Origin of the sequence: Paenibacillus sp. Root444D2, from assembly GCF_001426375.1 — a bacterium.
In the GTDB taxonomy this organism is placed as follows: domain Bacteria; phylum Bacillota; class Bacilli; order Paenibacillales; family NBRC-103111; genus Paenibacillus_E.
Map to the genome: position 1 here is coordinate 114,310 of NZ_LMEO01000050.1, position 225,722 is coordinate 340,031.

The 225,722-nt window shown below is 44.7% G+C and carries 168 protein-coding genes, 4 pseudogenes, 2 riboswitches and 1 other annotated feature (1 of these 175 running past the window's edge); of the genes and pseudogenes, 31 read left to right on the forward strand and 141 right to left on the reverse strand.

Translation table 11 applies throughout. The annotated features are described in order from the left end of the window. Both ASD40_RS28140 and ASD40_RS28145 read right to left on the reverse strand, forming a co-directional pair. On the reverse strand, nucleotides 1-9 hold the beginning of the coding sequence (locus tag ASD40_RS28140; protein WP_057306455.1) for a Gfo/Idh/MocA family protein. It extends 1,011 nt beyond the left edge of the window; 9 of the gene's 1,020 nt are visible here — the first part of the coding sequence; its start codon is at nucleotides 7-9; its stop codon lies off the left edge, out of view. 24 nt (nucleotides 10-33) lie between these two features. Next, nucleotides 34-810, reverse strand: coding sequence for a sugar phosphate isomerase/epimerase family protein (locus tag ASD40_RS28145; RefSeq protein WP_057306456.1), 777 nt, complete (start codon nucleotides 808-810; stop codon nucleotides 34-36). 135 nt (nucleotides 811-945) lie between these two features. Between ASD40_RS28145 and ASD40_RS28150 the strand changes: the two genes are divergently transcribed. After that, entirely contained in the window at nucleotides 946-1,746 is an 801-nt protein-coding gene (locus ASD40_RS28150) for an AraC family transcriptional regulator (protein ID WP_057306457.1), read from the forward strand. 201 nt (nucleotides 1,747-1,947) lie between these two features. After that, nucleotides 1,948-2,175 (forward strand): hypothetical protein, encoded by a 228-nt coding sequence (locus ASD40_RS28155; RefSeq protein ID WP_029198041.1) that lies wholly within the window; start codon nucleotides 1,948-1,950, stop codon nucleotides 2,173-2,175. 34 nt (nucleotides 2,176-2,209) lie between these two features. Here the strand turns inward: ASD40_RS28155 and ASD40_RS28160 are convergent, their stop codons facing one another. From ASD40_RS28160 to ASD40_RS28195, 8 genes are all read right to left on the reverse strand, one after another. Next, a complete protein-coding gene (locus ASD40_RS28160) occupies nucleotides 2,210-2,725 on the reverse strand; it encodes a DinB family protein (RefSeq protein ID WP_057306458.1) in 516 nt (171 codons plus the stop codon). 444 nt (nucleotides 2,726-3,169) lie between these two features. Next, on the reverse strand, nucleotides 3,170-5,365 hold the full coding sequence (locus tag ASD40_RS28165; protein WP_057306459.1) for an alpha-galactosidase: 2,196 nt from the start codon (nucleotides 5,363-5,365) through the stop codon (nucleotides 3,170-3,172). 148 nt (nucleotides 5,366-5,513) lie between these two features. Beyond that, nucleotides 5,514-5,801, reverse strand: a complete 288-nt coding sequence (locus ASD40_RS28170) for a ferredoxin family protein (protein WP_036634482.1) — start codon at nucleotides 5,799-5,801, stop codon at nucleotides 5,514-5,516. Further along, the gene (locus tag ASD40_RS28175) at nucleotides 5,798-7,108 is read right to left on the reverse strand and encodes an FAD-dependent oxidoreductase (RefSeq protein ID WP_057306460.1); all 1,311 of its coding nucleotides are present in this window, start codon (nucleotides 7,106-7,108) and stop codon (nucleotides 5,798-5,800) included. Before ASD40_RS28175 ends, ASD40_RS28170 begins: the two co-directional genes overlap by 4 nt. Beyond that, complete coding sequence (locus tag ASD40_RS28180) at nucleotides 7,105-8,247, reverse strand: electron transfer flavoprotein subunit alpha/FixB family protein (RefSeq protein WP_082562514.1); 1,143 nt, start codon at nucleotides 8,245-8,247, stop codon at nucleotides 7,105-7,107. Before ASD40_RS28180 ends, ASD40_RS28175 begins: the two co-directional genes overlap by 4 nt. Before the next feature lie 61 nt (nucleotides 8,248-8,308). Continuing rightward, complete coding sequence (locus tag ASD40_RS28185; protein ID WP_057306461.1) at nucleotides 8,309-9,145, reverse strand: electron transfer flavoprotein subunit beta/FixA family protein; 837 nt, start codon at nucleotides 9,143-9,145, stop codon at nucleotides 8,309-8,311. A gap of 913 nt (nucleotides 9,146-10,058) precedes the next feature. Then, the gene (locus ASD40_RS28190; protein WP_327205311.1) at nucleotides 10,059-10,481 is read right to left on the reverse strand and encodes a GNAT family N-acetyltransferase; all 423 of its coding nucleotides are present in this window, start codon (nucleotides 10,479-10,481) and stop codon (nucleotides 10,059-10,061) included. Between the two features lie 39 nt (nucleotides 10,482-10,520). Continuing rightward, nucleotides 10,521-11,171, reverse strand: coding sequence for an HAD family hydrolase (locus tag ASD40_RS28195; protein ID WP_057306463.1), 651 nt, complete (start codon nucleotides 11,169-11,171; stop codon nucleotides 10,521-10,523). 205 nt (nucleotides 11,172-11,376) lie between these two features. Further along, nucleotides 11,377-11,470: riboswitch (cyclic di-GMP riboswitch) on the forward strand. A gap of 62 nt (nucleotides 11,471-11,532) precedes the next feature. Between ASD40_RS28195 and ASD40_RS28200 the strand changes: the two genes are divergently transcribed. Continuing rightward, nucleotides 11,533-13,314 (forward strand): putative bifunctional diguanylate cyclase/phosphodiesterase, encoded by a 1,782-nt coding sequence (locus tag ASD40_RS28200; protein WP_057306464.1) that lies wholly within the window; start codon nucleotides 11,533-11,535, stop codon nucleotides 13,312-13,314. A gap of 22 nt (nucleotides 13,315-13,336) precedes the next feature. On the opposite strand, the gene ASD40_RS28205 is transcribed toward ASD40_RS28200, so the two are convergent. Next, nucleotides 13,337-14,668, reverse strand: a complete 1,332-nt coding sequence (locus ASD40_RS28205; protein WP_057307064.1) for an MFS transporter — start codon at nucleotides 14,666-14,668, stop codon at nucleotides 13,337-13,339. 195 nt (nucleotides 14,669-14,863) lie between these two features. Between ASD40_RS28205 and ASD40_RS28210 the strand changes: the two genes are divergently transcribed. From ASD40_RS28210 to ASD40_RS28225, 4 genes are all read left to right on the forward strand, one after another. Then, nucleotides 14,864-15,631: a sulfite exporter TauE/SafE family protein gene (locus ASD40_RS28210; protein WP_057306465.1), complete on the forward strand. Its 768-nt coding sequence runs from the start codon at nucleotides 14,864-14,866 to the stop codon at nucleotides 15,629-15,631. Nucleotides 15,632-16,137: 506 nt separating this feature from the next. Next, nucleotides 16,138-16,539, forward strand: a complete 402-nt coding sequence (panD, locus tag ASD40_RS28215) for an aspartate 1-decarboxylase (protein WP_057306466.1) — start codon at nucleotides 16,138-16,140, stop codon at nucleotides 16,537-16,539. Further along, complete coding sequence (locus ASD40_RS28220) at nucleotides 16,532-17,290, forward strand: YheC/YheD family protein (protein WP_057306467.1); 759 nt, start codon at nucleotides 16,532-16,534, stop codon at nucleotides 17,288-17,290. Before panD ends, ASD40_RS28220 begins: the two co-directional genes overlap by 8 nt. A 155-nt stretch (nucleotides 17,291-17,445) precedes the next feature. Continuing rightward, a complete protein-coding gene (locus tag ASD40_RS28225; protein WP_057306468.1) occupies nucleotides 17,446-18,651 on the forward strand; it encodes a threonine synthase in 1,206 nt (401 codons plus the stop codon). A gap of 446 nt (nucleotides 18,652-19,097) precedes the next feature. Here ASD40_RS28225 and ASD40_RS28235 read toward each other — a convergent pair whose 3' ends face one another. From ASD40_RS28235 to ASD40_RS28270, 8 genes are all read right to left on the reverse strand, one after another. Then, complete coding sequence (locus ASD40_RS28235) at nucleotides 19,098-19,727, reverse strand: hypothetical protein (protein ID WP_057306470.1); 630 nt, start codon at nucleotides 19,725-19,727, stop codon at nucleotides 19,098-19,100. A gap of 176 nt (nucleotides 19,728-19,903) precedes the next feature. Further along, complete coding sequence (locus ASD40_RS28240) at nucleotides 19,904-21,790, reverse strand: arginine--tRNA ligase (protein WP_057306471.1); 1,887 nt, start codon at nucleotides 21,788-21,790, stop codon at nucleotides 19,904-19,906. A gap of 79 nt (nucleotides 21,791-21,869) precedes the next feature. Then, nucleotides 21,870-22,090 (reverse strand) — a binding site (T-box leader). Nucleotides 22,091-22,138: 48 nt separating this feature from the next. Then, nucleotides 22,139-23,005 carry an EamA family transporter gene (locus tag ASD40_RS28245; protein WP_057306472.1) on the reverse strand — a complete coding sequence of 289 codons (867 nt, stop codon included), beginning with the start codon at nucleotides 23,003-23,005 and terminating at the stop codon, nucleotides 22,139-22,141. A 57-nt stretch (nucleotides 23,006-23,062) separates the two neighbouring features. Then, nucleotides 23,063-25,300: a GDYXXLXY domain-containing protein gene (locus ASD40_RS28250; protein ID WP_057306473.1), complete on the reverse strand. Its 2,238-nt coding sequence runs from the start codon at nucleotides 25,298-25,300 to the stop codon at nucleotides 23,063-23,065. A gap of 168 nt (nucleotides 25,301-25,468) precedes the next feature. Continuing rightward, nucleotides 25,469-27,205 (reverse strand): methyl-accepting chemotaxis protein, encoded by a 1,737-nt coding sequence (locus tag ASD40_RS28255; RefSeq protein WP_057306474.1) that lies wholly within the window; start codon nucleotides 27,203-27,205, stop codon nucleotides 25,469-25,471. Nucleotides 27,206-27,210: 5 nt separating this feature from the next. Further along, nucleotides 27,211-28,881, reverse strand: a complete 1,671-nt coding sequence (locus ASD40_RS28260; protein ID WP_057306475.1) for a pyridoxal phosphate-dependent decarboxylase family protein — start codon at nucleotides 28,879-28,881, stop codon at nucleotides 27,211-27,213. 93 nt (nucleotides 28,882-28,974) lie between these two features. Then, nucleotides 28,975-29,060: riboswitch (cyclic di-GMP riboswitch) on the reverse strand. Nucleotides 29,061-30,032: 972 nt separating this feature from the next. After that, the gene (locus tag ASD40_RS28265) at nucleotides 30,033-31,835 is read right to left on the reverse strand and encodes an ABC transporter ATP-binding protein (RefSeq protein WP_156390223.1); all 1,803 of its coding nucleotides are present in this window, start codon (nucleotides 31,833-31,835) and stop codon (nucleotides 30,033-30,035) included. Next, nucleotides 31,819-33,573, reverse strand: a complete 1,755-nt coding sequence (locus tag ASD40_RS28270) for an ABC transporter ATP-binding protein (RefSeq protein WP_057307065.1) — start codon at nucleotides 33,571-33,573, stop codon at nucleotides 31,819-31,821. The genes ASD40_RS28265 and ASD40_RS28270 overlap by 17 nt, the downstream gene beginning before the upstream one ends. A gap of 184 nt (nucleotides 33,574-33,757) precedes the next feature. Between ASD40_RS28270 and ASD40_RS28275 the strand changes: the two genes are divergently transcribed. After that, nucleotides 33,758-33,964 carry a YrzA family protein gene (locus tag ASD40_RS28275; RefSeq protein ID WP_057306477.1) on the forward strand — a complete coding sequence of 69 codons (207 nt, stop codon included), beginning with the start codon at nucleotides 33,758-33,760 and terminating at the stop codon, nucleotides 33,962-33,964. An 815-nt stretch (nucleotides 33,965-34,779) separates the two neighbouring features. On the opposite strand, the gene ASD40_RS28280 is transcribed toward ASD40_RS28275, so the two are convergent. The 6 genes from ASD40_RS28280 to ASD40_RS28305 form a co-directional block, all read right to left on the reverse strand. Next, nucleotides 34,780-35,022 (reverse strand): HPr family phosphocarrier protein, encoded by a 243-nt coding sequence (locus ASD40_RS28280; RefSeq protein ID WP_057306478.1) that lies wholly within the window; start codon nucleotides 35,020-35,022, stop codon nucleotides 34,780-34,782. Then, the gene (locus ASD40_RS28285) at nucleotides 35,019-36,452 is read right to left on the reverse strand and encodes an NAD-dependent malic enzyme (RefSeq protein WP_057306479.1); all 1,434 of its coding nucleotides are present in this window, start codon (nucleotides 36,450-36,452) and stop codon (nucleotides 35,019-35,021) included. The genes ASD40_RS28280 and ASD40_RS28285 overlap by 4 nt, the downstream gene beginning before the upstream one ends. A gap of 30 nt (nucleotides 36,453-36,482) precedes the next feature. Beyond that, nucleotides 36,483-37,406 carry an AEC family transporter gene (locus ASD40_RS28290; protein ID WP_057306480.1) on the reverse strand — a complete coding sequence of 308 codons (924 nt, stop codon included), beginning with the start codon at nucleotides 37,404-37,406 and terminating at the stop codon, nucleotides 36,483-36,485. A 95-nt stretch (nucleotides 37,407-37,501) separates the two neighbouring features. Then, the gene (locus tag ASD40_RS28295) at nucleotides 37,502-39,028 is read right to left on the reverse strand and encodes a tripartite tricarboxylate transporter permease (RefSeq protein ID WP_056837769.1); all 1,527 of its coding nucleotides are present in this window, start codon (nucleotides 39,026-39,028) and stop codon (nucleotides 37,502-37,504) included. Nucleotides 39,029-39,083: 55 nt separating this feature from the next. Then, on the reverse strand, nucleotides 39,084-39,542 hold the full coding sequence (locus ASD40_RS28300) for a tripartite tricarboxylate transporter TctB family protein (RefSeq protein WP_057306481.1): 459 nt from the start codon (nucleotides 39,540-39,542) through the stop codon (nucleotides 39,084-39,086). A gap of 75 nt (nucleotides 39,543-39,617) precedes the next feature. Then, complete coding sequence (locus ASD40_RS28305; RefSeq protein ID WP_057306482.1) at nucleotides 39,618-40,685, reverse strand: Bug family tripartite tricarboxylate transporter substrate binding protein; 1,068 nt, start codon at nucleotides 40,683-40,685, stop codon at nucleotides 39,618-39,620. Nucleotides 40,686-40,910: 225 nt separating this feature from the next. Between ASD40_RS28305 and ASD40_RS28310 the strand changes: the two genes are divergently transcribed. Continuing rightward, on the forward strand, nucleotides 40,911-42,542 hold the full coding sequence (locus ASD40_RS28310; protein ID WP_057306483.1) for an ATP-binding protein: 1,632 nt from the start codon (nucleotides 40,911-40,913) through the stop codon (nucleotides 42,540-42,542). Continuing rightward, nucleotides 42,517-43,230, forward strand: a complete 714-nt coding sequence (locus ASD40_RS28315; protein ID WP_057306484.1) for a DUF977 family protein — start codon at nucleotides 42,517-42,519, stop codon at nucleotides 43,228-43,230. Before ASD40_RS28310 ends, ASD40_RS28315 begins: the two co-directional genes overlap by 26 nt. A gap of 749 nt (nucleotides 43,231-43,979) precedes the next feature. On the opposite strand, the gene ASD40_RS28320 is transcribed toward ASD40_RS28315, so the two are convergent. Further along, entirely contained in the window at nucleotides 43,980-46,955 is a 2,976-nt protein-coding gene (locus ASD40_RS28320) for a family 78 glycoside hydrolase catalytic domain (RefSeq protein ID WP_057306485.1), read from the reverse strand. A 130-nt stretch (nucleotides 46,956-47,085) separates the two neighbouring features. On the opposite strand from ASD40_RS28320, the gene ASD40_RS28325 reads away from it, so the two are divergent. Beyond that, complete coding sequence (locus ASD40_RS28325; protein WP_057306486.1) at nucleotides 47,086-47,964, forward strand: helix-turn-helix domain-containing protein; 879 nt, start codon at nucleotides 47,086-47,088, stop codon at nucleotides 47,962-47,964. A gap of 44 nt (nucleotides 47,965-48,008) precedes the next feature. On the opposite strand, the gene ASD40_RS28330 is transcribed toward ASD40_RS28325, so the two are convergent. Continuing rightward, entirely contained in the window at nucleotides 48,009-48,968 is a 960-nt protein-coding gene (locus ASD40_RS28330; protein WP_057306487.1) for an acetylxylan esterase, read from the reverse strand. 24 nt (nucleotides 48,969-48,992) lie between these two features. After that, nucleotides 48,993-50,654, reverse strand: a complete 1,662-nt coding sequence (locus ASD40_RS28335; protein WP_057306488.1) for a hypothetical protein — start codon at nucleotides 50,652-50,654, stop codon at nucleotides 48,993-48,995. Between the two features lie 241 nt (nucleotides 50,655-50,895). Here ASD40_RS28335 and ASD40_RS28340 point away from each other — a divergent pair, with 241 nt between their 5' ends. From ASD40_RS28340 to ASD40_RS28350, 3 genes are read left to right on the forward strand one after another with little or no spacing between them, the layout of a single operon-like run. Continuing rightward, nucleotides 50,896-51,921 carry a methionine ABC transporter ATP-binding protein gene (locus ASD40_RS28340; RefSeq protein WP_057306489.1) on the forward strand — a complete coding sequence of 342 codons (1,026 nt, stop codon included), beginning with the start codon at nucleotides 50,896-50,898 and terminating at the stop codon, nucleotides 51,919-51,921. Continuing rightward, on the forward strand, nucleotides 51,918-52,580 hold the full coding sequence (locus ASD40_RS28345) for a methionine ABC transporter permease (protein ID WP_414858803.1): 663 nt from the start codon (nucleotides 51,918-51,920) through the stop codon (nucleotides 52,578-52,580). The genes ASD40_RS28340 and ASD40_RS28345 overlap by 4 nt, the downstream gene beginning before the upstream one ends. A gap of 27 nt (nucleotides 52,581-52,607) precedes the next feature. Further along, nucleotides 52,608-53,456, forward strand: coding sequence for a MetQ/NlpA family ABC transporter substrate-binding protein (locus tag ASD40_RS28350; protein ID WP_057306490.1), 849 nt, complete (start codon nucleotides 52,608-52,610; stop codon nucleotides 53,454-53,456). A gap of 84 nt (nucleotides 53,457-53,540) precedes the next feature. On the opposite strand, the gene ASD40_RS28355 is transcribed toward ASD40_RS28350, so the two are convergent. From ASD40_RS28355 to ASD40_RS28370, 4 genes are all read right to left on the reverse strand, one after another. Then, nucleotides 53,541-54,371 carry a carbohydrate ABC transporter permease gene (locus tag ASD40_RS28355; protein WP_057306491.1) on the reverse strand — a complete coding sequence of 277 codons (831 nt, stop codon included), beginning with the start codon at nucleotides 54,369-54,371 and terminating at the stop codon, nucleotides 53,541-53,543. Continuing rightward, on the reverse strand, nucleotides 54,371-55,285 hold the full coding sequence (locus tag ASD40_RS28360; RefSeq protein WP_063870860.1) for a carbohydrate ABC transporter permease: 915 nt from the start codon (nucleotides 55,283-55,285) through the stop codon (nucleotides 54,371-54,373). The genes ASD40_RS28355 and ASD40_RS28360 overlap by 1 nt, the downstream gene beginning before the upstream one ends. Nucleotides 55,286-55,404: 119 nt before the next feature. Beyond that, nucleotides 55,405-56,844, reverse strand: a complete 1,440-nt coding sequence (locus ASD40_RS28365) for an ABC transporter substrate-binding protein (RefSeq protein WP_057306492.1) — start codon at nucleotides 56,842-56,844, stop codon at nucleotides 55,405-55,407. 79 nt (nucleotides 56,845-56,923) lie between these two features. Next, complete coding sequence (locus ASD40_RS28370) at nucleotides 56,924-58,894, reverse strand: glycoside hydrolase family 127 protein (RefSeq protein ID WP_057306493.1); 1,971 nt, start codon at nucleotides 58,892-58,894, stop codon at nucleotides 56,924-56,926. Between the two features lie 142 nt (nucleotides 58,895-59,036). On the opposite strand from ASD40_RS28370, the gene ASD40_RS28375 reads away from it, so the two are divergent. Next, nucleotides 59,037-59,930, forward strand: coding sequence for an AraC family transcriptional regulator (locus ASD40_RS28375; RefSeq protein ID WP_235549425.1), 894 nt, complete (start codon nucleotides 59,037-59,039; stop codon nucleotides 59,928-59,930). Here the strand turns inward: ASD40_RS28375 and ASD40_RS28380 are convergent. The 9 genes and pseudogenes from ASD40_RS28380 to ASD40_RS28420 form a co-directional block, all read right to left on the reverse strand. After that, nucleotides 59,914-60,756: a YitT family protein gene (locus ASD40_RS28380; protein WP_057306494.1), complete on the reverse strand. Its 843-nt coding sequence runs from the start codon at nucleotides 60,754-60,756 to the stop codon at nucleotides 59,914-59,916. The genes ASD40_RS28375 and ASD40_RS28380 overlap by 17 nt on opposite strands. Continuing rightward, a pseudogene (locus ASD40_RS28385) lies at nucleotides 60,749-62,283 on the reverse strand (FAD-dependent oxidoreductase). Before ASD40_RS28385 ends, ASD40_RS28380 begins: the two are co-directional and overlap by 8 nt. A gap of 62 nt (nucleotides 62,284-62,345) precedes the next feature. Then, nucleotides 62,346-62,517: pseudogene (locus tag ASD40_RS39530) on the reverse strand (IS91 family transposase); the annotation flags it as partial. Nucleotides 62,518-62,785: 268 nt separating this feature from the next. Then, entirely contained in the window at nucleotides 62,786-63,901 is a 1,116-nt protein-coding gene (gene ald / locus ASD40_RS28395) for an alanine dehydrogenase (RefSeq protein WP_057306496.1), read from the reverse strand. Between the two features lie 122 nt (nucleotides 63,902-64,023). Beyond that, nucleotides 64,024-65,679, reverse strand: coding sequence for a PucR family transcriptional regulator (locus ASD40_RS28400; protein WP_057306497.1), 1,656 nt, complete (start codon nucleotides 65,677-65,679; stop codon nucleotides 64,024-64,026). A gap of 186 nt (nucleotides 65,680-65,865) precedes the next feature. Continuing rightward, nucleotides 65,866-67,017, reverse strand: a complete 1,152-nt coding sequence (locus tag ASD40_RS28405) for a DUF2264 domain-containing protein (protein WP_057306498.1) — start codon at nucleotides 67,015-67,017, stop codon at nucleotides 65,866-65,868. Continuing rightward, nucleotides 67,010-68,125: a glycoside hydrolase family 88 protein gene (locus tag ASD40_RS28410; RefSeq protein WP_057306499.1), complete on the reverse strand. Its 1,116-nt coding sequence runs from the start codon at nucleotides 68,123-68,125 to the stop codon at nucleotides 67,010-67,012. Before ASD40_RS28410 ends, ASD40_RS28405 begins: the two co-directional genes overlap by 8 nt. A gap of 7 nt (nucleotides 68,126-68,132) precedes the next feature. Continuing rightward, complete coding sequence (locus ASD40_RS28415) at nucleotides 68,133-69,164, reverse strand: LacI family DNA-binding transcriptional regulator (RefSeq protein ID WP_057306500.1); 1,032 nt, start codon at nucleotides 69,162-69,164, stop codon at nucleotides 68,133-68,135. 153 nt (nucleotides 69,165-69,317) lie between these two features. Beyond that, on the reverse strand, nucleotides 69,318-70,664 hold the full coding sequence (locus ASD40_RS28420; RefSeq protein ID WP_057306501.1) for an ABC transporter substrate-binding protein: 1,347 nt from the start codon (nucleotides 70,662-70,664) through the stop codon (nucleotides 69,318-69,320). Between the two features lie 255 nt (nucleotides 70,665-70,919). On the opposite strand from ASD40_RS28420, the gene ASD40_RS37550 reads away from it, so the two are divergent. Next, nucleotides 70,920-71,030: a sporulation protein YjcZ gene (locus tag ASD40_RS37550; RefSeq protein WP_156390225.1), complete on the forward strand. Its 111-nt coding sequence runs from the start codon at nucleotides 70,920-70,922 to the stop codon at nucleotides 71,028-71,030. Nucleotides 71,031-71,511: 481 nt separating this feature from the next. Here ASD40_RS37550 and ASD40_RS28425 read toward each other — a convergent pair whose 3' ends face one another. The 5 genes from ASD40_RS28425 to ASD40_RS28445 form a co-directional block, all read right to left on the reverse strand. Further along, entirely contained in the window at nucleotides 71,512-72,294 is a 783-nt protein-coding gene (locus ASD40_RS28425) for an SDR family NAD(P)-dependent oxidoreductase (RefSeq protein WP_057306502.1), read from the reverse strand. Nucleotides 72,295-72,431: 137 nt separating this feature from the next. Beyond that, complete coding sequence (locus ASD40_RS28430) at nucleotides 72,432-73,517, reverse strand: Gfo/Idh/MocA family protein (RefSeq protein WP_057306503.1); 1,086 nt, start codon at nucleotides 73,515-73,517, stop codon at nucleotides 72,432-72,434. Between the two features lie 32 nt (nucleotides 73,518-73,549). Next, a complete protein-coding gene (locus tag ASD40_RS28435) occupies nucleotides 73,550-74,632 on the reverse strand; it encodes a Gfo/Idh/MocA family protein (RefSeq protein ID WP_057306504.1) in 1,083 nt (360 codons plus the stop codon). 153 nt (nucleotides 74,633-74,785) lie between these two features. After that, entirely contained in the window at nucleotides 74,786-75,460 is a 675-nt protein-coding gene (locus ASD40_RS28440) for a hypothetical protein (protein ID WP_057306505.1), read from the reverse strand. Between the two features lie 97 nt (nucleotides 75,461-75,557). Then, entirely contained in the window at nucleotides 75,558-75,812 is a 255-nt protein-coding gene (locus ASD40_RS28445; protein WP_057306506.1) for a biotin/lipoyl-containing protein, read from the reverse strand. A gap of 322 nt (nucleotides 75,813-76,134) precedes the next feature. Between ASD40_RS28445 and ASD40_RS28450 the strand changes: the two are divergent. After that, nucleotides 76,135-76,365, forward strand: a pseudogene (locus ASD40_RS28450) (Putrescine importer PuuP); the annotation flags it as partial. Between the two features lie 558 nt (nucleotides 76,366-76,923). Here ASD40_RS28450 and ASD40_RS28455 read toward each other — a convergent pair. The 9 genes and pseudogenes from ASD40_RS28455 to ASD40_RS28495 form a co-directional block, all read right to left on the reverse strand. Next, complete coding sequence (locus ASD40_RS28455) at nucleotides 76,924-78,348, reverse strand: aldehyde dehydrogenase family protein (protein ID WP_057306508.1); 1,425 nt, start codon at nucleotides 78,346-78,348, stop codon at nucleotides 76,924-76,926. Nucleotides 78,349-78,355: 7 nt separating this feature from the next. Further along, nucleotides 78,356-79,644, reverse strand: a pseudogene (gabT, locus tag ASD40_RS28460) (4-aminobutyrate--2-oxoglutarate transaminase); the annotation flags it as partial. A gap of 104 nt (nucleotides 79,645-79,748) precedes the next feature. Next, a complete protein-coding gene (gene rpoN, locus ASD40_RS28465) occupies nucleotides 79,749-81,059 on the reverse strand; it encodes an RNA polymerase factor sigma-54 (protein WP_057306509.1) in 1,311 nt (436 codons plus the stop codon). Nucleotides 81,060-81,378: 319 nt separating this feature from the next. Next, nucleotides 81,379-82,344, reverse strand: a complete 966-nt coding sequence (gene glpX / locus ASD40_RS28470; protein WP_057306510.1) for a class II fructose-bisphosphatase — start codon at nucleotides 82,342-82,344, stop codon at nucleotides 81,379-81,381. 41 nt (nucleotides 82,345-82,385) lie between these two features. Further along, the gene (locus ASD40_RS28475) at nucleotides 82,386-83,186 is read right to left on the reverse strand and encodes a pyruvate, water dikinase regulatory protein (protein WP_057306511.1); all 801 of its coding nucleotides are present in this window, start codon (nucleotides 83,184-83,186) and stop codon (nucleotides 82,386-82,388) included. A gap of 15 nt (nucleotides 83,187-83,201) precedes the next feature. Next, the gene (locus tag ASD40_RS28480) at nucleotides 83,202-83,813 is read right to left on the reverse strand and encodes a helix-turn-helix transcriptional regulator (protein ID WP_057306512.1); all 612 of its coding nucleotides are present in this window, start codon (nucleotides 83,811-83,813) and stop codon (nucleotides 83,202-83,204) included. Nucleotides 83,814-83,881: 68 nt separating this feature from the next. Continuing rightward, nucleotides 83,882-85,462, reverse strand: coding sequence for a phosphoenolpyruvate carboxykinase (ATP) (pckA, locus tag ASD40_RS28485; RefSeq protein ID WP_057306513.1), 1,581 nt, complete (start codon nucleotides 85,460-85,462; stop codon nucleotides 83,882-83,884). 222 nt (nucleotides 85,463-85,684) lie between these two features. Continuing rightward, nucleotides 85,685-86,227 (reverse strand): chromate transporter, encoded by a 543-nt coding sequence (locus tag ASD40_RS28490; protein ID WP_057306514.1) that lies wholly within the window; start codon nucleotides 86,225-86,227, stop codon nucleotides 85,685-85,687. Between the two features lie 15 nt (nucleotides 86,228-86,242). Continuing rightward, the gene (locus ASD40_RS28495) at nucleotides 86,243-86,887 is read right to left on the reverse strand and encodes a chromate transporter (RefSeq protein WP_057306515.1); all 645 of its coding nucleotides are present in this window, start codon (nucleotides 86,885-86,887) and stop codon (nucleotides 86,243-86,245) included. Nucleotides 86,888-87,133: 246 nt separating this feature from the next. On the opposite strand from ASD40_RS28495, the gene ASD40_RS28500 reads away from it, so the two are divergent. Then, nucleotides 87,134-87,505, forward strand: a complete 372-nt coding sequence (locus tag ASD40_RS28500) for a hypothetical protein (RefSeq protein ID WP_057306516.1) — start codon at nucleotides 87,134-87,136, stop codon at nucleotides 87,503-87,505. A 72-nt stretch (nucleotides 87,506-87,577) separates the two neighbouring features. Here ASD40_RS28500 and ASD40_RS28505 read toward each other — a convergent pair whose 3' ends face one another. From ASD40_RS28505 to ASD40_RS28515, 3 genes are all read right to left on the reverse strand, one after another. Then, on the reverse strand, nucleotides 87,578-88,192 hold the full coding sequence (locus tag ASD40_RS28505; RefSeq protein WP_057306517.1) for a YitT family protein: 615 nt from the start codon (nucleotides 88,190-88,192) through the stop codon (nucleotides 87,578-87,580). A 117-nt stretch (nucleotides 88,193-88,309) separates the two neighbouring features. Beyond that, nucleotides 88,310-88,792 (reverse strand): YhcN/YlaJ family sporulation lipoprotein, encoded by a 483-nt coding sequence (locus tag ASD40_RS28510; protein WP_057306518.1) that lies wholly within the window; start codon nucleotides 88,790-88,792, stop codon nucleotides 88,310-88,312. Nucleotides 88,793-88,917: 125 nt separating this feature from the next. Beyond that, nucleotides 88,918-89,847 (reverse strand): DMT family transporter, encoded by a 930-nt coding sequence (locus tag ASD40_RS28515; protein WP_057306519.1) that lies wholly within the window; start codon nucleotides 89,845-89,847, stop codon nucleotides 88,918-88,920. Nucleotides 89,848-90,064: 217 nt separating this feature from the next. On the opposite strand from ASD40_RS28515, the gene ASD40_RS28520 reads away from it, so the two are divergent. The 4 genes from ASD40_RS28520 to ASD40_RS28535 all read left to right on the forward strand — a co-directional run bounded on the left by ASD40_RS28520 (nucleotide 90,065) and on the right by ASD40_RS28535 (nucleotide 94,015). Next, nucleotides 90,065-91,468, forward strand: coding sequence for a spore germination protein (locus ASD40_RS28520; RefSeq protein WP_057306520.1), 1,404 nt, complete (start codon nucleotides 90,065-90,067; stop codon nucleotides 91,466-91,468). A gap of 11 nt (nucleotides 91,469-91,479) precedes the next feature. Further along, entirely contained in the window at nucleotides 91,480-92,568 is a 1,089-nt protein-coding gene (locus tag ASD40_RS28525) for a GerAB/ArcD/ProY family transporter (protein ID WP_057306521.1), read from the forward strand. Beyond that, a complete protein-coding gene (locus tag ASD40_RS28530) occupies nucleotides 92,561-93,682 on the forward strand; it encodes a Ger(x)C family spore germination protein (protein ID WP_057306522.1) in 1,122 nt (373 codons plus the stop codon). The genes ASD40_RS28525 and ASD40_RS28530 overlap by 8 nt, the downstream gene beginning before the upstream one ends. Nucleotides 93,683-93,796: 114 nt before the next feature. Beyond that, nucleotides 93,797-94,015 carry a hypothetical protein gene (locus ASD40_RS28535; protein ID WP_057306523.1) on the forward strand — a complete coding sequence of 73 codons (219 nt, stop codon included), beginning with the start codon at nucleotides 93,797-93,799 and terminating at the stop codon, nucleotides 94,013-94,015. On the opposite strand, the gene ASD40_RS28540 is transcribed toward ASD40_RS28535, so the two are convergent. From ASD40_RS28540 to ASD40_RS28550, 3 genes are all read right to left on the reverse strand, one after another. Beyond that, nucleotides 94,012-94,506 (reverse strand): hypothetical protein, encoded by a 495-nt coding sequence (locus tag ASD40_RS28540; RefSeq protein ID WP_057306524.1) that lies wholly within the window; start codon nucleotides 94,504-94,506, stop codon nucleotides 94,012-94,014. The two genes, ASD40_RS28535 and ASD40_RS28540, sit on opposite strands and share 4 nt — an antisense overlap. A gap of 102 nt (nucleotides 94,507-94,608) precedes the next feature. After that, the gene (gene katA, locus ASD40_RS28545; protein ID WP_057306525.1) at nucleotides 94,609-96,060 is read right to left on the reverse strand and encodes a catalase KatA; all 1,452 of its coding nucleotides are present in this window, start codon (nucleotides 96,058-96,060) and stop codon (nucleotides 94,609-94,611) included. Nucleotides 96,061-96,976: 916 nt separating this feature from the next. Next, the gene (locus tag ASD40_RS28550; protein ID WP_057306526.1) at nucleotides 96,977-97,852 is read right to left on the reverse strand and encodes an NAD(P)-dependent oxidoreductase; all 876 of its coding nucleotides are present in this window, start codon (nucleotides 97,850-97,852) and stop codon (nucleotides 96,977-96,979) included. Between the two features lie 175 nt (nucleotides 97,853-98,027). Between ASD40_RS28550 and ASD40_RS28555 the strand changes: the two genes are divergently transcribed. Genes ASD40_RS28555 through ASD40_RS28565 form a run of 3 tightly spaced genes read left to right on the forward strand, consistent with a single transcriptional unit; the run spans nucleotide 98,028 to nucleotide 100,686 of the window. Then, on the forward strand, nucleotides 98,028-98,357 hold the full coding sequence (locus tag ASD40_RS28555) for a PadR family transcriptional regulator (RefSeq protein ID WP_057307069.1): 330 nt from the start codon (nucleotides 98,028-98,030) through the stop codon (nucleotides 98,355-98,357). Nucleotides 98,358-98,373: 16 nt separating this feature from the next. After that, entirely contained in the window at nucleotides 98,374-99,096 is a 723-nt protein-coding gene (locus ASD40_RS28560; RefSeq protein WP_057306527.1) for a pentapeptide repeat-containing protein, read from the forward strand. A 60-nt stretch (nucleotides 99,097-99,156) separates the two neighbouring features. Beyond that, a complete protein-coding gene (locus ASD40_RS28565) occupies nucleotides 99,157-100,686 on the forward strand; it encodes an MDR family MFS transporter (protein WP_057306528.1) in 1,530 nt (509 codons plus the stop codon). A 67-nt stretch (nucleotides 100,687-100,753) separates the two neighbouring features. Here ASD40_RS28565 and ASD40_RS28570 read toward each other — a convergent pair whose 3' ends face one another. Then, nucleotides 100,754-103,897 carry a glycoside hydrolase family 2 TIM barrel-domain containing protein gene (locus ASD40_RS28570; RefSeq protein ID WP_057306529.1) on the reverse strand — a complete coding sequence of 1,048 codons (3,144 nt, stop codon included), beginning with the start codon at nucleotides 103,895-103,897 and terminating at the stop codon, nucleotides 100,754-100,756. A gap of 136 nt (nucleotides 103,898-104,033) precedes the next feature. On the opposite strand from ASD40_RS28570, the gene ASD40_RS28575 reads away from it, so the two are divergent. After that, the gene (locus tag ASD40_RS28575) at nucleotides 104,034-104,894 is read left to right on the forward strand and encodes an AraC family transcriptional regulator (protein ID WP_057306530.1); all 861 of its coding nucleotides are present in this window, start codon (nucleotides 104,034-104,036) and stop codon (nucleotides 104,892-104,894) included. Between the two features lie 81 nt (nucleotides 104,895-104,975). Then, the gene (locus ASD40_RS28580; protein WP_057306531.1) at nucleotides 104,976-106,892 is read left to right on the forward strand and encodes a PAS domain S-box protein; all 1,917 of its coding nucleotides are present in this window, start codon (nucleotides 104,976-104,978) and stop codon (nucleotides 106,890-106,892) included. 710 nt (nucleotides 106,893-107,602) lie between these two features. Here ASD40_RS28580 and ASD40_RS28585 read toward each other — a convergent pair. The 5 genes from ASD40_RS28585 to ASD40_RS28605 form a co-directional block, all read right to left on the reverse strand. Then, the gene (locus tag ASD40_RS28585) at nucleotides 107,603-108,775 is read right to left on the reverse strand and encodes an ATP-binding protein (RefSeq protein WP_057306532.1); all 1,173 of its coding nucleotides are present in this window, start codon (nucleotides 108,773-108,775) and stop codon (nucleotides 107,603-107,605) included. Nucleotides 108,776-108,785: 10 nt separating this feature from the next. Further along, entirely contained in the window at nucleotides 108,786-109,379 is a 594-nt protein-coding gene (locus tag ASD40_RS28590) for a chemotaxis protein CheB (protein ID WP_057306533.1), read from the reverse strand. A gap of 27 nt (nucleotides 109,380-109,406) precedes the next feature. After that, complete coding sequence (locus ASD40_RS28595; RefSeq protein ID WP_057306534.1) at nucleotides 109,407-110,237, reverse strand: CheR family methyltransferase; 831 nt, start codon at nucleotides 110,235-110,237, stop codon at nucleotides 109,407-109,409. 2 nt (nucleotides 110,238-110,239) lie between these two features. Next, a complete protein-coding gene (locus tag ASD40_RS28600) occupies nucleotides 110,240-114,394 on the reverse strand; it encodes a response regulator (RefSeq protein ID WP_057306535.1) in 4,155 nt (1,384 codons plus the stop codon). A gap of 186 nt (nucleotides 114,395-114,580) precedes the next feature. Then, complete coding sequence (locus ASD40_RS28605; protein WP_057306536.1) at nucleotides 114,581-114,874, reverse strand: hypothetical protein; 294 nt, start codon at nucleotides 114,872-114,874, stop codon at nucleotides 114,581-114,583. A gap of 164 nt (nucleotides 114,875-115,038) precedes the next feature. On the opposite strand from ASD40_RS28605, the gene ASD40_RS28610 reads away from it, so the two are divergent. After that, entirely contained in the window at nucleotides 115,039-115,635 is a 597-nt protein-coding gene (locus ASD40_RS28610) for a 50S ribosomal protein L25 (protein ID WP_057306537.1), read from the forward strand. Nucleotides 115,636-115,723: 88 nt separating this feature from the next. Here the strand turns inward: ASD40_RS28610 and ASD40_RS28615 are convergent, their stop codons facing one another. After that, nucleotides 115,724-117,133: a PAS domain-containing sensor histidine kinase gene (locus ASD40_RS28615; protein WP_057306538.1), complete on the reverse strand. Its 1,410-nt coding sequence runs from the start codon at nucleotides 117,131-117,133 to the stop codon at nucleotides 115,724-115,726. Between the two features lie 100 nt (nucleotides 117,134-117,233). Beyond that, a complete protein-coding gene (locus ASD40_RS28620) occupies nucleotides 117,234-117,791 on the reverse strand; it encodes a class I SAM-dependent methyltransferase (RefSeq protein ID WP_057306539.1) in 558 nt (185 codons plus the stop codon). Between the two features lie 270 nt (nucleotides 117,792-118,061). Between ASD40_RS28620 and ASD40_RS28625 the strand changes: the two genes are divergently transcribed. After that, entirely contained in the window at nucleotides 118,062-118,940 is an 879-nt protein-coding gene (locus ASD40_RS28625) for a pentapeptide repeat-containing protein (RefSeq protein ID WP_057306540.1), read from the forward strand. Nucleotides 118,941-119,203: 263 nt separating this feature from the next. Next, nucleotides 119,204-119,605, forward strand: coding sequence for an NUDIX hydrolase (locus ASD40_RS28630; protein WP_057306541.1), 402 nt, complete (start codon nucleotides 119,204-119,206; stop codon nucleotides 119,603-119,605). 156 nt (nucleotides 119,606-119,761) lie between these two features. Here ASD40_RS28630 and ASD40_RS28635 read toward each other — a convergent pair whose 3' ends face one another. The 72 genes from ASD40_RS28635 to ASD40_RS28995 all read right to left on the reverse strand — a co-directional run bounded on the left by ASD40_RS28635 (nucleotide 119,762) and on the right by ASD40_RS28995 (nucleotide 221,873). Continuing rightward, nucleotides 119,762-120,262 carry a hypothetical protein gene (locus tag ASD40_RS28635; protein ID WP_057306542.1) on the reverse strand — a complete coding sequence of 167 codons (501 nt, stop codon included), beginning with the start codon at nucleotides 120,260-120,262 and terminating at the stop codon, nucleotides 119,762-119,764. Nucleotides 120,263-120,430: 168 nt separating this feature from the next. Then, complete coding sequence (locus ASD40_RS28640; protein WP_057306543.1) at nucleotides 120,431-123,052, reverse strand: discoidin domain-containing protein; 2,622 nt, start codon at nucleotides 123,050-123,052, stop codon at nucleotides 120,431-120,433. A 19-nt stretch (nucleotides 123,053-123,071) separates the two neighbouring features. After that, nucleotides 123,072-124,568, reverse strand: a complete 1,497-nt coding sequence (locus ASD40_RS28645; RefSeq protein ID WP_057306544.1) for a glycosyl hydrolase — start codon at nucleotides 124,566-124,568, stop codon at nucleotides 123,072-123,074. A gap of 223 nt (nucleotides 124,569-124,791) precedes the next feature. Further along, a complete protein-coding gene (locus ASD40_RS28650) occupies nucleotides 124,792-126,162 on the reverse strand; it encodes a sugar phosphate nucleotidyltransferase (protein WP_057306545.1) in 1,371 nt (456 codons plus the stop codon). A gap of 32 nt (nucleotides 126,163-126,194) precedes the next feature. Further along, nucleotides 126,195-127,526, reverse strand: a complete 1,332-nt coding sequence (locus ASD40_RS28655) for a UDP-glucose dehydrogenase family protein (RefSeq protein ID WP_057306546.1) — start codon at nucleotides 127,524-127,526, stop codon at nucleotides 126,195-126,197. Between the two features lie 4 nt (nucleotides 127,527-127,530). Then, a complete protein-coding gene (locus ASD40_RS28660) occupies nucleotides 127,531-128,631 on the reverse strand; it encodes a glycosyltransferase (protein ID WP_057306547.1) in 1,101 nt (366 codons plus the stop codon). A gap of 29 nt (nucleotides 128,632-128,660) precedes the next feature. Beyond that, a complete protein-coding gene (locus ASD40_RS28665; protein ID WP_057306548.1) occupies nucleotides 128,661-129,803 on the reverse strand; it encodes a glycosyltransferase family 4 protein in 1,143 nt (380 codons plus the stop codon). Beyond that, nucleotides 129,772-131,034 carry a glycosyltransferase family 4 protein gene (locus tag ASD40_RS28670; protein ID WP_063870861.1) on the reverse strand — a complete coding sequence of 421 codons (1,263 nt, stop codon included), beginning with the start codon at nucleotides 131,032-131,034 and terminating at the stop codon, nucleotides 129,772-129,774. Before ASD40_RS28670 ends, ASD40_RS28665 begins: the two co-directional genes overlap by 32 nt. Next, nucleotides 131,018-131,854, reverse strand: a complete 837-nt coding sequence (locus ASD40_RS28675; RefSeq protein ID WP_057306549.1) for a glycosyltransferase family 2 protein — start codon at nucleotides 131,852-131,854, stop codon at nucleotides 131,018-131,020. Before ASD40_RS28675 ends, ASD40_RS28670 begins: the two co-directional genes overlap by 17 nt. A 31-nt stretch (nucleotides 131,855-131,885) precedes the next feature. Beyond that, nucleotides 131,886-133,253: a lipopolysaccharide biosynthesis protein gene (locus ASD40_RS28680; RefSeq protein ID WP_057306550.1), complete on the reverse strand. Its 1,368-nt coding sequence runs from the start codon at nucleotides 133,251-133,253 to the stop codon at nucleotides 131,886-131,888. Next, nucleotides 133,195-134,706, reverse strand: a complete 1,512-nt coding sequence (locus ASD40_RS28685) for an O-antigen ligase family protein (protein ID WP_235549427.1) — start codon at nucleotides 134,704-134,706, stop codon at nucleotides 133,195-133,197. Before ASD40_RS28685 ends, ASD40_RS28680 begins: the two co-directional genes overlap by 59 nt. Beyond that, nucleotides 134,699-135,484, reverse strand: a complete 786-nt coding sequence (locus tag ASD40_RS28690; RefSeq protein WP_057306551.1) for a WecB/TagA/CpsF family glycosyltransferase — start codon at nucleotides 135,482-135,484, stop codon at nucleotides 134,699-134,701. The genes ASD40_RS28685 and ASD40_RS28690 overlap by 8 nt, the downstream gene beginning before the upstream one ends. Continuing rightward, entirely contained in the window at nucleotides 135,484-136,821 is a 1,338-nt protein-coding gene (locus tag ASD40_RS28695) for an O-antigen ligase family protein (protein WP_057306552.1), read from the reverse strand. The genes ASD40_RS28690 and ASD40_RS28695 overlap by 1 nt, the downstream gene beginning before the upstream one ends. Before the next feature lie 8 nt (nucleotides 136,822-136,829). After that, nucleotides 136,830-137,762: a glycosyltransferase gene (locus tag ASD40_RS28700; protein WP_235549428.1), complete on the reverse strand. Its 933-nt coding sequence runs from the start codon at nucleotides 137,760-137,762 to the stop codon at nucleotides 136,830-136,832. A gap of 29 nt (nucleotides 137,763-137,791) precedes the next feature. Beyond that, nucleotides 137,792-138,508: a sugar transferase gene (locus ASD40_RS28705; RefSeq protein ID WP_057306554.1), complete on the reverse strand. Its 717-nt coding sequence runs from the start codon at nucleotides 138,506-138,508 to the stop codon at nucleotides 137,792-137,794. Next, entirely contained in the window at nucleotides 138,477-139,415 is a 939-nt protein-coding gene (gene galU, locus ASD40_RS28710) for a UTP--glucose-1-phosphate uridylyltransferase GalU (protein ID WP_057306555.1), read from the reverse strand. Before galU ends, ASD40_RS28705 begins: the two co-directional genes overlap by 32 nt. A 93-nt stretch (nucleotides 139,416-139,508) precedes the next feature. Then, entirely contained in the window at nucleotides 139,509-140,144 is a 636-nt protein-coding gene (locus ASD40_RS28715) for a CpsD/CapB family tyrosine-protein kinase (RefSeq protein WP_057306556.1), read from the reverse strand. Then, nucleotides 140,128-140,871 carry a YveK family protein gene (locus ASD40_RS28720; protein WP_057306557.1) on the reverse strand — a complete coding sequence of 248 codons (744 nt, stop codon included), beginning with the start codon at nucleotides 140,869-140,871 and terminating at the stop codon, nucleotides 140,128-140,130. Before ASD40_RS28720 ends, ASD40_RS28715 begins: the two co-directional genes overlap by 17 nt. Nucleotides 140,872-141,263: 392 nt before the next feature. Further along, nucleotides 141,264-141,884, reverse strand: coding sequence for a response regulator (locus ASD40_RS28725; RefSeq protein ID WP_057306558.1), 621 nt, complete (start codon nucleotides 141,882-141,884; stop codon nucleotides 141,264-141,266). A 47-nt stretch (nucleotides 141,885-141,931) separates the two neighbouring features. After that, on the reverse strand, nucleotides 141,932-143,599 hold the full coding sequence (locus ASD40_RS28730; protein WP_057306559.1) for a sensor histidine kinase: 1,668 nt from the start codon (nucleotides 143,597-143,599) through the stop codon (nucleotides 141,932-141,934). Nucleotides 143,600-144,413: 814 nt separating this feature from the next. Next, complete coding sequence (locus ASD40_RS28735; RefSeq protein ID WP_057306560.1) at nucleotides 144,414-145,283, reverse strand: sugar phosphate isomerase/epimerase family protein; 870 nt, start codon at nucleotides 145,281-145,283, stop codon at nucleotides 144,414-144,416. 40 nt (nucleotides 145,284-145,323) lie between these two features. Continuing rightward, a complete protein-coding gene (locus ASD40_RS28740) occupies nucleotides 145,324-146,184 on the reverse strand; it encodes a sugar phosphate isomerase/epimerase family protein (protein WP_057306561.1) in 861 nt (286 codons plus the stop codon). A 30-nt stretch (nucleotides 146,185-146,214) separates the two neighbouring features. Then, complete coding sequence (locus ASD40_RS28745; RefSeq protein WP_057306562.1) at nucleotides 146,215-147,279, reverse strand: Gfo/Idh/MocA family protein; 1,065 nt, start codon at nucleotides 147,277-147,279, stop codon at nucleotides 146,215-146,217. Between the two features lie 111 nt (nucleotides 147,280-147,390). Further along, entirely contained in the window at nucleotides 147,391-148,593 is a 1,203-nt protein-coding gene (locus tag ASD40_RS28750; RefSeq protein ID WP_057306563.1) for an MDR family MFS transporter, read from the reverse strand. 183 nt (nucleotides 148,594-148,776) lie between these two features. Then, the gene (locus tag ASD40_RS28755) at nucleotides 148,777-149,745 is read right to left on the reverse strand and encodes a quinone oxidoreductase family protein (RefSeq protein WP_057306564.1); all 969 of its coding nucleotides are present in this window, start codon (nucleotides 149,743-149,745) and stop codon (nucleotides 148,777-148,779) included. Nucleotides 149,746-149,848: 103 nt separating this feature from the next. Continuing rightward, complete coding sequence (locus ASD40_RS28760; RefSeq protein ID WP_057306565.1) at nucleotides 149,849-151,492, reverse strand: putative bifunctional diguanylate cyclase/phosphodiesterase; 1,644 nt, start codon at nucleotides 151,490-151,492, stop codon at nucleotides 149,849-149,851. Between the two features lie 127 nt (nucleotides 151,493-151,619). Beyond that, nucleotides 151,620-152,372: an amino acid ABC transporter ATP-binding protein gene (locus ASD40_RS28765; protein WP_057306566.1), complete on the reverse strand. Its 753-nt coding sequence runs from the start codon at nucleotides 152,370-152,372 to the stop codon at nucleotides 151,620-151,622. Nucleotides 152,373-152,385: 13 nt separating this feature from the next. Beyond that, nucleotides 152,386-153,066: an amino acid ABC transporter permease gene (locus tag ASD40_RS28770; RefSeq protein ID WP_057306567.1), complete on the reverse strand. Its 681-nt coding sequence runs from the start codon at nucleotides 153,064-153,066 to the stop codon at nucleotides 152,386-152,388. 12 nt (nucleotides 153,067-153,078) lie between these two features. Continuing rightward, nucleotides 153,079-153,861 carry an amino acid ABC transporter substrate-binding protein gene (locus tag ASD40_RS28775; protein WP_057306568.1) on the reverse strand — a complete coding sequence of 261 codons (783 nt, stop codon included), beginning with the start codon at nucleotides 153,859-153,861 and terminating at the stop codon, nucleotides 153,079-153,081. Between the two features lie 1,202 nt (nucleotides 153,862-155,063). Further along, nucleotides 155,064-155,510, reverse strand: coding sequence for a GNAT family N-acetyltransferase (locus ASD40_RS28780; RefSeq protein WP_057306569.1), 447 nt, complete (start codon nucleotides 155,508-155,510; stop codon nucleotides 155,064-155,066). Nucleotides 155,511-155,677: 167 nt separating this feature from the next. Next, on the reverse strand, nucleotides 155,678-162,022 hold the full coding sequence (locus tag ASD40_RS28785; protein ID WP_057306570.1) for an OmpL47-type beta-barrel domain-containing protein: 6,345 nt from the start codon (nucleotides 162,020-162,022) through the stop codon (nucleotides 155,678-155,680). A 271-nt stretch (nucleotides 162,023-162,293) separates the two neighbouring features. Then, a complete protein-coding gene (locus ASD40_RS28790; RefSeq protein WP_057306571.1) occupies nucleotides 162,294-163,295 on the reverse strand; it encodes a Gfo/Idh/MocA family protein in 1,002 nt (333 codons plus the stop codon). A 23-nt stretch (nucleotides 163,296-163,318) separates the two neighbouring features. Continuing rightward, nucleotides 163,319-164,230 carry a Gfo/Idh/MocA family protein gene (locus ASD40_RS28795; RefSeq protein WP_321166617.1) on the reverse strand — a complete coding sequence of 304 codons (912 nt, stop codon included), beginning with the start codon at nucleotides 164,228-164,230 and terminating at the stop codon, nucleotides 163,319-163,321. Nucleotides 164,231-164,252: 22 nt separating this feature from the next. Then, a complete protein-coding gene (locus ASD40_RS28800; RefSeq protein ID WP_057306572.1) occupies nucleotides 164,253-165,323 on the reverse strand; it encodes a dihydrodipicolinate synthase family protein in 1,071 nt (356 codons plus the stop codon). Nucleotides 165,324-165,325: 2 nt separating this feature from the next. Continuing rightward, nucleotides 165,326-166,342, reverse strand: coding sequence for an NAD-dependent epimerase/dehydratase family protein (locus ASD40_RS28805; RefSeq protein ID WP_057306573.1), 1,017 nt, complete (start codon nucleotides 166,340-166,342; stop codon nucleotides 165,326-165,328). 122 nt (nucleotides 166,343-166,464) lie between these two features. Then, on the reverse strand, nucleotides 166,465-167,772 hold the full coding sequence (locus ASD40_RS28810) for a GTP cyclohydrolase IIa (protein ID WP_156390226.1): 1,308 nt from the start codon (nucleotides 167,770-167,772) through the stop codon (nucleotides 166,465-166,467). 326 nt (nucleotides 167,773-168,098) lie between these two features. After that, entirely contained in the window at nucleotides 168,099-168,872 is a 774-nt protein-coding gene (locus ASD40_RS28815; protein ID WP_057306575.1) for a galactose-binding domain-containing protein, read from the reverse strand. A 2-nt stretch (nucleotides 168,873-168,874) separates the two neighbouring features. Beyond that, the gene (locus ASD40_RS28820) at nucleotides 168,875-170,953 is read right to left on the reverse strand and encodes a glycoside hydrolase family 2 protein (protein WP_057306576.1); all 2,079 of its coding nucleotides are present in this window, start codon (nucleotides 170,951-170,953) and stop codon (nucleotides 168,875-168,877) included. Between the two features lie 463 nt (nucleotides 170,954-171,416). After that, nucleotides 171,417-173,030: a response regulator transcription factor gene (locus ASD40_RS28825; protein WP_057306577.1), complete on the reverse strand. Its 1,614-nt coding sequence runs from the start codon at nucleotides 173,028-173,030 to the stop codon at nucleotides 171,417-171,419. A gap of 23 nt (nucleotides 173,031-173,053) precedes the next feature. Beyond that, nucleotides 173,054-174,781 carry a sensor histidine kinase gene (locus ASD40_RS28830; protein ID WP_057306578.1) on the reverse strand — a complete coding sequence of 576 codons (1,728 nt, stop codon included), beginning with the start codon at nucleotides 174,779-174,781 and terminating at the stop codon, nucleotides 173,054-173,056. A gap of 135 nt (nucleotides 174,782-174,916) precedes the next feature. Beyond that, the gene (locus tag ASD40_RS28835) at nucleotides 174,917-175,804 is read right to left on the reverse strand and encodes a carbohydrate ABC transporter permease (RefSeq protein WP_057306579.1); all 888 of its coding nucleotides are present in this window, start codon (nucleotides 175,802-175,804) and stop codon (nucleotides 174,917-174,919) included. 30 nt (nucleotides 175,805-175,834) lie between these two features. After that, nucleotides 175,835-176,794, reverse strand: a complete 960-nt coding sequence (locus ASD40_RS28840; protein ID WP_082562522.1) for an ABC transporter permease — start codon at nucleotides 176,792-176,794, stop codon at nucleotides 175,835-175,837. An 85-nt stretch (nucleotides 176,795-176,879) separates the two neighbouring features. Continuing rightward, nucleotides 176,880-178,472, reverse strand: coding sequence for an extracellular solute-binding protein (locus ASD40_RS28845; protein WP_057306580.1), 1,593 nt, complete (start codon nucleotides 178,470-178,472; stop codon nucleotides 176,880-176,882). Nucleotides 178,473-179,862: 1,390 nt separating this feature from the next. Continuing rightward, entirely contained in the window at nucleotides 179,863-180,465 is a 603-nt protein-coding gene (locus ASD40_RS28855; RefSeq protein WP_057306582.1) for a hypothetical protein, read from the reverse strand. Between the two features lie 157 nt (nucleotides 180,466-180,622). Beyond that, nucleotides 180,623-182,419: an MBL fold metallo-hydrolase gene (locus ASD40_RS28860; protein ID WP_057306583.1), complete on the reverse strand. Its 1,797-nt coding sequence runs from the start codon at nucleotides 182,417-182,419 to the stop codon at nucleotides 180,623-180,625. Between the two features lie 103 nt (nucleotides 182,420-182,522). Continuing rightward, a complete protein-coding gene (locus ASD40_RS28865) occupies nucleotides 182,523-184,034 on the reverse strand; it encodes an FGGY-family carbohydrate kinase (RefSeq protein ID WP_057306584.1) in 1,512 nt (503 codons plus the stop codon). Between the two features lie 10 nt (nucleotides 184,035-184,044). Beyond that, a complete protein-coding gene (locus ASD40_RS28870; RefSeq protein WP_057306585.1) occupies nucleotides 184,045-185,931 on the reverse strand; it encodes a beta-N-acetylhexosaminidase in 1,887 nt (628 codons plus the stop codon). Further along, entirely contained in the window at nucleotides 185,928-189,026 is a 3,099-nt protein-coding gene (locus ASD40_RS28875; RefSeq protein ID WP_057306586.1) for an FAD-dependent oxidoreductase, read from the reverse strand. Before ASD40_RS28875 ends, ASD40_RS28870 begins: the two co-directional genes overlap by 4 nt. Before the next feature lie 25 nt (nucleotides 189,027-189,051). Then, entirely contained in the window at nucleotides 189,052-191,199 is a 2,148-nt protein-coding gene (locus ASD40_RS28880) for a Sip1-related alpha-galactosidase (RefSeq protein ID WP_057306587.1), read from the reverse strand. A gap of 10 nt (nucleotides 191,200-191,209) precedes the next feature. Next, entirely contained in the window at nucleotides 191,210-192,190 is a 981-nt protein-coding gene (locus ASD40_RS28885; protein ID WP_057306588.1) for an ROK family protein, read from the reverse strand. Then, on the reverse strand, nucleotides 192,187-192,819 hold the full coding sequence (locus tag ASD40_RS28890; protein WP_057306589.1) for a D-sedoheptulose-7-phosphate isomerase: 633 nt from the start codon (nucleotides 192,817-192,819) through the stop codon (nucleotides 192,187-192,189). Before ASD40_RS28890 ends, ASD40_RS28885 begins: the two co-directional genes overlap by 4 nt. Before the next feature lie 25 nt (nucleotides 192,820-192,844). Continuing rightward, the gene (locus ASD40_RS28895; protein WP_057306590.1) at nucleotides 192,845-194,137 is read right to left on the reverse strand and encodes a four-carbon acid sugar kinase family protein; all 1,293 of its coding nucleotides are present in this window, start codon (nucleotides 194,135-194,137) and stop codon (nucleotides 192,845-192,847) included. Continuing rightward, nucleotides 194,134-194,793, reverse strand: coding sequence for a class II aldolase/adducin family protein (locus ASD40_RS28900; RefSeq protein ID WP_057306591.1), 660 nt, complete (start codon nucleotides 194,791-194,793; stop codon nucleotides 194,134-194,136). The genes ASD40_RS28895 and ASD40_RS28900 overlap by 4 nt, the downstream gene beginning before the upstream one ends. Further along, the gene (locus tag ASD40_RS28905) at nucleotides 194,794-197,226 is read right to left on the reverse strand and encodes an alpha-mannosidase (protein WP_057306592.1); all 2,433 of its coding nucleotides are present in this window, start codon (nucleotides 197,224-197,226) and stop codon (nucleotides 194,794-194,796) included. 17 nt (nucleotides 197,227-197,243) lie between these two features. Next, nucleotides 197,244-198,164, reverse strand: coding sequence for a class II fructose-bisphosphate aldolase (locus tag ASD40_RS28910; protein WP_057306593.1), 921 nt, complete (start codon nucleotides 198,162-198,164; stop codon nucleotides 197,244-197,246). A gap of 45 nt (nucleotides 198,165-198,209) precedes the next feature. Continuing rightward, nucleotides 198,210-198,872 (reverse strand): aspartate/glutamate racemase family protein, encoded by a 663-nt coding sequence (locus ASD40_RS28915; RefSeq protein ID WP_057306594.1) that lies wholly within the window; start codon nucleotides 198,870-198,872, stop codon nucleotides 198,210-198,212. 524 nt (nucleotides 198,873-199,396) lie between these two features. Beyond that, a complete protein-coding gene (locus ASD40_RS28920) occupies nucleotides 199,397-201,436 on the reverse strand; it encodes a hypothetical protein (RefSeq protein WP_057306595.1) in 2,040 nt (679 codons plus the stop codon). A 2-nt stretch (nucleotides 201,437-201,438) separates the two neighbouring features. Beyond that, entirely contained in the window at nucleotides 201,439-202,704 is a 1,266-nt protein-coding gene (locus ASD40_RS28925) for an amidohydrolase family protein (protein WP_057306596.1), read from the reverse strand. A 68-nt stretch (nucleotides 202,705-202,772) separates the two neighbouring features. Then, nucleotides 202,773-204,077, reverse strand: coding sequence for an ABC transporter substrate-binding protein (locus tag ASD40_RS28930; RefSeq protein ID WP_057306597.1), 1,305 nt, complete (start codon nucleotides 204,075-204,077; stop codon nucleotides 202,773-202,775). Between the two features lie 101 nt (nucleotides 204,078-204,178). Beyond that, on the reverse strand, nucleotides 204,179-205,021 hold the full coding sequence (locus ASD40_RS28935) for a carbohydrate ABC transporter permease (RefSeq protein WP_057306598.1): 843 nt from the start codon (nucleotides 205,019-205,021) through the stop codon (nucleotides 204,179-204,181). A 13-nt stretch (nucleotides 205,022-205,034) separates the two neighbouring features. After that, a complete protein-coding gene (locus ASD40_RS28940; protein WP_057306599.1) occupies nucleotides 205,035-205,907 on the reverse strand; it encodes a carbohydrate ABC transporter permease in 873 nt (290 codons plus the stop codon). Between the two features lie 16 nt (nucleotides 205,908-205,923). After that, nucleotides 205,924-206,922, reverse strand: coding sequence for a LacI family DNA-binding transcriptional regulator (locus ASD40_RS28945; RefSeq protein WP_057306600.1), 999 nt, complete (start codon nucleotides 206,920-206,922; stop codon nucleotides 205,924-205,926). Nucleotides 206,923-207,336: 414 nt separating this feature from the next. Continuing rightward, nucleotides 207,337-208,143: a DeoR/GlpR family DNA-binding transcription regulator gene (locus ASD40_RS28950; protein WP_057306601.1), complete on the reverse strand. Its 807-nt coding sequence runs from the start codon at nucleotides 208,141-208,143 to the stop codon at nucleotides 207,337-207,339. Between the two features lie 183 nt (nucleotides 208,144-208,326). Beyond that, complete coding sequence (locus ASD40_RS28955) at nucleotides 208,327-210,921, reverse strand: glycoside hydrolase family 2 protein (RefSeq protein WP_057306602.1); 2,595 nt, start codon at nucleotides 210,919-210,921, stop codon at nucleotides 208,327-208,329. Nucleotides 210,922-210,935: 14 nt separating this feature from the next. Then, on the reverse strand, nucleotides 210,936-213,371 hold the full coding sequence (locus tag ASD40_RS28960) for an alpha-mannosidase (RefSeq protein WP_057306603.1): 2,436 nt from the start codon (nucleotides 213,369-213,371) through the stop codon (nucleotides 210,936-210,938). Between the two features lie 35 nt (nucleotides 213,372-213,406). After that, the gene (locus tag ASD40_RS28965) at nucleotides 213,407-213,889 is read right to left on the reverse strand and encodes an MBL fold metallo-hydrolase (RefSeq protein WP_162251332.1); all 483 of its coding nucleotides are present in this window, start codon (nucleotides 213,887-213,889) and stop codon (nucleotides 213,407-213,409) included. Beyond that, the gene (locus tag ASD40_RS39155; protein WP_057306605.1) at nucleotides 213,826-214,131 is read right to left on the reverse strand and encodes an MBL fold metallo-hydrolase; all 306 of its coding nucleotides are present in this window, start codon (nucleotides 214,129-214,131) and stop codon (nucleotides 213,826-213,828) included. Before ASD40_RS39155 ends, ASD40_RS28965 begins: the two co-directional genes overlap by 64 nt. 771 nt (nucleotides 214,132-214,902) lie before the next feature. After that, the gene (locus ASD40_RS28975; RefSeq protein ID WP_057306606.1) at nucleotides 214,903-215,820 is read right to left on the reverse strand and encodes a class II fructose-bisphosphate aldolase; all 918 of its coding nucleotides are present in this window, start codon (nucleotides 215,818-215,820) and stop codon (nucleotides 214,903-214,905) included. 19 nt (nucleotides 215,821-215,839) lie between these two features. Beyond that, nucleotides 215,840-218,560, reverse strand: a complete 2,721-nt coding sequence (locus ASD40_RS28980; RefSeq protein WP_057306607.1) for an alpha-mannosidase — start codon at nucleotides 218,558-218,560, stop codon at nucleotides 215,840-215,842. A 13-nt stretch (nucleotides 218,561-218,573) separates the two neighbouring features. Further along, nucleotides 218,574-219,455, reverse strand: a complete 882-nt coding sequence (locus tag ASD40_RS28985; RefSeq protein WP_057306608.1) for a carbohydrate ABC transporter permease — start codon at nucleotides 219,453-219,455, stop codon at nucleotides 218,574-218,576. After that, on the reverse strand, nucleotides 219,452-220,405 hold the full coding sequence (locus ASD40_RS28990) for a carbohydrate ABC transporter permease (RefSeq protein ID WP_156390227.1): 954 nt from the start codon (nucleotides 220,403-220,405) through the stop codon (nucleotides 219,452-219,454). Before ASD40_RS28990 ends, ASD40_RS28985 begins: the two co-directional genes overlap by 4 nt. 109 nt (nucleotides 220,406-220,514) lie before the next feature. Then, nucleotides 220,515-221,873 carry an ABC transporter substrate-binding protein gene (locus ASD40_RS28995; protein WP_057306609.1) on the reverse strand — a complete coding sequence of 453 codons (1,359 nt, stop codon included), beginning with the start codon at nucleotides 221,871-221,873 and terminating at the stop codon, nucleotides 220,515-220,517. Nucleotides 221,874-223,033: 1,160 nt separating this feature from the next. On the opposite strand from ASD40_RS28995, the gene ASD40_RS29005 reads away from it, so the two are divergent. After that, nucleotides 223,034-225,394: an immune inhibitor A domain-containing protein gene (locus ASD40_RS29005; protein WP_057306611.1), complete on the forward strand. Its 2,361-nt coding sequence runs from the start codon at nucleotides 223,034-223,036 to the stop codon at nucleotides 225,392-225,394. Nucleotides 225,395-225,722: the final 328 nt, after the last annotated feature.

Consider the following 225,722-nt stretch of genomic DNA (forward strand, 5'->3'; position numbering starts at 1 on the left):
TTTACTCATGTTTAATTAAGCTCCTTCTAATTCTTAGTTATGAACATTCGTGTAATGCTCTTTTACCCAATTCAAGCTGTTCTCAACACTTGTAAGTGGTGGCTTCTGGCAGTGATCCTGCTCAACAACAAGCCATTCCACGCCTGCTTGCTCAGCTGCTTTAATCACTTTTTCCAAAGGAACATCGCCTAAGCCCAGTTCTAGTGTTACTAATTTACCTTCTGCATCTTTCGTGAAATCTTTGAAATGAAGCAGCGGTAAACGGCCCGCATATTTTGCTATGTAGGCAAGTGGATCTTGACCAGCGAATTGAACCCAACAAACGTCCATCTCTACATTAATTGCATCTTCACCTGTTTTGGCAAACATGGCATCAAAGACGAACTCGTCATTCACTTTATAATGAAATTCAAAATCATGATTGTGATAAAGGAATTGCAAACCTTGTTTATGCGTTTCTACGGCAATCGCTTGGCATTCAGCAATTAGTACTTTCCATTGATCTGCTGAATCGCGTTCTTCAGCACCAACATACGGGCAAATAGCGTATTTCGCTCCGATTGTTTTTAGGTAGTCAAGCTCTCCCTGCAGATCTTTACGAAATCTCTCTAAACTCACGTGACTGCCAAATGCCTTCAAACCCAGCTCATCCAGCAGCTGTTTAAGTTCAGCAGCAGACTTACCGTAATACCCCGCGAATTCTACGCCTTCATATCCTAACTTCGCTACATGACGAAGTGTGCCTTCCAGATCTTTCTCCATATCATCTCTTAATGTATACAATTGCAGACCAATACCTAAACGTCCCATTCGTTCTCCTCTTTTCTCATCATCCATATTTTGATAAATCGAACACGATAGAATTAGTATAATGGATCATAGCCTTATGTGACCATTCACGATATAATCAAAACATCTCTTATTTGGCTATGAAAGGTGAATACAATGGAAACTGAGGTCTTAACCTGCGGCTATTCTTTTCATATGGAACCGTTTAATGTGAGTACCAAATCAGGTCTCAATTCTTATCTTTTCCGTTTACAAACTGAAGGCACTTCCGAGGTTCTAGTGGATGGCCATATGCAGCGAGTGGAAGCCGGTCATTTACTCCTTTTTCAACCGGGAGACCCCTATGAACTTCGTATCGAACACGAGTGGGATCAACCAAGCAGTAAAATAGCCAGTGGCGACTATTATGTATTTTGTAAAGGCGCTTGGATCGATGCGTGGTGGAAACGCAGCCTCAAACAAACTTGTACGCGTATCGACTTAGATGCTCGCTTAATTTCACTTTGGCGGCAGCTTATTCTTGAGAAGCGAAGAATGGAAGAAGAAAACCATGAGCTTAGCGGCTATTTGCTGCAAGCACTTTGCCTATATGTAGAGCGTGCAGCTACGGAAACCGTCTCTTTACAAGGGCGCCCATTTACCGGAACTCGTATGAAAAGGTTCATTGAAGCACAAGCTACGGCTACTTTTAAAGTGGATGATGTTGCCAACCATGTTGGACTTAGCGTTTCCCGCGCAGTTCATTTGTTCAAAGAATGCTTCGGCAAAACCATGATCCAATATGCGCTTGAAGTGCGCCTAGCCAGTGCCGTGGAACGCATGCATGATAGTTCAATGTCCCTGGAGCAAATCGCTCTAAGCTGCGGTTTTGGCAGCTACCCCTACTTTCATCGAGCATTTAAACATAGATTTGGGACATCCCCCAAGCTTTTTCGCCAAAACGCTCAGCAAAATTAAAATCATCGAATTCACAAATATTTCAAGAAATGTGATCTAAGAATGAAACAAATCTTCTCTCTCATACGTATATTCTTATGAGAACTAGAAATACATAGAAATATTTGGTTTTGTTTCAAAATTGTAAAACTATTTTAAGGTTAATTTAATAATATTCATATATGCTAATCTTATATCCAATTCCTAGGATGGTGAAAAATGATGAAAATGTTTATTACAATTCACAACAAACCCGTGCCAGTCTACTCAGATGAGAAAAATAAAAAGAAATTCAATTTATTGAAGTCCGCACTCGAAGCTAAAGTGACCAAAGGAAGAGCAACGATTAAGAAATGTTTGGACTCTATCATTAGTATTGAGATCGTAGGTTGTGAAGCGATTCTCCATTCCTTTAATGAACGCGATTCCCTTGCATTATCCCTTTACTAAAAAAAACGAGAAGTCCTGAGGACTTCTCGTTTTTTTAGTAATTGTATTTTTGTTGCACGACGCTAAGATGATGCTGAGCATGACCGGCTATCACATAAGCAAGCGCACGTGCAGAGATTTCATTGTTATTTGCTATCCCTTTACGCGACCAGGCTGCTTCTGTAATTGTTTTCAGCAGAGTAAATGTGGCATGCCGTACGGCTTGAAAGTCGTTTAACAAATCCTCCATAGACAATTCGTCGAAGGAAGTATGGGTGACAAATAAATCCTGATCAAATCCTGGTAAATTCGTTGTATCTCCACGAGCAATACGCAGCATCCGATAACTCAAAATTCGCTCCGTATCCGTCATGTGCCCCAATACTTCCTTCAAGCTCCACTTCCCCGGCTCGTATCGATAAAGTCCTTGCTCATCATTAATCGGTGAAAACAAAGCGATAACAGCGTCTACTTGGCTGTGCAAAAAAGACAGATAGTCGCCTTCAGGAACTTGACTAATATAGCCAGTAAAAAATGGTGAGTATTCTTCACTACCAGGTCGTTGCAGCATATCGAATGAATCTCCCTTCGTGATAAAAAATAGAAATTATGTATATCCTTATCATATCGTAAACCTGAACAAATATGAACCCAACTCAATGCTAGATGTAACCCTTTATAGCTTTCAGTGGTTTCCTACCTCTAATACTTTTTCAAATAAGCCATTCTGTGATATCTACAAATCTGTGAAAAAGCCTTGATCCCAGGGGATAGTGCGGTCAGGCGTTCCATGGCATTCCCAGAGCACTTGCACTTCTCGGGAATAATCAGGGCCAGCCCAGGAATCATTTCTAGTTGAGTCAAGGAGAGATTAGTTCGGACACCTCCAGAATCTAGCTATCTGAGCTAAAGGGAAAGTGTTCATAGATACCTACAACATCGACCAAATATGTATCTATCATATCCCTGAAAAAAAACACTGACCTCATTGAAGAGGTCAGCGTTTTTGAACTGTCTATAATGGCTTATGTTCGAGCAGCCAGATTTTACTTTGGAAGTCTCCATGGAGACCAGCGACTGGAAGGCCGGCGTAAAGTAGATGATCGCCAGGGTACTCACCTTGCATGCCTGCAATTTGGTAATCGAAGGATGGGTTGAGACCTTTGAGCCGCAGCGTTTTGAGAGGCGCATTAGGCTCGGCGAGTACTCGGAAGTAAGCGACCAAAGCTTGAGTCTTATCTTCAGAAACGATCATCCAAGCAGTTTCGTTACCTTCGAATGGACTAAGTAGGCGGTACATGTCGCCGAATTGGACGAGTGGCCGGATATGTTTATAATCGGCAATTTGCTTTTTGACGATTTCTTTTTCCTCGTCGGTAAACTTTGTTAGGTCAAGTTCGTAACCAAAGTTACCGGACATCGCAACATCGCCGCGCATTTCCAACGATGTCTCACGGTGAACTTGGTGATTAGGTACAGCGGATACGTGCGCCCCCATTGTACTCACAGGATAAACGATGCTCGTTCCATACTGAATTTTCAAACGGGAGATTGCGTCCGTGTTATCGCTTGTCCACGTTTGCGGCATATAATACAGCATACCTGGGTCAAACCGGCCACCGCCACCGGAGCAGCTCTCGAACAAGATATGCGGGAATTCGGTCGTCAAAGTTTCAAGAACTTGGTACAGACCAAGAATGTAGCGATGAGCGGTTTCTCTTTGTCTTTCTGGTGGCAGCGCGGCAGAACCAATTTCGGTCATATTACGGTTCATGTCCCATTTGACGTAAGTAATCGGCGCGCTGCTGAGGATATCACGGATCATTTTCGTGATCGCTTCACATACATCTGCACGTGAAAAATCCAATATTAATTGCTGACGACCTTCTGTACGTCTACGATTAGGTACATGCAGGCACCAGTCTGGGTGTTTTCGGTATAAGTCACTGTCTGGAGAAACCATTTCTGGTTCAAACCACAGTCCAAACTCAAGTCCCATCCCATTGACTCTGGAGACGAGATCCTCCAGTCCACCCGGCAGTTTAGCCTTATCAACGACCCAGTCTCCCAAGGAGCTGTTATCGCTGTCTCTTTTGCCGAACCAACCATCGTCAAGAACGAATAACTCGATGCCAAGCTCCTTGCCGGCGCTGGCGATGCTTTCGATTTTATCCGCATTAAATTGAAAATAGGTTGCTTCCCAGTTATTCACGAGCACAGGTCTTGTCCGATCGCGGAATTCACCGCGGCAAAGCCGAGTTCGGTAAAGCTTGTGATAAGTTCTTGACATGTCACCTAGCCCACCATTTGAATAAACCATTACGGCTTCAGGCGTTTGAAATTGTTGTCCCGGCTCAAGCAACCAGCTAAAATCAAATGGATTAATCCCCATCGATACACGTGCTGAACCATATGGCTCAACCTCTGCATGGGCAGCGAAATTGCCGCTATAAACAAGGCTGAAACCATACACATCGCCATGATCTTCATTAGCGTCCTTGGAAAGAAGTGCAATGAAAGGATTATGCTGATGACTGCTCGATCCGCGGCGGCTTTCAACGGTTAATTTTCCTGGTGCTAAGGGTCTTCTTTCGATATGCCGCTCTCTAACCCAACTGCCTGAAAGCTGAAGAAGATCAAACTCGCTATGCTGATAATCAAGGCTCATACTGAGCGCTCGAAGCAGCTTTAGATCACCAGATCCCTCATTTACGAAACGTACTGATCTAGTCATCGCTGCATGATGCTCGAAAATCGTATAAGTAAGAATGACGCGTAAGCCAATGACTGAATCAACGAGCTCAAGCTCCAATGTTTCCGCTTCATCATCCTGTTCTACATATGTCGCAGGAAGCCCTTCGAGCACCGGTTTTCCTTGGTAGATTCGATGCTTGTCATAGACGAGCTCAGAAATGGTAGATCCATCAGGAAGAGCAACTTGATATGCTGGCTCCCGATAATCACTTGTACCGTATGCCGGGTACTCCTGAGGCAATGTATCGAAAGAAATGCTGCGATCTTCGGGAACAGGATTTGGTGAAAACGAACATCTCTCCTGAAATTGTAGGATCGAAGCCAATTGACCTGATCGGATGGGGCGTCCCCAATAAACATGGGCTGGGTAAGCGGATTTGATTAGTTGAATAACATAGCTCATTTGCTTGTTTTGTAAATGGAATAGTCCTTGTGTTGGTTCAAATGTAATTCGCATGATATCCCTCCTACCTCCTATTATCATATCCATTCGCGAACAAAACTATGGAGGATTAGCACCTACATATGGATGAATGTAGTTTAGGATGCATACAAAAGGAGCCAAGGCTCGAAATAGCCCTAGCTCCGCTTCGTATTTTTCATTGTTAGCCAAATTTATAAGTCATGCCATATCCGCCTTTGGGGTAGACCCAATCAATGTTGTAGGATGGACACGCAATTCGGCAGGTCCCGCATTCGATACAATTTTCAAACGCAACGGTGGTAATTTTGAGCTTCTTTTCCCATTCATAAACGTCCGAGGGACAGAAATAATTGCAATCCTTCGTTACACAATTTAAACAGGTCTGTGTATCCTTGATTACGAGGTGCGACTTATCATCGCATTTATAACGAATGGTAAATAGCTTATCTGAAATGTCACTTTGGCTCATCCGTTCATCGCCCTCCATCCCTTGTAGCCTAGCTTCATCAGGTTTACCGTACCGCCCGCGGCATTTTTGATGAGCTTCATGGCCATTTTTTGTTTATCCGCTTTGGTAATCCCATCCACGAGGAACATGTTGTAAGCCGCTTCATTCAGCGCTCTGGGCAGCTTGTCGAACAATAATTCAGGGTCCTGCTCCTTGAGGAATTGATGCATGCCTTTGTATTTCTGTAAATCTTTATGGACAAAGGATTCGCGAATTTTTTGGTCGTAGGCTTTGAGTGAAGCAGCGGAAAAATCGCTTTGCGCTTTGGCCTCTACAATCGCCTCGCCGGCCAGTCGACCAGAGGTCATGGCTAAATTCGTTCCTTCTCGGTGTACAAAGTTAATTAACTGCGCGGCATCCCCGCAGACGCACCAGCCATCTCCCGATAACGGCGGGATGGAGTGAAAGCCACCCTCAGGAATCAAGTGCCCGGAGTACTCTTTCGTTTCTCCCCCTTGAATCAATTTCCGAATCATAGGGTGCTGCTTAACCGCATCGAGGACCGCATAAGGCTTCACCTTTTTGTCCCGCAAATGATTGACCATTACGCCTACGCCTAGTGAAATAGTTTCTTTATTCGTGTAAAGAAAACCCATGCCTGCCATACCCAGTGAGGTCTCACCCATAAACTCAATCGTAACGCCTTCGTCACCTTCGAGTCCGAATCGATCTTCGATTTTCTCCCTAGGAAGTGCGATTACTTCTTTCACAGCCAACGAAACTTCGTCCGGCATCCACTCTTTGTGAATGCCCATCGCCTTCCCGAGCAAGGAGTTCACGCCATCGGCAATGACAACAACATCAGCGTACAAATCGCCGTCATCACGATCGGTACGGACACCGACGACCTTGTTACCTTCACGTATCACATCAAGCGCAACGGTTTCGTAGATAGGGATGGCCCCAGCAGCAACGGCTTTGTCCGCAAACCACTGATCGAATTTAACCCGCAGCCCAGTAAAGCAGTTATAAGGCTCCTTGTAAGCCTCATTGCGGTGCCCGAAGGTGACCATGGATTCTTTGCCCATCATCCAGATGCGCTGCTCCACAATGTAACGCTCCATGGGAAAGTTTTTTTCTTTCCAAAATTCGGGAACTAGCTCTTCGATTTGCTTACGGTATAGGACGCCACCGAAAATGTTTTTGGCCCCGGGGAACTCGCCCCTCTCCAACAAAACAACGGATAATCCTGCACGTGCCATCGTCAAAGCAGCTGCTGCACCCGCGGGACCACCGCCAACAACAATCGCGTCAAATTTCTCGTTCACTTGGCTTCACTCCTCTCAAGGGCCACGTTAACCCCTGTCTTCGAATCGTCGGATGGCAAGGAGCTTTTGGTACTTGGGAGTTGGATGCCAAATAAAGTTCGACGCTTCCTTATCTCATTGGTAATCGCAGGAACAATTTTGAACATATCGCCTACTATGCCGTAATGAGCGAATTGGAAGATTGGCGCTTTCTCGTCTTTGTTAATCGCCACGACTACATCCGCATGGCTCATACCTACGGTATGCTGAACAGCACCGGAAATGCCGATGGCGAAATATAGCTTCGGCCTGACCGTGGCACCGGTTTGACCAACCTGGTGCTCATGCCCGATCCAGCCCGCATCGACCGCGGCACGCGATGCACCAACGACGCCGCCGAGCGCATCCGCTAGCTCGGCGAGCAGCCCGAAAGCATCGGGCCCGCCCAGCCCACGGCCCCCTGCCACGATAATCTCGGCATCCTCGAGATTGAGCTTGCCTGTTTCGCGCAGGAAGTCGAGCACCTGCGCGGCAATCTCTTCCTCGCGCATCGTCGCCTCGATGCGAATGATTTCGCCTTGGCGCGTCGCGTCCTTCGGCAGCGCCTGAAACACCCCGGCTCGCGCCGTCGCCATCTGCGGCCGGTATTGCTTACAGAGGATGGTGGCCATCATCTTCTCAGAAAAAGCAGGCCGGCTGGCCAGCAGCAGCCTGGACGGCGGAGGCTCCACGTCGAGCTGCGTCGTGTCGGCCGTCAGCCCCGTCGGCAGGTGCGTCGCTATCGCGCCTGCCAAGTCGCGGCCCGTCGCTGTCGCGCCAAACAGCACGATCTCGGGCTTCGCTTCCTCGATCAGCTTCAAGCAAACTCGGCTGTATGGCCGAGTTCTGTAGGTGCGAAGCTCGGGTGCTTCGCATAAGTACACCCTGTCCGCACCGTAATGCACGGCTTCTTCGGCGAGGTGGCCCACATTCTCGCCAATGACGAGCGCCATGAGCGGCGCGTCAAGCTTCGCGGCCAGCTTCTTGCCTTCGCCTAGAAGCTGCCAGGAGACCTTCTTCGCAGCTCCATCTCGCTGCTCTACAACGATCAATACCCCCCGATAAGCCGACCAATCGGGCATCGGCGCTTCAGGCTGGTCCTGTGTTTGTTCATTTGTCATCGTGTTTTCCTCCATTCCCATAACGGTGATTCAGGGTTTAAGTCGTACACATGCTTAACTTTCACGAAGACCAGTCCAACAAAGTCTGCATCTCTTTCGTCATGAGCTGATCAGCTAATTGAGCAGCCGCTGCTTCCGGCGTATCAAACGCAATCATATGCGTTTTAACCGCTTTTACCTCCGGCACCCAAGTTTTGGCTACGATCGTTGGTGAGCCTTTTAGTCCGATTTTCGCTTTTTCAAGATCCGGAAAATCAGCTGTCGTCCAAACAGTCGGCTTATAGCGTGCAGCCCGAATCATACCAGGCAGCGATGCTCGTCTCACCTTATTCAGTTCCTTCAGCGCCGTGATCAGTACCGGCATGCTTGTCTCAACAACTTCAATGCCATCTTCCAAAAGCCGATGCACACGAACTTTTCTCCGCTTTTCATCCACACTGGCGACTTTGTTTACATAAGTAAGCTGTTCCAAGTCCAATCGGCATGCGACGCCAGGCCCAACTTGCCCCGTGTCGCCGTCCAACGTTTGTTTGCCGCAAAAAACGATATCTACCGGTCCCCACGTTTCAGCAATTTTACGGATGGTTCGGGCAACAACGTACGAAGTCGCCAGCGTGTCCGCTCCCGCGAAGCCACGATCCGTCACTAACACAGCATCGTCTGCTCCGAGGGAGATGCATTCCTTTAAACCTTTCTCTGCAGGCGGAGGTCCCATGGTTACTACTGTTATCCTCGCACCCTGTTCATCCTTAATACGGAGCGCCTCTTCCAGCCCATGCATATCATAGAAATTCACGATACTAGGGACACCTTGGCGAATTAACGTATTATTTTTGGGGTCAATGCGAATTTCTCTAGAGTCAGGTACCTGCTTGATACAAACGACAATATGCAGCATCTCTGCACCCTCCTATTTCTTGGAAAACTTGCTTGCACATTCGACAGCAAACGGATCTAAGCTTGTCAGCATTGTGAATTTTGTCACTTAAAATGACGAACCGAAATCGCTTTCACTCTTTTTTAAAAGTTAATAACCTAACACAATATATGCGAGAAGCTTCTTAACATGACACTTACTTTAATCCAATGTTTAAAGTAATCTCTCCGATGTAGCCGGCGCTGCAACAATGCACACGCCAAAAAGCTATTTGGCAAGTTGATATTGCAGTTTGCACAACACTTCAAACCCATTTATTGCGAAATGGCTAGGAGCCCCATAATGGCTGCCAATGTTGTATTTTCTACAACAATCCACACGCCTAATGTCTAATTTGCAGCTTAAAGTTGCAGTTTGTACAACAATTTGAGCCCTTTTGCTGAGAAATGGCCTGTATAGGATCAAATTGTTGTACATGCTGCAACAATAAAGGGAGAGAGGCGGGATTTAGACAGCAATTGTTGCATTTTATACAACACCATTCAACCGCGTGTATAAATTCATTCATCCAATAACCTCAACCCAGCATAATTGACGATTGATCCCGGTTTAAGACCTCAATATTGAGCATGATTGACGATTGGCCCCAGTTTAAGACCTCAATATTGAGCATGATTGGTCGAATGAATCGAATGTCTTCTCCTACAAATTAGAAAACAAAACATCAGGATGGATTTAACTTTACCTTCCCCCTAACCCAAAAACATATAATTCCATATAGATAGAAAAAAAGGATCTGAGTCGACGACTCAGATCCTTTTTTGAAAGAGATAAATATACTTTGAGGAACAACGCTCCGCGATTTCAATTTCTAACGTCTTTTTCCCAAAATAACGAATCATAGTTCCGTTTCTTTAACAGTCTCTGCGATCTCTTAATCCTCTTCCGCTTCTTCTACCTCATATGTACATAGAAAACGCTCTACACCCGGATATTTCTCTCCGAGGCTGCGAATGACAAACCCAATATTCCGATAAAATTGGACTGACTCTTCATCCGTTTCTGCCACGATTCGAACGGGGTGCATATCTTCAATAATTTCTAGGATAATCCCTCGTCCAAAGCCTACCCCTCTGCTCTCCGGTTCAACGGCAAGATGAGTGATCGTCATCTCCTGATTATCACTGAGTTCAAAGCCGATAATGCCCACCATGATACCTTCGGATTCATATCCAAACAACCATAGATTAGCATCATTTTCATAACGCTCAATGACAGGTTGCAACGCCTCAGGATCGGGGAAAACGCTGTAACTCAGCAGTTCTTGTATATCATTTTCATTTAGTCGGGATTTCACATTTACTAACATCTTTATTCACTACTTTCGTATTGTTATCTACACATAATCTAACAACTTAAGCAAGCTGTCAATATGAGCTACAGGGGTGATTCCCTTCTCCTTCATCAGATGTCCGCTCAGCCCGTAGCTGATAAAGGGAACTCCTGCATCTACGGACGCTCTGCCATCTATCCATGAATCTCCGATTGATATCCATTCGCTCTCAAGAATGTGTGGAAAATGCTGCTTAGCGGCTAAGTATCCAGATGGAGATGGTTTCATCGCTTCCATTTGTTCTCTTCCGATGATCAAATCAAAGTATGGATGAATTCCCGTTGTTTCCAGCGCTTGTACCGCTGCCTTGTATGAATTATTTGTCACAATAACCAGGACATATCCCGTCATTAAAGCTTTCAGGAGCTCGGAAACATGGGATTCCAGTCCTGCGCCTTCCATGCCGATTAGTTCATGTTGAACGACCATATGCATCACTTCTGTATAGGATTCTTCAGACATCCCTTTCGCTTTCAAATACTCAATCATGGTTGATGTGGTATGCTCTTGAATTGGAAAACCAACCGGCAATAAATCATGCTCAATAAGGTAGTCCGCCACTTGCTTTTTCATCATTTGGAAATTAATCTTAGACCTCAGCAGTGTATTATCCATATCAAAAATAATGCCTCGAACATGGCTTGATTTATACATTGAACCTCACCTATCCATCTTTAGAACTATAAAAAATCAAGAAATTAGCATTATAAATTATTCTTAGTTGAATTCGACATCGTTCGCTAATTATATGCAAATACCGCTATAGACACGTCATTTTTAACTAATTATAATAGGGCGTATTAACTGGTATTTAAGCTTTACACATCACTGACTAGTGCCTTATGAACTACATAAATAGAATCGTAAAAAGCAAACCATTGGAAACAATGCGACGCAAAGCCATGACCTAAGGCATCCCTAATTGGGATTGCTATGGACGACAGGTTACCGAGTCAAGGAGTTCATCCTTTCATTCGGGATGGGCTTTTTTATTTATACGAAATGAGGTTGATTCATGCACAATACGCTAACAGATAATTATCCAATTTACCTCATGCTGCTAACGTTCATTATTTCAATAACTGCTCTTTACTTATCCTTTAATAACATAAAAGCACTCCAAGCTTCGCTATTAGAGTCTGCTATCGATTGTATCATGATGATTAATTCAAGTGGGAGGATCATTGCGTTTAATCCTGCAGCAGAAGCCATTTTTGGTTACGAACGCAAAGAAGCTCTAGGGCTAACGTTAATCGATTTTCTTTTTGAAAAAGATGGCCAGGAAACAACCTTCTTAAATCTGCTATTCACAGCCAAAGATGAATCGATTATCGGTAAGCGAACCGAATTGAAAGCATTTCGATCGGATGGCAGCGTGTTTCCGGCGGAAATAACGATTACGAGCACTCCGTATAAAGGAAGGCATGTTTATACAGCTTATCTCCGTGATCTGACTGAAAAAAAGAAGTCCGAGGAAATGATACAACAGCTAGCCTATTTTGATCTTCTGACAGGCTTGCCGAATCGCAACCAGTTCAATCAGCTTTTCCATGATGTGTTAAACAAAGCCAAACAACATAATCAAAGCTTAGCTCTACTTTTCCTTGATGTAAATCGGTTTAAACTCATTAACGATACCTTAGGCCACCACTTAGGAGATCTGGTGCTGCAAAAGTTCTCCGCACTACTCTCGGAAAGCTTGTATGCGCAAAGCATTGTTTCCAGGCTAAGTGGCGATGAATTTGTGATTTTGTACCCATTCGGGAATCGGGAGTCAGCAGCTGTGCAAGCGGAGAAAATCATTCGACAACTGGAAGCTCCTTTCCAAATCGATGGTCGAAATGTTTTTGTTTCCACTAGTATCGGTATCTCTTTGTATCCAATCGATGGAGAAGATCCGGGGGTTCTACTGAAAAATGCTGATCAAGCGATGTATTTGGCCAAAGACCTCGGTGGAAACCATTATCATTTTTATGAACAGGAAATGAGTGTCATTTATTCGAGGAGAAGTGCATGTGAGCAATCCCTCCGGTCAGCTATAGAACATAATGAGCTCTACCTCATGTACCAACCCAAATTCCATATTCCTACTGGCAAAATAATCGGGGTAGAAGCTTTACTACGGTGGGATAGCCATGCGTTAGGAAGCGTCTCTCCGAAGGAATTTATTCCTATTGCTGAAGAGTCCGGACAAATTATTGCAATCGGAAAATGGGTTTTACAAACTGCCTGCTTACAAATGAATAAATGGCAAGCTGCGGGCATGGTGCCTGTTCCTATTGCAGTGAATATATCCTCTGTCCAGTTTCATCAAGAAGATTTGGTGACAATGATTCTCGAGATTCTGCATCAAAATAAGCTGGAAGCACAGTATTTAGAACTTGAAATGACCGAAAGCATATCGATGAATAACGACCTTAGCTGCATGGAAAAACTTTATGCTTTAAAGCGTGAGGGAGTTAAAATCTCTATCGATCATTTCGGAACTGGTTATTCTTCTTTAAGTTATTTACATAACTCTCCAGTGGATACGTTGAAAATTGATAAATCGATCGTTCATGAGATCTCTACCTATAATTCGGAATCTTCAATCATTGAAGCTATTATGGCTATATCACATAGTTTAAATATGAGTGTCATTGCCGTAGGTGTAGAAACTCATGAACAGCTCAATCTTCTAGAAAGATTTGGTTGTGAAAATATACAAGGATACTTATTCTCAGTTCCACTTACAGCTGAGCTATTTGAAAAGAGTTATGTTTTCCATGATACAAATGCTAGTCCAAATGCTTTATGAAAAAAAAGCCAGAATGCGGAGGTTACTCCGTCTTCTGGCTTTTCAGATCGGACGCCGAACGAATAGCAAACGGCATGGCCAATGAAAGTAAGCTTGCCAAAAGTCCAAACACGAACATACCGTGAATACCTGTATAAAAGACGCTGGATTTCGTAAGGATTGCACCCATAATGGTTACGCTGACCGCTGTTCCAATATTCCGTGCAAAGAGCTGCAACGAGGTAGAAATCCCCTTCTGGTGCGCTGCTACAAGCTGCTGTGAACCGATTGTAGTAATAGTGAAGATTATCCCATAAGCAAGACCAAGCGTCGTTAGTGCGGTAAACGTGTACCAGAATGGAGTACCCTCATGTATGAAATAAAATAAGGCAGCTGTAATGACGAGTATTATATTACCTATGACTAGAAGCCGTTTATATCCATAGCGAATTACCCATTTCCCACCAGGAACAGCAACAGCCATCCACCCAATGGATGTGCTCAGAAGTGCAATACCGCTAACAAACAACGAGTAGCCTTGATTTTGCAGGGAGAGAGGTATGAAGCTGGAAGTCCCAAAGAGAGCCGCGCAGCTTAGAAAAGAGCTTGCAATCATAATGGCCACTGGACGATTGCGCAGCAGATTTAACGGAACGATTGGCGCAGGATGTTTTCTCTCATATAAAAAGAAAGCAATCATAAATATGCCTCCTAGCGCGCCATACATATAGCTATAACGCTCAACTGCTGTAGTAAGCAGCAATAAGGAAATGCCACAGGCAAACAAAATAGCTCCGCCATAATCGACTACGGCTTTCTTCGGTTGATACACTTCCTTATATGGCTGCAAGGCAAGAAGCGCAACGATACATACCGGTATATTAACGAAAAAAATCCACCGCCAACTCAGGTAGGTCACGAAAAACGTACCCAGTAGAGGTGCTAATATGGCAGATAACCCCCACATCCCTGTGAAATACGCTTGTACTTTACCTCGCTGCTCCACCGGATAAATATCTCCCGCAATAATGGCAGGAAAGGGCATCATCACCCCTGCACCAATTCCTTGAATCGCTCTGAACAAAATCAGCTGCAGCATACTCTGGGATAAACCGCAAAGCACAGATCCGAAAAGAAACAGAAGTATGCCTGCTGCATAGATCCGCTTCCGCCCAAATAGGTCAGATAATCTGCCAGCTAATGGAGCTAATACAGTAGACAGGACCATATAGGAGGTAAATGCCCATGCGTACAGGTCATTGCCACCAATTTCTTTCACAATAATCGGCATTGTGGTATTCGCAATCGTGGTATCGATAGACGACACTAATACCGCCAAAACGATACTCACCATAACCGTAGTTCGATTTCTAATGGATGTCACCTCCTAAATACTACTTTTTTTCACATCCACATATTGTAACTGATTCCAGAATGAATGAATAGCATGTTCAGAGCATTATGAAGTCAAATCAAAAAGAGTTAAAAGTTTTCCTTTACATAATGCTTTTCTATATAATAAAATTAATCCAATATGGTTAGTGGGTAATTGGATTGGGGACATGACAACATGACTTTAACAGTTTTATTTATGGGCGTATTTGTTGGTTTTATGGTCGGATTGACTGGTGTAGGCGGAGCTTCGCTGCTCACCCCCATTTTGATCCTGATTGGAATAAATCCTTCAATTGCCGTGGGAACAGACCTTCTTTATAATTCGATTACAAAGCTTTTTGGCACGATTCAGCATTGGCGGCAGAAAACGATTGATTTCAAGCTGGTTAAAATGTTGGCCATGGGTAGTATTCCAGGTGTAATTGCAGCTATTATTTTTTTAAAATTATTCAATTCGTTCTTTCATAATCAGGAGATCATTATTAAGCATGCTCTTGGTTATGTCTTGATTCTGGTGGCGTTTGCTACTTTGTTTAAAGTTTTCTTCGGCCACAAAATCAAAGAAAATCGCTGGCAGCTCCAATCTTTGGAGGAGAAACGAGGACTAACCATTACAATTGGGGCTGTACTGGGTTTTGTTGTCGGGCTTACGTCCATTGGATCCGGCTCCTTGTACGCTATTGCAATGCTTTACTTTTTCCGTATGAACCCGGCTCAGCTCGTCGGAACTGACATTGCTCACGCTTTCTTCCTTGCAACGGCAGCAGGCATTCTGCATGCCAGTATGGGGAATGTGAATTATACGCTCGTCCTCAACCTACTCATCGGTTCCGTTCCCGGCGTCGTTATCGGCAGCATGCTCTCTGCTAAGGCACCGACCAATGTGTTGCGCATGATTATTGCAAGTCTGGTATTGATTAGCGGCATTAAATTAATTGGCTGAATCAGAGCTGAGACTCCGTTGTTATTTCCATCGAACCGATCATTCATACGAAGAAGCGTCCGAGTAAACTTAATCGGACGCTTCTTGCTATGCTCTTAACTTGTCGTTTTGTGCGGTTCCCCGGGAAATACCTGCCTTTTATTTCAACGTCATTGCCGCTCTTATCGGGATAATGAATTGGCTCGTTGGCTTGATAATATGTAAACCCAGCATGAGAGACATTGCCAACATTTCCGTTATAGCAATTGCAGCAGCTATTCTCCAATATATCCCCTTTAACCCTTCTCCGCGTTTGCCCGATCAATAACCAGAATAGGCCTGCAGAACTTTTCACTCCCATCTACCCAAGTTTTACATATATCCGTTTAATTAGTATATCACAGCCCTAATTCAGCGTGGCATTTACCCATTTTTCTTTGGAAATAGGCTATAGCCTACACCAGGAGACCGACCTTAGTCATACTTTGTGATGAATACCCAATGTGATGTTAAAGGAGCTACTGCATATGCTGCGACTAATGTGTAAAGGGAAGATCCATCGTGCGACGGTAACGGAAGCCGATTTGGATTACGTGGGAAGCATTACCATAGACGGTTTATTAATGCGTAAAGCGAATATTTTACCCTATGAACTGGTTCAAGTCACAAGTCTGCGAAACGCCACCCGGTGGAAAACTTACGCGATACCTGCGCCGGAAGGCTGCGGCAAGATCGGTTTGAATGGTCCCCCTGCCCACCTTTTTGCTCCTGGCGACCTCGTTATTATTCTAAGTATGGGACTCATGAATGAAGCCGAAATTAACAACCTCAAACCTCAAGTGGTCTTCGTTGATGAACGCAATCAACTGCTCCGGGTTGAAGAACATGATCTTGTTATTCTCAAGCAAGAAGCGAAATCTAATGACTAAACTAAACACAAGTAAATGGACCAAATATAAGCTGCTGCAGAAATCGTCTGAACTTCGTGTGAATCTTCCAGAAACAGCATGGCTGCGAAAAAGCTCTTTCTGGCGCATGATAAAAAAATACAGTCAGGTCATCATTAAACCGACTGGGAGCTATGGGGGCAATGGTGTCATTCGGATCAAAAAGATGGATTCTTCCACATATGAGGTACAGGATGGCGCTACGAAGAAAAATTTTACAAACCATACACAATTAAACGCTTATATCAAAAAGAAAGCGGGCAAAAACAACATTATTCAGCAGCGAATTCCGCTTGCTACGGTGAATGACCGGCCCTTTGATCTCAGAGTGATGGTACAGCGACGCCTCAACTCACCTTGGGAAGTGACCGGTAAACTGGCCAAAGTGGCCGGAAAAGGCTTTATTGTAACGAATATTCGCATGAGCAGCGGCAAGGTCGTATCGGTGGAACATGCTCTCAAAAACTCGGCGCTCAAAAAGATGCGGGCTTCTGATCTCCTCTCACAGCTCGATAAAGTTGCCTTGCAAGCCGCTAAGAAATTGGGTCCTTATTATCCTTGGGTAGGGACGATGGGGATTGATATGGCTTTCGATAAAGAGGGGAATGTTTGGATAATTGAGGTTAATTTCGCTCCAATGCTTGAGCTATTTTTGAAATTGAAGGATAAGTCGATGTTCTACAAGATAAAGTCATTTCACAAAAAGAAAAACAAAAACAAACCAAATATTTGAATCGCAAAAATAAGTTAAAAAAATAAAATAAATCAAAAGACACAAGCCGTTTCCATCTTCTCCTCTTGGTAATAGTCTAAATAAGAGTTTGCAATAACAAAACTCTTATTAAAACTATAATAGTTTTCTATTGAAAACTTTGAGGAGGCCCGGAGATGAACCGATTGGGGCTTTATTGCTCACGATGTTCAGCAAGGCTCCCTTTCCGTTATCAAGAAATGAAATGCGACTGCGGTGGCACTTTATTGGTCGATTACGACTTGGAACACTTAGCTAGAACGTTAACGAAGGAAGCTTTACAAACACGCTACCCATCGATGTGGAGATATAAAGAATTGCTTCCAGTGAGTAACCCTGATTGTATCATCACCTTAGGCGAAGGCTGGACGCCACTTCTGCGTATGCAGGAATGGGAGCAGAGACTGCCTATTAAACAGCTATGGATCAAGAGAGAAGAGCAGAACCCTACGGGGAGCTTTAAGTCGAGGGGCTTCTCCGTCGCTGTTTCCTTGCTCAAAGAAACGGGAGCGACGAAAGCGGCCGTTCCATCCAATGGAAATGCCGCGGGGGCATTAGCCGCTTATGCAGGACGTGCCGGGATCGAGGCATCCGTCTTTATCCCCATGGATTGCCCGCCATTAATCGTGGACGAATGTCCGTTATATGGAGCAGCCACCTACCTCGTAGATGGCTTCATTCATGATGCAGCAGCAATCATTGAAGCGGGTAAACAAGATCAGGGTTGGGTAAATGTTGGCACATTGAAGGAGCCCGGACGTGTAGAAGGCAAGAAAACAATGGGACTTGAGCTAGCCGAACAGCTTGGCTGGACGTTCCCCGACGTCATCATCTATCCAACCGGCGGCGGCTCCGGTATTATTGGCATGTGGAAAGCTTACCAGGAGCTCAAAGCACTTCGCTGGATTGACAGCCCCATGCCAAGATTCGTCTGCGTGCAGGAAGAAGGATGCCAGCCAATTGTCGATGGCATCGCATGCAGACAAGCTGGAAGTGCCCAAGCTGCCGGATTAGAAGCTAGTCCGACAGGTATGCGCGTACCGAATCCGCCAGACTTGGCACTCATCCTGTCGATTGTGAAACAAAGCGGCGGCACAGCCATCGCCCTCTCCAAGAGCCAAATTGCCGAGGCTACTCGCGCTTTGGGCTCGCAGGGCATCTCCGCGTCCCCCGAAGGCTCGGCAACTTGGGCAGGTCTGCTCGCACTCTGCGACAGCGGATGGCTGCGTCCGAGCGATACCGTTGTGCTCTTTAATACGTCGCATGCGATGAAATATGTGAAGTTTGGTTCCATCTCTCCACTTCCGATTATTAAAAGCTATGAGGAGTATCTCCGTTTGTAGGAAGTAAATCGAGAGGATGGATTAAATTAGCCATTCTCTACTCCTACCTTCACATTTCTCTCTGACACGCTGCATGACTTCCAAACTATAAAGGAAGCAATGTTGTACGTTGTACAACAAAAATCAAACAAATTAGCATACCTCTTGGAAATTGTTGCAAAAATTGCAACAATTTCTACTTTAAGTAGCCCTTTTGAGCAAAAATCGAGCAAATTGTTGTACGAATTACAACAGTTCCTGCTCAGAGAGAAGAAACTAAGAAAATTGTTGTACGTAGTACAACTTCTCATGTAGCAAAACAATGAAAAGGGAAACTACTCCACTTTAAGCTCCCTCAAATCAAATCACATCAAACAAAAATCAAATTAAATCAATCAAAATATAACCAAACCTCAACCAAACCGAACAGCCAGGAGGAAACCCTCCTGGCTGTTCACTTCTCATCCTTATTGGCCTAAATTATTTTCTTCATACAACCGATACATCGCTTGAATTAAAGGCTCTGCCGGGTCACGATTCAATAAATATAACGTCATTAAATATTGCAGCGGAAGTGCACATGTATTATTGCCATCTTCAACAGCTACGAAGCCAGCCTCGAGGACTGGACCATGCTCCTCATGAAGCTCCAAGTCAACATAGATCTTTTGATCAGGGAATTCTTCACGAACTGTAGCCGCGCAATAAGGAACAATATGTTTATCCAGCAGCTCTTTGGCTTCATCTTCCGATTGTGGAGGATTCGGCAGCGGATGATTTTCTGGGCTTCTCAACAAATCTACGAAAAAGGACGATAACCACAGCCCCGCATTCGGATTTGTTTGGAAGTTTCTCATAATTTCATTCAAGAAAAATCCGCATGATGTGGACTTTTCATCATTTTTAAGTGTGAAGGCAAACATTGGACCATAAGTCGGATTATTGCCAATCTGGCCATCTACTTCATATTCGGGAAATTGTTCTTTCATTACTTCTTGAATGTGCTGAAACCAAGTCATAATGATTTGGGCCTGTTCGCGTTCTTGATCTTGTTCGTTATCTACTGGAGCTTGTGTGTCGATATCTTTTTCTGTCATTGTGGTTAAAGCCTCCTGAATCATTCAAATTGGCACGAATATCCCTATTGTACCGCATTTGATCAAGATCAGAAAGCTTATGTTGCATTTTTAAGGACGAATGCGGACAACCCCGACTTCCGAAGCGTTAATCGAAATGGCATTGCCTAATAGAATACATGCAATCGTTTTTTCGGTTACAATCGTTTTGGCGTCGGCATACCCAGCACTTCCAGTACCTGATGCAGCGTCTGTTTATACGTTTGCGTGATCCAAAGGCGATGGGCTATGCTTTCTTCACTGCCTTTTAAAACCGGACAAACACTGTAGAAATGGTTAAAAAGCGAAGCTAACTCGAAAGCGTAATGGCAGAGTATGCTAGGCGCCAATTGTTTAGTGGCAGCTTCCAGTGTTTCGGTCCAATAGGCGACGTGCCTCAAAAGCTGATATTCCTGTTCTTCCAAAAGAGTCCTATCGAACTTTGCTTCCATCTTATGAAGTCGAGTATCTTTCTTTGCTTTGTCCAAAATACTGTTAGCTCTTGAGTATGCATAAAGCAGGTAGACGCCCGTGTTCCCGGTTATTTCCGTCGCTTGCTCCAAGTCAAAAATAACTTCTGTTTGCAGCTGATATTTGAGCAAATAATAACGGATCGCAGCCGCAGCAATCGATCTGCTGGAAATCCCCGCTTTTCTTGAGCGTTTAGCGTCAATGACTCTCTCCATGTGATCGAGTAGGTCCGCGACTTTAATTCCAATCCCTTGGCGCCCAGACATCGCATAGGAGCTTTTGCCAGCCGAAATATCAATACCCAGTCCTGCAGCAGTTTCCGGGCTTAAGGAAACGACCCCATAGCTCACGTGTTTAAGCTGACTCGCCTGCTGCTCATAGCCCAATACTTCTAGAGCTAGCTTAACCATCTCCTGCGGGTATTGCTGACGATAATCAATAACATTAATGACGACATCCGCTTGCCCTATCGATTTCTTTCTGCCCTGGGAAGCTGTGGACCATAGTCCATCCTCCCATTTTTTATATACAAAATCATTCGGCAGCACACCGAATTTCCATAGATGATAGGCTATATCCTTCGCTGTATACGTTAAAATACCATTGGAACGAACAAGCACTTTATCCCCTTGATAATTTGTGCTTTCCCCAGCTGTAACGGCCCCTTCTTCTAGATTCTTCAATACCCAGCAGCCTGCTAATTTCCCATCCGTCACCTTATGAAACATATCAGTTTGGCTCAGCAGCTCAAAGGTTGTGTCCCAGAATCCCGCTCTCACAATGCTGCTTTCCCAAACCAGCACATCGTAATGTATGCCGAACTGCTTCATTTCTTCCAACTGCTCGCGAACGATCCTTTCCGCCACCAAAGCACCCATCCACGCAAGATTGGAATGCCCACTCTCTAGCGCATGAAGAACTGTAGAACGCTGCTCTACAAGCTCTGGCTGCACTTTGTAAGCCTGATTCACCTTAGCGTAGGTTTCCCAACAAAAGTCGCCAAATCGATTAAAAGACTCTTCTGTCTTTGTATGAAGAATGCCCACCACGGTATCCGCTAATTGATTCCCCAGATCATCAATATAGTTATGCACCTCCACCTGATACCCTGCTTGCGAGAGCATGCGAGACAACGAATCACCGATACAAGAATTTCTCAAATGGCCAATATGAGCAGCTTTATTCGGATTGATTGATGTATGTTCGATCAAAATTCTTGTTTTGTTTCTTTGATCAACAAGCTCTTTTGCAGCTCCATATTGACCAGAAGACCACGTGTCCCAACTTATATAAAAGTTCAGAAACCCCGGAGGCACTGCAGCCACTTTGGCAAATAAGCCTTGTACGGAACCGCTCTTTTCTATACGCTGTTGAAGCTCTTGTGCGATTTGCAAAGGAGCTTTACGTACTATTTTTGCTAAAAGCATAGCAACATTCGTGCTGTAATCCCCGTGCTCTGCGTGTGCTGGGTGTTCCGTCAAGATTTTCAGCGTCACAGGTTGTTCTATTCCGTACTCTTGAAATAAAACACCTACATGATACTCGATTTCATTCGTTAAAAGCTGTTGAATCATGGCATATTCCTCCTAATAGGATTGATGCGAAGCCTATAATCTTTTTTCAGAAAAACGCAAAAAAGCCCCCGTCTCTATAATAAGAGACGAGAGCTGTTCATTCCCGCGGTACCACTCTAAGTGTTAAACCACTGGTTTAACCACTCCAACGATAACGGCTTATGCCGGATCTCCCTACACCGTACTTTCAGAAGACCATTTCCCAGACCCGCTTCACTCTTGACATTCGTACCGGTTCCCACCTGCTCCGGCTCGCTGCGACTGTCCGACAAGAATTACTGTCCTGTTCATCAATGTTGATTATGAAATTAAGAATTTACTGAATATTACAGCAATAATAATGTGTTGTCAAGATCCAACTAATTTCATCATCATAATGCCTATGAATGCTAAAGCTAAGCCGGATTGCTCCATTTTTGAGAATTTGTCCTTCAAAACAAACCGTGTATACAATAAGACTATCAATACATTAAGTGCAACGACGGCGGAAACTAATCCCGTTTTCCCCTGATCGAATGCATGGATAATGAAGATCATGCCTATGACATTTGTAATCCCGACGACCATTCCAATCAGGAAGGTTCTACGTTCTGTCCAACTGGCTGGCGCGACTTCTTTTCCTTTATCCTTTGCCCTGTCCTTCAACCACCATAATCCGAAACAGCATGTCCCTGTTGCAAACATAAAAAATAGCGTTGGAAACAATGGCGCAGAAACGATGGTTGTCCATTTGCTAGACAAATCATTTCCGGCAAAAAGAAACAAAGCAAGCACTCCCCATCCGGCTCCTTGCAGGTTCTTAAGGGTGATATCATTCGAGTAACGAACGAATAAAATACCTACTACGATCACAAGGAAGGCAAAGAATTGCCATAAATTAAGTCGCTCATCCCAAAGTAGAAATGCGACGAAAACCACAACGACCGATGGTAAACCGGTGAGGATGGCAACTAAAGAGGCTTTGCCTACCGCAAAGCCTTTGAACATACTGGCATTGGCTCCAAAAGAGAACAATCCCATTTGAACACCAATCAGAGCTGATACCGTCCACTCTTGCTGTGAAATAAGGGCGCAGCCAATACTGACGAGCGCCCCCATAAAAAATGTGCCGCAGAGCAGCACATTCCGATTCAGCGATTGCTGGCTGGTCCAATGATATAGAATGCCTCGCAGCCCGAAACTGGCAGCCGCAAGCACTGAAAATATAAGCCACATGAGAAGAGTTACCCCTTTCTTTTAAGCAAAGATCGGGTAATTTTACCACATTAATCTTTATTGGACAACACTTGGTTGTAACAATAAACGCACAAGGATCGCATCGCCGCCAGCAGAAACTTTCACTTCAGCAAACTTGGCATCCCGTTCAAATACACGGCCTGTTCCTTCCGGAATGAAATAAGTCTCGATCCCATATTCAATACCCTCATAACCGACCTTGTTTCCATTCATGCGAACCTCTCCCGGAGCTAATGCTTCCCCTTTGGTATATAAGCGGCGATATTCATAAACACCTGTCGCCTGGTTCGGAGAGAGAACGATTGTAATTTTCCCCTTAGAACTTGCCTCATCATTTTTATCTGCAAATAGAGGCGGCTCAGATATAGTATAGCGCAAACGCACATAGTCACCTTGAATGAGTGAACGTGGATCAAGCGGTTTAAGCTCCAGCTTAATCAGCTGTCCGTGAACGAGCAGCCACTCACTTTTACCAATTTGTAAGGACATTGCCATGACTTGAAGCAGAACTAGCAGAGCAATAATCCAGCGGTTCATAGCATAATTAGAATTAGCCTCAACGGGTTCAATCGCTTCAGAACGATGTCTTTTTTCATACCAAACCGTAAAGGCAAGAACCAAAATCCCGATAGCCGCGAAGCTAATCGATTTGTGCAGAAGCTTCCAGGCCAGATCGTAATATTTATATACCAGGAAAGCAATCCAGAAGCCCATTGACCAAGCATAAATCCATTTGATTTGCAGTTGTCTACTAATGACCAAAGCGAGAACAACGACGATAAAGAATAGCACATTGGCTATATAATACCAAGATGACTCCGCCATAAAAGTTAAGGCAAATAAAGTTATCAGAAATGAAGGAAAACTGCTGTAAAGTATGGGTTGTCTGACTCCCGTATTTGCAATGACCTGACCACTGGCAAACATAATGAATAATAAGCCGGTAAGTACGGTAAGAACAATAGTACCGCTATCAATCCAATTGAAAAGTACGAAAGAAGCAATAATGACAGCAGCCAGTAAGAAGAATATACGATGTACCAACCCACCAATGTAGATAAAAGCTGCAATCGTAAGCGCCAGGAAAACCAAGAGAATAGGAACATTCTCCGTAAATACAGCCGCTCCTGCTCCAAGCAGCAATCCACTAATGAGTATCGTGTATCGCACTAATGAATTTAGTTTTTTTGCTATGATCATCGCAATGACAGTGACACACCCAAAGCCTATTAGTATATTCTCCGGTTCATTAAATCCTAGTACAACAGTGATAATCCCAATGATCGTCAAGCTTCCCAGAAGCGAGCCAATAATGATGACCGAAACGGTGAGGACACGGACGACCCATTTGGTAAAATCTCCTTCCGGCTTTGCTTGATCCGTAGCTTCTTGATCCGAGCGATTTTCCGGTTGCAACTGCTTGGAAGAGGGATTCCAAGAACGAATAAAGTTCATGAACTTCACATTCGCAAAGATGAACAAGATAATAAACAACAAGCTGGCTATGAAAAAAAACTCGTTATAATACTGGATGATAAGCTCGATATATTTGACTGTCACCGTGATCGATACCCACAGACCGGCAAACAATAGATAAGCTTTATTCCTCGTCTTGTGTGTATAGTACACGGCTGCCGCAAGTACTAGGATGAGTGGCAAGTTCATAAAGATACCGTACTTTTCGTACGCATGTGAATTTGAAGCCACGACTAAAACCGCCATCCCAATTTGAAAAGAGATCCATTTCAGAAATGGCGAGTACAAACGCTCCTTCTCGCTCAGAACATACAAGATGCCATTTGCAATGGCGATTCCGAGCCAGATGGTGATTTGAATGATTTCCGCATCTGAATTTACTCCCCAACGCCCAAAGAAATATATTCCGTAAGCGAGATGGCCTAAAATATAGGCCAGTACATAGTAGGGCTGCCATCTGGTTAATAAGGCAAGCAAAAATGCCGGAATGAACCATACGGCGAACAAGCTGTAACTGTCCGCATGAGAATTGTAGGTTTGCCCAATGAGTCCAACACCTACACCGAAGGATATACAGCTTGCGAACAAGCTAAGTTTACTTAGAAACTGCCTGCCATTTTGGCGCGAAAGCCATACAGATAAGCCGTAAAAGCCCAATATGAGCACAAAGACAGGAATGAATTTCTCCCAGCGGTTCAATTTCTCCCAATTCGTAGCAAAAAAATATACAATGGCGGTTAGTAGAGCACTTGCTCCCAATACATAGCCTAGCCCAATCATAACAAATTTGGATTTCATGATGAATATTCCTCCTCTCGCTTACTTCTAATTGTACTAGAGATATGCAGTTTGAGAAGTACTATCTATTCCTAGTACCAGATCATTAGCCTATGGATGATTAATGGCTTTCAAATAAAAAAGCCAGCACTGGGCTGGCAAGTAATCAAATGAAGGAAGTCATTGCATTCAATCTGTGATCTTAAAATTTTGAACAGAACTTTGCAGGACAACAGCCATATCAGATAGTTGGCGAATGGCTGAAGTAATTTCCTGAATGGAAGCACTTTGCTCTTGAGCTGCCGCCGCCACTTCCTCATAGCCTGCGGATTGTTCCTCTGTAATCCCTGAGATTTTCTGCATGGCATTCGAAATGATCTCAAAGGATCTTTCTGCTCGCTCCAAAGTATGGATCAAATGGTCTGTCCGATTGGAGAAAACAGAAATACCGTTAAAAATAACTTTAAAATTTTCATACGTATCATTAATCCAGCTTTGACCTTGTTCAACGGCTTGATTTCCCTGGACAATGCTCTCCATGACAAGAAGGCTGTCATTTTGGGTACTGGAAACGAGCTCTGTGATTGAGCTTGCGGCTTTCGTGGATTGCTCCGCCAACTTCTTCACTTCACCAGCTACAACGGCAAAGCCTTTCCCCTGTTCTCCAACACGTGCCGCTTCAATGGACGCATTCAGTGCCAGTAGGTTCGTCTGCTGTGCAATTTCGGTGATAATATGGATAATTTCCCCAATTTCCTTCGAGCGGTTTCCCAACTGCTGCGCGGCTTCTTGTGAATGCTTCATCTCTTTTTGAATCACATTCATCTGATGTAATGTCTTCTCAACAAGCTGCTGACCGTCTGCAGATTGTGCACCTACCTTGTGGGCCATTTCCTGCATCTCTTTGACTTCAGATGTTACTTCTGATAATTCCGTATTGATCTCAACGATGGATGAAGTACTCTCTGTAATGGAAGAAACAACTTCAGCAACCCCTTCGTTCATGCTGTTCATGGAAACGGCAACCTGCGCGCTGCTAGAGCTGGATTCGTCCGCAGACTGATACAATTGCGCGCTGGTATTGGTAATAAGGTTGGATGAAGAAAATATTTGGCGGATCAGGGAATCTAAATTCTGACGCATCTCGTTAAAAGCATTTGCCAATTTACCGATCTCATCTACTCGCTGGATTGCGACTTGTGCAGATAAATCTCCGGCAGCAACCTTTTCTGTTACACGCATCAGCTGAATGACCGGTCTCGTCACACTTCGACTTATGAAGAAGGCTATCAGACCGCCTATGACTATAACGATTAAGGTAATCGTAAAGGTTGTCCATAACAATTCTTGCTTCGTTTTGGGAACGACTGAGGCATCTAAATCAATCCCGAGAATTCCGACGTTTTCGCCTTTAACATTTTTGAGGGGAACAAAGACAGATTTATGTATACCAAATTCGTCCTTGTAAATCTCACTGATCGTTAATTTATTTTCTTTGATCGCGCTGTTCATTTCAGGCGTAAAGGGATACTCGGTGCCGAAATCTTCATCAACTCCGGTTAAAATGACGATTTGATCTTTATTCTGAACTTTCTGCAAGACATAAACATTCTCAAGAGAGTCTTGCTTTTTAAATTGTTCAAATTGCTGTTTTATTTTGGTATAAGCCGGTTGATCTTTGCCTGTAATTTCATCTGCATGTTCGGGAATAGAAGTCATATATTTTGAAACATTTTCAATGTTTGTCGTTAATCTTAGAACAAATTGATCCTCAAGCTTCGTTGTTAAACTTTTGCTGGCCAAATAGGAAGAGACGGAGAAGGCTGCGCATACGAATAACAGCAGCAGTAAGATACTGCTCGTCATCTTCACCGCGATTTGTCCTCTGAACCAGTTTATTATTTTATTTGGAGCATGCTTTGCCACTTCAATTACCTCCTGCTTAATAGCGATGTTTCGGAATATTTCTCGTAGACTTGCGCTACAGTTTCCTTCAAATATTGAATAATTTCATGTACATGTTTGGTCTCCGTATAAGGGGAGATGACAAAAATCTTTGTCGCGTAAAGAGCAACAGAACAATCATCCTTCGTTTGAACAAGCAGATGCTTTTTGGTATCGCCAAAAAATATACGATCGCGATGATTCCCAAGCATTTCGAATAAACGCTCGTTAAATTTATTATTCCGTTCAATTTCCTTAAGCGTGCACTTGCCTGAAACTTCTTCTTGAAAATGCGGACTGCCTTCCGGATATATACGAAATAGTGTAATGATGCCAGGGTTGTCGTTATTAACGATTTCAGCATGAGGGATTTCTTGGCGAAGCGCTTCCCGGAAAGCAAGATTAACCTCAACGAACTGAGCCAGCAATTGCTGATACCCTTGAACGCCGAATGCAAGCAGAGCACTGTAAATGCTGATGGAGCTAGCCATGCGCGAGCACTCCAACGTATAACCGGTGTGATACTGTCCGTATCCCCGATGTCCGACATAGGGCGTTTCATCCGGATGCAGATCCATGAGCCTTAAATCGGCGGCATCCTTGACCAGAAATAAGCTTGTCAGGTAAGGGGTTTGCCCCAGCTTTTGAAAATCGAAGCAAAGCGAGTCGGCCAAATGCAAATGCCTCATCTTGCTTTGGATAGAAATTAAAGCCTGAGCGACATCTTTCTTTAATTCGAGTGGATTGGAGATGAAATCATAGTCATTAAAGAAAGCAAAGAACGCACCTAAAGCAGAGTCTGCATGAATATGAGGTCTAAGCAACCCATGATGAACGGCTGCCTTGTCAGACACAGCATAAATTTGCTCCAAATCGTCAATCCCCATGGCATCCGTCGTTCCTGTCGTAGCTACAATGTAAATCGGAATTCCGCCTCGTGCGATCACTTCTTCCATTTTAACTCTCAGATCATTCACATCCATGGAGCTGTCAGCATTCGTGCGAACTCTAATCAATCTATCGCTCCCTATGCCTGATGCCTCCATAGATTTAAACAAGCTGTAGTGAGCGGCTTCGGAACAAAAAGCATACAAGTTGTCGGGAACACCTTTTTGCAATGCGTCCGGAACGAATTTAGCGATCGCTATCCGGAGACCTGAGAATACAGCTCCTTGTCCGCCCCATGTCGTATACCCGCCGCTTTTCAGCGCATCATAGCCTATTAATTTGGACATCATGCTGATGACTCTTACTTCAGCTTCAGCTCCGGCTGGGCCGTATACATCCCATAAATTGTTGCCATTAACCAAAAATGCCGCGATCATGCCCATAATCCCCGGGATGCTTGCCATCGGCAAAATATTCGTTAAAAAATATTTCGTATGATAAGGATGATCATGCAGCAATTTCAATAGCTCTGTATTAACTTCCTCTAGGGGGACGCTGCCATTAGGAATGGAGCTTTCTCGAATTAGATTGTTATAGAAAGTCCCTGTTCGGTTTTTCTCGCCCTTGAGATTGACGCCATCAGGGTTTTTGAGATCATCCACTCCTGTTACTAGTTGTTCAATGAGCCGCAAAACCATTTGTCGCGTTTGTTGGTTTCCATCCTCACTGGGGAATAATTGCTGTACATTCGTTAATCTTTTCTCTCTCATTCATTTCTCTCCTATCGATAGAATTGCTTGACGAAAATGTTCACAAAAAAAAGGAGAAACACAGGCATGAATGCCCTATTCCACCAATTGCTACAATGCAACTGGCTGACATATCCTTGTTGGATGTAGTCCCTCTAGCTTTGCGTCCCTATTTTTCAATAGGTTTGCCATTATAAAGTTGTAGGTGAAAATTCCCATCTTCGACAATAATCGACAACAAAACTTTACAATTTTATACATTAGTATAGTATAGTAATATAAATAAAACAACACAATTTTCCAGTATTGTTTGTAAAGATATTATATTGTAACTATATTGCTTTTTTAACATTTTCCCTTGGATCGTGGTAAAATAGGTTCGATTGTCTCTTTTCGGGACAGTTATTCCAGTAATAAAAGAAATCTTGTCATGACACGCAAATACGAGGGTACAGGGCTTATTTATATCGATAAAGCTAATCCAACTTATGGACGGTGATAACACCGTTCTGGTTAAATGAAGTGGAGAATCTAGGAATCTAGATAAAAAAAAGGCCTAATGGTTGACGCGCAACATATGATTGCGCCCAAGGCATATGTGTAACCATGCACACTTACTCAATCGTGAATTGTTGTAGGTTATACAACAATTTGCAAGCAAATCCACGTTTTCCTCACGAATGTTGCAGAAAATACAACAATTCCTGCCAAAGCAGCCCAAATGCCTATAAATAGGCTGAATTGTTGTACAACATACAACATCTTCAGCCTTCACAGAACAAATCAAGGATAAATGTTGTACGTTATGCAACTTACCCTCCTATTTCCCCGGTTCTCCCATATATCAGCACACAAAACACCCCTTCTTATTACTGGGGTAATCAGGGCGGAAGCTTCACTTACTCCAAAACAAAACAATAATAAAAAAGGGGTAAGCTTCGCTCACCCCAAACCCAAAACATATAAAATCTTATCAGTTGAGAAAACCACTATTGAGACCATTCAAAGGTGAGCGAGTGCGTATAGATGTAGCTTTTATCGCCGATAAGAAAGGGGCCATCGTTACCCTATAACTTATTCTTACTTATGCGGTAAAATGAGCTTCGTCACGACTTCCTAACAAGGAGTCCGACAAAGCTTATTTTCACAACCTCAGTTGCGGCGCATTCATGTTATGAAATAGTTTGTGCAGCATCCATATTCCCCTGTGAATGGAGATATAATTGCTCGTAATAGCCACGAAGCGCAAGTAATTGTGCATGGTTCCCTTCTTCAACAATTTTCCCCTGACTCATCACAATGATGCGGTTAGCATGCATAATGGTCGAGATGCGATGTGCGATAACAAGTGTCGTTCTTCCCTCGGCTACGACCTGCAGCGCGGATTGAATCAACTGCTCCGTTTGGGAGTCCAAATTCGCTGTAGCTTCGTCAAGAATCAGTACTTTCGGCTTGAATACGATAATTCGCGCGAATGAGATCAGTTGTCTCTCTCCTGCGGAAAGCCCGCTTCCTCTCTCTGATATGCGTGTCTCATAACCATCTTTCATTCGTGAAATGAGATTGTCTGCCCCAACCATTCGGCATGCCTCAATAACTTCCTCACGCGTTATAGTTTCATCAAACATCCGAACATTGTCCAAAATACTGCCTGCGTATAAGTACGGTTCCTGCTGTACAAGTCCAACCATTCGGTGTAAATCAGCCTGCGGGATATCCCGCAGATCCGTGCCGTCAATGCGGATACTCCCTTCCTGCACATCATAAAAGCGGCAAAGCAAACTAATCAACGAGCTTTTCCCAGCGCCCGTCGTCCCCACAATACCGATCATTTCACCGGGCTCAATATGAAGCTCTAAATCCTCAATGACAGCTGTATCCTTCAAATAACCAAAATGCACATGGTTGAAATGAATGTCCCCCTTCACGTCGGACAACGAGGGTGACAACATGCCTTCCTTATCCTTTACTTCCGGTTGAATGGCGAATATATTCCAAATTCGATTGACAGACACCGTTGTAGATTGAAGGGTATTCCATTGCTGTGTAATGTTATTAATCGGTTGAAAAAACTGCCGTATATACGTAATGAAAGCATACAAAACGCCGAATTCAATCGTTTTATCGAACACAGCAATACCGCCAATCCAGGTGATAAAAGCTACCGATAAATTCCCTAAAATATCAAAGGAACGATTGAACAAAACATTGGTACGAATTTCTCTCAAATTTGCACGGAAATATCCTAGATTCCGATCAGTGAAGCGATTCATCTGTTCCTTTTCTTGATGAAAAGCTTGAATGAGATGCATCCCGGATAAATTCTCAGCGGCAAAAGCAACCATTTGAGACAGCTGCGTCCTCGAAAGCTGATAGGTTTTGCGCATATATCTGCGAAAGCTTATAGCTATGAGCACAATGATGGGAATCACTATCATGCTGTAAAGCGTTAGCTGCGGGTCCAGATGATACATCAGGACGATGATGAATACGAGTGTCATGCCATCGCGAACCAGACTAAGAAGAACCTGCGTAAAAAACTGATTCAACGTTTCCGTATCACTGGAAACATGCGTAATTAAGCTGCCGCTTGGCGTACGGTCATAGTAAGACATCGACTGCTTAAAGATGTGCTCGAACAAATCCTTGCGTATTTTGGCGACAATGCTTTGGCCGGCAAACTGCAATAAATTATTCTGCAGATAACTGAAGAATAAACTGCTGATCGATAGACCTGCATAAAACAAACAGATGAGCAGCAGTGAGCGATAGTCACTTTTCCCAATCATCAAATTATCATCAATCGCAATCTTTACTAGATACGGCTGAAACAAATCTGCAGCTATCCCTAGTAACGCGCAAAATAAAACAGCTGCAAAGGTGAACCTATGCGGTTTGGCATAAGCGGATAAAGAACGAAAGGAAGATCGCGTCTTCTGCCGCTCCTCATTGCTTTTGTTATTCCGTTTGGGCATCGTCGCTACCTCCCTCTTGTATCGCATGAAGCTCGGCGTACAAGCCTTCCTGCGCAATTAGCTCTTCGTGCGTGCCGCGCTGCACAATCCTGCCTTCATGAAGAACGATAATTTCATCCGTATGCTTCAACGCGGAGATTCGATGAGCGATCCAAATGGTCGTTTTGTTCAATCGCTCCTTGCGGATCGTATCGATGATGTGCTTCTCCGTCACCGAGTCAACAGCGCTTACACTATCATCTAGAATCATCAAAGGAGAATCCTTAATAATCCCTCTGGCTAAGCTTGTTCGTTGACGCTGCCCGCCCGATAAGGTGACACCGCGCTCGCCTAGCTTCGTCTCAAACTTTTCAGGAAATGACGTAATACTTGAGAGGATTTGTGCTTTCTTGGCAGCACGCTCAACCTGTTCTAAGGGTGATTCTCTTTTATAAAAGGCGATGTTATCCCGGATGGTCGTGCTAAACAAGAATCCCTCTTGTGGAACGTAAGCGATTTGATTTCGCAGGCTTTCTAATGTCACATCGCGAATATCCGTATCCCCGATCCATACCGTCCCCTCCGGCGGGTCGTATATCCTAAGCATTAGCTTCACCAAGGTCGATTTGCCGCTGCCTGTTTTCCCGATAATGCCAATGGATTTGCCAGGTTCAATCGTCAATGTTATGTCATGAAGCACCTCGTCCTCATCATCAGGATAAGCGAAAGACAAATGTTCAATCCGAATTCCCTCGTGATCGAGGTCGGATATTTGCGCAAGCTCGTTTTGCACAATTTCGGATTTCAAATCGAGCAGCTCATTCATTCGTTCAAGCGAAGCTCGAGAGCGCTGCATGGCATTAATGACGCGGCCAATTTGCTGTAAAGGGTTTACCATCATCCGTATGTATAGCGTTAATTCAACGAAATTGCCAATCGTAATCCGCTGTTGAATGGTCAAATAGCCCCCAAAAGCAATCGCGATGATCAGCGATATTGCGCCCAGAAACGGAATAAGTGCTTCAAATAAGGAAGATAGCCGAACCAATCTCAATTGGTTATCGCGAATCCGATCTACCGTTTCGCTGAACCTACGAACCATAATCGGTTCCACCGCGAATTTCTTGGCTACCCGTATGCCTCCGAATTGCTCCTCGGCCGACTCCGTCATTTTGCCTAATGCTTCTTGTACCTGTAAGGAATGCTTTTTAATAATTGGCTGAAATCGAACGGTCAGAACAGGAATAAGCAACAAGGGCAATATACAGACGAGAATTAAATAGAGCGGGATTGAACTGAATATCATCATGAGAATGGCAGCTGTGATCAAAATCGCCGAGTTTACAATGTGGTTAATCCCCATGGATATCGATTCTCGAATGACAGTTACGTCATTCATCACATAGCTTAGCAGCTTACCAACGCCGTTCTTTGAGTAAAATGTTGCGCCCAGCTGTGTGAAATGGTTAAACAAGCGGTTTCTTGAAACAAACTCGAAGCGTCTTCCGTTTCGCATGATCATATACTGACCAATGGCTGTTAAAACACCGAATGTGACGCCGATCATCAGCAGCTTTAGACTGTAATCAATTATAAGAGTTTTACTCAAAAGTCCTTGCTGCAGCTGATCAGTAAAAATGCCTAGCAGTTTGGGGTAATACGAATGAACAATGTTGCCTAAAGAAATGGACAATGCGGCTACAACATACAACGGCCATTTCTCTTTGAAGAAATCAACCAATAATCGTGTAGACTTCAAAACGACATCACTTCCTACTACAAGTTTGTCTAGCAAATGAGGTATTCCCGATCCATCAGAACATGCGATCATGTATCCCCTTACAGTATACGCCTATTCATATGTACTTCCTATATCAGATATTGACGTTATAATAAGAGAAGTTGTCTAAACTTTACAACTTAGCTTAGGGAGGAGTAAGATCATGGACTTTCTTTTGGACCGCATAGATAATAAAATCGAGTTTTTTCAAGCTTATGATATGAAGACGTTGGAACGTCAAATCAACGAGCAAATCGATAACAACAAAGCTTTATTGCTCGACGTGTTCGCAATTCAGCATCACATCGTGTTCGACCCGAATGCGGGTAAAATGCTGTACAGCGCGGTTGTGCATTTTAAGGTGAAATAAATTAGATAACCGAAGCAACGGCCTCAGGTCCATCGTGTTGAATATACTTCATGCGCAGGGCCGAATTTGATTATATTTCCTTTTCAACCAATCAGAAGCTTCATGAAAGGGAACGTCGATGCGTTATTGCGAGAGAAAGCCGCTATTAGGCTATCGAAACGGAACGTCAATCACTTATTTCCGCTTTGAATGCCGTATTTCAGTCCTAAATGGCAAAATAACGCATCCATATTCCCTTTACGCTCAAAAAGGTGGTTTTTTCGATAAATAACGCATCGTAGTTCCTTTTGAAACTTGTGAAGTTGTATTTCTTACAACATTAGGTAAGTGAATCCACTATATTCCTAGCGATTGTTGCAAAAAATACACCAATTTCTGCCCAAACTAGCTCAATAGCAGGAATGAAGGCTAAATTGTTGCACAACATACAACATCATCCGTATTTCAAGAAGAAATCAAGGAAATTGTTGTACGTTGTACAACTAGTGACCCTCTCCCCCTACTGTGTACAGTAATATTGAGATAAAAAAACCTTCAACACCACTTTAAAAGTGGTGCTGAAGGCTTTTTGGTTCAACGTTTGGGATTGCACGTTTGGGTTGCTTTTGGTGTTGCTCTTGGCGTTGTCTCTTCGCGTTGCTCTTGGCGTTGCTCTTGGTGTTACTTCTGGTGTTGCTCTTGTTGTTGCTCCTAGTGTTGCTCCAAGTGTTATTACTTGGTGTCGTCTCTTGGTATAGCAATCGGTGTTGCTCTTGCTGCTGTCACTTGCTGTTGTCACTTGGTGTTACCCTTTCGTAACACGCCTTCATTCACGATCAAACTCCGCTTAGCGGAAGTCCATGTTTGATAAATAGCTCCTCCATGGCATGCTTAGCCTCAACTTCGTCGGGACCATGAATTTCTAAGTGATACACCTCGTTGCTGAAAAGCGTAATACTTAGACCGAGAATGCTTTTAACATCGATGAAACGTTTGCCCACTTTGATAACAATGCTCGATTTAAATTGATTAGCTACTTGGTTAATTTCTACAATCGCTCTTGTTCCCAAACCACTCATATGGATCCCCCCGACCTGAATTCGCGCGGCATTCTCCGAGCCACTCCGGTTCTTATTGCTGCTTCAATGACCCCTGTCCGAATGCGTCTAACGACCTCTTGATTGAAAACACTCGGAATAATGTACAGTTTATTCAATTCTTCCGGGGCTACGACAGAGGCGATAGCCGCGGAAGCAGCTAGCTTCATTTCCTCATTAATTGTAGTAGCCTGGCAATCTAAAGCGGCTCGAAATATCCCTGGAAAGCATAAGACATTATTAATCTGATTCGGGAAATCAGACCTTCCAGTCGCTATTACGGCTGCAATGTCTTCAATTTCGTCTGGATGAATCTCCGGTGTAGGATTCGCCATCACGAATACAATGGGATGCGGCGCCATCCGTTCAACATCGCCCCGCTTCAGTACACCACCGGAGGATAATCCGATAAATACATCCGCCCCTTCGATAACTTCGTGCAAGGAGCCTGTTAATTGATTCGGGTTGGTTCGCTCTGCATACCCGTTCCACATGGGATTACTATACGAAGTACTGCTCACCAAAGCCCCTTCTCGATCAACTCCGATCAATTCCTTAACACCTGCTGCAAGTAGTATGTTTGAGCAAGCTATGCCAGCCGCCCCAATGCCACAGATGACAACCTTTGCTTCGTTAATCGATTTCCCAACGACTTTCAGTGCATTGATAAGCCCCGCATACAGAACAACGGCTGTCCCGTGCTGATCGTCATGGAATACAGGAATATCAAGCTCCTCACGCAGCCTTTCCTCAATTTCAAAACAACGCGGCGAAGAGATATCCTCTAAATTGATCCCGCCAAAAGCAGGCGCTAGATTCTTAATCGTAGTGATGATTTCTTCCGTGTTTTGCGTGTCTAAGCAGATTGGAAAGGCATCGACATCTGCGAGCTGCTTGAACAGCATCGCCTTACCTTCCATGACCGGCATAGCCGCGTAGGGTCCGATATTACCCAAACCAAGCACCGCACTGCCATCCGAAACTACAGCAACTGTATTTCGCTTAATCGTAAGCTTGTACGCATTCTCCTGCTTCTCATGAATCGCCATACAAACGCGCGCAACATCGGGTGTATACACGCGAGACAGATCGTCCCGATTCTGAATCGGCACCTTAGGCTTCATCTCGATCTTGCCGCCTAGGTGAAGCAGGAAGGTGCGATCTGATACATGAACAAGCTTTACACCTTGAAGCAACTTGATTGCGCTGGTGACAGCTTCCAGTTGAATCTGTTCTGATGCTGTTACAGTAATATCACGAACCGTCCAATTTGGACCTGTTTGGATAACGTCGATGGCAATAACATCCCCGCCATTTTCCGTAATGACGGTAATTAATTGTCCAAAATGAACGGCTTCCGTTTGCAGCTCCACACGCAGAATAATGCTTTTGCCACCAATCGTGTCTTTCAAAATGAACTCCTCGTTTTTAGGGCATCATGCCTAAAATAATAGTTTCGATACATACACGACTACGGTAACAGTCAAGCTGCTGAATAAAGTAGAGAGCAGAACCACTTGGGCAGCGTATTCCGGGTGATTCCCGTATTCTAATGCAAATACCGCGCTGTTCCTTGACGTGGGAAACGAGCTTGCGATAAACAATGCTTGTGCGGTTGTACCTTCCAAATGGAGCAGTAAAATCAAGATTAGTGCGAGAATCGGTGAGACAACAAGTCTTCCGAAAAGGCTGAAAATAAGTACGCTGCTAATATGCTTAAACTGCAAGTAAGCACTCTGTGCACCTAGCGTAACTAGTGCAATCGCAAGGAAGGCGTTTGATACATTCTGGATCGGATGCCATATGAAAGCCGGAATTGGAATCGCCAGAATATGCATCAGCAACCCCAGTACAAATGCATGGATCATGGGATTTTTCAAAAGCTTCCGCAGCATCTTTTGCCCTTGGTTTTGTGCAGAAACCGCATTAACCAAGCCAAAGGTATTCGTTAGAAGGTTTTGATAAATGGTGACAATAACTTGAACAGCTAAACCAACCGGGTTCCCCTGAAACACAAGCTGTGACACCGGCAAACCGAAATTACCCGAATTGCTAAGTACCACACTATTTGAGAAGCTGGAAGACAAGCCTTTATCAAATTTAGCCAGCTTTGCTGTTCCTTTGCTCACCGCGATAAGAGCGATACTTTGCAGAAGCAAAAAACTAATGATTTGCAGCAGCGTACTCCATTCCAGCTTACTTTGATAAATATTCGTAAAAGAAACCGCTGGAAGTAAGAAATACGCATTGAGCTTAGACAGTGTATGCATATCGAAATGAAATACACGATGCATAAAAGCGCCTGCTCCAATTAATAAAAATACAGGTACAATAACATTGAGCACGATAAGAAAAAGTACTTCCATTTGAATTTCACTCCATGAATTGAAACCCCTATTCTACCGATAGAGGCTGATTGGTATCAGAGCTCCACACAGCTTCATAGGGGTTTTCGTCCAGCTTATGCCTCTTCGTTTACGAGAACATTTTTGCCTCTCATCTTCAGGATTAAAGGGATCGTCAACCATAAGAAGCCAATGATCAAGAAAGCGAGGGAAACAGGTTTTTGAAGGAAAATCATGAAATCTCCATTCGAAATGGTCAACGCTCTGCGCATGTTATTTTCCAGCATCGGTCCAAGAATAAGACCAAGTACCAGCGGCGCTAACGGGTAATCGTTTTTCGATAAGAAGTACCCGACAAGACCACAGCCCATAATCAAGAGCAAATCAAACGTTGAATATTGAACCGCGTAGACACCGAAAACGGAAAACACGATAATTAATGGAATCAAATATTTCGTTGGTGTTTCAATGACTTTGGCAAACACTTTAACGAGCGGCATATTCAGAATAAGCAGCATCAGATTGCCCACGAACATACTGGCAATAACGCCCCATGCGAGCTGCGGGTGATCTTGGAATAACAAAGGACCCGGCTGAACATTGTACATAATGAAAGCGCCCATCAGAATAGCGGTTGTACCGGATGAAGGAATGCCTAGTGTCAAAAGTGGAATCATGGCGCCGCCTGACGCCGCATTATTCGCAGCTTCCGGAGAAGCTACACCCTCAATGGCACCCTTCCCGAATTTCTCGGGATGTTTACTGATTTTCTTTTCTACAATGTAAGCGAAAAAGGAAGCAAGAATGGCACCGGCACCAGGCAGAAGCCCGATGAAAAATCCAAGCACTGAGCCTCGAGCGATAGGCGCCGCGCTATCTTTCAAATCCTGCTTAGTCGGTAGGATTCGATTGATTTTAGCCAATTCGCCATCGTTTCCTTCTCGCTGCAGAATGGTCTTGAACACTTCGCCGACAGCGAAAGTACCAACAGCCACGGTAAGGAATTCCAGACCCTGATAAAGCTCCGGAATATTAAATGTAAATCGTTCAACACCGGATACATTATCAATTCCAATCGTTGCGAGCAGAAGTCCGAAAGCTGTCATCATTAAAGCTTTGACCATGGATTTGCCTGCTAAACCGCTGATTGCAAGTAAGCCGAGAACCATGAGAGAGAAATATTCAGCAGGACCAAACTTGATGGCAACTGCCGACAAGGGCCTAGCAAGGAAAATAAGTCCTATTAAGGAAATAATGCCGGCCGCAAAGGAACCGATCGCCGAAATCGCAAGCGCTGCCCCGGCTCTACCTTGTTTAGCCATTTGATAACCATCTAGGGTCGTTACTACGGAAGAAGATTCTCCCGGTGTATTCAGCAGGATGGAAGTCGTCGATCCTCCGTACATCGCTCCATAATAGACGCCAGCGAGCAGAATAATGGAGCTCGTCGCGGCTTCCTCAGGACCTAATCCTGCGGTCATTGTCGCTGTTATCGGGATTAACAGAGCTACACCGCTCATGGGTCCAATCCCGGGTAGGACACCTACCACTGTACCAATTAATACGCCTAGAAAAACAAACACGACATTGTGCCACTGCATTGCAGTACCCAAGCCATGAAGCACATAATCAATCGTGCCCATTTCAATAACCTCCTTAGAGCTTGCTTTTTAGCAAACCCACTGCGTAAGCGATATCTTAGAAGCCTAACCAAGTTGGAAATCCAGGAAGTGAACCATCCAAACCATTCACATACAGCGTATACACCCCAAAGGAGAATGCAGCTGAGATCAAAAGCGAAACCCAAATTCTACCTCTTTGCATCGTTTGGAACCCAATCATTAAAAAGAGAAACGTGGAGATGACGAATCCGACATCTTCGAGAAATAACGCATATAGGACTGCTGAAACGAAAATGATACCAAATCTTTTGTAATCCAAATTTTCTTTATGTTTTTTCGTTTGCTGCTTGCGGAACGTATCATAGATGAGACGAAGGCTCATTAGTGCTAAGAAAGCCCCCAGCATCATTGGGAATATATTCGCGCCTACATTACTACCGTAAGCACTTGTTGAAATGCTTCTGCTGCCGATTACAAATGTGGTGCCAATAGCGAAAAAAACGATACCTGCATAACGGTCAAACATGGTATTCATCTGCCTACTCAACCTCCTGCCCTTCGTGCATGGGAAGAAGTCAAACTCGCTTCTCCCCAGCATCCCAAGGCTCTCTTATTTCTGCATACCCAAAGCTGTCAACATATCTTTCAATTGTGTTTCTTGCTGAGCTAAGAAAGTTTTGAAATCATCCGCTTTTTTATAGTCTGTTTCCCAATTGTTCGCAGTCATTTCTTTTTTCCATGTATCGGATTCAACCATTTTCTTGATCGTATCTTCCCAGAACTTTTTCGCACCAGCATCCATATTCTTAGGTCCGAAGAAGCCGCGCCAGATTAAGAATTCAGCGTCAACACCTTGTTCTTTCATCGTTGGAACATCTTTCATGCTGCCACCAAGCCGCCCTGGTGATGCCACCGCCAGTATTCTGATCTTGCCAGCTTTCACATACTGATCCAAGGAGGATGCATCAGTTCCGAGCACATCCGCATTACCGCCGAGCAAAGCTGTTACGGCTTCCCCGCCGCCATCATAGGATACGTACTTCACCTTTTTCGGGTCGATACCGTATTTAAAGGCAGGAAGAATGGAAACCAGATGATCCATGGAGCCAGGTGCAGAACCGCCTGCGACCGTCAGTTTCGTAGGATCCGCTTTCATATCATCCAATAGTGATTTCAAATCTTTATATTTCGAGTTTGCCGCGACCGCAACCGCGCCATAATCCTTCGTCAATTGAGCAAGCGGTGTTGTATCGGCATAACCGTAAGGCGTGTTACCTTCTTTTTTCAGATGGTTAATGAGAATCGGCGGTGAGCTAACGAACAATTTGTAATTGTCCTTCACATCTTTCGTCGCATATTCCGCCATGAAGACAGCGCCGCCTCCACCCGGTTTATTTTCAACCGAAATCGGCTTATCCATCGCTTTCGTTTCCGTCAATACTTTGGCAATTGTACGAGCCGTCATATCCCAACCGCCGCCTGCACCGGATGGAGCGATGATGCTAAGCGCTTTTTCTGGATATTTGGATGCCGCTTGTGCTGGTGCTGTCGTTTCTTTGGCCTTGTCACCTGTTGCGTCTGTTGGTTTAGCTGCCCCATTACCGCATGCTGCCAAGGAGATTGCTAATAAACTGATCGATGTTACTTTCCAAGATGCTGCCAATACATTTTTTATCAAATGAAACCCCTCCAACTTTTTGGTTTTATACGTGTATCCGCTTTCTTTGAAGCGCTTTCAGAATATCACCTGAATAGAAAATTGAGAAGTTTAACAAGATTAATTATAATAACGTCGTTTTGGGCATTTTGTTCATATTGTTCACGACGGCACCAACGCGTTTTCCCTCATAATGAGAGCGCTTTATGATACAATACTAGCAAAAACGGGGGGCTTTAACTCGGAATGAGGCTGCAAACCAAGCTTATCTTGATTATTTGTTCACTGCTTGTCTTCATCATCCTAAGTCTAGGCGGCATTTTCTATTACCTGATGACCTCCGCTCTTGAGGATCAGATTGGTACACGCGCCTTGAAGGTAGCTGAAACAGTGGCTAGTATGCCTGAAATAAGGCACGCCTTTCAATTAAATGACCCCTCAGCTGTCATTCAACCCATTGCGGAGACGGTACGCGAGAAAATAGATGCGGAATACATCGTTGTTGGGAACCGCGAAGGTATCCGTTATTCGCATCCCCTGCCTGAGCGAATAGGCAAAGAAATGGTTGGGGGAGATAATGGCCCTGTACTTGATGGAAAATCCATTATTTCTAAGGCTATTGGGTCTCTGGGCCCCTCGCTCCGTGGCAAAGCTCCAGTATTTAGCGACAATGGTCAAGTAATTGGTATCGTATCTGTTGGGTTCTTGACAGAGGACATTGCACTAATTACCACTGTGTATCAAACACGAATCGAAATGATCTCTTTGATCGTTCTCGTCATCGGACTTGTCGGCTCTGTCCTCATCGCCCATAACGTCCGGCGTTCCATTCATGGCTTGGAGCCAAAGGAAATCGGCGCATTATATACCGAAAAAAAGGCGATTCTAGAATCCATACGAGAAGGTATTATCGCGGTTAATCGTGAGGGAGTTATTACGATGGCGAACCGCTATGCGCTTCAGCTGCTGCAGCTGCCTGTCACGGCAAAAATTACTGGAAGACAAATTGAAGACGTTATACCGAATACGAGATTGTATGAAGTCGTTCGTTCGGGGAAAGCCGAATTTGACCATGAAATGCTCATCGGCGACCATGAAGTGATAGTGAATCGGGTCCCGATTATTGAGCGGAAATTAGGCGTAACCGGTGCAGTTTCGAGCTTTCGCAGTAAATCCGAGCTGTATCGGTTGGCTGAAGAACTGTCTCAGGTCAAACGCTTTGCAGAAGCGCTACGCGCACAAACGCATGAATTTTCGAACAAGCTGTACGTCATCTCGGGGCTAATCCAACTCGAATCGTATCAAGAAGCTGTTGAACTTATCTCCCGGGAGGCCGATGTACATCAGAATTGGGTACAGTTCATTATGCGAGAAATCCCAGATCCTATGATTGGCGGACTGCTCATTGGCAAATTTAATCATGCGCAGGAACTAAAGATAACGTTCGAAATTGATCACGAAAGCACATTCAGCGACATCCCTGCTCAGATTGATCGAAATATGCTTGTCACCATCATTGGTAACCTCGTTGACAATGCCATGGAAGCAGTACTTGCTGGTGGCGATCAGACGGAGCCGTATGTGAAATTATTTCTAACCGACCTTGGTGAGGATCTTATTATCGAATGTGAGGATCGAGGCGTAGGAATTCCTGAGGAGACGAGTATGGCTGTATTTGAAAAAGGCTTTTCGACCAAAGAGGGGGAACACCGCGGCATTGGACTTGCTCTGGTCCAACATGCTGTCGGCAAGTTGAGTGGGTACATTACCTTTCATAAAAACCCCGCAGGCGGCACAATTTTCACCGTAGCGATTCCCAAGATCCCTGATCTCAAAGAAAGGAGTCTGCCCCATGGAACACCAGAATCAATCCGTTGAAGTATTTATCGTAGAAGATGATGTGAAAATTGCTGAGATTAACAGACGATTCATAGAAAAAGTAGAAGGATTCCACGTCGTCGGTATAGCCACAGATGTGGGTCAAGCCAAGGAACAGTTGGAAATTCTGACTCCGCATCTCGTCCTACTCGATGTCTACTTACCGGGCGCCAGCGGCTTAGAGATGCTTTCCTTTATTCGGCAGCATTACCGGGAAACAGACGTCATTATGATTACCGCTGCCAAAGAAATTGACGCCATTCGTGATGCTATACGCAGCGGTGCGTTTGATTATATCATTAAACCGCTCGTCTTTAATCGGCTTCAAGAAACGCTAGTGCGCTATCTGAATTTCCATCGTGAATTGAGTCGCATGAACGAAAGCGGCATGATCAATCAGAGCGATGTGGATCGCCTTATGTCTGGAACTTCCAAGAAGGAAACCAACTTAGACACCTCTTTCCTGCCCAAAGGAATTGATAAGCTCACGTTGGTAAAAATCGTGCAAGCGATTTCGAACGCATCCGGCGGCTTGACCGCTGATCAAATCGCCAAAGAAATTGGTGTCAGCCGCTCCACCGGCCGCCGCTACCTCGAGCACTTAGTCAGCTCAGGCGATTTATACGCCGACCTGTCTTACGGTGTGGTCGGCCGACCTGAGCGGGTTTACCGGCGGAAAAAGGATTGATGGCAGGTTGGCTGTAACGACGCAAAACAGCGTTAGCAACAAATTGCTGGCTATAGAAACAACTCGTATCGGAACGATCAAAGTCGTTTTTGGTCTTCTCAGCTGGAACTGACTTCTTCTTCACTTATGAGAGGACTTTTTTAGTCCTTTCAGCTCAATTTCCAGTCCAATACACTTCTCACTTTATCTGAAAAGTCCTTTTCGGACTTCGCCCCTGCCGTATGCTACTAGTCATTCGCTTACTTATCCGGAATTGTTGTATGTTGTACAACAATACGCAAGTTAATCAACGATATCCTCTCAAATGTTGTAAAAAATGCAACAATTCCAGTCTAAAATAGCTCTATTGCAGGAAAGAAGGCTAAATTGTTGCACAGCATACAACATCTTCAGCTTTTCCTGAAGAAATGAAAGAAATTGTTGTACGTAGTGCAACTTGCCTTCTTAAAGGAACTACTTTTCCATACTCCAGAAGACAAAAACCTGGAAAACTTAATAACATACAACTTCCTACTTCACTATTTCTCCAACGAACTAGAAGTCATAACCTAGACAACATCCAACTTCCTACTCGGGCAGAGTCTGTTACTATCTACGCTAAATAGCTGGTTAACTTCTTTTTCTCATACCAAAACCCAAAGCATCTAAGAAAGCCTAATAGTCTTGGAAAGCAAATGAGTGCCCTAAGTTGCTATGGATATCAGAATGCAAAACAAAGACGCCGGCCACACCAGCCGGCGCCTCTAGCGTCACACCTCGTGACGCTCCACAATCCCGTCCATGCCGTCCGGGATGCGGATCTCCACATCCACGCTGCGCGGCGCCCAAACCTGCAGCCGCATCACGCGTCCGTCCTCCTCAAGTCGCCACGCGACATCGATTCGTCCCTCCTGCGGCAGCGGAACAGTGCCCCTCGCCCACTGCAAATCTGCAGGCTGCGGGGCGACAACGACCTTCCGCCAGCCTTTGTCGGCGAGAGTGACACCAAGCACATGCGCACCTAAGAAATAGCCCGGCGCTGCCGACCACGCATGACAGTGACTGCGTGTAAGCATGTCAGGGTTCGCTCTATTTTCCGCGAAATTCGGGTACATTTCCCAGCAGGTCGTGGCGTCATATTCAATCATTTGCCCAAAATGCTGACGCATATCTGTGATCATACGATCAATACCGATGCGGCCCATTTTCGCGAGAGCCTCATAATAAAAGAAGGACATAAAAGGACTGCCGATTTGAACAAAATCTGTCGGCGGAGCAAACAAATATGTCTTCATCTGCTCTGCGCGCTCACCCTCAGCGACACCACACAAGTACGCAATAACCTGCGTCTGCATACTAAAAACAGTCGAGGCCTGGCCATTCGCATGGATACAATCTAAGTATGCTCTGCGATCCTCACTCCATAAATGTTTATTAATTGTTTGACTCAGACGAAGCGCTTTCCCCTCATATTCATCTGCTTCTCCCACATCTCCAACGGCTTTCGCCAACTCTGCCGCGCTTCGCAGCGTTTTGACCAGAATCATATTCTGGTGGGTGACTACCCCATTATTCGGCTGATCAATTGGTGCCCAATCCAGCAAGTTCCAGCCTTTTATGAACAACAATCCACGCTCATCAAGCTTTTGTTCATAATGCTCAAGGGTATAACGAATATGCGGCCATAAGTCTCTCGCAAAAACCTCATCGCCAGTATGCTCATAATATTCACAGCTGGCCAGCGCCCAAAAAAACGTCCAGTTCGGAATAACGCTGCTCCAAGCACTAGGAACCTGATCCACATATAACGGTGTTTGGGTTCTGGAACCAGGTACTAACCGCAAACAACGCTCGACAATCTCCGTAGCTCCGAATACGTAATAATTGACTAAAGCCTCGTTACGGCTGTCCCCGACCCAGAAAACCTGCTCATACGCCGGACAATCAACGAACGTATCTTCCATACAAAGTCGGGTTGTGTGCTTACTAATTTGCCATATATCGTTCAAAAGCGCATCAGAGCTTTGGAACTTGCCTATCTCTGCTATTGGATAATTACTTTGCTGTACCTGTACACCGTAGATTTTAACTGCTCTTGCCGCATTCCTTGCCGTAACCATTAAATAGCGAAATCCTCTCCGCACATAAGAGGTATACGATTGACGCCCTTCCGAACACGTATAACGCAGCGTATTATCTAAATCGAACGTGTCTTGACGCCACCCATCGCGCATGTATTCATAGCCATAGAAATCAAGTATGGTTCCTTCAGCAGCATCTACTTCAAATTGTATAAAGCCAGAAAACTCACGGCCAAAATCAAGAATGATTTCCGTATCCGCACCTTCATATCTCGGCAATACGGCAGGATTCACACTTGGGATAACTGCCTGCTGCAAAGGGTAAGGCACAACTTGCGCCAGCGCTTCTTTTTTCCAGACACTGAGTGCAAAGATAGAGTCCCTGCTGACCAATTCCAGTGGGAAAGGGTGAATCCAATCCGTATAACGACTCAGGTCCAAAGCAGAAGATATACTGCGAATCTCTACATACGTTTTAAAAGCGGAAAACGCACCCGCATCTAAATCATCTTTCCGTTCATCGCACGCTGAAGAAGACCCATAGCCTTCATATGGGTGCAAAGAATCACTGCTTTCCTGGTGATCAATGTATTCAAAAGATGCAAAAGGACCAATTGAAATAAATGGTGACGTAACGTTGCCTGCTTCCGCTAAAGGAGATACGACCTCAAAATAAGCATCGCAATCAATGCCCAACTGCAGCGTTCGGCCATGATCAACGCCAGTAGTTTCCAACAAGATGAGATTGTCTCCTGCCTTCAGATCTATCTCAGCATACCTTTCTGGTAATACACCCGTATAACGCTCCGCATCCAGCCACTCTCCATTCACACTGCAGCCTTTCACAGTGCTCGGCTGTACGAGTCCTAACACAGCTTTTACGGCCTTCTCGGTTCTTACTACCGTTGCCATATACCCAGCAAATCCCACTGGATTCGCATGATTCACACTCTCTGGCACCATTTGATTGCGGACATCAATCGAGGCAGTCCATGCAACGGGTTTTACCTGGTGGAGGGATTCGATACGGACCGGCCACACGAGTTCCTCGGTAAGGAATGGAATATCTCTAGGCACAAGACTGCTCCAAGGCTCTACACCAACAGCGCCAACGATAGAAGCTTGACCCCATGCAGAATCATCGTAATCTGGCAAATACCAATCCGCGCTCCAAGCGCTCGCATCCATCCGTTCAGCAAAGCCTTGCTGACACGACATCCGCCCAGAGCGGCTATCATATCCAAGATGCAGCGAGGTTTTCCAGCTTTCATCCGTCACTAACTCTACGAGAGAATGACCTTCATGCTCACTCTCCACTTGCACTAACAAACCGCCGCGTCCGCGCAAATAGTAGAAATTGGACACACCGAAATGGAGCACCATGACCCCAATCACATTAGGTCGTCCCTTGTGCAGCAAGTGTCCAATTTCGTATGTATCATAAGACTGCTCGAATGGCCATGAGCGAACAGGACCTCGTCCCACTTTCGTTCCATTCACATATAAAGCGTATCGCGAATCAGCAGTTATGGATATTGTTGCTGCTCCCCAGCCTTCAGAGCCCACATCGAATGTCTTTCTGAAACACCGCCACTCATTTCGTGGACTTGCTTCACCAATACCCCAAACCCATTGTGCTTGCCAATCGATTTCTAATTGTCTCATTTCAGCTGCCTCCACGAAAAATAATGATTGTTACTTCGATAGCTTTATTTTATGATGAGAGCGTACTCATTTTTAGGGTTAATTCCGACATTCATTAGGGTCTTAATTGACATAAGAGGAGTAAAACGAAGTGACCATTAAACGAAGCATTATCGAAACACCCGGCGATCAATTTTTCCTTCCGGAACTTCCGCTTTACGTCAACCGCGTTCACGAATCATTTGAAATGCTGCAGCATACGCACGATTTTATTGAAATTAGCTATGTTGCTGAGGGCAGCGGTGCACATTACATTGACAATACCTCATTACCCGTTTCCAAAGGAGATCTCTTCTTCATTCCGGTTGGCGTCTCCCATGTGTTCCGCCCATCATCTATGGCACAGAAAAAAAACCTTGTAGTTTACAATTGCATTTTCACTCAGGAATGGTTGAACCTATTATTTCACTCGCAATTGAATGGAAGTAAAGATGAATTCAATGTCCTATTCTCGCAGGCAACTGAACAATCTACTTGGCTTTCTTTTAAAGAACGCAATGGGGAATTCGAGCCTCTTTTTGAACGTTTGCACTTCGAATACAACGCCCATCGAAGCGGTTTTATGACGATTTTACAAACTTGTGTGGCACAGCTTCTTGTTTACATGCATCGCTCCAAAATGGATTTCACACCGGAAGTGTCCAAAGCGAGCCTTCAGGACTTAGATAGTCTACTCGCCCATATTCGCGGGAATTGCAGCAGCCCAATCTCGCTCACAGAAGCTGCCGCCAGATTGTCCATCAGCGAGCGTCAGCTGCATCGCCAGCTTAAAAAGCATACGGGAATGTCCTTCATGGAGTACGTGCAGCACGCACGAATTGAAGCCTGTTGTCAGCAATTACGAGCGAACGATCACAAGATCAGCGATGTCGCTGCAAGTATCGGCTATCAGGATATGAAATTTTTTAACCAGCTTTTTAAAAAGATAACCGGTGTCACTCCCAGCCAGTACCGGCAGCTGCATAGATAAACAAAAATGCCCCTCCATCACGAAGATGTGAGAGGCATTTCATTTTAAAGGCCCAACATAAATTGCAAGGTTTTATCACTGAAGCCAGGTAAACCTTCATGACCATAATCCGGGTACAACTCAAACTGCTTTTTCGACTTGATTTTGTTATAAGCAGCGAACTGCGTAGAAGGCGGGCATACGGTGTCGCTAAGACCAACGGCCATAAGAACTTCACCTTGGATGCGATTTGCCAGATTCTGAATGTCAATATAGCCCAGCTTCGTGAATATTTCATCTTCGCGTTTGTGCTGTGGATCGTGACGGCGGAAGAAGTCCTTCAGTTCCTGATAAGCATCCTTCGCCAAATCCATTTCCCAAACGCGCTTATAATCGCTAAGGAATGGATAAACTGGCGCTAACCGCTTAATGCGAGGCTCCAGTGCAGCACAAGCTATCGTCAAGGCGCCTCCTTGAGAGCCACCCAACGCGCCTACACGCTCGGGATCAACCTCTGGCATATTCATCGCAATGCCGGCGAGCTGAGCCGTATCTAAGAAAATATCCCGATACAACAATTGATCCGGGTGATCATCTAAGCCGCGAACGATATGCCCGCGAAGTGTCGTCCCCTTTACACCACCTGCATCTTCCGATAAACCGCCTTGACCACGGCAATCCATGGAAAAGAACGAGTAGCCTAGAGCGGCATACGCTAATTTACCTGACCAATCGCCGGAGCTTCCAGAGTAACCATGGAATTCAACGATAGCTGGATGCGGCTTATCTGCGTGTTTAGGACGAACATATTTGGCATAAATACGAGCCCCTTTGACACCTGTAAAATAGAGATCAAAACATTCAGCGTAAGGCACTTGAAATTCACTCGGGCGAAGTTCGATTTGAGGATCGACTGCCTTCATTTCAGCAATGGCCCGCTCCCAATAAGAATCGAAATCTTCAGGCCGGGGATTACGTCCTTCATAAGTAACTAGCTTGTCTAATGGAAAATCAAATAATGGCATGTCATATCCTCTTTTCTATAATTTTCAAGCGACCGTATAGCTAGAGAAATCAACAGCTTCGCCATTCACAAGTCTGATAATCTTCCCTTCACTATGTAAGCCACTGCTTAAAACCATCATTTCATCCTTCAGAGTCGTATAGGTGATTTTCAAATCGTCTTCGCCAGACAGGGTATAAACGGGTTGCTTCTGCTTCATCACTTTTGCAAATTGCTGTATATCCCTTATCTGAAGGGATTCTGCTGTTTGCTGGTCGATACACTCGACAACTACGGAATTCGTTCTCCCTTTGCTTGTGACAACGGATCGATCTTCGCGTACTTCCCTTTCAAATGACTGCTGCACATAAACAGCTATGTAAACATGACCACATAATCCAAACAATCCAATCGGTTCCTCTATCCATTCTCCTACAGGCAGACATCCCTTAATGAATTCAGGCTGATCATCTGGAATTTGATAGGAAACGATCAATGCATTTTGATGAAAAAGCACTTCTGAAAATTCACTTTGATGACGTAAATCTCCTTCTGTATAGCCTTGGCCTGGGTGAAAAAAATACAAATGATTTACACCTTGGACCGCATCTAGCGGAAGAGCTACATCCCAGCGATGTTGTTCATTATCAAACTCTTGTACGCGTTCCCACAAACCGCCTAACGCAAAGCTTTCTGTGATATATACATAACTATGCAGCACATCGTTCTTGCCAACAGCTAGAGCTGCTTGTTTGGGAACTCTGCGAGTAATTTCTACCGGATCCGCTCGATGTAAGGCTGTACGCTGAACTTCTGATGAAGCTTCATAGGCAATAAAACCTGCATATTCAGTTCGAGGCATGTGATCCGGTAATGTGAAATCACCAAACTGAACATAATCGTGCAGCACGTTGGTGTCCTTAGGCATATCATGCGGCCATATCCGCGAATGCGGGCCCACCCATGCCCCTCCCAGATAATACGCCGAGCGAACCTCCCAGAGGTAGTCCAATAAACGAGCTAATTCAGCTTTGATCTCCGTATCCGTCATAAGCTCCCAAGCGCACGTAAAAGCCTGCATCCAGTGCCAGAACCAAGGTAACCCTCCATACTCCGACATGCCTAACGAAGTGACCCGATTCAGTGTACTGCGCAAGCTTTGGCAGCCATCGTCCAGCAAAGCCGTATCCTCATAAAGCTGTCCGAAAATAAGCTTAGCTGCTGTGTATTTTGCTTCATGATGGTTATAATGCTCAGATGGTTTACGATAGAAGTTACTTCTATAAATATGAAGCAGTGCTAGAGCAAATAAGTTACGCAAGGATTCACTCAAATTATCTGAATAGCGTTGGTAGAAAAAAACCATTAGACTCCCCATCAGTTCAACAGGAAGTGCATTTTTTGGTGCTTCTTGAGGAGTAGGTCTCAAATGTAAGGGCCAATGACCATAGGTTCCACTTTCTTCGTTCTTATCCTGAAGCTCCAAAACTTGAACCAGGATGCCCTCGGCCTTGATCTTAGCCTGTAGGCGATCTCCGTCGAATGGGATAGCTTCCTCCTGCGAAGCTGCAAATAAATAAGAAGCGTAGTAGAAATTATCTCGGATATCATGATGAAATAATAAACCGCTGTTTAAAATAGGTTGCTTGAACGCCGCTTCAGCAATTCTGGACTTGATCTCATTTTGGCGTTGTTGCAAATTTGTCAATTTTGTCACCTCCTTAGCAAAAACTTAAAAATTACCGATTTTCGCGTAATTTAAGCGCTATCCTTCATAATTGAAACGGTTAACCTCAGTTTACTTGCAAATAAATGGAGCGTCAATGCAAAGTGGCCCTTCATTTTCCATATTTTAGACGTTGCATCCTCTTGCAATTTCTTATAAAATGATCTACCGTTGGTCAAAATATATCATCACCAATATTTGCATGGAATAGGAGGTATTCATCCTGATTCATATCGAAAATTTACAAAAAGTATATGAGGATATTCCGGGACGTGTACCGGCCATCCAGCAGATCCATTTACATATCGATCGCGGAGAAATATTCGGCATCATCGGACACTCCGGTGCAGGAAAGAGTACTTTACTGCGTTGTGTAAATCTACTGGAGCGACCATCCTCTGGCAGCATTCACATTGATGGTGAAGAAATGACAAAGTTGGATTCTCGCCAGTTGCAAACAAAACGCCGCAAAATCGGGATGATTTTCCAACATTTCAATCTCCTCTCTTCATCGACCGTTGCCGAAAACATTGCCTTTCCTCTGAAATTGGCTGGGATGGGGCAAGTGGCGATTCAGTCCCGAATTAAGGAGCTGCTTGATTTAGTCGGTTTGCAGGAACACGCGCATAAGTATCCAAGCCAGCTCTCAGGCGGACAGAAGCAGCGCGTCGGTATTGCAAGAGCTTTGGCCAATCATCCGGATATCCTACTCTGCGACGAAGCGACTTCAGCACTCGATCCTCAGACAACGAATGCCATTCTTGCACTGCTGCTCGATATTAATCGAAAGCTTGGTATTACGATCCTGCTCATCACACATGAGATGCAGGTCATTCGTGCGATCTGCGACCGTGTTGCTGTCATGGAGAAAGGCTTGATCGTTGAAACTGGCAAAGTGCTTGATGTATTCCTGAAGCCCCAGCATGCGGTTACGAAGGAGTTCGTTGGACAAGTCTCTGATTTCGCACAAAGTTCAGCTCAGGATCCGATGGTGAAACAGGGAGAAAAGCACGGAACGGTGATCCGAATTACCTATATCGGTGCCAAAACATATGAACCGATCTTGTTCGAAACCGTCAAGTCGACGAATGTGTCCTTTGCCATCCTTCAGGGTACAATTTCTTCCATGAAAAGTGTTCCTTACGGTCAATTGGTTGTGGAATTAACAGGCGGACACCAAGAAGAAATCGATTCTGTGATTGCCAAGCTTGAGCAAGAAGGAATCGACGTGGAGGTGCTCAACCAATGAATATGACCTGGGACATTAACTGGTCCGAAATTACGAAAGCAACTGGCGATACACTCGTCATGTTGGGCTGGTCGCTATTATTCACTGTCATCATCGGCATGGCACTGGGCATCATTTTATTTCTTACTTCCAAAGGGCAGCTGCTGCAAAATCTGCCGCTTTACGGAGTGCTGTCGCTGATCGTGAACATCCTGCGCTCTGTGCCTTTCGTGATTCTAATGATCTCGGTTTTTCCGATCACGAAAGCAATCGTGCATACAACCATCGGCGTCCAGGGCGCGATCCCGCCTCTCGTTATCGCAGCCGCGCCGTTTCTCGCGCGGCTTGTTGAAACCGCGCTACGCGAGATCGATGGCGGCGTCATTGAAGCCGCGCAATCAATGGGCGCTACGCCGTGGCAAATCGTCTGGCGCGTCCTGATGCCGGAAGCGCGCCCGGGTCTGATTTCAGCCGTTACCGTGACGGCTGTTGCCCTGCTCTCCTACTCCGCCATGTCAGGTGTAGTTGGCGGCGGCGGGCTTGGTGATCTATCGCTTCGCTACGGCTACATGCGATTCCGTACCGATATCATGATCGTGACCGTCGTCATTCTCGTTCTATTCGTTCAGCTCTTACAAATGCTAGGAGACCGTTTGGTCGCCAAATTTAACCGCAAATAAAACACATATATTGGAGGAAATCTCATCATGAAGAAACTTACTCTATCTTTAATGACTATTTTCGTTGTGCTTGCTCTTGCAGCATGCGGACAGAAAGCCGCTGAAACACCTGCAAGCTCGGCACCTGCTGCTTCTGCTACTCCAGCTGCCGCAAAAGAAGTTACGCTTAAAGTCGGTGCATCTTCAGTCCCTCATGCTGAAATTCTGAATAGCCTTAAAGACAAAATGAAAGCACAAGGCGTGAAACTTGAAGTTATTGAATTCAACGATTATGTTCAACCGAACGTGCAGGTATTTGAAAAACAATTGGACGCTAACTTTTTCCAACATCAGCCTTACCTGGATCAATATAACTTAGATAAAAAGCAAAACCTCGTAAAAGTAGTTGGTGTGCACATTGAACCGTTCGGCGCTTATTCCCAAAAGGTGAAAGCCGCTGCAGAATTGAAAGATGGCGCTTCCGTCGCTATTCCTAACGATCCTTCAAATGCCGGCCGTGCGCTTGCGCTGATGGAGAAAAACGGTTTGATTAAATTGAAAGACGGCGTTGGCATCAAAGGTACAGTTCAAGATATCATCGAAAACAAAAAGAAACTTCAAATCAAAGAATTAGACCCTGCTATGCTGCCACGTACGATCGGTGAGTTTGATTTGGCTCTGATCAATACGAACTACGCACTTCAAGCGAATCTAAATCCTACGAAAGACGCTTTGTTCATCGAGGACAAAAATTCACCTTACGTGAACATCGTCGTTTCCCGTCCGGACAACAAGGATTCCGAAGCGATGCAAAAGCTTGCTAAGGAACTGAACTCCGCTGACACGAAAAAGTTCATTGAAGATAAATATAAAGGTGCAATCGTGCCTGCGTTCTAAGCAACCTTTCGATCCAAACAAAAAGCTGTTCCTTTAGGTCTTAACTGACCTAAGGAACAGCTTTTTTATTTGGCTATGCTTAGATTATCCTTTAATGCCTGTTGTTGCTATTCCCTCAATGAAATACCGCTGTCCAAACAAGAAGACAATTACGGCTGGTATGACCATGATCGCTGTTCCCGCCATAAGCAGATTCATCGGTGTATTATTGGCTCCGCGAAGTGTAGATAATCCCAGTGACACCGTATATTTATTGGCATCATTCAGATATACAAGCTGACCCAGAAAATCATTCCATACGCCAACGAATGTGAATAAGAGAACTACGACAATCGCAGGCTTAATGAGAGGAAGAATAATTTTACGGTAAATGGTAAAGTATCCGGCACCATCGATAACGGCTGATTCATCAAGCTCTTTGGGAATCGTCATTAGAAATTGTCGCAGTAAGAAGATATTAAAAGCGCCGCCGCCGAAAAAAGCAGGAATGATTAACGGCCAATAGGTATTCGTTAATTGCAATTTGGACCAACCAATGTAGGTGGGGACTAAAGTGACAATGCTAGGAAGTAAAATCGTCATGATGATGAGAGAGAACCAGAGGTTTTTGAGCGGAAATTCAAGTCGTGCAAATCCAAAAGCCGTTAAGCTTGCTGTCAGACCCACACCAACTAACACCGGTATGATGACTATGAACGTATTTACAAAATACTTGCCGAAATCAACACGTTCCATGACCTCGGTGTAATTATCAATGCGGAACGCATTTGGAAACCAGATCGGCGGAAACTCCAAAATTTCTTGCAGGTTGAGTAACGACGAACGAACAATCCAATACATGGGGAAAAACACGATGAGAGAAAGCAGGAAAAGTACAGTATACGTAACGATTTTCCCTCTGAAACGATAGGTCATTATTTATTTCCTCCTTCATAATGTACCCACCCAGCTGAAGAACGGAATAACAAGTACGTGAAGAATGCAACAATGATGAATAGTACCCAAGCGAGTGCACAGGCGTAGCCCATATTTTGACGTTGGAATGCTTCTCGATAAATGTAAAAGGCATAAAATAAAGTGGAGTTACCCGGACCACCTTGCGTCATGGCATAAGCTTGTGTAAAAGCCGTAATCGAATTCACAAATCCGAGAATGACGTTATAGAAAATGATGGGCGACATGAGTGGAATGGTTACGGAACGTAATTTATGCCACCAGCCTCCACCATCGATTTCCACAGCTTCGAGTAAATGCGCAGGCACATCTTGCAGGCCTGCAAGAAAGATCACAATAACGTTGCCGGATCCCCATACCGCAATGATAATCATCGAAAGTACAGACGTGTCCGGACTGTTCACCCACATAAGCTTATCAATACCAATAAAGCTTAAGAGATGATTAATGATGCCGAAATCGGGATTATAGAGCCATAACCAAATGATACTGCTCGCTAGTACCGGAATAATCGATGGTAAGTAGAATATCGCACGAAAAGCGGCTCGGCCTCTTATCTTCTGATTAAGAAATAAAGCAACGATAAAGCAAAACAGGATCGAGGCTGCAACGGATCCAATGGCATAGTAGGCTGTAGCTTTGAGAGAGTCGAAGAAAAAGAGGTCCTGTGTGAAAATTTGGCGGTAGTTATCGAACCCAACCCATTGTTTCGGTTTCAGAATGGTCCAATCCGTAAAGCTTAAATATAAGCTATAGAGCAAAGGACCGAGCGTAAAAATGAATAATCCCAGAATAGCTGGCAGTATGCACAAGTATCCGACAATCACCTGCTGCCGTTTGAGGCTTCTGTAACTGGACTGCTGACCTGTGGACATGAACCTGTACCTCCTATGTGTTGCAAACTTACATCGTAGCACGTCAGGAACAAGTACTTTGAATTCACCTTATTCCTGCGTGCTGTTTACCTATCTGTTAACTCCTATGCGGGTGATCTTTAATTGGCCTTACCACTTTCAAAGATTGGCTTAATTTTCGGCATCATTTCTGTGATGGCGTCCTTAGCTGATTTCGTTCCTAACCAAACCTGATCCAATCCTGGATTCAATACATCGCCAATCCGGCTGTAAGTAGGGAGGAAAAACCAAGGTGTAGGATAGGTTGCTTTTAAAGCGTAATCAATAACAGCCGTTTTATACTCTGGCGGGTGAACGGGAGATTGCGTCCATCTTTTGATTTTCTCAGGATCTGTGTACCAGCTCATCTCCGTCGGCATCCAAACCCCACTGTCAATGTTAGCTATGTTTTTCTCCGTATCCATGAGCCATTTATACAGCTCAATCGTTTCATTTGGATGTTTCGTACTCTTATATACGACCATTGGCGTTCCTGTATTGGTTGTTGCAGGCTTTTTGAAGATGGGGAGCACGCCAATTCCGTTTTTCAACCCATTTTTTAGCTGCGGATTTATATTGACTAATTCCCATTGTCCGGAAGTAACCATCGCCACTTTTTTGGAAAGAAGCAATTGACCAACATCGCCTGGCAGGCCGGAAGATTGGGCAGCCGTCGGTGACACGTGCTCAACATTAGAGAGATCCGCAATTTTCTGAATCGCTTCTATTGTTTCTGGTTTATCGAGCAAAAGCTGCTTACCATCCTGGCTCACTTCCCCACCGCCATTGGAAATCGCGAAAGGTGTCCAGAAGAAGTCTTGACCATGCGACACGTTGATTCCGTATTGCACAATGTTTTTGGCATCAAATCCTGCTTCACCAGGATGTTTACCGCCCTTATCTTTCGTTAGTTTTTTTGCGACGTCCAGCATTTGATCCCAAGTCCAAGCTTTTTCCGTTTCGGCCGGCGGATAAGGAAGCTTCGCCTCGTCGAACATAGCTTTGTTATAATGAAGAAGGATAATTTCGTTAGCAACACTGTATCCTAGCAATTTACCGTCAGGGGTGACGAACTTGTTGCTTTCTAGCTTCGGAGTGACCGAGCCATCTTTGTAGTACGAAGATAAATCCATCAGGATGTCTGATTCAGCATATTTGAGCGCTTGTGCTTCCAGCATCGTACTGATATCCGGAAGTGTTTTAGAGGCGGCCATGGCGCTAAGCTTTGCACCGAATTCTGCGAGTGCTACGTTCTGATAATCCACTTTAATATTAGGATGTGCTTTCTCGAAGGCGTCCAAGCTAACTCGTGTAGACTTCGCTTCTTCATTGTTCGCCCAATCCGTGAATCGAATTGTCACTTTCTCCCCACCGTCCGGCGCTTTCGTTGCTGCCGCAGCTGTCGAACTAGCCGGAGTGTTTGCTGCCTGTGAATTGGTACTGGTGGAAGTTGGGGTACTCGTTGAACTACAGCCGACCATTACACTTAACGCTAACGTTGTAACCGTGCTCACTTTTAATCCTTTTCTCAAAGACTTCATATTAACCCCTCCAAATGATCATTTATCATTTTCGCTTTTACCTATATATACCATAAACCTTTGCAGGTTAAAGCCATTTTTACTTTTCTTTGACCCAAACCGACATTTCACCCTGCCCGCGATTCGCCCATGCATAATAGGGAATGAAGGTTGCGTTTATCGTCTCCCATTCATGAGAAGCGTTGGCGATATACAAATGTTCACCCCACTTTTGTTCCCAATCTTCGGACCTTAGCCGTTTTGCCGGAACCGAGATCGTCTGTATCCCGCCCAACAACTCATGGTCGAAATCCTTCCGATGCTCATCTTGGGGTTCCAGCACAATCTGGTGCAAGCCTGCTCCATTATCTATTTCCTCTAAACAATAAACCAGCGGACCACATTGTATGGCGACCTTACCTATCGTTTCACGAACATGTGGATGACCTTTCATTCGGCTAACCTGCATGGGTAAGATCAACTCCACGCTATCATTGGAGTGCCATTCTCTGGTGATATAGACATATCCATCTCGGACCTGTTCATCAAGTTGGACAGGGATTCCTTGTACAGTTAGCTTAGGCTCTGTGCACCATTTTGGAATTCGCAGAGCTAACGTGAACGTTGTTTTTTCAGTCACTTGGATAATGAATCGCACATTCCCGTTCCATGGGAACTCGGAATGTTGATCAATGCTTACTTGTTTTCCCTCGATATCCAGCGTAATCTGACTGCCAATGTATAAGTTGGTGTAAACAGTGTTCCCTTGCGATGTATAAATATATTGTCCTAAAGAAGCAAGCAGGCGAGCGATGTTAGGAGGACAGCAAGCACACCCGAACCATCCTTGTCTAACAGGCTTTACATGGCTCATATGATGGTTTTTGAGTATCGCATCCGGCCATACTTCAAGCGGATTCACATAAAAGAAGCGTTTACCATCCTGAGACATTCCACTGATGACGGTATTATAAAGCGCCTGCTCCATGATATCTGCGTACTCACTTTTGGCGTCCATTTGCAGCATTCGCTGTGCGAAAAAGATTAATCCAATGGACGCGCAGGTTTCGGCATAGGCTGTATCATTAGGTAAATCGTAGTCCAGCGTGAAGGATTCCCCATGTGCCATGGAACCAATGGCTCCTGTGATGTACATCCTTTTGCTTACAATATTCGTCCACAGCCTTCGACACGCTTCAAGCAGCTCCTGATCTCCGGTCTCTGCGGCGACATCCGCCATTCCGGAACACATGTACACGACGCGAACGGCGTGCCCTTCAGCTGTTTGCTGCTGCCTTACTGGTAAATGGGCTTGATTATAGGTTCGGTCATGGACCATATCCAAATTGGGAAAATGAACCTGACCATTCCGGCGATGAAGCTCCTGTTCAAAGAAGCTGGGTTCCTTCCCTCGCTCATCCAGAAAATACAGACTTAATTGAAGATAGCTGTCATTGTTCGTGGTTTGATATAGTTTTACAAGCGCTAGCTCGATTTCTTGATGGCCATCATAACCGTGAATTTGTCCCTCACCGGGTCCGAACACTTCATTAATGCAATCCGCCAATCGACAAGCTACATCCAGGATTGCCCGCTTTCCTGTCGCCTTATAATAAGCAACGGCAGCTTCAATCAAATGACCCGCGCAATATAGTTCATGACATTCGGCCAAATTCGTCCATCTGCCATTCGGTTCCTTCAGAGTAAAATAAGTATTCAGATACCCATCCTTATGCTGTGCTTTTGCTATAATCGTGATAACCTCGTCAGCCAATTTCTCCAATTCCGGATCGTGACCAGTTTCCAGCAAATAACTTACTGCTTCTAACCATTTCGCTACATCACTGTCTTGAAATACCATTCCGTAAAACTCACCTTGCTCCAATCCAGCGGAAATTTTAAAATTTTTCATCGCATGGCTGGGTTCTGCTCCTTCAATTCGATCGTTTAACGCTTCCCACTGATAAGGAACGACAACATTCCGAACCAATCGAATATAAGCAGACCAAAAATCATCCGTGATGCGTACATTCTTCAATGGGAATGGTCTGGAGATTGATAAATTCGCCATGTAGGGGTCCCCTTTATTTTATAAATATGATCTTTTTCGTAAGCGCTTTAATAAATATACTACATGGTGTACCATGGTATTTATATAGCATTTTCCAACCACATTTTTAAAAATATCAACCTTTTGATTGGAGTAAAAAACGATGATGAACTCACCGATTTTACACTTTATCTCCCCTCCCATCCCTTATTTTATTGATTGTGGGCGTTTTCAATATCGGGAAGGAGAACAGCATGTTAGCAGAAGTCAGATCGGTGCATTTGACCTGATGGTCGTGACAAAAGGAACCTTGCACGTAGGTGAAGGAACATCGGAGTGGGCGATTCAGAAAGGCGAAGCCCTCATATTAAGACCGGATGCGAGTCATTATGGGACCATTCCATGTGCGAGTGAGACGGAGATTATTTGGATTCATTTTCAAACATTTGGCGCGTGGGATGAGTGCAACAGTATGAGCGATTGCTTGGATAATCAAGCCTCGCTAATTGCTAATCATAAGCAAATGGCCTACTTGAATCACAGTGAAGTGTGTTCTGTATTTATCCCTAAGTTTATGAAGCTGTCCCAAAAGGCACTAGATATTTTGGAGCAATTTTTCCAATTGGATGAGGAGCCGAGGTCGCTGCGCAATTGGAAACGGCAAAGCGTGTTCCAACAATTCATGCAATTAGTCGATCGCGACCTCGCGGCAACCTCCGATGTGACGGCATTCCATCTCGCGGAAAAAGTGGAGCTATTCATCCGACAAAACTATACGCAAAGAGTGACGAATTCACTACTACAACAGGAACTTAATTACCACCCTAACTATTTGGCCAAATGTATGCTTAAAGTGTATGGGGTTACGCCGATGGATTACTTGTTTCAATACCGAATTGAACAAGCAAAAAAGCTTCTCATCCAAACCAGATGGTCGATGACCCGAATCGCTGAAGAGGTTGGCTTTCAGCATGGCTCGTACTTCTCATTCTGTTTCTCCAACAAGGAAGGCATTTCTCCCATGAACTTCCGTCGAAAGTTTATTGGTCATGCGTAGCGAATCCATTCCCGACCACTTCCCTCACATCACTGAAAGTAACAAAAGCGGAAGGATCCACGCGATGTACCAGTGTTTTCAGCTTGATGACTTCTTTGCGGCTTACGATACAATAAATCACTTCTCTGTGTTTACCTGTATAGCCGCCTCTTCCTTCAAGAAAAGTAATCCCTCTATTTAATTCCGTCATAATCATATTGGCTATCTGATCCGGTTTGAGCGTTATAATAAAAGCCGCGCGCGCGCCGGAGGCACCCTCTAGCACAAAATCAATAACTCTAGCACCAACGATAATCGCAACTAGCGTATACATCGCACGCGTGAGATCCAAATAAATCAAAGATAACAGCAGGATGACGAAATCTATTGCTAGTATAGTCTTCGCGATCCCTATCCCATAATGCTTCTGCATCAGACGTGCAATGATATCTGTCCCCTCTGTCATCCCTTCGAAACGGAACACAATGCCAAAACCTAGTCCAACAACCCCTCCCGCGTATAACGATGCTAACAGAGGGTCAGGCATTGGCAACGAAAAGCTCTCGAACAACCACAAAAACAGCGAAACCGATAACATTCCTACAACTGTGTAAATGAAACTAATGCGTCCGAGCATCTTCCAGCCAATAAGAATAAGCGGAATATTAATGAGCAGATTCGTCCATGCCGGATTCCAACCGAGCACGTATTTGAGCAAAAGAGCAAGGCCGGTTATTCCCCCTTCTGCCAGCCCATTGGCAAGATTGAAATAATTGATACCAAAAGCAATAATGGCAGAACCTACAATTATGGCAGCTATATTGATCCATTTGATTCTATTAAACATGAACCTTCCCCAGCGACATTTTGGCCGGTCCTTCGATCACTTCACCCTCATAAGAATACCGGGACCCGTGGCAAGGGCAGTCCACGTTCTTTCGGCTTCGTTCCAGTCTACTTCACAGCCCATATGGGTGCAGGTTGTATCCACCAAGTGCAGGGCTCCCTCAGGATCTCGGTAAGCACCTGCTCTTTTTCCGTTAACCTTGACAACTGCCCCTTCATCTTTTTGTAAATCATCCACTTCTTTATGTACCATTTCAAATTTACCGGCGATTAGATGTTTAGCCACATTGGCATTTTGCATGATAAATGTCTTTAAGCTCGGATCTGCTTTGAATCTTGATGGGGAGAAAAGCTCCTGATAGGGACTTGGTTCTCCCAAAATCAGCTTCGAATTTAACATAGCTGCCACAACACTCGAAGTCATTCCCCATTTGCGAAAACCAGTTGCAACGAAAATATTAGGTTCATCCTTAAGCTCCTGACCAATATAGGGCATATTATCGAGCGTGTACAAATCCTGCGCAGACCATCGATAGGCAATTTCCTTCAATCCGAAAGTCTCTTCACCAAACGATTTCAACGCATCATAACATTGGAATGTACAAAGGGCTTGTCCCGTTTTATGGCCTTCTCCGCCGACAAGAAGCATCGACTCTCCGTTGATTTGAACGGACCGAAGGGAACGTTTTGGGCTTTCAGCACTTATAAACATCCCATTTGGGATGTCTTTGCTTATTTTTCCTACTATTACATAGGAACGTTCTGCATGCAGCTTGCTAAAATAGAAACCATTTCGATCATTAAATGGAAAATGGGAGGAGGATACGACGTAATCTGTTGTAATTCGATGACCATCATTCGTTGTTACAACCGCAGGCTTTCCCTTTTCAACCCCATTGACCGTAGTGTGCTCATAAATTTGACCGCCCTTACGAATGAATTGCTCCACTAAATAGGTTAAAAAAGGGATTGGATTAAACTGAGCTTGATTCTCCATAATAATAGCCGCTTTAGTCGCAAACGGAAGCGGAGCTTGGTCCACATATCTGCTAGTAATCCCCAATTCCTGGTAAACCTTATATTCGGAAGCTATTTTCTCTACATAATCGTCTGAAGTGGTATAGATGTAGGCATCTTCGTCTGATAATTGGCATTGAATTTGATTGGTCTTAACCGTCTGTTTAATAAATTGAAGGGCCTCTAGATTAGCATCATAGTAAAGCTTCGTCTTCTCTCGACCAAAATGCGCGAGATATTCTTGATAAATAAGATCATGCTGCGCAGTTATTTTCGCTGTCGTGTGCCCTGTCGTTCCGTTCATGATTTGTCCAGTATCTACAAGAACGACTTTAAGTCCTTGATTGACAAGCAGATAGGCCGTTGTAATTCCTGTAATTCCGGCCCCAACGACGGTCACATCGACCTTCAAATCTGAGTGAAGTTTAGAAAATGAAGGAAGTTCAGACGAGGCTAACCAGTAGGATTCCGGAAATTGTGGAAATGTTTCAAAAGATGATTCAATTGTCATTTATGTCCCTCCTGAATGTACCTTTTAAAGATAAAATATCCAACTTCCTCCAAAATTACACCTATTTCAAACGGCAAGTAATCATACGTCTTCCATTCTCCATTTGCCTTCATTCCGCCCTTCGTCACCAGCATATGATTTGATGATTCGCTCTGCCTCGTCCATAAATTCTTTCAGCATTTTTCGATGCAACAAAGAGACAATCCACAGTCCTTCATCAATGGTAAACACAACAATATTGGGGATCCCCACAGCAAACTGCAACTTCAAGTTGCGAAATAGCCTTTGGGCGTGTGAATTGTTGTAGGAAATACAACATTGGTAACCACTATAGCCACTTTGCCCTAACGAAAGCTGAATGACTCTATAATCGAACTTTGGAGTTTTGAATACCAGTTGTGAGGAGGGATAATGAATCAATCGTAAGTCTCCAGGTCATCCCAAAACTTGTATAAAATAAGACTTCCGCCAAAGTTGCGGAAGCCTCATCCCTAAATATCGTTTATTGCAAAAGTGAATAAATATCGGTATACGTGTAGCCATGTGCCTCAGCAACAGCTTGGTAAGTAACATGACCTGCAACCACGTTGATGCCCTTTGCAATTGCTTTGTTATCTAAAGCTGCACGCGCATAGCCCTTGCTTGCTATTTGCACGCCGTACGGTGTTGTCACATTCGTCAACGCCAGCGTGGACGTACGAGCAACAGCTCCAGGCATGTTAGCCACCGCGTAATGAATGACTCCATGCTTCACATAAGTTGGTTGATCATGCGTGGTAATGCGGTCGATTGTCTCGATGGACCCGCCTTGGTCAATCGCTACGTCAACGATAACGCTTCCAGGGCTCATCATTTTGACCATGTCTTCGGTCACGAGACGCGGTGCTCGAGCTCCTGGAATAAGGACAGCCCCAATGACCAAATCAGCGCGACGAACAACCTCGGCGATATTGTAGGGATTGGACATAATCGTCTTCACGCGACCTTGGAACTGGTCGTCCAATTGACGGAGGCGATCCGGGTTCAAATCAACGATGCTGACATCGGCACCAAGCCCGATGGCCATTTTCGCCGCATTCGCACCAACAATCCCCCCGCCGATGACAGCTACCTTACCCGGCTCAACTCCCGGTACACCGCCTAGCAGAATCCCTTTGCCGCCATGCGCTTTCTCTAGAAAGTGAGCGCCGATCTGAACGGACATGCGTCCAGCCACTTCACTCATTGGCGTCAGCAGCGGAAGGCTGCCATTGTCCAATTGAATGGTCTCATAGGCGATTGCTGTCACTTTATTGTGAGCTAAGGCATGCGTCAATTCAGCCTCAGGTGCAAGATGTAAATACGTGTATAAAATCAAGCCCTCGTGAAAATAAATGTACTCTTCAGGAAGTGGTTCTTTCACTTTAACGACCATATCTGCCGACCATACTTCAGCTGCTGAGGCAACGATGGTTGCGCCTGCCTCTGTGTAATCTTCATCCGAGAATCCAATGCTTTGACCTGCTAAGGTTTCGACGATAATGTCATGCCCTGCTTTTTTGTAAGATAGCACGGAGCTAGGCGTCATACCAACACGAAACTCATTATTTTTTATTTCCTTAGGAACCCCAATCATCATTTTGCATCAGCCTCTCTTGACGATCCCATAAAAAATGGATCAATCTCTACTCGTCTCCAAGTATAAGACCGATCCATGGACGTTCCATTAGACAAATTGTAAAAAAAGTTAACAAATTCTTTTCACATTTTTATTTCGGGATTCAACAGCTGGTAAGCTCGTATCCCCACCTGCAGCGCCAAACGTTTTTCCGGCAGCATGTAGTCGGCTCCAAGGAGCTCCTCTATTTTTTCCAAGCGGTAATAGAGCGATTGTCGGACAATAAAAAGCTGCTGAGCAGCGATTTGCTTAGAACCATCCGTGTCGAGGTACACCTTTAGTGTTCGCAGCAGCTCGCTGCCTTTCACTTGATCATGATCGATGATCGGTCCCAGATACGTACGTACAAAGGATTGTAAAATATGTTTATCTGGGATATGAAATAACAATTGAAATACACCAAGCTCATCATAAAACTGTACCTTCCCTTGCAGTGTTGGAGAGAGCGAAATCGCTTGAAGCGCCTCCTGGTAGCTTAGGTGAGCTTGCATAAAGCTTCGATAACTTTGTCCAACGCCAATGGTTAACCTGATCTCATCCTCGGCCTTCAGGTATTGAATAGATTGGAAAACCTGCTGAAGACGATCTTTAGACGATCGTTTTTTCGTTGCTTTATCGAAGGCTACAACGACGAGTCTATTATTTTTCAACGTAATCAATGGATGAAAGGAATGCTGCTCAAAAACAGATCTTACGGCAAGTGAAAGATGAATACCCGAAGACTCCACACCCTCCTCTCCCGTGCTATCCCCCTCCGCTTGTTCATAGTCAAATTCGATCAAGATGACATGATAAGGAAGCTCGTTAAGCCGCTTAAATTCAGATCCAATCAATACTTTTATTTGCTCTTCGTCACGTATTCGCAGATGCAGCAGATCATCTACCCAAAGTGTCTGTGAATACAATTTACGCTCCTCGATATAGCGTTTGCGAAGCAAATCCTGTGCGATAGACAATGAAGCGGAGTCCAGAATTAAATACTCATATTCCTGCGGCTTTCGACTAAACACCAGGATGATATGCGCCCATGTTTTACCCATAGCCCCAACGGGTTGTACGATAACGGTTTGACCCTCATCTTCCATCACGGAAGGAGCCGCTATATTTCCGTTGTTCGGACTTTCGACGAGTCGACTTTCCAGAAAATCTAGCCACTGTCCAGACTCCCGGCTTCCTAAATGCGGGATAAACTTCGGCTGTCCATTCAGTGGTACATAAATAACTTGGGCTTTGGTACTGCTTTGCAGCAGCCCCAGTACATGGGAGACGCCTTGTGAAGATAGGGTCATTCGATGGAATTCACGCGATATTTTCTCCAAATCCTGAAGTGCTTTATGGTGTTGATTGATAATATGCGCATGAATATCCTGCGTAATGTCAATGAACCGCACAGCTTGCGGAAAAATAATAAGCGGGAACTGATAGGATTCCGCCGCATGTATCCATTCTTGTGGAACTGAACTCAAGTAGTGTCCCATTTCAATGCAGAGGCATGACACGTTTTTATTGATCAACTGCTCCAAATATGTCATGAACAATTCCGTATCGCTCTTGAAGGCAGCCCCTGTCGTTAGGATCATTTCACCACCCTGTAGTAATTGTTCAAACTGTATCACTTCAATGATATGAACCCAGCGGACTAGACGCTGTAATCCTTGTTTACCTGCCGCAATATAAGCTTTCTCGAAAGTGGGTCGTCCCAGCACTTCCTGTAACGTTAATTGATAATCTTGATTCAAAAGAGTCACTCCACTTTCTTTCCACTCATATCTGAAAGTTATCCACAACCGTCCTATTAGGCTGCTTGTGGATAATTATAAACCAACTGCTAAATGTCATCCGATCAAGCTAGTTTCCCTTCTAAGTTTACACGAAAAAAGCGCCTGTTTCATTAAGAAACAGCACGCTTTTTATTAAGCAATTTATTATAACGCTTTATCAATGGCAACGGTTTGCCCTGACCATACCTTTTGAGACGTCCAAGGGGTTTCTGCCCCCTGCCAAAATTCGTCATCTGCTGGCAATCCTAGCGGGAGGAAAACAGCATTACATAAGTATAGACTGCCCGTAGAGATATATGTTTCGCCAAGCTCAGGCTGATGTCCGCAAAGTCCAATCTTCAGCCAGCCAGCCTCATCGAAAGTGCCTGGGGCTTCAATCAGCCTGCGGATGACCGCGCTTAGCGCAGATCTTACTTGAGCAGGCGCAACACCTTCCGGCAATTCACGCCGTAGTGCAATGTGCGCTAGCGATTGAAATGCGCCAAAACGGTAGGCAAGCGACCGACCCGTGACAGGAAACGTTCCCTCCGGTGAAATCGATCGTTCTTGCAAGGCAGCATAGCGCTGCGCTCTAATCAAAATATTCTCGCGCATACCCGCCCAATCAACATCATGCCCATGTACATGCTCAATGATATCAACTAACATGGGTTGAATCACGAAGCTGTTGTAATAATCGGCATGATAGTGGACCCCATCACCGTACATCCCATCACCAAGGTACCACTGCTCATGCTGTTTGAGGGCAAAGTCAACGCGCATTTTATCCCAATCTTCGCCCATTACACCTAAAGCCGTTTCGGTCATAGCTGCAAATAAGAGCCAGTTGTTGAAAGCCGGTTTGCGCGTTCTTGTTGCCTTCATAGCTTTCACCAGATTGCCCTTAACGCGACTGTCCAAACGATGCCACAGTGTGTTAGGGGCTCTTAGAATCGCATTAGCCAGAAATGCCGTATCTACAATCGGCTGTTGGCCATGGGAAAAGTTCAAAAAATCAGGAGACTCCGGATCTGTCGCCGCGTCAAGACCTGCTCGGACCAGCTCGCCATAGTGAACGCGAAGCTTCTCTTCCTCAGCGTCCTGAGCTGGATTTTCTAACCACGGTGCCATGCCTACCAGTGTCCGCGCTAATGCCTCTAGATGCGAGTACTGGAGCTGCTCTTCTTTCTTATTCTCTACTGGCATTGTTGCGCGCAGCTTTCTGGATGCCAATGCTTTAATCATAGGGTCAGCGATACGAAGCATCGTAGCCAACCAATATGCACGGTCATTGCCGGCTGCAGCGCGATTATTCATACCAGTAGCCTCTGATTCCTTTTTCCAATCTAACCAAGGCCTCTAAATAGTAGTAATCGCCCCAAATCACGAAATCATCAGGTGCCGCTCCGCCGCGAACGCTATAAGAACCGCGCTCGATGAAGCCTTGTGCATCCGGCTTGCTTGCGTAAGTTTTCACTAAGCCAGCCATGGAGCGCTGTATCGCATTTTCCAAATAACCGCGATCTGCATCATCTGCCGGTAAATGCTCTAATATTTCCAAAGCTCCTGCAGAAGCAATGGCTGAAGCTGAGCTGTCCCGCTTCGTTTCTACGTTCACAGGCGCATTGAAATCCCAGTAAACAACATCATCCTGAGGCAAGCGGTCAAAGAAATAACGTGCCAAGCGTTTGGCTGTTTCTAGATAAAGCGGGTTCTTGGTGTAGTGGTAAGAAAGTGCGAATCCATAAATCCCCCAGGCTTGGCCTCGTGTCCACGTAGAACCATCGCTATAACCCTGCGCAGTCCCGCCATGAAGAGGTTCACCATTCTCTTGATCAAAGTAGAACGTATGATAGGAAGAATCATCGCCACGAACCAAATAGCGGCGGCTCAAATCCGCATGAATCATGGCAACATCCTTGTATTTGGCATCGCCTGTTTGCTCGTAAGCCCAGTACAGCAAGGGTAAATTCATCAAACAATCAATGATGATACGGCCCCCATTTTCTTTATCACCTTCAGGACCCCAAGCTTGAATGTATTGACCCTTCGGTCTCCAGCGCTTCATCAGCACATCAGCAGCTTGCAGCGTAAGTTGTTTCGCAGCTTCATCTTTCTCAATGATCCATTGCGCTTTAGAAGATAAAGAATATAAGAACCCAATATCGTGATGGTCTAGTGCTACATTGTTTTCAAGTCTTTGCTTAAAGTTTGCAACTGTCTTCTGAGCGGCTTGCTGGAACGCTTTGTCACCGCTATATTCGTAGCCTAACCACAAAATACCCGACCAAAAGCCGTCTGTCCAATCTGTATTCGGATTCAAATGATACACATCATTCTCGCTTACGTGAGGAAATAAGTCCCCAAAACGTTCAATATTCAATCTCGTTTTTTGCAAAGCATCTTCAATGGCTTGTTTCCACATGATCGATTCACTCCGTTTTCAATAATTTGGTTGATTCTCGTTCTATGAATGTAAGCGGGACCTCAATCTCTCGTTCCTCACCAGACTCAGCCTTATTTCCAAATTTATGTAGCAGCTTGTTAATGGCCGTTTGAGCTTGATAGCTATAAGGAATGTCCCAGCTAGATATACCCGGATAACTGTTTTTAGCTATATAATCGTTATTAATTCCAATAATCTGTAGCTGGTTTGGAATCTCAATTCGCAGCTTATTGGCTGCCGATAAGATTCGTAAGGCTACATGGTCATCAAAAGCAACGATGCCTACGGGTGCCACATGGCGCTGCAGCAAGCTTGTAAGAAAAGCTTCAATATCCAAATCCTTGGTAGTGTCAACGATCTCATGAATGACATCGCTTGCATATTGCTGGATCCCGGCATTGAAACCCATGCGGCGCTGTTCGTCGATGACTTTTGAACCTTTACTGCCTACGTAGCAAAGCGCTCTACAGTCACGTTCCACCAACAATTTAGTGGATTGTTTGCAAGCCTCAGCAAAGCCTAAATTCACTGCACCTAACGCAATATCCTCCGGCCAGTTCCAACCATTGATAAGAACTAACGGCGTACCGCTGTTTACGATTGACCTTGTAGATTCGAAGCCCATTGCTAAACCATGACATATCAATCCGTCTACCCTACGCTGCAGCAAAACTTCCAGATTTCTCCGCTCAATATCCGGATCGAATCCCCCTGATGAAAATACAGATAAATGATACCCCGCATTATGTGCCTCAATCTGCAAATGTTCGGCGAGCTGTCCATAGTAATTCGTTAACCCTGGTAAGATGAGACCGATCTCATACGTTTTACTGCGACTTAACCCCGCTGCCATCGTATTCCGCCGATAACCTAATTGCTCAGCTGCCAATTCGACCTTGCGAATCGTCTCTTTGGACGAACGAATACCACCTCGATTCAGCACATTGGAGACTGTGGCAATGGATACTCCTGCTGCTGCTGCCACTTCTACAATTGTGACTTGTTTGGGCTTGTTCATACTTGTTTCAACTCCGTTTTATGTTAAACGTTTAACATCCTCTATTAGCTTAAATTGAAACGTTTAACATGTCAAGAGAAAATGCAGCGCTTTTTCCAAAAAAAAAGACCGAACACCCTCCTTCGAAGGTAGTTCGATCTTTCAGTTATCGCCTTATTTTTTGTTTTTCTCCAAAATGGCATTCGCATCCTTGCGGAATTTGGCTGCCGCTTCTTCAACCGTTGTTTTCTTATACAGGATCTGCTCGCTCGTCGCTTTTAACAGCTTCTCAATTTCGATAGATCCTACTGGATTTGGTGGATCCATTTGACTGCTGTTTTGTTCAGCCCACGCCACATAGTCAAAGATTTTGACTTCATTCGGTGATAAGAGCGGCTTCAGCGCATCCTTCACTTTGGAGGATACTGGAACACCGCGGTCACCTTTAATCAATTTGTTCGCTTCGATATCATTCACGAAAAAGCTGATAAACTTCGCTGCTTCTTCTTTTTGCTTGGAGTTATTTGTAACTGAGAAATACATGCTAGGCTTCAAAAACAAACCTTTATTACCGTTACGGCCAGGAAGCGGGAATAATTCAAGCGGACGATCTTTGATCAAATTGGCTACTGCCAAAAATTGGTTAGACCAGCCATTACCGGTAATTGCATTACCTAGTAAGATTTCATCTTCTTCCGCTACGCCTTTCTTCTGTGACTCTTTGTCGAGTGAAAGGATATAGCCGGCATCGTACCATTTTTGATAACGCTTGAAGTAGTCAATTAGTGGCTTGTCATCAGAAAAACCAAGTGCCGTTCCATCTGCATTGTACATTTTTTGATCGATCGTTCTGAGATAATACGGGAAAAACACTTCATGACGGACACCGAAACCACCTATTTGTTTGCCGGCTGCTTTGGCTTTGGCTGCAATTGCGTCGTAATCTTCCCAAGTCCAATCTTTTCCTGGGATAGTGATTCCTAGGCTTTTGAACGTATTCACATCTAATGTCGTATTTAACGCATTAACCCCCAAGTTCATAGCCACAAGTTTCCCTCCGACTTCACCGCCGGATAACGCATTAGGGCTGATTGAAGAGACATCGAGAAGGCCATTTTTCGTATAAGGTGTAAGATCAGCTAACTGATTTTTCCCACCATACTGTGAAAGGTAAGAGATATCCATCTGGATAACATCAGGCAATTGGTTTGCTGAAGCCTGAGGAGCAAGCTTTTTCCAATAGTCGTCAAATGGTGCGTATTCCGCTTCAATTTTTACATTTGGGTGCTGTTTCTCATAAAGCTCGATAACTTTCAATGTGTAATCATGACGCGCTTGCCCTCCCCACCAAGCAACACGAAGCTTAACAGGATCTTTACTTGGTGCGGTGCTCGGTGCTGTCGTCGCTGTTTTGGACGGTTCGCTGCTAGCTGCTGGTGTTAACGTTTTAGTGCCTGTGGAGCAAGCTACTGCCGTGAACATCATAGAAAGCGACAGAGCTAAGGTGAAAACTTTTTTCATCTCTATTCCTCCCCTACATGAGTCGATCGAATTTGGGTAACGCTTACATGTTTATTATCCAACTTTCGGAAGGAAAGATTAATGCAGAAAATAGTGGTGTTTGTTCAAAAAACAGTGATCATTTATTCCAATCTAAAAAAAGACTTCTATACCTGACATTCGTCCATACATTTCAAATGCCATTGTAATACAATAGTCTATTAATGCAGAAGGGAACGAAGGAGCCTTCAATTACGATGAAAGGGGTGACTGAATATGGGATATCCAGCAGAAGTAGCAACAGCGGGCTACGGCGGGTCTAGTGCAGCAGCAATATTGGTTCTATTTGTTCTATTGGTTATTATTACAATGACTTTTGTATGGTAATAGGGCGTATTCTGTAACAATAAAATTCAGATCCACAGCACTCGCTGTGGATCTTTTTTCAGTGATCATTTACATAAAAAAAAAATAAAACCTATTGCACTTTTCTTACGTAATACTGTTTATGCATGACATTCTTTCAGGGTTAGGGAGGTTTCTTGCCTATGACAACGACACTCTATTTTCACCAAACCGCTTCGATCCGGGACGCTATCTCCATGTTGGTCTGGTATCTGCGAAAGAAGCGAAGAGCGTAACATGACTCGTATCCCTACGAAAAAAATACATCCGGATGAACACCTATGACGTCCAGCAGGACGCTAACGTTTATCTGGGTTGAGTGGAAAAAGGCTGCTCCTCTGAAGAATTTCTTCTAGAGATGCAGCCTTTTTACTGTTTGTAAGGAATTAGTAGCTCTAACCTGAAAAAAGCAAACAAAAAACCGCCCATGCTTGGACGGTCTACCTTCGTATAGCTTTTCAACTTAAAGCGCTGCACTCTTACCGCCATCAATATTGACGGATGTGCCCGTAACATAGGACGCTGCATCCGAGGATAAGAAGGTGATTACATTAGCCGCTTCTTCCGCATTCCCAATCCGGCCGAGCGGAATGTCATGCTTTGGATCCGATGCATACTCCTCCCAAGTCTGTTCTGGCGCCTCCCGCTTCCAGCCTCTCTCAATCTGACTGCTGCGAATTTTCCCAATACAGACAGTGTTCACACGAATCTGGGCGGATGCCAGGTCTTTGCTCATCGCATTCGTTAATGCAAGACCTGCGGCACGGCTGACTGAAGTAGGCAGCGAAGAAGCAGGCGGTGTTTTGGCTGCTGAAGTCGTTATATTGACGATAGAGCCCCCTCCTGCTTGACGCATGTAAGGGATTGCATAACGAGAGCAATGAATGGCTCCAAATAATTTCAACTCAAGATCTTGCCGCCATAACTCCGTGCCTACCTGTTCAAATGGCTGGGCTGCAGATGTACCTGCATTGTTCACTAGAATATGTAAACTTCCAAATCGCTGAACGGTTTGTTCCACGGCGCGTTGACAGTCGGCCTCCGAGGTCACATCCGCTTGAATTGCAAGCACCTCACCCTCTGTCAAATTGGCTATTTGGACAGCAGCTTCTTGAAGCTGCTCCTCATTCCGCGCGAGTATCGCTACTTTGGCTCCCTCTCGCGATAAGGAAATCGCTGTAGCCAATCCAATTCCTTTACTTCCCCCAGTAATTAAGGCTACCTTACCCTGTAATCCCAAATGCATCGCTTCACTCTTCCTTTCCTTCAATCCTTAGTTGGTATTTCAATAATTCTAGCATACTCCTATTCCACTTCTTTTTTCAAATTTCAATGAATTAAAAAAAAGAGGAGCCTTGGCTCCTCCAGATAAATCTTGACGTATTATTGATTCAAATAAACAGCTTTCCCTGTGCGTGCAGACTCATAAATCGCTTCTAGAATTTGTGAAACGACATAAGCTTGCTCAGGTGTCACTACTGGATCAACATCATTTTCAATAGCTTTAATCCATGTACGCATTTCCAGATCCGCATCGCTTTCCTTAGCGCCGTCATAGAAAGCTACACCGCCTGCTTTCAGATCCACCTCTGTTGTAAATAAGCGGCTATGTTTCTCACCGTTGATGCGAAGCCCGCCTTTCATGTCAGCTCCGCCTTCAGTACCGCTTAATGAGCATTTGGCTTCATCGACCTCAAGCGTATTCAGTGCCCAGCTGGATTCCAGCATAATCGTAGCTCCGTTTTCCATGACGATCATACCGAAAGCAGAATCCTCTACCGTGAATTTACTCGGATCCCAAGGCCCCCAAGCATTGGCGGCATTTTCTTTCTGGGATAATTCGTGGTAAGACGTTCCCAGCACAACTTTCGGCTTGTAGTTATTCATCATCCAAAGCGTTAGATCCAAAGCATGTGTACCGATATCAATAAGCGGTCCTCCGCCTTGCTTCTCTTCATCCAGGAATACGCCCCATGTTGGAACTGCGCGACGACGAATGGCGTGCGCTTTCGCGAAATAAATCTCGCCAAGCTCCCCTTCCTCACAAACGCGTTTCAAATGCTGACTATCAGGTCGGAAACGGTTGTTGTATCCGATCGTTAGCTTCTTGCCTGTACGCTTCGCTGTTTCAACCATGCGCTTAGCATCTGCTGCTGTCTTCGCCATTGGCTTCTCACACATCACATGCTTGCCAGCTTCTAGCGCAGCAATGGCAATTTCAGCATGTGAATCATTCGGTGTTAACACATGAACGATATCAATAGTAGCATCCTGCAAAAGCTCTTTGTAATCCTCATATACTTTAGCGGTTTTGGAGCCATATTTCTCAGCGGCAGTTTCAGCCTTCTCTTGCACGATGTCACAGAATGCGACCAATTCAACATTCGAAAGCTTTTTCAAACTTGGCAAATGCTTGCCGTTTGCAATGCCTCCACAACCAATAATACCAATACGGAAAATACGTGACATGTGAATACCTCCAGAGTAATATTTAGTTTGAGTTAATTAGGAAGTTCGATTGCGACTTCGCGTTTAATGAGCGATGACCGAATGATGCCATCAATGATTGCTTGATTGCGAACGATCTGTTCGCCAGGTATCGGGGCTGGTTTGCCATCCCGGACAGCCTCTACGAAATCGCGGACTTTCTCGTTAAACAAATTTAGCTTATGATCAATCAGCGGAATTTGGCTTTCTGTGTGATGACCACGAACGTCATGGAAATAGGCAATGGAACCCACATTTCCATCGAACACTCCGCTCCATGGGCCTTTTCCAGCTGGCGTTACTTTGAGTCCACCATCGGTGCCAAGGAATAAGGTTGGTCCTAATGTATCCATATGCATCGCCCATGAAATTTTGAAATTCAACACGAGATCGTCTTCAAAACGGATCATCGCAATACCGAAATCTTCCACATCGAATCGACTAGCTTCGTTATGATATAACGGATTTGTTCCAAAATAGTTACTGCTGTAAGCGGATACGGTAAGCGGTTTCGGATAACCCATCGCATTCAGAGCCATATCAAGTGAGTAACAACCGATATCTGCCATTGCTCCGGCTCCGGCGATTTCCTTACTAATAAATGTACCGCCAGGCATACCTCTGCGGCGTCCTCCGCCTGTTTCTACATAATAAACCTTACCAAGTTGACCGGACTGTACCACGTCTTGAATAATCTTCATATTAGGATCATATCTCGGCTGGAAACCAACATTGAGCATGAAGCCCGTTTTCTTAGCCGTTTGCGCCATCTCGACGGCTTCTTCTAGTGTGACGGACATCGGCTTTTCCAGCATAACGTTTTTCCCTGCCAGTAAAGAATCTACTGTTGTCCGATGGTGAGCCACATTGGGTGTGCAAATGCTTACCCCATCAAGGTCTAATTCCAGCAGCTGCCGATAATCATCAAAGGCTTGTGCCGAAGGAATTTGCCAAAAATCAATGAATTGTGCCGCTTTGCCTGGTACCGCATCAGCTACCGCTACAATCTCTACGTCAGCTAGCTCACGATATGCTTTTACATGAGCGCCAGCAATACCGCCGCCTCCAATAATGCCGATCTTCAATGTTTTGTTCATTGAGATTACCTCATCGCTATATGATATTAAGACATCTGACATAAATGTAGCATAGGAATAACGATATTTTTAGTCTAACTTTAGGACAATCAGGTTAAGAAATTACGACACAAAATAACCAGGCGGGTGTTAACCACCTGGTTTATCATGTTTCTACGATGAAATGCTTTCTCCTGCTTTCCTTTGTGCTTCCTCCAGATAACTTCTGTAGACTTGCTCATCCGGATGATCACGTGCTAAATCCTCATAGTAGCGAGTGACCTTCTGAAAATAATACGAATACACATCTTGTATGGGGACAAGTCTGTAAGGATCCCATCGATAGGTTTCCACATTGTAAGCCTGATCCTGCTCATGCACCCACAGCGCTATTTCGCAAAGGCCGTCTCTTCCGTCGCGGCCAGGCATATCTTCAATTTCCAGATGGTTGTAGAAAGTTCCCGGAGGAATCAGACGCTGGAAACCGGTTGGTGTCCACTGCACGATATCGAGCTCGGAGGAGGATTCGCGCTCATTTTGCCAGCCAATAACCAGGTCCCAGCCTTCTCTTCGTGACACTGGGGCAGCTGCGAAATCCGTGAGTTCTTGCATTCTCCCCGTTGCAGCAGAGGCGATTGGAAACCAATTACCGGAATAGTTTTTCAACGAAAACAGGTACTGATTATCTAAATATCTATACAAGGCTGTGATTTCAGGGTGACCATCGCCATCTACATCCGCATAAATAATAGCCGCAGGGCTCCCCTCCCTCTTCAATACGACAACTTCGGCTTCCTGAGGTATACAGCTTCGGACGACAGAATGGAAATCAATTGGGGTCAAACTCATCGTTATCCCTCTTTTCGCATCATTCTCAACTAAAGTATATGCGATAAAGAACTTGGCCCATGTGTGACAGTTAACATCCTATCGAATCTCTTCCCAACTAATCACTCCCCATTAAAATCGTATGCATGCTCTCTCCCATATGGGCCAGTATCATTCCCGGCATGATTTCATCACCTGGTTGTACATGAAGTCCTGTTACAACTCCGTTGTATTCCGCTGAAATATGAACTAACCTCTCCGCTGTTCTTATTACAAATAAGGACTCCCCCTCATACACATAGGAGGATTCTTGGCTAAGCACACTCTCAACCATTCCACGGAAAGGGCTGATCACTTCATACTTGATAAACATACAATCTCAACCCCTTTTTTTCTTATTAATTCATTCTGAAAATAATCTAGCAATAAACATTCCAACTTCTAGATTAATAATTCTCACCAGCCACCTTAATTCCATTACGAACCCATTTTTTATACAGACTTTCCCAGTATAAATATAGATAATGTTTTGATAGGATAATTAAATAGAAGAAAAAAGCTGCTAGTCTAAATGAAAAGACAAGATAACAACGAAATTGCCATTTAAATAAAAAATTGGGCACCATTATTGCTTATACTAATGCGAAAGCGGTTTCAAGATAGAACAACCTTCAATTCATGAGGAGGAATGGTTAATGGAAAAAACGGTAACATTAAAACGTTCACTTGGGCTTTGGCCGATTGTGATGCTCGGTATTGGGTACATGACGCCTATGTCTGTATTTGATACGTTCGGAATTACAGCTGAGGCGACAAATGGACATGTTCCGACTGCTTATGTCATAGCTCTAATTGCCTTGTTATTTACAGCTTTCAGTTATGGTAAAATGGTCCGTGCTTTTCCAAGTGCGGGATCAGCGTATACGTAGGGGACCCGTTTTAACACGGATCGATACGGAAAATAGGGCAACTGATGTTTCTTATTTGTTCAAATAGCTCCTGTTATGGATGCTTAAGCAAGCTACGTTTGCTTATTGTTCCCTATTGCTCCCAGAATGTAGCGTTATGTAGAACATTAGCACGATCTGTTGTCTTATCTCACAAGATACCTCCTTAGTTAGAAGGAATTAGCACACCTAGCTTGCTTATTCATTCCATAGCTCAAAGTAGATATTTTTAAATGACCTAGCCAAAGGCTAGGTTTTTACGCAAAATAGAAATGGATATGTATGACATATCAAATCAGCAATAAAGAGCCTCCATTTCCCACTGTGTTAGTGGAATTGGACATATAAATTACATGTTAAACAAAGGATCTGAGGCTCGCCTCAGGTCCTTGTTTAATGTATACATTTGGTGGATAAAGAGAATACGGAACGCTATCGCTTTCCCTCCCATTCCCATCCCAGTCATCCTCACGCGGCAGCAGGAGCGCTAGGTGTGGCCTCTCAGCACGTCCGTAACTCGCGTCAGTTTCGATATGATTACAACTTCAGACTGATTAGCTTCAGCTCTGTCATTTCCTCCACCGCATATTTCACACCCTCACGGCCAACTCCACTATCTTTGAGCCCTCCATAGGGCATGTTGTCGACGCGGAAGGTAGGAATGTCGTTGATCATCACGCCGCCTACCTCTAAATCTTCAGCAGCTCTTAACGCTGCGTTGATATCGTTCGTGTAGATTCCTGCTTGCAGGCCAAACCGGGAGTTATTGACGGCTAAGACCGCTTCATCCAACGTGGTAAAGGGAGTCAGTGTCACAACGGGTCCGAAGACCTCTTGGCACGAGACCGTTGCTGTTTCAGCAACATTTGTCAGTATCGTTGGCGGAAATAGGCTCGGTGACAGCGCTTTGCCTCCGGACAGAGCAATCGCTCCACCTGCTATTGCAGCGGATACCCAGCTCGCGATGCGGTCAACCTCTTTCGTGGAGATTAATGCCGACATATCAGTAGCTTCCTCAAGCGGATCACCAATGACCAATCTCTCTACCGCGGTTTTGAACATAGCTGCAAACACTTCGTATTGGCGTTCATGAACATAAATACGTTGAATGGAGATGCACACTTGACCGCTGAACGAGAATGCTCCCAGCACACAACGATCCACTAGCTGTTGCGTTATTTCCACATTGCTGTCTATGATTACGGCTGAATTGGATCCTAACTCAAGGGTGACTCGTTTAAGACCTGCTTTATTCCTCATCGCAATGCCCACTTCAGGACTGCCTGTAAACGTAATAGCCGCAATTCTTCGATCACGTACCAGCATCTCACCAATGACTGATCCTTTGCCCGGAATGACGTTAAGTGCCCCTGCAGGTAAACCAGCTTCAAGCATGATCTCAGCTAGCGCAAGTGAGCTTAACGGTGTTTGACCTGCTGGTTTCAATACAACCGTATTGCCGGCAGCAATCGCTGGCCCCACTTTATGGGCAACAAGGTTGAATGGGAAATTAAATGGTGTTATGGCTCCCACAATGCCAAGCGGTTTACGAACGGTGAACGCTAGACGCCCCTCGCCACCCGGTGCTGCATCTAGCGGTACAGTCTCACCGTGAATGCGTTTAGCTTCTTCTGCGGCAAATTTATAAGTATGAATCGTTCGAGAAATTTCTGTTCTGCCTGTTCTTATCGGTTTGGCCGCTTCCATCGCCAGCAGACGGGCTAATTCCTCTTTGCGCTCTTCCATCAGAAGCGCAGTTTTCTCCAAAATTGCTGCGCGTTCGTGTGCAGGCATTTTCTTCATAATCGTACTTGCAGCCTCGGCTGCCTGGATCGCGTCTTCTGCATCCTCATCATCTGCTTGAGCTACCTGAGCTATAAGTTCCCCCGAATAAGGTGAAAATAAATCGGTATAAACGGCTGCTTCTTTCCATTTTCCATTAATAAATAAATGTTTTTTCATACGAACATCATACCCCCATCGTTAATTTGGCCAGAACTAACTTCCTCAGAACATCGCCGATAATATCCAGTCCTTCTTGAAGCTGCTCACCTGTAATGACCAGCGGCGTGAGGAATCGCAGAACGTTACCTTGAACTCCTGCGCTTAGAACGATTACGCCCGCTTCATAGCAGGCTTTTACGCAGCTAGCTACCAGTTCTTTGGAGGGTTTACCCGTCACGGGATCCACAAACTCAATACCGCACATCGCTCCAAGTCCTCTTACATCAGCAATATGTGGAACATCTTCTTGCAATGCTATAAAGAAACTGCGAATTTTATCGCCAATGATTTTGGATTTCCCTGGAAGGTCGTCTCGTTCCATCATTTCAATAACAGCCAAAGCAGCAACGCAGCCTAACGGGCTCCCACCGTAGGTGCCCCCGATTTCACCAGGTCCAGGTGCATCCATAATTCCCGCTCTGCCTACCACTGCGCTAATGGGAAGTCCCGCCGCAATTGATTTAGATAACGTCATTAAATCCGGCTCAATACCGAATTGACTGGAGGCAAAAATCGTACCTGTCCGTCCAAAACCCGTCTGAATCTCATCCGCGATAAAAAGAATGTCATTCTGCTTACAGATTTTATACACACCTTGCACAAAAGATTTAGGAGGCACTATAAAGCCGCCCTCTCCCTGTACAGGCTCCATAATAACTGCGGCAATCTCTTCTGGGGCACTTCCGTAAATAGGAAGTCTTCAAACTGCTTCAGGCAAAAGTCGGCATATTCTTCCTCCGTCATCGATGCAGGACGGTTGAAGGGATACGGGAACGGAGCTTTATAGGTCGCAGGGGCAAAGGGTCCCATATTAAATTTATATGGCTTTACTTTACTAGTCAGTGACATACCAAGTAATGTACGTCCATGAAACCCGCGAGTAAACGAGACGATACCTGTTTTCCCTGTGTATTTCCGAGCGATCTTCACCGCATTTTCTACTGCTTCCGCGCCACTGTTAAGAAAAATCGTCTTTTTCTCGAAGTTACCTGGCGTAATTTCATCTAATTTCTTGGCAAGCTGCACGTAAGGTTCGTACATCGCAATATGGAAGCAAGTATGCAGATATAATTCTGCTTGTTTTTGAATGGCCTGTACTACTTCCGGCGGGCAGTGCCCTGCATTTAATGAACCAATCGCACCAACAAAATCTAAAAATACATTGCCATCTACGTCGTGCAATAAAGCCCCTTCTGCTTTTTCAACAAAAATAGGCGAATTATTGCTAACCCCTTTAGGTACATATCTTTTTCTCGGCGGTCCATCAAATAGGGAATGTCCAGCCCATTTTCGTCGTAAATTGCACCCAAGGCATAAGAAAAACCCGCCGAGAGGAATTGCCTCTGGCGGGTTTATGCTTACAAAATATTCTTTCGCAGTGCAGAAGATAAAATATGCAGCTCTTCACGATATTTGGTCACCGTTCTGCGTGAAATGCGAATGCCCTCTTCCGATAAAATTTCTACAACTTTTTGATCAGAATAAGGCTGTTTCTTATGTTCCTGTGAAATGAGTTCTTTGATTCTTATCTTGATTGTTTTGATAGACGTTAGTTCACCTACATCTGATTGCAGCCCCGAAGAAAAGAAATATTTAAGCTCAAGCACGCCATAGGGTGTACGAATGTACTTGTTTTGTACCGTCCTACTAATCGTAGATTCATGGAGGTCAAGTTTCTCGGAAATCATTTTTAAAGTTAAGGGCTTCATGCCACGTTCGCCGATCTCTAAAAACGTCAGCTGTTCTTCAAAAATAGCCCGAATGACCCGGTACAGGGTCATCTTCCGCTGCTCCAGGCTGCGCACAATCCAATCGGCTGTTTTCCATTTTTCTTTCAGAAAGGACACCGATTCTTTACAACCTGCATGCTGGATATGATTATAATAGTTCGTATTAACTGAGGTCTTTGGGACTGCGCCCGCATTCATTTGGATCACGATGTTCCCATGTTCTTTATAAATAGTAGCATCGGGAATGATATAAGATTCTTCGATCCAGCTGAAGGCCATACCAGGTCGTGGATTCAAACTACGAATATAGGTGACGATCTCCTTCACTTGCATGAGTGTTACACCTAATTGCACCGCAATCTTATCCAGCTTCATTTGAGCAAGCTGCTGCATACATTGGCTGACCACTTCAAAAGTGCCATGCGGTGCGGCATGATCCTTAGAAATCTGCAGCAATAAGCATTCCTGCAAGTCTCTTGCTCCTACGCCCGGCGGATCCAGGGACTGTATGCAAGCTAGTGCTTCTTCGACAACTTCTTTAGGCTTATTCAAAAACGAGCTTACTTCCGTAATAGAAAGGGGTAAATAACCTCTATCATCTAAATTTCCTGCCAGATAGGCTGCCGTCTGATATAAGGTTTCGGAAACCCCTGCTATCCGCAGTTGGCTAAGAAGCCACTGCTCCAATGTTTCCTCCCTCGCCTTCGCCTTCCATAGCGGATCTGTGATTGACCCCGCCATTTGTGAAGATTTACCCGATTTCAAATGAGAACTTGTGAATGATTCTATGTCCAGTATGGGATTTTCCAAGGCTTGCTCTTGGAGGTACTGCGATAACTCATAGCTTGATAATTGCAATATATGAATGGACTGTTGCAGTTCAGGAGTCATCGTTAGCTTTTGGTTCTGCACTTGTGTTAGACTATAGCCTGTTCTCATACCTGGTTCCTCCTTGAGTTTTGCCATGGCAATACTTTTCGTGTTGAGCATAAGTCCCTTTTATTGAAAACGCTTACGATTATTATAAATCAATTATAGCTCTATTTAAACCCATTTTGCTTATGGTAACATCCTACAGCTCGCCTGCTTATCATCTCCAGACGTATGATGACGCTTCCCCTTCTTTTTATCAAGCAATAATCGTGCCAAGGGATTACAATATCACATAAAGTTGTTCTATTTTTAAACACAAAGAAATCTCTCCTTATACCAAAGAGAGATTTCTTTGCATGCGTTTATGTAGTCCCTTAATGTCTGCTCAGGCGCTCCCGAGGTGGTACTCATGCATCTGATGCACGCATTGGATGAAACGGACCGTCTGTGTTTGCGCCCTCATAACGACAGAATGTGTTTCTGCGCGACCGCCAAATAGAAATTTAACTCCGCTCAGGAAGTCGCCCGAGGTCACACCGGTTGCAGCGAAATAAATGTCAGATTCGCCTACTAACTCGCGCATTCCAAGCACTTTGGATGGATCAGCAATCCCCATTTTCTTGCATCGTTGTATTTCTTCTTCGTTATCAGGAAGAAGCCGTCCTTGAAATTCGCCTCCCATACAACGTAGTGCAGCCGCGGCGAGTACCCCTTCCGGTGCGCCTCCGGAACCCACGTGCAGATCAATGCCCGTTTCAGGGAAAGCCGCAGCCATAGCACCAGCTACATCGCCATCATTCAGTAAATGAATTTTGACACCTAACGTCCGTAAAACAAGGATTTTATCAGCATGTCTTTTGCGATCCAGGATGGAGACAGTCAGCTCTGTTATCTCTTTTTGTAACTGAAGAGCGGCCTTTCTAATCGTTAGTTCTAGGGGGTCACCCAAATTCAATTTGCCAACCAACCGCGGTCCTACTGCCAGCTTCTCCATATACATATCCGGTGCATGCAGCAGGTTCCCTTTCTCAGCTATGGCTACCACGGAAAGGGCATTACTCCTGCCGCTAGCTACAATATCGGTACCTTCGAGCGGATCAACAGCCACATCATATTCGGGACCCAACCCATTTCCTAAAGACTCACCGATGAACAGCATCGGGGCTTCATCCATCTCACCTTCACCAATGACAACCGTTCCTCGAAAAGGAATGGAGCTAAAAATAGAACGCATAGCAGAAGTTGCTGCCTCGTCAGCGCTGTGTTTATTCCCTTTTCCCGTCCAACGTGCGGACGCCAAAGCTGCAGATTCTGTTACTCGCACAATTTCCAGAGACAAATCTCTTTGCATACATCATTCACCCTTTCTATTAGGAAATGTTGGCTTCCTGGCTATCTGTCTGCTAGAATCAGGCCAGCCGTTTCTTCAATGGCCTTCTCACTTACATCGATGATCTTACAACCAAGCTCACGATATAATTTCATTGCGAATGCCAACTCTTCTTCGACTCGCTCCCCTGTCGCATATTTAGCGCCAAAAGGAAGTCCGACCGCTTTCAGACGTTCCGTACGAATACGTACCAGATGTTCGGGACTCATCGTCAAACCAATCAATTTACTCGGGTCTAGCTCATATATAATTGCAGGCGGCTTTACCTCAGGAACAAGCGGGTAATTCGCCACCTTATAGCCTTTGTGCGCCAAATAAATGCTCAGTGGCGTTTTAGAGGTTCGGGAAGGTCCAATTAAAATAATCTGTGCTTGTTTCATAGCGCTTGGGTCCTTGCCATCGTCACTGTTTACCGTGAACTCGACCGCTTCTACCCGTTGGTAGTATTGTTCATCCAGCTGATAAAGCAGACCGACTTTCCGCTTCGGAGAATCTTTAAAGGTATCTATGAAAGCCTGCATCATGGGTCCCATGATATCAATGGCATTTACACTTAAACGTATGGCTTCCTGCCGCATCATTTCTCTAAGCTCAGGTAGTACTAGCGTATAAGCAATGAACCCATCCACTTTCGCTGCCTCTTCTACTAAAGCGCGTACTTCATCTTCCGTTCGGATCGATCCGAAACGTCTGACTTGCACTTGGCTTGCATTAAATTGGCGGATCGTTGCTTGTACGACAGTATTCGCCGTTTCCCCCACTGAATCCGAACAAACGAAAATCGTATGGATCTTCTCTCCCACTTACACTCCCCCTGATTAAGTCCCCAGCGCCACATCAAGCAGCAATTTGGTCATTGTTGTTTTCGTAATTCTGCCAACCACTTCACCTGGCTCTTGATCAGCCTCACTCTTAACCACAGGCAGCCCATCCACTTGATGATGAATCATTTTCCGTGCTGCTTCTAATACACTGTCTTCAGGGTTTACCGTCACAACATTCGGATGCCTAGTCATGACTAGTGAAACGGGCATCGTATTTGCCGTCGCCTGCCCAAGCGTAACCTTTAGCAAGTCCTTCCGTGTAACAATACCAGCTAAAGTCCCTTGCATATTCACGATAATCAAGCTTCCTACATTTTCGAGAAAAAGAGTGACTACAGCATCGCTTACGGTGACAGTTTCCCTTAGAACAATAGGGATTCCCATTACATCCTTTACTCTTACTGCTTCTATATGTTTGAATGGTGAATCTACTTCCAGAGCAGCCGTTCCTAGGAAATATCCAACTTTTGGTTTGGCGTCAATATAGCGAAGCATAACCAAAACAGCAAGGTCGGAACGAATCGTTGGACGGCTAATTCCAAGCAATTCAGCTATTCGTTCCCCTGTAATAGGTGCATGCTTTTTGACGAGATCGATCATTTCCATCTGTCGGGATGTAAGCTCTATGATATTTCCCTCCCTTCATCATTCATGTCTTACCTATTCTAACCCATCTAAACTTCGTTTGAAATCTTAGGTCCAGCTGCGATGATACGTTCATCGACACCCGCGAATTTTTGGAAGTTATGGATAAAACGCTGCGCTAATTCCTTCGCCTTGACGTCATATTGACTTTGATCTTGCCAAGTGTTCCTTGGCAGCAAGAGCTCGCTTGGAACCCCTGGAACAGCATCAGGACATAACAGACCGAAGAATGGAGCTTCCGTGAACGTCGTCTGCTCCAAGCTGCCGTTTAGAGCAGCTGTAACCATTGCTCTTGTATAACCTAAATTCATACGTTTGCCTTCGCCATAGGAACCGCCGACCCAACCTGTGTTAATGAGGTACACGTTGGCCTTATGTTCTTCGATCTTACGCCCCAGCATCTGTGCATAAACGTTAGGACGAAGCGGCAGGAAAGGCGCCCCAAAACATGTAGAGAAGGTGGCTTCCGGTTCCGTAACTCCACGTTCCGTACCAGCAAGCTTTGACGTGTAGCCAGACAAGAAGTGGTACATCGCTTGTTCTTTTGTCAGCTTGGATATAGGAGGCAGAACTCCGGAAGCATCTGCCGTCAGGAACATGATGACATCAGGGTGACCGCCGGTTCCCGGAATCTTCACTCCAGGGATATATTCCAAAGGATAGGCTGCACGTGTATTCTCCGTAATCTGCGTATTGCCGTATTCGGCAATGCCGCTGGAAGGATCAAGCACCACATTCTCCAAAACAGTGCCGAATCGGATCGCCTGCCAAATCTGCGGCTCCTTCTCTTCGGTAAGGCCAGCGCATTTTGCGTAGCAGCCTCCCTCGAAATTAAACACACCCGTCTCCGACCAGCCGTGCTCATCATCGCCAATGAGACGACGATTCGGATCTGCGGAAAGTGTCGTTTTCCCCGTGCCAGATAACCCGAAGAACAAAGCTACATTTCCTTCTTCACTGACATTGGCCGAGCAATGCATAGGTAGAACTTCTTGCCCAGGCAAAATATAATTCAAAACGCTAAAAATGGATTTCTTCATTTCACCAGCGTACTCCGTACCCCCAATCAGTACGATCTTTTTCTCAAAGGAGAGGCAGATGAACGTCTCTGATCTGGTACCGTCGGTGAGAGGATCGGCTTTTAAGCCGGGCAGAGCAATGACTGTGAACTCCGGTTTATGTGCCATCAGTTCAATCTTAGTAGGACGGATAAATAGTTGCCTTGCGAACAAATTGTGCCAAGCATACTCATTAACAACTCGAATCGGCAGCCTGTACGCCAAATCTGCTCCTGCGAACCCATCAAAGATGAACAATTCTTTCTTTGCCATGTAGTCTTGCGCTTTTTGATACAGCCGCTCGAACTGCTGCTCCGACATCGGCTGATTCACAGCTCCCCAATCGATATGATCAGTTACAGAAGCTTCATTTACAATGTATTTGTCCTTGGGAGAACGCCCTGTATACTTACCAGTGTTCACTTGAAGCGCTCCAGAGGACGCGAAAGTTCCTTCTTTACGCTCGATGCTCATTCTCATTAGCTCTGACACTGACAAATTGTAGTGGGTGGCACCTGCTCTTAGCTGTTCAACCTTTAGTTCTATGCTCATTCTCCCATTCCTCTCATCAATAAAGCATTTTTATATAGTGTGTTCTATTTGTTATATAGTGTACATTATATAACGAAATAAGTGAATATAATATTGTTTATAGCACATAAAATATTTTTTTATCACTATTCGACACAAATAATACACAATAATACGAAAAACTCTCCTTTCACTCCATCTGAAGGAATGAAAAGAGAGCCCTGTTAGAAGACGCTTTATAGTTCACTGAAAAAAAACAATGCCCATAACACCAGCAAATACGATGACCATAAAAGGATGCAGCTTATATTTTATAATTGCCAAGAAGGCACCTACCGCGATAAGCACCGTCGCAATTTGGTCCCAAGTTATTTGGTACTTCACTGGACCTAACCCCGACCACCCGAAGTGTATCGCTGCAAAAATGATAAAGCCCGTTACTACCGGTTTCAAACCGTAGAAAGAAGATTTAAACCATTTATTCGCGTGCCATTTATATAAAAAAGCAGCTAATACAATGATAAGTATAAGTGAAGGCAAAACCATCCCTAGCGTAGCTGCAATAGCGCCGGGCACACCGGCTGTATGGAAACCGATTAATGTGGCACTATTCGTTGCAATCGGTCCAGGTCCTGTACCTGCTAAGGATATGACGTTATTAAAATCATCTGAATTGAGCCATTGATGCCTCTCTACCTCACGTTGGATAACAGGCATCATGGCGTAACCGCCACCGAATGAGATCATGCCAATTTTAAAGAAAGTAATAAACAAACTTAAAAGCATAGTTCACCTCATTCCTCAAATCCCGTCTGCGATGAAATAGTCGGCAGCACGATTGCTTTTGTTCCCTGACATTGCGTCCTCTTGCCTCTTGATCGGATTCTTCATTCCCCAGCGTTGTTTCAAGAAAACAACGGCAATCCCGACCAGTACGCCGAATATAATCATTAAAATGGGGGATATCGGTATGAAGATCAGCAGAAGAACGGTACTAACTGCAGCTATTAGCGTCATTTTATCTATAATAGATGATTTCGCCATTTTGTAAGCAGCGGCAGCAATCAATCCTACGATAGCGGCATGGATTCCTTCCATAATGGCTTGCATCTTGGGATAACTTTGAAGGAAAGTGTAAATGATACTAAGCAGTATCACGATAAAAAAAGTAGGAAGCGTAATGCCGATGACGGCTGCTACAGCTCCTCTTATTCCTGCTAAATGATACCCTACTAAAGCTGATACATTAACACCTACACCACCCGGAGCGGCACCTGAAATAGCAAGCAGTTCCGACATCTCATCGTCGGTCATCCACTTGTTCGTAACGACCACTTCTCTATGGATGGCTGGCAGCATGGCATAACCACCACCGAATGTGAGTGGACTTATACGAAGAAACGTCCAAAAAATACGTAATAAATGACGAAAGTTATTCATCGGCATGTTGGTTGACCTCCCCTGCACTTAATTCTATTTTGAACTAAAGACAATGAATTGTCCAATCAAAAGATTTAATCCCTTCTCTCAATATCGCTTATAATGCAGGATTAACGTCTAATTCAATCCCGATCATCCCGATTATTACACTAAGTTTAATTTATTTTGGTTGAAAGATAGGCTTCTTCCACTCACAGGGTAAGTTTCAATAAGAACAACCTTACCATCACCTTTTATAAGGAGTGATTCTTCATGAGCCGAATGATTCAAGCCTATTTTCACACTGAAAATCAAGCTGAGCATGCGAGGATTCTACTGCTGAAGTACAGTCCGGACATGCTCGAAGTTGGCAGATTGCCAGACGGCTACAATGGCACCGGACGCGTACTGTTGCCTTTTGTAGACGGAGTTGGAACTGGCGGAGAAACGAATCTGAACAGTGGTGTCGGAATTGTAGGTGTTATGCCAACAGTCGAAACACATTCTTCGGATGCCTATTGGGATAAGAATGAGGATGAAGATGCTCTTCATTATGTACTTTCAGCCAAAGTCAGCGATGTTGATTATCCGGCTGCTGTTGATCTTCTTCGCCGCAATCATGCACATATGGAGAAAATCGATTAAGACAAAAAACCGCGTTCTCTACGATTGTAGGGAACGCAGTTTTTTGCATATTCCACATAAATATTTCGTTGGTTATTTCATTGTACAAAGACTCGTCGCTATCCCGCCTGCGGTAATTGTAAGGATGGAAAGCAGGAATGTTTCAGCCGAAAGAAGCAGTCCTCCAAGGCAGATGATCATACCATCGATTATAAAAACAATTATTCCCACATTTATAGGAACCCATTTGGAAAAATATTGAGCCAACAAGTCCGTCCCTCCGGTACTGGTTTCATAACGCAGCATGATTCCAATTCCAGTACCTACAAAAAATCCGCCGATCAAGGAACTGCTAAACGGTGTTAAATCCACATAATATAAGAAAAGATCGCGGTATTGCCCAAAGAAATCGATTACGAATGAAGAAAAAAATAATCCAAACATACTGTTGTAAAACATGTCACTGAAATGGAACCATACCAAAATAAAAATAGGAATGCTGCACAAAAACATAACAAGTCCCACTTTGAGTCCAAATAAATAATTGATAATAAGTGCAATTCCAATGAGCCCGCCATCTAGTACCTTAAAAGGCATAAGAAAAAAATTGATACCCATTGAGATTAGTAAACTCCCCAAAATGATTGCTACATTTTTTTGTAACGAAAGCAAACAAACCAGCTCCTGTAAAAGGCTTGTCTGATTCATATGCTGTTACCTGAAATAAAAGAATCTAATCTTTTGAAAATGAAAGTTAAACGCAGCAGGCAGCCGCTAAAAATGCCGGCTGCCTGCTCATTAATGATTTCCATCCCTTATAAGTAATTATTTGGTGGTCGGGAAAACTCTAGCCACGATCTCTTTAAACTGATCAACAAAACCGGCTACTGGTCTTCCCTGTTGAACATCAAGTACATAAGCATTGAATCGATCCGCCATTTCTGGACTTGTTGAAACGTAGACATTCTGAATATTCGGATCCGTCGCTCTGACTTTATTGGCAATTTGGTCTTCTATTTCACGTGTTAATTGTTGGTCGTTTTTTAGTAAAGCTGCAACGTAGGCTTTTCTTTGGGTTACAAGTACATTGGCTTGTTTTACGCTTTCTAGCTCTGTGATTTTAGCTGCCGCTTCCTTCGCTATTTGGATGCGATTATCCTCATGACCTGGTTGTTGAACTTGTTGCTGTTTAATTGATTTATTTTGCTGGCTTTGGTTGTTTGGTTTAGCGGCACACCCCGAAAGTAATATCGACATGGTCGCTGCGGTTATAATCAAAACTTTATGAGAGCCTTTGGTTACAAACATCTTACACCCCTTATCTGTTTTATTCTTAATGTGTTTGTGCTTAGTATGCTTTACCAATCATTTTCATATTCATCTACATCATTCAAAGAAAATCGATTCAATGAAAAAAACCTAGCGAAGCCCCGCTAGGTTTTTGCTATCTCTATTCTTGCGCCCTTCATTTGCTGCTTCTTAATTGCATAATTCGTGATATACACCCCAACCACGATCCAAATAGCCCCTAAAAGATGATACATCCTTAACGATTCCCCCGTAAAAGCAGTTGCAAAAACGGCGCTGAACATCGGAATCAAATTCAGAAAACCCGCACAACGCTGAGGACCAGCAAGCTCAATAGCACGATTCCAGCTCAAGAAAGCAACAATCGAAGCAAACAAACCAATATAAATAAGTCCTGTTACAAGAGGTGGACTCCAGTCAACATGCGGCGACTTCAGCGCCCATTCCACTGCCGAAAGCGGAAGCAGCAGCACTAAAGCCACAGTCATTTGAATCAGTAAAAAAGGACTGGATGGGAATCGTCCTGACATCTTTTTCATACCCACCGAATATAGAGCCCAACACAGAACGGCCACTAGCATGAACAGGTCGCCTTTGTTAAAGGAAAGACTCAACAGCGCCGACGCACTCCCTCGACTAATAATCCAGCTCACACCAGCCATGGAGACCACAATTCCAGGTAAAGCCGACCAAGCGAAGCGCTCTTTCATAACTAGCCAGGTTAAAAGCACAACTATGATAGGTGTAGCCGAATTCATTAACGATGCATTAATCGAACCTGTATATTGGACAGCTACATAGGTTAACGTATTGAATCCCGCAACACCGGTTGCGGACAGAAAAAGAATCATTTTCCAGCTGCGGAGAAATTCAGTTCTTAGCTGCCAAGCCTGCCTACCGAAGAAAGGAAGAAGACAAATAAAAGCAATACTCCAACGTAATGCAGCTAGCGTAATCGGCGGAATGTGAAGGACAAGCGCCTTGCCAGCAACAAAATTGCCTCCCCATATACATGTGGCGAGAACTAACAGAATGTAGGGAGAATGTTTGATCATATAGATTCGAGCTCCTTTTTTGTAAAACTGTTGGATCAATCAGTTATTCATTCATTATGATACCATATGATTCAACCCACAAGGCGATGTATGGAAAATAAGACTCCTGATTGGGATCGTTTCTGTGAAGTCGAATAGCGAATTCGAAAAAGAAACATAATAAAGGATGGAAATATTGGGCAGTCCTGAATCACAGCGAGGAAGGAGATCGATAAGCATGAACGGAGACTTGAAGAGTGCTCCTAGTCTGTTAGAGCAAACGTTGCAACTGCTCAGCGATTGCTCGGATTTATCACATCTGCATCTCCCGCTTCCGCAAATCGATATCATTTATTTCGGTCACCTTGTCAGTTCAGAGGCTTTAAGAAAAGACGCCATAGAGCCTTTCAATAGGAAAGACGTTGATTTGGTCGCTACACTTAGCCAATCTTCCTATATGATTAAGCTGCAAGCAAGCGAACTTGTTACAGGCATTTTGGCTGGAAATATCGCTATTTACTATAAAAATAGAGGTTACTTGCACGAAGCTTACGCGCCTGAATCTCGATCCATTCAAAATTCAGAGACAGAAAGCGTCATTAATGGTCCCATGGACTCTTTCACTGAGTCACTCAGTACGAATTTGTCTTTGATACGGAGGCGTATCAAGGACCCTGGTTTAAAAGCAATCACCTACACGATCGGTACAAGAACAGGAACGACGATGGTTCTCCTTTATTTAGAGGGACTTGCAGAACCGGCGCATGTGCAAAAGTTAAGCGAAATGATTGAAAAGCTTGATATCCAAACCATCTATGATACGAATACACTAGTGCAACATTTAACACCCAACAAACTAGCCATTTTCCCTCAATTCCTAACAAGCGTTCGACCTGATCATATGGCAGACAAGCTGACAAGCGGCAAAATAGTGGGGTTGCTTGACGGGAGCCCAGTCGCATTCAGCGCACCAACCTCGTTTATTGAATTTTTCTCATCACCTGACGATTATTATCAGCCATGGGTCGTTGCTTCTGCGGTTCGCATTTTACGGTTCATTGCCTTATTCATCACACTTTGCTTCACTGCATTTTATGTATCTATAGTCACTTATCATTATGAAATGATTCCATCGTCCCTGCTGTTAAACTTAATGGAATCCCGTAATAAAGTGCCGTTCTCCCCTCTTATAGAAGCCATTGTTATGGAAATGACTATTGAGCTACTTCGCGAAGCTGGTGCGCGTTTACCTACCAAAATCGGTCAGACCATTGGTACCGTCGGCGGGATCGTCATCGGACAAGCGGCCGTTCAGGCTGGCATTACAAGCAATATCCTCATTATATCGATAGCTATTTCGGCTATCGCTTCCTTCGTCATACCCAGTTATATCATGAGTTCTTCTATCCGCTTGCTACGATTTGCGATCATTATACTGGCCGGTCTCCTCGGAAATTTCGGCCTGGTGTTTGGACTCAGCTTAATTATGATTCAGCTTTCTGGGTTTAACATGTTCGGCATCTCTTATTTATACCCAATTGCACCTTCGAACCCAATTCGATGGTTAGAACTCATTTTCCGAGCACCCATTCAGATTTTGACCAAACTCAAAAAGCCTACCACCAATAATCCGAACGAATGAAGGAGACACTCATGCGTGCTAAGCTTCCATTTTATCAGACCACCATTATGGCAAACTTCGCTCAAACCGGTGTCGTCATCATTAGCCTTCCTCGGCTAATTTCTGAGAATATCGGTACAAATGGGTGGGCAGCTTTACTTATCTGTTCGACCGTTGCCGCTTTCAATCTTCTGCTCATTTCATTCGTTTATCGATTAGGTAGAGGGAGGTCTATTTTTGAAATTTCACAATCTGCTTTACCGAATTTCATGGTAGTTCCTTTTTTCGGGGTTCTAGCTGGATTATGGGCAATTCTAGGCAGCTTGGTTGGTAAAGAATATATATTAATTTTAAAATCGTTATCGTTCCCCTCGCTCCACCCCGCTTATTTGTATATTTTATTTGAGATTCTTGTTTTCTTGCTTTTAACTAAGGGCATTATGAGTATCTCCAGAACAGCAGTCCTTTCATTTTATGTAATTATTTGGAATTTTTTACTTATTTTTTATGCCTTAGAAGATTTTGATCTATCACGTATGACTACCTTCTGGTTTAAAGATGCCACTCACTCCATCAAAGGGTGGATTGAGGTTTACATAGCCTTTCTGGGTTACGAACTTTGCCTTTTGCTTTTTCCATATTCCAATGAAAAAACGCATTTAATCCGTGCTTTTCAACTTGCAAATCTGATCACCACATTTTCTTATACGTTAACTGTATTTGTTGCCTTTGGCTTTTTCAGCCTCCATCAACTTCAGCATATGAAGTATCCTGTACTCAATTTGCTCTCGTATGTGGAACTCCCCTTTGTAAAACGAATCGATGATATCGTGTTTAATATTACTTTGTTTCGAGTTCTCATGACGAGTGTCCTATACAGTTGGGCAGCACTTGAAACGATAAAATGGCTCCTGCCAACTTCAAGCAAGCGATGGATACCCTATGTTATTTTAGTGATTTTCCCATTAGCTGCCTTGTTTGTCATACCCTCAGCGCTTGAAAAGACAGAACACTGGTTAAGTCTGTTTGGAATTTCTGAAGCAGGGGTTGCTTTCTTGCTGCCCATCTTCCTATTGGTCATCCTTTTAATTAACAAATATCGAGGGCGGAATTATGCGTAATTGGGTATTGGTTGTCTTCCTATTGAGTCTCACCGGTTGTGTTGAACAAAATCGCATTGAGAAATTAGGCATGTCTGATATCGTTGCTTTGGACTCTGTGTATGAAAGGAATGGAAAACCTTCTGAAACGGACGTGTCTACGGCTATCTCTATCCCGAAATCAGGATCAATGGACAATCAGCAAGCAGACATTCTACAAACCATAGCTGAATCCCCTAAAGATGGGCGGATCAAAATGTCCCGTAAAATCAACAAAGTCCTTGTTTCAGGGCAATTGAGAAGTATGCTGTTCGGGAAAGACTTGGCTAAACAGGGGATTTGGAACGAACTTGACTCCTATCGCCGCGATTATACCGTTGGTGAAAAACTGAAAATTGTCATCGTTAACGGCAGTGCTGTAGACATGTTGACTCATAAATATGCACAAATACGATCCGTCGGGAATCATATTGATCAGTTATTAACCCAAGAGGCCAAAATCCATGAGGTTCCTGATGTATCTCTGTACAGTTTCGTACGCGACTATTATGACGATGGTAGGGATCCAATCGCTCCTATGCTAATTGTAAAAGGTGATAATATTGAAATCGATGGGATTGCCCTTTTCAAAAATGATCGCTACATTGGCAAAATTAGTGCCGAACAAACCGTACTATTTGCTATTCTCAATAAAAGCTTCAAAATGGGCGAATTCGATATTACATTCATGGATCGTTCATCTGGGCGAAAAGAAAGTGCGATGATTAGTTCAATCGCCAGCAAAAGAGAAGTCATCGTTAACAAGCAGGGGAGTGAAAGCAAGATCCCTCAAGTCGTTATCCGTATTCGCTTAAGCGGCATTATATTGGAATATACAGGAAAATCGACATTCAAAAAACCGGAAGAACAAAAAAATTTAGATCAGGATTTGTCCGAAGCCATTCGCGAAAAATTACAAGCGATAGTTAGCCATGTGCAGCGCAGCGGCGGGGATAACTTGGGTATCGGAACTTACGTCCGCAATAGTATGAGCTATGAAAATTGGAACAATTTGAATTGGAAATCCATTTACCCCCGTGCCGATATCCGAGTAGAAGTTGATACCACAATTCGTGATTATGGTATGATTCGATAGCTTTTTAACTTGAAAGCTGCTTGAACTGTTTCTGGCTCTTTTAACGTTAATGTTCCTGTGCTAGAATCAGAGGAATGGCTTAACGAGACAAGGAGCACGGAGGTGAAAAGCCCAATGAACAAGACACTGTCAACGGATATGGAATTATTCGCGGCTGCGCTATCGCAAGTTACTGTAGTTGTCATTCAACATACAGCGGATGATATTCCAGTATTCATTGCTTCAGGCGTGGTAGAAAAGTATACGACTCATTCCGTAAAGATTGGCGCAACGAGTTATTTACGGGATGAAAGCGAGTTCCGCATTGATGAACGTTCAAGCCGTCAGCCTTAATAAAAGGTCACTTCACAATAGGAGCCTAAGGGAATCAATTCTTGCAAATAATCATACATGGCCTTTTTTTCTTTATCATGGAGTAATCGAATTGCGTGGAAATCAAAATGAATGATACTATCCGCCGCTTGATATCTGTTAAACTTTAAACGACCAAAAGGAAATAACCGGTTTATCGCCTCTATGATGCCATATTGATTCAAATCTCTCCGCATCGCTGTTTGGATGATTGCTGTCGGTATTTCTTGCAGTTGTGGAACTTTATCGGGTTGAACCGCGCTGTATGCCTTGACTTGAAAGTTGACATAGGGATATAAGTAACCGCTTGCAAAATGCTGTAGGCTTTGAGCATCCTTCTCGGGTAAATACAAATCTCCAGTCCAAGCGTAGATCGTCGCTTTATGCTTTTCAGGTGTATGAATTCTAATATATCTTAGATGCGGAAAACGATTCCTTACAAGTTTCTCGGACAATAAACGAGTTCCCACCATGATCACCTCTTCGGATTATGCCTTGCTCCCTTTAGCATATGCCATAGAAAAAAGACAGCTATCCTTTTGTGGCGAAAAGGTAGCTGCCTCTCACTATTCACTTCATTCTGGTATGGATAACCCAAGACCCTCTGCCACGCGGATCCCATATTCGGGATCTGCCTTATAGAAATGACCAATCTGTCTGAGCTTAATTTCATCCGACTCCACAGGTTTCATTGCACCAACAATCGTTTGAACAAGACGAGTACGTTCCTCTTCGCTTAACAAGCGGTATAAATCACCAGGTTGCGTGTAATGATCATGATGATCATAGGCAACACTGTCCGCCGACCCAGACACTTCGTAGGGTGCCGGTTTGTCCGCAGGCGTCTCCTTTGGTCCGCCAAGGCTGTTCGGCTCGTAGTATACGGAACCCCCACCATTGCTATCCGCACGCATTTGACCATCACGCTGATAGTTATTCACTTCACTCCGCGGGCGATTTATTGGCAATGCCTGATGATTAGCCCCCACCCGGTACCGATGTGCATCTCCATAAGCAAACAATCGTCCTTGCAGCATTTTATCAGGTGAAACATCGATTCCTGGTACGAGTGTCCCTGGCGAGAATGTAGCTTGCTCTACCTCAGCAAAATAATTTTCCGGGTTGCGATCCAGCACCATGCGCCCAACTTCAATTAAAGGATAGTCTTTCTGCGACCAAACTTTCGTGACATCAAAAGGATCAAAACGATACGTATTCACATCCTCAAGAGGCATGATCTGTACACACAGCTTCCAGGCTGGGAAATCTCCTTTATCAATCGCATTAAACAAGTCCTCGGTATGATAATCCGGATTGTCGGCCGCGAGCTGTGCAGCTACATCTGGCGCTAAGTTCTGGACGCCTTGTTCGGTTTTAAAATGATATTTCACCCACACACCTTCGCCCTCAGCATTGACCCATTTGAACGTATGACTGCCAAATCCATGCATATGCCTCAGCGTTGCGGGAATACCCCGATCCGACATTAGTATTGTCACTTGATGCAAAGATTCAGGAGATAATGACCAGAAATCCCAGACGGCATTTGGATTTTTCAAATGAGTTTGGGGGTGTCTTTTCTGTGTATGAATAAAGTCAGGGAATTTAATCGCGTCGCGAATAAAAAACACAGGCGTATTATTGCCGACCAAATCATAATTCCCTTCATCGGTATAAAATTTCACTGCGAATCCGCGCGGGTCCCGAACCGTGTCCGAAGAACCATTCTCACCAGCCACGGTTGAAAATCGAACGAACAGCGGTGTACGCTTGCCTACCTCTGAGAACAAGCTTGCTTTCGTATACTTCGTCAAATCTTGCGTGACTTCAAAATAACCGTGCGCTCCCGCACCTTTGGCATGAACCACTCGCTCAGGTACGCGCTCTCGGTTAAAGTGTGCCAGCTTTTCTAAAAGGTGGACATCTTGTATCAACGTCGGCCCCCGTGCCCCCGCCGTTATCGAGTTTTGGTTGTCCCCAACCGGAGCTCCCCAGCTGGTCGTAAGCTTGTTTTTTTCTGTACTCATTTTCGAATCACCTCTTCAGTAAAATGTTGAAACTCAGCATTAAGCGCTCTCATCGCTTACAGGATTATGTATGTGACAACCTTCCATTTCCCTTATTCATATGTATTCGAGAACCTGTCATGATATGATGCTGCGTCCATGCAAGCTCGATTTTCGTACTATTAGCTCTTGCCGCATTACGAAAGAGCGCGACAGCCACGGCTGAGACATCTGTAACGATGTTTAAACATCGTTACAAGCCACACGCAGCGCTGATGTCAGCGCTGCTTTCATCTGCAACGATGAAAATCATCGTTCCAACGCGACAGCCACGACTGAGAAATCTGCAACGATGAATATCATCGTTGCAGCGCACGACAGCCGTGGCAGAGACATCTGTAACGATGTAAAACATCGTTACAAGCCACACGCAGCCCCGATGTCAGCGCTGTTTTCATCTGCAACGATGAAAATCATCGTTCCCGACAGCCACGGCTGAGACATCTGTAACAATGTAAAACATCGTTACAAGTGGCACGCAGTGCCGATGTCAGCACTATTTTCATCTGCAACGATGAAAATCATCGTTCCAGCGCGCGACAGCCACGGCTGAGACATCTGTAACGATGTTAAACATCGTTATAAGCCACAAGCAGTGCCGATGTCAGCACTATTTTCATCTGCAACGATGAAAATCATCGTTGCAGCGCACGACAGCCGCGGCAGAGACATCTGTAACGATGTAAAACATCGTTACAAGCCACACGCAGCCCCGATGTCAGCGCTGTTTTCATCTGCAACGATGAAAATCATCGTTCCCTTTTACCACCTGTAATAAGTGAAACCTCTCGGTCACCCTAAAGATATAAATACACAAAAAAGCATCCCTCACGGGATGCTTACTCTCCTTCAATAGCTCACTATCTCGAGCTACTTATTAATAAATCTTAAACAATGCTTGAGTACCGCTGTCTTCTTCGCCGCTCGCAGCTAGCTGCTCATAAAGAGATTTCGCCAGTGTTAGTCCGGGCAGCTCCACGTTCATTTCCTCAGCAGATTGAAGCGCGATCTTCATATCTTTGATGAAGTGCTTCACATAAAAGCCTGGAGCAAAATTCCCAGCGATGATGCGGGGAGCCAGGTTACTTAAGGACCAACTGCCCGCCGCGCCCGACTCAATACTTTTGAGCACAGTCGAAGGATCGAGTCCTGATTTCTTCGCATATACGAGCGCTTCAACAACGCCCATCATATTACTTGCGATTGCGATTTGGTTGCACATTTTCGTATGCTGCCCTGCACCCGCTTCTCCTTGGTAGACGATATTGGTGCCAATCTTCTCAAAAAGCGGCAGCATGGTATCAAAAGCTTCACGCGAGCCCCCAACCATAATCGATAATCTCGCTTCCTTAGCTCCAATATCACCACCCGAAACAGGAGCATCTAGTGAAAACACTTGTCGCGTGAGTGCTTTTTCATAAATCTGTTTGGCCAGCATCGGACTAGATGTTGTCATATCAATTACATAGCTGCCCGGCTTAGTGTTAGAAAGAATGCCATTTTCGCCTAAATAAATCTCTTCTACGTCCTTAGGGAAGCCTACCATTGTAATAATTACATCACATTGCTGCGCTAATAATCCCGGTGAATCCTGCCAGTGAGCCCCCTGATCCAACAGCTCCTGTGCCTTGGATTTCGTTCGATTATATATATGTACCTCGTAGCCTGCTTGAATAAAATGGCCTGCCATACTTTTGCCCATTACACCTGTTCCTACTAAGCCTACAATCGTTTGTGCCGGATTGATTACCACAATGAATGCCACCTTTCATTTTAACAGCAACTGATTTCGAATATGTTTCATTCTTAAGTTATCATCGTCTGTACATCTGGTCAAACTGAGCTCATACCTAAATGTGTAACGAAAATAAAATTACTTTGACAGACATAGTATTCTCGTGTATATTTTAATCTAGGAGGTGAGGATTATCGTTGACTTGAAAATAACGTCCGATCTCATTCGAGGACACACCGACACTATTATTCTCAAGTTTTTAATTTCCGGAGATAAATATGGCTATGAAATTTCAAAGCTCGTGCAAGTTACTTCAGGTGGGGAATATGAACTGAAAGAAGCAACGATGTACTCCAGTCTCAAGCGACTAGAACAGGAAGAAAGCATAACCTCTTACTGGGGGGATGAAACGCAAGGCGGCCGTAGAAAGTACTATCGCATTACCGATAAGGGCAAAGAAGCTTTTAAGATCAACAAGTTAAATTGGGAACATGCGAAGACCATTCTCGATTTGCTCATTTAGAAAGGCGGTATGATGGATGAAACCAAACCCGAGGCTCATTGCTTATTTGAATGATGTTTTTTCACATTATGAAGATTTGAGACCCATCCAAGAATTAAAAGAAGAGCTTTTAACTGATTTGCAGGAAAGACTCCAAGATCTGCAAAAAGATGGCTTCGATGAAGAAGCTGCCTTTCAAAGGACGATCGCTTCCATCGGCGAAATATCTGAATTGATCGAAAGCATTCATGCAAACACCACGAAGCTCCAACAAATCATTGGCATTGATTTCTCTATGCAGAATTTGCAAAAATCCGACCTAAAGTCTATCCAAGTGCATGATGGCAAGTTCAATTACAGCAACCTGCAAGATTCCGATTTCAGCCATTCAGACTTAACCAATGCTTCCTTTAAGTGCAGCAATTTAGATCGGGTTAAGTTCGACGGTGCGAATTTGACGGGAACGAAGTTTTCTAAATCCAATCTTAGAGGTGTCAGCTTCAAGAATTGTATGTTAGACCTTATAGAGTTCCGTTCTTGCGATTTAACTGGAGTATGTATGGATAACCTACTCTTTACAGGAACTACTTTTCATCATTCCAATCTAAAAGGAACCACGTTCCGAAATGCCACACTTCAAAGCTGTTCCTTCAAATCTGACATCAAGAAAACAATCTTCGATGGTGCCAAGATGGATAAAGTAACCTATGCTTTGTTAAAAGGGTTTAAAGCCAATTTAAGTCATGTTACTATCATTTAGTAACCCACCTCATAGATAAAAATTAAATCGGATTCAGAGAAAGTGAGGACAACAATCATTATGGTAGCGCAAAACAAAAACAAAGGCTTAGGCATTGTCATCGCCGGGCTATTGCTGGGTATCCTAATGGCTGCCATGGATAATACCATTGTAGCTACAGCCATGGGCACCATCATCGGTGAATTAGGCGGATTGGATAAATTCGTTTGGGTCACTTCAGCTTATATGGTGGCGGAAATGGCCGGCATGCCAATTTTCGGCAAACTTTCCGATATGTATGGACGCAAAAAGTTTTTCATCTTTGGTGTTATCGTGTTTATGCTTGGATCCATCCTATGCGGAACAGCAAGTTCGATCATAGAGCTCAGCATCTATCGCGCAATTCAAGGTATCGGCGGCGGCGCCATGTTACCAGTTGCTTTCACGATTATGTTCGATGCCGTTCCCGCAGAAAGCCGCGGTAAACTAGGTGGACTGTTCGGCGCCGTGTTCGGCATGTCCAGCATTTTCGGGCCACTTCTTGGCGCTTATATCACAGATTATGTGAACTGGAAATGGGTATTTTACATTAATCTCCCTCTTGGTTTAATCTCACTTATTTTTGTAGCTTTCTTCTATCGTGAATCCGTTGAACATTCTAAGCAAAGAATCGATTGGTGGGGCGCTTTGACACTCGTTGGCGCCATCGTCTCCCTCATGTTCGCTCTGGAATTGGGAGGCAAGGAATACGCATGGGATTCAGCATTTATCCTTGGTTTATTCGCCTTGTTTGCGGTGTTGACAATCATCTTCGTCTTCGTAGAACGTCGGGCTGCCGAACCTATTATCTCTTTTGCGATGTTCAAAAATCGTTTGTATGCATCAAGCAATGCCGTTGCCATTTTTAGCGGCGCAGCTTTTATCACAGCATCTGTCTATATCCCAATTTTCATTCAAGGTGTATTAGGCGGGACCGCTACCAATTCGGGTTTAGTTCTTCTTCCTATGATGTTAGGCTCCGTTGTAACGGCAACAGGCGGCGGTTTCTTAATGAATAAAATGAGTTATCGCGCGATTATGATTCCAACGACCTTCCTCCTTATTGTCGGAACAGCTCTCTTGACTACGTTATCGCCAGAATCCCCTCGTTGGCTTGTCACGATCTACATGATCATTATCGGACTCGGCATCGGGGCTTCCTTCTCCGTATTAAGTAATGCTGCCATTCATCTATTCGAGCCACGGCAGCGTGGTTCAGCCTCATCAACACTGAACTTCCTTCGCTCCTTGGGGATGACGCTGGGTATCACCGTATTCGGAATTGTTCAGAGTCATGCATTAACGCGAAAATTGACGGATGTATTTGCAGGTCAAGGTCAAACGGGAGCTGCCATACCAATCGGGGACTCGCATACACTGCTTGATCCCGCAAAACGAATGGAGATTCCTGCACCTGTTCTTGAGAAAATCACAACCGCATTATCGTCTTCCATCGTTCTCACCTTTGCTTGGACTATACTTCCTGCTGTTCTTGCCTTCGTTTGTGCCATCGTAATGAGTAAAGAGAAGCTGGATCCAGCCCAAGAAACCGAAGCAGCTATGTCACATTAAGTTAAAAAAAGTGCCGCTCCAACTACAGCAATCTGTAGATGAAGCGGCACTTTTCATTTCCAATTCTTTAAATTCCTTTAAACGTGAATGAGTACGAATAAGTACGGTTAGCATACAGCGTGAACTCAGGGTGTGTTCTTGCTCCCCAGCTGTCATCCCCGCCGACGCCCATTTGCTTATAGTTCACTCGCAGCACGACTTTGTCGCTAGCTGGCAGCTTATACGTATGGTCATGAGCTTCCAACTCGGAAGGTAAATATGGCAGTGCATTCAGTTCAACGGTAGGCAGTCCCGTAATGCGAAGACCACGCCCGTTCGCATCTGTCAACGTTGCCCAGCGCACATCCGTTTTATTACCGCATTCCTGCGGGCGTAAATAGGGCACGAACTGTTCTTCAACGGTACCGCTGTGTAAAGCTAGTTTGGCTCCGGCAGCTCGGTCCCAATAGTTCTCGTGTGGTCCGCGGCCGTACCAGCTCAATTGCTGAAAGGAGCGGTCTAATTGGAAGAGTACGCCAATCTCCGGAATTTCAGGTAAGTGAGTTCCAGGTACGAGCTCCATACGCACTTCTATTTCGCCGTTTGGCGATACTGTGTAAACCAATTGCATCTCGGAAGTTGGCTTCGTTGCTAATTCAAAGAGAATGTGCACCTCGGCACGGCCATCGCCAATCGATTTAGCTGTCAAAGATTGCAGCGTTCTTCCGCTGCCTGCCTCTTGCCATGGCGCACAGCGAATGTGATGCTGGTTGCCGCGATCATTATCGGTATAAGCTCGCCAGAAATTAGGGACAGGACCTGTCAAGAACAGCTCGCTTCCCTCGTACATGTAGGAAGTGATATCACCGGTTGCAGCATTGAATTGAAGAGAGAAGTTGCCTCCCTTAAGGCTTATTCTTTCCTTTGTTGATGCAATTTGTACAGCTTCTAGAGTGGACAAGGTCGCCGCAGATTCTTGGACAGCCTTTTCAGAATAAGACCAAGCCGCTTTACGAACTGGAAGTAAGAATTGCTCCCAAGCGATTTCATGTCCTTTCTGCGCCCAATTCGTATCTGCTTTCAGCTGTAGACTGATCGTCAGTACGAACTCATCTTTCGGCAAAATGGTTTCCATTTGATCTAGAGCCAACTCAATAACAGCTGTTTCTCCTGGCTTTACAGTGAATTGTCCACGTTTGGCTTCACCAACAGGTTCACCATTACGTGCAATCGTCCATGTCCAATCAAACTCACTCAGATCCGTAAATAAATATTGATTTGTCACCTTCACTTGGCCACTAGCAAGATCGAGCGCTTCAAATTTCACATTCTGGTAGCATTTCTTCACTTCATAGATCTTCGGTGATGGTGTACGATCAGCGAAGATTAATCCGTTACCGCAGAAGTTGCCATCATTCGGTGTATCCCCGAAATCGCCGCCATAGGCTTGATAGGTAACACCCTCAGGTGTTGTTGTCCGGATCGATTGATCAATCCAATCCCAAATAAAGCCGCCTTGAAGCACCGGATATTTGTCAAACAACTCCCAGTACTTAAATAGATTGCCGCATGAATTACCCATTGCATGGCTGTATTCACACAGAATAAACGGTTTCTTCGGGTTACTTATCGCGTATTCTTCGATTTTCTCAATTCTGCTGTACATCTGACTTTCAATATCCGACGCCGCGTCCGATGCGCGGAAGTGGAAAACTCCTTCGTAATGTACAACTCTGGATGGATCTGCAACACGCAAGAAGTCGTGCATTTTAATAAAGTTATCGCCGCCGAACGCCTCATTGCCTAGCGACCAAATCACAATCGATGGATGGTTCTTATCTCTTTGCATCATCGAATTCGCACGATCCAGCACAGCTCCTGTCCATTCCAGCTTACTTCCCGGAACGGCGTCTGCTTCAACGTCCGATCCATAACTCCATGAGCCATGTGTCTCGAGATTCGTTTCATCAATCACATACAGCCCATATTGATCGCACAGCTCATACCAATACGTATTGTTTGGATAGTGTGAGGTTCTCACAGCATTGATATTATGTTGTTTCATGAGCAAAATATCAGCAAGCATGCTTGCTTTATCAACAGAACGACCGCGATCCGTATCGAATTCATGACGATTAACCCCTTTGAACACAATACGCTCACCATTGATCTTCATCAAACCGTCTTGGATTTCGAATTTACGGAATCCAACCTTGCAGCTTTCTGTTTCTAGAAGTGAGCCATCCTCATCTTTTAAGCTCAAAACAAGTGTATATAGAGTAGGCTTCTCCGCGCTCCATTTTGCAGGCGAATCCACCTGGATGGAGAGCTCTACTTCTTGTTTAGCAAGGCCACCTACATTTATTTCTACGGAAAGAGGCTCCTTCCATAGCGGCTTCAACTCACTATCATAAAGAGAAGCTTCCACACGGCGTGTACCGATGCTAAGTCCATCGTAATTTGTAACTTTTGCTAGAATAGACAGCTCCGCATTTTCGAAGGAATCGTCCAGATTCGTTAACACCTTGAAATCTGAAATATGCGTCGGTGGCGTGCTATACATATATACATCGCGGAAAATACCGCTTAAGCGCCAGAAATCTTGATCCTCCAACCAGCTCGCATCACTCCAACGGTAAACCTCTACGGCAAGCTTATTCTCACCCTCCACCAAGTAGGGGGTAATATCAAAATCCGCAGGTGTAAACGAATCTTGGCTAAAGCCCACCAAATCGCCGTTTACCCACACATAAAAAGCCGATTCAACCCCTTGAAAGCTTAGATATACAGGTTGATCTGCCCATGCTGCCGGGACCGTAAAGCTGCGGGAATATGAACCCACAGGGTTATACTTTACAGGAGCAAATGGTGACTTCAAGTCTTCATGGCCCACCCAAGGATAAATGATATTCGTATACTGTGGGAAGTCGAAGCCTTGCAGCTGCCAATGGGAAGGTACGGCGATGTCCGCCCAACTGCTGCAATCATAGTCGATCTTGTGAAACTCTTGCGGACGGCCTTGCGCATTCTCAGCAAAATGAAACTTCCAAGTTCCATTCAATGATTGGTAAGAATCGGACGCTTCACGAACCCCAGCAAGTGCCTCTTCTTCGGACTTGTAAGGCATTAAAGTGGCATGAGCTTCCATGCGGTTCAATTGAAAAATCTGAGGATTATTATTCCATTCCGGGTATCCGTTTGCAGGCGGTGTATATTCGAATTTTTTAGCCATCTCTTGAATTCCTCGCTTCTATAAGGTTGTATAAATTTCTTCAACTATCTTCTTATTGTACAAGACAATAATTTCTTTTAAAATATAAGATAATACGCATCACATATTAAAAAATGAAAGAGTTGACCCTCTAGCGATGGCTATCGATTACAGGAAATTTTTCGTCATTACAGAAACGGATCGGAAGCTTCCTCTCATCCTGGAAACAGTCGGTTACGAAAATGAACAGCAGTTCTACAAGCGAGAAGAAGGTTATCCCTGCTTCCATTGGCTCCAAACGATTGAAGGCAGCGGAGAGATTATCCTCGAAAGCGGATCCGTCAAGCTGAGTGAGAATCAAGGCATGCTCCTGCCTGCTGGCGTCCCGCATGAATATAACATCACAGCCGCCAAGTGGTCGACATGGTATTTAACCTTCGATGGCGCACTCGCTGCCTCCATTGTATATGCCTTAGAGATACCTTTATCCACATCAATTAGCTGGGGCATGGAAACTCCACTCGCTAGTATTCATGAATACTATTATGAAAAGTACCGCTACAGCCATGACTTCACAGGCATGAATGGTTCACTTGAAATCTATCAATTCCTGACACTGCTCAAAAAACACGGCAACGTAAATAAAAGCGCATCCTTTTCCCAAAGTCACGAGCGTTTACTGCCTCTTTTGTTGGAGCTTGAGATTAGCTACGCTGCTTCCGACGTAGGGCTCAGGTGGATGGCTCAGCTGCTTGGCATAAGCTCACAACACGTCAATACATTGTTCCGCAAAGCATTTGGACTCTCTCCTTACCAATACTTACTGCAGCTGCGCCTACAGAAATCCAAGGAAATGCTTATCGCTCAGCCTAATCAAACCGTGAAACAGATCGCTGACGCGACCGGCTTCCTCGACGCTTCGCATTTCATCTCGACATTTCGCAAATCCGTCGGTTTGACGCCCGAAGTTTTCAGAAATCAATACAACAAAAAGAACCAATCGGAAGAATTCCGTTAGTTCGACTGCTACTTGAATTCGTTTTCGTTTCAAAAAAAGCTTATGATGGTTATATATGGGTAAAATGATTGGGGGCTAATGATGAGCAGCTTACAACTTGATAAACATCGTTTCTTCGAGCAGATGGTTCAATTCTCTCCTCATGGGATCGCATGTTTATCCTTAGACGGGTCCCTACTGAGAGTGAATCCAGCATATTGTTCGATTCTGGGGTATTCGGAAGATGAGCTCGAGAAGCTTAACATTCGTGAACTCACCTTTCCTGATGATTGGCTCCATTACTCTGATCAAGTTCAAAGCTTAATAGCTCGTTTGACTTCTTCTTTTACCATGGATATACGATACATGCACAAGAATGGTGGCATCATCTGGACATCTGTCCAGCTCACATTCGTTTGCGATACTCAAACCGGGTCCCCTCTGTATGGAATCGTTCATATGACGGATATTTCACAGCTCAAGTTCATCGAACAAAAGCTGCAAGAGTCCATCGATCGATATACACCGCTGAAAATGCATACACATGATGCCGTCATTTCACTTGATTTGGACGGAATTATTATCAATGGTAATGCGCGGGCACAGGAACTATTAGGCTTCTACAACAATGATTTCGTAGGAATGCCTTTTTCCAGATTTGTAGGTAAAAATAATGTGAAACAAATCCTAACGGATTCCCTATTAGATGCTTCCATGGAGAAGAAGATTGACCATATTCGTCAAATCAATGGTCATATTGTTGAAGTACTGACAACGATTGCTCCCATCATCATGAACGAAATGAATGTTGGGTTCTATATCATTGCAAAGGACATGACAGAACAGAAGAAATTAATGATTGAGAAGGAAACAGCTGAGAATACGAATAAAGCGAAGAGTGAATTTCTGGCGATAATGAGCCATGAAATTCGGACGCCGATGAATGGTGTTATCGGAATGACAGACCTTTTGCTTCAAGCAACTACATTAGACGATGAACAGAAAGAGTACGTTGAGATTATTCATAAGAGCGGTGAAACGCTGCTTCGTATCATTAATGACATTTTAGACTTCTCCAAAATCGAATCCGGTAAAACGGAATTACTTGAAATCCCATTTAATATCCGAGATGCCATTTCAGAAACGTTTAACATATTATCGACCAAAGCGGATGAAAAACAGTTATCCACGACATTTACAGTAGATCCCATCGTCCCGCACTCTTTGGTGGGTGATTCAGAACGGTTGAAGCAGGTTCTTATTAATCTGGTTGGCAATGCCATCAAGTTTACGCCATTCGGCGGAATCTCCGTACATGTCAATAAACGCATACAAGAAGATCACATCATACAACTGGAATTTATCGTAAAAGATAGCGGAATCGGCATTCCAGCGGATAAAAGAAGCTATATCTTCGAGCCTTTCAATCAAGTCGATCATGTGATGACACGCAAATATGAGGGTACAGGGCTTGGCTTAGCGATATCGAAAAAGCTGGTCCGACTCATGGGTGGCGATATTTGGGTAGAGCCTACTGACGATCCGGGTACTACGATTATGTTTACCATATGTCTCAAAGAAGATCATTATTCAGATGAATATCAGACATATACGAATGAAGGTATAACGCAGGCTTCCCTACACATACTCATCGCCGAAGACAATGCCATTAACCAATTTGTTTTAATAAAAATGTTAGAGAAACAGGGACATATCATTGCAGTTGCTGCTAATGGGGAAGAAGTTGTGAAGACCGCCTTAAGGGACCGTTTTGATATAATATTTATGGATCTCCAAATGCCGATCATTAACGGATTAGATGCAACCGCAATGATTAAACAAACACTCCCGCCAGAACGATGTCCCATGATCGTCGCCGTAACTGCGAACGCCTTAAAAGAAGATCGCGATAAATGCCTCGCTGCGGGCATGGATGATTATTTGAGCAAACCGATCAAAAATAAATCACTTCTGGCTATTATCGCGACCTATATGGAGAACAAACGCTTTACGGGCTAGACCGAAATTGGCGAATCTAGAAATTTCTAGATGAGATAAACCTGGCCATTAGCCAGTTCCTTCGATTAACAGCCCATCCCAGCCACTTGAACATCTGTAACGATGTAAAACATCGATACAAGCCACACGCAGCGCGGATGTCAGTGCTTTTTTCATCTGCAACGATGAAAATCATCGTTACAGTACGAGACAGTCACGGCTGAGACATCTGTAACGATGTAAAACATCGTTACAAGCTATACGCAGCGCGGATGTCTGCACTGTTTTCATCTGCAACGATGAAAATCATCGTTACAGTACGAGACAGTCACGGCTGAGACATCTGTATATGCTGCCAACATACCTTACTACCCGCAGCATTGTTGTACGTTGTACAACATTTTGCAAGCAAATCCACGTTTTCCACGCGATTGTTGCAGAAAATACAACAATTTCAGCCAAAAGCGGCCCAATTGCCTATAAAAGAGCTGAATTGTTGTACTGCATACAACATCTTCAGCTCTGTTTGCTCAAAACAAGGAAATTGTTGTACGTTGTACAACTTCCTTTCCGAATTACCCAATTCTCCCATAAATCAGGACACAAAAATAACCATGCTAAATACGGAGGGAATCCGGGGAATCTTCACTTACCCCAAACCCAAATAAAGACAAAAAAACCGCCGCGGCGGTTTGAAGTTTCCCCTTATAAAGGCATTGGGAAAACTTATGTTAAACCAAATCTTTCACAGGGTTCGTAACATTTTTGTTTTGAAAACCTTGAGATATAGGCAGATGCACACGAAAAATGGATCCTCCACCGAGAACACTATCCACTTCCATGAGGCCGTCGTGTCTCTCAATGATTTTTTGCACCGTAGCAAGGCCTAAACCGGTACCCTCGTAGGCCTTGGCATTATCCAGCCGTTTGAAGGGAGTGAAAATAGACGGGATGTCCTCTTTTTTCATGCCAATGCCATTATCTTGGATTTGAATGACAAAGGTATCCGGTTCATTTCCTTCCAATAAGGAAATCTGAATAATCGGCGATTGTTCCTTCCTACGATACTTCAGCCCGTTTGCGATAATATTTTGAAACAGCTGATACAATTGCGTCGCATCCGCTTGAATAATTGGAAGCCTGTCTTGGATGAGGATTTGTCCTTCATTTTGTTCGATCGTGCTGCTTAGGTCCGAGATCACATTCATCACAACTTCATTCAAATCAACATTTCCAAAAGTAACCGATTTCGCGTTTAACTGGGCGTACGAGAGCAAATCGGTGATCAAGTGGTTCATCCTCTCAGCGGTCGCTGAAATTTGGTTCATATATTCTTTACCTTTTGGCGTCATATCCGCACTATGTCTAGCTATAAGAAGCTCGCTCAACCCTGTAATCACATTCAGCGGATTCTTCAAATCATGCGAAACGACCTGTGCAAACTCCCTTAAGCTCTCGTTACTGCGCTCAAGCTCCGATTGAATCGCCTCAAGCTCTTTATTTCTGCGATTGAGTTCTAGAAATATTTTCACTTTGCTGAGCAGAATATCGGCATTGACAGGCTTGAACAAGTAGTCCACTGCACCGCTCTCATAGCCTTTAAATACGCTCTGATCTTCTTTATTACTGGCTGTTACAAAAATGAGCGGAATATGCTTCGTTTCCTCGTTGCTTCGCAGCAGCTCCGCAAGCTCAAAGCCATCCATTTCCGGCATATTCACATCAAGTAAAATAAGCGCAAAGTCATGGCGCAAGGTATATGATAAAGCTTCATTGCCTGATTGGACGACGTACAGATCACAATGGAGCACTTGCAGAATTTTCTGCATAGCGAATAAATTTTCTTTCCGATCATCAACGACTAAAATTTTTGGCGCCTGATGCCTATTTTTCTGAGTATCCATATAGGCCCTCCTAATTCTTAGAATGATGGATTCGTTCGAGATTATGTAATTGTCTCAGAAACTTTCCGATGTCATCTAAGGACAAAATATAATCAACCTTTACAGTGTCTATAGCTGCTTGTGGCATTATAGGGAACTCCGCCGTTTCAGGGTCCTGCACAATCGTTATGCCGCCGCTCTCCTTGATCGTCCGGAGTCCAGAGCTTCCATCTCGGTTTGCCCCTGTTAAGACAACGCCTACACACGCCTCTTGGAAGGCAAACGCTGCACTATCAAACAAAACGTCAATCGAAGGCCGAGAATAATTGACTTTAGGATCAATGGATAGGCTGAACGAACGATCATCTTCAATGAGCAAATGATAACCAGGTGGAGCGAGATAAACGTGATGAGGTTGAATGGTCTCTTTATCTATCGCTTCTTTGACGTGTATAGCAACTTGCGTATTTAAATATTCAGCTAAATAACTGTCGCTGCTCTCCAAAATATGCTGTACGATGATAATCGGTAAGCTGTAGTCAGACGGGAGATAGGATAACAGACGCGAGAGTGCCTTAAGCCCGCCTGCCGATACCCCCACAACAACGGCTTCCAATGGGCGCATGGGCTCACTCCCTCTCTATAACCTTGCTTACACTGGCAGCTGCTTCCTAAAAATTCTCCACTTAGAGGAGAGTGCTTCATACTGAGAATGAATCTCTGAAAACTCGATAGATTCCTTACTCCCGAGGCATAAGAAGCCGCGTGGAACGAGACTTTGGTTGAATAGCTGATAGACCTGATTTTGCAATTGCTTATCAAAGTAAATGAGCACATTCCGGCAAATAATGAGATGCATTTCACCAAAGGCGTTGTCCGTTGCCAAATTATGCTGCGAGAACACGATGTTTCTTTTTAAAGCTTCCTTCATTTTGCCCATCTGATATTTAGCATGGTAGTAATCCGAAAAGGAGGATTTGCCTCCGCTTTTTTGATAATTTTTAGTGAAATTTCGGATACTTTCTAACGGGTAAATGCCTTCTTCTGCAGTAGTTAGTGACTCTTGATTCATGTCCGTCGCGTAAATCTGAACACGATCATAGAAGCCTTCTTCTTCCAGCAAAATTGCCATTGAGTAAACTTCTTCCCCTGTCGCACATCCGGCATGCCATATTTTCACAAAAGGATACGTCTTGAGTAAGGGAATAACGAGACTGCGCAGCTCAACAAAAAACTCAGGGTCACGAAACATTTCGGTGACGGTCACCGAGATATCCAGCAATAATTGATTGGCAAACGCTTCATCATAGAGAACTAACGGAATCATATCAGACAGTCGAGCAAATCTTGACTTCTGCCTAACATAGTGCAATCTTCTCATTAAAGATGAACGGGCATAGTTACGGAAATCATATCCATGCCGCTGATATATAGCTTCCAGTACTAGATCTACTTCAATCTTTTCTACGAGTTTTTCTGGCATTTTTATCGTAAGAGCCACACCCTGATTAATGATAACAATTTATCGGTATCAACCGGCTTCGTCATATAATCATTGGCTCCCCTCTCTATACATTTTTCACGGTCACCCGTCATGGCCTTTGCGGTCAAAGCGATAATCGGGAGGGACTGGAACTTCGGCATGGTGCGAATATGACCTATGGCTTCATAACCGTCCATCACCGGCATCATAATATCCATAATGACCAGCTCGATCCCTGTTTCACTTTCCAGTTTATCCAAAGCCAGCTTCCCATTATCCGCCATCACAACATCCAAGCCGTGTTTTCTTAATATTTTGGATAAGGCAAACGTGTTGCGAAGGTCATCATCCACCAGCAAAATTTTGCGTCCCTTTAAGGTTTCATCGGAATCACGCACCATACGAATCATTTCTTTCTGCGCTTGCGGAAGAGATTTATGCACGCTGTGAAGGAATAGAGAAACTTCATCCAGCAAGCGGTCCGGTGAATTCGCGCCTTTAATCACAATGCTGTCCGTAAACTGGTTTAGTTCCTTATACTCTTCCTGTGTGAGCTCTTTTCCAGTATTAATAATGATCGGCGGTATAGAGCCCTCTGAATCAACAACTAACTGCTGCAGCAGTTCAAAGCCTGTCATATCGGGCAATGTTAAATCCAGAATCACACAATCAAAAGGTTGTGATCGCATAAATAGCAGAGCTTCTTTACCCGTTGTGACACTGAGGATGTCAACCTTCTTATGCTTGAGCAGTTCATGAATAGCCTTTTGATTATTCAAATCATCCTCAACAACTAAAACCTGTTGGATGCGCTCTTGCAGCTTATGTTCAATTTTGTTAAAAACAGCTTCAATGTCTTCCGCTTGAATCGGTTTCGACAAATAGCCAATGGCCCCGCGCTGCAAGGAGTCTGAGCTTTTATCCCGGCCTGAAATGATGTGTACAGGAATGTGTCGTGTTTCATTGTGATATTTCAAATGATCAAGGACCTTCAGGCCGTCCACATCTGGAAGCCCCAAATCCAAAAGAATCGCGCTTGGAATATACTGCTTGGCTAATTGAAGGGCACTGAAGCCATCTCCTGCCGCAAGGCACTTGAATCCCTTTTTGTAAGACATGTCCATAAGAATCTTGGCGAACGCCGGATCGTCTTCCACGATCAAAATAACTTTGTCTTGCACGCTATTCTTAAGGTGTTCGCGATCATCAGGCAAGAACGTTTTCGCTGGCTGAGCCGTTAACAGATGATCTTCATTAGTGCTTGCAATCAACAATTCACTTGAAATCTGTAAAGAATCGACTGCTGCAGCAACCTCAGCTTTAAACGACGCTATCTTTAGCTCTGACACTTCGGCATTAACGACTCCTCCGAGCGGGAGATAAAGTGTAAAGCTGCTGCCTCTCCCCTCGGTACTATTCATGTGAATTTCGCCGCCCAATAGCTTAGCCAACTCTCTAGAAATAGTTAAACCAAGACCCGTTCCGCCATATTTCCGACTCGTCGTGCCATCTGCCTGCTGAAAGGCTTCAAATATAGCTTGTTGTTTACTAGCAGGAATACCTATCCCCGTATCGGTTACAGTTAACGCTAGAGACCCGTTTTCTTCCAGATGGTTATTTTGGAAAGCCGTTCCTTTTCCAGCCCTTGCGATCTCAACCGCAACGCTTCCTGAAGCCGTAAATTTAAATGCATTGGATAAAAGATTCTTCAGAATTTGCTCGGTACGCTGACCGTCTGTTGTCATGATTTCCGGGATACGATCGTCAAGTTTTAAAATGAACGAAAGGCCCTTTTCTTTGGCAACTGGATTAAATTGGTAACGGAGTGATTGAAGGAGATCGTCCAGTCTCACTTCTTCCATTTGGATGTCCAATTTGCCCGCTTCCACTTTGGATAGATCCAAAATGTCGTTAATTAAAGACAATAAATCCAAGCCGCCGCTATGAATAATCTTAGCAGACTCGATTTGATCTTCCGTTAAATTACCATCTTCATTTGATGATAATGATTTGGATAATATCAGCAAGCTGTTAAGCGGCGTCCGAAGTTCATGCGACATATTGGCCAAAAACTCCGATTTGTACTGACTCGCTTGTTCCAACTCTTTCGCTTTTTCTTCTAAGTCCTGCTTCGATAATTGAATAAAGGCATTTTGCTTTTCGATGTCGGCTTTTTGTACTTCCAAATAGTTGGTTTTTTCTTCTAGCTCTTCATTAATTGCCTGAAGTTCCTCACTTTGGATTCTCATCTTTTCTTCGGATTGCTTCAGCATCAGCGTCTGCTCTTCCAATTCTTCATTGGCCGTGCGCAATTCTTCCTGCTGAGTTTGAAGCTCTTCCGTTAACAGTTGTGATTCACGCAATAACACTTCCGTTTTCTGTCGGCTGTTAGCGGCTTGTATGACAACGCCTAGTGTATCGGATAATTGCTCCAATAGATCGTGCTCTGTGCCTGTAAATGGTTTAAAAGCAGCAAGCTCTATAACGGCCAGCACTTCCTCCTCGAAGAGGATAGGAAGAACGACGATTTGGGAAGGTTTCGCTTCCCCGAGACCCGATTGTATGTGTATATAATCGCCCGGCACATTCGATAACAAGATAGGCTTTTTCTCAAGAATGCATTGACCCACTAGGCCTTCCCCAGGTCGAACCCGATTCGCAACGTTCTTTCTTTCTTTAAAAGCATAGCTGCCAAGTAAGACAAATTCATTGGACTGATTTTCATTTGACTGTGTCTCTTTCAAATACATAATGCCTTGACCTGCTCCGACAAGACGCGAAATTTCAGATATAAGCATGCCCACTAACTGCTGTATACTTGCAACGCCTTGTGCAAGCCCCGTCAGACGAGCTAATTGGGTTTTCAACCAAAATTGCCGCTCATTTTCAGCGGTTGTTTCTTTTAAAGAGGTCAGCATTCGAATTAATGCCACGCTCAGTTGATCTTGATCAGATCGGGGAACAATCGTCTGCTCATATTCACCTAATGAGATGCGATCCGCCTGAGTAATGACCTCCTTAAAACTAGCTACCATCTGATTGAAGGCTTCCATCAGCTCACCAAATTCATCCTTCGATTGAACGTCCAGATGAATATCTGTGACTCCTGTCAGAATGAGTTCCGTAGATTTCTTAAGCAGCCGGATTTGAGATAAAAGCATTCTAGATATCAAAACGATGACCAAAAAGGAGAGGATTAGAATAATGACGTTAAATATGGCCACACCAATCAACGATTGCGTGGTATTCTTTTCGATTGTTTCCATACTTTGAATTAATTCTGACGAAAGTCCATCCTCAACCTCTTTAAGAAGATCTACTTCTTGTGTCGCCACGTTGTGCCATTGCTGTGAGTCCACCCCGAGAGTCTTCCCTGGTTCCGCTTTTAGGACTAGTTGAACGAGACGATCGACCTCGTTAACAGCTTGTCCTTTCACCGTTTTCTGATAGAGTTGCCCAGCAGTCACTGTTGCGAGTAAGTTGGATTCCTTATAATAAAGCAATTGTTCGTTCTCTAACACACCGATCTGTTCAATCTCATTTAAATCCGCACGATCCGAGGAAAAAACATGAAATAATAATGCGCGCTCCCTACTCACTGCAAATTTGCTTTTGGAAAAGAGAATATAGGAATTAAGCATGTTTGAAATTTGCTGATTCGAGCTTATTTCGTTCGTGTTTTGCATCATATCAAAGAGACTATTTATCGTATCAAAATAAAAAGAAAGTGTTTCATCCTCATTGGCTTTCCCTTGATCAATTTGCGTCCTCTGAATCACTATTTGGTCCAGCTTGCTTACCGCATTATTTGCATTTTTCTTAAACTTATCACCCAAAACAGATGTGTTCAATGACTTTAATTGCTCCCGAAATGCACTTGTCTTCTCATCAGTAAACTTACGTTGATCCGTTAGTTGGCGCGTAACCGTTTTATCTTCAAAGTAACCTGATAATAGGCTCCGCTCTTTCTGAAGCTCATGAACCAGATCATTGATGTAGATTTCCGTTGTAACAAGGGTCTGCAGCCTGCTTAATTCAGACAGCTCTTTCACTTTTCCATAAATGGCATTGGTGGAGAAATATAACAACCCCAACATAGGTAGTACAATCATAATAATCAGTTTGTAATTTATTTTAGCGTTCCGAATCCATTGCATGTGGCAAGCCCTCTCTTTGGTTGAGACTGTGTATCACGTTTAGGAGTATATATTCTACAAATTACGACAAACCCCCTCTATTTTGAGCTCAAAAGGAACAAAAATCTGCTCGCAAAAAAGCATATACAAAAAGGACAGAACGATTGGGATCGTCTGTCCTTGGTAGATTCAACTAAAACCGAGAAACTAGTGGTTCGGAATAAATTCACTATGAACTTCGATCAGCTTTTGGACGAATATCTCAAAATCATTTTTACTAGAAGAAAATTTGAAATCGGTTACACCCGTGTTGAAATCAATAACTGTTAAAGCCACACGATTGAGTGGATATTCGGGAATAGGCTCAGAGGCAAGAGAAATATTTTTGAAAGGGTAAATGGATGTTTCACCGTAGAAACGAAGCACAGTTAAATGATCATCTCTTAACTCCAAGGATATTTGTTGATCTGAATCAGTGAAACTCTTCAGTGTACTCATCATTTATCAATCCTCCTCTTGTCCTCTATTTTACTATCAAATGAGGAGATAAAGAAGCCCAAAACGAAAAATTTTCCTGCCTCTTACCTGTTTCAATACACAATAAATCGGGTAAATGAGTAATAGGGCTGAAAGCCGCTTTTACAAATGCTACGGAGGTGCAACAAATGACTACAACGATTTTACTATCCGAAAGATCAGGTCCTGTAAAGAAGCTGCGAGCTGAGGGGCATATTCCTGCTGTGGTGTATAGCTCACGTATGGATTCCGAACATGTCACTGTCCCGGAAAAAGAAATCCGCGCATCACTGAAACGCAATCCGCGTGCTATCCTGAATGTTACCCTGCCATCCAAAACCAAACAGCCGGTAATCGTCCATGAAGTCCAGAAGGATAGCCTGACGGGTCAATTGCTGCATATTGATTTTCTTCAAATTAATATGAAAGAACAGCTCGACACATCGATTGCCGTCCATTTCACCGGAGAAGCTAAGGGCACCAAGGAAGGCGGTATTCTCCAAATAGAAACTCATGAGGTCATGATCCGCTGTATGCCGAACAAGCTGCCAGAACATCTCGCCATTGATATTAGTATGCTAGGTATCGGCGAACATATAACCATTGCTGATCTTAAAGTTCCCAAGCATGTTGAAGTGTTAAGTGATCCAGAAACCATTCTGGCCACCATACTTGGCATGCAGAAGCTTGACGCAGCGGTTGAACCAGCTGCAGAACAGGCGGAGGAAGCTGCCGAGTCAATCTAAAGCTTAAAGTGATTGCCCGCTGACACAGGAATAATAAAACCGGCTCTTTTCGCAGCTAATGCGGAAGAGTCGGTTTTTAGTTTTAGCACTATTTTCTAATAGGCAATTCAATTTCCACCGTGGTACCCTGATTAATTTTGCTTTGAATTAACAATTTACCTCCATGTCCTTCGATGATCCGTTTGCACACCATAAGCCCTAAACCAGTGCCATTCACTTTGGTCGTATAAAACGGCTCTCCTAACTGGGATAACCTCTCTCCAGAAATGCCTACACCCTGATCTTCGATGCGGATCACCACACCTTGATGAATTGGATTTCGGATAGCGATTTGTATGATTCCCCCATTAGGCATAGACTCGATTGCATTTTTTAAAATATTAATTAACACCTGTTTGATTTGATCTGGGTTACAATAAATGGCTGGTATGTCTGGATCCATGTCGATATGTATTTGAACGTTATAGAGATGAGCGTGAGGCTGCAGAAAACCAACCACACTTTTGACAAGGCCAAGGGATGTACTCTCCATATAACAATTTAGATGTGGTTTAGCTAGCGTCATAAATTCATTGACAACATAGTTGATATGTTCTAATTCTTCCAACATGACATCAACGTAGTCGGCATTTTTAGCCTTTAATAATTTCACAAAACCTTTCAAGGAGGTTAAAGGATTCCGTATATCATGTGCGATCCCAGCTGCCAATTGACCGATGAGCGACAGTTTTTCGGCTCTAATAATGGCTTCTTCAGACTTTTTGCGCTCAGTGAGATCACGTATCACGGTCTGTACGACAGGAAACCCCATATTTTTGTCGACATAAATGGATGAAATTTCAGCATCAAAAATAGTTCCATCTAACTTTTGCAGCTTTATCTCCATAAACTCCGTATAAGAGTCAGACTGCATCACATACTGAAGCCGCTCCAGGATGAAATCCTTATCACTTAAACAGAAAAAATCATATATTCGTTTTCCCTTAAATTCATCTGAAGAAACACCGCCAAACAGTGTACAGCAGGCATCATTCACAAAGTGAATAGTACCATCGTTATGCAGAGCAATGGGTTCTGGATTAAGTTTAATCAACCTTCGAAATTGTTTTTCTCTTTCTAAAAGCTCCTCATTGGCTCTTTTCTTCTCACTAATGTCCCTTTCCACACCAATGAACCCAATAATCACTCCTTCGTTATCTTTCATTGGTGAGACCGTAACATTCGCATAAAAAGTAGAACCATCTTTTCTTAGTTTTAACGCTTCGAAATCCGAACTTTGCTCCCCATCTATTAAAGACTGATATAGCCGAAGCGCATCTTCCTTATATTTATCTGGAGTCATCGGCAATACTTTCCCGATCACTTCATCTCTTGTCCAGCCATGTAATTCTTCAAACTTCTTATTCACCTCTAACACTTTTCCATTAACATCAACGACGACAATTCCGTCTGAGGTTAAATTCATAAAGGAATCGATTAGATGTTCTTTCAATTTCAAGAGTAAACATCCCCTTATCTCAAGCAAGTGATTGTAGCTTATTCGTCTCTAATGGAAAAAAACCTTTATTATAATTGGGATTTTCAAAAAATTATTAATATTATGAATCACTTTTTCTAGCTTCAACGGTTACAAAAATGTCCCCTAAATGTTTCTTTATTTCAATTATTTCTATATCTTCTTGTTTTAGTAGGTGAATTGTATCTCTATTCAAATGGCAACCATCACAAGCTCTCTTCCATATCGGTGATAGGAGATCTTGTAGCTTGCCTATTACGCTATTTTCATGACGAACATGCTCGAATAATAAAATTGTTCCGGTAGGCTTACAAACTCTACTAATTTCTCTAATAGCTTCTACTGGGTTTGGTATTGTACATAAAACTAGTGTCCCAACCACAGTATCAAATGAATGATCTGCAAATGACAATCGCTCAGCATTACCTTCAATTACACGGATAGAAGTTTTAGCTTCGGAAGCTCGCTTATACGAGGTCTTCCTTAGAACTGGATTTGGTTCAATTGCTGTTACAGATACGTCCTTATAGAAGCTGAAATTAATTCCTGTTCCGCATCCGATTTCCAAAGCTTCGCCCTTGGCTTTGCTTATTAACTCGGAGCGAATATCAATAAATCTTTTGGTCTCCAAGGGTTTCATTAATCTATCATAATTATTAACGAACCAATTGCTGCAGATAGATATCTACTCCTTTCTTGTTCGACCCTATATCCTAGGAGGACTCCCCTATCTCCAACTAGCTCCTAAACACAGACAAGGATTGACAGAAAAAATATTCAGTAATACTATAATAGAATTGAAGAAATCACTCATTTTTCATACATAAAAATAACATTCTATAACCAACCCATAGCCTAGGCAATTAACTAGACAAGTATGAGAATATGGTGTAGCGGAAGGAGGCCAACATTGTCTAAGAATCACGAATATGCAGAAACTTTAAACGGCAAGAATCCCCTCAGTCTGCAATCTGACTGTGAGAATTGCTTCGGCTTGTGCTGCGTCGCACTGCCCTACGCAGCATCGTCAGACTTCGCGATCGACAAAGACGCCGGCCAGCCCTGCCCCAACCTGCAATCGGACTTCCGCTGCGGTGTTCACACTAACCTCAGACAGCTGGGCTTTCGAGGCTGTACGGTTTATGACTGCTTCGGCGCAGGGCAAAAGGTTTCCCATGTCACCTTCGGCGGACACGACTGGCGTCAAGTCCCAGGGTCTGCGAAGCAAATGTTCGAGGTGTTCCCGATCATGCGTCAACTCCATGAACTGCTCTGGTATTTGACCGAAGCGCTGACGCTGCAACCTGCCCGTCCTATCCACGGTGAACTCAGCATTGCGCTCGACGAAACAGAACGCCTCACGCACCTTAGTAGCGACTCTCTCATGGAACTGGACGTGGCAGCACATCGAGCCAATGTCAATGTTCTGCTTTTACGGACGAGCGAGCTCGTCCGAGCCGAAGCCCAGCGCAAGCAGAAAAAAACCGCGGGGCGTCAGAAAACCTACGGTCGAGGAGCCGACCTTATCGGGGCCAATCTCAAAGGTGCCGATCTCAGAGGCGCTAATTTGAGAGGGGCCTACCTTATTGCTGCTAACCTCAGAGGTGCCGACCTGAGAGTGGCTGACCTCATCGGGGCCGATTTCCGGGACGCTGATCTTAGCGGCGCCAACCTCACCGATAGTATCTTTCTCACCCAAGCCCAACTCAACGCGGCGAAGGGCGATATTAACACCAAGTTACCACCGTCGCTCACTCGCCCAGCTCACTGGTCTACTTTCAAAGCATAGAGTATTAGATTATGAGGTCAGCCAGTTTTTACTGGTTGACCTTTTTTGATTTAGTCATAAAGTATGGCAATCGATTGCCCATTTCCTTGCCCGTCTTACAGTATGTTCTATTTCGGTATAATCTGCTGAAATTCCTTTTTCAAAACCAATTCCCGCTACTTCAACTATACTCAACAGTCCGCCGCAGCTATCTGATCAATAAGTACACTCTTGCATTCCGTTATGCTATAATTTCAGAAAAATAGGCCAAGGGAGAGAACTGGATGGCTACAATAATTGATAAGATTGCATGGATATACGTTGTTGATGGTCAAATATTAGGCGCTCGTTCCAAAGGAAAAGATACTTATTATTTACCTGGAGGAAAAAGGGAGCCCGATGAAACCGATATCGATACTCTTGTTCGAGAAATAGAAGAGGAATTATCCGTTCGAATACAACCAGAAACCGTCTCGCATTTTGGAACGTTCGAAGCTCAAGCCCATGGTAAATCAGAAGGTACGCAAGTAAAAATGACATGTTATACAGCGGATTTCGAAGGAAATCTGAGTCCGGCTTCTGAGATAGATGAATTGGTCTGGTTAACCTATCATGACCGGGATCGTGTATCTGCTGTTTGCCAAATTATTTTTGATAAATTGAGCGAGTTGAAGATGCTTTCATAATTCATGAAGGAATAACAGGATTCCTCCTCCTATTGGATAAATCAATAAACAATATTGGACACTTGTCCACAAAAAAGTAAGGAGCTGCCCGCGGCAGCTCCTTACTCGTTTATATCGTATTTTAATCAACTAATTTCCCTGATTTGCTTTTTCTCATCAGTGCACAATCTTTTTTAATAGATCTTCTACTTTTGCTTGCATGGATTGTATGGTTGTTTTCCTATATTGAATACCAAGCCGGAGTACCTTCAACTGCTGTCTTCGAGAAAGCTTTCGAAATCGGGGCTCCCTTTTCAGAAAAGTCCGAATGATAGACCAGCTGTTGACTGCAATCCGATCCGATGAGATGTAAGGAACATCATAAGGTAGTTGTCGTTTCCTGAACCGATTAATAAGCGTCCCCACACTAGCAGAAATCTTCCCTTCATCTACAAGACACACAGCAGAACTTTTCTTTGTTTGCTTTTTGAGGAAATCGAAATGATGATGCCCGCCTTGGATGACGTAACCACCTTCTTTTCTGCTTTTACGCACAATCAACAGATGCATTAAATCTTGTGCAACTTTTTTGAATTCCTTATTTCTTAATGAGGTTTTAGCGGCGATACTTTCCGGTTTAATCTTACTTAGAGGTATATATTGCACTGTATATCTCAACTGTACCCCTCCTCGTCACACCGTTGTTTACTGTAATCTATTCTAAGTGTATTCTGTTAGTGCTGCGGTGTGAACTCCCTCTCATAAATGTCGCTAACTTTGCACAAAAAAACAGCTCTCCTTCGGAGTAGCTGCCTTTCTTTCACTTCAATTCGTGATAAGCTTCTGTCAATCCGTTTTGTGACCGTAAATTTGAAGATCATGAATGGACCAATAATTCCCTGCTTTCACTGTCTGGACAATCTTTACGTATCGCGCATTCTGTGGACTGATATTGATTTCTAATACGTTTGTGCCAACACCCGATGCGATTGAAGATCCCCAATTGAAGCCGTCAGAAGATACATATACCTCATACTTCCTTGGATAATCATTCGGCGAGTTCTCACTTCTTAGCACAATCTTATTGATTGTGAATGAGTTCTTCAAATCAATTTGAAAAAATTGCCCGGGTGCTTGAGCTGTCCCTGTATCCCAGCGTGTATAAGGACTGCCATCAATCGCACCTTGTGGTTTGCCGGAACTGCTGGTTACTTCCCATTCTTCCCGCTCTAGCGCAACTTCATCGGCAGCCGTCGCCGTTGCCGCTTGCGAAAACTCCTTTGAACCTGAAACTCTGATCTGATACATGTATTTGTTTCCTACCAACGTATCCGCATCGACAAATTCTGTAGCTGACACTTGTTCAGCAATCACCTCGTAGCTGCCCTCAGCCGTGCCTATTTTTCGCAAAACATCGTAACTGTGTGCTCCTTCAGATTCTCCCCAACTAAGCTCAATCGCATGATTCTCTATAGGCTTTGCCTGAATCCACGCAGGTGCAACCGGTTTTACCCTATCTGTCCGAGTCAGGATATACTGCACAGCTTCACCAGGAAGCAGCGTTTCCTTGAATTCAAGCTCAGGTGCTGCTTGCAATCCTGTCAAATACGTACGAGCGGATTCATAGGTATCACCCGCCCCGAATCTTTCTCCTTCGTACAAAGCAGCTTCGGGCATGGTTACTTTGGCTTGTATCGTTTGCGTACTCGTCCCAAAATTTACGAAGTTAAGCAGAATTTTGTCCGACTTCGCTCCTGATCCTGGCAATGCAGGCAAAGTCGATGTATCCACGCCCCGAAAATAAACAAGCTTATCAGCCAACTCAGACTTGTTCGTTAGTTCGTAAACAAGCGGCTTCCCATGCGTGGCATAGGCTAGATTCAACCTGCGCATAATCCCAACACGTGTATCATTATCCGTTAAGCTCTTATAAATCTTCATTTGCGCTGGGTTTTGATTATTCAAATCATTCCCCGACTCAAACAAGGAATATTGCGGATAAAACGCTGCATGCTGCATAAACATATCAGCATAACCGATATGAGCCCTCATAATGCGATCGAAGACCGCCGAATGGGGCTGCGTAGCACCAAATTCTTTGGGATCCGTATGACTATCCGAAGTTCCATACTCCGTATTCAACATTAGCTTCTTGAGGCCATCCTCTGAACCTTCGAAGGTTTGCAGATTTTCTAGGAAGCTTCCGTCCTTATTATCGGAATACGAATTTCCGTAAGCATGCCCATTCGTTAAATCTGTCAACTCTTCTAGCTCCATTCGCTGCGCCGAATCGTCTTCCCATCCGTCGGGATCTCCACATTTAAACATACCAGTCGGAGTTTGATTTCTACATGTTCTAATGTTGTACTTAGGTGCATATGCCCAGCCGGGAGCCACAGTTTTCACATGTGGAGCAAGCTCAGGAAGATGGGTTTTTAACCACTTCGCAATGGCTAGATTCACCCCTTTGGAGCGATTGAATAAGCCTGGTTCATTATCGATCTCATAGTATTGAAACATGGACCCATACTGCTTCACATAATCCAGTAATTTATTCTCTGCATCTGCTGGCAGTGTGCCATCCTCTTTCAGCTTAATATTCCCTGTATGCAGATGTAGCGCTACCGCCTCGGTGTTGTAATCACGCAGGGTTTCGTAATAAGACTTGATGGACGAACAACCCTGCTTCACATCTGTCGCACAATCTACCCTCATTACATTGCCGCTGTAGGCGATTCCTAACCATTTCAATACATAAGGAAGGTGCCTTACTGCTCCCTGGTCATAGTAGAATGACAGATTGCTTACTTTCGTACCGGATTCCACATATCTCCCATGAATCGGTTCTTCGGCAGGTGAAGACAGCGCGTCTAGTGCGAGGTAATCCCATTTCCACCAGAGAAATTTATTCTCATCTGCCGTACAATACAAACAGCCTACGGCTGACAGCTTCAATTCGTTATTTCCCAGCTGCAGCTGCTCCTTAGGAATATAAAGCTCATATAATTTCTTATATGGGTAGGTGCTTGTTGTCCCCCCGACTCCAGCAATCTGAATGATGCCAGAAAGCATCTTGTTGGAGAAAACCGCCATCTGAGGAATGGCTTTATGAGCATTCAGAATTCGAACACGGAAATGAACACCATATTCGGGTATTTCAGTGAGCGGGAAGTTGATCGAAAAGGTAGGATTCAAGGATTTATTAAGACCTTGAGGCACCGTGTCCCAAGCATCCGTCTGCTTCAAGTCGGGCGTTACGGTATAACTGCTCTGTCCTGCGCTTTCTTTTCCAAATTCCAAATCGGAATCGTCCTGATTGCCCAACATCCATATTTGATTACCAATCTGATTGGAAACTGTCATCACTTTTGTAAAATCTGTTTTTGCCGATGCACCGTAGTTATTCGAAGCCGAGGTCAGGATCAGTAAGATCAACAAGGCAGTTGGTACAATCACATATCTCATCATGGTAGATACCTCTCAACCTTCAAGGAAGTAATAGGGCACTCGCAGGAATAATTTCTTTCACTTGGGACGGACTCGTCCACATGACTTTGGCAACAGCACCATTCATATTATCATAATATTCGACTTTCAAATCAACAGGCACGCCAGCGGTTAGTGCAATGGTTCCGGATCGTTCCACCCAGCTTTGATTAAACCAACTATCAATAACCAACACGCCATTCACCCAAACCCGAATGCCATCGTCACTTAAAGTAGAAATCTTGTAGGTTTCCGTATATTTGGGCTTGAGTTTACCCGTCCATCTTACGGAAAACGTATCTGCTTGCATGGAAGGAAAGGGAGCCGAGGTAGACCAATTGAAATCAATCTTGGCATCTTCCTTCGTTTCCTTCAGCGCGGTCAAATCCTTATTATCGAAATATTCCGCTCGCAACCCATATCTCTCATCCTGTAAGACAGGTTGTAAAACAGGTGCTTTTATAGGCTGGAGAGACTCTCTTGTCAATAATTTGGAATTTGTATAAAAGGTTTCAATTTCTTGAAGGTTATTGTTTTCGGCCAGCATTTTACCCCATGTCATCAGGTAGGCCCATTTGGGCTGCTCATTCAAAATAGTGCCGCTAGGCAGCTCGCCATTTTCCCCGACGGCCACAGGCTTACCATTCGCTAATTCAACAATTTTCGCGTAATAATCCGGATGGTAATCATTGTCATAGATATCAACGGCGAGAACATCCACCTTATTTTCTCCAGGATAAGTGGCTGTATACGAGTCAGAACTTGCATTCGGTGCATTCGGGCTCCAAACCCAAAGCAAATTGTTCAACTTATGCACATTAACGAAGCGGTCGTACATGATATTCCATAATGCAGGGAAGTTACTCTTCTTGCCCCACCAGAACCAATTCCCATTCATTTCATGATACGGCCGCCATAAGACTGGAACACCTGCATCTCTAAGTTTCCCTAAGTACACGGCCGCTTTATCGAGATCTGCAAGCAATTGTGTATACTGGGGAGTACCTGGCGTAACGTACTTATCAAAATCGGCTTGGCTCATTTCCTTCTTTACATTCGACCAGCAGAGGCACGCTCCCGGAATACTTTCGTGAAATGATATCGTTACCAGACCGCCAGCCTGATTCCACGCAATCGCACTATTAACCACCTTTTGTCTTTGATCTGCTAATTGACTTTCGGATTGATCCATAATGGCACCGAATTCATAACCATGAAGACCCGGATATTTACCAGTCCAGCCTTTGACTTGATTCGTCCATTCATCTGGGCTTTCTAGGTAATCATGCTGCCCGCTAATGATGCTTACACCCGAAATGGCATACAATTGCTGCAGTACTGCCTTAGCCTCGACCGTTGCCTGTGAATTGATAGGAACAATTGACGCATTCGTTACGCTTGGGTGAAGCAAAAAATTCGGTGCTAGCAAAGAGAGTAGAAATAATAAAGAAACCACCTTCTTACGCACACCCGCCTTTCCAAAAAATTCGATCATCATCTTTCCTCCAGTATGGTAGATTGACACAATGAACCCTGATTTACGCTCCTTATACGCGTGTTCATTCTGCTTAATCTACCATACAGGGCATATATTAGATTTGTATAAGCATTATATTAATGTTTTGAAAGTTTTTCCAATTTCAGTTATGCTTTCAAACAAGGAATCGCCTTCCATTCGCTTAAAGTCGAATAGAAGGCGGTTCGTTGTTTCAAAACAAATCTTAAATAAATTGGTGAAGGGGGATATCCTTCCATGCCATACATATACGAACTGTGTCTTCTTCAACTAATTCGGATCCGCTTTGTACCTCTATAAATTCAACATCCGTTATAGCTCGAATGCTGTGACGGGTTCCATCTGGAATTCGAACGACATCACCTGGCTTCACTTGATAGAGCTTGTCATTAATGACAATATCCGCAACGCCGCTTACGATCGTCCACACTTCACTGCGTTTATAATGCAGCTGATAGCTTATATTTTTACCTGCATGGACGAGAATCCGTTTGGTAAGCACCTCATTATCTTCTGCATATTTGACGTAGTCAATCACGCGATAACGTCCCCACCTGCGCTCCTCATACATCGGACGATGTTCAATTTTATTCATGACTTCCTTAATGCGAGGACTTTCCGACTTGCTCGTAACAAGAATCCCGTCAGGGCTGACAGCAATCACAGCGTCCTTAATCCCAATCACCGTAACCGGAATGTCTAGCTCATTAATCAAATGGGTATTCTCGGAATCCTCGGTCACGATGCCCGTTCCGATTTGGGATCGACTCATTTCCTCTGTCAGTGTATTCCAAGTGCCAAGGTCTTTCCAATAGCCGTCGTATGGAACGACAACACAGCTAGCTTCCTTCTCTACAACTTCGTAGTCAAAGCTAATTTTCGTTAATCTATGATAGTTTTTAAGCATTTCTTCATACTGAATCGGGATGCCCTTCTCCACCATGACTTCAATGAGATAGCCTAGTCGGAAAGCGAAGACACCGCAGTTCCAAAGCGCCTTCTGTTCAATCAAGGCTGCTGCCTGTTCACGATTCGGCTTTTCAGCAAAATGGTTAACGTGAAGTGCTTCTGACCCTTCTCTGCGTTTGTCAGAGGGAACGATATACCCGTATTTCTCAGACGGAACCGTTGGAACAACGCCCATTAGTGCCAAATTCGCATCCGTTTCGTGCAGAACATACTCTAGTTGCTTGATTTTTTGAAAGAACGCCTCATCGACATACGGATCTACCGGTAACACCGTAATCACTGTGTTCAGGGGTAAACTTTCGACATCATACATATAGGCAGCAGCAAGCGCGATTGCAGGGAAAGTATCTCTTCTCTCAGGCTCAACAATAAGCGGGGCATCGCCACCCAATTGACTTATGATCATTTCGACCTGGGAGCGGTTCGTCGCTAAGTAAGCATCATCACCGAGGCCCGTATTCTGCAGTTGTCTCCATACACGTTGAACCATGGATTCGCTTCTGCCTTCAGCATCTTCAAGTACCCTTAAAAATTGCTTGGATCTGGAATCATTGGACAATGGCCACAGTCGTTTACCAGACCCGCCGGAAAGAAGAACCAATTTCATGAATACCACGCTCCACTCGATTTATTTGTCTATTATCTAGCCAACGCTTTTGGACGGGACGCCCCAATCAAATCTGGTCTTCCTACGGAATAATATTTGAGCCCAGTTCCCTGAACCTGCTCTTTGCTAAACACATTACGACCATCGATAAGAATCGGCTGCTCCATGACGAAAATGAGCTGTGACAACGGGACCGTTTTGAATTCTTCCCAATCCGTAAGTAAACAAATGGCATCTGACCCCGTGGCTGCTTCCAGGGCATTCTCACACCACTGAATCGCCGGATGATCGATACGTTCCCTGAATTTCTCCATCGCAATGGGATCGTACAGCTTCAGCCGAGCTCCCGCACGAAGCAGGGTTTCAACGATTTCGATGGAAGGCGCGTAACGAATGTCATCCGTGTTCGGTTTGAAAGACAATCCCCAGATGCCAACGGATTTGCCGTTAAGCGGACCGAGCGACGCCTCCAGCTTGGAAATCACCTTATAACGCTGCGATTTATTCACCTCGACAACCGACTTTAACAATTGAAACTCATAGTCGACGTTACCAGCAATTTGAATCAACGCGTCTGTATCCTTGGGAAAGCAAGAACCCCCGTATCCGATACCCGCACTCAGGAAGGAAGAGCCAATTCGCTTATCTTGCCCCATTCCTTTAGCAACCTCGGTGACATCAGCGCCAACTTTCTCGCAAATGTTGGATATTTCATTAATAAAGGAGATTTTGGTCGCCAGAAAGGCATTCGAAGCGTATTTGATCATCTCCGCGCTGCGAATACTTGTAACGAAGATTTGATCGGTAAATGCACGGTGCAGCTCCGTGAGAGGTGCGGCTAAGCTTGGATTTTCAATCCCGAGAACAATCCGATCCGGATGAAGGGTATCGTCGATCGCCGAACCTTCCCGCAGAAACTCTGGAATCGATACGACGTCGAATGACTGCATCGTATTCATGGCAATAATCATTTGAATATGCTCGTTCGTACCCACAGGAACGGTGCTTTTCGTTGCAATGATTTTATAGCTATTCATCGCCTTCCCGATTTCCATAGCCGCCTGCTCGATATATGCCAGATTAGCCTCACCATTTGGTAAGGAAGGTGTGCCCACCGCAATGATAATGAGTTCGGATTGGCTGATGGCTTGTGCCAAATCAGAGGTAAAGGCCAACCGACCGGCATTCATATTCTTCTCCATCAGTTGTTCAATACCAGGTTCATAGATCGGAGATATCAGGTTTTGCAGCTTTTCAATTTTCTGTTCATCATAATCCACACAGATTACGTTATTGCCCACTTCAGCGAAGCATACCCCGGAAACTAATCCCACATACCCCGTCCCGATTACTGCAATATCCATACGATTAATGCCCCTCTCTGAATTGTTGGTAGGCCTTACCCATGTAGTCTTTTAGTTTATCCATAAATGTTTTCTCATCAAACTTCTGCGCATGCTGCACGATTTGCCTTACATCCCATGCATGGTTTTCTACTTCCTGAATCGCAAGCAGCAGATCCTCTACCTCTTGCCGTTTGAAGAACACACCATTCACATGAGGCACAATCGTGTCTAATGCACCTCCTGCCTGATAGGCAACAACGGGTCTTCCAGCAGCATTCGCTTCCAACGGTGTAATGCCGAAATCCTCCTCACCAGGAAAGATTAACGCTCGGCACTGCGCCATCATTTGAGTGACCGAACCGTCATCCAGTCTTCCCAGGAAACGGATATTCCCTTTGGCCATTGCCTTAAGCCTCACCATGTCGGGTCCTTCTCCAACGATGTATAAAGGCAATCCATTTCGATTAAATGCTTCAACCGCCAGATCAATTCGCTTATACGAAACAAGTCTCGATACAATCAAATAATAATCATCAATGGAAGATGAGCTATGGAATCGCGATGTATTAATCGGCGGAAAAATAACATCGGAATCGCGTTGGTAATAATTACGAATGCGATTTTTGACCACGGAGGAATTAGCGATAAATTGATTCACGTTGGCCGACGTTTTTTGATCCCATTGCTTAAGCCTATCGATATAAATTTTCAAAAGCCGCTTCATCACACTTGAATTGGATTGCCGCTCCATATACGTGTCATAATCCCAAGCGAATCGCATCGGTGTATGGCAGTAACAGAGGTGAAACGTTTCCTTCGGAACTTGAATACTTTTCATAAAAGCGCTGCTTGAGCTAAGCACGATATCGAATTCTCGGAAATCAAAATCCTTAATCGCAAACGGGTACAGGGGGAGCATTTCTTTAAAATGGCTTTTCCCTCCAGGCATTTTTTGCATCCAGGAGGCCCGAATATCCGCATCTCTTAGCTCATCTAGCAGCCGATTATTGCTAAACATGGTCGTATAGATGGGAGCACTCGGGTACATTTGATGAAAGACCTCAACCACTCTTTCGGCCCCGCCCATTTGAACCAAATAATCATGCGCGATTGCTATTTTCATTTGATCCATCCTTTATTTACTAGCGGTAATTACGAGTTAGCAATTAAACCTGCATAGTAATGAGTGATTTGGGTAACGGTTCGTTCGATGACAAAGTGTTGTTCCACGCGTTTTATGCCATTCTCACTCATTCTGCGCCGCTCCTCTGGATGCTCCAGCAGGTAGCGTATGGAATCGGCAAGCAAAGCGGGGTCACCGGGCGTAATGAGAAGTCCCGTTTCGCCATCAACAACCGTTTCTGTCGGACCGCCTTCATTAGAAGCAATTACGGGTAATCCAGCCGCCATACCTTCTACGATGACCTGACCAAATGGCTCAGGAGTTATGGAAGTATGCACTAGAAGATCCGCTTGCTGCATTAATGTTTGTATATCATCCACATGCCCCAATAAGGTGACATTGTACAGCTTGTTGTCTGCCATTTGCTGAATCAGCTGCTGCTTATATGCGTCTTCCCCGAACAAGGCATCTCCGGCTAACCAGAACTGAACCTGCTGATCGGGTAGAAACGACTTGGCAGCTTCAAGTAAAATATGTTGGCCTTTCCACTCCGCTAGCCTGCCAACTAGCAAAACAACGTAGGGCTTCATCCATTTTTTCTCTACAGCAATCCCTGAATTCTTCGTTTTTGCGAAAGCCGAGTAAACAACTAACGTTTTTTTCGATTTCGGCAAATGCAGAGCATTCAAGGTTGAATTCGAATTCGCTATGACGCCGTTGGGCAGCAAGCGGGACATCCATCGTATCGCCTGAGCGACGATCGGTTTCAAGTAAGGAACTCCGATATGATCCCGAATATGCCAGATGAGAGGAATACCGGCCAATTTAGCAGCTACAGCTCCATAAAAAGCAGATTTCAACGAATTCGTATGTACACAAACGACTTGTTCTGCTTTCAATAATTTGGAGAGCCTCTTCCCATAGGTGAGAAGCTCAAAAGCGGCCGATACAGCTTGCAAATTCACTGCATTCCGGTTGCGATTGCGTACCTTATCACTTAAAGGCAAGACGCGAACGTCGATACCTTTGTCTCTTAAACGATTAACGAGATCACCCTCCTCGGCTACGATGACTAGTGGGTCAACTTCGTTTCCGAGATGGGTAATAATGTTATAAAGTGCGACTTCTCCCCCGCTCCATCTAGCGGTATGATCCAAATAAGCTACCCTCATCCTGTTCACGTCCTCCTTTCTTTCCAGCGGTTACCTGACGATTGCCTCCGTAAGCAATCATATGCTGATCGATTACGCGATTAAATACACTATCTACCTGTTTGGATACACGATCCCAGGTGTAATTCTCCAATACATGGCTTCTGCATTGCTCTGCAGTAGGCCACATTTCACGGTGCCGCAATAGGCGAATTAGACCAGAAGCCATATCGTGGCTGCTTTTTCCTGCAAACAGCATATCTGGCCGGTATTTCTGAAGAATTTCGCGGTTGCCTCCAATCGGTGTCGCCATGACTGGCACCCCGGCGGCCATTGCTTCTACGGTAATTAATCCGAAGCCTTCCAACGCTTGGGACGGTACAACGAACAGATCAGCAGCCTGATAATAGTCAGCAAGCTCATTATCAGGAATATAGCCAAGCATTCGGACGCGGGACTGGAGTCCATATTCAGCAATTCGGCTCTCCAACTCTCCTTGCAGCGGCCCTTTGCCTCCAATGAACAGCACAACATCCGGAATCGTTCTCGCAACCTCTTTCCAACCTTCCAGTAATTGAAGAAGACCCATTCGGTTGACTAATCTTCTTAAGGTCAACACCGCTGTCGTCCCTTCCTCCAGCTGCAATTTCTTTCTTATCGCTGTGCGATCCGCAGCCGGCTTGAACCGGGCAACATCAGCACCGCCTGGTATGATGTGAATCTTTGAAAGCGGGACACCGTACTGGTGATGAAGAATATCACGGAACGTTTCACTTAATACAATGAATGCATCCGCCAGCCGATAAGCCTTCATTTCCCAGCTCTTAGCAATCATGGTTTTGATTCGATGTTTTAATCCCTTGCCTTCGAGCCTGATTTCCTCGCTCCAAGGACCATGAAACGTCATAACGACCGGAATTTTTCGCGCTTTGGCCTCCATGGCAACTCCTATACTATAGGGAGCAAAATGGGAATACACGACATCAATATCCTGCCCATTCATCAGTTCAGCAGCGCGCTTCCGAAAGGCATCTCGTCTTTTACTTAACTTCAAATCAGTGACGGCTACGTTCGTGACACGGAGGTCGTCTTGAACGACCGGCTTGTTCGCGCTGCAAACCAGCGCCTCCAGCTCATGACGGGTAGCTAAGCTTTCGCAAATATGTTTGAAATAAGTGTTTAGTCCTCCAGGCTGTGCAGATGGCCAACCCATTCCGGTACACAGGATCCGCAAACTATTGCAGTGTAGCATAAGCTTTCCCCTCCTTAATTGGCTCTTCCTGGGAATGTTTCACTCTTTTCCGAGCAAGCCCCAGTTCATACTGTTTCATACACACGAGGAATTCATATATTCCCCAGAACAGGGACACCGCAAGTCCAGGAATCCCTTTTTTATACAAACCATGAACGATATACTTCTGGACAAATCGCAAGGGAGGACGAACGATCATTCGCAGCAGGCTAAATCGTTTCCCCGCAGCAACAGCGCCTTCGGCTTCCAAGTCGGTATACTTATTAAACCGCTGAATGTGATCATGAATGCTGCGGAAACCATAATGCCACAGAACACCTGGCACATACACAATATTCTCACTTGCGACATCCGGCGTTTCATGCACAAGACTTTCCCGGTACTGAATTTCGGTGCGGTTATATAGCCGGACAAGCTTCTCGCCCTTTCCCATCCAACGTCCCAGAAAGTCACCAATACGCAAGACAGCATAAGCTTTGCTCGGATCAGACAAGTTACTTTTCAACTTCTGAATCGAAGCTGCAAGAGGTTCACTAACAACCTCATCGGTATCAATAACGAAAATCCAATCATACGCAGCTTGATCACTGCCATAAATACGCTGCTTTGCATAACCAGGCCAAGCGTTCACATATACCTTGCATCCCAACTGCTCAGATACACGGACTGTTCCGTCTTTACTCCCGCCATCAATGACAACAATTTCGTCTGCAAAAGGCTTGCAGGAGGCAATCGCACCTGCTATTCTCGTTTCATCGTCTTGTGCAATGATGACAACAGAAATCCGATTTTCTCCCACAGCGTCACTATAGTGACTCATTTCGTTCGCCCCTCCCCCAGTTTCAAACAAATTATTTGGCTTTATATGCTGATATTGCTGAAAGTAACCAACGTACATCATCTTTATTAATCAATAATTTAGGAAGTTTCGTCTTCAAGGTGAATTTGACATTAAGTAGAATAAAGACGAATCTCAGTAAACCTGATGATAATATGGCCATTCCCGCACCGAACAATCCGAACTTCGGAATCAGAACCGTTAGTAACGGGATGACGATTAGCAGCCCTATCCCTTGCAGAATCGTAACAATCTTGGGCTTGCCTAAAGCCATGAACGCTTGAGCCAAAACCATGGTTCCACCGGATATGGAAACTTCGAGCAGCAGCATTCGAAAAACACTGATCGCTTCCTTAAAATCAGGGCCATATAGTAGTGGCATTACGAAAGGTGCAACTAGCATAATCATCATGGAACAAAGTAAAGCGACACAAGTGCTGATCCTGTATACACGGAAGGTCATCTCAACGACTTTCTCCTTAGGTAAACCCGATGCTTTCGGGAACAACACCACAATAATGGAAGTGGAGAAAATATTGACTACACGGGAGAGGCTTACTGCCACCGCATATAGTCCAAGCTCCGTTGGATTTAGGAGACCGATAATAACAATTTGATCGATATAATAGGAGACATTGCCCATTAAATCGTTACCGTATGATCCAATACCGTATCGGATTAATGTCTGGAAGGACTGATAAGCATCCTTTATCACGAATTTGTACTGCTTAAGTAAGCGCACTGTCGTCCATATGTAAAAGGGAACCGCCGGAGCGAGATAGGCTACGGCTGACGTGTAAGGATTCATTGTTCTTGTTAGGATGAGCAGCCCTAAACCGATGAGCGTACTAAGCGGAACAAGAAAGCGCAGTCGGTTGAACAGCTTATATTCGCCTCTCACCTGCATCATCGCATTATTAATCTGAGACAATACGATGAGAGGTACGAGCACCATGGACCATTGGGAGAAAAGGACCACGCTGTCTGAATACGTGCGGAGCCAATAGGGTAACACCAGTATCCCCAGGCTCATTGCAAGCATGCCTGCTGTCAAACCCATGAGAACAGCGGTCGAATAAAGCTTGGCGGAATCCTTCATGTTCTTTTTCACGTTGTAAATAATGGCGGAAGGCAAACCGAAAGTAAAACTAAAGGCTAAGAACTGTGACCATAAGACCATAGCCGCTTGCTCTCCTCGGCCGGAGGGTCCTAGAAAACGTGCTGTTAAAATACCTGTAAGCATATTAATCACTAAGATTAGAACACTGAAAAACATCGTTCTAATGGAAGCTGAGATATGACTCTTGCTTGAAAAGAATGCTTTAATGAAGCCGAATAGAGGCTTTATGCGGACTATTTTCAAGTTGACTGGTTGCTGCATCCGGAATTTGCCTCCTTTCTTGAACGATCGTTTGATGCGCCATGATTCCAATTCCTACAACCATCCATAGTAGAAAGCCTTTCAAACCCGTATAACCATTTTCAAACACGAGACAAACGATACTTCCTTGTAAAGCTGAGAGCCCCAGTTTCCCGTAGGCTGTTATTCCGCCTGGTTGTTTTTTTTGGGATAGTAGATATCGGGTGACAAGCCATAGGGCCCATAGAAACAGTAAGCCTCCGAGAATACCAAAGGTAAGGAAAATGGCAACGAATCCATTATCGAAAATGCCATATTCACCAAGTGCTCCTCCGTTACTTAGCTTCGTACCAACACCAATACTGCCAAGACCTAACCCTTGCGGTTTAGCAAACAACATCGGGAAAACGGTATGGAAGAAGTCCAATCTTTCATTGTAGGAATGATCGTCCTGAATGGCTGTCATTGTATCCAATCGGGCGATCAGCCCCTGTGCACCGGGCAGCTTTGGAATAATCAGATACATAGCTGCAATAACCGCTGTTAATTGAGCAATCAATTTCCATTTCTGTCTACCCGCTGATACAGCCGTATAAATGGCGATATCAATGAATAACATTACCCAAGCCGAACGGACTAATGTGATGAGAAGTCCCACCGTTACCAGAATAATACCGATCCAGCCGAGCGGTCCCCGCCACCTTTTTTCCAGAATCATCGGTGCAAGCGCAGTTCCCATATACATCCCTGCCGGTCCTGGGGAATTCAACGTAGAGAATACTCGGATCTCCAAGGGAAGCGGGTGACCAATTGAGGTCATCTCCACGTGGTTCATCCAGAATGCATCCCAGGGAGGTACCATCACATATTGGATAATGCCATAAACAGCAACCAAGATAGCGGTGTTAGAGAATGCGACAACTAAGCGATCCAGCGCTTTATTATCGAAATGAGATAAGGCAGCATAAGGGATTAATAATAATGGAATCACATAGTTAGCCAAGTCATAGAAGGCTCCGCTTCCATTCTTAGCTGCTCCAATCAGACTTCCATACAGCAGCACAATACCTACATAAATGAGCAGTTTGTATATTCGGGATTCCATCTGATGAAACTTGGCAAGGATTGGAATGATAAGAACCGCACTCGTTAATAGTGGCGCAATGCTCAATAAGGAGACAGAATGGTACGTACCTTCCATCCAATCCTGAATTCTCCGGATCTCCGGGCAAATGACCCAAACGAGCAGGATATAAGGTATCAATCGACGCGAATCCAGCAAGGCCATCACAAAAGCAGGAAACAGCAGCATCGAAAGGATCGTGATTTGGATACTAAGTTCAGGACTCAGAGTCGCACTAGAATAACCAATGAGTAAAGAGACGAGCAAAGCCATTCCAACCAACAGGATTGTCATCCGGCTAGCCTGCGTCATGATAAAAGGGGGCTTAATCAATTTGCTTATTTCATCCACTGTTGATTCCCGTCCCCTCCCGTTTCATCTTGAATTGCTTAATAATTTCCCGCCATAGCAGGACCACAAACATTGCATCGTGAACCAAGTAACGCTTCCACAACCTTCTCGGTTCTTGGGCAAGACGCCAAAACCATTCGAATCCTGTTTTCTGCATAATGTTCGGAGCTCTCTTCACCGTGCCCGAAATGAAATCGAACGTTGCGCCAACGCCAATAGAAATCGGGACTTTATATTGAAGGTAGTTCTGGTAAATCCACTTCTCCTGCTTTGGAGCGCCAACGCCGACAAACACAATGTCAGGCTGCGTATCAATTAGCATCTGAACAATTTGTTCATTCTCCTCTTTTTTCTTCTCGAATCCATAGGAGGGGGAATAACAGCCAACGATATTCAGATTTGGAAATATGAGCTTCAGATTCTTTACCGCTTGCTCCGGAATACCGACTGCTGATCCTAAGAAGAAAAGCTTGTATTGCCTGCTTGCGAAAGCTTCTCCTAACTTTGTGAACAAATCAGATCCGGATACTTTCTGCTTAAGCGGTTTACGGAGCATCCGCGATGCCCATATGATCGGCATACCATCCGCAACAATGGCGCCTGCACCTGAATACACCTTCTGAAACTCAGCATCCTTTCTGAGCTTGATTAAATGATCGACATTACAGGTCAAAATGTAAGAATGATTTTTCTGACGTATGACCTCATCCATATAGGCAAGCAAGTCCAGAAAATCATAATTATCAAAATTAACATCGAACATAGTCACTCTACTCATCAGATCACTTCTTCTTTTTTCGAATTTGTCGTTGACAGAATATACAAGCAATTCAAATACCAGCAAAAAGGAATGATGAATTGAACAGTCGATAAGGTGTTATCCGACAAGGAATATAGAAAGAATGCCAGGATGAACGCCACGTAGTAAATCTTAATTCTCTGTGGGATTACTCGATAGATCATTCCAAATAAGACTAGTAAAGATAGAAACAACAGACTGCATCCGATATAACCAGCATCGTAATAAAAGCGGATATACTCGTTATGAGGAACCACAAAACCTTCGTATAAACTTCCGTCATTCGCAACGGTAACCGCACCTAGCCCTCTGCCTGTCAGGGGGGAATCTTTCACCCCTTTCAAGAAATAGCTCCAAGCTTCGGTTCTTCCTGACAAGTCAATACCCGTACCTGTCTGGCGTTCGAACGAACGCTTTGTCATATTGTCCCACTGTACATAGACAGCCCCGCCGATCAAGGCCAAGGAACAAAGCAGCGGGATAATTAAGATCAGCTTCCCTTTGATATACTGCTTAACCATATCGAAGAAATAGTAAGCAGCCATGGCCAGCATGGCGAGGATAGGCCCTCTAGTTCCCGTAGCGATCAGAATCGCAAAGTTAGCAGCCAATGTACAATAGTAAAACTTGGCTTGCAGCGGATTGCGTTTGGTCTCTATTAAGGCAACGGTAATGCCTAGAAAAGCTAGCATCGCCAAGTGGGGTGCGATATTCGCCCCTTGTACCCGAATCGCTCCCGTGAACTCCACATTGAGAAACGAATACAGATGAGCCAATTGAAGCATCACCCCAGTTCCAACACTTACCAATGGCAGCAGACAAATAATCCGGATGTGCCTTTGAGCTGTCCCTTTTTTCCATTTAATCATGAGAAAAAAGAAGGGAAGCGTCAGTCCGATAAATGCTTTCAAGGTGAGTGATAGCGTCAGCCTTGGATGCCAATCTGAGAAGAAGATGGTAAGGAATAACATGCTGGCGATAGCTGCTATGGGATAGATGAACTTCCATCGAAGTCCGTTTTGCAGCATGCTGGGAACTAACAGAATCAAAATCCCAAGTTTATAAAGAGAAATAATCTCTAGCCCAGGCATATTCGCTTCGACAATGTAGTTAATCGATATGGCGGTTGAGAGCAGGACTAGATAACTCATTTTCTTCGGCTGGTAGATGGCATAAACGAATGTGAAAAGCACACCTAGCCCCAAGATACTGAACATAGGCTGATAAGCAGCCGCTACGCCCACCATGACAGCAAGGAGTACGTAGATCGCACCATAATACATTGGCTTTTTATGAATTGGAAGATCCGGCGTCATCAGTATCCTCACCCTATTAAGCGCATTTTTCCACGTCTACTGAGCGTGTCTAGCGTGCCTCTTATGCTTTGCATTCGGCATGTAATCAACAGCTTTCTTCCTTCGGTTCGCGCGAACAAGGCATCTACGGCAATGTAGAGCACCTTGCTGGCAACCTTACCGAGAAGAACAAGCTTGCTGATACGACTCTTATGCATCGAGCCATTCGTAACACCTTGATAATAATAGCGCTGCTTGATCCAATCCTTCGTCAACCGGCTATCCGGGATGAAGTGATCAACCACCATGGAAGGCTGATAAAGAATAGCCTTCCCTTCTTTCTTCATCTGATCAAATATCCAGGATTCCTCTCCAGACAATAGCAGTGTCCCCTTCCTACCTAGGTCGGTTGGGAACAAGTATTTATCATGAAAGGATTTGCGAATCGCCATATTCGCGCCAAATGGATGTCTGTTCATCGGATACTCATCCACAGTTGCACCCATATCTACAATCGTATAGGGCAGTTCTAGCGCCTCGATCAACCATTTCGGCCGTTCACTTTCGAAACGAGGTCGAATCACACCTCCCATTGCATACACATCTTGCCGAGTATCCAAGGTGTCTATGATGGTGCGTATCCATTCCATGCAAGGAACTGCATCATCATCGAGAAAGGCGACAATATCACCCTTAGCTTCTTGAATACCTCTATTTCGCGCAGCCGAAAGCCCTTGGGTTTGTTCAAATAGATAATGAACGTCCGTGATCCCTGCTTGACGCTGAATAAACGAGTGTGAGATCTCACGCGTATGATCTGTGGAATTGTTATCTACGATGAGAATCTCAGCTTTGTCTATAGCTTTTAAAGCAGGTAATGAGTTCAAGGTGATTTGAAGCAAATCCGCACGATTATAGGTACAGATGACAATAGATACCCTTGGTTTTGGCTGAATAAGCACGATGGTGTAACTCCTTTCCCTTCTGTTCTCTAAAACGCGTCTTTGGAGCCAAGAAGGACCGAAACTGTTTTCAAGATAATTTTCAAATCATAGAAAATGCTTCGTTCTCTGATATAAGTCAAATCGAGTTCAACCATTTGCTCGAAGCTTAAATTACTTCGCCCGCTTACTTGCCATAGCCCCGTGCAACCAGGAGTAACGGCTAAGCGCTTCTTCTCGTATGGTGTATACTCACTAACTTCACTAGGCAAAGCTGGTCTTGGTCCGACCAAGCTCATATCACCTACAAGTACGTTCCATAATTGTGGTAACTCATCTATACTTGTTTTGCGCAGTAATCGCCCGACGCGTGTAACGCGAGGATCATTCTTCATTTTAAACATCGCGCCTTCAACTTCATTCTGACTCATCAACTGCTGCTTCAACTCTTCCGCATTGGACACCATCGAGCGAAACTTATACATAGGAAAAAGTATTTCGTCTTTACCGACTCGATTTTGTTTGAAGAAAACAGAGCCTTTAGGATCTTCCACCTTAATCCAGATAGCAATGATGATAAATAACGGTGTCAGGAAGAGAAGGCCCATGATGGATAGCATAATATCGAGCATCCGTTTTACAAATAAATAGGAAGCAGCGCTTTTCCCTTCTTGCGGTCTAGGGGTAGCAGCCGTGTAGTAGCTCTTCTGGGGAATTTTCTGAGGTCCCAGGTACTCATAATCCTCCTGCAGTTCGCGCAAGCTCATGGTCTCCACCTCCCAGATGCTCTAGAATTGGTGCATATTGCTCCTTGATTAGGATGGCAGCCATCGCCTCAAGAACATCTAGCCGAAGATCTTTACTCTCCAAGGCGAACGCCATTGTCGTGAGAATGTAACCGAGACGTTCACCCACATCATAACGGATACCGTCAAAATGATACGCTAGCACTCGTTCTATTTGATTAAGCTTCTGAATCGCATCTGTCAGTTGAATTTCACCGCCAGCGCCTTTCTCCTGAAGCTCCAAAAATTCAAAAATTTTAGGGGAGAACACATATCTACCCATAATGGCAAGATTGGAAGGGGCTGTGCCTAATTTTGGTTTTTCAACCAAGTCTTTCACTTGATAAAGGCGGTTATTTTGCTCACCTGGATCAATGACGCCGTAACGATTGGTAAGCTCTGGCGGTACGGTTTGTACTCCGATAACTGAATTTTCTGATAATTCATATTGTTGAATGAGCTGTTTTAGGCAGGGAACCTTCCCTGTGACAATATCATCGCCTAGCAGCACTGCGAATGGTTCATTCCCGATGAACCTTCTTGCACACCAGACCGCATGTCCAAGACCTTTGGGTTCCTTTTGACGAATGTAATGAATCTCTACCTTGGATGAACGCTGTACTTCCTTGAGAAGCTCCAGCTTCCCTGTTTCCAACAGCTTGTTTTCTAACTCGAAAGCATTATCGAAGTGATCTTCGATTGCCCTCTTCCCTTTGCCGGTAACAATAATGATATCTTCGATTCCGGATTCGATGGCTTCTTCCACGATGTATTGAATAGTCGGCTTGTTGATGATCGGGAGCATCTCTTTGGGCATCGCTTTCGTAGCAGGCAGGAATCTCGTTCCTAATCCTGCGGCCGGAATAATTGCTTTCTTCACCTTTTTCATCTCTCTCATCCTCCTCAGAGTTTTGCTTTAGCAAAACTGGCTTCGTAAGCATCCGCTATCGATTATGGAAAGTCTATCCGCTAATGGTTTCAATTATTGGTTGAAAACAATGCCAAGCATTCTGGCTCCAGACTGCTCTAACTGTGTTCTCGCTTGCTTCGCCCATTCTCGCTTCGTCTTGCCATTTTTGGCAACTAGCATCACGCCGTCACTATACTCAGTGAGTAAACAAGCATCTGTATAGTCAAGTGTTGATGGCGAATCGATGAGAATGACTTCATACCGCTGCTTGAGCTCGTTCATCAAGGCATCCATTTGGGCGGAGCCTAACAGCTCGGATGGATTCAGCGGTTGACCACCGCTGGCGATGAGATCAAGCCCGACAATTCCTGTCGGTGTAATGACTTCTTGGGCGGTTAGCCCCTTATTTAAAAAGTGAATCAGGCCTTTCGAATTCTTAGCACCAAACATCTCATGCAGGGCTGGTTGCCGTAAATTACAATCAAGGACCACGACAGACTTACCTTCCTGTGCATAGGTGATAGCCAAATTAGCAAGGGTCGTCGTTTTGCCTTCTTGCGCCTTAGGAGATGCAACCATGAGCACCATTCCTTGACCTGCTGGTACAACCTTTTTATAGCGTACCGCTGTACGCAAGGAACGATATGCTTCGGAGACCGGCGAAATCGGATCCAATTCAGCCACAAGAACATTACTTAGCTGTGACATATGCCTTTTCCCCTACCTCTCTGCTTCTTGCACGCGATGGTTTAGCTGCTTTACCCTTTTTAATCGTTCCGATGGAAGAGAGTACTGGTAAACCAACGATATGCTCAGCTTCTTTTTCAGAACGAATCGTGTCATTGATATTTTCAAAGAAGAAGAAAACACCAATGGCTGCCATCGCCGATAAAATGAAGCTCAAAGCAAGATTGATGATTACGCTGGAATTGACTGGCAATGGCTTCACAGCAGCATCAGAATTAGAAAGAATCTTGACATTATTCATATTCATCAAGCTTGGCACTTCACTAATGAACGTATCAGCAAGTGTCTTGGTAATCACAACTGCTTTTTCATAGCTAGGATCCTCAAGCTCAATTTTGATAATTTGTGTTTTATCCGTGGAGCTCACTTTCAGATTCTTAAGCAGCTCTTTCTGTGTCATTCCGAATTCGGGGTGACTCTGCAGCATCAATTGAATGATATGATCTGACTTCATGATTTCCTTGTAGCTCTCAATTAAATTCAAGTTCATCGACACATCGCTAAGATCTATCGCTTCTTCACTCTTGAACGTGCTGCTAACCAGCACTTGTGTGTTCGCCTTGTAAACAGGCTCAACGAATGTCTTACTGACATAGAACGTTGTCAGACACGAAAGAAGAACGAAAAGTGCAATCATCCACAGCTTTTTGCGAATGAGTACAAAGTAATCCAAGATCGATTTCTCCATGGTACCCTCCCGAAAAAAAATAGTTTGAAACTCGATGAATTCAGTATTGCTTTTCTAAAAAAATTGAGCTATGATATTTGCAATGAAAGCGTTTTATTTGCCTGAACCCCCACTATCGAACCGACATTCAATCACTCCTTTAGCCAGAGCATTCAACAATCTCTTTTCGACAGAGTTAGCTAGTTAGTAGCTTAGGTGAAGCACTCTACGATCAAAAGGAATGAAGAATGCCGCTTTTTGTCAGTTAGTTGGTTATACACAAATACTATATGAATTCCCAGAATTATGATATTACCCGATATTATAATTTTTAGGGTCTATTTTGTGTATCTACCAATGGCTATATGTAATAAAGCGATGGTATACTTTCGGACCATGAATGCTTAAATGGCTTACTGAAAACTGCTGACTAGTCCTTTGGATTGCGCTAACAAAGCCGCTTGCGTACGATCGTTGACACATAGCTTGTTTAGAATTTGGCTAACATGCTTCTTGACAGTGAACTCGGTAACCATCAGTTTCTTGGCCATTCCTTGATTGGATAAACCCTCTCCAAGACCAATTAACACTTCCCGCTCCTTCGGCGTAAGCTTACTGAAGCTGTCTTCTTCCTCTTTCTTGAACAACATTTCCATCAAGCCTGGATCGTAATACTTTTTACCTTTGAAAATCAATTTAATGGCAAGCAGCAATTCTTCTGGCAGCGCTTCTTTGAGTACATAACCATCCGCTCCCACAGCCTCTGCCCTTCTTACATCCTGCTCCATAGTCGATGAAGTCAGAATGATACTTCGGCATGGCGAATCTTTAATCATCTCAACCACTTCGAGTCCAGAACGATTCCCCAGCTTAAGATCCACGATAGCCAGATCCGGTTTCGTTTCCTTGATTAACTGGAGTGCGTGCTCCACCGTTTCCGATTCGCCAGAAATTTCGATGTTAGCTTCAAGCTTTAGCACAGCTGACAATCCTTTTCGCACCAACGGATGATCATCTACGATAACAACTTTCAAAGTACCACCAGCTTTCGTTAGAATGGGAATAGCCTCATAACCTTGTTTTAGCCCATCATTTGAAGTTCATTTAGTTCCTTTTTATCCTGATGCCCGGAAGGGAGTGTCACTTGAATATGTGTACCTTTTCCTTTCGTGCTCTGAATGTTAATCGTTCCGCCAAAAGACTGAACAAGCAGCTCCATGTTATTCACACCAAGTCCGGATACCTTAGGGTCAGATAGCCGTTCTGTAACACTGAATCCACTCCCGTTATCCAAGACAGAGAGCTTTACCTCATCTGACTTCATACTTAGATCTACCTGAATGTGGCTGCTTCGGCCATGACGAATGGCGTTTCCAGTTGCTTCCGATATGATCCTGAACAAAGCCTTTTGATAATTGACCTGCAGACCATGATCATCACCAGTCACATTTAAGGTTACTTTCACAGCGTGCAGCTTGGACAAGCTGTCTAGATGAGATTTAACGGTTGTGATCCAAAAAGCACCGCCATTTTTCCTAGAACTAAGACTATAAATGGTTGAACGAAGTTCTTGAGATGCCGCTACAGATGACTCTTGGATAATTTGCAGCTGCTCCTTGATCTGATCTGTTGAAATGTCTTTCCATTTGCGACTGAGCGAATGTACGGCATACACAATTCCGAAAATGTACTGCGAAACGCTGTCGTGCATCTCGTCGGCAATCCGATTCTGCTCCTCGATAATCATCAACTGGTTCTCAATACGCTCGAGCTGATGCCTCTCCAAAATGACGGCGCACAGCTCAGATAGAAAATATAGCTGTTTGACAAACCAATGTCTGCCTTCCTCATAGCTGGAGCGCTCGATCTTAACTCCCATCACTCCCCAGAATCGGGTCGACGACTTGATGGGAATCACAAGAAAATCACCATGCTCAGGAAGACTCATCACCATACAGCTATCTAGCTGTCTGAGTTCGGCCGCATGATTTTCAATAGCAGTAGACAGGGAAGCTTCTACACCAACAGGCGTGATACCCTGAGTAATCAGATGATCGTGCCCGCCATTTCCGCTCCCATTGACATCCCAGAAGAAGGACATTTTGAGCTTGGTCAGCTTTAGAGCGAATTCAGCAAAAATAATTTTCAAATTCTCCGATTCACTATGCGTAGCTGCTTCCACGATTTGATACAGCGACTTCATATGCTCCATCGTCTCCGTTGTTCGAGCGTTCGCAATTTCAAGCCTACTTTTGACACCAGCTAATAGTTGAATAGAGAGGGTCATGAATAATAGCATCAGGTAAAAGCGATTTTCATTTAATAACATAGTGGCTAGCGTCTGCGTCTGGTCATTGGCAAAAAAGTAGGAAAATGCGGTGACGAATAAGAAGTAACTCAGCATCATAAACCAGCAGTAGATAGAGGAGAGGTAGCTGGCAGCCATCCATGCGGGATTGAATACGCACCAAAGGAACGGACTGTCCATACCGCCGCTTAGAAGATGCAGGATCATCATCCCAGTCATTTCCAAGCCTACGGTTATTTTAATTGTGCGAGAGGCTTGGCCACTTTGGGTATACATGTCCGTAATCCACTTGGCAAAGATGAATAGCACCAAAATGATACCAATTTTGAAACGTAATGGGGGGCCACGATCCTCGATGGCATACACTAACGAAGTTCCTGCGAGCGAAATATACCGGTACAAGTAAAAGACTTTACTTTCACCAGAGAACATCTTCCTCATCTGTGTAATCATCCTTTAACCGATATTTGTATTTGGTTCCTTAAACAATACCCAAGTTTACCATTATCATAACAGTTAAATTTTTACAGTCAAAAGGGCTTTATATGACTATATACTTCGTATTATTTGTAGTTTTGTGTCTCATTAAATGGAAATTAACGATTTTCAGGAGTAAAGGTCTAGACGTTTTGATTACATAGACCTAACCTTTTGGCGAATAAAAAACTGAAAGGGATTTCAATGCTATAAAAAAATTCATCCTTTTGTACCATAAATTTCCTGAAAAAAATTCTACTTTAGTGCACATAAACTCGATTTAGCTCACTTTGAGAAGCTTCCAAACAGGGATTGACATAATTCCTGCTTTAGTACGGATTTCATTTAGTTTAGGCTCGGATTGCGAGGCTAACTCGGGTAATGCAAGACTTAAGCTCGGTTTTCGAGCTTATTACCAATACTCATCTCTCTTTATTGCTGTAAGCCCGGAAAACAGCTTCTCAGCCTGCATACTCCCGCCTCTTATCTCGGTCAAACCCGAAGCAACACGTCTCCTACCGTCCTCCTAAAAGAACAAATAAGCGCGATAATTGTGAGCAGAAGCTCGTCGACAGAGTCTGAGAAGCCGAATATCGACTTCTCAGCAGACCATCCTGCGCGTCCATGCACAGATAAAAAAAGAACCCGCAAAATTGCGAAGTTCTTGTCAGTCCTATGAGTTACAGATGATTTTCTGATAATTCACTGATGATTCACCGTTGATTTTCTGATAATTCACTGATGATTCGCCGTTGCTTACCGATACTTTCCTGATGTATTATTGATATTTCTTAATAAACGCAATCGCATTGGCAATATCTACTTCAGGCTTCTCCCCAACTTCACGCTCAATGGTCAAATAGCCCGTGTAACCAATGTCACGAAGCGCTTGAAAGTATCGACCGAAATCGACATGACCTTCACCTAGTGCGAGCTCTCGATAATAGGGTCCTGATGTCGCTGCCTCGGCGATAAGCTCGTGACTCATCGGTTGATAACCCAGTGAACCGTAGACTTCACGAGGGTCAGCCTGACGCAGTCGGACACCGTCCTTCACATGCGTGTGGACAATATAATCTTTCAACGTGATAACCCCTTGAACAGGATCATCACCAGTCACCATCACCATATTCGCTGGATCAAAGTTAACGGAAACACCTTTAGTGGACAACGAATCTAGAAAGCTTTTCAAGTGTGCAGCTGTTTCTGGACCGGTTTCTACGGCAAAGTAAGCGCCTAAGCTGCTTGCATACACGCCTAATTCCTCACACGCATGCAGCATCGTTTCATAGATAGGGCCATTGGCCTGATCAGGTACGACACCGATGTGAGTGGTTACGACTTTGGTTCCCAGCTCAACCGCAAGGTCGAGAATACGCTTTGATTTCTCTATTTTGTCGGCATTCACGGACTGATCTTGGAAGCCATGACCGCCCAAATCCCCACACAAAGCAGAGATGCTAAGCCCCAATGACTCGATGTATGCTTTCAGTTCTTTGCGCGCTTGAGGTGATAAGTTCGCCGGGTCCATCTCGCCTGAGACTGCATATATTTGTACCCCGTCTGCGCCGAGCTCTTTGGCTTTCTTCAAACCATCACGCAAGCCTAGTCGCAGACTGTCAACCATAATGCCAATCGGATTCCCCATATTGCATTAACACACCTTTCGTATCGCTGAATTTTATTACCTATTCCACATCTTCCCATAGCCTTCTAATATTTTGCAACCCAATCATCGTACCCATTTTGCATTCCTCCATGCCTTCAAATTCCAAGGAAATGAATCCGTCATAGCCGGAGCTTTTAATAACGCGCAGTACTTCTTTCATATCAATATCACCATGGCCCACAATAGCGCCGCGCAAATGATTGCCTTGTAAGGTCTGGAACCAACCCTTGCCTGGATTTTGGTACGAAGGACGAAGGTAAAAATCTTTCACATGGACCATCGATGCGAAGGGCAGATTATTTTTTACCGCTGCAACGGAATCTTCATCTACGCACATAAAATTGCCCACATCAAGCGTTGTGCGGAAATTGGGACGATCGACGGCTTGAATTAACGTTTGAACGCGGTCACTATGCTGCACAAAGTATCCGTGATTCTCGACGCTCGTTATGATGCCATATTGCGAAGCATAATCAGCAATTTGCCGACAGGCCTCCGCCATACGCTCAAGTTCTTTGTTAAAGTTCGCAATAGAACGATCCTCACTTGATGCGACATCATGGCGCATTCTTTGTACACCAAGCCTTGCAGCGAGATCAACTTCCCCTTTGACCCGTTTAATTTCCTGTTCATAGGCCTCTTGAGAATCCGTTAGAAAGTTTGCTCCAATCGCATAATTAGATATTTCGATGCCACGCGACTGTGCTTTAAGGCGAATCTCATCTGCAAGCTCCAAATTCCCAGGTAAATCAAAGCCAAGGGGTACAATCTCAACATGTTCGCCACCCTGGTCAGCAATCCAATCAATAGCACCAAAAATGTCCATTTCTCCAGCCTTCAGAGCTTGAAATAAACTATACGTACTAACGCCAAGTTTCATATCCGTTCCTCCTTTTCTGATCCTAGATAGTTATAATCTGATTTCCTGACCTTTGGCAGCTGATTCATAAATACCACAAAGAATCTTCATCATGGTAAGTCCATCTTCAACTGGACTAATCGGTGAATTCCCAGTTCTACAACAGGATAAGAAGTGACTGATCTCCTGATTAAAAGCTTCTGTTATGTTAATCGATTTGCTATCTGTCTGTGGCGCTACATTCAAAATGGTATCCAGCATTTCCGTGACGAGGACAAGTTCAGGCTCCAATTCCACTCCGCCTTTATCTCCGTACAGCTTGACCGCGATCTCATCCTTTTTGGCATGAAGGGTAAAGCTAACATCAACCATAAGGGAAGCCCCATTTTCGAACCGAATTAAGGCATTGGCCATATCTTCAACGGTATTCAAATCAACATTATAATCAGCGGCTTTGTAAAAGGAAAGATTGCGCACATTCGCCCGATTTCCCAGCTTGTTATACGTATGACCACTGACCGATACAGGTTTCGGTCTCCCCATTAAGTACCAGCATAAGTCAATTACATGAACACCAATATCGATTAAAGGTCCTCCGCCGGATCGTTCCGAGTCAGCAAACCAGCCTCCTGGATTACCTAATCGACGAAGACACGAAGCTTTGGCATAGTACAATTCTCCCAAATCGCCATTATCGATAAAGCGCTTAACGAGCTGAGCATTGGTATCATATCTCCGTACAAAACCAACCTGCAAAATTTTCCCTGTTTCACGAACAGCGTCTTGAATACGCTCAGCCTCTTCTACGGTTTTACAAAGCGGTTTCTCTACTAAAACATGCTTGCCAGCACGCAAAGCTGCAATACTAATCTCGGCATGTGTATTATTCCATGTACAAATACTTACAGCATCCACTTCTGGATTGGCCAGGAGTTCCCGATAATCCGTGTAAATATGCTCCACATTATATTTGGCGGCTTTATCCTCCGCTCTTTGACGATTCAAATCACATACGGCGACCAATTCTGCGTCTGCTTGCTTCACATAGGACTCAAAGTGCATATCGGATATCGATCCTGCACCGATTACACCAATTTTCATTTTGTTTAGGCTCATTGTAAATACTTGCCTCCTTCGTGTCATATGCAATCAGGATAGCATGATTTTTGCTGAGGTAGAATGCATAGGATGAGCATATCCATGGATTATATGGTCAAAAAAAGGCTTTCATTTAGAATGAGATCTCAGTTCTATGAGCATAAAGCAAATATTAGCAAGTCCAACAATGAAGAAGCTGAACCAAGGAAGAGCGCCCCAACCGAGCATGCTCCCCAAGTCGTACAAATAACCCCCGCCAACATTCCCAATCATAGCGCCGATGGATAAAGCAAAACTGTTAAAACCAAAATAACTGGCTATACTTCCTGTCCCAGCGAATTCAGACACCATTGTATTCATCATTGGCTGCCAAAACACTTGCCCGAGCATTAATGAAATGACCCCCGCATAAATCCCCAACATCGAGCCCGACATCCCAATTGTAAACAGCCCCGCCGAAATAAGTAACGTACCTAGTGACAGCACGCCAAAGGGCTGCATCTTAGTCTGACTTAATTTAGAAAAAGGAACCTGCAATAGTACCATCACAATGGCTCCGCAGCTATAAATGAACCCGATATTGGCTCCTGCAGCAATCTGATTCACTCGAAATGGAACGGCAATGTATAGCTGTGCTACAAGCGACCAGGATATCATAGTAAACACCATGAATCGTATAAAACTGCGGTTCTGCAGCACTTTTTTCATCTGTGGCAAAATACCTACGTATTTGGCTTTTGTTTGTTCAGATTTAATCTGCGGTAAAAAGAAAAGACTTAACATGAACGAAAATACAAAAATCAGCGTGGCCGTTATACTCACATATTGAAAACGAAAACCCATAAAAAACGCGCCTAGTATCGGCCCCACCACAAATCCCAAATTACTTAACATTTCACGTATCGAGTATACCGTAATCCGGTTTTCCGGTGTAGAAAGCGCTGCGTAATAGGCATAACTAGCTGGTTGAAATAATGCTGCGCCTAAACCCGAGAAGAAGCATGCTATGATTAAACCCGGAATATGATCAACGAATCCGAATAATCCGAAACCGAACGTACGAATAAACAAACCTATCAAAATCGTACGCTTATACCCAAGCCTGTCGGCCAATGTGCCGCAGAAAACAGACAACCCTTGTTGACTGAAGCTGCGGATAGCTGATATGACCCCAACCATCGTGACGGTTAGCAGTAGATCATTCAGTAAATACGAAGCAAGCAGAGGAATCATCATATAAAATCCGACCGCCATGCTGAATGTATTCATAAACATGACCCAAAAAGGAAGTTTAATAGCGGTTAGCCTATTCATAGCTGTTAACAAGAGCATTTCCTCATTTCCTTGTACGATGCGATGTGTCAATTTTTACAAGATACATGATCTAACAAGGATTGTATATGGGCTTTCTTTATGTAGGCTTGGGTATATTATTGCTGTTCATATTCAGGGTTTAAATTAACCCAAAAAGGCGGCAGAATACGTTAGATACCGTATTCTGCCGCCTATTCCCTGTTAAGGGATTAACAAGATTTTACCTGTGCTTTTCCTGCTCTCTAAGAGTCTGTGAGCTTCCGCGCCCTCCCTCAAAGGAAAGCATGTAAGGCTCTCTATTTGAATAGTCCCTCGCCGCAGCGCATCAAAAAGTTCGTTTGAACGCTCGATTCTATTCTGCAAGGTGGTCACATGGTTCCACAGGTCTCCTCCCGTCAGCGTTTTTGAGGTGTCCATGAGCATTCTTGGGTCAATAGAAGGTGGATCGCCTCCAGCCATGCCATAGAAAATGACTGCTCCCTTCGTTTTGGCAGCAGCGAAACTATCCATTAACGTGGATCCTACTGAATCGTAAACGGCATTTACGCCGTGACTGTCACTGGACCAAATCTTGACCCCATTTACCCAATCGCTGTCGTAACTTAGAACTTCATCTGCACCGGCTTTTAAGGCTATTTCCCTTTTGGCTTCCGAAGAGGTCAAACCGATGACTCGTGCCCCTTTACTTTTACACAGCTGTGTCAAAATCTGTCCAACGCCACCTGCTGCAGCATGTACGACGATTTCGTCGCCGGATTGAACGCGATAGCTGTCATTCACCAAATAATGCGCCGTCATTCCCTGAAGCAATATACCCGCGGCGTGTTCGAACGTGATAGCCACAGGCAAAGGTATAGCACGATCTATTGGCACAGCAACCAATTCGGCATTGGCAAAAGGAACATCCACGAAGGCAACTCGGTCTCCGACCTTGATTTGGTCCACATTCGAAGCTACTCGTTCGACAATGCCGGCGCCCTCATACCCTAGAATGAAAGGTGGTTGCCCAGCCAAATGATAGTTGCCTCGTCTCCTATATATGTCGGCGAAATTTAAGCCGATGGCTTCCGTTCTCACTAGGATATGGCCTAGTTCTAAGCTGGGCTCAGGAATGTTTACATATTGCAGAACCTCTGGCCCACCAAACTGCTCAAAAATTAGTGCTTTCATTGACTACCTCCAACAGGCTAATCTTGCTAAAAAATTGTATCATATTCCTCTTTTAAAGCAAAAAAGATCAACATCACCAGCGCGTACACTGGACGTTGACCTCTCATCTCTTTGTAGCAACCACCTCTTTGGGTAATGAGGCAAGTTGGGCTGGCTTGTTGATATAATAACCTTGTACTCCCCAACAATTCATTTCCTTTAACATCCTATATTGTTCATATGTCTCGATGCCTTCTGCGATTACTTGCAGGTTCAGTGCATGGGCCATAGCTAAAATGGCTGAAATCAGAGAGACATTCATTTCGCAAATGAAAGACCTGTCAATCTTCAACTTATCTATCGGCAGCAAGGTTAACATGCTTAACGAGGAATAGCCGGTTCCAAAATCATCTAAGGCAATAGTAAAGCCTTCAGCACGCAATTTTCGCAACGTTTGTTGGACATCTTCCATCGAATGAATCGTTTGGCTTTCTGTTATTTCCAACTCTATCCTACGCGGGTCCACATGCTCTTCTTTCAATATTTGAAGCATTTGATCAACGAAAAGATGTTCGTTTAATTGAATCCTCGAAATGTTGACCGAAATTTTAAATTGAGGACCGTATACCGCTTTTAAAAGATGCCAATCCTTACAAGCTTGCCGGATAACCCAGTATCCAATCGGAATAATCAAACCAGTTTCTTCAGCGACCGGAATAAAGTCATTCGGCTGAATCATTCCCATTTCGGCAGAGTTCCATCTTAGCAGAGCCTCAGCTCCAATGAATTCCTCCCGAACCGGATTGTAAATAAGCTGATAAAGCAAATGCAATTCTTCTTTCTCAACCGCGCTTGAGAGAGCAATCTCATGAATGAAATTCTCAACGTGGTCGTATTTAGATGAAGCTTCGTAAATATGATATCTTTTTCTACCCGCCCCTTTGGCCTTATACAAGGCAATGTCCGCTTGTTTTAACAGGGTTTGGACGGTTTCATTATTCACACTTTGAGCCACACCAATACTTACACTTAACTTCAATGGATGATCATTTACTGTAAAGGGAGCCGCAAAAAGTTGATTAATTTGGTCGGCAGTCTCCTCTGCTGATCCAGATTCCCCCATTGCTACAACGACAAATTCATCCCCGCCTAATCGTACAAGTGTATACTCCGTACCAAATTTCTCAACAAGACGATTAGCGACCTCCACGAGTACGGTATCACCTACATCATGTCCGAAAATATCATTAATGTTTTTGAAATAGTCCAGATCAAGTAGATAAATGATTGCTGGATTATGCACATGCTCAAGCAGGAATCTTCGATTATATAGCTTGCTAAGATCGTCATGATAGGCGTAATGATAAAGCAAATTTTCGTGTTGTTTGCGCTCGGTAATATCACGAGTGACAGTAACGATGAACTCCATGTCACCGCTTTTATTAAAAATAGGTGTAAGTATACTTTCTCCGCTTAACATACCATTGGGCAGCACAACGCCATCCTCGTACTTAATGGTTCGTCTTTCTGTAACCACTCTCGTATATTTCTTATGTAAGTAATTCGCCATCTGGCTCGAGTTTGCATCAAAAAATGTTAGTCCAACAGCATCCATTGTAATTCCGCTAAAGTTCGTAGCAGCGCGATTTACATAATAGTATTTTATATCCGATCCATCAACACTCATGATGTAAACCGAGTCTTCCATATTATCCATCATGCTTAGGAGTGTCTTAACATCAAGTAATTTATTCGCAGGATTTATCATACAAACGACTCCTCTATACTCACAACAACCTTATAACTGTCTCTAAGTTGACTGGAATATAGCATTCGACAGAAAACTTCATTTTCCTTCCATACTTTCTTTTAAAGACTATCTTCACCTATTAATTTTAATCTGATTTCCGATTCACTTTTCTCAAAAATTGCAAGGTCCGTTCATTCGTTGAAGCATCAAAAATGTCGGCTGGTGTTCCTCTTTCCACAATCGCGCCTTGGTCCATAAAGACAACTTGGTCCGCTACTTCTTTGGCAAAGCCCATCTCATGTGTCACAATGACCATCGTCATGCCTTCAAAAGCTAGGTCCTTCATCACCTTTAGCACTTCGCCTACCAATTCCGGGTCAAGCGCGGACGTTGGTTCATCGAATAATAGTACCTCAGGATTCATCGCCATGGCCCGAGCAATCCCTACCCGTTGTTGTTGTCCGCCAGACAATTGATGAGGATAATGATCGGCACGATCACTAAGTCCAACCTTAGCTAAGATGGATAAAGCCTTATCCTTAGCAGTTTTCGAGGATTCTTTAAGGACAATAACAGGGCCTTCCATAATATTTTGCAAGACGGTTAGATGGGGAAATAAGTTATAGTTCTGGAACACCATACCCGTGTGTTTACGGATGGAACGGATGTCCGTCTTATTCAATTTGACTTCACCTGAGAATGTCATCGTCGCTTTGGCTATCGAGAGGGTCCCCTGATCTGGAAAGTCCAATAATTTCAGACATCTTAATAGGGTCGTTTTGCCGGAACCAGAAGGTCCGATGACAACGGTCGTGCTCCCTTTTTCAACATCCAAATCAATATGGTTCAAGACGTGGAGGTCATGAAAATGTTTATGTATACCTTCCATTCGAATCATGCTGGCCCCCCCTTTACTTGGCAATGTTTCGTTCATAGTGGATTTCAAGCTTGGATTGGAAATAGGAAAGAACGGTACTGAAAACTAAATAAACGAAGGCTACCTCGATATAAAGCCATAATGGCTCATAAGTAACAGCTGCAATCTGCTGCCCTTTCTGAAACATTTCCGTAACCGTAATCGTGGCGGCTAAAGAAGTGTCTTTGATTAAACTTATGAAAGAATTTCCTAATGGAGGAATAGCGACTCGCACAGCCTGGGGTAAAATGATGCGCCTCATCGCCTGCCATTTCGTCATATTGATCGAATAAGCGGCCTCACTTTGGCCTTTGGGAATCGACAATATCGCGGCGCGAATAATTTCGGAGCTGTAGGCTCCTTTATTTAACGTGAATCCGATAATAGCTGTCGGAAAAGGATCCAGCGTTATTCCCAAACTCGGAAAACCATAAAATAAAATAAACAACTGGACAAGCAATGGCGTGCCGCGGAAAACCCAAACATAGAATCTCGCTATCGTACGTAGAATGGCAAAATCCGATAATCGAGCAAGCGCCGTGATGAAAGCTAAGCTAAGTCCAAGTGCAAATGTGATTAAAGTAAGCGGAACTGTGTACGTAAGCCCCGCCTTTATAATAGGAAAGAAGGAATCGGACAGGATCCCTATAATTCGCTCTAGACGTTCATTTGTCATTAGGTTAGGTCCTTACTTCGTTACGTCTGCATTGAACCATTTTTGCGAAATTTGAACCAATGTACCGTCCGATTTCATGTCTGCCAAAGCTTTATTAACTTTACTGACTAAATCTGTGCTTCCTTTGCGGAATAAAAAGGCGTTACTGGTCGCGGATGGCTCCTCATACACCGTTTTGATCGGCAGCTCGGGACGCTGCTTTTTCAAATCCAAATAGGACAAACTATCGTTAAGCGTCGCATCGATCCTGCCCGAAGTCAGAAGATCGATCGCTTGATTAAAACCCTCCACAACTGTATTTACCGCACCGTGTTCTTCCGCTATTTTCCGATAATTACTATCGAGGGATTGTCCAACCTTCTTGCCTTTAAGGTCATCCAACGTCTTGATATTCGTATTATTGGCATGCACCACAAGAACAGCGCGAGAAACAATATAAGGCGTAGACATGTCGTACTTCTCCAAACGATCAGGGCGAACAGCTACTTCGTTGGCTACCATGTCATACCGCTTCGCATCGAGTCCTGCAATCATGCCATCCCACTTGGTTTCAACAAAACGCGGCGTCATGCCAATCCGTTTACATACCTCTTCTGCTGTCTCAACATCAAAACCTGTAAGCTTGCCAGCCTTATCATGAAAAGTGAAAGGTGCATAAGTACCTTCTGTGCCGATCGTAATTTCGGCTTTACTCGGTGAAGATGCAGACGGTGTTGCGTTTGGTTTAGTCGTACTACAGCCTATTGAAGTCAGGAGAACTGCCGTAACTGCTGTTGTTGCGAGTAATTTTTTCATCCTAATAACCCCCTGTGAAATAACCCTTTTTGAGATAAAGGTATTATTCCCCATGTGAAGGAATTTTAAGTAAAAAAATTGTTTTTGGGGGGGAAAAAGTAAACCAGTGAAAAGTGTAAGCCGAATCAGAATTAGTACGGATTCGTAGATTAACAAGCTACGAGCTGAAGCCCATCAGTAGAATCTGAAGGCCGGAACTCTGCTTCTCAGCCCCCCAAAATCTTCCCAACTCGAAAGAACGTGCTGTGCTACTCTATAGCATCGAACACGAGCATGGCCTTTCCCTGCTGGTTCAAGGAGTGATTTCTGATACATCCCTTTAAGAGTTTCTTGTGCTTTTCTTTGTCGGAACTGAAATTGTTTTTGAACATCGGCAGGTTTGATTGCTCTTCCTAATGCATGGGCAAAACGGATGATTTCTTTTTCCTAAATAATTCAGCTCTATTTCATGGTTAAATACATCTCCAAAGTGTCTGCCAATACATTGCTGGATTAATTGTTCACACATGCGAGGTCGGTTTTTTACGTCATCCTAAGAGAACCGAAAAATCTTCCAACCATCTATAATGAGGTGGTTTTGTCTGATTAATTGGTCGGAGAATTGAGAGCGACTAATATCAGTGAAATGGGGACCAAAGCCATCAATTTCAATCGCTAGTCTGAGAGAGTGGCGAAGGAAGGCGAAATCCAAAAAACGCGTACCGTCGCGAAAATCTTTGATTTCATATTCTGGATGCAAGTCTTGAAAATGTCCAAACGCGCCCACCAAATCTGCTCAAGAAAAAACTTCTCCGCATGTCCATGACCCTCTTTAAGTCGCTATTATTAAATACCACCTCCAGAAAATAAATAATCCGCTCCTCCAGACAGCTTACGCTGTACAGAAAAGCGGTGTGTGCTTCACAACCGTTTGATAATAATTTTATTCAATGATAGCATATCACACAAAATTTAACAATTACGCATTGAGGGGCTATTTTACTTTTCGTTCGTCTCGTTCGGCTAAAACCGTAGGCGCACCGGACTGACTGCTGAGAAGTCGATTTTCGGCTTCTCAGGCTCTGACGGCAAGCTTCGGCTCGCGTAACTCTCGCTGAAAGCGCGGTTTCCGCGCCTATTTGTTCGAGGGCGCCCTCATTTTCCCACAGTAAATGCAAAATAAGCCCCTCCGCCTAGTTCGAGCGGATCAGCGGCCAGATTACTCAGACGATGGAATAGTTAACCCACTCCCCTTGAACCCCACCCATTTTGTCAAAGAACTGTTGAGCTCGTATATTATCAGGAGCCGTTATCCAAGACATATACGCATATCCTTGATCCTTTGAATAACCTTGACATTCTAAAAACAGTTCTGATTCCACTTCTGTTCCTCTATATGGCTCAATGACATAAAGGTCGTTCATGATGGTAATTTTGTCTGCTTTCATCGTACTAAATGCGAAGTATAAGGTAGCAAAGCCGATTAACTTTCCATCTTGTTCTGCGACAAACTGTATTCCTACTTGTTTCTCTAAAAGGGTTTGAATCAACTTATGTATTTTCCCATCGGCTGGCCTAGGTTTCTGATAAAATCCAACGATGTATTCATACATTAATTCGGTCAAGTTTATTTCATCATCAGGTTCTGCGTCTCTTACGATAAGTGGCATTCATAATTCCCTCCATTCGATAATGAATAATTATACATAAATATGCATGTATATTCAATGTAATTATTGTACGTTATTCGAAATAAAAAAGAGAAGCCGCCACTATTGCGCGCTTCTCCACCAAAACTTTGATTGATTTAGGATGTACCTGTTAGCGGGACGTCCTTTTACATTTGGAATACTACCGTTGGGTTTGTTGTTATGTTATTTACAATTTCTTTGTACGTTCCCCCAAAGGTCATTCCGAAGGTATAAGAACCAGGCAATAACTCCTTGCTGATCTCCCCAGCCGATGTGTTGCCAATCGTCCGCCAGCCTCCCGCATAGTATTTCACGCTTCCGCTGTCCATCAGATTTCCTTGGCTGTCTTTCAATTGTACTTTGACCTTTATCGTTTGAAATACGACCACTGCGTCTGTTCCTATATCCTGTACTTTCTCCTTATACGCTCCCTCGTTAGTCATGCCGAAGGTATAAGAACCAGGCAATAGCTCCTTGCTGATCTCTCCGCCAGTCGTACTACCAAATATCAGCCAGCCTCCCGCATAGTACTTCACACTGCCGCTGTCCATCAGATTTCCTTGGCTGTCTTTCAATTGTACTTTGACCTTGACTGTCTGGAATATGACTATTGGATCAGTTCCGATATTCTGTACCTTTTCCTTATACGCTCCCTCGTTGGTCATGCCGAAGGTATAAGAACCAGTCAATAGCTCCTTGCTGATCTCTCCGCCAGTCGTACTACCAAACGTCAGCCAGCCTCCCGCATAGTATTTCACGCTGCCGCTGTCCATTAGATTTCCTTGACTGTCTTTCAGTTGCACCTTGACTTTTACCGTCTGGAATACAACAACCGCATCAGTTCCGGTATTTTGCACCTTCTCCTTATAGGTTCCCTCGTACGTAATGCCGAAGGTGTAGCTTTTGTCTGCTATGGATTTACTTACTCTGCCGCTAGCGTCTGTCACACCAAAATCCTTCCATCCTCCATCGTAGTATTTCACTATTCCGCCGCTGAGCGGATTGCCATTACTGTCTTTTAACTCCACCTTTACTGCAGTTGCGGCAAGCGAAAAACTAAGATTATGCGCAGACTCAACATTCCCCGCTTGATCCGTTGACTTATAGATCAAGGTATATTGACCTTTCTTATCCAACGTAACAGGTGATGTATATAGCTGAAATGTAGTCCCATTATCCAGACTGTATTCTGTTTTCATCACACTTGAATCAACATCCACTGCACTTAAACTTACTGTAACCGGCCCCGTATAAGCACCATTTGGTCCGTCCGGTTGTGCCGGGCTCAAACTGGCTGTTGTACTCGGAGCTATTTTATCAATGTTATTCACTGTGTAGCTGGTAACATTCGACGCATGGCCTACCGCATCTGTTCCTCTTGCAAAGATCATGCCATTTTCGGAAACGACTACTGGCGATGTGTACGCTGTCCATATGCCGCTAGCACCTACTTTGTATTCTCTCACCGCTGCATCAGCCGGATAGCTAATCGTTACAGTGACATCAGTGTTGGTCGGTGCCGTGATATCTGCAGAAATGATTGCATCTGCTGGTGGTTGCGCAACTTGACTTGATCTGTACGTCAGCGGGATCCTAAATGATGCACCGCTTGCAATATCATAGATAAATCCTTTGTTGAAATCATTCGAATCTTTATAGGACCGGACAAGCGTAATATCCCCAATGTCGAGCTTCAAGCGAGATCCTTCCATGACGGATACATTTTTGATGCGGTAAGACGCATAACGGACACCGTCGTTTTGAATGGTGATGCTCTTTCCGATCAAATCGGCAGGGGTGCCGAAAAGCCCGGACGCTTCGATAATAATCTCGTTATTAGGTGACAAATCCTTCGTAAAGTCAACGACTGTCCCGGTAACAGCTCCAACTCGATCCTGCCGGACTTCACTGTTCTTTCCGATATACGAGCCGTCGTGCAAATAGGTGCTCGCACTTCCATCCTCCTGCACCGAATATACGCCGAAAAAGCCTTTAAACTCCAAAGAGTATGCGGTATCAGGCAGTTCAACCGTGTAAGCTTTGCTTGTATCCAAGCTGCTAACCACATAATCGGTTCTGCCGTTTTTCAATTTTACACTTACTGCTCGAACCCCGCTGTCATCCACGGTCTGTCCGTTCAGCTTAACGATCAATGGCGTGATGGAGCTAATAAAGCGTTCTCCCTTATACGGCTCAATGATCGAAGTAAATAAACTATCGATGCTAGTGCCGCTGCGGTGAGCGACCAAATACCGGAGATCTTTCGGATTGCCAATCTTATTCTGCGGCGGCACTCCGTCGGCCAACGCTACATCATTAACACTGCCTAACATCGTCAATCTTAGGTGAACGTCTGTTGCTGCCCCGCTGCCTTGACCGTACATATTCCAAGTATCTTTCACATTCCAGTCGACACTGAATTTGTCCGCAGGAGACCCATCACGTTCCACATTTTTCAAATAGTGAAACCCGCTGCCCATATAGCCGACCCCTGCGATATCATCGACTCTTTGCCCGTAAGGTACGTCCGCTCCCGCATACGTCCCCGTTGCTTGCGGAACCAAGTTCAACCCTTCCGTCGCAACCGTCCCTTCTGCTCCATGGAAGCTAAAATAATGATCATTACCTCCCTTTACCCGAAACAGATCTATCGTATAGGAGTTCTTATCATCTGCCTTGATCATGGCCGTAGTCCGCTTATACAACGTCGTCTGCGGATATACCTTAGGGGCTTCCACATCAATGAGCTTCACCAAGTCCGTATCGTCAAAATGCTTAGCTTCCGCAGCCCATAGATTCGTGTTCTGTTTTCGCTTATCCACAATTACTGTGTTATGGCTGATTGTATTAACGACCCACTGCGCTCGATGCATATCGACGCTGTCAGCAAATTCGGGGTAGCCCAAATCTGGCGACAAATCGAGACCAAACGCGTGAAATCCAACGTTTAACGTGTCCGCATGACCGTGGCTTACGTTGCGTCCATAGAACATCCATTCATCCCGAAGCGTGTTATTCGCGTCCAAGCGGGCATCCCGCTGAGCACGCGCCTGTGCATTTAGAAGATTCAAAACTCGGACGTCCAGATTAAAGGCGCTGGATGACGGGTGCTTCCCGATACCCTCGAAGGAAATGGTATGCAGTCCTTGCGTAAGGTTCATCTGGCTGATGATCTCGTATGCATTCGTATCCGTCCCGTAAAAATCCAACTCTTTAACGGGTTGCCCATCGATGGAAATTCGATAAATGCCATTAGACTGCGCTTTTACGGGGAGTACATCCAACTCATATTCGTCTGTAGCTGGAACATTAAATTCAAAAGTTGCCGTCTCCCCGCTCTGGGCTGCCGCAAGCTGGATGGAACTGGAAGCATCAACAAACTTCGTCGGTACACTTTGTGCAGACACGTTCATGCCGCTAAAGCCAATCCTCGTTCCATAATCAACTTTCGGGTTATCACCGTCCCGCAGCGCAGCAAATCCATATCCACTCGAATTTACACTTTCCATATTCAGTGGACCTTTGACGTTAATTACCTCTTGAATTTGACTTGCGATCGCATTAGGATTGGTGGAAAATACGTCCTTATGAATCCCATCGGTCGTATTGTTATTCAGAAAATAGGTTAGCTGCGCATAAATCGGATCGCCGAACTTTTCAAACGCTTTGACGGAATCCGTCATTCGCTCAATGATAAATGGATTTCCGGTTCGACCCGTATCCCCGATATTTGCTGTAAATTTTTCACTCAAAATGAGCGTACTCATAGCGGAAAACATTTTTCTAAACTTCACGTTATTGTACAGATCGGCCTGCGGGTACAAATCGTAGCCCTCCAAAATATCGGCCGTCAACCGATGATTTACCAGCCACAAAGCATTGTAACCGGGTGAGCTTTCATTCCCATTCCCATCTCGGTCGACGTCCGAAACAAGTGAATTTAGAATATTTCCACCTGTTAAGCGAGTCGGATTGGCAAGAACTCCTCCTGTCTGAAAAATGAAATCCAGCCACTCTTTCGTTTCAGGCATCGTATCGTAGATAACAGCAGCCATGGCCAGAGCACTTTGATGCATGCCGTCATTGCCAAGTATTTGTGTCTTTTTTACTGCCGGAAATACTTGCTTAATGATACCGTCTTCGATATTCCGCCGAATGTTTGCTCCGGAATTTTTCGTATTTACCATTCGAAATTGCGTCGACTTCGCACTCAGAAATTGAACGGTTTCCGGGTCGTCGAGTGCCGGGAATAAAGCATCATAGGCACTAATAAACGACTTCACTAATTCAGTTTCCCAAATGCCGCCTAATACTTTACCATTGCCGACAGATTTGCCCGATGAATTTAGAAACACCGCTCTGTCAAACTTGCTTATATCCATTTCCGGATAAACATCCGCCACCCGATCTAGTAATATCGAACCGGCACGGCCATACTTGATGTCCCCCGTATATAAATAAGCATCGCGGAATGCATTCAGCGAACGCTGAATCAGAGAATCTCCCCCATACCATGACCAGTGGACATAGTAAGCGATGAATGTATAGCGTATTCCTTGCTCATTTACCCAGCCAAAGCCATCATCAACTCCCCAAGTGGGTCCCTTTTCAGGATAGAGCGTGTTTACAAGCAGACTTCGGTCCGCAAGCTCCGGTTGGAAGAGGCCATGTTCATCCAAACCGCTGCGGTAATAAGCTCCGAAGTCGTTCGTTGGAAACTTGTACCCGCTTGAAGGATCCACAATTTTCCATGGGTCGTTTAATGGATCGATACGATAAGGATAATTCCCGTATTTATCGATTTCCTTCCCGGTTATCGGACTTCCTAACGACTGATTAACGGCATAGCTGCGAGGAAGCTTTTGACTGGGAACCGCATTCCATAAGAAGTCCAATCCTTTAACCAGATATTTATCCGCGTTTGTAACCGCCGCATCCTTCAAGTTCTTCGCCCATTGCAGCTGCTGTATATTTTGTCGGGCGGCCGCGACCTTTTCCTGGCTGTATAGCGTCGTCCTCGTTTTACGATTCATCAATTCACCTGACCTAATGAATGTCGCGTTATCGAAATAAACGATTCCTCCTGCTGGCGGCGAGGTACCTAATCGCAAGCTAATATAGGCGGTCTCAGCCGGGAAAACACTCTTAAGCGTAATGGGCATCCAAGTGTTACTAGTCGAACCTGACTGGGACACCGATGAAAGGAAGACCTTGTCCGCATCCCATAATTCGACCTTCAGCTCAGCGGTCCCGGAGTTCGTGAATGCAAACACATTTGCCGTATATTCAACGCCGGGTGAAACGGGAATGAGATGACTTCGCAGTCCTGCCGACTGATCCACGGTATTGGTTATTTTAATGCTGCGGACTCCGTCGTAGGCCTTCTCGCTGGATACATCCACAGTGCCGTCGACCCCACGCCAATCACTTGGCTTGCCATTATCCAACAGCTCGAATCTGCCGTTATTCAAATAGGGACTTGGGTCTGGAGGGGCTTCACCGAATTTGGCATCGTCAAAATAAGTCGTACCGATGTTAGTAGCCCCCAGATACAATCTTATCGTGGCGTAAGCTGCTCCAACAGGCGCAGCACCGACCGCACGAATCGGCTTCCATTCATTCTGGGAAGTGCTACCCGCAATCACGTTCGTTAAATTTGTGTTATTGGCATCCCAAAACTCCAGAAAAATGGTAGATGAACCCGATTCATCATAGGCAAATACCTCCGCTTCGTACTTCCCTCCTACTGAAACTGGCATTTTCTGACTTCGGACTCCGATGCCAGCGGTTGCGCTCGTATCCACCATTTTTACACTGCGATCTCCCGAACGCTTCCGCTCCAGAGAAGACGTAATATTACCGCCGAAGATAGAATCCCAGTAGCGGGGCATTCCATCCATCGTACTCTCCATTCCGCCGTTCCTGAGTGGCGTGTTCGGATCCTTCACCAACTCCTGGAAATCTGCATCGTCAAAATAGGAGGTTCCGATGTTCGCTTGACCTGAATAGACTCTCAGGCTTGCATATACAGCTCCTGTCGGCGCCGTTTGACTGATACCGAGCTGCTTCCACTGATTTAAAGTATTATTCGTGGCCGTCGGAAAAAGGATGAGCGTGTTACTCGCATCCCAGAACTCCAAATAAAGAGACGAACTGCCCTGTACATTATATGAATACACGGAAGCCTCATAATCTTTGCCAGGCGTAACCGAGATCTTCTGACTGCGCAGACCCACAGATGCCGTGCTGCTATTGTCCGTTAACTGCACGCTGTATACTGCGCTATGTACGGTGTACGTTGAAGATGTCACTGTCCCGCTCATAACGGACCAGTTAAGAGGTTTTCCACCGGAAACCTGCTCGAATCCACTGTTAGGAAGAATCTGCAGCGAGTCCGCTTTTACCTTTCCAGGAAATACCGTAAATACCGAAATCACCATTAAAAAAGACAGGAAAACAGATAGAAACTGCGAACCTCTAATTCGACTCATTAATAATCCTTCCTTTCCAATCAAATTGGGTCAACCGCCCATAAATAAAGCGTTTTCATTTGGTGCTATCCTAAATTATAAAGTCCAGTGTGGCCTTAAAGATATACATTCAATTCAACAAAGTGTCTACAAATTCCAGAAAACAAAAGGGGTTATTTCCCAAGTCTGAGAAGACCTTGAAAACAACCCTTTTTATCAAGTTTTCATGCTATTATAAATCTGAAAGGGCAGGTCAACTGTTCATTTGACCTGCCCTTTCATTATCCAATTCTCATTCTCCGATTTCCTGAACAACAAACTGTTCCAAACCTGTTTCTGCAGAACGGTATACAGCCTCCAGTGCAGCTATGACGCCTCGCGCATACGCTGGAGAGCAGCTAGTTTCTGAATGGTCTCGTATGGCCGTGAGCAAGTCGGAATACTGCAATTCGAATGGAGCAGCCGTGTTTAATATTTCCAACTTCTCATACTGACCGCCCCTACTTATCCATAAGCTTTCACCGGTTACTAGTTTCAGCATACCACCCGTAAAAATGATCTCCGTTTCATTGCGGGATGCCCCTAAATAACCCGATTGAACAATCATCGCAGGAATCCCTGACGTAAGTTCCAGATAAATCATGCCGCTACCTTCTACATTGCCCCTGCTTCCATGATAACTCACAGATGATCTTAATTTACAAACCGTACGATCTGTCAGCCACTGAATTTTATCGATAGAGTGCGTACCCAAATTGGCGAGAATGCCACCGCCTGATTTCTCTTTTTCGAGAAACCACTGTGGACGCGAGTCTTGGAAGTAATTCGTATGTCTGACATCATGAATCATGACGAGCTTTCCTAATTCTTCACTTTGGATGATCCTTTTGGCCTCTATATTCTCAGCAATATAGTGCTGAGTATGTCCGACCAAAATGCGAATATCCGCTTTACGTCCAGCTTGGATGATCTCATCGCATTCCGATACGGACAAAGCCATAGGTTTCTCTAGCATCAAATGACATCCGTGTTCCGCTGCAAACACAGCTGTCTCTTTATGCAAATAGTGAGGCAATGCGATGACCACCACGTCCGGTCTTTCCTGTTTGATCATTTCCCGGTAATCGCCATAAGCCTTTATTTCAAAGAGCTGGGCGATTTCATTCGCTTTATCGAGATTGATATCTACAACCGCGCAAGCTGCAAATCCTGTCGTTGCTCGGATAGCATTAAAATGTTCTTTGGCTATAATACCCGCACCAAGCACCGCTACGCTTAATTCTGCTTTTTGCATGGCCGTTTCATCCTTTCCCGATTCTACAAATATACCTCTAAACCAGATTCACGACTTTCATTTGCCGCTTCCAAGAATCGCATGATCTGCACTGTCTCTTCCATCTCGATATCAGGTGTTCCTGTTATAAACATGCTCATAATTTTCTCCATTAAGCTGGCATAATACGGTTTTGGATGTCGATACACATCGATAAACTGTGTTTTGGTTTCCCTATGCAGAAGTGCGCCAAATTCTGAGTTGCCTTTGCGATTACCGCGAATTGTACCGATAATACCATTTTCCCAGACGCCGGTAATGAGATCATGCTCATCAGTTTTAACAGCCGAAACCTTCACACAACCTTTACCCAGCGTTTTAAAAAGCATCTCAACCGTATGCACGCCATACCAGTATAGCCCCGGCTGTGTAGGCTGCATAGCTAGCGGACCATAACAATCCATGCCGATAATGCTGCCGCTTTCAGATTTCAGTAACGCTTCCGTCAATTCCTCGGCATAACGAAGCGAAGAACAGCTCATCATTGGTATGCCATGCAACTGCGCCAATTCCACAATTGCTTTCGCATCGGAAGATGAAAGAGCCATTGGCTTATCGATGAAAACCGGTTTGCGATAAGCCGCGATGCGACGAAAAAGCTCGAGATGAACCCGCCCATCGACCGACACCATCAGAATAGCATCGCAACCATCAGCTACTTCCTCAGGCGTCTCGACGATTTTCACGCCATACTTGTCACGAACCTGCTCCGTAAACCCTGCAACTCGCGAATAACTCATTTCGAAGTCGGCTGAACCTCCTGGAAAAGCAACCGTCACTTCCCCGCCAGGCACATGATAAGCATGGTTCTTATCATTTAGTAATTGCGTAAAAACGGGAGCATGCGATGAATCGAGACCAATAATACCAATTCGAATCGGTTTCCCAGGCATCATCTGTAAATCCTCCCCTCCATAATCAATCTGCTAACCATTCGGATAAATGCTTCTTAACAAATTCATCGTCGTTCAAATTCGGATAATCCCGATAGACACGGTCAATTTCCTCCATTTGTCCGTTAGACAGCTCTTCTTCCGGATTTAAACACCAACGTCCTTCCAGAAGACCTTGTCTCCTAAGCACCTCATGAATCCCGGCTATACAGCCTGCAAACCCATTCGCTGTATCAAAAAATGCCGCATTGGAGTCCGTAACTTCTATATTGCGCGTTAACCAGTGGGAATTTAGACTTTCATCGTTTCTCACAAGTTTAATAGCCTCCAAAAGTTCAACAGCCTTTCGTGTCCAAACGGACCAATGACCCAACAAACCGCCGACAATTTTTTTCTCAACCTTGTTTCCTTTAACGACAAAATGGTAATTGGTCAGCAAATCATTCACAATATTATCATCATTGCCTGTATACAAAGCGATTTCATCTCTCCGCTCAGAATTACATACGGCACGCACCACATCGATCGTTTGATAACGGTTAAACGGCGCCATTTTGATACCAGCCACACCAGAGATATTCGCAAACTCTTTCCAGAAATCGTAGCTTAATACTCTTCCACCGACAGAAGGCTGCAGATAAAAGCCGAAAACTGGAATGATCTCCGCGATTCTTGCAATTCGCTTTAGTAAGTCCTTCTCTGTCCAACTCTGAAGTCCTCCCATGCTGACTAAACCGAGATCATATCCGAGACCCACTGCTGTTTCCGCTTCGTAAACGGCTTGTTCTGTTGGACCGCAGATACCAGCTATTTGAAGGAAGGGCTTGGTTAGCTTTGCATTCATTACTTCTTCGGATGCTAATCTTAACACCTTTTCGAAAAAATTATGCTCCTTATCCCTGATCTCAAACTGTGTCGTATGCACAGCAACTGCGATGCCGCCCGCACCCGAAGCCATGTAATAACGTGTCAGCGCTCTTTGCCTGCGTTCATCCAGCTCTCTTGCAGCGTTTAAAGCCAGCGGATGTGCGGGAATGACCAATCCCTCATGCAGCGCCTTGTTTTTTTCCGCACTAAGTGGTTTTATAAGGCTCATTTTTAATATTTCCCCTCCCTCTCTTGAAAATGGGTTGGTTTATTCCAAGTATGACCATCGGCCAAACACCACTCAGCGGTCCATTCAATCATTTGCTGCATAGAAACCTGAGGATAACCGAACAGTTGGTGAGCTTTTGCGGAATTGCTCAATAAAGCCGTTGGTGATTCTTCTCCAACAAAGATAGGTTCCACACCAAATCTTTGGCCAAACATATTTGCCGCCCAACGCATCGATAAAGTTTCAGGACCGGATACATTCAAGAATGTAGGTGGGGAACTGGCTATATTCAAGGAACGAATAGCCATTTCATTCGCATCCCCTTGCCAGATACAGTTCACATTTCCCATGGTGATGTTGATTGGTTTTCCTGCTTTAACCGATTTAGCTATTTCCAAAAGCACGCCATAGCGCAAATCCACCGCATAATTCAGTCTGAAAATGGTCAATGGCGTATTATACTTACGGGAAAAATGCTCAAAAATCCGCTCACGGCCCAAACAAGATTGGCCATATTCACCGATCGGACCTGTCGCCGTTTCTTCTGTAGCTCCTCCATGAGCTACTGGTGTGAATGGGTACACATTCCCTGTGGAAAAGGCGACAATACGAGAGTTTTTATATTTTTCCGCAACACGTCCAGGAAGGTATGCATTCATTGCCCAAGTAAAATGTTCATTCCCCATCGTGCCAAATTTATTTCCTGCCATATAAATCACATTCTTCACATCAGGCAGCTGCTGAAGCTGTTGATCGTTCAATAAGTCAACGGAAATCGTTTCAACACCGTCTGCTTCCAGCTCCTGTATTAAACCTTCAGAAGAGAACCGCGAAGCGCCAATCACCTTTTTATTTACACCGGCTTCTTTGATAGCGTTCATGGCTAACCTAGCCAAACTAGGTCCCATCTTTCCGCCGATACCAAGTAACAGAATATCCCCATCGAGCGCAGCAATATCATTGATTAAAGCGGACGAAGGCTGAGCTAGCTTTGTTTCTAAGTCATGGATTGTTTTCATGTCGTTCTCCTCTCGATTTTCAAGTCTACATCCCTATTTTAAAGAGCCGACACATTAAAAGACAAGTCTTTAAAATGTCTATATATAAGCAAAGGGATAGGACGAATCCCTTCCTTCTCACCTTAGCTCTTCATACTTTCATCCAGGAACGCAAACTCGAAAATTTGCCGTGGGCGGCCTTTTGGCATTTTCTCCATACCGCTTGTCCGGACTAAACCTGTATCCGACCATTCCAACAGCAGTCGATGGGTACTTCTAACGGTAATATTGAGCAGCAAAGCTAGTTCTTGAACGTTATACTCTTTCTTGCCAGTACGGGCATAGGTTACAAGTAGCCTGCTTAAGTAGGAAGAGGTCATATTGGCGTTCTCTGCTTTTTTAATGAAGTCAGGATTCACCAATTCCATATCTTTCACCTGGGCATCCACCATCTCCAAAGGTCCCACTATGCCTCTATCCTCCCTAACAATAAAGCAAGAGTTGCCGCTTGCCTCCTTGGATTTCCGCAAAGCCGATCTCGCATTCGAACCCGCTTCATTGGCCGTTCTGCCAAATCCAACACCGATACTTAACGTTAACTGATAGGATTTATAGATTTCTGATGCCAGAGGAACTCTTTTGTATCCAGCCGTTTCTTGTTCAAATATCCCCCTAGTTGTAAAAAATAAATATTCATCTCCTCCCAGATGCGTAAGATGACCTCGTAAAGAATCCACATAATCCAGCAAAATTCGGTGAATATTGAGCTTCAGCTTTTGAATTTCATGCTCCGAATTATGGCGATCGACGATTTTACCAAAACCATCCACATTAATCAGACCCACAACGATCTGGGATTCCTTACTTTTCCTCGCATCCGTCGATAGAAGCGCTCTCTCCAGAGCAACAACGATGTCCTGTGTGGTTGGGACCATCCATTCATTGGGGATACCTCTATCATTTAATTCAGCTGATATTGAATTGATTCCAGTGAGCGCTCCCGAGGCTAAACCTTTGTTAAAACAATCTTGATGGAACTCCAATAGTTGTTCTCTTGTCGGGTTGCTGGCCTCATCATAGCAAATGATTTTCAAATCTTGTTCATCGATTTCTTCCAAAAATCGTTTTACCATGATCGGAGTTACCGTATCTACACTTATTGCTTTTCCAACCCTATGCGAATTAACATTTTCTTTCGCAAGCTTTTTTTGGATGTTGTAAAAAGCCTTATATAATCCTGTTTCGTTATATCGCACATAATGAACAGGTACGACTGATTTCACTTTTTCCAGAACTTTTCGGTAGGGAACAGGACCGCATAATAACAGGACTTCTACTTCATTCTTTAGTTCATCTGATAAATTTGGAGTTTCCAATTCATTCTTTGAATACCTGACTACGGGTTCAAACGTAGGAAAGTTTTTAATGACTTTGACGATCCTAGACACCATATCCTTGGGTCCGACAATGCCAATCTTAACCCCAGCATTCGCACTGTTGTGACCTATTATTTTTCCTAAAGTATCAATGGGAAATCCCTCGCTTTATTTTCAATTGTTTCAACATATTTTAAAGTCCAACTCCCGATTTAACCCAAAACGACCTTGCGCGAAAGCTCTGAGCGCAAGGCCGAAGGATGATCTGAATCGGATTGCCAAGGCAAGAGCGGATCCACATCACAGTAATTTATCAGAATACTGCGCAAACTCAACTTAAATATAACGCAGATAGGCCTCTGCCTACAAGCAAGGTAACGTTGCCGTATGAGCTAGGCAGATTACATGTCTTTTCCGAATACTTTCACTACGTAAAAGCTGGGTAACCCTTTGGATACATCGGTCACAACAATGCGTAAGTACCTGATCCCTGTTTCATGAAATTCATCCATGCCCATTTCTTGTCCCGTTTGTCTTTGAGAAGCTACCGCTTTCCAATGGCTATCATCGGATGAAACTTCGACTTGATATTCATACTCTGTATTATCACTTTCCCAATAGATCTTACAGCCATCCAACTCGTAGAACCCTTCAAGATCTACCTTCCACCATACCGGCAGGTCATTATTTCCAGCACTCCAACGCTCGCTCCACCGATCAGCGATGATATTGCTTGTTGCTTGACCAGCGCTGCATCCAGGCAGCTCTGAGCTTGCTATCGCTGGTTTGTTGATCGCAACATCTGTCCAATGTTCCCAATATCTAGATGACGGTGGCGAGAAGAAGGTAATCTGATCTACCTCATATTCCGGTTTTCGATCAGGTGGTATTTGAAATTTCCCTGGTACTAATGGCTTAGAGATGGGCTGCGATATGATTTCTACAGTCGCCGATTTTAATCCATCTGACTCCGCATGTAGTGTTATTAGGCCTGGTTCCTTCGTCGCGCGAATTAACACCCCGATGGCACCCGCTTCTGCTTCTACGGGGTTTGACCCCACTCTACCGTCTCCATCACCGACAATTTCTGCCGGCCCCGTCAACTGGAATGCTATCTTATTGTATGCATCCGGAACAACGGTTCCATTGGCATCTCTTACATAAACATGGACCATGATTAAATCAGAACCATCCGCTTAAGTTCGATACCGCAGTCATCCACTGATAATGTTAAATAATCCGGAGTCCCCGGCGTCATGACGGCATGCGTTGCTACGATAACATCGTCAACAATAGCTTCAGCCATTAATTTTCCCGGCTCCCATTCAACCCCTTCGAATATGAAAGGTGCATGCGGCATACTGCCATAGCTTGCATCTGGTTTCTTAACACCGAGAAGCCTTCCGTTCAGATAGAGCCTGATTCGTTCACAGTTGCAATAAATCGTAATATCCCTCGTTGAAGCTGATGTCCAATCATTAGCAATGAATACCATTGGCGTTGTACGAATTCCCGATATTTGTAAATCAGGGTCACTTTGGCTTTGAAATAAATAATAGCTATATTTGGGTAAACGATATAAATCCAGTGCACCACAAGCAGCTATATTATCGTAATATCCCCTGTTCGTATCAATACCGGTCCACAGTGCTCCGCCGCTAAGTCCTTTTGTAGCTAGGATGTTATTTAATATGTCGGTACGCTCTTTCGAAGACTGCAGCATGCCAGACTCGCCGCCTGGGTAGAAATCTCTTGTCCCTCTTGAACATCTGAGATGCGTATGCCTTGGACCCGCCTGCTCCAGATAATGGTCTCCCCACTCCCTGATGAAAGATCCCTGATGATCACGAAGTGCTGCTCCGTAAACGACATCATAGTCAATCGCAGCAATTCTATAATTGTCACAGGCCGCATAGCATTGATCACCTGGATATTCGGCATGTGTGACCTCTAGAGCTGTCCGTGTATATTGCTCACTATAATCGGTTTCATTCAAGATAGGCTCCCACAATACGACACTAGGGCGATTCCTATGATAACGAATCATCTCACGTATATCTTGATAGGATCTTTCTTTAAACGTATCGTTATCCCTGAACCACTGCCATCCAGGAGTCGGAATAATACACATCAGGCCTAATTCGTCACAGGCGTCCATGAAAGCCGGAGATTGCGGATAGTGTCCTGTACGAATGATCGTAAATCCGCCTTCTCTTAGTTTGATCGCATCTCTTCTATGCAAAGAATCAGATAGAGCATCTCCCACATATACATATTCCTGATGTCGATTGGCGCCAATTAATTTCATTAAAGTCCCGTTGATATGAAAGCCTTCACCATCAAATTTGATGTACCGAATCCCTATTTTTGTTTCATAGGCATCTACAACTACATCGCTATCATAAACAACAGTGTATACAGTATATAGGTGGGGATGTTCCGGGTGCCAAAGCTTGGGCTCTGATACTGTAACGCTCTGTGTAAATGTATGATCCTTCTGTTGATCAATGTTGTGTAAACTGGATGATACCTTACTAACAACTTCATTATTGTTATCTACAATATAATGTGAAACCGAGCAAGCCTTAGGGATATCATATTCATTACTAATATGTGTTTGTATATTTACTTGGGCTTTAAGTGAACTTACATCCGAGTAAGTGATGAACAGCCCCCCACCTGCTTGCTGATTCGCATAAATAGCATCTGTGATATGCAATTTATCCGTCGTATGCAGCCATACATTCCGATAGAGTCCGCCATAATAGCAAAAATCCAATTCACCCTGAGGTTTACCTGGTGGAACATCCGGCATATCAGAGTTGTCCAGCTTCACCACAATAACATGATCCGTTTCTCCATCTGCCGTAACATAATCCGTAATATCTATTGTAAATGGCAGGTAACCGCCGTAATGTGTCAAAAGATGTTTCCCGTTCAACCATACATCAGCTGAGTGCTTCGCACCTTCGAATTCTACAAATACTTTTTGACCGTTATAAGCCTTATCCACATAAAAGTGTCTCCGATACCAGGAGATACCCAGATAGTTCAAGCCTCCACTGCAGTGGGCCGGTTCTACCCTCACAGTGTGAGGAAGGTGCACAATCTCCCAAGCTGAGTCATCAAAATTAGCCGCTTCTGAACCTTGTGTATCCCCCCGAAAAAAACGCCAATCCTGATTAAAACTTAATTTATTGCGATGAACACCTTTTTTTAGTACTTGGATGATACCCAATTCATCTATTGTATTCATGCCATACTCCTCTCAGCTTACCTGTCTATAAGCTTATATTAATTGAGCAGCGACATTAAAGACAAGTCTTTAAAAAGTCCTTATATGAGTTGAGGTAAAATACGAATCCATGACAAATAAGCGCGGAAAACGCGCTTATTCCAACGCCACCGAGTAAATAGGCGCGATACCGCGCTTTCAGCGAGAGATTGCCGAGCCGAAGCTCGTTGGTAGAGCCTCAGAAGGCGGAAATCGACTTCTCAGTAGATGGTTTTGCTCGTCTGTGCGGAATAAGTGCGGAAAACGCGCTTATTCCGACGCCACCGAGTAAATAGGCGCGAAAAACGCGCTTTCAGCAGAGCTCGGCGAGCCGAAGCTCGTTGGTAAACTTTGAAGGCAGAAATCGACTTCTCAGTAGATTTTTTGCGCCAAGAGGGCCATCCTTTAAGATCTATTGACCTTATGAGACAGCCCCTCGTAACCCTTACACTTGTTTATTTTTATATTGCGTAGGCGTAAATCCTGTGTGGCTCTTGAACAATTTACAGAAATACCGGTAGTCGGAGATACCGACAGCTCCGGATACCTCGTAAATTTTCATCGTCGTCCGTTCCAACAGTTCGCTTGCCTTTTCCATACGAACTCGGTTCAAATAATCCGAGAAGTTCTCGCCGACCTCCTGTTTGAACATCTGACCTGCGTAAGAGGGGTGCAATTGAACAAGCTTAGCAAGCTCTGTCACCTGCACATCTTCTTTGTAGTGCTCGCGAATATAGCGAATCATCAGTTGAACTTCCTTGCGCACCGATGCTGACGGATGAATGCGACTGTTCATCCATTCGTTTACGGCGTGAACCATTTTTTCCCACCATGTGCAGTAATCCGCCCACGTTTCCAATCGATCGACTCCATTTAATCGTTCCACGACCGAGGCTGGAAGCTTTACGAACCCGGGGTGAAACATTTGTCGTGTCATCCGCAGCAGATCCTCTGGATGAACCGGTGGATTATAAAGCTTTGTTATGACAGACACGCTTTCCTGGAACGCTTCGGCATCCTCCCGCAGCATCGCTTTTACCACAGCAGCAATCCACTCACGGATCTGCTCTTCATCGAATCGCCGGAATGTTGTCGCATATTTGCTTACAATAGACGAATCCGACTTATAGAAATACGCTGCTAGTCCATCTAATCCTTCGCGTAACCCGTCGGCAATCTGCTTTACTGTCAAAGGTTGCTTGCCTAGTTCCCGTACCGGGCCGACATGAATAAAGCTCTTAACCGGGGCGAAATCTCTTAAAGCTTCCAGTGCGGCCAAAGCCAGCTGGTTCATCTTGAAGCTTTCCAGAAGCTGTCTGGATCCGATCAACAGGCACAACCGGCTTTGCCGTATCGGCAGCGTCACCATCTGGTTGCATTCACCGAGTATGCGCTGGTCCAATCTCTGCTCCAATACTTCACCTACTTGTCTTTGGAGCTGAACAAGCACTTCCTCCGTTAGATCAGCTTGCTCGGATCCCGCAGGGACGCTCCAGCCAATGGTCAATCCCGCCAAATAGCTGGCTTGGGCAACCCCTTTGAACCACTCTTCAGGAATTGTTCGGCCATGGATACTTCCATCATCGTCCACCAACCGCCCTGTCCATTGGCGCTTCTTCGTCCATTCCTTTTCCCATTCCAACTTACGGCGCATCTCCAGCTTTTGATCCACATCCATTTCCTGCTCAATCTCTTCAGCCACCTTGCGGCAAGCATCGAGAATTTGCTCAGGCGTCTGCGCCAGCTTGATCAAATAGTTATCCACACCCAGCTCGATCGCTTGGCGTGCGTATTCGAACTCGCCATAAGCCGTCAGGATCACAATTCGGATTCGCGGCCACCTCTTGCGTACATATGCGGCTAGCTCTAATCCGCTCATATTCGGCATCGTAATATCCGTTAACAGCAGATGCGGCATATCCCGTTCTATCATTCGGATCGCTTCTTCCGCTCCCGATGCAGCTCCCATAAACGTAAACCCTGCATCCGACCAAGGAATCCGTTCGGAAAAGCGTTCACGTACCCATTGTTCGTCATCCACCATCAGCAGCTTCAGCATGGCACTTTCCCCTTCCGCTACATTTATTTCTCTCGAAGTTCTCCTAGCGGGAGACGTATCGTCACCGTTAGCCCCTCATCCGGTTCATTATGAAATTGCAGACCATACGGATAACCGAATGTCATACTAAGCCGTTCTTGCACATTGCGCAGCCCCAGATTGTTCAAACCTTTATAAGGATTTGGCGTCCCCGTCTCTTCCGTCAGCAAGGCAAGCTTCTCAGGATCAATCCCTGGTCCCGTATCCGAAACCTCAAGCCATACACTATCCGTCTCCGTACTTTTCCACGAGACAATAATATGATTAACCTCTTTTTTAGTGAGCCCATAGAAAATACTGTTCTCTACCAATGTAATCAACGTTAGCTTCGGGATTGCCGTGTTAAAGTAGATCTCCGGGACGGCAATGTCCATCTCGAATACATCCCCATACCTAAGGTTCATAATCTGAACATAGTTTTCCAATTGCCGAAGTTCATCCTCAACGGTCACAATATCTCCGACCTTGTCTGTTGAATATTGCAGTAGCCCCATCAGCGAGCGAATCATTTCACACATTTCATCCGTTTGCCCGGTTTCTCCCAAGCAATAAATGGCATTAAGTGTATTGTTAAGAAAATGGGGGTGAATTTGCGATTGCAGCACCTTCAGTTCATGATGCCGCTTCTTTTCCTCCGCTACCCGCAAGTCATCAAACAAAGACTTAATATTACCCATCATACTGTTGAAACCGTCGGCAATATGCGTGAACTCGTCGTTGCGCTTCAGTTTGATACGAACTTCCAATTCGCCGCGCGCAGCCGCCTTGAATTGTCGGGTTATCGCTGTTACAGGCTTGCGGATGTAGTTCGTAATCCATACGGAAACAATAACTGCAAGAATAATCGCGATTAGCAGCACTACAACCAGCTGTTTCTTAAGCGAATCCAACAAAGGAAACGCCTGCGATTCCTCGATCACGGAGAAAACAAACCAGTCCCAGCGATTTTGATTACTGCTAAGCACCGTATAGCTTCCAAAAGAGGTGTGAACGGTGTTGTAAGCCGTCCCGCTCTTCTGGGTTAATGCTTGCAAGGCATCCTTCATTTGCAAATGATCCTGAAATGTCTTCGGATAGGCGAGATACGTGTTTGTCGACAAATAATCGCCTTGGCCTGTAAACAAATAAATTCGCCGCTGCTCACCTTGAATGATCTGCGGACCAGTTAGCGCATTCAAATTCAAATCTAGCGCAACGACGCGGTTATTGTCGATTTGCTTGGAAACTGTAATAACGGAGCGTTCATTGATTGAATGAGGTGGACTCCACCAAAAGCCTGTTTTGCTAGTCTGAGTCTTAATTTCCTCGATCCGCTCCGGAGTGATATAAAATCGATACCCGTAGGGAGAGCTAATCTTCACTTTGTCATATTCGATCAGATAAATACTATGTATCTGTTCTTGGTGGTAAGTCATGATATTATCGATTAGCTCCATATAGTCGGCTTCATCCATTTTATTGTATAAAACCGGATTGGAAAGAAAGATCAGTTGACTTTGTATAGAATTCATTAATGTTTTGATATAATTTTCAACCTGTACGACGGAGCCTTGCAGCACTTCTTCATTGTTCTGCCTGATCGGCTCGAAAAGCCGCTGGTATCCGAAAATGCCGATCACCAGGAAAAGTACGATTACGGACAAAAAAGTAAGGATAAACAGCTTGGTGCTGACACTGGAAGTGAAGCTTTTTCCTGTAATCCGACGAATCATGCAAGATCGCTCCCCTATCCTATGAGGATACAGCAAAGCCCCCGATATCGAGGGCTTGTGACTTTTTAAATATTATAGCATGGTCAATACTTCTTTGTACCTAAATCTTTCCTGTTTACTCATGTGCGCTCACCATTACCCCTTTACGGAGCCTAACAATGCACCTTTGACAAAATATTTTTGCAGGAACGGATAGATGATCAGGAGCGGTAATGTCGCTACAACAACTACAGCCATCTTGATCGTTTCCGGAGGCAGCGCGTCTAAAGCCAATGAATTAATCGACAGTTCAGAGCTGACATTCGGCGCTTGAATCATGCTTCTCAGCACGACCTGCATGGGCATAAGCGTTTTGTCGGAAATATAAAAGATACCTTTGAAATATTCGTTCCAATGCGTAACTCCGTAGAACAAACCAATCGTAGCCATAATGGGCGCCGACAATGGAAGGACAATGCGAAATAGTGTCTGTATATCTCCGCAACCGTCCACCTTGGCTGCCTCCTCTACTTCAGCTGGGAGGTTTTCAAAGTACGTTTTGACAATCAATAAGTTAAACGTGGAGACCATTCCTGGAATAACGAGCGCCCAGACCGAATCGTACAATCCAAGACTGCGAACCATAATGTAAAGTGGAATGATTCCTCCGCTAAAAATCATCGTGAAAACGAGCGCCATCAGGATAAAATTACGGCCTGGAACTGACTTCTTAGATAGCGGGTACGCCAACAGCGTAGTGACTACAAGATTCAAAGTCGTGCCTACAACTGTGATGAATACGGTAATTTTCAACGCTTGGGGAATACGCGCGCTTCCGAATATTTCTTTATAAGCTTGAAAAGTTAAATGCTCGGGCCAAATTACGAAACCGCCATTCTTCATGACTTCTATATAAGGAGTCAACGAAACGACAACGACATAGTAAAGCGGAAACAAGGTGACGAGGGCAAACAAGGCCAGAACGGTATTTATAGCCGCATCAGCAACCTTATCCCCTTTTGACTTTTGGAGTACGAATGACATCGTAAACCCCCTCCTTTTCCAAAATGCAATCTACCATATGCCGGAACCTCCGACTTTCTTGGCCAGTTTGTTTGCACCTATAACCAAAATGAGCCCTACCAAGGATTTGAACACACCCATAGCTGCTGCAACGCCAAACTCCAGACGCTCAAAGCCGTATCGATAAACCCATGTATCCACAATATCCCCGACATCATACACCCGGGCATTCAAGAAGATGAAAACCTGATCGAAGCCTGCATCCAGTATGCCGCCGATTCTAATAATCAACATGAGCACGAATACATCACGGATACCAGGCAGCGTTATATGCCAGAGCTGACGCCAACGTCCTGCACCATCCACGACGGCAGCTTCATAAAGTTCCTGGTTGATGGATGCCAAAGCCGCCAAATAGATGATGGCTCCGAATCCGGTATTTTTCCAAATTTCTGATAGTACCAGCATTGGTCTAAAGAAATCCTTGTTCGTCAATAAATCAATTTGTCCCCAACCCATATCGCGTACAAACGTACTAATCAATCCGGAGCCCGGAGCAAGGAAAGAGAAAGCTAATCCATATACGATGACCCAAGATAGAAAATAAGGTCCGTAAGTAATGGTTTGTACCGCTCTCTTAAACCAAAGCACCCTGACTTCATTCAGCATAAGAGCAAGGATAACATCAGGCACCATGTTGCCCACAATTTTGTAAACACTGATTAACAGCGTGTTTCTCATAATTTGATAAAATTCAGGATTATCGAAAATGACTCGAAAATTATCGAAGCCTACCCAAGGACTTCCCCAGATGCCCTTCATTAAGTTATAGTTCTGAAAAGCAATTAAGGTTCCCATCATAGGAGCATAATGAAACAGAATATAATAGACCAGTCCGGGTATCATCATGAGGTAGAACCATCTGCTGTGGTATATTCTTCGTAGTTTACCTTGCCTCACAGGGCGTGCAGCTGTAGGTTTCTCATTCAATGCAGTTGTGGTTTCCGCCATCGCCATATCCTCCTAGCCGTATCTCTGTTGGAAGGCAGAAGGAACCCATGAACAACCCAGGGTTCCCCTCGATGCCTCGACACGTTTATTTAAAATCGTTTAGTTTCTTATCCTTCATAACGGAGTTCAATTGTTTGGTATACTCGGCGAAAATTTCTCTTCCTTTGAACTTGGTCATCAGTTCTTCACGGTATTGCGGCCAATTTTTACCGCTCTTGTCTTCAAGAACTGCTTTGGCATGGAATTTGCTCATTTCTTTGCGGAAATCCCCGATGTTGATACCTGCAGGAGGAACTAAGCTTACTGGCGGCAATGCATTATGTTTCGGGAAGCCTTCAACCGTTTTCAGAATTGCACGGTCATGCTCGGAAATACGGGAATCAATCAGTTCAAATCCGAGTACATTAGGATCTTCCGGTGTAAATGCAGCATACACATTCAACCAGTTGCCTGCTTTGGCGACATCAGCTTCGAAAGCTGCAACATTTAAAGTAATCTTGTTGCCAGATTTCGTGTAGTGCTTACCTTCTTGCCCGAAGTGGGTCAGCAAGAAGCCTTCTTCACCTTCAAGCCAGTTGACGATTTCCAAGGAACGCTTCACTTTGTCCGGACTCTTATCGGCTGTAGCTTTGCTTATCAAGAACGTGTCAGTAGGTACGTTGTATTTCCACATGATCGGTTTGTCGAGCGGATAGATCGGCTGCCAATTGGCTTTTGGATCAAGAGCTTTCGTACGATTTTGTACGCTTGTAGCCACACTGTCCAGAGCCACTGTTTTTTCGCCAGCCGTGAAGAACATTCCGACTCTGCCTTGAGCAGCTTTATCAAAATGAGCTGGCGGCTTGTTCAGGAACCAGTCCGGATCTACGATTCCAGCTTTGTTCCATTCCACCACTTGATCGATAACCCCTTGTACTTTAAGATCCGTACGATTATCAACATAGCTGTTGTCGACGATCATAAAGTCAGCTACAAATCCGTTGTTCAACCATTGCGGGAAGTCGAAAGGAAGATTTTGCCCGCTGCCTGCTGCCGTAAAGCCATAAGTATCTTGCTTGCCGTTGCCGTCAGGATCAGCTTTCGTGAACTGGGTTAATACGTTGGTCAGATCCTCGTAATTTTTGGGAGACTTCAACCCTAGCTTATCGAGCCAGTCTTGGCGAATATACCAGGAAGCATAGGTGTTACGTGAGTATGGCACCATGCCGCGAGTGAACTCACCCTGCTTGAGTTGGAAAGCATCTACTTCTTCTTTCGTTACCCACTTGAAATAATTAGGCATCGTTTCTTTCGTAACGAATGTGCTCAGGTTAGCGGAAATTCCATCATTAATGTATTTCTGGGACTCGGCACCACCGGCGATGAATAGATCAGGAGCGCTTCCGCCTGCCAAAGTAGCATTCAACTTGTCATGATATTCTTTACCAGTCACCATATAATCGATTTTCAAGTCCACGTTAAATTTCTCTTCAATCGCTTTTTTGACGAAATCTTTGTCTGCGGAAGGCAGTGTCACATTCCCCAGATTTCCATTCATGACGGACCAGTTAAGCGACAGCTTGGCTGGCTTAGCGTTTCCAGTTGCTTTTGGAGTTTCTGTTGTTGTTGTTGCTTTGTTGTCCGAGCATGCTGTAAGCGCAAACATTGTAGCAAGTCCTAGCACTACCAATTTTTTCATTTGATATACACCCTCCTGTTTATATACTGGCCGTAAACATTTACCCCCTGTAAAAGCTAAATGATGACGTTTACTTGACTTCATTATAGGTCCGCCGAACTAGCGAAACTAGCAGACGATTTCAAGAAATAGTGGTCATAATACAGAAATGACGCTTTAATTTACACAAAAAAAATGCAGCCCTATGGACCGCACTCTGATTAACGTTCCTGATAAATTGTAATATGCTTTGTCATTTCTTGCCATCATTCGTTTCCGTTTTCCGAGATATGACTCCAACATTTCGATTTCAGAGCCCTTCAGTAGCCTTTTGAAGGTAGCTTTTGCTGTAGTAGCTACTAATGTTGTAATTTCTACAACAATTCACATGCTCAATGGCTATCTTGCAAGTTGAAGTTGCATTTCGGAGTCAATTTCATAATAAAAGTTCGATTTTTCCATGTGTGGATTCGGGAGAAATGCAGTTGAATAAGAGTCTTTAGAGACTGCTATCTTTTCATTTCCAGCGTATTTTGTAAAAATAGGAGTCCCTAGAGACTCTTAACGTTCAAATGAAGTGTGGATTCGGGAGAAAAATCGTCGGATAAGACTTTAAGGAGCTAATTTCACAATTAAGCCCTATTTTCCCACAAGGTGCCTTAAACATCGTACAAGCTATTGTCATTCAGGCCAATTGATGAACATTATGCAACTTCCAGGAAGATAGTGGAATAGTAGGATATAGGCAGCAATTGTTGCACTTTCTAGACTGTCGATTGATTCATTATGTCTCTCACAACTGGTATTCAAAACTCCAAAATCCAATTTTAGAGTCATTCACCTTTCGTGAAGGCAAATGGGCTTAGTGGTTACCAATGTTGTATTTCATACAACAATTCACACGCCCAAAGGCTATTTTGCAACTTGAAGTTGCAGTTTGTACAACATTTTTAGCCCATTTGTTGCGAAATGGCCTGTATAGGAGCAAATTGTTGTACATGATGCAACAATGTACGGAAAAAGCGCGATAACGGCAGCAATTGTTGCACTTTCTACAACATCATTCAACCGCGCACATGGATTCACATTTAACTTCCCAATGATGGTGCCTTGCTGGATGTTCCCGCTTGCGNTAGGAGCAAATTGTTGTACATGATGCAACAATGTACGGAAAAAGCGCGATAACGGCAGCAATTGTTGCACTTTCTACAACATCATTCAACCGCGCACATGGATTCATTCATCTAGCAACCTCAATTGAGCATAGGTGAAGATTGAACCCGATCTAAGACACCTCCATTGCAGAGCAAGATTAGATGAATGAATCGACGGTCTCCTTTCTACAACATCACTCAACTGAGAATATGGATTCATTCATTCGGCGACCTAAAATGATCATTTCAATGATAGCTTACTTACCTACTCCTTTATTCATTACTGAAAATGCGATCAACTCATTCTTATCTGGGTCGATAAGAACAAAGCCGACATAATGATAGTTACAGAAGATTAAGTCAAAACAAGTCTTCCGAGATACATCGATACGATCTATGAAAAGAGGACGTTTAAACAAAACCGTATACCTATCCACATTTTTTCCAGGAGTTATCGCTTTTTCTAGAAATATAGTTCTAGATCCTTGAGCTTCATTTAATTCATTTTTGCTAGGATCTCCTGGCAGAGAAGCCGATTGAGATCTATTAAATCCTAGTATTTTAATTGGCGCATTATGCACATAAGGTTCAATCATTAGCTTAATTCTTAAATTGGGGATTTGATGGTTAATTTCTACTAGTGCGAAGATGATAGTTGATAGGAGAAATACAATACCTATACCTTTTTCAAGTGTTATACTTTTGGCAAATAGGAAGATATGCAAGCATGACAGCAGTATATAAGCTATAGTTACCGCGTAAAACTCCAGGGCTGTCATGCTATATTGATAGGGCGCGACAACGATATAACTCAAAATGAGCACGATAATAAGGCTGATGATTTTAAAACTTTTTCTCAAGGAATAACCTCCGATTTGTCAATTCCATATTCTCCCTTTAAATTCCATTTGATACAGAATACCATTACTGCACAAAAAAAAGCTAGCCTGTTAAGGTTAGCTTTTTGACTGCTACTCGTTACGAATATCCAATTCCCATCGGACCTTCTTGTCCATTTTACTGCACAGTGACGAGCGCTTCCGCTTGCTGGCCGAAGCGTCTTCCCTCCACAGTCAATTCTACAGCTACCCTTGCGCGACGAACAGGAGGCCCGGACGGAGTGACACAGAATTCAATAGTCTCCGTCGCTTTTGCTGCTAACTGAAGTGATGCTTGTTCCGGGTCGGCCCGCCAGCCTGGTGGCACAACCAATCGCACTTCAGCAAGTGCTTCACGTGCGAATGGATTCTTCACTTCAACCTGCATCGTAAATTTCTCACCAACTTGAGTGTGTGTCTGGTAAGGCGAAAGTCGCCCGCCGATCCCTTCTGCCCCAAAGTCAACTTCATTTAGTGGGAGCAGTTCTCTATGAAGTCTCTCCAAAGCATTACCACGCGCTGCCAGTTCGGCGAAGTAACCAGGCTGTACCCATAACGGCTCCCAGTGGCCGGTCAGGATTACATCGGGATGCAAAGTTTCGTACAAAGCTGCGCTGTCCACATAATCTTGTATGCGAAAGCGGTTTTGATACACGTAATTCCAGAGCAGCCCTTCTCCTCCCTGATATTGATCCCCAGAGACAAGCACGTGCTTATCATCGACCATAAGCGAGATAGCCACCGCATATAACGTATGTCCGGGCAGTGGGTGGAGCGTGAATTCGTACTCCTCCCATTGGATCGAGGCACCGATTGACAGCTCACGGTCAACAGGGATAGCATCGAACCAAAGACAAGGCAAATCATAGTAAGAAGGCTGGCGAAGAACGTCTGCGAACGTTTCAGAAGCCCAAACTTTGGTCCCCTCGTTGTCCCGCAGCAAGTTAATGCCGGCCACATGATCGTCATGGTAGTGTGTCGGCACGACCGCATCCACCTGCGTAATCCCATACTGCTTCTTTAATGTCGCCAGCGTATACAGCCATGGTCTGCGGGATGCCCGGTCCGATCCGACCGGAATACCCGTCAGGAAATCGTAGCCAAAATCAAAGAAGAGCGCCTTACCGCTTTTCGATAGAAGCACATAATAATTCGACATACTCATTCGGCTGCGCAGCAGATGGGGAGTTACTTCCTCGAAAGGCTGTTCGCGCAATAGAAGCAGCCGCGGGTTTTGCTGACGGTATTGCATCAACTCCTGCAGCCGGGTGATAAGTATGCCGATTGCCTCGGATGGCCGCTCCATTCGTTCACCGTGCGACGGCAGCAGCCAATCCGGTGCACGTTCCTGAAGATCGAGCAAGGAAGCGACGGTGGCTGGGAGCCCTTCCCCACCGTTGTATGACCATTGTGTCGCCGCGAGCGACCACATCTTTCCGGGGCCTGCGATCAAATCACCGGTGAAGGCAACGTGCCGACCGTCAATCCAGGCAAGAAAGCTAACGGAACCGATTGTATGTCCCGGCGTAGGAACTACCTTGAATCCATATCCGGCAAATTCGTACGATTCGTAATCCTTCAGAGCTCCGGCGATAGCTACTTGCTCGAGTAAGGAATAGCGATCTTGACGGACATTGTAGTTATTAAATACTTCCCTCGCTTGCCAGTGTGCATCAATGTTCGAAAACAGCTCTTGTTCGGTGTGCGGCACCCAAATGGGGATACCTGCTTCTGACGCGCGTGCAAGCCCTTGTCCTTGATCGCGGTGATGGTGCGTCATCAAAACCGCGCAGACTTGATCTACCCCGATCTCTGTGAGTCGATCAAGTACTTCACCGCTGCCGAAATCGATTAGTACTGCCTTTGTTCCATTTTTCACAACGTACACATGACATGTGTCCTGATATAGAAATAAATTCTTTGAAAGTTCAATCATAGATATGTTTACCCCATCTCCTAATTCACTAAAGCTATTTCTTTACTTTTTGTGTTTTTGGATAAGTCATGTTTTTCACTTTCGGGCTACTTTTCATCTTCGCCTACAATTTTGACTGCTGACTTAGCCACATGTCGTATTCTAGGAGCATAGGACGAAAGCGTGAGAACCCGTTCTCGAACATGGACCGATATTGCGTGTGTCTCATTGGGTCAGGCGCATAGACTTGTGACTCTGGTGCTGGAAGAGCAAGTATGGCCTCCTCGAACGAAGTATACACACCAGAACCGACACCCGCCATTAACGCTGCGCCAAGCAGTGTTGCTTCCGGCAAATTCGGATGCTGGAGCTCGATGCCGGATACGTCTGCTTTTATTTGCAGCCAGTGTTTATTCTTGGCACCCCCACCGACAACAATTAGTTTGTTGATGGGCTCTCTCCCTACTTTTTCGGCTTCCTGCCGCAGCCATTCCATCTGGTATGCGTTTCCTTCCAATATGGCCTTGAACATATCGCCTCGACTATGACGCGTAGTAAGGCCAATCCAGCCAGCCTTTGCCAAGGCATTCGGAGAAGGCGCACCGCAACCTGACAAATAAGGGTAGTACAGGATACCTGTCGGAGTAAGGGCTACCTGATCCAACATGCCTAGAATATCGGAATAGGATAAATCTCCTTTATCCAAAAGATCCCGCAGCCATTCCACTGAACCCCCTGAGGCTGAGTGACCGCCCATCCAGAACATTTGACCCGGCAGTGGATGGCGTCCGAAGGCAAGACCGGAATGGTAATCGGCTTCCCCAAGCGCCCTTATGCCGAAGTGCCCCACCAACGTTTCCGCAGTGCCCATGGAATTATAGACACGCCCGACCTCTGACTGACCAATTGTCAAGGAAGCACATACATGATCGTGGCCGGCAAGACAAACGGCTGTTTCAACTCCTAAACCTAGTCTCCGACTAACTTCAGGCAGCACGGTTCCTATGGAAGTTCCCGTTGCAACAACAGTTGGAAAATGACTTTCTTTAAGTCCAAAATGCTGGATTAACGGCAGATTCCAAGCCTGCTTATCCATGCGATACACGAATGTTCGGGCAGCAAGTGTTTCCTCTTCCATAAACCTTCCTGTAAGTAAATAAGCGACAAAGGAGGAAACGGATAGCCAAACGGTGCCTTCAAGCGCCTCGGGCTGCGTTTCCTGTATCCAAAGCAGCTTCGACAGTCCTTGCTTAAAAGACGGATGAAGTCCGCTTTGGCAAAACTGCTCGTAAGCGTCAATTTCACTTTTTATCCGTGCCTCATAGGGTAATGCACACGTCTCAAACCAAGGAATAATCATCGTTCTGGCTGCGCCCGTTTGGCGATCCACAAGCAGCCCGCTTTCAGCCATACTGGTTATGCCCACTGAACGAATAGATGTAACGCGTGCTCCTTTTACCACTTCGTTGATAAGATCAACCACGGTGTTCCACAGATGCTGCGGGTCATAGTAAGCATACCCCTGTGCATGCTGCTGCTTCCGGTTAGCCCTAATTGCCGTAGCCAACAGTTTTCCATTTTCATCAGCTACTCCTGCTTTAATGTTCGTTGTACCTATATCCAAAGCTAAAAACAAAGTAGCCACCTCATCCTGAGAAAGTTCCCGCAGTCACAATCCGATGGTAGGAGCCGCGTCCCAGCGTACCTTCCCTCATGACCCACGGAGCATCGAAAAAGAGCCGCTGCTCTTCTAATTCCTCTAACTGGCTAACGCTTCCAGAAAGATAGTCTTGAATTCGCTGTTGAGCCGTCTCCAGTCGGGATAATACGCCTCCGTATCTGATATCAATAACTTCCCAACCGAATGGTGTGTTCTCGGCTAACCATATGGTGCGATGGCATTTCCGCAGATGATCCACATCACTCCGCAGATTGTTGATTTCCGATTCAATACGCCCTAATTGCTCCAAATCATTTGCATCATAAGCGCTTTTCAACCGAATACCCATATCGCATTTCACACGCAGCACGCCAGCCAGCTGTTCATAAAACACGAAAAGTCGGCCCCAATCCCCATTTCTACCTACTGCAGCCGACATCTTCAACTGCAAATCGGCATAATGGCCGCTTAACGGCAGCCCTTGCACGTTAGAATCATATAAGCCGATCAACACATCCTGCCAAAGCAAAAATTTTGAAGGATTGGATTCCTGCATATTATTTTTGGATATACCAGGCGTTTCATCAAAGGCGTTGAGGGCTATAAAATCGTCCCAATTTCCTCCGGTACAGAATGCAAAGCGTTCAGCCAGCTTCGCCTCATCCACCTTCTCCGAATAGCCATGCTCCGCAAAAAGCTGCATGCCGGCTAAACCGGTAAACACACTTGTCTCTGCGCCATTATCACCCCACATGGTAGCAAAGACTTCTCGAACTCCTTCTGATTTGCAAGCGTTCAATGCGGCTAAAGTAGTAGCCATCGTCTTGCCGTAATTGGGAGCAACACTGCCCCAAGTCCAAATCCCGCCAGCAAATACAGGATCAGAGCCAAAAGCTCTATGCTTCTCAATAAACGTTCGGTAAAAGGCTTCGTCATCATGATAATAATCCCAATAGACATACTGCACATTCGTAGGCATATCGGCTATAACTTCCGATGGAATCTGTCCGTTTAAATCGTAATAATTGCCTGTTTTGGAGCCTAGGCGGAAATACATGTCACTCCAAATCATCGGTGAAAGTTCGAACTCTTCACAGATTTCAACAACCTGCTTCAAGTGTTCATTCATGATATCAAAGCGTTTGCGGTAGCCGTTCTGCTCTAGATAGCGTCCAAGTCCAAGCTGATGGGCTTCATCCATCCCAATATGAATGTTCTTACTGCGGAACGGCGCCACCGCTGCCTCAATCAAATGACGAATAAAGGTGTAAGTTTTCTCACTGCCAACTAACAAAATATCGCTGGTATCGCGGATATCTCCGGCGTAGTTCCATTTCAAGGCTTCCGTCAAATGGGCAAGGGTTTGAATGCACGGTACTAGTTCAATGCCCAAGGAAAAAGCATAGTCGTCACAAGCCTTCAATTGCTCCGCCGAAAAGCGCCCCCGCATGTAACCGAAATAAGGATACGGCTCAACGGCAAATGTATCTTCTGTATACAGCATAAGTCGATTTAGTCCCATCAATGCCATTTTTCGCAGCATCGTTTCAACCGACCCTACCGTCAAGACCGCATTGCGTGATACGTCAACCATGACGCCATTGGTATCAAACTGTATGTGTTCCGTTAGATGGAAATTGGTCCTGCTCTCGTAATGCTGTATCCAAAGACCAAATGCACGAAAAAAATGAATGGGCTCTTTATAACGAATCCAGCCTTTCCCGTCTTTAAAGCCTGCTTCCAATTGGTTATCGTCTGATCGAACGACCTGAATCACCAAACCGTCAGGACGGAGCGTACATCCTAGCTCCATACTTACAACACTTAGTCCCGCTTCGAGTCCTTGCAAATCGCCTTCCAAATGAAGCTTCATCTCTTCTTCTCCTCACAAGTGCGTAATATGGATTCACTGTTCGTTTCAATATCAAGCTGAAGCTGGAGTGGGTGCGTTTGGCGATAGGGCCGCTCCGAATCCAGCCAAATACGCAAGCGTTCCGCATCCTTATCGAGCAATTGTCCACTAAGTGTCCGCAGCTGCTGTAAGGCTTGCTTCGCAAGAAGAGATCGCCCGTCGCGAACATACTGGATCAACACTTCATAACCCAGTCTGCTGCCGCACCTGGCTAGCGCTCTGGCAATAACCAATTCGAGCATAGCTCTCCGTTCCAGAAAATAATCGGATTGCGGAGCTGATGAGCTCATTTGCGAATGTAAATAGGGAATACGATGCAGCTGTTCCAGAACAGGAATAGCGCCTCGGTCTCCCAACCGCTCTGCTCCTTGGCTAATGGCATCCACATAGTAATAGAGCCCAAGCCACGTATCTGTAAAGTCTTCTTCCCTTGGCTGCATGAGGTCAACCACCCGCTGCCATACAGCAATGCTGCGTGAATCTCTCGTCTGCGCGAGGGAATATAGCAAGTAAACGACATCTGGCATCGCGCCATGATCAGGCGGCAATTGGACATACATCATATCCGCAGTCCGGCGAGGAAGCTCTGTGCCTTTCAGCTGTTCCATGATCCTTTCGATCAGTACAGGAACGGCGGATTGGCTTCCAAGCATCGCCAATGCTTGCGCCAATCTGATTTGCTTCGCCCCCGAAGCCAACTCAAGCGCTTCCGCCAGAAACGGTACGATCCTCTGACCTAGAGAGCATATTTCCACAAAGGGAATGGGTCCCTTATAAATTTCATTCATTCTCATATTCGCATATTCATAGAGCGGTTGCTCCGATTCAATCTGATCCACCAGTCCTCTTAACGCCTCTTCCGAATAATGAATAGGCGCAAGACGTCTAGTTTGAACCGAAGCAGGTAATATCCCCTCGTGAATCAAGCGATCCTGCAGCTCTTGAATCCTAATATCCCTTGGTGTGACACCTGAACGTACGGCAAGTGCGGCTGCAAGCGCAGCTACTCCACCCAGATTTTCTAAGTCAGACTGCATGCGAATAGCAGGAAGCGCATCATGTGTAGCAGATATGGCTTTTCCGGCAACCAACAAACCTTCAATGGCTTTTGGCAGCAGCAGACGGTAAGGGATTTCAACTTCTAAATTAGGGGGGATAAGTCCAACATTTATCCAGTCTGAGCCACTGACCCCTTTGACATCATGATTGCTAAAATGAATATTAACGACGTCCGGCCAGCTGCGCTGCAAAAGCTGATCAGACAACTGCATAACGGTTTCACCTATAATGTGCCGGCTTTCCCGCGTAGCGACATAGATGCCATGATCGTGCAATTGCGGATCGCCTCTTCTGCGGCCAGCCATAATGGCACGCGTATAGTCCAAGATATCCGATACATCCACCATGCTTGTAAAATTGTTTTGAATCTTATCCGGCGTTTTATATTGGGCAAGGGAGTACCACATCACCGTATGGTCCTTGGCAGAGCCGTACACAAACTCTGCTCCTGCAAAAGCAGCCACATCCCCATCCCCCGTCGCATCAATAACGACCTCAGCATATAACGCAGCAGGTCCCCAGCGTGTGGCTACTTGAACACCGCATACGCGGTTCTCTTTCATTAATACGCCATATGTGAACGCATTAAACAGCAAATCGACGCCTTTGCGAACGGCTTCCTGCTGCAAAGCGAACATTTTGGCTTCGATGTTCCATTTATGCCCCTTATAGCCGATTTCCTGCTGCACGGCTAACACAGCCTCATGAATCCGAGAAGCGAAGCCTTCTCTTCTACCAAACCAATAGCTATCTACCCCGCCTAGTGTCCCAGTTCCGCCAAGTCCCGGATTCATATCCACGAGGAACGAGTTGACACCTTCCCCTGCTGCTGTGATAGATGCACAGGCTCCGCTTGAGCCGCCGCCGATGACGAGCACATCTACCTTCTTGAGCGTAGGAAGAGGGGCGTCTATCTTTTTACTTGTACTTGATGTGAATACTTGTTTAGTAAAAGGCCTTTTAATTACTTCAATTGCCAGCTGCATACCCGCTTCAACCGCTAAAATCGGATCTAGACATACAGGCAGCTGCTTACACAAGCTATAAATGCCAAACATCCCATTCGCTGTCTGCTGCGTTTCGATCGCCAGCGTAACGCGGTTGCCTTGTTGCATCTCCGCACCCCTGAGAGGAAAAGGACCGTGAAGCTCGAAGGACGACCCGCAAAGCACCGCTTTCCGGAATGCAGGGACATGCTTTAACAAATAAGTCGCTAACGCCATGCCGCTCCTGCGCGCTTCCAGTTCACGTTCACCCGCCGCTGCGATCTCATTGGCACTCGCTAATTCCAACCAATACTCAACATAGCGATGCTGCTTTCGACGATAACCCTCCATTAGCCGGACTTGGCCGCCCAATAGTCCCAAATCGTCAGGAACCGCATACGTCATAAGCTCCTCAGCAGCTTTATCCGGCCACTCTACGCCGGTAAATTCCAATGTCCTTGCAAACGCTGCCTTTTCATTGAATGCCAAATCAACCACTGGTTCACCACGAAGACGTGAGACTATCGCGGTTTCCGTTGTATCAATCAGCTTGCTGCAGCGGATGAATTGGCTGCCCGTTTTATTAGCGATCACAATGCCTTCCAGTCCTGATTCCTGATCATTACTTATAATGGCAACCGGAAGCGATGCATAGATGAGCTCAATACCATATGCCATTAGTTTATCTTCCAGTGACCGCTTAAGCCGATCTGGTTGCAGCGGAATATGAGCCATGTCAGCAGCATCTGCTTGTGCAGCTGACTGCTCCACGACAAATTGAATCAGCTCAGGCCATTTCCCATCCTCACGCGAAGAAAGGTCAAGCCACGGGCGAAGAGAGGCGGTTAATTCCCGCCCCAAATAAGTCCGTGGCTCAATGATCATGACCTGTTGTCCGGCCTTGGCCAATTCGACCGCGCATGTAATGCCAGCCAAAGAACCCCCGATGATAACAACATCTTTGTTAGCTAATACGGGAATTCCCGCTTCCCATTGGGTCGTCTTGTCCATGTCATCTCTCCTCCACATGCACGCATTATTCCGATACGGACAGAACAATGTTCAGCTTTTCATCCAACATCGGAACGTCTACTTCATACAAATGCTCGCTGATAAGTAAGACTGGAAGCGCCTTGCCGTTCAACTGCGCGGAAACACGATTGTTCTCCGACACGAACCGGAACGTACCGCCTTCTTTGAGCTGAAGCGATCGTGTAGAACCTTCCGATTTCACATCGCTAACCGCATCCGTTGCTACATACTTGTTCGTCAAACCAATTGGTGTCACAGCCCCCCCTGAAGGAATAATCAGGTAAATCGCACATTGACCAGGCTGCAGCTCAAAAGCATGCTGATCGCCCTGATGCATGATCTTCATCTCACCAGAGAAGTGTTCATAGAGAACAAACGCATCGCCTTCCAATCCTGGAACATCGGACGGACCTACCGTGCCTTTGACTGAATCCGTATATTTACCAATATGGAACGCGGCAACGACACCGGATGACTTGGCGATATTCCATAGCTTGAGCGGTACGGTTTCCTTCGTAGGATCAAGGAACAAGCAATCAGCCGTAGGGTTCGGCGTTTGCTCACAGCGAATGATTTTTCCGTTGTTATAAATTAATGGCCATAGTTTTGAAGCATCCGTATTGCCCGGGGCATCACTGAAATATATCGGACCGCCGCTGACCGAGCGGAGGACAGCATTTTGAATATCATCATGATTCTTAGTCCAGTACATATCCCAGTCACCATAATAAAAAGCGCCATGATAGTAGGAATTGTAAGCATTTTGCAAGGCATGTTCAGCGAAACCAAATTGATCTTGGGGAACGAAATCATCACTATTGCGCGACACAGAGGACTTAGGACGGTGCCACATATTTTCCGCTGCCATCCCCATGCAGTTAATGATTGTATTGTTAAAATGTAGTGCCGCAGAAGCTTCCAGCGCCTCATGAGCAGCAGCTGCAGCCTCACCGATCGACCACTCATGCTTCGTGAAGTTCAAGACGGCGCTTTGGCTGTCTACTTTTACGAAATCAATACCTTGACGCTCCAAAAAGGAATGCCACGCATGCCAGAAACCAAAGCCGCGGCCCGCATCCGGATATGGAATTAAGCTCCCTTTGGCATTGCTGTATAGATAATCGCTGAATTGTTTCGCGAGTGGGCTATCCGGATGAATGCCGCCCCAATAACCGGCAATGGTATGCCAGACTCCAACCCAACGAATACCATACTTTTCCTTAAGCTGACGGACGGTTTCCGCGAGACCTTGAGGAAATTTCTCTACATCTGCCTCAAAAGAGGACAATTTTTTGTCTAACGTCTGTGACCAACCATCGTCAATCATCACCCATTGCACCGGCAAGCTAGCAGCCTGCATCTCTTCGGCTTTTACCAACAGACCTTCTTCATTGACCTGATGGTAGAACGCATCCCAGCTGCACCAGCCAAGAGAGTCCAGGATTTCAGGATAGGGTTTACGTGATCGAGGCAGCGTCGGGTAATCAAGGGTATGCAGCGCAGCTTCCACATGTCGCTCTACTAGCTGGTATGGATCAATCCCCGAACCTAGTACAAACGATAATGACTCACAGCGCGTTCTTCCTCCTTGATGCGAAGAAACGCGAATTTGCAAGCCTTCCTCTGCTCCGCATACATCCGTTCGAAACACAGGTCCGCATACAGGTAACAAATGATAGAATGCCGATTCCTTACGCCAAAGCACCGATTGTGTCCGTTCAGGCAGTGTCGACCAGTTTAGGTCAAAATGAGGTCGTGTCCACCAGTCTTTATGCTGATAATTGGCCATTAAGCCATCTATATTCGTCATTCCTTGTGCATGAATGATGATGCCATTCTGAGCGGCAAAGCAGTGTTGTTTGCCAAAATCGCTGGCATTTATCATTTCTCCCTGCACCGATGTCAGTACAAAGGATTCATAACAGCGGAACTGTAAATGAACAACAGCCGTGTCTGCTTCATTCGAATAGGTTACTTTCGTTTCTGTGTAATCACCGAGATGATCCGTTCCCGCAGTCTTTTCGTTTGCTCCGCGCAGAAGCGGCAATGCCGGACCCGAATCAGGCGTCACGGTAACACCAATACGGCCCAGAACATTCTGCAAGCCGCTTGAATTTAGATATTGAAGTTCGATTTCATTTAGTTGAAACATAGGGGCCTCCTTATAACCGTTGTTGTTCAAATTCATGAAGCGCTACGGATAGGCTGGCGGCATCTCCGACATGATCCATTAATCCCGAAGGAACAATTCCGCAAACACCTAGTGAAATCGGCAGCGCTTCGCGTTTTAGCTCCTCCATAACCAAAGGGGCTAGCATGGACTCCTGCCGTTCATAAATACTGCCGATGACGATGGTATCCGGATTGAGGATGTCAATTAGGATCGCAAGTCCTCTGCCTAGCTGCCCACTTACCTTACGAATCACCAGCATCGCCAGCTCATCGCCAGCATGTGCCGCTTCAAAAACATCTTTCGCTGTGAGCTCTCGGAGCTGATCCTTAGAAGTAGAAAGTATCGTTGATTTTCCTGCAGAGAACCAGTCTTCAGCCATCGCAAACGCCAGCCGGGCAATACCGCCGCCGCTGCAAAACCCTTCGAACGAACCTTGCTTACCATAGCCTAAAGGTCCATCCTCAGCTAAACGGATATGCCCAACCTCGCCGGCCATATCGTTCGCGCCTGCATATAAGCGGCCATTTAGAATAAGACCCGCACCCATTCCGGTACCAAAGGTCAAGAAGATCATATTCTGGGAACCTCGCCCGGCTCCCCATTTCCATTCAGCTAACGCACAGGCGTTGGCATCATTTTGCAATCCGACAGGAACATCGAAACGTTCTCGAAAAGGGGCTAGCACATCAATACAGTCCCAACCAGGTAAATTAGGCGGCGACAGCACGAGGCCATCCTTACTGCTTAATGGACCGCCACAGCTGATGCCAATGGCTTGTAAATTACCTTCAGGATTGCGCTTCAACAGCTGCTCTAGCGCGTCACCAAGCTGCACAAGTGCTTCGTTCGGCGTTGCCGGCGTCGGAAAGCTTATTTTATCTAAGATGTTAACTGTTTCTCCAGCCGTGATTCCAAGTACTGCAGCGCACTTCGTACCACCTATATCAATGCCACCAAGCAGAAGACTCATACGAAAAATGCCTCCTCCAGCATCATGCATAGCACATGGTAGATGGGAAGATGGCGTTCCTGAATGTCTGGTGTTGAACGATACGGCACGCAGATCGTCACATCGCAAAGTTCTTTTAAGCGGCCTCCGCCTTCCCCAGTCAAACCAATGGTGTAGACACCAAGTGCTTTGGCAACTTGCACCGCGTGTACAATATTAGCCGAGTTACCCGATGTACTGAATACAACGAGTGTATCCTCCGGCTTTCCATAGCCATATACCTGCTGCGCGAATACCATGTCAGCCGCCACATCATTATTGAAAGCTGTTGCAAACGCTGTATGGCTGACAAGCGAAATGGCCGGCAGCGCACCTTGCAAATGATCAGCCAAATACGTCCCCTGCTCTTCGCCGTGAAGCATCATTTTGTCTCTTTGCTCCTTGGGTAGCCTGCGCGGCGACATAAATCCTTTCATCAACTCGCCGACAACGTGTTCACAATCAGCTGCACTTCCTCCGTTACCGGCAAGCAGCATTTTGCCTCCCTTTTCAAACGACACTTTCATAGATTCAAATGCCCCTTGGATCGATGAACGACACGGTTCCAAGTCTGGATATTTCACGAAAAGCTGCTCCAATGTTTGACTCATAACGTCAATCTCCTCCTAACACAGGTTATGTTTGTTTCAAGTGTTCAATAGCTTCTATGAAAAAGGGTTCGCTGCCAAAGCTGCCTGATTTTAACACCAAAAAGCGCTGCGGCGTTTGGAGCGTTAAACAGGATGGCAATCCCGGCTCAATTTCTTGCCAGATGCTAAGTCCGCCAATGCCCAGCTTATCGCAGACCGCAGCGGACGTTTCCCCTCCAGCGATGAGCAGACGTTGCTGCCCTGTCACATTGACGACCGATTGTATGACGTCGGACAGCGCATTCGAAACGATAACGGACACTTCCGTATTGCCGTAGCCGAGTTCAACGCCTTTTACTTTCGTCGCCGCCACTTTGAGCGGGCTATTCGAGGCGTGAATGAGTACGTCCTTATCATCCTTTAGAAGTCTTGACGCTTGTTCGACCAATTGCTTGCAAAGCGCCTCCTTCTCAGCAGGGTTAAACAAGAGCAAGGAATCGAGCTCCAATGCTGTCAGGCCCTGCTTTTTGGCATAGGCAATTTGCGCAGCTGTTTGCGGCATTAAACTGCCTGCGGCGCACAAAACAGCTGAGCGTCCAAGCGCTGGCAGCTTATTCGCAACACTCGTTTGCACGGCATTCTGCTTCTCTAACAACGCCAGCTCCTCCGCCAAAGCTGAGCTTCCGCAAATAATCGGCTCAGCCTGAACCGCTTGCGCAATGGTCTTTAGTGACTGCTGATCACGCACATCGAGGATGATATAGGTGAAGCCTGATTGCTTCATCACTGCAATTTGCTCCTCTAACACAGAAGCACCTTGTTCTACAATATGAATGGGAATTAGTCCTACTCTGCGGTCCGTTTGTGATTGTAAAATATCAACCAAATTGGAACAGCGCATCGGATGCACAGGATCGTTTCGAAACTCGGATTCTTCCAGTTTTTTACCATGTACATAATGAATGCCATTTAACGTAGTCCGTCCATTTTTCGGAAAACCAAGCACTACTATGCCAAAAGATGCGTCTAGCGCATCAAGCATGGCATCGAATTCTGTCCCGATATTGCCGCGGAAGACGGAGCAAGTTTTATTGATAAATCGTGCGCACCCAGCCTCCTGCAGCCGCTTCGTCATCTGGTACACCTTCGTGTACGCATCATCCGGCGTATCTAATCGGGAGTGCGTGTCGAGAACAAGTACGTCCGGCTCACCGCCACTGTTCTGGTCACTCCCCGTACACGCCTCCATCGGGTAGACATGTGTTCTGATGTTCGCTTTAGCGTACATGATGCCGATGTCATTCGCCCCTGTAATATCGTCTGCGATAATACCAATCATTCGGAGAACCTCCTTCTTGGCCTATAGCCCGACTCGTTCAAGAAGCTTTGAACCACGTCATCTGGCAGCTTGCGTAGGGAAATCCCCGAACTCTTCGCCAACACATACATCTGGCAAGCCATTTCAAGCGTGTGCATGGCCATACGAGCTTCCTTCACGTTCTTGTCGTAAACAAGAACACCGTGATTTTCGAGGAAAAGCACATTCGCTTTGCATGCTTTTTCCCGCACCGCATCACCAAGCTCGCGGGAACCAGGATGAAAGTAAGGAACGCGTTCTATGCGTTCCAAATAATACATCGTTTCAACAAACCATTCCGATGGCAGTTGTTCTGCCGAGCAGGCTAGCATCGTGCTGTAAAAGGGTGAAGCATGAAGCACGGCCCCAACATCAGGACGAGATTCATAAATTGCTTGGTGCATGGGCACTTCTTTGGATGGCTTCTTCCCTGGTGCAGAGGACGAGGTGCCGCCTATTAAAGCGCACTCAACGAAGTCGTCTTCGCTGAGTTCCCCTAGGTCTGTACCGCTTGCTGTGATCAAGTAGTGGTCAGCTTTGGTTCGCGCACTGATATTGCCTGCGTTTCCCCAAGCCAAGCCGTTATTCAGCATGTAACGCCCGGCTTCCTGCAGCTGCTGCCAAACCGATGCCTCCATCTACTCCACATCCCATTCCAGCATATTGGTTTCTTTGATCGGCAATTCCGGATTCTTCGGCACACGGAAGGTTTTGATCTCGCATGGGTTAAAATCCGCCTTAATGACACGCTTCCATCTAGGCAGCTCAATCTCGGCTGACGTAGCGGATTTATTCGTCTCATAGACACGAATAATGAGGTCCCCGTTATCTTCCGCTTTCTTGATCGCACTAACAACGATATTGTCGCGGCTTACTTTTACATAGGAATCGGTTTGCGCAAGCTCCCCTTCATGGAACGATTCGATAACAGCAATCGGCTTGCAGTTAAGTTCCGCTGCGCGCTTCACCGTACCGGCCTGCTCCCATGTGCCTTCATGAGGCAGCAAGGAGTAAGAAAAACGCTGAATGCCCTGATCGATAAAGGAATACTCACCATTTGGATCCGGCTCATAAGGCACATGATGCGCATAAATTGGACTTCTCAGTACAGTCAACGCCATGTCTTGGTTATGAATGCTATAGCTGTATTTGGCATCATTCATTAGGCTGAGGCCATACATGATGTTGCCTTTTCGAGTCACACCCGAATAATCAATCCACGTTAATCCTGGTTCTTCTTCGCCGTTATGTTCACGTTCAATCGTACCGTAAGGTATTTCGTAGGTTTGCTTGCTAAAGATGACATTCACAGGGAAAACCAGCTTTAGCATTTTGAAGGACTCGCGCCAATCCACCATCACCTGTACATCGATTTGATCGCGGTCCGGATACATGGCGAAATCTTGAACTAGCTTCGAGCTGCCATACTCACTGACAACACGGATGACCGATTTAACGGGACCATGCTCGACACGGAACACCTTTTTCGCCTTGAATGTGCCAGCTTTTTGGTTGAAATGCAGCACATCATGGCTCCATGTATCCGACTTATCATCCAAGACGATGGGCTTGGCTCCTTCTCCTTTAAACACTTCATGATCGACCACTTTATCATGCAGGCTCTTGATATAGCCTGTTTCTTTATCGAACTCCAAGCGGAACCGCTTATTCTCCATAACTAAGTCGCTTGCTTGAATGGGCTCGCCAACCGGTTTAAGTGAGGCTGACTCAGCCACCAATTTGTACACCCGATATCCCATGGAAGGCAGCTCAGCCATAAAGCTAAGACGGAAACGGCCATTTGCAGAAGCTTGTGATTGCACTGTCTGGAATGGCACCGGATTCCCTTTGTCATCAAGCAAAACAGTAGTGGGTTTGATGCCTCCTACTTCCAGCTCAACGTTTACACGGCTTTCCCATGCATGAGGGTTAAAAACAACAATCGGCTTCATGGTTACATCCTGTTCAATGTTTATGTTCCATGATAAAGATTGAACCGCATAATTAAGGGAACGATCCGCGATAGCCATGGCTTCCCCATACAAGTACATCGCGTCTTCGTAAGCAGACTCCAAGCTGGTTCCAGCTAATATGTCATGGAACTGATTAAAGAGCACATTTTTCCAAGCTTGCTTGAACTCTGCCGGATAAGGTTGACCCGTAATCCATGAAGCAAGCGCCGAGTACTTCTCTGCGGCCATTAATCGATTCTCTGCCTTGCGATTCCAATGCTTGATGCCTGAATGCGCTGCGTAGCAGCCGCTAGCATGGTGCTGCAAATCATCATGAACGACCGGCAGCTTTAAGTTCTTGCTCTCCATCTCTTTGAAATACGCATCCGGCGTTGCAAACTCCAGCTTAGGAAGAGATGGGTCCTCGTTCATGCGGCGAATACTCTCGATATTTTCTTTCGTTGGGCCGCCCCCATGATTGCCAACGCCATAGAACAGCATCAATTCGTTAAGCGGCTCTTTAAATTCGCCCAAGCAGCGGCGAACATGGTTTTCCAAATCTTTGCCCCAAGACAAATATTCATACATGATGCGGAATGTCATGACTTGTGAGCCATCATCCGATTCCCACATGAACAGACGGCTTGGCAGCCCTTTTTCATTCGGCATCGGACGCATCATCACGTAATAGTCCATCCCGCTCTTCTTCAGAATTTGCGGCAGCATACCGTTATGCCCAAAGCTGTCTACGTTGTAGCCAACTTTAGCGGTTACCCCGAACTTTTCTTTGAAATAATGTTGACCGTACAACCCTTGACGGACGAAGGATTCCCCATTCGGAATGTTGCAATCAGGTTGAATCCACCAACCGCCGACAATATTCCAGCGTCCTTCCTGCACGCGTTTTTTGATCTCCGCGAACATCTTTGGCTCGTTATTTTCAATCCACTCGTACATGGCAGCAGAGCTGGAAGTGAAAATAAAATCTTCGGACTCTGTCATCCGGTCTAGAGCAGAACGGAATGTCGCCTTCGCTTCTTGGAATCCTTCCTGCCATTGCCATAACCAAACCGGATCCAAATGTGCGTTACCAATCATATAGAGTTTGTTATCTTTCATTGAGAGAATCCCCCGATCTATTTGTTAAAAACATCCGCTTTACCAGCGCTGTTCAAAAAATGCTTCATTTTTTCCATCACCGTTTGCGTAACGGCATCACGGCCAACTTGCAGCCTATCCGGCGCTAAGTTTTTACATTCTTCATTGGTCATCCGTTCTTCACGTCCAAGGGCTTGGAGCAGCGAAAGCTCCAAATCCGTCGCGATATTCACTTTGCTAACACCGCCGCCTGGCAATTGGTAGGCTCTGCGCATCATTTCAGGTGGTACGCCAGAACCGCCATGCAGGACAAGATGAACCGGAGTCAATCTGCGAATTTCCATCAAGCGGTCATAGTCGATTTTCGGCTGCTTCACGACATATACGCCATGTGCGGTACCGCAAGACACAGCTAGCGCATCAACACCGGTAATCGCGACAAACTCAGCCGCTTCCTGTGGATTCGTATATAATTCTTCATCTTTATCCGTTTCTACGAAGTCTGTTGTGCCAATCATTCCAAGCTCGGCTTCTACGGAAACTCCTTTCGCATGGGCATATTCCACAACTTCCTTGCTTATTTCCGCATTTTCGGCAAATGGTTTCTCCGATGCATCAATCATGACCGACGTAAAGCCTGCTGCAATCGCTTCTTTAATGGTTTCTAATTCCTTTGTGTGATCCAAATGCAATACGACAGGAACTGTGATTTGCTGCTCCTTTACTTGACGGTAAAATTCTTCTCCAAATTCAGCTGCTGTAATCCCATAACGAATCAATTCTTTATGTGAAATTTGAACAATTAACGGTGAATTCGCGATTTGGCCCGCCTTCAGAACAGCTGCAATCATGGGTGTATAACGCGGCGAGAAAGAGCCAATCGCAAAATGGTTCGATTCAGAAATCTCAAGTGCTTGTTTTAATGTGATTACCGGTGCAGTAGGTGTTGAGTTTGTCATCGAGTATGTCTCCTTTTATATAAAGCTTCTAATAGTGAGGTAACGCTATAGTTGTTCCATGACTTCTTTAACCCGCAGCATTCCTAAACGCGGGCTGCTCAGAAAACGCGTTTGTTCCTCTGGAGCAAATTGCGAAATCACGCGGGCCATAGAAGCCTGCGCAAGTACTACGACATCCGTGTTGGCTGCAAGATTGCGGAGTGCAGATGCGAGTTCTTCATCATGCCCCTCTTTATCTCCAGCGAGGAGCTTCTGATAAGCAGATTTTGCGACGACTGAATCAATTTGCACCGCTTTGCCAGCTTGCTCTGCTTTGCTAATAAGCATTCGTTTGGTCGGCTGCAATGTCGTTTCGAGCGTTGCCGCAACACCAATCTTGCGTGCTGAATTCACCGCCAACTCTGCCATCGGGTCATCGATACGAATGATGGGAATTTGGAGTTTCGGCTGTACGCGGGCAACCAACTCGCCGATGGACGAGCATGCGCTCAAGATACAGGAAGCACCTGCTTTCTCGGCAATTTGAGCGTACTGAAGGAAACGCTCTTCAATCTCATCGATTTGCCCGCCATTCGCTACGAGCTGCGGCAAAATGGAATCATCTACCCAGTTCATCACTTCAACCTCAGGCAGAAGCTCTACGGCTAATGCTTTTAAACTTTCCACCGTTACCGGTGTTGTATGGATAATGGCTAGTTTATTTGTCATTGAAATCGCTCCTTTGCATGTATGAAGCACCTTAGAAACTGTCGCTTGATTCACAACTGGTATAAATAACTCCAAAATGCATCTTTAGAGTCATTCAGCTCTCGTGAGAGCAGATGGGCTACAGTGATTACTAATGTTGTATTTTCTGCAACAATTCACACGCCAAAAGACTGTTTTGCAACTTGAAGTTGCATTTCGTGCAACATTTTGAGCATATTTGTTGCGAAATGGTCTATATTGGGCCAAATTGTTGTACATTATGCAACATCGAAGGGTGAAAGTCTGGATCTATGCAGCAATTGTTGCACTTTTTACAACATCATTCTACCGCGAATAGGGAATTCGTTCTTCCAACAAACTCAAGCGAGCATAAATGATAATTGATCCCAATTTAAAACACTTTAATGTAGGGAGAGATGGATGAATGAATGAATCGACGGTCTCCGTTATCTGGCAATTTGGGCACGTTCCCAAAAGTTACATAGGCTGCAACGCAGCCTACTTTTACCTTTGGTCCACTTTAATTATCGATCGTATAAATCTAAGTCATTTTCATAAGGTAGAGATGCCTGAGCCGCATATAATATGAGTCCAATACACCAAGAATGGGATAGCGTCAGCATCATTCCCTTCGGTTGGAAGCAATTCGTATTGTAGAACCGTTCCGTTACCATACCTTTGTAAGCATTGAAGTCGCCATCTTCACGCGCGATAAACTGCAGGAAGCACGAAATATGATCTCGCGTACGATCTAGATAATATCGGTCCCCTGTATAAGTCCATAGCCGGAGCATCTCTGGTACTGCAAAAAGTCCATAATTGTGTAAATGTTGATTGGATGTTGATGCCTGATCCGCCCCGCGCGAACAGTAATCGTACTGTGCAAGAAGAGAATGCTTCGGAAATTGTAAATTGTATGTCCAACGGAAAGTCATCATCCAATCCGCAGCACTAGAAGCAAGCTCCAACCAGAGCGGCTGTCGATTGAATTCATACAACAGAACGTAGGACACGACCGCATTGTACGCATCCTCCGAGGTCGGTGTTAAGTGGACATCCTCTGGAGCGCCATAAATATATTCGTCACGAATGAAGCGTTCGTAATAGCTTCCTCCCCGAACTGCAGCGGCTGCGAAGCCTTCGTCTTGAAAGTAAGCGGCTCCCTCCAGAAGTGCGGCAATCCACAGCATACCGCCTGCGCCATCCCACTCCTGTACTTCGCCAGTCTCACTATCATAGTAGGAACCGAAGTTCCCATCGGAGCGCTGATGTTCCGCCGCGAAGCGGAGATTGGAAAGAACAGCATGCTCCCATTCAGGATGCATGACTCCTGCTTCTCTCTCAAAGGCAAGCGCCCGGACTAGGAACAACGTTGCTTCAGATACCGTCCGGGCTTGCAGCCACGTCTTTTTCGGATTCCAGCCTGCCGTCCAACCTCTCCCGAGCTCCCATGAAGCCCAGAACGTTCCGCTCGGTGCAAGCCCTGTTGCGATTTTATTCAACACTCGTATGCCCGCTTCTATATAGGATGTATCCTCTTTTTTCCTGCCATAGGTCAACAAGGCGTAGGCATAAGGCACACCGCTAACCCAACTGACGTGCATGTGCGGACGATCGCCCATTCCTTTGACATTGTTGTTAAACTCGCGGTCGAAAGCAGCCGTTTCTCTAAGAATGTCGTTCTCTTTATCATAGTGCCATTCGTACAGGCCATGAGCCGTTAGTTCTGCTGCTTGCTCCAGGCCCATCCATGGATTCAGCCCATTTACTTGACGATGTATAGCATACATTTGACGAACGAAAGGATTGTAGCTGTGCGCATCAGAAGTGCCTGCGTAAACATAGAAATGAAGCTCTACTTTCTCACCCGGTTGGAACGTATGCATGTGCAGATCCGCTGGTGCTGGCACGGCGTTACCAATGAACGTCACGGGCTCCTCCTTATAAGGAAAGTTAAGCCAAATTTCCGTCCCTGCTTCATTGCCTCGAAAGCCTAGACCACTAAGTCCAAGCGGGGACATTTCATCCGTACAAAGCGCTCCGCACATCCCGTCATTCCAAGCGAACACCGCTGGAAGAGCTGCACGATCTGCACGAAATGACCAGTAATCGGACACCATTTGCTGAGGATCGCCCCCCTTAAAGTCATAGCGAGGGTAGGGACGCAGATTTTTTTCGAATCGATTCTCTTTGTAAAAAGCGCCGGGAATCATCCAATCCGGCTTGCCCGTCCCTTCAAGGCTGCAGCCAAACTGCAAATTGTACGCAGAAGCTTGCTTGCCCTTGTACTCCACATCCATGGATACTTCGAAATAGTCGCAAATATCGTTCATTTGTTTCCAGCTTGATCGTACTTGAAAGCTTTCCGATTCCCCAGAAGCCTGCAGCCCGTCAGATGTTGACGTTATCTCATCAACAGGTACCATTTCCTGCTTCCCTTCCCTGCCGCTTGCCGATAACAAATTGGAAAATCGAAGACTTGCTTGATGCTTGGATTCAGCCGTAGTAATCTCAAATGCCTTTACTGCATGCTCTAAGCCGTTATCCGATAACTTCCACTGCATCGCTATTCCTCCAAACCCTTCAGCTTATATAGTTCGATTAAATTCGTTCGGAAAATCCGATCAGCAAACGTCATGGCTTCTGATTCATCAAGTGCGCCATCAGCCACCTTTTCCGTCAATACATCCGCCACCACTTTGCGGGCCAACTTCTGGTGGGCATATGTCCCTTCGATAAAGTTATAATCGCCGCCAAAGCCTTGAATTTTCGTCATTGGGACCATTTCAATAACCTGATGTAATATTTGTTTAGATGCCGTCGGCGAAATGATGTACACCCATGTAAAATCTGCGTAGACATTCGGAAAATTTTTTACAAGGCTTAAATAAGGCAAATAATAGGGGTATCCGCTGTGGAGCAGAACAAATCTTGCTTCCGTATATTCCAGCAGCAGCGGGATCAGCAATTCCACATTCGAATTCGTTAACGTGTTGCCGTTAGAAGAAACACTTACTTCATGATGACCAGTATGAATTTGAATCGGTAGATCATAAGCAATCGAACGTTGGATGATGAAATGGATCAAATAATCCTGCAGCGCCTGTGTTTCAGCTTGTGAGAGCGATTCTTCCAGTGTACAGCCGAGCAGACGATTGAAAGCCAGCTCCGCTTCATGGAAGGTCGGTTTACCAGAAGATAGGGAGCGCCAGTAGGCATGCCCAAACTTTGTCGCGACCATGCCTTCCTGAACATATTTATGCAATAAGGTATCCACTGCCTCCAAATATTGGCGCAGATGATAGACTGTAACGCCAGACATTCTCTCGACAGTAGTGATATCCTTCAATGTTCGAAGTTTGAAAGTAAAATCCATAAACATGATGGGACGAAAACGCTCGTACGCAAGCTTCGTTGTTTGTATCAGTGTAAAGGCAAGATCAATGCCGGACTTTTGGACCATAACTTGCTCATACCAGTCTGGGTTATGCGTTGCTTGGGTCACTTTTTCATTCGCCTCTAATAGGCCTTTCACATTCCACTCGCTGTGCCCATATAAATCTTCCATCGCTGTCCGAAACATCCGGGCATACGTTGTATTTTTTGTTTTATGCCAAAAGTCCATAAACAGGGAAGCCTTTTGTTCCACATCTAATGAACTTTGTCTTCCTAACGCACCCATTTTCATGCCTGCGCTATAAAAATCAGAGTCCAAGTAATGCAGCAAGGAAAACAAATCATGATTTTCTCTTTTTCGAATTTGCGGTGTTGCAAGGTGTTCATGACCGTCAATGATGCGGATTCGGTTAACATAATCATGAAGGATGCTCATTAGCTGGTCTCTCTCCTTCTAAATATGCGGCTGTTTCTTGAAGAAACAGCCGCTTTTCTTTTTTACAATTATTGAAGCTCAGGGAACGCTGCTTTCACTTCTTTTTGGAAGGCTGCTACAACATCCGCATAGCTTTTATTGTCTGTAAGTCCTTGACTTGCTACTTTTCTCCAGAGACCTAGAATCGAATCACTGTATTTATCAGACTTAATCACTGGCATTGACTTCATCATTGCGTAGTAAGGCTGCAGTACTTTTTGATCCCCAGTTAAAGGAGCTGTATACTTATCTACATTTGCATCATAAACACTTTGAAGTGCTGGCATGTTCCCTCTTGCAATCAGATCTGCGTTCTGCCATTCAGCGCTAGCAGAGAATTTGATAAACTCAGCAGCGATGTCTTTATTAGCCGTTTTATTATAAATCGCACGGAATGTTCCACCGTTGTAGAAACCTTCTGGAGTTTTGGCAACGCCAAACTTACCAACGGCTTTATTATCTTTGTTACCGATCATGAATGTTGCCCAAGCAGGCATCGCTACCAATACAACACTTCCGTCGTTAAGTGCATTACCCCAGCCTGCTGACATGAATGGTAATTTCGCATCTACGTTATTTGCACGAATTTCTTTTTGACTGTTATATACTTTTTCCCATTTCGGATCGACATTTAATTTGCCATTCATGTAGAAAGGCTGTGTATTGTAGCTGGCAATGTCATTCAAGTCCCCTGTATTCGCAATTAAATGAACCTTGCCATCGCTTTGCTTCGCAACTTTTTTACCGAGCTCAATGATCTTATCGTAACTGTTCACCATTTCGCTGATTTGGTTCGAATCATCCGTACCGAGAAACTTTTTGGCATTTTCTTTCAAATACCAGAAGCCGCCAGGAGAGGATTGGTCAGATATCGCTTTGATTTTGCCGTCCGACGATTTACCAAGCTCAGAGACATATGGAATGTAATTTTTAACTAAATCAGCAGCGCCAATTGGTGCTAAATCCATCAAGAACGGAGATTCAATGAATTTACCAACATAACTTCTTTCAAGGTCAAGCACATCAGGCACATCTTTGCCGGATTGCAGCGCTGATAACAGTTTGATTTGATATTGATCGCCAGGGAACACCTTAACGTCAACTTTGACATTCGGATATTTCTTTTCAAATGCTGTCGCAATGCCTTTTGTTCCATCAAAGAAAGTCCATAGGGAGAGCGTTCCAGACAGCTTTGCCGGATCTACTGGTGCGACAGATGCCGCAGGAGTATTCGTCGCTGAACTATTGTTAGTTGATTTAGAACCACAAGCCGTTAGAACACCTGTCGCAAGTACCGTTGTCATTAAAATAGAAGCCCATTTTTGTGCTTTCAAGATATATCTCCCCTTAGAGTTAATTTACAAGTATAGTGATGTTTTCTGGTTAAAATGACGATAAAATATTGCCGCGCATCACTCCCCTCAATGTCTACGCATCAGCCCTTTACGGCTCCAGCCGCAACTCCATTAATAATCCGCTTGGACATAAAAGAGAAGAACACCAGGATCGGGACGACCGATATAACAATTCCTACATATTGAGCGCCAAAGTCGGATGAAAACTGCGATTTAACACTCGCAATCATGACTGGCAAAGTTTGCATGTCGGCATCGAACAAAATAATCATCGGAACTAAAAAGTCATTCCATTTTCCAATGAAAGCAAAGATCGCTAACGTGGCAAGCGCAGGACTCATTAACGGTAAAATGATGCGATGGAAAAGCTGCATTTCACTATATCCGTCAATTCTTCCAGATTCGATAATTTCGGTTGGTACCGATGTATCAGCGAACTGTTTGACTAGAAAAATACCGAATGCGTTGTACACGGACGTAAGCAATAAAGGATAATAGGTGTTCAACATATGGAAAACATCCATTAATTTATAAAATCCGATAATTCCCAATTGTCCAGGAATCATCATTGTCGCTAGGGTAATCATGAACAATACGCCTTTGTACCGAAAATTGTATTTTGAGAATCCATAACCAGCTAACGCGGCAAAATAAACATTAATGAGTGTTGCCGTAACAGTGATGAATAACGTATTACCTAATCCACGCCAGATGTTTACGGTTTCAATCAGCCTATGATAGTTCTCTAAGAACTGGTCGCCAGGTACGATGAGCAGCTTCCGGGCAATGTCTGAATTGGTGTGTGTGGAAGTAATGATCATGCTGTAAAAAGGCAGTAAGCAAGTCAAAGCTATAGCCATTAACGCCACGTAGATGATAATTTTCAAAATAAACCAATCGAATTGAAACGCTTTCTTTATCAAGGGTCGTCACCTCCTACTCATTGAGCTTTGAAGCTTTCGCTGTAATCGCCGTCAAGACCATGACAACAACGAAAATACCATATGCGACTGTTGCTCCGTAGCTGTAATCAAAATTTTTGAATGCGGTTTGATAGAGGTACATAACCATGGTTCGGGTCGTATTATTAGGACCATCTCCGAGCATTAGTGGCGCATCAAACAATTGCAATCCACCAATTACTGAGGTAATGAAGGTAAACAGAAAGACAGGACGCAGCATGGGGAGCGTAATATATAGCGTGCTTTTCCATTTATTCGCGCCATCCATCTTGGCCGCTTCGTACACTTCTTCTGAAATGGATTGAAGTCCCGCGACAAACACGATCAGGTTAAATCCGAAATATTGCCAGCAAATGACGCCCGATACAATCGTGCGCGACCACCATGGACTGCTGAACCAGTTCACTGGCTCACTAACGATTCCTAATTCCATCAGCACTTTATTGACCGAGCCCGTTTGCCAGTCGAACAATAAGCTGAACATAACGCCAAGCGTAATTGGTGTAATGATATGGGGAAAGTAGTACACAGCCCTGAAAAAATGCTTGCCGCGAATAAATTTCTCATTCAAAATAATCGCAAGAACGAGAGCAATGATCAGCTGTGGAACAATCGACATGACCCAAATGATCAAGGTGTTCCCTATCGTTTGATAGAAGTACGTATCGTGCAAAAGACGAGAATAGTTGGCCAAGCCGACATAAACGGGATCTGTAAATCCATCCCATTTGGTAAAGCTTAAATAAAACGTATATAAAATCGGAATTAAACCAAAGATGCCAAATCCTATGAAAAATGGAGCTACAAATAGATATCCGTAATTCGACTTATTGATTTTTGAAATCATCGGTCTCAACTCTTTTCTAAAGTTTGGTACAAGATTGACGAATCACCAGTGTCGGTTTAAATAAATGAGACGTTCTCTCTACTGCTTCTCCCTCTATTTGGGCAAACAAGCCTTCCGCTGCCTTCATCCCAACCTGCTGTAGAGGCTGGCGAACCGTTGTCAATGGCGGGGAAACCCAACTCGACAAGGTGATATCGTCAAATCCGACGATCGACATTTGGTTAGGAACTTGAATCCCTTGCTCCTGTAATGCTCGAAGCGCACCGATAGCTGTCTCATCACTGGAGGCAATGACTGCCGTATAGCCTTCTTCTTGAAGCAGCTCCTTCATGGCCTCGTATCCGCCTTGATTGGTCCAATCCGACGCCACGACCCACTCAGGCCGGAATTCCATTTGCAATTCTTGCATCTTCTGCTGCAAGCCTTTCAACCGGTATTTGATAGGTCCCATGTGACTAGGACCTGAAATATAGGCTACTCGACGATGTCCTAATTCATGCAGATAGGTAACCAGATCAGCAACCCCAGAAGCGTTGTCGATATCAACGGAGTATAAGCCATCCATTTCCCCATGATCGCCAATTAATGCAAGCGGATACGGAACATCCATCATCCGCTCCAGTTCAAGCAGATCCCGCTTCTGGAAGCTAAGCAGGATAATACCGTCAACCTGTCCTTCGAAAAGCAGATGGAGGAAGGACGCCTCTTGTTTGGCATTTGAAGTTCCACTATAGAATATACAGTTATAGCCTTTCTTATTGGCTACGGCTTCAATCCCTCTAATAATGCCTGAGTAGAATATGTTCGAAATGTTGTCGACCACGATACCGATCGTATTCGTCCGACTCATGACTAATCTTCGAGCATTTTCATTCCGATGATAATTAAGAGTTATAATCGCTCTCTCTAAGGCCTCTTCCGTTGCTTTCTTTACCTTTTGACCATTTAAATAGCGTGATACTGTACTTTTGGATGTGTTGGCTACTCTAGCGACGTCATGAATCGTTGGATTCATTGGCTGCCCCCCTCTATACTTGAACAAATCGATTGAATTTTCATTTTCGGGAACGTTCCCATTTTAAGGATAAAAGATTGATTTTTTGCTTGCTTCGATAAGTAATCTCACTTTTTGAGAACGTTCCCATTTTTTATTCAAAAAAAAGGTCATCTTATTCAGTTTTCCGCACTTGTTTGGGATCGTTCCCACTTTTATTCATGGCGATTTCTATAAATACATGTTATCGCTTACACATGAAATTGTCAACACTTAATTTAACAAATGAACAAACCTAATCGATGACTAGATTCATCTGTTTTAAATCTACATTTTCCATTCACCAAGATAGCAATCAACAAAAAAAGCGGGGGTCCTAGATGCCTTTAAGGCTTCTATTGGACTACCCACTATTTTTTACTGTTACTTTAACTCTCATTCATCTTCATTTAGGATCAATTCCTTCACGGGACAAACAATCACCTGCACTCCGCACTGGCGGATTTCATCAAGAATACTGGGTTCTACTAGGTCGCTAGTAACCAGAATATCAACATCTTGAAAGCTGGAAAAGGAGACCAAACCTTGCCGCTCGAATTTACTGTGATCCGCAACAATGACAATCTTTTGTCCTGCCGATATCATGGCCCGTTTTACTTCCGCTTCATAGAGATCAGAACTTGTAAAACCTTTACGAATGGTTATCCCAGAGGCGCCTAAAAAGGAGAAATCGGCATTATATTTCTGCAGCTCTAATTCCGCTTGGGGACCAACAAGACTCATTGATTTCTTAATTAGTTTCCCGCCAATGACAAAGACTGAAGCATCTTCATTATGACTGCTTTCCTCCGCGACATCTGTTCCGTTCGTAACTACCATCAGCTTTGGCACATTTCTTAGGTGACGCGCCACACACCAGGTTGTTGAGCCAGCGTCTAATATGACGATTTGATTGCCTTCCACCAACGAAGCGGCCATTTTCCCGATCGCATCTTTCTCCTCGTAAAATTGGAATCTCCGCTGCTCGACTGGAGGAATGTTTTGTGAATTATTTTGCAATTCTTCCATCAAAATGGCGCCGCCGTAATTTTTTTGAATGATGCCTTCCTGCTCCAATTGGTTCAGATCGCGGCGTATGGTTTCTTCGGAAACATTGAATTCCTTCACCAAATCAGCTACTTTAACACTGCGTTCTTGGAAGAGAATTTCTTTTATTTTGGTTCTGCGATGAATAGCAATCATAATTTGATCCCCCTCTAATCCTCGAATACCTTTACACTATTAGTTTCCGAATCAGAAAGGGATTTCTGATTGGGGATTTCTCAATGAAGATATGCAAATTCTAATATCGCTCTTCTTAGTAGGGTTGTCAAGAGAGTTCCCCGTAAAAACCCTCCAGTAAAAGAGGTTATTAAGTCCTACCCGTTATAAAATGTTCTGAACCGGGCTGTTCCAAGCAGATATGTCCAGTTTCCTGTCTGCTTCAGGAATGGAGCTCCACTGGACGTTAATCGACTTGCTTTCACCAGGGAGTAAAGAGAAGTCATTATCCGTATAATAAACATATCCTTCTGCAGTTACCGGACGAGCATCCTCTAGATGGACTAGAAAGGCTGCTTGTGTGCCTACGTTCGTAAGTTGAAGCTGCCAGAATGCCCCTTCCTCGGAAATCTTTTTCTCCACCTGTATGCTGGTTTGTGATAGTACTAACATCGGCACCAAATTAGCTGTGACACTAAATGGATAGCAATTACTGCTGATGACTTCCTTCGCGGCGTTTACAAGATTGATGCGGAAGTAGAACACATCCTCTTGCAGCTGCTGGAGGGACAGTTCAAACTCCCCAAGTCTTGTGGCAGCACTTGGCGCCACTTTTCCTTGCCACTGGAATTCCGAATATATGTGTCCGCTTGCTCCAACTAAACACCACTGCGAGGTTAACTCTCCAAGTTCTATCCTATCTGACTGAACAACCCATACATCCGCCTTGAAAGTTTCTTGACCTTCCCATGCAATCATCGCAAAGCTGGCTGAAACTTGTATAGTTTGATAGGCTCTAGCCATCGCATAGTAAACCGGCTTAGGGTTCGTAAAGTAATCAAGCGCGGAAGTGCAATAAGCATTCGGGAATGGCTCATTGAACTGCCATGGGAGTGTTCCGCTATTTTGCCACATCCGTCGAAGATTAGATTCTACCGCATACCTAAGTCCCTCTGCTTGCAGAAACTGACTTGCGCGTATGAGGTCCTCCGGATTACGAAGCTCATTTCCGAAGGATGACTGAATCATAGGCTCATTAATCCACCAGGAGCCTCGGTGAAAATAAATAGGATTATCCCGGGTTGCTGGCCACTGATTAGACTCAGAAATCGTATGGTTCAGCGTCTTTAAATGCGTCATTCCCTCTACGCCGAACTCACTATGGAGCAGTGAGGTTCCTTTGTTATAGAGCTCATACTGTTGCGACAATCCCTGAAACTCCCAAGGGCCATGCACGTCATGCTGCCCAGTTGGATCCTGATCGATGTTGTCCAGCGTATTCGAGAAGCATCGGCCGGTAGGCGATGTCGGCAGCCAAAGTGCGTCAGGATGTAGTGTTTCAACCACTTGTCTAAGGGCTCCCAATACAGGCTCCGTATCGTCAAGCGGCCGATCATCGCTATCCTGCAGTTCATTGCCTCCACACCACAGCACAAGAGAAGGATGATTTCTCTTTCTCAGAATGATTTGTTCGGCTTCCTGTACCATCATCGTGATAAAAGCCTCATCCTCACTCGGTTTGTTCGCAATCCCAGAGCTGGATTGGATGAATTCCTGCCAAACCATAATGCCGAAACGATTGCAAAGCTCATAGAAGGCATCCTTCTCAATTAGCCCTCCACCCCATACTCGCAGCATATTAACTCCTGCCTGCTTGGCTAACGTTAATAGTCTTTCTAGCTTAGCCGCCTGCTCTCTACCATACATAACATCCATAGGCACCCAGTTCCAGCCTTTAATGTACGTTTTATGCCCATTCACCACTAGTACATAAGGCCTTGCCGTAGGATCAGGTGTTTCATTCCGATGCCATGCCACTGTTCGAATGCCGAACGTTATTTCTTTGTCGGTGCTAAGCAGACTGTCGGCACGTCCCTCAGTATCATTTTTCCTTTCAAGCACGTTAATTCGGACCCGATACAAATGGGCTTCACCCGAACCGTTCGGCTGCCATAGACGTGGATGGTTAACCTGTGCAGTGGAGCTAATCTTGGTTTCTCCCTCACTTATGAAGTGATCGGATACGACAGAACTAACTTGCTCTTCTCCTGAAAAAATGCAAGTCTCCAGACGTACTTCCGCTTGTTTATTAGAGGAAAGCGTCGAATCTATCGTAAGTTTTGCTAATTGAAAATCATTGGAAAGTGTTGACCTCACATAAATATCCTCGATACGAATCGGACCCGTGACTTCCAAATACACATCGTCCCATATCCCTTGATGAATCATGCGCGGACAGAAATCCCACCAATACGTCATCCGGCTTTTATGTTCGCGAACATAGCTTGTTTTGCTAACCTGCGGTTGTTCGTCCGGTGCTTTTTCAATCACAACAGACAATAGGTTCGCCCCTCCATAATGAAAGGTGTCCGTGACATCAAATACGGCTGCCGTAAACATGCCTTTGTGATGACCTATTTTAGCACCATTCAGAAAAAACTGCGCCTCAAAATCAACACCCTTAAAATGAAGCTGAACGCGTTGACCAAAGATGAAAGCATCGATGTCGAACCATTTTTTATAAATCCACGTTCGTTCAGGCACCCATTCTGCCAGTAAACTATTACGCTCAAAATAGGGGTCCGAAACCTCACCATTTTGCCATAGATCATAGAGGACAGTTCCAGGAACCGTCCCTTTCCTCCACCAACGACTATCTTTGGAATCGGGTTTTTCTGCATTTCGCCATATCCAGTCCTCACCCAAGAAGTCTTTGAAGAGCCAATCGCTTCCGTTCAAACTAATTTGCTTTATTGCCATCGCAGATCCCCACCCTACCACTCGATTAGATCCGTCTCAGTAACCGAAAGGCTTGGATCGGAAGGAACACGGAAGGTTTTAATTTCACAAGGACCGAATTTGGCTGTTATTTCTCGATCCAAGTGAGGTAAATGAATGGTCGCTTCGGTCGTTTCTCGCGTTGTTTCATAAGCACGAATAATCAGATCGCTGCCTTCTTCGGCTTTTTTCACTACACTGAGAATGATATTATCCTTATTTACGTTCAAATAAGAATCCTTTTGAGGAAGCTCTCCCTCATGATAGGTTTCGATGATCGTGATCGGACGCTGATTTAGCTCCAGTGCATGCTTGACCGTTCCAGCCTGCTCCCAGCTTCCTTGATGCGGCAGCAGTCTGTAATTAAACGTCTGAATGCCTTGATCGATGAAGGAATAGTGTCCTTGAGGCTCGGGAACTACAGGATCATGATGGGCATAAATCGGACTGCGAATCACCGTCATCGCCAGCTCTTTATTCATAATGCTATAGCTGTATTTCGCATCATTCATTAGGGAAACACCATAGGAAGTCCCTCCGTGCTCACCAATATCACGCAAAATACCGCCATAATCTACCCAGCTTTGGCCTGGCTCTTCTTCGCCATTATGCTCCCGTTCTTTGAAGCCGTATGGGATTTCATATGTCTGTTTGGTAAATACCAAATTAATTGGGAATACCAATTTCAACATTTTAAACTGTTCACGCCAGTCCACTGTCACTTTGACATCGATATAGCCCAATTGTTTATACAAGGTGAAATCCTGCACGATCTTGGAGCTGCCATATTCACTTGTGACTCGGATGACTGATTTAACCGGGCCATGCTCAACGCGCTGAACGCCTGTCGCAATGAATTCACCAATCTTATTGTTAAAATGAAAAACATTATGACTCCACGTATCTGACTTGTCTTCGATAACGACGGGTCTCGCCGCGGGCCCGCGGAATACTTCAACATTTACTTTTTTATCAAATAAGCTGGAGATAAAGCCTGTCTTTGGATCAAATTCCAGTCGGAATCTATCATTTTCCAACGCATAATCGTTCGCTTTAATAGATTGTGATGCCAATTTGGTTTCCTGCGAAGCTGTTAGTACCTTATACACCCGATACCCCATGGACGGCAGCTGGGCAATAAAGCTAAGACGGTATCTGCCGCCAGCCGTTGCCTGAGATTGCACCAATTGGAACTGCACCTGTTTGCCGTTCTCATCTACCAATATCGTCGTATCTTTGATGCCGCCAATTTCTAACTCGATATTAACGGTGCTTTCCCAAGAATGAGGATTAAATACAACGATTGGCTTCATGCCATCTTCCTGTTCAATGCCGATATGCCAGGAAATTGATTGTATCGCATAGTTCAAACCACGCTCGGCAATCGTCATCGCTTCTCCATGCATGTTGCGAGCATCTTCATAAGCCGATTCAAGACTAGTCCCGGCAAGGATATCATGGAATTGGTTAAACAACACATTTTTCCATGCTCGATGAAAATCCGTTGGATAAGCTTGCCCTGTTCTTAATTCAGCCCATGAGGACCATTTTTCAGCCGCTAGAAGTTTATTCTCAGCTTGACGGTTCCAATGCTTAATGCCCGAATGAACAGCGTAACAACCGCTGGCATGGTGCTGAAGATCGTCGTGGACGACGGGAATTGGCAGCTGCATAGCTTCCATATCGGCGAAAAATTCATTCGGTGCAGCCATCTCCATCGTCGGAAATTCAGGCAGCCCATTCATCCGTTTGATGCTGTCGATGTTCTCTTTCGTTGGACCTCCCCCATGGTTGCCAACCCCGTAGAAGACCATCAAATTGCCAATAGGATCCTTCAGCTCCTCCATACAACGGCGAACATGCTTCTCGAGGTCCTTGCCCCATGTGCAATACTCAAATGGAATCCGGTAAGTCAGCACTCGGCTGCCATCATCCGATTCCCAGTGAAATAGACGTCCTGGCAAGCCTTTCTCATTCGGCATGGGACGCATAAAAATATAATAAGGCATTCCGCTTTTGAGCAAAATTTGCGGCAGCATGCCGTGATGTCCAAAACTGTCGACGTTATAACCCACCTTCGCGGTTACGCCTAATTTCTCCTTGAAATAACGCTGGCCATATAAGCCTTGACGAACAAACGATTCCCCTCCGGGAATGTTGCAATCTGGTTGCACCCACCATCCGCCCACGATTTGCCAGCGGCCTTCACGTACACGTTCCTTAATCTCTTCAAACATTTTTTTGTCGTTATTCTCAACCCATTCATAGTTTGCAGCGGAGCTCGAGGTGAAAATAAAATCATCATATTCCTTCATGCGATCGAGAGCTGACCGGAAGGTTGCCTTCGTTTCTTGAAAGCCTTCCTGCCACTGCCAAAGCCAAACTGGATCCAGATGGGCATTCCCGATCATGTAAAGTTTCTTCTGTTTCATAAATTCCCCTACCTTTATTGGTTATTGGAGTGAAATCAATATTGGAAAGTCTCATACATGGGCTTGAACCATGGGTTAAAATAAACACCTAGCTGCTTCCGTGCCTCGGACACTTTCGTTTTGGCGTCATAGACCAACGTCGGAGGCAAATGACCGAATGTCATCAAGTCAAAATCATAAGTCAACAGCTTATCCAGCGAGTTGCCCCATGCTTCAATATCAGATCCTACTTTGACGTGGTAGCCTCCCCACAGGGTATCACCGGCGATGAGAATCTTGTGAATGCCATCCATAAGCAGCAGCGATACACTCCCAGGAGAATGACCTGGTGTATGTATAACTTCTAATGTGAACCTGCCTATTTGCAGCATCTCCCCGTCAATTAGCGTCCGATGAACCTGCAAAGCAGGAAAAGACTTACCATAGAGAAAAGCACCTGTTCGATGGTAATCGCCTATCTCCACTTGCTCTCGATCAGCCTCGTGAATCCAAAGCTCAGTTCTGCTTTCCAGCGCCAACTGTGCAAATCCGGATACATGATCCCAGTGACCTGAGTCGCAATCACCTTCGTAATATCTTGCGGCTGCACGCCAAGCTCCCCTAAGTTGCGCTTTAACGCCGGATAGCCATCTGCACCTCCACAGTCAATTAACACAGGCTCTTTGCCAGTAATCAAATAAGCACTCGCATCCCACGGATGAGTTAGCTTATCGCCAGATACAACATAGAAATCTTCAGCGAGTTTAACAGCTTTAGACATTTGAGGATCCTCCTTTATTAGAAGATAACCGGGGCTAGGCCATAGGTATCGTGTTGTTCAACTTCTTTAGCGGTACCCCCTCATGATAGGGAACATACGATGCAGAACACTCGAGAAAAGGGATTTACCATCCAGTAACCTCAAGAAAGGAACATACCATCCAAAACCCTTGAGACAGGAAACATTCCGTCAAAATCATCGAGAAAAGGGATCATGATGCCCAAAACCCTCATGAAAAGGGATTATGATGCCCAAACCCTCATGAAAGGGCACATGCCTCCCAAACCCTCGAGAAAAGGGATCATGCCTCCCAAAACCCTCATGAAAGGGATCGTCGATGCGTTATTTACCTAGAAAGTCGCTATTCGACTAGCGAAACGGAACGTCAATCACTTATTTCCGCTTTGAAAGCCGTCATTCAGCCCAAAATGACGAAATAACGCATCCATGTTCCCTCAACGCTCGAAAAAACAGTTATTTTACAAAATAACGCATCGTCGTTCCCTTTGTTCTCGTCCGAGCCCATAGACTTCCCCTAGATGAGGCGCTCCCACCCTTCTAGTTCGACAATCCCAATGGGGCAAAACTGTCACTTTAAACAGAACCCAAACCATATAAATCTGGCAATGGAGGTGGCTTAAATTGGAATCCTTCGTCTTCTAGGCTCACTTGAGCATGCCGGAGGGAGGTATCCATCATCTTTTAGGCACTCTTGAGCTTCACATAGGAAGGTATAAGCTCCCATCCTCAGTCATTTATGCCTTTATCACTTTAAACAAAATGATCAGCCTGCGCTTTGCTACCTAAGAAATGAATCATTTTATCGATGACCGTGTTTTCAACTGCAGCTCTCCCCTTTTCCAAAAGAGAGGGTTCCAATGCTTTGCATTCTTCATTGGTCAGTCTCTCTTCCCGTTCCAATGCCCCCAAGAAAGCTAGCTCCAAGTCCGTTGCGATATTCACTTTACTCACACCGCCGCTTGGAAGGCGTATGGCTCCTTCCATCATTTCGGCAGGCACACCGGAACCGCCATGCAGAACAAGATGTACGGGTGTTAGAGAACGGATTTCTTGCAATCGAGCGACGTCGATCTTAGGCTGTCTAACCATATACACGCCGTGGGCTGTCCCGCAGGAAACCGCCAATGCATCAATATTCGTTTCATTCACGAATCGTTTTGCTTCCAGAGGATCGGTATACAGCTCCTCATCTTTATCCGTTTCCACGAAATCCGTCGTTCCGATCATGCCGAGCTCCGCTTCAACGGAAACACCCTTCGCATGGGCATAATCTGCGACCTCTTTGGAGGTGCTAATATTGTCCTCTAAATTTTGCTCAGAGGCGTCAATCATGACAGAGGTGAAGCCGGCGTCAATCGCAAGAGCGATGGTTTCCAATTCCTTAGTATGATCAAGATGCAGGACTAGGGGCACGGTTATTCCTTCCGTTACCACTTTTTCATAAAATTCATCGGCGAATTCCTTCGGTGTAATCCCATATCGGATTAGTTCTTTATGAGATATCTGAACAATGGCCGGAGATTTCATCTTCTCGGCAGCCCTCAAAACGGGCGTAATCATCGGTGTATATCGAGGGGAAAACGAGCCAATTGCGAACCCGTATTTTTCGGCTACCTCTAAGGCTTGTTTGAGTGTAATAACGTTTTTGGGTCTTAATTCAGTATTCATGGTGATCTCTCCTTTTTATCTATTTGGTTGTTACAGATGGAAAGCTGATTTCAAGCGTAATGATTTCGGCACCTTTTGCATGAACTGTGAATGCCCCTTCGGCATTCATAGTAAGATCTTTCGTATCTATGGGCTGTTCATTCAATTTCACGTAGCGTACCTGATCAGGCTTTATCTTCATTTTTACTTTTGCTGAGGTAGCTTTTTTAGCTGTATTCCAGAATCGCAATATAAGGGCATCGGACTTCTCCGCTTTTTTGCAGGCACTGAGCATAAGGGCATGATTTCCCTCTATCTCCAGCCAACCATCTTTCTTTGCCAAAACACCGTCATGTTTCCCAGTTATCGATCCGCAGCTAGCAGTTAAATATTCATGTACCCTTGGAGATATATGGGATTCCAGCCAATCTCCTTTATGAACAAAGATCGCATACTCTGCTTCGTTGAACCCGAGGCTCTGCGCATCAGGTACCGGTGTTTCAGGACCTGCTCCGCCAATCCTAACTAGCGTATCCTCACGGGACAGCCAGCCTACAGCCCTTAATAAAGTGATAGCCAGCGTTCCCTGCTCATCATCAAGCATGTCATACTCGGTCAGCCCTTTATTGGCTACAGTCATTCCTTTATCTCTGCTACTCACACTGACAAAGCCTTGCTGAGGCTTTTGCTGTACATAGGTTTCCGGCCAACCATTGCCGTGATCTTGGGCAGCAGCTTCTCTTGCCACAACATCGAAATGCCCTTCGGCATGTGAAACCTTGAGCTTCTCACCAAGCGGAAACAACACCCGTAGTCGATGGTCTTCTGCTTGATTGTTCCACGCCGTGCGCACATCCACTCTTGCGGATCCTGCGGCAAGCGTCACATAATTCGTAATCCGATATTCTGTGTAGGCAGCTTCTCTGCTTAATCGGTCTCCGCTAAGTTTCTTCGGCAAGGACCAATCGATGTCCACTTGAAGCGTTCCTCTCGCATAACCTACTTCAGCTGCGGAAACGTGTACTCTGACAGGAGTTTCCGTCGTGCGGAGCACTCGATCAACTAATGGGGCTGCATAATTATAGGTATCTCCAGCATCCCCTCCGCTTTCAAAGGCGCCTAAACCTTCATAAATAAGGCCGCTTTGTTTGTCGGTAATGCGCAGCGTGCCGTTTTGTTGATTCACTTCAACTCGCAGTAACGCATTTTCCAAGATATGGAGTCCGATCTGCAAATCAGTTACAGCTTCGCTGCCTTTCAACTTGGCAGATGGCAGCAGGGCGTTGAAAAATACCTGTTTGGGATCGCATGCTGCTTCCCTTTTATGCAATGAGTAGGTCTTATAGCCAAAACCGGGAAGATCTACAGCTGGAAAACTTATTTCCGTATAAAAATGTTTATCCGTCATAGGCTTCATACCGCTGACTTCCTTCACCTGAAAAGGAACCTCATTCCCTTCCGAATCCTCCAGCCTATAGGTTCTTGGATGAACCGTAAGCTTTCGATCCACCCATACGGTTGCCGTGTCGTCACGCGTCCAGCTGAGTGAGTTATGGATAACAATCGCCAAACCACCATCTTCCAAATCGCTTGTATCAATTTGATTGTTGATGTGTTGGATGCTTTTCTCAGTCAAAATGTCAGCTATTTGCTTTGATTGCGCGAACCTTGGCAGCATCTCCCGATGTACTTCGTCAATGCTGCATCCACAAATACTGTCGTGCGGGTGATTCTGGACAAGAAGTTCCCACGCGGTCCACAGCAGGGTTGATTCGTACTTGCGGCCGCTTAGCCAGGCAAGCGCTGAGAAAGGCTCCGCGTAGCGCTCCAATGCCAGCTGTCCGATGAAATTATGTCGTTTCAAATATAGACGTGCTGACAATACACCGGGCAATACATGGGGTAAATCTACGCCAAAATGACGAAGCTCGCCATGTATAACTTCTAATGAAGGATTCTGACTGCGAACGGCTTCGATGAAATCTTTCGTCGTTCCCCAATGCAGCTCCGCGATTTCTTGTAAATCTTCGCCCACCTGCTTCATTAATCGCGGCAATCGCGCATCAATAAGCCTGTGGTCACCGCCATAGGGCATTAACAAGCAATCCGTCGTTGCCCGTGGAGCCCAGCGTTCCAAGGATTTACGGACTCTGCCGTAAGTTTCGTCATAAGTTTTGAGCGGATTGTCAAAGTGGAGAAAATCCACCATATAATAGCCATCCGGGAACCAGTACGTGAACACTTGCGTGCCATCTGGAGCTTCCCACAGAAACTCTTGTTTAAATTCGGGTGATGCTCCGCCGAGCCCTCGCCAGACCATCGCATTATCAATCCCGAAGCCTTGGAGAATCTGCGGCATCTGAGAGATATGACCAAATGTATCCGGGATATAACCGACATCCAAGTTCGTATAGCCAAGCTTCTCAGCCATCCGTGCACCTAGCATCAAATTACGCACATGCGCCTCACTGCTGACGAGAAACTCATCTGGCAAGATGTACCATGGACCGCATTGAATCCGGTTTTCATGGATATAACGCAGAAGACGTTCTTGATTTTCCGGCCGAATCTCCAGATAATCCTTCAAAACAATCGTTTGACCATCGAGCAAAAAGCAGCGGAACTCCGGATCGTTATCCATCGTATCCAGCAGTTCATCGATAAGCTCTACCAGGCGGATGCGGAAGTCCTGCATCGTCGCCCACCACTCCCGATCCCAATGGGTATGATGATAAATAAACACACGATATTTGCGATCCAAGTTTTTATCCTCCTTACCCTTTCGTACCGGCGCTGATGTTCATTCCCTCGATAAAGTATCTTTGGAAAATGAAGAATATTGCGATGACCGGAATCATTACCATCACTGAACCCGCCATCAGCAAGTGCCATTGGCTAACGCCCGAGCTGACCTTGAAAGCCTGTAAACCAAGCTGCAGCGTATACTTTGATTCATCATTTACATAAAGCAGCGGTCCAAGGAAATCGTTCCAGGCTCCTGTAAAAGTACCGATTGCCACCGTAGCGAGTGCCGGCTTAGCCAACGGAAGCATAATCGAGCGCCAAATATACAAGTGGCTTGCACCGTCAATTTTCGCAGCTTCAACTAAATCATTGGGAATTCCTAAATAAAATTGGCGTATAAGGAAGATATGAAAGGCGCTTCCGAAAAAACCTGGAATGACTAAGGGCAAGTAAGTCCCCACCCAATGCAATTTTGAAAATAAAATGTACTGTGGAATGAGGGTTACGAATCCCGGAATAATCATCGTCCCAAGAATGATGGAGAACAAAAGCCCTTTCCCGGGAAAGCGAATTTTCGCAAATCCATAAGCGATGAATGAATTTGAGATTACATGCGCAAGCACCGCGGTTGTAGCGATTAACAGTGAATTGGCCGAATATCTCGCAAAATTCCCTGCTTCCCACGCCGTTTTATAGTTGGACCATTCGAATTTCTTAGGAAACCAGGTCGGCGGATAGGTTACCACTTCTGTCAACGATTTCAAGGATGTTTGAATCATCCACCAGAACGGCATGAGAAAAGACAAACTGCCGACAATGAGAATCAAGGTTACGACCCATTTGGAGATCCTTTGCTTGGTCTTGCGGCTTTGATAGTATGATTTCTTATTTACAGCTGCAGCGACAGTCATCGCGAATCTCCTCCTTCGTAGTGAACCCAATATTTCGACATCACCATATTAATGATAGTAACGATAATTGCGATGATGAAAAGGAACCAGGCCATGGCCATGGCATATCCCATATCGAATATTTTGAAAGCTTTCAGGAACATATGAAGATTGAAAAACAAGAGGGAGTTCGCAGGAGATCCCGGAGCACCAGGGTCATCTGCCATGACATAACCTTCCTGGAAAATTTGGAAGCCGCCAATTAAGCTTGTGACGACATCAAAGAAGATAACAGGCGTAATCATCGGCACCGTGATATGCCAAAGCTTGCGAATGCTGGATGCGCCATCAATTTCAGCTGCTTCATACAAATGATCGGATACTCCTTGCAACGCCGCTAGAAACAGCAGCATCCCTCCGCCGACTGCCCACATTTTCATCATGACAATCGCATTTTTCGTCCAAGCAGGATCCGTCAACCAAGCCGGTCCTTCAATTCCAATCCAACCAAGCACCGTATTAATGAGACCTGATTCTGGGTTAAGCAGCATCATCCAAAGCATATAAACAGCTACACCGGACAAGACAGTTGGCAGGTAGTAAATCGTCCGAAACCATCGCATGCCGGGAATTTTCACATTCAGTAAAACGGCAAGAATCACAGAGCCCATAGTGGTTAACGGAACGGCAAGAGCAACATAGTAAAGAGTATTTCGGAGTGATTTCCAGAACAAAGGATCTTCTGTAAACATGCGTTTATAGTTGTCGAAACCAATAAAGTCCATACGTGAAGTGATGTCATAGTTCGTAAAGCTAGCGTATAAAGAGAACAACAGAGGACCTGCTGTAAAAATCAGAAAACCAATAAACCACGGGGCAACGAAACCATAGCCTTCTAGCGCTTCTTTCTTGTCCAAAGACCACTTTCTTCTCTTATTCGGATGGATAACCTTATTCACTTGGGGATTCACATGTGTCCCTCCTTAACATTTCTTTCTATATCTGACAATTAAAATCTTCTGCTTATGAGAAAAGGGTGGAGCAGTAATACACTACGACTCCACCCTTATGTTCTAAAGCTTACTTTGTATTTTGCTTAACCAAGTCTTCAACCGCTTTCTGAGCTTTATCCAAGGCTTCTTTCGGGCTTTGCTTCCCTAGAATCGCCTCATCAATTTGTGGATTCATCAAGTTAGCAAAATCAGGTGCTGTTACTGGTACTGGCGCAAGCACAGTATCTTTCAAGTTATCAACAGTAAACTTGTAAATTGGATCCTTGATCAAATCCGGATCATTGGATGCTTTAATATTGGATACGTTATCGAAGTTGAATTGCGCCCAATATTTCTGTGCATCCACATCCGTCATGTATTTCAAGAACTCCCAGCTTTCATCTGGATGCTTAGCGCCAAACGGAATTTCAATGGTAAAGCCTCCACCGACGCTCCAGTTTCCGCTTCCTGCTTTGTATTCAGGTACTGCAGCAATACCAAAGTCTTCTTTCTTAGCGGCAAAGTCACGGATTTGAGTCCAGAATGTGCCTGCATCAATTTTCATAGCTAATTTCCCAGCAATTAACGGATCGTTCGTTTTACTGCCAAAACTAGCTTTGAAAGCGTCAACTTCCTTTTTGCCTAGACGAGCGTCCCAGCTGTTATACCATTCGAGTGCAGCAATCCGGTTAGGTGAATTGATATAAATACCTTTGTCGTCCAGCCAAGGTCTTCCGCCATCCGCGTTGTTCAAGAACACGTCTTGCCCTCCTGCTAAGCGAGGATGATAGCCTAAGCGCTCAATTTTACCGTTGTTGATTTTATCGATTTTCTTGGAGTACTCTTCCAACTCAGCCCATGTTTTTGGCGGTTTCTCTGGATCGAGTCCTGCTTCTTTAAAAATGGCTTTGTTATAGAACAATACGCGAGTGTCTGTTACAAATGGTAAAGCATAAACTTCGTTTTTATATTGCATCGCACTATATAAGTGCGGGAAGAAACGATCTTTGATGTTATCCTTCGCTAAGTAAGGCGTAAGATTCGTTACTTGCTTCTTGCTGGCACGTTGAGCAACCTGGCTAATATCGTGAATGATGACATCGGGCGGATTACCTGCAGCAATGGCTGCAAGTTCTTTCGTCCAACCATCTCCATAAGGTAAGAACGTATGTTTCACGGTAATGCGGTCCTGAGAAGCATTAAAATCACTAATAATTTTCTCAATAATAGGACGACGTGTTGTAGAACCCCAATGAGTCCAAAAATCCAGTGTAACTTTCCCCTTCGGCTTCTCTACTGCGGCACTAGCAGCTGGACTTGCACCAGTTCCAGCACTTGCACTTGGACTTGAACTAGCTGTTTTATCCGTGCTGCATGCAGTCAACACTAATCCGGTGCTGAGCGCTGTGCTGAGTAGAACCAACATGGATTTATTTGCTCTCTTCATACGGTTTCATTCCCCCTAATTAAATGGTTAGACAACCAATGCCACATTGTATATCAACAATCCCACAGTATAAAGCGTTTGCAATGTGGCTTTTTGAAGCCTATACACTTATAATACCAACAAAAGCTACATTGTCAACAAATTTATAAGCGCTTTCAAGTGCATTTTTGTGATTCATTTGTTGAATCCCACTAGAAGCCACATTTATTTACCCACTAACTCCTATGATTGCTATTTATTGGACTTTTGTTGCTTGAATTGATGCTATGCAGGTTTTCAATTGTAATCGATTTCTACAATCCTTTAATAAGTGAGGTTATACCTCGTTGGTCGAAGCAAGCTAAGTTAAAATTAACTTTTCCCAACTACGATTCTCTCGCTAAAGCCATGATTGACCCAAGGATAGCATTGTTGTAATTTGTACAATAATTGGCATGTAAACTCGCGTTAACTCCGCGATTGTTGCAATAAATACAACAATTTTTCTTAAATTAGCTCCGTAGAATGAAAATACGGCTAAACTGTTGCACAAAATACAACAACTACAGCTTAATGAGAAAAAAACAGCTAAATTGTTGTACGCTGTACAACTTCCCTCATATATGCCAGGCAAGGACAGGCAGATATGCTCCTTATCTTCTTTCTTCATCGAACAAATAACCAAAACCGGAATACAATCACAATCACAACCACAAACTCAACCAAAACCACAAACTCAACCAAAACCACAATCACAACCACAATCAATATCGAAATCAAAATCTCAATCATCAAAATCTCAATCAACAGAATCCAAAGCAAACTAAGCCAAAAAAGGGATAAGCTTCGCTTCCCCCAAACTCTACAAATCAAAAAAATCTCCCACATCCATTAGATGGGGAGATTTCATGTTTCTGACTCTCTAGCTCGTCTGACTATATACTAGAGTCTAGTTAAATATAAAATAGAACAAAATTGCGATGTCGAACGCGCACTAATGTCCTATCAAAATGCTGCGAAAAATCAAGGAAATGGTCGAAATAGGAAATATATGGGTCAAACTGCGCAGGACTAAAAGCACTTACTAGAATAGTCAAACTATTATTTAATTTTAATATACCAATGGTTAAATCAATAGGTTGGTTTCATAGGTTTCATACTCTATTGTAGGAGGTTTCATTTTGAAAAAAAGCACCTTGAAAATCACTAGACTATTACTAGCAACAAGTTTAACAGCAGGACTTTTCACAACATCATCTGCATTCGCAGCAGAATCCGACTACTCAGAGGCACTTGAAGCACCGCCGGTAGATTTTAATATTTTAGACGATGAGCGTTTGGCAAAAGGGTTAATGGACAGAGGGCTGTTAAGCAAAAGTGCCACGCCTGAACAAATAGCCAAAGCCGTCAAGTCTTACGTAGCAGCTAAAAACAATAAAAGTGTTAAATCAAAAGAAGACACAAATCATGATGAAATAGACAAAAAGTCAAAGGATTTCATAGCGAAGCAGAAAACCAAGCTGTTTACCCAACTGAACAAAGGCCAAGAGAACTTGAAAAAAGGCAATCCAAATGGCTTACCCGTACCCTCGGCAAAACAAGATACATACAACGGTTCTGTTCGTGAAGACAAAGTACTCGTTCTTTTGACGGAATTTTCAGACTTTAAACATAACAACGTAAAGCAAGAGCCTGGTTACATGTACGCAAACGATTTCAATCGAGATCATTATCAGAAGCTAATGTTTGGAAATTCAGATTTCACCTTATTCGATGGTTCTAAGATCCAGACCTTCAAACAATATTATGAAGAGCAATCCGGAGGCAGTTATACCGTAAATGGCTACGTATCCGATTGGTTAACCGTTCCTGGTCAAGCTGCCCAATACGGAGATGATAACCCGGCTGGCGGTCATGATAACTTAAACCCTAAGGGGCCTCGCGATCTAGTGAAAGATGCTCTAAATGCGGCAGCAGCATCCGGCATTAATCTGGCTGATTATGACAAATTTGACCAATACGATATTGATGGGGATGGTAACCAAAACGAACCCGACGGGATCATTGACCACCTGATGATTATTCATGCAGGAACGGGCCAAGAAGCTGGCGGCGGACAATTAGGCGATAATGCCATTTGGTCTCACCGCTGGACTTTAAATGGTGTGTATCCTGTTGCTGGCACGACTGCGGGGGTCGACTATTGGGGTGGCCGTATGGCTGCTTATGACTATACCATTCAACCTGAAGATGGTGCAGTAGGTGTTTTTGCTCACGAATTCGGTCATGACTTAGGTCTGCCAGATGAATACGATACCCAGTATACCGGACAAGGTGAACCCGTTGCTTCTTGGTCCATCATGAGCGGCGGTAGTTGGAACGGTAAAATTGCCGGCACAACACCTAGCTCTTTTTCACCTCAAAATAAAGAGTTTTTCCAGAAAACAATGGGCGGAAATTGGGCAAATGTGAGTGAAATTGATGCCGCAGACATTACGAAATTGGGTACATCTGCCATTATTGATCAAAGTGTAACGAAGTCGAAAAACCCGGCTATTGTTAAAGTCAATTTGCCGGATAAAGCAGTTCCAGGTATTCAACCCGCATTCGGTGCACGTTATTATTACAGTACAAAAGGCGATAATCTTCATACCACACTCTCAACTCCTGAGTTTGATTTAACCCAAGCACAGACGGCTACATTTGATTTTAAAACTTTATATGATGTCGAGTTTGAGTATGACTACTTAACAGTTACAGCATCAACCTATAATGAACAAGTTACCCTCGATGTCATTGGTGACAATGATACGAACGGCGACGCACGTGCGGAAACTACGAACGGAGCTTGGGTTGACAAGTCCTACGATTTAAGCCATTTCGCCGGCAAAAAGGTTACCCTCCACTTTGACTACGTCACGGATGGTGGGCTCGCTTTGAATGGTTTTGCAATGGATAATGCGAAATTAACCGCAAATGGTCAAGTCGTATTCTCAGACGATGCCGAAGGCGCTGCTAAATTTAACTTGGATGGCTTTGTTGTATCGAATGGTATGGAACTTAAGAAGCACTATTACTATCTGGAATGGAGAAACTATGCTGGAGCCGATAAAGCTCTTGCCTACAGCCGTGGTGTCAAATATAATACTGGGCTCGTCGTTTGGTATGCTGATGACAGTTATCTAGATAACTGGGTCGGTATCCATCCAGGACAAGGATTCCTTGGCGTAGTCGATGCTCATTCTGACGCTTTAATATTCCAAAAAGATGGACAGGATTCCGTCGCTCAAACGACTCGTTATCAAGTTGCGGACGCGGCCTTCTCCTTGGACAAAACGCCTTCGTGGTACATCAATAACCCAACTAGAGGCGAGTATAATTACAAATCCATGCATGGTGTAGAGGAGTTTTCAGACTCCAACAGCTATATGAATACAGTAATTCCGGACGCCGGCCGTATTGTGCCGAATTATGGATTGAAGTTCCGAGTTGTCGGTGAGGCAAAAGATAATTCTGCTGGATTAGTTTGGATTCATAAATAAGGATAAAAAGAAAACGGAGTCCGCAATGATGCGGTGCTCCGTTTTTTTATTCCGCTACAACAATTTGCGACAAAAAATATGCGATCGGATATGATCGTGCCATATGCCTTGGGATGTAAATAATGCCCTAAAAAGACCGGGACGTTTTGATCTATTAATTTTTGTTCCCCGCCTGACGAGGAAGTCAAAAAGAATAATGTTGTAATTTCGAGTCAATTTCATAATAAAAGTCCGATTTTTCCAAGTATGGTTTCGGAAGAAATGCAGTTGGATAAGAGCCTTTAGAGACTGCTATTTCTTCATTTCCAGCGTATTTTGTAAAAATAGG

Bases quoted from the DNA above. Each gene is read 5' to 3' on its own strand.
- ASD40_RS28150 (WP_057306457.1), top strand. From the start codon at position 946: ATGGAAACTGAGGTCTTAACCTGCGGCTATTCTTTTCATATGGAACCG.
- ASD40_RS28145 (WP_057306456.1), bottom strand. From the start codon at position 810: ATGGGACGTTTAGGTATTGGTCTGCAATTGTATACATTAAGAGATGAT.
- ASD40_RS28740 (WP_057306561.1), bottom strand. From the start codon at position 146,184: ATGAAACTTGGCGTTAGTACGTATAGTTTATTTCAAGCTCTGAAGGCT.
- ASD40_RS28720 (WP_057306557.1), bottom strand. From the start codon at position 140,871: ATGGAGAAATCGATCTTGGATTACTTTGTACTCATTCGCAAAAAGCTG.
- ASD40_RS28585 (WP_057306532.1), bottom strand. From the start codon at position 108,775: ATGGATACTCAGAAAAATAGGCATCAGGCGCCAAAAATTTTAGTCGTT.
- ASD40_RS28200 (WP_057306464.1), top strand. From the start codon at position 11,533: ATGCACAATACGCTAACAGATAATTATCCAATTTACCTCATGCTGCTA.
- ASD40_RS28600 (WP_057306535.1), bottom strand. From the start codon at position 114,394: ATGCAATGGATTCGGAACGCTAAAATAAATTACAAACTGATTATTATG.
- ASD40_RS28260 (WP_057306475.1), bottom strand. From the start codon at position 28,881: ATGAGAGAGAAAAGATTAACGAATGTACAGCAATTATTCCCCAGTGAG.
- ASD40_RS28405 (WP_057306498.1), bottom strand. From the start codon at position 67,017: ATGAATAATCGCGCTGCAGCCGGCAATGACCGTGCATATTGGTTGGCT.
- ASD40_RS28370 (WP_057306493.1), bottom strand. From the start codon at position 58,894: ATGGCGAATTTATCAATCTCCAGACCATTCCCATTGAAGAATGTACGC.
- ASD40_RS28565 (WP_057306528.1), top strand. From the start codon at position 99,157: ATGGTAGCGCAAAACAAAAACAAAGGCTTAGGCATTGTCATCGCCGGG.
- ASD40_RS28540 (WP_057306524.1), bottom strand. From the start codon at position 94,506: ATGGTGGGAACTCGTTTATTGTCCGAGAAACTTGTAAGGAATCGTTTT.
- ASD40_RS28940 (WP_057306599.1), bottom strand. From the start codon at position 205,907: ATGATTTCAAAAATCAATAAGTCGAATTACGGATATCTATTTGTAGCT.
- ASD40_RS28775 (WP_057306568.1), bottom strand. From the start codon at position 153,861: ATGAAAAAATTACTCGCAACAACAGCAGTTACGGCAGTTCTCCTGACT.
- ASD40_RS28525 (WP_057306521.1), top strand. From the start codon at position 91,480: ATGCGTGCTAAGCTTCCATTTTATCAGACCACCATTATGGCAAACTTC.
- ASD40_RS28505 (WP_057306517.1), bottom strand. From the start codon at position 88,192: ATGAATCAGACAAGCCTTTTACAGGAGCTGGTTTGTTTGCTTTCGTTA.
- ASD40_RS28890 (WP_057306589.1), bottom strand. From the start codon at position 192,819: ATGAGTCAAACATTGGAGCAGCTTTTCGTGAAATATCCAGACTTGGAA.
- ASD40_RS28820 (WP_057306576.1), bottom strand. From the start codon at position 170,953: ATGAATACAATAGATGAATTGGGTATCATCCAAGTACTAAAAAAAGGT.
- glpX (WP_057306510.1), bottom strand. From the start codon at position 82,344: ATGCAAAGAGATTTGTCTCTGGAAATTGTGCGAGTAACAGAATCTGCA.
- ASD40_RS28610 (WP_057306537.1), top strand. From the start codon at position 115,039: ATGACTACAACGATTTTACTATCCGAAAGATCAGGTCCTGTAAAGAAG.
- ASD40_RS28455 (WP_057306508.1), bottom strand. From the start codon at position 78,348: ATGAAAAAACATTTATTTATTAATGGAAAATGGAAAGAAGCAGCCGTT.
- ASD40_RS28795 (WP_321166617.1), bottom strand. From the start codon at position 164,230: ATGATGCCTGGGAAACCGATTCGAATTGGTATTATTGGTCTCGATTCA.
- ASD40_RS28250 (WP_057306473.1), bottom strand. From the start codon at position 25,300: ATGAAATCCAAATTTGTTATGATTGGGCTAGGCTATGTATTGGGAGCA.
- ASD40_RS28265 (WP_156390223.1), bottom strand. From the start codon at position 31,835: ATGCCCAAACGGAATAACAAAAGCAATGAGGAGCGGCAGAAGACGCGA.
- ASD40_RS28180 (WP_082562514.1), bottom strand. From the start codon at position 8,247: ATGACAAATGAACAAACACAGGACCAGCCTGAAGCGCCGATGCCCGAT.
- ASD40_RS28745 (WP_057306562.1), bottom strand. From the start codon at position 147,279: ATGAGCCTAAACAAAATGAAAATTGGTGTAATCGGTGCAGGATCGATA.
- ASD40_RS28955 (WP_057306602.1), bottom strand. From the start codon at position 210,921: ATGGCAATAAAGCAAATTAGTTTGAACGGAAGCGATTGGCTCTTCAAA.
- ASD40_RS28245 (WP_057306472.1), bottom strand. From the start codon at position 23,005: ATGTGGCTTATATTTTCAGTGCTTGCGGCTGCCAGTTTCGGGCTGCGA.
- ASD40_RS28690 (WP_057306551.1), bottom strand. From the start codon at position 135,484: ATGAGTAGAGTGACTATGTTCGATGTTAATTTTGATAATTATGATTTT.
- ASD40_RS28495 (WP_057306515.1), bottom strand. From the start codon at position 86,887: ATGCCGATGAATAACTTTCGTCATTTATTACGTATTTTTTGGACGTTT.
- ASD40_RS28535 (WP_057306523.1), top strand. From the start codon at position 93,797: ATGAACAAGACACTGTCAACGGATATGGAATTATTCGCGGCTGCGCTA.
- ASD40_RS28235 (WP_057306470.1), bottom strand. From the start codon at position 19,727: ATGACAGAAAAAGATATCGACACACAAGCTCCAGTAGATAACGAACAA.
- ASD40_RS28415 (WP_057306500.1), bottom strand. From the start codon at position 69,164: ATGAACAAGCCCAAACAAGTCACAATTGTAGAAGTGGCAGCAGCAGCA.
- ASD40_RS28900 (WP_057306591.1), bottom strand. From the start codon at position 194,793: ATGGAGGCATCGGTTTGGCAGCAGCTGCAGGAAGCCGGGCGTTACATG.
- ASD40_RS28170 (WP_036634482.1), bottom strand. From the start codon at position 5,801: ATGAGCCAAAGTGACATTTCAGATAAGCTATTTACCATTCGTTATAAA.
- ASD40_RS28620 (WP_057306539.1), bottom strand. From the start codon at position 117,791: ATGAAACCCTTGGAGACCAAAAGATTTATTGATATTCGCTCCGAGTTA.
- ASD40_RS28440 (WP_057306505.1), bottom strand. From the start codon at position 75,460: ATGAGTTTGACCCCAATTGATTTCCATTCTGTCGTCCGAAGCTGTATA.
- ASD40_RS28360 (WP_063870860.1), bottom strand. From the start codon at position 55,285: ATGTCCACAGGTCAGCAGTCCAGTTACAGAAGCCTCAAACGGCAGCAG.
- ASD40_RS28750 (WP_057306563.1), bottom strand. From the start codon at position 148,593: ATGCTCTTGTTAACAGCTATGAATAGGCTAACCGCTATTAAACTTCCT.
- ASD40_RS28915 (WP_057306594.1), bottom strand. From the start codon at position 198,872: ATGACAAATAAACTAGCCATTATCCATACAACACCGGTAACGGTGGAA.
- ASD40_RS28195 (WP_057306463.1), bottom strand. From the start codon at position 11,171: ATGTATAAATCAAGCCATGTTCGAGGCATTATTTTTGATATGGATAAT.
- ASD40_RS28380 (WP_057306494.1), bottom strand. From the start codon at position 60,756: ATGTTTAATAGAATCAAATGGATCAATATAGCTGCCATAATTGTAGGT.
- ASD40_RS28290 (WP_057306480.1), bottom strand. From the start codon at position 37,406: ATGGAAGTACTTTTTCTTATCGTGCTCAATGTTATTGTACCTGTATTT.
- ASD40_RS28420 (WP_057306501.1), bottom strand. From the start codon at position 70,664: ATGAAAAAAGTTTTCACCTTAGCTCTGTCGCTTTCTATGATGTTCACG.
- ASD40_RS28560 (WP_057306527.1), top strand. From the start codon at position 98,374: ATGAAACCAAACCCGAGGCTCATTGCTTATTTGAATGATGTTTTTTCA.
- ASD40_RS28950 (WP_057306601.1), bottom strand. From the start codon at position 208,143: ATGATTGCTATTCATCGCAGAACCAAAATAAAAGAAATTCTCTTCCAA.
- ASD40_RS28310 (WP_057306483.1), top strand. From the start codon at position 40,911: ATGAGGCTGCAAACCAAGCTTATCTTGATTATTTGTTCACTGCTTGTC.
- ASD40_RS28375 (WP_235549425.1), top strand. From the start codon at position 59,037: ATGATGAACTCACCGATTTTACACTTTATCTCCCCTCCCATCCCTTAT.
- ASD40_RS28660 (WP_057306547.1), bottom strand. From the start codon at position 128,631: ATGAAAATAGCAATCGCGCATGATTATTTGGTTCAAATGGGCGGGGCC.
- ASD40_RS28715 (WP_057306556.1), bottom strand. From the start codon at position 140,144: ATGTCACAGCTAAGTAATGTTCTTGTGGCTGAATTGGATCCGATTTCG.
- ASD40_RS28790 (WP_057306571.1), bottom strand. From the start codon at position 163,295: ATGCAAAAAGCAGAATTAAGCGTAGCGGTGCTTGGTGCGGGTATTATA.
- ASD40_RS28520 (WP_057306520.1), top strand. From the start codon at position 90,065: ATGAACGGAGACTTGAAGAGTGCTCCTAGTCTGTTAGAGCAAACGTTG.
- ASD40_RS28760 (WP_057306565.1), bottom strand. From the start codon at position 151,492: ATGATAAATCCTGCGAATAAATTACTTGATGTTAAGACACTCCTAAGC.
- ASD40_RS39155 (WP_057306605.1), bottom strand. From the start codon at position 214,131: ATGTCTAAAGCTGTTAAACTCGCTGAAGATTTCTATGTTGTATCTGGC.
- ASD40_RS28345 (WP_414858803.1), top strand. From the start codon at position 51,918: ATGAATATGACCTGGGACATTAACTGGTCCGAAATTACGAAAGCAACT.
- ASD40_RS28805 (WP_057306573.1), bottom strand. From the start codon at position 166,342: ATGAAAACAATCCATGACTTAGAAACAAAGCTAGCTCAGCCTTCGTCC.
- ASD40_RS28675 (WP_057306549.1), bottom strand. From the start codon at position 131,854: ATGAGTCACTATAGTGACGCTGTGGGAGAAAATCGGATTTCTGTTGTC.
- ASD40_RS28695 (WP_057306552.1), bottom strand. From the start codon at position 136,821: ATGACGCCGGATCTTCCAATTCATAAAAAGCCAATGTATTATGGTGCG.
- ASD40_RS28755 (WP_057306564.1), bottom strand. From the start codon at position 149,745: ATGAAAGCACTAATTTTTGAGCAGTTTGGTGGGCCAGAGGTTCTGCAA.
- ASD40_RS28295 (WP_056837769.1), bottom strand. From the start codon at position 39,028: ATGGGCACGATTGATTATGTGCTTCATGGCTTGGGTACTGCAATGCAG.
- ASD40_RS28770 (WP_057306567.1), bottom strand. From the start codon at position 153,066: ATGACAAATGAACGTCTAGAGCGAATTATAGGGATCCTGTCCGATTCC.
- ASD40_RS28945 (WP_057306600.1), bottom strand. From the start codon at position 206,922: ATGAATCCAACGATTCATGACGTCGCTAGAGTAGCCAACACATCCAAA.
- ASD40_RS28570 (WP_057306529.1), bottom strand. From the start codon at position 103,897: ATGGCTAAAAAATTCGAATATACACCGCCTGCAAACGGATACCCGGAA.
- ASD40_RS28425 (WP_057306502.1), bottom strand. From the start codon at position 72,294: ATGCATTTGGGATTACAGGGTAAGGTAGCCTTAATTACTGGGGGAAGT.
- ASD40_RS28870 (WP_057306585.1), bottom strand. From the start codon at position 185,931: ATGAAGCTTCATTTGGAAGGCGATTTGCAAGGACTCGAAGCGGGACTA.
- ASD40_RS28785 (WP_057306570.1), bottom strand. From the start codon at position 162,022: ATGAGTCGAATTAGAGGTTCGCAGTTTCTATCTGTTTTCCTGTCTTTT.
- ASD40_RS28875 (WP_057306586.1), bottom strand. From the start codon at position 189,026: ATGGACAAGACGACCCAATGGGAAGCGGGAATTCCCGTATTAGCTAAC.
- ASD40_RS28840 (WP_082562522.1), bottom strand. From the start codon at position 176,794: ATGGCGGAAACCACAACTGCATTGAATGAGAAACCTACAGCTGCACGC.
- ASD40_RS28705 (WP_057306554.1), bottom strand. From the start codon at position 138,508: ATGAGCTTGCGCGAACTGCAGGAGGATTATGAGTACCTGGGACCTCAG.
- ASD40_RS28365 (WP_057306492.1), bottom strand. From the start codon at position 56,844: ATGAAGTCTTTGAGAAAAGGATTAAAAGTGAGCACGGTTACAACGTTA.
- ASD40_RS28515 (WP_057306519.1), bottom strand. From the start codon at position 89,847: ATGATCAAACATTCTCCCTACATTCTGTTAGTTCTCGCCACATGTATA.
- ASD40_RS28815 (WP_057306575.1), bottom strand. From the start codon at position 168,872: ATGGTCCATGTTTATGTAAGAGATGCCAATGGAACCGTTGTTCCGGAT.
- ASD40_RS28595 (WP_057306534.1), bottom strand. From the start codon at position 110,237: ATGCCAGAAAAACTCGTAGAAAAGATTGAAGTAGATCTAGTACTGGAA.
- ASD40_RS28355 (WP_057306491.1), bottom strand. From the start codon at position 54,371: ATGACCTATCGTTTCAGAGGGAAAATCGTTACGTATACTGTACTTTTC.
- ASD40_RS28155 (WP_029198041.1), top strand. From the start codon at position 1,948: ATGAAAATGTTTATTACAATTCACAACAAACCCGTGCCAGTCTACTCA.
- ASD40_RS28680 (WP_057306550.1), bottom strand. From the start codon at position 133,253: ATGCAGCAACCAGTCAACTTGAAAATAGTCCGCATAAAGCCTCTATTC.
- ASD40_RS28780 (WP_057306569.1), bottom strand. From the start codon at position 155,510: ATGCCACTTATCGTAAGAGACGCAGAACCTGATGATGAAATAAACTTG.
- ASD40_RS28880 (WP_057306587.1), bottom strand. From the start codon at position 191,199: ATGTTTCAACTAAATGAAATCGAACTTCAATATCTAAATTCAAGCGGC.
- ASD40_RS28985 (WP_057306608.1), bottom strand. From the start codon at position 219,455: ATGACTGTCGCTGCAGCTGTAAATAAGAAATCATACTATCAAAGCCGC.
- ASD40_RS28810 (WP_156390226.1), bottom strand. From the start codon at position 167,772: ATGGTGTCTAGGATCGTCAAAGTCATTAAAAACTTTCCTACGTTTGAA.
- ASD40_RS28905 (WP_057306592.1), bottom strand. From the start codon at position 197,226: ATGAAAGATAACAAACTCTATATGATTGGTAACGCACATTTGGATCCG.
- ASD40_RS28330 (WP_057306487.1), bottom strand. From the start codon at position 48,968: ATGCCATTATTTGATTTTCCATTAGACAAGCTAGTTACTTATGAAGGA.
- ASD40_RS28995 (WP_057306609.1), bottom strand. From the start codon at position 221,873: ATGAAGAGAGCAAATAAATCCATGTTGGTTCTACTCAGCACAGCGCTC.
- ASD40_RS28895 (WP_057306590.1), bottom strand. From the start codon at position 194,137: ATGATTGGTATTATCGCAGACGATATTACAGGGGCGAATGACATCGGC.
- ASD40_RS28885 (WP_057306588.1), bottom strand. From the start codon at position 192,190: ATGAGTCTTCTGCTTGGTGGCATTGATATAGGTGGTACGAAGTGCGCT.
- ASD40_RS28160 (WP_057306458.1), bottom strand. From the start codon at position 2,725: ATGCTGCAACGACCTGGTAGTGAAGAATACTCACCATTTTTTACTGGC.
- ASD40_RS28445 (WP_057306506.1), bottom strand. From the start codon at position 75,812: ATGTTTATCAAGTATGAAGTGATCAGCCCTTTCCGTGGAATGGTTGAG.
- ASD40_RS28275 (WP_057306477.1), top strand. From the start codon at position 33,758: ATGGACTTTCTTTTGGACCGCATAGATAATAAAATCGAGTTTTTTCAA.
- ASD40_RS28320 (WP_057306485.1), bottom strand. From the start codon at position 46,955: ATGAGACAATTAGAAATCGATTGGCAAGCACAATGGGTTTGGGGTATT.
- ASD40_RS28825 (WP_057306577.1), bottom strand. From the start codon at position 173,030: ATGCTGAAGCTGCTGATGGTGGATGACGAACAATGGGTACGTGAACGC.
- ASD40_RS28300 (WP_057306481.1), bottom strand. From the start codon at position 39,542: ATGAATACCATGTTTGACCGTTATGCAGGTATCGTTTTTTTCGCTATT.
- ASD40_RS28670 (WP_063870861.1), bottom strand. From the start codon at position 131,034: ATGCTACACTGCAATAGTTTGCGGATCCTGTGTACCGGAATGGGTTGG.
- ASD40_RS28580 (WP_057306531.1), top strand. From the start codon at position 104,976: ATGAGCAGCTTACAACTTGATAAACATCGTTTCTTCGAGCAGATGGTT.
- ASD40_RS28640 (WP_057306543.1), bottom strand. From the start codon at position 123,052: ATGATGAGATATGTGATTGTACCAACTGCCTTGTTGATCTTACTGATC.
- ASD40_RS28630 (WP_057306541.1), top strand. From the start codon at position 119,204: ATGGCTACAATAATTGATAAGATTGCATGGATATACGTTGTTGATGGT.
- ASD40_RS28920 (WP_057306595.1), bottom strand. From the start codon at position 201,436: ATGCAGTGGAAGTTATCGGATAACGGCTTAGAGCATGCAGTAAAGGCA.
- ASD40_RS28510 (WP_057306518.1), bottom strand. From the start codon at position 88,792: ATGTTTGTAACCAAAGGCTCTCATAAAGTTTTGATTATAACCGCAGCG.
- ASD40_RS28765 (WP_057306566.1), bottom strand. From the start codon at position 152,372: ATGATTCGAATGGAAGGTATACATAAACATTTTCATGACCTCCACGTC.
- ASD40_RS28605 (WP_057306536.1), bottom strand. From the start codon at position 114,874: ATGATGAGTACACTGAAGAGTTTCACTGATTCAGATCAACAAATATCC.
- ASD40_RS28830 (WP_057306578.1), bottom strand. From the start codon at position 174,781: ATGATTCGTCGGATTACAGGAAAAAGCTTCACTTCCAGTGTCAGCACC.
- ASD40_RS28860 (WP_057306583.1), bottom strand. From the start codon at position 182,419: ATGATTGAACTTTCAAAGAATTTATTTCTATATCAGGACACATGTCAT.
- ASD40_RS28220 (WP_057306467.1), top strand. From the start codon at position 16,532: ATGACTAAACTAAACACAAGTAAATGGACCAAATATAAGCTGCTGCAG.
- ASD40_RS28240 (WP_057306471.1), bottom strand. From the start codon at position 21,790: ATGATTCAACAGCTTTTAACGAATGAAATCGAGTATCATGTAGGTGTT.
- ASD40_RS28925 (WP_057306596.1), bottom strand. From the start codon at position 202,704: ATGAGCATCCTTCATGATTATGTTAACCGAATCCGCATCATTGACGGT.
- ASD40_RS28835 (WP_057306579.1), bottom strand. From the start codon at position 175,804: ATGTCATTCGTACTCCAAAAGTCAAAAGGGGATAAGGTTGCTGATGCG.
- ASD40_RS28480 (WP_057306512.1), bottom strand. From the start codon at position 83,813: ATGGAAATGATCGATCTCGTCAAAAAGCATGCACCTATTACAGGGGAA.
- ASD40_RS28210 (WP_057306465.1), top strand. From the start codon at position 14,864: ATGACTTTAACAGTTTTATTTATGGGCGTATTTGTTGGTTTTATGGTC.
- rpoN (WP_057306509.1), bottom strand. From the start codon at position 81,059: ATGAGAACAGGCTATAGTCTAACACAAGTGCAGAACCAAAAGCTAACG.
- ASD40_RS37550 (WP_156390225.1), top strand. From the start codon at position 70,920: ATGGGATATCCAGCAGAAGTAGCAACAGCGGGCTACGGCGGGTCTAGT.
- ASD40_RS28490 (WP_057306514.1), bottom strand. From the start codon at position 86,227: ATGCTTTTAAGTTTGTTTATTACTTTCTTTAAAATTGGCATGATCTCA.
- pckA (WP_057306513.1), bottom strand. From the start codon at position 85,462: ATGAGCATAGAACTAAAGGTTGAACAGCTAAGAGCAGGTGCCACCCAC.
- ASD40_RS28225 (WP_057306468.1), top strand. From the start codon at position 17,446: ATGAACCGATTGGGGCTTTATTGCTCACGATGTTCAGCAAGGCTCCCT.
- ASD40_RS28975 (WP_057306606.1), bottom strand. From the start codon at position 215,820: ATGAATACTGAATTAAGACCCAAAAACGTTATTACACTCAAACAAGCC.
- ASD40_RS28960 (WP_057306603.1), bottom strand. From the start codon at position 213,371: ATGAAACAGAAGAAACTTTACATGATCGGGAATGCCCATCTGGATCCA.
- ASD40_RS28655 (WP_057306546.1), bottom strand. From the start codon at position 127,526: ATGGATATTGCAGTAATCGGGACGGGGTATGTGGGATTAGTTTCCGGG.
- ASD40_RS28730 (WP_057306559.1), bottom strand. From the start codon at position 143,599: ATGAGGAAGATGTTCTCTGGTGAAAGTAAAGTCTTTTACTTGTACCGG.
- ASD40_RS28410 (WP_057306499.1), bottom strand. From the start codon at position 68,125: ATGTGGAAACAAGCCATTGAAGATGCTTTGCAAAAAACGAGATTGAAT.
- katA (WP_057306525.1), bottom strand. From the start codon at position 96,060: ATGAGTACAGAAAAAAACAAGCTTACGACCAGCTGGGGAGCTCCGGTT.
- ald (WP_057306496.1), bottom strand. From the start codon at position 63,901: ATGATGATTGGGGTTCCTAAGGAAATAAAAAATAATGAGTTTCGTGTT.
- ASD40_RS28185 (WP_057306461.1), bottom strand. From the start codon at position 9,145: ATGCTGCATATTGTCGTTTGTATCAAGCAGGTACCTGACTCTAGAGAA.
- ASD40_RS28430 (WP_057306503.1), bottom strand. From the start codon at position 73,517: ATGTCACGTATTTTCCGTATTGGTATTATTGGTTGTGGAGGCATTGCA.
- ASD40_RS28650 (WP_057306545.1), bottom strand. From the start codon at position 126,162: ATGAAATTGGTTCTTCTTTCCGGCGGGTCTGGTAAACGACTGTGGCCA.
- ASD40_RS28575 (WP_057306530.1), top strand. From the start codon at position 104,034: ATGGCTATCGATTACAGGAAATTTTTCGTCATTACAGAAACGGATCGG.
- ASD40_RS28435 (WP_057306504.1), bottom strand. From the start codon at position 74,632: ATGAACAAAACATTGAAGATCGGCATTATTGGAGGCGGCGGTATTGCT.
- ASD40_RS28315 (WP_057306484.1), top strand. From the start codon at position 42,517: ATGGAACACCAGAATCAATCCGTTGAAGTATTTATCGTAGAAGATGAT.
- ASD40_RS28910 (WP_057306593.1), bottom strand. From the start codon at position 198,164: ATGACAAACTCAACACCTACTGCACCGGTAATCACATTAAAACAAGCA.
- ASD40_RS28530 (WP_057306522.1), top strand. From the start codon at position 92,561: ATGCGTAATTGGGTATTGGTTGTCTTCCTATTGAGTCTCACCGGTTGT.
- ASD40_RS28800 (WP_057306572.1), bottom strand. From the start codon at position 165,323: ATGAGCCTTATAAAACCACTTAGTGCGGAAAAAAACAAGGCGCTGCAT.
- ASD40_RS28280 (WP_057306478.1), bottom strand. From the start codon at position 35,022: ATGAGTGGTTTGGGAACAAGAGCGATTGTAGAAATTAACCAAGTAGCT.
- ASD40_RS28165 (WP_057306459.1), bottom strand. From the start codon at position 5,365: ATGCGAATTACATTTGAACCAACACAAGGACTATTCCATTTACAAAAC.
- ASD40_RS28645 (WP_057306544.1), bottom strand. From the start codon at position 124,568: ATGATGATCGAATTTTTTGGAAAGGCGGGTGTGCGTAAGAAGGTGGTT.
- panD (WP_057306466.1), top strand. From the start codon at position 16,138: ATGCTGCGACTAATGTGTAAAGGGAAGATCCATCGTGCGACGGTAACG.
- galU (WP_057306555.1), bottom strand. From the start codon at position 139,415: ATGAAAAAGGTGAAGAAAGCAATTATTCCGGCCGCAGGATTAGGAACG.
- ASD40_RS28665 (WP_057306548.1), bottom strand. From the start codon at position 129,803: ATGAGGGTAGCTTATTTGGATCATACCGCTAGATGGAGCGGGGGAGAA.
- ASD40_RS28590 (WP_057306533.1), bottom strand. From the start codon at position 109,379: ATGCGCCCATTGGAAGCCGTTGTTGTGGGGGTATCGGCAGGCGGGCTT.
- ASD40_RS28500 (WP_057306516.1), top strand. From the start codon at position 87,134: ATGAGCCGAATGATTCAAGCCTATTTTCACACTGAAAATCAAGCTGAG.
- ASD40_RS28735 (WP_057306560.1), bottom strand. From the start codon at position 145,283: ATGGGGAATCCGATTGGCATTATGGTTGACAGTCTGCGACTAGGCTTG.
- ASD40_RS28845 (WP_057306580.1), bottom strand. From the start codon at position 178,472: ATGAAAAAATTGGTAGTGCTAGGACTTGCTACAATGTTTGCGCTTACA.
- ASD40_RS28350 (WP_057306490.1), top strand. From the start codon at position 52,608: ATGAAGAAACTTACTCTATCTTTAATGACTATTTTCGTTGTGCTTGCT.